At 53.2% G+C, this 173,838-nt stretch carries 166 protein-coding genes, 3 tRNA genes, 2 rRNA genes and 1 other RNA gene; 88 read left to right on the top strand and 84 right to left on the bottom strand.

Features of this window, described 5'->3' with window-relative positions; genetic code table 11:
• The 3 genes from rrf (DFO56_RS21145) to rrf (DFO56_RS21135) form a co-directional block, all read left to right on the top strand.
• Positions 1 to 88, top strand: a 5S ribosomal RNA gene (gene rrf / locus DFO56_RS21145); the annotation flags it as partial.
• 14 nt (positions 89 to 102) lie between these two features.
• Positions 103 to 178: transfer RNA gene (locus tag DFO56_RS21140), tRNA-Thr, on the top strand.
• Between the two features lie 39 nt (positions 179 to 217).
• Positions 218 to 333, top strand: a 5S ribosomal RNA gene (gene rrf / locus DFO56_RS21135).
• 489 nt (positions 334 to 822) lie between these two features.
• On the opposite strand, the gene DFO56_RS21130 is transcribed toward rrf (DFO56_RS21135), so the two are convergent.
• From DFO56_RS21130 to msrP, 17 genes are all read right to left on the bottom strand, one after another.
• Complete coding sequence (locus DFO56_RS21130) at positions 823 to 1,581, bottom strand: amino acid ABC transporter ATP-binding protein (RefSeq protein ID WP_044489506.1); 759 nt, start codon at positions 1,579 to 1,581, stop codon at positions 823 to 825.
• 8 nt (positions 1,582 to 1,589) lie between these two features.
• The gene (locus tag DFO56_RS21125; protein ID WP_017457272.1) at positions 1,590 to 2,693 is read right to left on the bottom strand and encodes an amino acid ABC transporter permease; all 1,104 of its coding nucleotides are present in this window, start codon (positions 2,691 to 2,693) and stop codon (positions 1,590 to 1,592) included.
• Positions 2,694 to 2,702: 9 nt separating this feature from the next.
• Positions 2,703 to 3,884 carry an amino acid ABC transporter permease gene (locus DFO56_RS21120; protein WP_045512732.1) on the bottom strand — a complete coding sequence of 394 codons (1,182 nt, stop codon included), beginning with the start codon at positions 3,882 to 3,884 and terminating at the stop codon, positions 2,703 to 2,705.
• A 72-nt stretch (positions 3,885 to 3,956) separates the two neighbouring features.
• On the bottom strand, positions 3,957 to 4,982 hold the full coding sequence (locus DFO56_RS21115) for an amino acid ABC transporter substrate-binding protein (RefSeq protein WP_020455478.1): 1,026 nt from the start codon (positions 4,980 to 4,982) through the stop codon (positions 3,957 to 3,959).
• A gap of 500 nt (positions 4,983 to 5,482) precedes the next feature.
• A complete protein-coding gene (locus DFO56_RS21110; protein ID WP_017457276.1) occupies positions 5,483 to 5,704 on the bottom strand; it encodes a lipoprotein in 222 nt (73 codons plus the stop codon).
• Between the two features lie 329 nt (positions 5,705 to 6,033).
• Complete coding sequence (locus tag DFO56_RS21105) at positions 6,034 to 8,112, bottom strand: bifunctional diguanylate cyclase/phosphodiesterase (RefSeq protein WP_045512729.1); 2,079 nt, start codon at positions 8,110 to 8,112, stop codon at positions 6,034 to 6,036.
• 165 nt (positions 8,113 to 8,277) lie between these two features.
• Positions 8,278 to 8,439, bottom strand: a complete 162-nt coding sequence (locus tag DFO56_RS21100; RefSeq protein ID WP_020455476.1) for a DUF2556 family protein — start codon at positions 8,437 to 8,439, stop codon at positions 8,278 to 8,280.
• A gap of 162 nt (positions 8,440 to 8,601) precedes the next feature.
• Positions 8,602 to 8,898, bottom strand: coding sequence for a DNA-binding transcriptional regulator Fis (gene fis / locus DFO56_RS21095; protein WP_000462905.1), 297 nt, complete (start codon positions 8,896 to 8,898; stop codon positions 8,602 to 8,604).
• A 25-nt stretch (positions 8,899 to 8,923) separates the two neighbouring features.
• A complete protein-coding gene (gene dusB, locus DFO56_RS21090) occupies positions 8,924 to 9,889 on the bottom strand; it encodes a tRNA dihydrouridine synthase DusB (RefSeq protein WP_044489505.1) in 966 nt (321 codons plus the stop codon).
• A gap of 369 nt (positions 9,890 to 10,258) precedes the next feature.
• On the bottom strand, positions 10,259 to 11,140 hold the full coding sequence (prmA, locus tag DFO56_RS21085; protein ID WP_045512725.1) for a 50S ribosomal protein L11 methyltransferase: 882 nt from the start codon (positions 11,138 to 11,140) through the stop codon (positions 10,259 to 10,261).
• A gap of 11 nt (positions 11,141 to 11,151) precedes the next feature.
• Entirely contained in the window at positions 11,152 to 12,603 is a 1,452-nt protein-coding gene (gene panF, locus DFO56_RS21080) for a sodium/pantothenate symporter (protein WP_045512722.1), read from the bottom strand.
• Positions 12,593 to 12,835: a YhdT family protein gene (locus DFO56_RS21075; RefSeq protein WP_017457282.1), complete on the bottom strand. Its 243-nt coding sequence runs from the start codon at positions 12,833 to 12,835 to the stop codon at positions 12,593 to 12,595. The genes panF and DFO56_RS21075 overlap by 11 nt, the downstream gene beginning before the upstream one ends.
• A gap of 108 nt (positions 12,836 to 12,943) precedes the next feature.
• Positions 12,944 to 14,293: an acetyl-CoA carboxylase biotin carboxylase subunit gene (gene accC / locus DFO56_RS21070; protein ID WP_017457283.1), complete on the bottom strand. Its 1,350-nt coding sequence runs from the start codon at positions 14,291 to 14,293 to the stop codon at positions 12,944 to 12,946.
• Positions 14,294 to 14,304: 11 nt separating this feature from the next.
• Positions 14,305 to 14,775 (bottom strand): acetyl-CoA carboxylase biotin carboxyl carrier protein, encoded by a 471-nt coding sequence (gene accB / locus DFO56_RS21065; RefSeq protein ID WP_020455472.1) that lies wholly within the window; start codon positions 14,773 to 14,775, stop codon positions 14,305 to 14,307.
• A gap of 21 nt (positions 14,776 to 14,796) precedes the next feature.
• On the bottom strand, positions 14,797 to 15,249 hold the full coding sequence (aroQ, locus tag DFO56_RS21055; protein ID WP_020455471.1) for a type II 3-dehydroquinate dehydratase: 453 nt from the start codon (positions 15,247 to 15,249) through the stop codon (positions 14,797 to 14,799).
• A gap of 235 nt (positions 15,250 to 15,484) precedes the next feature.
• Positions 15,485 to 16,084: a protein-methionine-sulfoxide reductase heme-binding subunit MsrQ gene (gene msrQ, locus DFO56_RS21050; RefSeq protein ID WP_020455470.1), complete on the bottom strand. Its 600-nt coding sequence runs from the start codon at positions 16,082 to 16,084 to the stop codon at positions 15,485 to 15,487.
• Entirely contained in the window at positions 16,085 to 17,086 is a 1,002-nt protein-coding gene (gene msrP, locus DFO56_RS21045; protein ID WP_114413903.1) for a protein-methionine-sulfoxide reductase catalytic subunit MsrP, read from the bottom strand.
• A gap of 289 nt (positions 17,087 to 17,375) precedes the next feature.
• Here msrP and csrD point away from each other — a divergent pair, with 289 nt between their 5' ends.
• The 8 genes from csrD to tldD all read left to right on the top strand — a co-directional run bounded on the left by csrD (position 17,376) and on the right by tldD (position 29,667).
• Positions 17,376 to 19,313, top strand: a complete 1,938-nt coding sequence (gene csrD / locus DFO56_RS21040) for an RNase E specificity factor CsrD (RefSeq protein ID WP_045512716.1) — start codon at positions 17,376 to 17,378, stop codon at positions 19,311 to 19,313.
• 305 nt (positions 19,314 to 19,618) lie between these two features.
• Complete coding sequence (mreB, locus tag DFO56_RS21035) at positions 19,619 to 20,662, top strand: rod shape-determining protein MreB (protein WP_006818047.1); 1,044 nt, start codon at positions 19,619 to 19,621, stop codon at positions 20,660 to 20,662.
• A gap of 64 nt (positions 20,663 to 20,726) precedes the next feature.
• Entirely contained in the window at positions 20,727 to 21,725 is a 999-nt protein-coding gene (mreC, locus tag DFO56_RS21030; RefSeq protein WP_017457289.1) for a rod shape-determining protein MreC, read from the top strand.
• Positions 21,725 to 22,213, top strand: coding sequence for a rod shape-determining protein MreD (gene mreD / locus DFO56_RS21025; protein ID WP_020455466.1), 489 nt, complete (start codon positions 21,725 to 21,727; stop codon positions 22,211 to 22,213). The genes mreC and mreD overlap by 1 nt, the downstream gene beginning before the upstream one ends.
• A gap of 7 nt (positions 22,214 to 22,220) precedes the next feature.
• Complete coding sequence (locus DFO56_RS21020; protein WP_020455465.1) at positions 22,221 to 22,814, top strand: nucleoside triphosphate pyrophosphatase; 594 nt, start codon at positions 22,221 to 22,223, stop codon at positions 22,812 to 22,814.
• The gene (rng, locus tag DFO56_RS21015; protein ID WP_017457292.1) at positions 22,804 to 24,273 is read left to right on the top strand and encodes a ribonuclease G; all 1,470 of its coding nucleotides are present in this window, start codon (positions 22,804 to 22,806) and stop codon (positions 24,271 to 24,273) included. The genes DFO56_RS21020 and rng overlap by 11 nt, the downstream gene beginning before the upstream one ends.
• Before the next feature lie 55 nt (positions 24,274 to 24,328).
• Positions 24,329 to 28,138: an AsmA2 domain-containing protein YhdP gene (gene yhdP, locus DFO56_RS21010; RefSeq protein ID WP_045512711.1), complete on the top strand. Its 3,810-nt coding sequence runs from the start codon at positions 24,329 to 24,331 to the stop codon at positions 28,136 to 28,138.
• An 83-nt stretch (positions 28,139 to 28,221) separates the two neighbouring features.
• A complete protein-coding gene (gene tldD, locus DFO56_RS21005; RefSeq protein WP_044489503.1) occupies positions 28,222 to 29,667 on the top strand; it encodes a metalloprotease TldD in 1,446 nt (481 codons plus the stop codon).
• 39 nt (positions 29,668 to 29,706) lie between these two features.
• Here the strand turns inward: tldD and aaeR are convergent, their stop codons facing one another.
• Positions 29,707 to 30,630: an HTH-type transcriptional activator AaeR gene (aaeR, locus tag DFO56_RS21000; RefSeq protein ID WP_044489502.1), complete on the bottom strand. Its 924-nt coding sequence runs from the start codon at positions 30,628 to 30,630 to the stop codon at positions 29,707 to 29,709.
• 178 nt (positions 30,631 to 30,808) lie between these two features.
• Here aaeR and aaeX point away from each other — a divergent pair, with 178 nt between their 5' ends.
• From aaeX to DFO56_RS20975, 5 genes are all read left to right on the top strand, one after another.
• Positions 30,809 to 31,012 (top strand): p-hydroxybenzoic acid efflux pump operon protein AaeX, encoded by a 204-nt coding sequence (gene aaeX / locus DFO56_RS20995; RefSeq protein WP_020455461.1) that lies wholly within the window; start codon positions 30,809 to 30,811, stop codon positions 31,010 to 31,012.
• 7 nt (positions 31,013 to 31,019) lie between these two features.
• Positions 31,020 to 31,952 (top strand): p-hydroxybenzoic acid efflux pump subunit AaeA, encoded by a 933-nt coding sequence (aaeA, locus tag DFO56_RS20990; RefSeq protein WP_045512708.1) that lies wholly within the window; start codon positions 31,020 to 31,022, stop codon positions 31,950 to 31,952.
• 5 nt (positions 31,953 to 31,957) lie between these two features.
• A complete protein-coding gene (aaeB, locus tag DFO56_RS20985; RefSeq protein ID WP_045512705.1) occupies positions 31,958 to 33,925 on the top strand; it encodes a p-hydroxybenzoic acid efflux pump subunit AaeB in 1,968 nt (655 codons plus the stop codon).
• An 82-nt stretch (positions 33,926 to 34,007) separates the two neighbouring features.
• A complete protein-coding gene (locus tag DFO56_RS20980; RefSeq protein ID WP_017457299.1) occupies positions 34,008 to 35,462 on the top strand; it encodes an NAD-dependent succinate-semialdehyde dehydrogenase in 1,455 nt (484 codons plus the stop codon).
• 44 nt (positions 35,463 to 35,506) lie between these two features.
• Positions 35,507 to 35,776 carry a barstar family protein gene (locus DFO56_RS20975; RefSeq protein ID WP_017457300.1) on the top strand — a complete coding sequence of 90 codons (270 nt, stop codon included), beginning with the start codon at positions 35,507 to 35,509 and terminating at the stop codon, positions 35,774 to 35,776.
• Positions 35,777 to 35,837: 61 nt separating this feature from the next.
• Here the strand turns inward: DFO56_RS20975 and yhcN (DFO56_RS20970) are convergent, their stop codons facing one another.
• The 3 genes from yhcN (DFO56_RS20970) to argR all read right to left on the bottom strand — a co-directional run bounded on the left by yhcN (DFO56_RS20970) (position 35,838) and on the right by argR (position 37,318).
• Positions 35,838 to 36,101, bottom strand: a complete 264-nt coding sequence (yhcN, locus tag DFO56_RS20970; RefSeq protein ID WP_017457301.1) for a peroxide/acid stress response protein YhcN — start codon at positions 36,099 to 36,101, stop codon at positions 35,838 to 35,840.
• Positions 36,102 to 36,202: 101 nt separating this feature from the next.
• On the bottom strand, positions 36,203 to 36,466 hold the full coding sequence (yhcN, locus tag DFO56_RS20965; protein WP_017457302.1) for a peroxide/acid stress response protein YhcN: 264 nt from the start codon (positions 36,464 to 36,466) through the stop codon (positions 36,203 to 36,205).
• A gap of 381 nt (positions 36,467 to 36,847) precedes the next feature.
• On the bottom strand, positions 36,848 to 37,318 hold the full coding sequence (gene argR / locus DFO56_RS20960; RefSeq protein WP_017457303.1) for a transcriptional regulator ArgR: 471 nt from the start codon (positions 37,316 to 37,318) through the stop codon (positions 36,848 to 36,850).
• Positions 37,319 to 37,727: 409 nt separating this feature from the next.
• Here argR and mdh point away from each other — a divergent pair, with 409 nt between their 5' ends.
• Positions 37,728 to 38,666 carry a malate dehydrogenase gene (gene mdh, locus DFO56_RS20955; RefSeq protein WP_020455457.1) on the top strand — a complete coding sequence of 313 codons (939 nt, stop codon included), beginning with the start codon at positions 37,728 to 37,730 and terminating at the stop codon, positions 38,664 to 38,666.
• Between the two features lie 67 nt (positions 38,667 to 38,733).
• Here the strand turns inward: mdh and degS are convergent, their stop codons facing one another.
• The 3 genes from degS to zapG form a co-directional block, all read right to left on the bottom strand.
• Positions 38,734 to 39,801, bottom strand: a complete 1,068-nt coding sequence (gene degS, locus DFO56_RS20950) for an outer membrane-stress sensor serine endopeptidase DegS (protein WP_020455456.1) — start codon at positions 39,799 to 39,801, stop codon at positions 38,734 to 38,736.
• A 92-nt stretch (positions 39,802 to 39,893) separates the two neighbouring features.
• Positions 39,894 to 41,270, bottom strand: coding sequence for a serine endoprotease DegQ (gene degQ / locus DFO56_RS20945; RefSeq protein ID WP_045512702.1), 1,377 nt, complete (start codon positions 41,268 to 41,270; stop codon positions 39,894 to 39,896).
• Between the two features lie 169 nt (positions 41,271 to 41,439).
• On the bottom strand, positions 41,440 to 41,838 hold the full coding sequence (zapG, locus tag DFO56_RS20940; protein WP_017457307.1) for a Z-ring associated protein ZapG: 399 nt from the start codon (positions 41,836 to 41,838) through the stop codon (positions 41,440 to 41,442).
• Positions 41,839 to 42,027: 189 nt separating this feature from the next.
• Here zapG and zapE point away from each other — a divergent pair, with 189 nt between their 5' ends.
• The 5 genes from zapE (at position 42,028) to sspB (ending at position 45,707) form a co-directional block, all read left to right on the top strand.
• The gene (gene zapE, locus DFO56_RS20935; protein ID WP_045512699.1) at positions 42,028 to 43,155 is read left to right on the top strand and encodes a cell division protein ZapE; all 1,128 of its coding nucleotides are present in this window, start codon (positions 42,028 to 42,030) and stop codon (positions 43,153 to 43,155) included.
• 255 nt (positions 43,156 to 43,410) lie between these two features.
• On the top strand, positions 43,411 to 43,839 hold the full coding sequence (gene rplM, locus DFO56_RS20925; protein WP_004868222.1) for a 50S ribosomal protein L13: 429 nt from the start codon (positions 43,411 to 43,413) through the stop codon (positions 43,837 to 43,839).
• A 15-nt stretch (positions 43,840 to 43,854) separates the two neighbouring features.
• Entirely contained in the window at positions 43,855 to 44,247 is a 393-nt protein-coding gene (gene rpsI, locus DFO56_RS20920) for a 30S ribosomal protein S9 (RefSeq protein WP_000829818.1), read from the top strand.
• Between the two features lie 313 nt (positions 44,248 to 44,560).
• Entirely contained in the window at positions 44,561 to 45,199 is a 639-nt protein-coding gene (gene sspA, locus DFO56_RS20910; protein ID WP_045512693.1) for a stringent starvation protein SspA, read from the top strand.
• 4 nt (positions 45,200 to 45,203) lie between these two features.
• A complete protein-coding gene (sspB, locus tag DFO56_RS20905) occupies positions 45,204 to 45,707 on the top strand; it encodes a ClpXP protease specificity-enhancing factor (RefSeq protein WP_020455453.1) in 504 nt (167 codons plus the stop codon).
• A gap of 95 nt (positions 45,708 to 45,802) precedes the next feature.
• Here sspB and DFO56_RS20900 read toward each other — a convergent pair whose 3' ends face one another.
• The gene (locus DFO56_RS20900; protein ID WP_020455452.1) at positions 45,803 to 47,221 is read right to left on the bottom strand and encodes a glutamate synthase small subunit; all 1,419 of its coding nucleotides are present in this window, start codon (positions 47,219 to 47,221) and stop codon (positions 45,803 to 45,805) included.
• A gap of 9 nt (positions 47,222 to 47,230) precedes the next feature.
• Positions 47,231 to 51,691 (bottom strand): glutamate synthase large subunit, encoded by a 4,461-nt coding sequence (gene gltB / locus DFO56_RS20895; protein ID WP_072051656.1) that lies wholly within the window; start codon positions 51,689 to 51,691, stop codon positions 47,231 to 47,233.
• Between the two features lie 670 nt (positions 51,692 to 52,361).
• Between gltB and DFO56_RS20885 the strand changes: the two genes are divergently transcribed.
• The 4 genes from DFO56_RS20885 (at position 52,362) to mtgA (ending at position 57,338) form a co-directional block, all read left to right on the top strand.
• Positions 52,362 to 53,288, top strand: a complete 927-nt coding sequence (locus tag DFO56_RS20885; protein WP_045512689.1) for a TIGR01212 family radical SAM protein — start codon at positions 52,362 to 52,364, stop codon at positions 53,286 to 53,288.
• A 101-nt stretch (positions 53,289 to 53,389) separates the two neighbouring features.
• Positions 53,390 to 55,726 (top strand): aerobic respiration two-component sensor histidine kinase ArcB, encoded by a 2,337-nt coding sequence (arcB, locus tag DFO56_RS20880; RefSeq protein WP_045512688.1) that lies wholly within the window; start codon positions 53,390 to 53,392, stop codon positions 55,724 to 55,726.
• Positions 55,727 to 55,956: 230 nt separating this feature from the next.
• A complete protein-coding gene (gene elbB / locus DFO56_RS20875) occupies positions 55,957 to 56,610 on the top strand; it encodes an isoprenoid biosynthesis glyoxalase ElbB (RefSeq protein ID WP_045512687.1) in 654 nt (217 codons plus the stop codon).
• Positions 56,607 to 57,338 (top strand): monofunctional biosynthetic peptidoglycan transglycosylase, encoded by a 732-nt coding sequence (gene mtgA / locus DFO56_RS20870; protein WP_045512680.1) that lies wholly within the window; start codon positions 56,607 to 56,609, stop codon positions 57,336 to 57,338. Before elbB ends, mtgA begins: the two co-directional genes overlap by 4 nt.
• Position 57,339: 1 nt before the next feature.
• Here mtgA and npr read toward each other — a convergent pair whose 3' ends face one another.
• The 11 genes from npr to DFO56_RS20815 form a co-directional block, all read right to left on the bottom strand.
• Entirely contained in the window at positions 57,340 to 57,612 is a 273-nt protein-coding gene (npr, locus tag DFO56_RS20865; protein WP_007369893.1) for a PTS phosphocarrier protein NPr, read from the bottom strand.
• Entirely contained in the window at positions 57,609 to 58,463 is an 855-nt protein-coding gene (rapZ, locus tag DFO56_RS20860) for an RNase adapter RapZ (protein ID WP_020455446.1), read from the bottom strand. The genes npr and rapZ overlap by 4 nt, the downstream gene beginning before the upstream one ends.
• Before the next feature lie 45 nt (positions 58,464 to 58,508).
• Positions 58,509 to 59,000: a PTS IIA-like nitrogen regulatory protein PtsN gene (gene ptsN / locus DFO56_RS20855; protein WP_017457319.1), complete on the bottom strand. Its 492-nt coding sequence runs from the start codon at positions 58,998 to 59,000 to the stop codon at positions 58,509 to 58,511.
• Between the two features lie 81 nt (positions 59,001 to 59,081).
• Positions 59,082 to 59,369: a ribosome hibernation promoting factor gene (hpf, locus tag DFO56_RS20850; RefSeq protein ID WP_020455445.1), complete on the bottom strand. Its 288-nt coding sequence runs from the start codon at positions 59,367 to 59,369 to the stop codon at positions 59,082 to 59,084.
• Positions 59,370 to 59,391: 22 nt separating this feature from the next.
• A complete protein-coding gene (gene rpoN / locus DFO56_RS20845) occupies positions 59,392 to 60,825 on the bottom strand; it encodes an RNA polymerase factor sigma-54 (RefSeq protein WP_044489499.1) in 1,434 nt (477 codons plus the stop codon).
• Positions 60,826 to 60,873: 48 nt separating this feature from the next.
• On the bottom strand, positions 60,874 to 61,599 hold the full coding sequence (lptB, locus tag DFO56_RS20840; RefSeq protein WP_017457322.1) for an LPS export ABC transporter ATP-binding protein: 726 nt from the start codon (positions 61,597 to 61,599) through the stop codon (positions 60,874 to 60,876).
• A 6-nt stretch (positions 61,600 to 61,605) separates the two neighbouring features.
• Positions 61,606 to 62,166, bottom strand: coding sequence for a lipopolysaccharide ABC transporter substrate-binding protein LptA (gene lptA / locus DFO56_RS20835; RefSeq protein WP_017457323.1), 561 nt, complete (start codon positions 62,164 to 62,166; stop codon positions 61,606 to 61,608).
• Positions 62,135 to 62,710, bottom strand: a complete 576-nt coding sequence (gene lptC / locus DFO56_RS20830; RefSeq protein WP_045512677.1) for an LPS export ABC transporter periplasmic protein LptC — start codon at positions 62,708 to 62,710, stop codon at positions 62,135 to 62,137. The genes lptA and lptC overlap by 32 nt, the downstream gene beginning before the upstream one ends.
• Positions 62,707 to 63,273, bottom strand: a complete 567-nt coding sequence (kdsC, locus tag DFO56_RS20825) for a 3-deoxy-manno-octulosonate-8-phosphatase KdsC (protein ID WP_020455442.1) — start codon at positions 63,271 to 63,273, stop codon at positions 62,707 to 62,709. The genes lptC and kdsC overlap by 4 nt, the downstream gene beginning before the upstream one ends.
• A 14-nt stretch (positions 63,274 to 63,287) precedes the next feature.
• Positions 63,288 to 64,274, bottom strand: coding sequence for an arabinose-5-phosphate isomerase KdsD (gene kdsD, locus DFO56_RS20820; RefSeq protein ID WP_045512674.1), 987 nt, complete (start codon positions 64,272 to 64,274; stop codon positions 63,288 to 63,290).
• 13 nt (positions 64,275 to 64,287) lie between these two features.
• Positions 64,288 to 65,262, bottom strand: a complete 975-nt coding sequence (locus DFO56_RS20815; protein WP_045512671.1) for a calcium/sodium antiporter — start codon at positions 65,260 to 65,262, stop codon at positions 64,288 to 64,290.
• Positions 65,263 to 65,491: 229 nt separating this feature from the next.
• Between DFO56_RS20815 and mlaF the strand changes: the two genes are divergently transcribed.
• The 7 genes from mlaF to murA all read left to right on the top strand — a co-directional run bounded on the left by mlaF (position 65,492) and on the right by murA (position 70,288).
• Positions 65,492 to 66,304: a phospholipid ABC transporter ATP-binding protein MlaF gene (gene mlaF, locus DFO56_RS20810; protein ID WP_045512668.1), complete on the top strand. Its 813-nt coding sequence runs from the start codon at positions 65,492 to 65,494 to the stop codon at positions 66,302 to 66,304.
• A 7-nt stretch (positions 66,305 to 66,311) separates the two neighbouring features.
• Positions 66,312 to 67,094: a lipid asymmetry maintenance ABC transporter permease subunit MlaE gene (mlaE, locus tag DFO56_RS20805; protein WP_020455439.1), complete on the top strand. Its 783-nt coding sequence runs from the start codon at positions 66,312 to 66,314 to the stop codon at positions 67,092 to 67,094.
• Positions 67,095 to 67,098: 4 nt separating this feature from the next.
• The gene (gene mlaD / locus DFO56_RS20800; RefSeq protein ID WP_020455438.1) at positions 67,099 to 67,650 is read left to right on the top strand and encodes an outer membrane lipid asymmetry maintenance protein MlaD; all 552 of its coding nucleotides are present in this window, start codon (positions 67,099 to 67,101) and stop codon (positions 67,648 to 67,650) included.
• A gap of 16 nt (positions 67,651 to 67,666) precedes the next feature.
• Complete coding sequence (gene mlaC / locus DFO56_RS20795) at positions 67,667 to 68,305, top strand: phospholipid-binding protein MlaC (protein WP_020455437.1); 639 nt, start codon at positions 67,667 to 67,669, stop codon at positions 68,303 to 68,305.
• Positions 68,302 to 68,595: a lipid asymmetry maintenance protein MlaB gene (mlaB, locus tag DFO56_RS20790; protein WP_045512665.1), complete on the top strand. Its 294-nt coding sequence runs from the start codon at positions 68,302 to 68,304 to the stop codon at positions 68,593 to 68,595. The genes mlaC and mlaB overlap by 4 nt, the downstream gene beginning before the upstream one ends.
• A gap of 126 nt (positions 68,596 to 68,721) precedes the next feature.
• Positions 68,722 to 68,976, top strand: a complete 255-nt coding sequence (ibaG, locus tag DFO56_RS20785) for a BolA family iron metabolism protein IbaG (protein WP_017457333.1) — start codon at positions 68,722 to 68,724, stop codon at positions 68,974 to 68,976.
• Positions 68,977 to 69,028: 52 nt separating this feature from the next.
• Complete coding sequence (gene murA, locus DFO56_RS20780) at positions 69,029 to 70,288, top strand: UDP-N-acetylglucosamine 1-carboxyvinyltransferase (protein WP_020455435.1); 1,260 nt, start codon at positions 69,029 to 69,031, stop codon at positions 70,286 to 70,288.
• A gap of 94 nt (positions 70,289 to 70,382) precedes the next feature.
• Here the strand turns inward: murA and sfsB are convergent, their stop codons facing one another.
• Together sfsB and ispB are read right to left on the bottom strand one after the other, a co-directional pair.
• On the bottom strand, positions 70,383 to 70,658 hold the full coding sequence (gene sfsB, locus DFO56_RS20775) for a DNA-binding transcriptional regulator SfsB (protein ID WP_045512662.1): 276 nt from the start codon (positions 70,656 to 70,658) through the stop codon (positions 70,383 to 70,385).
• Between the two features lie 214 nt (positions 70,659 to 70,872).
• The gene (gene ispB, locus DFO56_RS20770; RefSeq protein ID WP_045512659.1) at positions 70,873 to 71,844 is read right to left on the bottom strand and encodes an octaprenyl diphosphate synthase; all 972 of its coding nucleotides are present in this window, start codon (positions 71,842 to 71,844) and stop codon (positions 70,873 to 70,875) included.
• 259 nt (positions 71,845 to 72,103) lie between these two features.
• Between ispB and rplU the strand changes: the two genes are divergently transcribed.
• From rplU to cgtA, 4 genes are all read left to right on the top strand, one after another.
• A complete protein-coding gene (gene rplU, locus DFO56_RS20765; protein WP_003025032.1) occupies positions 72,104 to 72,415 on the top strand; it encodes a 50S ribosomal protein L21 in 312 nt (103 codons plus the stop codon).
• 20 nt (positions 72,416 to 72,435) lie between these two features.
• A complete protein-coding gene (rpmA, locus tag DFO56_RS20760; protein WP_017457338.1) occupies positions 72,436 to 72,693 on the top strand; it encodes a 50S ribosomal protein L27 in 258 nt (85 codons plus the stop codon).
• A 94-nt stretch (positions 72,694 to 72,787) separates the two neighbouring features.
• Positions 72,788 to 73,753, top strand: coding sequence for a DMT family transporter (locus DFO56_RS20755; protein WP_045512656.1), 966 nt, complete (start codon positions 72,788 to 72,790; stop codon positions 73,751 to 73,753).
• A 15-nt stretch (positions 73,754 to 73,768) separates the two neighbouring features.
• Complete coding sequence (cgtA, locus tag DFO56_RS20750) at positions 73,769 to 74,944, top strand: Obg family GTPase CgtA (RefSeq protein WP_017457340.1); 1,176 nt, start codon at positions 73,769 to 73,771, stop codon at positions 74,942 to 74,944.
• 78 nt (positions 74,945 to 75,022) lie between these two features.
• Here cgtA and dacB read toward each other — a convergent pair whose 3' ends face one another.
• Positions 75,023 to 76,456, bottom strand: a complete 1,434-nt coding sequence (gene dacB, locus DFO56_RS20745; protein ID WP_045512653.1) for a serine-type D-Ala-D-Ala carboxypeptidase — start codon at positions 76,454 to 76,456, stop codon at positions 75,023 to 75,025.
• A 247-nt stretch (positions 76,457 to 76,703) separates the two neighbouring features.
• Between dacB and greA the strand changes: the two genes are divergently transcribed.
• Positions 76,704 to 77,180 carry a transcription elongation factor GreA gene (gene greA / locus DFO56_RS20740; RefSeq protein WP_017457342.1) on the top strand — a complete coding sequence of 159 codons (477 nt, stop codon included), beginning with the start codon at positions 76,704 to 76,706 and terminating at the stop codon, positions 77,178 to 77,180.
• A 152-nt stretch (positions 77,181 to 77,332) separates the two neighbouring features.
• On the opposite strand, the gene yhbY is transcribed toward greA, so the two are convergent.
• Positions 77,333 to 77,626, bottom strand: a complete 294-nt coding sequence (yhbY, locus tag DFO56_RS20735; protein WP_007369919.1) for a ribosome assembly RNA-binding protein YhbY — start codon at positions 77,624 to 77,626, stop codon at positions 77,333 to 77,335.
• 118 nt (positions 77,627 to 77,744) lie between these two features.
• On the opposite strand from yhbY, the gene rlmE reads away from it, so the two are divergent.
• The 13 genes from rlmE to DFO56_RS25020 all read left to right on the top strand — a co-directional run bounded on the left by rlmE (position 77,745) and on the right by DFO56_RS25020 (position 93,179).
• Entirely contained in the window at positions 77,745 to 78,371 is a 627-nt protein-coding gene (gene rlmE / locus DFO56_RS20730; protein WP_020455430.1) for a 23S rRNA (uridine(2552)-2'-O)-methyltransferase RlmE, read from the top strand.
• A gap of 102 nt (positions 78,372 to 78,473) precedes the next feature.
• Positions 78,474 to 80,405, top strand: coding sequence for an ATP-dependent zinc metalloprotease FtsH (ftsH, locus tag DFO56_RS20725; protein ID WP_017457344.1), 1,932 nt, complete (start codon positions 78,474 to 78,476; stop codon positions 80,403 to 80,405).
• Positions 80,406 to 80,503: 98 nt separating this feature from the next.
• Positions 80,504 to 81,352 (top strand): dihydropteroate synthase, encoded by an 849-nt coding sequence (gene folP / locus DFO56_RS20720; protein WP_072051655.1) that lies wholly within the window; start codon positions 80,504 to 80,506, stop codon positions 81,350 to 81,352.
• Positions 81,345 to 82,685 (top strand): phosphoglucosamine mutase, encoded by a 1,341-nt coding sequence (gene glmM / locus DFO56_RS20715; protein ID WP_017457346.1) that lies wholly within the window; start codon positions 81,345 to 81,347, stop codon positions 82,683 to 82,685. Before folP ends, glmM begins: the two co-directional genes overlap by 8 nt.
• 224 nt (positions 82,686 to 82,909) lie before the next feature.
• The gene (gene secG / locus DFO56_RS20710; RefSeq protein WP_020455428.1) at positions 82,910 to 83,242 is read left to right on the top strand and encodes a preprotein translocase subunit SecG; all 333 of its coding nucleotides are present in this window, start codon (positions 82,910 to 82,912) and stop codon (positions 83,240 to 83,242) included.
• Between the two features lie 12 nt (positions 83,243 to 83,254).
• A tRNA-Leu gene (locus DFO56_RS20705) sits at positions 83,255 to 83,341 on the top strand.
• Between the two features lie 706 nt (positions 83,342 to 84,047).
• Complete coding sequence (locus tag DFO56_RS20700) at positions 84,048 to 84,707, top strand: hypothetical protein (RefSeq protein WP_020455427.1); 660 nt, start codon at positions 84,048 to 84,050, stop codon at positions 84,705 to 84,707.
• A gap of 59 nt (positions 84,708 to 84,766) precedes the next feature.
• On the top strand, positions 84,767 to 85,288 hold the full coding sequence (locus DFO56_RS20695; protein WP_045512641.1) for a CS1 type fimbrial major subunit: 522 nt from the start codon (positions 84,767 to 84,769) through the stop codon (positions 85,286 to 85,288).
• Positions 85,289 to 85,653: 365 nt separating this feature from the next.
• Complete coding sequence (locus tag DFO56_RS20690) at positions 85,654 to 87,750, top strand: TcfC E-set like domain-containing protein (RefSeq protein ID WP_233500425.1); 2,097 nt, start codon at positions 85,654 to 85,656, stop codon at positions 87,748 to 87,750.
• Positions 87,747 to 89,030 carry a hypothetical protein gene (locus DFO56_RS20685; RefSeq protein WP_045512638.1) on the top strand — a complete coding sequence of 428 codons (1,284 nt, stop codon included), beginning with the start codon at positions 87,747 to 87,749 and terminating at the stop codon, positions 89,028 to 89,030. The genes DFO56_RS20690 and DFO56_RS20685 overlap by 4 nt, the downstream gene beginning before the upstream one ends.
• A gap of 32 nt (positions 89,031 to 89,062) precedes the next feature.
• Positions 89,063 to 90,340 carry a hypothetical protein gene (locus DFO56_RS25025; protein WP_233500424.1) on the top strand — a complete coding sequence of 426 codons (1,278 nt, stop codon included), beginning with the start codon at positions 89,063 to 89,065 and terminating at the stop codon, positions 90,338 to 90,340.
• 32 nt (positions 90,341 to 90,372) lie between these two features.
• Positions 90,373 to 91,650 carry a hypothetical protein gene (locus DFO56_RS20675; protein ID WP_233500423.1) on the top strand — a complete coding sequence of 426 codons (1,278 nt, stop codon included), beginning with the start codon at positions 90,373 to 90,375 and terminating at the stop codon, positions 91,648 to 91,650.
• A 284-nt stretch (positions 91,651 to 91,934) separates the two neighbouring features.
• Positions 91,935 to 93,179 (top strand): hypothetical protein, encoded by a 1,245-nt coding sequence (locus DFO56_RS25020; RefSeq protein ID WP_233500422.1) that lies wholly within the window; start codon positions 91,935 to 91,937, stop codon positions 93,177 to 93,179.
• Between the two features lie 122 nt (positions 93,180 to 93,301).
• On the opposite strand, the gene argG is transcribed toward DFO56_RS25020, so the two are convergent.
• The gene (gene argG, locus DFO56_RS20665) at positions 93,302 to 94,648 is read right to left on the bottom strand and encodes an argininosuccinate synthase (RefSeq protein ID WP_020455416.1); all 1,347 of its coding nucleotides are present in this window, start codon (positions 94,646 to 94,648) and stop codon (positions 93,302 to 93,304) included.
• 377 nt (positions 94,649 to 95,025) lie between these two features.
• On the opposite strand from argG, the gene DFO56_RS20660 reads away from it, so the two are divergent.
• The 12 genes from DFO56_RS20660 (at position 95,026) to mtr (ending at position 108,749) form a co-directional block, all read left to right on the top strand.
• Positions 95,026 to 95,102: transfer RNA gene (locus tag DFO56_RS20660), tRNA-Met, on the top strand.
• Positions 95,103 to 95,310: 208 nt separating this feature from the next.
• Positions 95,311 to 95,763, top strand: a complete 453-nt coding sequence (gene rimP / locus DFO56_RS20655) for a ribosome maturation factor RimP (protein WP_017457352.1) — start codon at positions 95,311 to 95,313, stop codon at positions 95,761 to 95,763.
• 29 nt (positions 95,764 to 95,792) lie between these two features.
• A complete protein-coding gene (gene nusA / locus DFO56_RS20650) occupies positions 95,793 to 97,280 on the top strand; it encodes a transcription termination factor NusA (RefSeq protein WP_017457353.1) in 1,488 nt (495 codons plus the stop codon).
• Positions 97,281 to 97,304: 24 nt separating this feature from the next.
• Positions 97,305 to 100,019, top strand: coding sequence for a translation initiation factor IF-2 (infB, locus tag DFO56_RS20645; protein WP_020455415.1), 2,715 nt, complete (start codon positions 97,305 to 97,307; stop codon positions 100,017 to 100,019).
• Positions 100,020 to 100,151: 132 nt separating this feature from the next.
• The gene (rbfA, locus tag DFO56_RS20640) at positions 100,152 to 100,553 is read left to right on the top strand and encodes a 30S ribosome-binding factor RbfA (RefSeq protein ID WP_017457355.1); all 402 of its coding nucleotides are present in this window, start codon (positions 100,152 to 100,154) and stop codon (positions 100,551 to 100,553) included.
• Complete coding sequence (truB, locus tag DFO56_RS20635; RefSeq protein WP_045513221.1) at positions 100,553 to 101,500, top strand: tRNA pseudouridine(55) synthase TruB; 948 nt, start codon at positions 100,553 to 100,555, stop codon at positions 101,498 to 101,500. Before rbfA ends, truB begins: the two co-directional genes overlap by 1 nt.
• 146 nt (positions 101,501 to 101,646) lie before the next feature.
• Positions 101,647 to 101,916, top strand: coding sequence for a 30S ribosomal protein S15 (gene rpsO, locus DFO56_RS20630; RefSeq protein ID WP_017457357.1), 270 nt, complete (start codon positions 101,647 to 101,649; stop codon positions 101,914 to 101,916).
• Between the two features lie 244 nt (positions 101,917 to 102,160).
• A complete protein-coding gene (gene pnp, locus DFO56_RS20625) occupies positions 102,161 to 104,296 on the top strand; it encodes a polyribonucleotide nucleotidyltransferase (protein ID WP_045513217.1) in 2,136 nt (711 codons plus the stop codon).
• Positions 104,297 to 104,404: 108 nt separating this feature from the next.
• On the top strand, positions 104,405 to 105,289 hold the full coding sequence (gene nlpI, locus DFO56_RS20620) for a lipoprotein NlpI (RefSeq protein WP_020455412.1): 885 nt from the start codon (positions 104,405 to 104,407) through the stop codon (positions 105,287 to 105,289).
• A 106-nt stretch (positions 105,290 to 105,395) separates the two neighbouring features.
• Positions 105,396 to 105,476 carry a protein YrbN gene (gene yrbN / locus DFO56_RS25190; RefSeq protein WP_097400725.1) on the top strand — a complete coding sequence of 27 codons (81 nt, stop codon included), beginning with the start codon at positions 105,396 to 105,398 and terminating at the stop codon, positions 105,474 to 105,476.
• Positions 105,469 to 107,364 carry a DEAD/DEAH family ATP-dependent RNA helicase gene (locus tag DFO56_RS20610; RefSeq protein WP_045513214.1) on the top strand — a complete coding sequence of 632 codons (1,896 nt, stop codon included), beginning with the start codon at positions 105,469 to 105,471 and terminating at the stop codon, positions 107,362 to 107,364. Before yrbN ends, DFO56_RS20610 begins: the two co-directional genes overlap by 8 nt.
• Positions 107,365 to 107,504: 140 nt before the next feature.
• Positions 107,505 to 108,749, top strand: coding sequence for a tryptophan permease (gene mtr / locus DFO56_RS20600; RefSeq protein ID WP_020455410.1), 1,245 nt, complete (start codon positions 107,505 to 107,507; stop codon positions 108,747 to 108,749).
• 42 nt (positions 108,750 to 108,791) lie between these two features.
• Here the strand turns inward: mtr and DFO56_RS20595 are convergent, their stop codons facing one another.
• The 3 genes from DFO56_RS20595 to DFO56_RS20585 all read right to left on the bottom strand — a co-directional run bounded on the left by DFO56_RS20595 (position 108,792) and on the right by DFO56_RS20585 (position 111,823).
• Positions 108,792 to 109,799 (bottom strand): LLM class flavin-dependent oxidoreductase, encoded by a 1,008-nt coding sequence (locus DFO56_RS20595; protein ID WP_045513210.1) that lies wholly within the window; start codon positions 109,797 to 109,799, stop codon positions 108,792 to 108,794.
• A 142-nt stretch (positions 109,800 to 109,941) separates the two neighbouring features.
• Positions 109,942 to 110,820, bottom strand: coding sequence for a U32 family peptidase (locus DFO56_RS20590; RefSeq protein ID WP_020455408.1), 879 nt, complete (start codon positions 110,818 to 110,820; stop codon positions 109,942 to 109,944).
• Between the two features lie 7 nt (positions 110,821 to 110,827).
• A complete protein-coding gene (locus DFO56_RS20585; protein ID WP_020455407.1) occupies positions 110,828 to 111,823 on the bottom strand; it encodes a peptidase U32 family protein in 996 nt (331 codons plus the stop codon).
• Between the two features lie 239 nt (positions 111,824 to 112,062).
• Here DFO56_RS20585 and DFO56_RS20580 point away from each other — a divergent pair, with 239 nt between their 5' ends.
• Together DFO56_RS20580 and DFO56_RS20575 are read left to right on the top strand one after the other, a co-directional pair.
• Entirely contained in the window at positions 112,063 to 112,587 is a 525-nt protein-coding gene (locus DFO56_RS20580; RefSeq protein ID WP_020455406.1) for an SCP2 domain-containing protein, read from the top strand.
• A complete protein-coding gene (locus DFO56_RS20575; RefSeq protein ID WP_045513207.1) occupies positions 112,581 to 113,084 on the top strand; it encodes a GNAT family N-acetyltransferase in 504 nt (167 codons plus the stop codon). Before DFO56_RS20580 ends, DFO56_RS20575 begins: the two co-directional genes overlap by 7 nt.
• On the opposite strand, the gene DFO56_RS20570 is transcribed toward DFO56_RS20575, so the two are convergent.
• Positions 113,071 to 113,412 (bottom strand): GIY-YIG nuclease family protein, encoded by a 342-nt coding sequence (locus DFO56_RS20570; RefSeq protein ID WP_082071809.1) that lies wholly within the window; start codon positions 113,410 to 113,412, stop codon positions 113,071 to 113,073. The two genes, DFO56_RS20575 and DFO56_RS20570, sit on opposite strands and share 14 nt — an antisense overlap.
• Before the next feature lie 14 nt (positions 113,413 to 113,426).
• Here DFO56_RS20570 and DFO56_RS20565 point away from each other — a divergent pair, with 14 nt between their 5' ends.
• Entirely contained in the window at positions 113,427 to 113,864 is a 438-nt protein-coding gene (locus DFO56_RS20565) for a YhbP family protein (protein ID WP_045513203.1), read from the top strand.
• Here DFO56_RS20565 and DFO56_RS20560 read toward each other — a convergent pair.
• Positions 113,850 to 114,368 (bottom strand): type 1 glutamine amidotransferase, encoded by a 519-nt coding sequence (locus DFO56_RS20560; protein ID WP_020455402.1) that lies wholly within the window; start codon positions 114,366 to 114,368, stop codon positions 113,850 to 113,852. The genes DFO56_RS20565 and DFO56_RS20560 overlap by 15 nt on opposite strands.
• Positions 114,369 to 114,488: 120 nt before the next feature.
• On the opposite strand from DFO56_RS20560, the gene DFO56_RS20555 reads away from it, so the two are divergent.
• Both DFO56_RS20555 and DFO56_RS20550 read left to right on the top strand, forming a co-directional pair.
• Entirely contained in the window at positions 114,489 to 115,142 is a 654-nt protein-coding gene (locus DFO56_RS20555; RefSeq protein ID WP_045513199.1) for an NAD(P)H-binding protein, read from the top strand.
• A 51-nt stretch (positions 115,143 to 115,193) separates the two neighbouring features.
• Positions 115,194 to 116,231: a permease gene (locus DFO56_RS20550; RefSeq protein WP_020455400.1), complete on the top strand. Its 1,038-nt coding sequence runs from the start codon at positions 115,194 to 115,196 to the stop codon at positions 116,229 to 116,231.
• Positions 116,232 to 116,289: 58 nt separating this feature from the next.
• Here the strand turns inward: DFO56_RS20550 and dolP are convergent, their stop codons facing one another.
• Genes dolP through DFO56_RS20530 form a run of 4 tightly spaced genes read right to left on the bottom strand, consistent with a single transcriptional unit; the run spans position 116,290 to position 119,980 of the window.
• Complete coding sequence (dolP, locus tag DFO56_RS20545) at positions 116,290 to 116,865, bottom strand: division/outer membrane stress-associated lipid-binding lipoprotein (protein ID WP_017457372.1); 576 nt, start codon at positions 116,863 to 116,865, stop codon at positions 116,290 to 116,292.
• A gap of 9 nt (positions 116,866 to 116,874) precedes the next feature.
• Positions 116,875 to 117,465 (bottom strand): DnaA initiator-associating protein DiaA, encoded by a 591-nt coding sequence (diaA, locus tag DFO56_RS20540; protein WP_040016590.1) that lies wholly within the window; start codon positions 117,463 to 117,465, stop codon positions 116,875 to 116,877.
• A gap of 23 nt (positions 117,466 to 117,488) precedes the next feature.
• On the bottom strand, positions 117,489 to 117,884 hold the full coding sequence (locus DFO56_RS20535) for a YraN family protein (RefSeq protein WP_020455399.1): 396 nt from the start codon (positions 117,882 to 117,884) through the stop codon (positions 117,489 to 117,491).
• Positions 117,842 to 119,980, bottom strand: coding sequence for a penicillin-binding protein activator (locus DFO56_RS20530; protein ID WP_045513196.1), 2,139 nt, complete (start codon positions 119,978 to 119,980; stop codon positions 117,842 to 117,844). The genes DFO56_RS20535 and DFO56_RS20530 overlap by 43 nt, the downstream gene beginning before the upstream one ends.
• A 62-nt stretch (positions 119,981 to 120,042) precedes the next feature.
• Here DFO56_RS20530 and rsmI point away from each other — a divergent pair, with 62 nt between their 5' ends.
• On the top strand, positions 120,043 to 120,906 hold the full coding sequence (gene rsmI, locus DFO56_RS20525) for a 16S rRNA (cytidine(1402)-2'-O)-methyltransferase (protein ID WP_045513193.1): 864 nt from the start codon (positions 120,043 to 120,045) through the stop codon (positions 120,904 to 120,906).
• 73 nt (positions 120,907 to 120,979) lie between these two features.
• On the opposite strand, the gene garD is transcribed toward rsmI, so the two are convergent.
• Positions 120,980 to 122,551 carry a galactarate dehydratase gene (garD, locus tag DFO56_RS20520; protein ID WP_020455396.1) on the bottom strand — a complete coding sequence of 524 codons (1,572 nt, stop codon included), beginning with the start codon at positions 122,549 to 122,551 and terminating at the stop codon, positions 120,980 to 120,982.
• 421 nt (positions 122,552 to 122,972) lie between these two features.
• Here garD and DFO56_RS20515 point away from each other — a divergent pair, with 421 nt between their 5' ends.
• The 6 genes from DFO56_RS20515 (at position 122,973) to DFO56_RS20485 (ending at position 129,302) form a co-directional block, all read left to right on the top strand.
• The gene (locus tag DFO56_RS20515; protein WP_020455395.1) at positions 122,973 to 124,307 is read left to right on the top strand and encodes an MFS transporter; all 1,335 of its coding nucleotides are present in this window, start codon (positions 122,973 to 122,975) and stop codon (positions 124,305 to 124,307) included.
• Positions 124,308 to 124,332: 25 nt separating this feature from the next.
• Entirely contained in the window at positions 124,333 to 125,103 is a 771-nt protein-coding gene (garL, locus tag DFO56_RS20510) for a 2-dehydro-3-deoxyglucarate aldolase (protein WP_020455394.1), read from the top strand.
• A 31-nt stretch (positions 125,104 to 125,134) separates the two neighbouring features.
• Positions 125,135 to 126,025 carry a 2-hydroxy-3-oxopropionate reductase gene (garR, locus tag DFO56_RS20505; RefSeq protein ID WP_020455393.1) on the top strand — a complete coding sequence of 297 codons (891 nt, stop codon included), beginning with the start codon at positions 125,135 to 125,137 and terminating at the stop codon, positions 126,023 to 126,025.
• A 103-nt stretch (positions 126,026 to 126,128) separates the two neighbouring features.
• The gene (garK, locus tag DFO56_RS20500; protein WP_020455392.1) at positions 126,129 to 127,274 is read left to right on the top strand and encodes a glycerate 2-kinase; all 1,146 of its coding nucleotides are present in this window, start codon (positions 126,129 to 126,131) and stop codon (positions 127,272 to 127,274) included.
• A 32-nt stretch (positions 127,275 to 127,306) separates the two neighbouring features.
• An RNA gene (gene rnpB / locus DFO56_RS20495) (RNase P RNA component class A) lies at positions 127,307 to 127,685 on the top strand.
• 864 nt (positions 127,686 to 128,549) lie between these two features.
• Positions 128,550 to 129,302 carry a glutamine amidotransferase gene (locus DFO56_RS20485; protein ID WP_045513190.1) on the top strand — a complete coding sequence of 251 codons (753 nt, stop codon included), beginning with the start codon at positions 128,550 to 128,552 and terminating at the stop codon, positions 129,300 to 129,302.
• On the opposite strand, the gene DFO56_RS20480 is transcribed toward DFO56_RS20485, so the two are convergent.
• A complete protein-coding gene (locus DFO56_RS20480; protein ID WP_020455389.1) occupies positions 129,282 to 129,674 on the bottom strand; it encodes a nuclear transport factor 2 family protein in 393 nt (130 codons plus the stop codon). The genes DFO56_RS20485 and DFO56_RS20480 overlap by 21 nt on opposite strands.
• A gap of 91 nt (positions 129,675 to 129,765) precedes the next feature.
• Here DFO56_RS20480 and DFO56_RS20475 point away from each other — a divergent pair, with 91 nt between their 5' ends.
• Positions 129,766 to 130,485: an AraC family transcriptional regulator gene (locus DFO56_RS20475; RefSeq protein ID WP_045513187.1), complete on the top strand. Its 720-nt coding sequence runs from the start codon at positions 129,766 to 129,768 to the stop codon at positions 130,483 to 130,485.
• A gap of 67 nt (positions 130,486 to 130,552) precedes the next feature.
• On the opposite strand, the gene DFO56_RS25100 is transcribed toward DFO56_RS20475, so the two are convergent.
• Together DFO56_RS25100 and DFO56_RS20470 are read right to left on the bottom strand one after the other, a co-directional pair.
• Positions 130,553 to 130,684, bottom strand: coding sequence for a hypothetical protein (locus DFO56_RS25100; protein ID WP_370447824.1), 132 nt, complete (start codon positions 130,682 to 130,684; stop codon positions 130,553 to 130,555).
• A 50-nt stretch (positions 130,685 to 130,734) separates the two neighbouring features.
• Positions 130,735 to 131,436, bottom strand: coding sequence for a pirin family protein (locus DFO56_RS20470; protein ID WP_020455386.1), 702 nt, complete (start codon positions 131,434 to 131,436; stop codon positions 130,735 to 130,737).
• 105 nt (positions 131,437 to 131,541) lie between these two features.
• Between DFO56_RS20470 and DFO56_RS20465 the strand changes: the two genes are divergently transcribed.
• The gene (locus DFO56_RS20465; protein ID WP_020455385.1) at positions 131,542 to 132,438 is read left to right on the top strand and encodes a LysR family transcriptional regulator; all 897 of its coding nucleotides are present in this window, start codon (positions 131,542 to 131,544) and stop codon (positions 132,436 to 132,438) included.
• 32 nt (positions 132,439 to 132,470) lie between these two features.
• Here DFO56_RS20465 and DFO56_RS20460 read toward each other — a convergent pair whose 3' ends face one another.
• The 11 genes from DFO56_RS20460 to DFO56_RS20410 all read right to left on the bottom strand — a co-directional run bounded on the left by DFO56_RS20460 (position 132,471) and on the right by DFO56_RS20410 (position 139,739).
• Positions 132,471 to 132,818, bottom strand: a complete 348-nt coding sequence (locus DFO56_RS20460) for a DUF805 domain-containing protein (protein ID WP_045513183.1) — start codon at positions 132,816 to 132,818, stop codon at positions 132,471 to 132,473.
• A gap of 124 nt (positions 132,819 to 132,942) precedes the next feature.
• On the bottom strand, positions 132,943 to 133,929 hold the full coding sequence (locus tag DFO56_RS20455) for a glutathione S-transferase family protein (protein ID WP_045513181.1): 987 nt from the start codon (positions 133,927 to 133,929) through the stop codon (positions 132,943 to 132,945).
• A 75-nt stretch (positions 133,930 to 134,004) separates the two neighbouring features.
• Positions 134,005 to 134,397, bottom strand: coding sequence for a DoxX family protein (locus DFO56_RS20450; protein ID WP_020455382.1), 393 nt, complete (start codon positions 134,395 to 134,397; stop codon positions 134,005 to 134,007).
• Positions 134,398 to 134,615: 218 nt separating this feature from the next.
• The gene (locus DFO56_RS20445) at positions 134,616 to 134,906 is read right to left on the bottom strand and encodes a YqjK-like family protein (RefSeq protein WP_017457399.1); all 291 of its coding nucleotides are present in this window, start codon (positions 134,904 to 134,906) and stop codon (positions 134,616 to 134,618) included.
• Positions 134,903 to 135,298 (bottom strand): phage holin family protein, encoded by a 396-nt coding sequence (locus tag DFO56_RS20440; protein ID WP_017457400.1) that lies wholly within the window; start codon positions 135,296 to 135,298, stop codon positions 134,903 to 134,905. Before DFO56_RS20440 ends, DFO56_RS20445 begins: the two co-directional genes overlap by 4 nt.
• Before the next feature lies 1 nt (position 135,299).
• Positions 135,300 to 135,602, bottom strand: a complete 303-nt coding sequence (locus DFO56_RS20435; protein WP_045513179.1) for a YqjD family protein — start codon at positions 135,600 to 135,602, stop codon at positions 135,300 to 135,302.
• A gap of 38 nt (positions 135,603 to 135,640) precedes the next feature.
• On the bottom strand, positions 135,641 to 136,009 hold the full coding sequence (locus DFO56_RS20430; protein ID WP_044489740.1) for a DUF1090 domain-containing protein: 369 nt from the start codon (positions 136,007 to 136,009) through the stop codon (positions 135,641 to 135,643).
• Positions 136,010 to 136,157: 148 nt separating this feature from the next.
• Positions 136,158 to 136,544 (bottom strand): EnvZ/OmpR regulon moderator MzrA, encoded by a 387-nt coding sequence (gene mzrA, locus DFO56_RS20425; protein ID WP_020455379.1) that lies wholly within the window; start codon positions 136,542 to 136,544, stop codon positions 136,158 to 136,160.
• Positions 136,545 to 136,548: 4 nt separating this feature from the next.
• A complete protein-coding gene (gene yqjA / locus DFO56_RS20420; protein ID WP_017457404.1) occupies positions 136,549 to 137,211 on the bottom strand; it encodes a DedA family general envelope maintenance protein YqjA in 663 nt (220 codons plus the stop codon).
• A 326-nt stretch (positions 137,212 to 137,537) separates the two neighbouring features.
• The gene (exuR, locus tag DFO56_RS20415; protein ID WP_020455378.1) at positions 137,538 to 138,314 is read right to left on the bottom strand and encodes a transcriptional regulator ExuR; all 777 of its coding nucleotides are present in this window, start codon (positions 138,312 to 138,314) and stop codon (positions 137,538 to 137,540) included.
• 123 nt (positions 138,315 to 138,437) lie between these two features.
• Positions 138,438 to 139,739, bottom strand: coding sequence for an MFS transporter (locus DFO56_RS20410; protein ID WP_020455377.1), 1,302 nt, complete (start codon positions 139,737 to 139,739; stop codon positions 138,438 to 138,440).
• A gap of 465 nt (positions 139,740 to 140,204) precedes the next feature.
• Here DFO56_RS20410 and uxaC point away from each other — a divergent pair, with 465 nt between their 5' ends.
• The 3 genes from uxaC (at position 140,205) to DFO56_RS20395 (ending at position 143,845) form a co-directional block, all read left to right on the top strand.
• On the top strand, positions 140,205 to 141,617 hold the full coding sequence (gene uxaC / locus DFO56_RS20405) for a glucuronate isomerase (RefSeq protein WP_045513177.1): 1,413 nt from the start codon (positions 140,205 to 140,207) through the stop codon (positions 141,615 to 141,617).
• Positions 141,618 to 141,634: 17 nt separating this feature from the next.
• Entirely contained in the window at positions 141,635 to 143,122 is a 1,488-nt protein-coding gene (locus DFO56_RS20400) for a UxaA family hydrolase (protein ID WP_045513175.1), read from the top strand.
• A gap of 171 nt (positions 143,123 to 143,293) precedes the next feature.
• On the top strand, positions 143,294 to 143,845 hold the full coding sequence (locus DFO56_RS20395; RefSeq protein WP_045513172.1) for a YgjV family protein: 552 nt from the start codon (positions 143,294 to 143,296) through the stop codon (positions 143,843 to 143,845).
• Positions 143,846 to 143,860: 15 nt separating this feature from the next.
• Here DFO56_RS20395 and sstT read toward each other — a convergent pair whose 3' ends face one another.
• The 4 genes from sstT to DFO56_RS20375 form a co-directional block, all read right to left on the bottom strand.
• Positions 143,861 to 145,105 carry a serine/threonine transporter SstT gene (gene sstT / locus DFO56_RS20390; RefSeq protein ID WP_045513169.1) on the bottom strand — a complete coding sequence of 415 codons (1,245 nt, stop codon included), beginning with the start codon at positions 145,103 to 145,105 and terminating at the stop codon, positions 143,861 to 143,863.
• Between the two features lie 240 nt (positions 145,106 to 145,345).
• Entirely contained in the window at positions 145,346 to 146,311 is a 966-nt protein-coding gene (locus tag DFO56_RS20385) for a TerC family protein (RefSeq protein WP_020455372.1), read from the bottom strand.
• 247 nt (positions 146,312 to 146,558) lie between these two features.
• Positions 146,559 to 147,557: a Gfo/Idh/MocA family protein gene (locus DFO56_RS20380; RefSeq protein ID WP_020455371.1), complete on the bottom strand. Its 999-nt coding sequence runs from the start codon at positions 147,555 to 147,557 to the stop codon at positions 146,559 to 146,561.
• A gap of 105 nt (positions 147,558 to 147,662) precedes the next feature.
• The gene (locus DFO56_RS20375) at positions 147,663 to 148,160 is read right to left on the bottom strand and encodes a M48 family metallopeptidase (protein ID WP_045513166.1); all 498 of its coding nucleotides are present in this window, start codon (positions 148,158 to 148,160) and stop codon (positions 147,663 to 147,665) included.
• A gap of 70 nt (positions 148,161 to 148,230) precedes the next feature.
• On the opposite strand from DFO56_RS20375, the gene rlmG reads away from it, so the two are divergent.
• Positions 148,231 to 149,361: a 23S rRNA (guanine(1835)-N(2))-methyltransferase RlmG gene (gene rlmG / locus DFO56_RS20370; protein WP_045513163.1), complete on the top strand. Its 1,131-nt coding sequence runs from the start codon at positions 148,231 to 148,233 to the stop codon at positions 149,359 to 149,361.
• 89 nt (positions 149,362 to 149,450) lie between these two features.
• On the opposite strand, the gene DFO56_RS20365 is transcribed toward rlmG, so the two are convergent.
• Complete coding sequence (locus tag DFO56_RS20365; RefSeq protein ID WP_045513160.1) at positions 149,451 to 151,472, bottom strand: NADPH-dependent 2,4-dienoyl-CoA reductase; 2,022 nt, start codon at positions 151,470 to 151,472, stop codon at positions 149,451 to 149,453.
• A gap of 142 nt (positions 151,473 to 151,614) precedes the next feature.
• On the bottom strand, positions 151,615 to 153,189 hold the full coding sequence (gene lsrK / locus DFO56_RS20360; RefSeq protein ID WP_020455367.1) for an autoinducer-2 kinase: 1,575 nt from the start codon (positions 153,187 to 153,189) through the stop codon (positions 151,615 to 151,617).
• 138 nt (positions 153,190 to 153,327) lie between these two features.
• Here lsrK and lsrF point away from each other — a divergent pair, with 138 nt between their 5' ends.
• Together lsrF and lsrG are read left to right on the top strand one after the other, a co-directional pair.
• Positions 153,328 to 154,215, top strand: coding sequence for a 3-hydroxy-5-phosphonooxypentane-2,4-dione thiolase (gene lsrF, locus DFO56_RS20355; RefSeq protein ID WP_020455366.1), 888 nt, complete (start codon positions 153,328 to 153,330; stop codon positions 154,213 to 154,215).
• On the top strand, positions 154,212 to 154,505 hold the full coding sequence (gene lsrG, locus DFO56_RS20350; RefSeq protein WP_045513157.1) for a (4S)-4-hydroxy-5-phosphonooxypentane-2,3-dione isomerase: 294 nt from the start codon (positions 154,212 to 154,214) through the stop codon (positions 154,503 to 154,505). Before lsrF ends, lsrG begins: the two co-directional genes overlap by 4 nt.
• 184 nt (positions 154,506 to 154,689) lie before the next feature.
• On the opposite strand, the gene ygjG is transcribed toward lsrG, so the two are convergent.
• Positions 154,690 to 156,069 (bottom strand): putrescine aminotransferase, encoded by a 1,380-nt coding sequence (gene ygjG, locus DFO56_RS20345; RefSeq protein WP_174240561.1) that lies wholly within the window; start codon positions 156,067 to 156,069, stop codon positions 154,690 to 154,692.
• Positions 156,070 to 156,500: 431 nt separating this feature from the next.
• On the opposite strand from ygjG, the gene DFO56_RS20340 reads away from it, so the two are divergent.
• Positions 156,501 to 158,021, top strand: coding sequence for a PAS domain-containing methyl-accepting chemotaxis protein (locus DFO56_RS20340; RefSeq protein WP_045513151.1), 1,521 nt, complete (start codon positions 156,501 to 156,503; stop codon positions 158,019 to 158,021).
• A gap of 436 nt (positions 158,022 to 158,457) precedes the next feature.
• Positions 158,458 to 160,020 (top strand): methyl-accepting chemotaxis protein, encoded by a 1,563-nt coding sequence (locus DFO56_RS20335; protein WP_045513148.1) that lies wholly within the window; start codon positions 158,458 to 158,460, stop codon positions 160,018 to 160,020.
• On the opposite strand, the gene DFO56_RS20330 is transcribed toward DFO56_RS20335, so the two are convergent.
• Positions 160,017 to 160,538, bottom strand: coding sequence for a PadR family transcriptional regulator (locus tag DFO56_RS20330; RefSeq protein ID WP_045513145.1), 522 nt, complete (start codon positions 160,536 to 160,538; stop codon positions 160,017 to 160,019). The two genes, DFO56_RS20335 and DFO56_RS20330, sit on opposite strands and share 4 nt — an antisense overlap.
• Positions 160,539 to 160,777: 239 nt before the next feature.
• Here DFO56_RS20330 and DFO56_RS20325 point away from each other — a divergent pair, with 239 nt between their 5' ends.
• Positions 160,778 to 161,548: a siderophore-interacting protein gene (locus DFO56_RS20325; RefSeq protein WP_045513142.1), complete on the top strand. Its 771-nt coding sequence runs from the start codon at positions 160,778 to 160,780 to the stop codon at positions 161,546 to 161,548.
• 36 nt (positions 161,549 to 161,584) lie between these two features.
• On the opposite strand, the gene DFO56_RS20320 is transcribed toward DFO56_RS20325, so the two are convergent.
• From DFO56_RS20320 to DFO56_RS20290, 7 genes are all read right to left on the bottom strand, one after another.
• Complete coding sequence (locus DFO56_RS20320; RefSeq protein ID WP_020455359.1) at positions 161,585 to 162,754, bottom strand: DNA repair ATPase; 1,170 nt, start codon at positions 162,752 to 162,754, stop codon at positions 161,585 to 161,587.
• A 267-nt stretch (positions 162,755 to 163,021) separates the two neighbouring features.
• Positions 163,022 to 164,164: a response regulator gene (locus DFO56_RS20315; RefSeq protein WP_017457425.1), complete on the bottom strand. Its 1,143-nt coding sequence runs from the start codon at positions 164,162 to 164,164 to the stop codon at positions 163,022 to 163,024.
• A complete protein-coding gene (locus DFO56_RS20310; RefSeq protein ID WP_045513138.1) occupies positions 164,157 to 165,251 on the bottom strand; it encodes an HDOD domain-containing protein in 1,095 nt (364 codons plus the stop codon). Before DFO56_RS20310 ends, DFO56_RS20315 begins: the two co-directional genes overlap by 8 nt.
• Positions 165,242 to 166,351, bottom strand: a complete 1,110-nt coding sequence (locus DFO56_RS20305; protein ID WP_045513135.1) for a sensor histidine kinase — start codon at positions 166,349 to 166,351, stop codon at positions 165,242 to 165,244. The genes DFO56_RS20310 and DFO56_RS20305 overlap by 10 nt, the downstream gene beginning before the upstream one ends.
• A gap of 5 nt (positions 166,352 to 166,356) precedes the next feature.
• On the bottom strand, positions 166,357 to 167,469 hold the full coding sequence (locus tag DFO56_RS20300) for an FIST N-terminal domain-containing protein (RefSeq protein ID WP_020455355.1): 1,113 nt from the start codon (positions 167,467 to 167,469) through the stop codon (positions 166,357 to 166,359).
• 390 nt (positions 167,470 to 167,859) lie between these two features.
• Positions 167,860 to 168,228: an STY0301 family protein gene (locus DFO56_RS20295; protein WP_045513132.1), complete on the bottom strand. Its 369-nt coding sequence runs from the start codon at positions 168,226 to 168,228 to the stop codon at positions 167,860 to 167,862.
• A gap of 469 nt (positions 168,229 to 168,697) precedes the next feature.
• Entirely contained in the window at positions 168,698 to 169,408 is a 711-nt protein-coding gene (locus tag DFO56_RS20290; RefSeq protein ID WP_045513128.1) for a hypothetical protein, read from the bottom strand.
• A 70-nt stretch (positions 169,409 to 169,478) separates the two neighbouring features.
• Between DFO56_RS20290 and DFO56_RS24845 the strand changes: the two genes are divergently transcribed.
• Entirely contained in the window at positions 169,479 to 169,736 is a 258-nt protein-coding gene (locus tag DFO56_RS24845; protein WP_045513125.1) for a hypothetical protein, read from the top strand.
• Between the two features lie 39 nt (positions 169,737 to 169,775).
• Complete coding sequence (locus DFO56_RS20285; protein ID WP_045513123.1) at positions 169,776 to 170,030, top strand: hypothetical protein; 255 nt, start codon at positions 169,776 to 169,778, stop codon at positions 170,028 to 170,030.
• Positions 170,031 to 170,780: 750 nt separating this feature from the next.
• On the opposite strand, the gene DFO56_RS20280 is transcribed toward DFO56_RS20285, so the two are convergent.
• From DFO56_RS20280 to DFO56_RS20270, 3 genes are read right to left on the bottom strand one after another with little or no spacing between them, the layout of a single operon-like run.
• Positions 170,781 to 172,580: a hypothetical protein gene (locus DFO56_RS20280; RefSeq protein ID WP_045513120.1), complete on the bottom strand. Its 1,800-nt coding sequence runs from the start codon at positions 172,578 to 172,580 to the stop codon at positions 170,781 to 170,783.
• Positions 172,581 to 172,591: 11 nt separating this feature from the next.
• The gene (locus DFO56_RS20275; RefSeq protein ID WP_045513117.1) at positions 172,592 to 173,614 is read right to left on the bottom strand and encodes a tyrosine-type recombinase/integrase; all 1,023 of its coding nucleotides are present in this window, start codon (positions 173,612 to 173,614) and stop codon (positions 172,592 to 172,594) included.
• A 4-nt stretch (positions 173,615 to 173,618) separates the two neighbouring features.
• Positions 173,619 to 173,714, bottom strand: coding sequence for an SHOCT domain-containing protein (locus DFO56_RS20270; protein ID WP_199496502.1), 96 nt, complete (start codon positions 173,712 to 173,714; stop codon positions 173,619 to 173,621).
• Between the last annotated feature and the right edge of the window lie 124 nt (positions 173,715 to 173,838).

Below are 173,838 nucleotides of genomic sequence, written 5' to 3'. Positions count from 1 at the left end.
CTGACCCCATGCCGAACTCAGAAGTGAAACGCCGTAGCGCCGATGGTAGTGTGGGGTCTCCCCATGCGAGAGTAGGGAACTGCCAGGCATCAAATTTAGTGTGCTGATATGGCTCAGTTGGTAGAGCGCACCCTTGGTAAGGGTGAGGTCCCCAGTTCGACTCTGGGTATCAGCACCAGTTATAATGGTTAAAGTTCGGCACTTAGAAAAGAATTTGCCTGGCGGCACTAGCGCGGTGGTCCCACCTGACCCCATGCCGAACTCAGAAGTGAAACGCCGTAGCGCCGATGGTAGTGTGGGGTCTCCCCATGCGAGAGTAGGGAACTGCCAGGCATCAAATAAAGCAAAAGGCCCAGTCGAAAGACTGGGCCTTTTGTTTTTCTGCTTACAACCTTGAACATGATGGCCGCATTCAAACCATTTCCACCAGATCAGTAGCACTTTGAGCATGAATAGATTTAAGCTCCACAGATCCAAAGAGGTAGCGAGCAAGCCGTTTCCCTTCAACAGCCAGACATCTGACACCCTCACTCAGAAGTGCAACGCGTAGCGCCAATAATAGTGTGGTCTCCCCTGCGAGAGTCAGGAACGTCGGGCAAACAAGCAAGTACATACCAGACAAAGCACCACCTATATGTAAGGCGGTATTGATTAGCGTGTCCCGGAATTCGTAAGAAGTGCGCTCGACCAACTGAGTGAGATAGATAGCCAAAAAATAAAGCCGGTCCCCAACTTTTTGCTAAGCATACTTGCACGACGCGCTTTTGCGTAGGCAATAAAAAAGGCCACCCGCATGAGTGGCCTGTAACAATCGGGGAGAGATCAATGAATAACCTGCGACAAAAACGCGCGGGTACGTTCTGATTTCGGGTTCGCGAAAAACTCTTCCGGCGGTGCCTGTTCAACGATTTCACCCCGATCCATAAAGATCACGCGATCGGCAACGGTGCGCGCAAAACCCATTTCGTGGGTGACACACAACATCGTCATACCGGACTGCGCCAGCCCAATCATGGTATCCAGCACCTCTTTTACCATCTCCGGATCCAGCGCTGAAGTTGGCTCATCGAACAGCATGATTTTAGGCTTCATACATAATGAACGGGCGATCGCCACACGTTGCTGCTGACCACCGGAAATCTGCCCCGGAAACTTATGCGCATGCTCGGCAATGCGCACACGTTCAAGATAATGCATTGCCAGCGCTTCAGCCTCCTTCTTGGGCATCTTACGTACCCAAATCGGTGCCAGCGTACAGTTTTGCAAGACGGTCAGATGCGGGAATAAATTAAAGTGCTGGAACACCATTCCCACTTCCTGGCGGATCTTTTCGATATTGCGGATATCTTCATTTAACTCAATGCCATCAACGACAATACGCCCTTGTTGATGCTCTTCCAGATGGTTAATACAGCGGATCGTTGTCGACTTTCCAGAACCGGACGGGCCGCAAAGCACAATGCGCTCGCCCTGTTTAACATTGAGATTAATGTCTTTCAGTACATGGAACTGCCCGTACCACTTATTCACATTTTCGAGCGTAATCATCGCGTCGCCAGATTGCATAGTTGTATTACTCATGGGGATCCTCAGTGCGGTGTACGCCCGGTGTTAAAGCGCTTCTCCAGATGTTGGCTGTAGCGCGACATGCTAAAACAGAAAACCCAATAAACTAAGGCAGCAAAAACATAGCCTTCGGTGGACATCCCAAGCCATGCAGGATCGACCGTGGCTTGCTGTACGCTGCTGAACAGATCAAACAAGCCGATGATGATCACCAGACTCGTATCTTTGAACAGAGCAATGATGGTGTTCACAAGCCCCGGGATCACCAGCTTCAGCGCCTGCGGTAAGATCACCAGCCCTTGCGTTTTCCAGTATCCCAGAGCCAGAGATTCCGCCGCTTCATATTGCCCCTTCGGCAGCGCCTGCAAGCCGCCACGCACCACCTCTGCCACATAAGCGGACTGAAACAAGATCACACCGACCAGCGCACGGATCAGTTTATCGATACTGGTGCCTTCCGACATAAACAGCGGCAGCATCACCGAGGACATAAACAGTACGGTAATTAAGGGAACGCCGCGCCAGAACTCAATGAAAATGACCGATAACACGCGAACCACCGGCATTTTCGAACGGCGACCCAACGCCAGCAAAATCCCCAGTGGCAGTGCGCCAGCAATACCAACAGAGGCGATGATCAATGTCAGAGTCAGACCGCCCCACTGGCGGGTTTCAACCCGTTCCAGCCCGAGAAATCCGCCAAACAACAACCACCACACGACAAGCGGATAAATTACCGCCCAGCAAGCGATATAACGCCCGCGACGCGGCAGCGCCTTCCAGAACATCGGTGCGATAGAGAGCAGTCCAACGAGCAGCGCCACATTAATACGCCAGCGTTGATCATGCGGGTAGAGGCCATACATAAACTGGCCAAAACGCTCGTGGATAAACACCCAGCACGCGCCTGCTTTCGTACAATCGGCACGTGTCGAACCGAACCAGTTCGCCTGAAACAGCGCCCAGTCCAGCAAAGGGGGAATCAACTCCCACATTAACCACAGACACAGCAGCGTCAGCAGCGAGTTTGACCAACTGGAGAACAGATTTTTTCGTACCCACACTATCGCGCCATTGCTTCCTGCAGGTGTCTGGCGCGTCGAGGGAGACAGAATTGCTTTTGTCATCAAGGTTCCTTAGCGCTCAATCAGGGCAATGCGGCGGTTATAGATGTTCATCAGTAACGAAATCGACAGGCTGATGAGCAAGTAAACCGACATGGTAATAGCGATAGTTTCAATCGCCTGGCCGGTCTGATTCAGCACCGTTCCGGCAAACAGCGACACCATATCCGGATAACCAATTGCCGCTGCCAGCGAGGAGTTTTTGGCGATATTCAGATACTGGCTGGTCAGCGGAGGGATAATCACGCGCAGCGCCTGCGGAATAATCACCTGTCGCAGCGTTACCGGATTAGGCAAGCCGAGAGAACGTGCCGCTTCGTGCTGCCCATAGGGCACTGACTGAATACCTGAACGAATGATCTCAGCGATAAACGCGGAAGTGTAGACCGACAGCGCAATGGTAAGCGCGGCGAGTTCCGGGATCAGCACCATACCGCCCTGGAAGTTGAAGCCGCGCAGATGCGGAACATCCCAGTGCAGCGCTGCACCAAACACCCAGTGCGCTACCAGCGGCAGCAGGATAATCAACCCCAGCGCGGCAGGCCATGTACGGCGTAGCTGCCCGGTTTTGATTTGATGCATTTTATTAAAGCGAAACAGACCGACGGAGATAGCCACCGCCAGGATTATCGCGCCCGCGAACGCCAGCATGCCCTCGCCCATTTGCGGGGAGGGTATATACAAGCCCCGGTTGCTCAGAAACACCAGCTCCATTGCGTTGACCGCCTGGCGCGGGCCGGGTAGGTTACGCAGCACCGCGAAGTACCAGAAAAAGATCTGCAACAGCGGCGGGATATTACGGAACGTTTCGATATAGATGGTCGATAGCTTCCGCAGTAGCCAGTTTTCAGACAGACGAGCGAGGCCGAGGAAAAAACCGAGAAACGAAGCGAACACAATGCACAGCGCGGAAACCAGCAGCGTGTTAAGTAAGCCTACAAGAAATACACGTCCGTAGGTGTCACCTTGTTCATAATCAATAAGATGTTGAACAATACCAAAACCGGCGGCGCGATCCAGAAAGGCAAAGCCGGAGGTAATGCCGCGGTTATTCAGATTAGTAACGGTGTTGTGTATTAAATAAATGGCGACAACGACCACGGCGATAATTGCAAGGATTTGAAACAGCCAGGCGCGAACCGCAGGGTTAGAAAGGGAGATAGCGCCTTTCACGGTTGGGCGGCGATGGGACATAGGAAAACCTCAGTAACCATGACTCTGGGCTGGGCGCCACGCAAGCGTAGCGCCCGTTACAGCACTTACGTATTAGCGCACTGGCGGAGCGTACTGAATACCGCCGTTGTTCCAGAGGTTGTTCTGGCCGCGTTTGATTTTCAGCGGGCTTTCAGAACCGACGTTACGTTCAAAGATTTCTGAATAGTTACCGACTTTCTTAATGATGTTGTAAGCCCACTTGTTATCCAGCTTCAGGTCTTTACCGAAGTCACCTTCTTTACCTAACAGGTGTGCCATATCCGGCGTTGCTGGGTTAGCGGCTTTCTCATCGACGTTTTTCGAGTTAACACCCATCTCTTCTGCGTTCAGCATGGCGAACAGCGTCCAGCGAACAATCGAGAACCAGTCATCATCACCACGGCGAACCACCGGCCCCAGCGGCTCTTTCGAGATCACTTCCGGCAATACGATCCACTCTGCCGGGTTGCTCAGTTTGATACGCAATGCATACAGCTGAGACTGGTCGGAAGCGAGTGTATCGCAACGGCCTGATTCCAGCGCTTTCGCGGATTCATCGGAACGGTCGAAGGTCACCGGCGTATATTTCATTTTGTTGGATTTAAAATAATCCGCCACGTTCAGCTCAGTATCGGTGCCCGCCTGAATACAAACGGTTGCGCCATCCAGCTCTTTAGCGCTTTTCAGGCCTGCTTTGTTGTGGGTCAGGAAGCCGATACCGTCGTAATAGGTTACGCCAGTGAATGACAGGCCCATGCCGCCATCGCGGGAAGAGGTCCAGGTAGTATTACGGGAGAGCATATCCACTTCGCCAGATTGCAGAGCGGTAAAACGCTCTTTGGCCGTCAGCGGGGTATATTTTACTTTCGTGTCGTCACCGAATACGGCGGCGGCAACGCCGCGGCAAACGTCCACGTCGATACCGGTGAATTTACCGCTCGCATCCGCGTAGGAAAAGCCAGGCAGACCGTCGCTGATACCGCATTGTACGAAACCTTTCTTTTTAACGGCATCCAGCGTTGCGCCTGCATGTGCCTGATTTGCGACAGCAAACAGTACACCGGCAGCGGCCAGGCTGGCGATCATCATCTTTTTCATAATGCATCCTGTGTGGCGAAAAATTTATCGTTATATAAGGCGTTCGGGAAACGCCTGAACCTGTCTGTGGCGATGGCCATACTCTTTAAAGCAAAGGTAGTGCCAGTTTTGCGCGTGGCGTTATTTGGCTAGCACAGGCGCAATATTGAGAGTGTAGACAGGAAAAAATAAAACCATTGCCCCGTTGTGGTGCAAAAATACAACCTACGCCACAAAACAGAGCAAAAAGAGAGCGCCGTTAAGAGGGAATTAACAGACAAGTTTCCTGCGTGAATATAAGCAATATCTTGATTGGCATCGCTTTGTGAAATGGGTCACGCAAAAATAGAGAAAAAGAGGAAAAAGTGAAAAACAGTAGGGGCAGATAAAAGGAAATCTGTGCTTATTTTTTTATTACTGCTTGCTTATGGGGCCGAAAATTTACTTATGCAAAATTAACTGCACCTTAATAAAGCAAAAGCGCGGCGAACCGCGCTTTTTATAACTTTTGGCTTTTTAAACTATTTAGTCAGCGCTACGATACCGAGCGTCAGACCGGCAATCGCCGCTGCGCCGCCGGCAATTGCGCCGGCAGTTTCCCAGTTATCCTGAGTTGTGCCTTTCATACAGGTATTGGTATGTACCAGACGACCTTGATCATCGTACACCGGAACACAAGGAGAATCGTGGGCACAGCCTGCCAGGAATGTCGCCAGTAATGCCACGGAAATGAATTTTTTCATAATATTACCTCGAAATAATCACGATCCCCGATATCAATAATTACGATATCTGTCCAGAATCGATAAGGCATATTTTACCATTCGCCTGCGCAAATTCCCGGGTGCAATAATCTCAAATTATGTTCTTTGTAAAAATCATGAAGACAAAACTACGTCGCAGGTTAAATAGTGCAGAAAAGATGAAGGGTGAAATAAAAAATTCTATTGCAATGCGTAAGCGCTTGATTAAATAGAGATGGTGCATGGCATTATTTTTATAAGAATAATCTAGTTTACGGCTTTGGTAAAACAAAAGCGCCTGCAGGCGCTTTATTTAAATCAATCCATCTTCAGGAGAGGGACTCGGGCGGGGGAAGTTTATTTCCGTAAGAAGTAATAGATTCCGCGCTCACCGGTTTACCTAATAAATACCCCTGCAGCGTATTACAGCCCAGCTCAGTAAGAAATTTTTGTTGTTCTTCTGTTTCCACACCTTCCGCTACAACTTTTAAATTCAGCGTCCTGGCTAACGCTACGATGGCCGAGACGATGGTGGCATCTTCGCCTTCCCGGCTTAACTCGCGAACAAACGCACGGTCGATTTTTAATTCGCAGGCCGGAAGACGTTTCAGATACAGCAGACTGGAGTAGCCTGTACCAAAATCATCGATTGAGGCTTGAACGCCCGCATCTGTCAGCTCCGTCAACACGCGCACACTCTCATCCGGATTGCTCATTGCCGTGGTTTCGGTCACTTCCAGGATTAATTTTTGCGGCGGCACATCATGCTTTTTCAGCGCCTCCATAATCGTTGCCACCAGAGAACTCTGTTCAAATTGCAGGGTGGAAAGGTTCACCGCCACAGACCAGTCAAGGTGCCCCATTTTACGCCATTCGCCAAGCTGACGGCAGGCTTCGTCCACTACCCAGTTACCAAGCGGCACAATCAGACCGGTTTTCTCCGCCAGCGGCAAAAAAACATCCGGAGTGAGCACGCCCTGGTAAGGGTGATGCCAGCGCAACAGCGCCTCAAAGCCGATAACCGGCCCCGCGGGGGCTTTAAATTTGGGCTGATAAACCAGCCGGAACTCCTGGCGCTCCAGTGCCATCCACAAATCATTGAGTAACTGCAGCTGTGTTTGCGCCAGCGTGTTCATCGAGGGCTGAAAGAAGTGGTAACCGTTACGTCCCATATGCTTGGTGTGATACATCGCCGCATCAGCGTTGAACATCAGTTCCCGTTCGTTCTTGCCGTCATGCGGATAAAGCGCAATACCGACGCTCAGCGTCACCATCACGTCATAGGGATCGATAGTGAAGGGCTTATCGATCACGCGTACCAACGAACTGGCAAGCGTTGCTGCTTCATCTGGCGCGCTGACTTCTGCCAGCAGAACAAACTCGTCACCACCAATGCGCGCCAGCGTGTATTGCCCTTTTAATTTTTGCGTCAGGCGATCGGTCACCGCGACCAGCAATTTATCGCCGACATCGTGGCCCCAGGCGTCGTTGACGGTTTTGAAACCGTCGAGATCCATAAACATCAGCGCGAAGAAAGAGCCTTCGCGTTTGGCTTTGTTGATGGCCTGTTCAAGGCGATCTTCCAGCAACACGCGGTTAGGCAGACGCGTTAAGGTATCGTGCAACGCCAGCCGCGCCAGTTCGCGGTTTGCGGCCGCCAGTGAAGTTGCCAGTAGCGAGGTTTTCGCCTGCAGACGTGCATCAAACATCGACACCAGTAGCGTAATGCCCAGCACCGAGAAGGCCATCATGCCGACCAGTACGGCTAACCAGTTATTGTTAAAACCGTTATGCCCCATGGCATGTTGGTGAGGGATTTGAGCCGCCATCATGCCGGTGTAATGCATACCAGCAATGGCGACGCCCATTAAAATTGCCGCACCAAAACGCATTAGCGCGACCTGGGCCGCTTCATGACGTAGATGAAATGTGAGCCACAGAGCGGCGAAAGAGGCGACCAGCGCGATCGCTAACGATAAGGCGACCCAGTTCAGATTCCAGATAATGGCCGGGGAGACCTGAAGTGCCGCCATGCCGGTATAGTGCATCGCTGCAATACCCAGGCCCATGACAATTGCGCCCGGGATCAGGCGACGCAGATGCAAATGCGGAGCGCTCACCAGCCACAGCGCGAACAACGAAGAGCCGATCGCGATAACCATGGAGAGGGCCGTGAGAAACGGTTCGTAGCGCATGTTCATCGACATGTTCATCGCCAGCATGCCGATAAAATGCATCGCCCAGATGCCTATCCCCATCGCTACGCCGCCACCGCTGAGCCAGACCCATGACGATCCCTTGCTGCTGGTGGAAACTCGGCCGGCCATATTCAGGGAGGTATAAGAGGCTAAAATGGCTACGATAAAAGAAACAACAACAAGGATATAGTCGTATTGGCTATCCAGCATGGTGTCATCAACTCATTCACTAAGGGCGTTACGCATTACTACGATCGGACTGGCGAAAAGGGCTGAGACATTAGCATCGTATGGAGATGGCTCAAAATGATTTAAATCCCTGCGTTAATCAGGGTGATGGCTACATTTTCGCGAATTTTCGCTACAAGCAATCACTTACAGATTATTGCAGTTAACCAGTTTGAGCGGATTTACGGAGTTCATATTGCGGCACTTATCGATCTCGGTGGTCATATACTCAACCCAGTACATGATTAAGCTATCCAGCATGAGAATCGACAGGGCGAAAGCCACCAGCCACCAATACTTGCGAATCATTCCGTATCTCCCTTTCTTGCAACCATTTGTTGAAATATACACGAATCCGTAACCCCGGAATGACAGGGAAAGCGGGGTTTTTAGCGCTATTTCAGGCAATAAAAAAGGCGCTTTCCCATGCCGGTTAGCGCCTTTTTATCAATACAACTCACTGATTAAAAATCAGTTCATGCCGTATTTTTTCAGTTTTTTACGCAGCGTACCGCGGTTGATGCCCATCATCAGTGCCGCGCGGGTCTGATTACCACGGGTGTATTGCATCACCATGTCCAACAGTGGCTGTTCTACTTCAGCCAGTACCAGCTCATACAGGTCATTAACATCCTGACCATTCAGTTGAGCAAAATAGTTCTTCAGTGCCTGTTTTACCGAGTCACGGAGCGGTTTTTGGGTTACCTGATCCTGAGAGTTAACGGTAGAAACGGTCAGTACGTCAGAATTTACGCGTTGTTCGAACATAGTTCTGTCAGCTCTTTATTTCTGTTTACGCAAAATTTTCGAAGTATGCCTCCAACGCCTCCAGCTGTTCGCTGGCATTCTCAATGGCGTTGAATGTGCGCCGAAACTGGTCATTCGGAGCGTGCTCCTGGAGATACCAGGAGACGTGTTTGCGTGCAATTCGGTAACCTTTCGCCTGACCGTAAAAGTCATGCAGTTCCCGAACGTGCGCGCAAAGCAAGCGCTTAACCTCTGCCAAAGGCAGCGGGGCCAGCAGCTCCCCAGTGTCCAGATAATGCTGGATTTCCCGGAAGATCCAGGGTCTTCCCTGAGCTGCGCGGCCTATCATCAGGGCATCCGCCCCTGTATAGTCGAGCACAGCTCTGGCTTTAAGCGGGTCAGTAATGTCGCCATTCGCGATAACCGGAATGGAAACTTTCTGCTTAACTGCCCGAATACTGTCGTACTCAGCGTCTCCGTTGAACAAACAGGCGCGGGTGCGTCCATGAATGGTCAGAGCCTGAATACCACACTCTTCAGCCAGTTGGGCAATTTCTACGCAGTTACGGTGTTCTGGAGCCCAACCCGTGCGAATCTTCAGAGTGACAGGAACATCCACTGCATTAACTACCGAGGTCAGGATCGACTTCACCAGATCCGGGTATTGCAGCAGGGCGGAACCTGCAAGCTTGCGATTCACTTTTTTAGCCGGGCAACCCATATTGATATCAATAATCTGGGCGCCGCTTTCCACGTTAATACGTGCGGCTTCCGCCATTTCATCCGGGTCGCTGCCAGCAATTTGCACGGTGCGAATACCGGGTTCATCAATGTGCACCATCCGCAGTCGGGACTTGTCGCTTTCCCACACTTGTGGGTTAGAAGACATCATCTCGGATACGGTTAAACCGGCTCCCATCTCGTAGCACAACGTCCGGAATGGTCTGTCAGTAATGCCAGCCATGGGCGCTGCGATCAGGCGATTTCTGAGCTGGTGGTGTCCGATGCGCATGAGTTAAGAAATGACCATACTGTGACTGCAAGGCGGCGTATATTACGCATTTTTTGCACGAGATGAAAGGCCAAACTTTGAGCAATCCTCTGTTGTAGATCAAGGAATAGCCAGTCCACCGGGGCAATAAACGTATTAAATCATGTTTTTCATAGGGTTATGCAAAAGATAAAAATTTCACATAACGCATAAATTCGCACAAGTTATCGTTTTTTCGCGGGTGATAAGCGGCTGAACTGCTGTTTTTTCAGACAAAAATGACGATTTTTGCGAAGCTGCTCGCAATTTTTTGATCGGCATTTTGGCTGGTTTTTTCGACAGTTCAGCGCGCTGGCTCCGCGAAACGTGGCCCGCAGGCCGCGTTCAGTATTACCTTTTCTGTCCCGTGATACGGCACCACTCTTCTTTCTCGACCACCGGATCCAGGGTAAAGAGTTCGGCATAGGCTTCGCACACGCTGTCTGCCTGGCTGGCAAGGATACCAGAGAGCCCCAGCAAACCGCCCTCGACGGGCAATACGCTGATTAACGGCGCCAGTTCACGCAACGGGCCAGCCAGAATATTGGCGACCACCACATCGGCTTTCATCGCGTCTGGCTGGTCTTTCGGCAGGTACAACTCGAGACGCTCGGAAACGCCGTTGCGCTCAGCGTTATCACGGCTTGCCTGGATCGCTTGCGGATCGATATCAATACCGATCGCTTTAGCCGCACCCAGTTTCAGGGCGGCGATCGCAAGGATCCCGGAACCGCAGCCAAAATCGATCACAGTTTTGCCGGCAAGATCCAGGCCATCGAGCCATTGCAGACACAACGAGGTGGTTGGGTGCGTGCCGGTTCCGAATGCCAGACCCGGATCGAGCATCACATTCACTGCATTGGCATCCGGCACTTCGCGCCAGCTCGGGCAGATCCACAGGCGTTCGCCAAAGCGCATCGGGTGGAAGTTGTCCATCCATTCGCGCTCCCAGTCTTTATCTTCCAGTTGCTCAATTTTATGGGCGAAACCTTCGCCGAGCAGCGGGTGTAGAGCGAGTTGGGCAACGACGTCCGCCATCTCGGTTTCCGCATCGAACAGGCCAATAACGTCGGTATCGCCCCACAGACGGGTTTCACCCGGCAGCGGTTCAAATACGGGCGTGTCGTGCGTGTCCTGGAAGGTAATGGACACCGCGCCTGCTTCCATCAGAGCATCGCTCAGATCTTCCGCATTCGCGCCGGTGGTGTTCAGTTTCAGTTGGATCCAAGGCATGGCATAACTCTTTATTCATTAACAGAAATAGTTGGGGTCTGCGGCGCGGGTTGACCGAAACGGTTCCCGACAATGAAGGCCAGCAAACTTAACAGCAGCGAGGGCACAATCGGATGGAAGCCCAGGTACTGAATATTAAAGGTGGCGAGCACGGCATACAGCGCACCGCCAACAATCATGGCGCTGAGCGCGCCGGTGGCATTCGCGCGGTCCCAGTAAAGACCCAGCACCAGCGGCCACAGAAATACCGCCTCAAGCCCGCCAAACGCCAGCAGATTCAGCCAGATGATCATCTCTGGCGGGCGCCATGCCGCCAGCATCATCAAAATGCCGAGTACCAGCGTTGTTACGGTGGAAATGCGTTTTAAGCGTGGCTCATGACGAATTTTAGTCGGCTGCGCGCTTAACCACAGATCTTTGATGATCGTCGCGGAAGCCTGCAACAGATGCGCGTTGACATTGGACATGATCGCGGCCATCGGTGCGGCAAGGAACAACCCTGCGGCCCACGGTGGCAACACTTCGACCATCAATGTGGGAATAACCTGATCCGGCACCGACAGATTCGGTAGCACAGCACGACCCAGCGCTCCCGCCAGATGCATTCCCAGCATCAACAGCGCGATGACAATGGTGCCGATAATGATCCCACGGTGCACCGACTTGCTGTCTTTATACGAAATACAGCGCACAGCGGTATGCGGCAGACCGATAACGCCAAAACACACCAGCACCCAAAACGAGGTCATAAACGCCGGGGAAAGAATGTCGTGCGCGCCCTGCGGGCTAACCAGTTTCGGATCGATATGCTGCAAGGTAGCAACGGCGTTATGCAATCCGCCCGCCGCATGGATCACACCGACCAGTAACACTAGCGTACCAATCAGCATCACCAGACCTTGCATGGTGTCGTTTAACACACTGGCGCGAAAACCGCCAAACGCCGTATACAACGCGATAGTAATGCCGAAGATCAGCAGGCCCGATTCGTATTTGATGCCGGCCGCTGTCTCCAGCAGACGCGCGCCGCCGATAAACTGCACGGCAATCGCACCGACAAAGGCCACCAGCAGGCTGACGCTGGCGATCCACACGACTGCGCGGCTCTGGTAGCGCGCCATCAGCATGTCGTTGAGCGTAATCGCATTGTAGCGACGTGCCAGAATTGCGAATTTTTTGCCGAGAATGCCCAGCGACAGCCAAATGGTGGGAACCTGGATCATCGCCAGCAGCACCCAGCCAAGGCCAAATTTATACGCGGCTCCCGGCCCGCCAATAAACGAACTGGCGCTAACATAGGTTGCGGTCAGCGTCATCGCCAGCACAAATCCGCCCATGGAACGGCTACCGAGGAAGTACTCGCTCAGGAAAGTACCGCTGCTACGTTGGCGCATCGCATAGAAAGAGAGGCCGAAGACAACGATCAGGTAGATTATCAGCACGGCGATAATTTCAGTTTGCATCGTTATCCTCCAGAGAGATATCGCGGAAGATAAAACGCACCATCGCCCAGCAAAGTAAAACAAATACCAGCGGCGTAAGCAGGCAGGCCAGTTCAAACCAACGCGGCAGCCCGGTGAAGCCCTGCTCTGTACCTGGTAGGTAAGCGCACACTAACCAGGCGGCAAGATAAAGAAGGGTCAGCCACAGCGCCCAGCGGGCTTCTTTGTGAGCCTGAACAAAACGGTTGTCCATTTTTGTCCCTTGTAAATGAAGAAAGCGGGGATTGTACCCTATGGGCAGGTTCCGGGGAGAGAAAAACAAAAAAGGCCGGAAGATCCGGCCTTTTGCGCTGATTGCAGATTATTTTTCCTGCAAACCGAGTTTTTTCTCCAGATAGTGGATGTTGGTGCCACCATGCTGGAAGTTCTCGTCGCTCATAATACGCATCTGCAGATCAACGTTGGTTTTGATCCCGTCGATAATCAGCTCCTGCAACGCATTCTTCATGCGCGCAATCGCCACATCGCGGCTCTCGCCGTAGCAGATAAGCTTGCCAATCATTGAATCGTAATACGGCGGTACGGTGTAACCGGCGTAAATATGCGATTCCCAGCGCACACCAAACCCACCAGGGGCATGGAAGCGAGTGATTTTGCCCGGGCTAGGCAGGAAGGTGTTCGGATCTTCGGCGTTAATACGGCATTCCACCGCATGGCCTTTCACCACCACTTCTTCTTGCTTAATGGACAGCGGCTGACCGGCTGCGATACGCAACTGCTCTTTGATCAGGTCAACGCCGGTAATCATTTCGGTAACCGGGTGCTCAACCTGAATACGGGTGTTCATCTCGATGAAGTAGAACTCGCCGTTTTCGAACAGAAACTCAAACGTACCCGCTCCGCGATAGCCGATATCGACACAGGCTTTCGCACAGCGCTCGCCGATATAGCGACGCAGTTCCGGGGTGATGCCCGGTGCTGGTGCTTCTTCGACCACTTTCTGGTGGCGGCGCTGCATGGAGCAGTCGCGCTCTGCCAGATAGATAGCGTTACCCTGACCATCGGCCAGCACCTGGATCTCGACGTGGCGAGGATTTTCCAGGTATTTTTCCATGTACACCATGTCGTTGTTGAAAGCGGCTTTCGCTTCCGCACGCGTCATGCTGATGGACTGCGCCAGGTCGGCGTCTTTGCGCACAACGCGCATACCGCGACCGCCGCCGCCGCCGGAGGCTTTGATGATAACCGGGTAACCGATGCGCTTAGCATGGGCGCGGTTTGCATCCATATCGTCGCCCAGCGGGCCGTCTGAACCCGGTACGGTCGGTACGCCAGCTTTCTTCATGGCGGTGATTGCCGACACTTTGTCACCCATCAGGCGGATGGTGTCAGCTTTCGGGCCGATAAAGATAAAGCCGGAGCGCTCAACCTGCTCAGCGAAGTTGGCGTTCTCAGAGAGGAAGCCATAACCCGGGTGAATCGCCACAGCGCCGGTAATTTCGGCGGCGGAGATAATTGCCGGGATATTCAGATAGCTTTTTACTGATGGCGCAGGACCGATACATACGGTCTCATCTGCCAGCAGTACGTGTTTTAAATCGCGATCCGCAGTGGAGTGCACGGCGACAGTCTTGATGCCCAGTTCTTTACAGGCACGAAGAATACGCAGTGCAATCTCGCCGCGGTTGGCGATAACAATTTTATCCAGCATGTGCGCCTCGTTTACTCGATGACGACCAGCGGCTCGTCAAATTCAACCGGTTGGCCACTTTCAACCAGAATGGCTTTCACCACGCCTGATTTATCGGCTTCGATCTGGTTCATCATTTTCATGGCTTCAACGATGCACAGGGTATCGCCCACGTTGACTTTCTGGCCGATTTCGATAAACGCTTTCGCGTCCGGGCTCGGGGTGCGATAGAAGGTTCCGACCATCGGGGAACGTACGATGTGACCACTGATTTCCGCTGCGGCTGCAGGGGCTTCCGGCGCTGCGGCAGTTGCGACAGCGTTAGACAGGGCTGGTTGCTGTTGCATCATCGGCGCAGCATAAGCCTGCTGCATCACCGGGAAGCCAGCATTCGGCGCGCTGCGGCTGATGCGCACAGACTCTTCGCCTTCAGAAATTTCCAGTTCGGAGATGCCTGATTCTTCAACCAGCTCGATCAGTTTCTTAATCTTACGAATATCCATGAGTGGGTTCCGTACTCTTGTTTAGTGTGATTGTGACAGGCGTTTTACCGCCGTCTGTAAAGCGTATGAATAACCTTCCGCACCCAGCCCGCAAATAACGCCTTCGGCGATATCTGACAGATACGAGTGGTGGCGGAATGGCTCCCGCGCATGCACGTTGGTCAGGTGGATCTCGATAAACGGGATGTCGACTGCCAACAATGCGTCGCGGATAGCAACACTGGTGTGCGTAAACGCGGCCGGATTGATCAGGATGAAGTCCATAATGTCTTTAGCCTGATGAATACGGTCGATGATTGCGTACTCCGCGTTTGACTGAAAATGCGCCAGTTCCACATCAAGCGCTGCCGCTTCGGTGCTCAAACCGTTAACAATCTCGCTGAGCGTAAGCGTGCCGTACTTATCCGGCTCGCGGGTGCCAAGCATGTTCAGGTTCGGTCCGTTCAAAACTAATATGTGGAACTTGCCAGCCATTGTGCCGCTATCTCCTGCGATTCTCGGGTAAAAAACAAAATATACCTTCGATTCGCGATTGTCACCTTTTCAGAGGCTAAAAACCCCTGTCAGGAAAACCAAAGTCGCACATTATAACGATTTCGTAGCAATTGGCAGCTAAATACTGGTCTTATCAGGGAAGATTATCAACCACCGCCCGGAATCTGGCGGTGAATGATAGTAGATCTGCGGAGAACTGCACACAATGAGCGTGTTAACGCCACCATTGGCGAAACTTCTTATAGCGCCACGCTAACAGCCCAATCGCGGCGGCAGCGTAAAGGATCGGCTGCGGTGACAATATTTTCACCGACCAAAGGTAGTGAATCGGTGCGAGGATCGCCACCAGATAGACGAAATTGTGTAGTTGTTGCCAGCGTTTTCCCAGCTTGCGCTGCGCCCATTGCGTTGAGGTCAACGCCAATGCCAGCAAAATCAGCCAACTTACGGCACCCAGCGTTAAATAAGGGCGCGTTACCAACTCTTGTCCTAATAATGAAAGATTATTGATGCCCAGTTCCAGCAAGGTGTAGCTGGTCAGGTGCAGCGTCGCCCAGGCAAAGCACCACAGCCCCAGCAAACGCCGGGTTCTGATCAATAAAGGTTGTTTCGCGTAGCGTGCGAGCGGTGCTACCAGCAAACTGGCGAGCAGGAATTTAAGCGCCATTCTGCCCGTAAAATGCTGGATGTCTTTCGCCGGATCGGCGCTGAAATAGCCCTGATTCGCCGCCCAGAAAAGCCAAAGTAAAGGCAGCAGACCCGCCAGATGCAATGCGACTTTTAACCATGTCACCTGTTTTGCCGTTAAGCGCACTCAGAAATTCTCCCGCAGATCTAACCCGTGATAAAGCGAAGCCACTTCTTCAGCGTAGCCATTAAACAGCAGCGTTGGCTGACGTTTTACATCCAGCGCGCCGCCGGATCCAATAAAACGTTCCGTTGCTTGTGACCAGCGTGGGTGATCCACATGCGGGTTCACGTTGGCGTAGAAACCATATTCATCGGGCGCGGCAAGGTTCCAGGTGGTCGGCGGTCGTTTACTGGTGAGCTTGATACTGACTATCGATTTGATGCCTTTAAAACCATATTTCCACGGCACAGTCAGGCGGATCGGTGCGCCGTTCTGCGGCGGCAGCGCTTTGCCATACACCCCGACAGTAAGCAGCGTGAGCGGATGCATCGCTTCATCTATACGTAGCGCTTCAACATACGGGTATTTAAGGCCTCCGCCGATAAATCGGTCTTTTTGCCCCGGCATCTGATCCGGTGCGTAAAGTGTCTGGAACGCGACATATTTTGCGTTGCTGGTGGGTTCAACTAACGCCAGCAGTTTATGCAGCGGGAAGCCGATCCACGGCACCACCATTGACCAGGCCTCTACGCAGCGCATCCGGTAGATTCGCTCTTCCAGCGGGAAACGCGTGGTCAGCGCCGCGTGGTCGAGGGTTAACGGTTTTGCGACTTCACCATCAATGGTCAGTGTCCAGGGATCGGTTTTCATTCCCCCGGCGTTGGCGGCAGGATCGGCTTTATCGAGGCCAAATTCATAGAAGTTGTTATAGCCGGTGACTTTCTCTTCCGGTGTCAGCGGGAAAGAGGCTTTCCACTGCGCAGGTTGCGTAAACTCGAGCGGTTTTCCTGATGGCGCTTTTGGCCGGTCATGGCCTTTAAACCAGTCCAACAGATCGGCCCGCGCGCCGGGTGCCAGGGTCAATGCCGAGGCGCTAATTCCCAGCATTTTCAGCACCTGGCGGCGCTGTAACATAAAAACGGATTCCGCAGTGACATCGGCTTCAGTTAGTTTTTTCTTCATCACATCCTCCGTTAGTCTCTCGTCAAGCATGGTGTAAGCGAAGCGTGAGCGCGAGCATGAGTGTGTTACCAAACATTGTAAATAGTCAGGTTAAGACATTTTTCAGGCTTATTGATTGTTGGCAAAAAATTTCTGAGGGCTATACTCGCAGATATGAAACGCGGTGCCAGTTTTCCCTGCCGCCTCCACGCTATCCCGGGACGCGGGTAGACACCAAAGTTAGCACTTACTTCTATGACGTAACCCTGAGCGGTATCGTTTCGTTCTTTATACAAGCGGAGTTAACACAAGGATGCGATTAACGACGAAATTTTCAGCTTTTGTGACGCTACTGACAGGGCTGGCGTTTTTCGTCACCCTGATTGGATGTTCACTGAGCTTCTATAACGCGATTCAAAATAAGGTTGCCAATCGTGTGGAAGCGGTGGCGGCAATTATTGATACGCGCTTGATCTCAACGCCGGTTTCCCGGTTGTTGCCGCAGCTTGATGAATTAATGGTGCCGGTAGACATTATTGAGATTCAGATTAAGCAAGGCCAGCGCACGGTGCTCAGCTATTCGCATAACGGAAGTTATCGCCCGGCGGGCAGCAACTATCAATATCGGGAGCTGAATATTCCCTCCCTGAAAAATCCCGGTTTCACCTTCACGCTGGTTTACCAGGATCCTATGGCGAACTACTTTCGTTCGTTGTTAACCACCGCGCCGCTGACGGTGGCGATCGGTTTTATGATTGTGATCCTCTTTCTCTCCGTTCGCTGGTTACGGCGACAGCTTTCCGGGCAGGAACTGCTGGAGACACGCGCGACGCGGATCCTCAACGGCGAGCGCGGGCCGCAGGTTCGCGGCAGCATTTATGAGTGGCCATCACGCACCAGCAGCGCGCTGGATGTGTTGCTGACCGATATCCAGTTTGCCAGCGATCAACGTAGCCGCATGGATACGCTTATCCGCTCCTATGCGGCGCAGGACAAGCGAACGGGCCTCAATAACCGTCTGTTTTTTGATAACCAGCTCGCCACGCTGCTGGAAGATCAGGAAAAGGTGGGTTCGCACGGCGTGGTGATGATGATCCGTTTGCCGGACTTTGATCTGCTGCGCGATAGCGGCGGAACCACCACCGAAGAGTATCTCTTTACCCTCATTAACCTGCTTTCTACTTTTATTATGCGTTATCCCGGTGCGTTACTGGCTCGCTACCATCGCAGCGACTTCGCCGTACTGCTGCCGCATCGCACATTAAAGGAAGCGGAGAGCATCGCCGGGCAGATCCTGAAAGCAGTGGACGGGTTACCCCCAAATAAAGCGCTGACCCGCGAAGACATTATGCACATTGGTATTTGTGCCTGGCGTAGCGGGCAAGCCGGTGTGCAAGTCATGGAGCATGCCGAAGCCGCAGCGCGCAACGCGGTGTTGCAGGGCGGAAACAGTTGGTCAGTGTACGACGACACCTTGCCGGAGCAAGGGCGTGGAAATGTGCGCTGGCGGACGCTGATTGAGCAGATGCTGAGCCGCGGCGGGCCGCGCGTGTATCAGAAACCGGCGATCAACCGTGATGGCCAGGTTCATCACCGCGAGCTGATGTGCCGCATTTTCGACGGCGAACAAGAAGTGATTGCCGAAGAGTATATGCCCATGGTGCAGCAGTTTGGCCTGGCTGAAGAGTATGACCGCCTGCAGGTGACGCGGCTGATTCCTTTTATGGGTTTTTGGCCGGAAGAAAACCTCGCCATGCAAATAACAGTGGAATCATTGATCCGTCCCCGTTTTCAACGCTGGCTACGCGATATATTAATGCAGTGCGAAAAATCTCAACGTAAACGGATTATTTTTGAACTTGCTGAGGCGGATGTTTGTCAACATATCAGCCGGTTACAGTCGGTGGTGCGTTTAATCAACGCATTAGGCGCCCGCGTGGTGGTAAATCAGGCGGGTCTGACGTTGGTGAGCACAAGTTGGATTAAAGCGTTGGATGTTGAGTTATTAAAGCTGCATCCGGGGCTGGTCAGGAACATTGAAAAGCGCACCGAAAACCAGCTTCTGGTGCAGAGCCTCGTGGAAGCGTGCAAAGGCACGCGAACGCGAGTTTTCGCGACCGGTGTTCGCTCTCGTGGCGAATGGCAGACGCTGGTGGAACGGGGTGTTGCGGGTGGGCAGGGCGATTTTATCGCGGCTTCCCAACCGCTCGATACCAATGTGAAAAAATATTCGCAAAGATACTCGGTTTGAACTGCTGTTTAAGTCGTTTTCACGTAGAATAATGCGCGCTGCCATGTTTGGGGGTGTGCGTGCCTGCCCGCCGGATTTTCGCAGTGAACAAAGCCGGTTTGTCCTTATGAAAAACTGCAAACGCAACAGACTGGAAGATGGGCTTTTTTTACTTCCGGGCAGAATCATGTCGTTTTGCAACAAAGGAAACAAACTGCACTAATTTTCACCGTAGCAGATGATTCTTATGCCTTGTCGCTGCTACGTGTGGTTGGTAAAGTAAGCGGATTTTGTTTCCGCCCCAGCTTTCAGGATTATCCCTTAGTATGTTGAAAAAATTTCGTGGCATGTTTTCCAATGACCTGTCCATTGACCTGGGTACCGCGAATACCCTGATTTATGTAAAAGGACAAGGCATCGTACTGAATGAGCCTTCCGTGGTGGCCATTCGCCAGGATCGTGCCGGTTCACCGAAAAGTGTGGCCGCAGTCGGTCATGAAGCGAAACAGATGCTTGGTCGTACGCCGGGCAATATCGCAGCCATCCGCCCGATGAAAGACGGTGTCATCGCCGACTTCTTCGTGACCGAAAAAATGCTTCAGCACTTTATCAAACAAGTGCACAGCAACAGCTTTATGCGTCCGAGCCCGCGCGTTCTGGTTTGTGTGCCGGTTGGCGCCACTCAGGTTGAACGCCGTGCAATTCGTGAATCTGCGCAGGGCGCTGGTGCTCGTGAAGTGTTCCTGATTGAAGAACCGATGGCGGCTGCAATTGGCGCTGGCTTACCGGTTTCTGAAGCGACCGGTTCAATGGTGGTGGATATCGGTGGTGGTACCACTGAAGTTGCCGTTATCTCCCTGAACGGCGTGGTTTACTCCTCTTCTGTTCGTATTGGTGGTGATCGCTTCGATGAGGCGATCATTAATTACGTTCGTCGTAACTACGGCTCCCTGATTGGTGAAGCGACCGCAGAACGTATCAAACACGAAATTGGCTCTGCTTACCCGGGCGATGAAGTGCGTGAAATCGAAGTGCGTGGCCGTAACCTGGCTGAAGGTGTTCCGCGTGGCTTCACGCTGAATTCCAACGAAATTCTGGAAGCGCTGCAGGAACCGCTGACCGGCATCGTGAGCGCAGTGATGGTTGCGCTGGAACAGTGCCCGCCGGAACTGGCTTCTGATATCTCTGAGCGCGGTATGGTATTGACCGGTGGTGGCGCGCTGCTGCGCAACCTTGACCGCCTGTTGATGGAAGAAACGGGTATTCCAGTTGTAGTTGCAGAAGATCCACTGACTTGCGTAGCGCGCGGCGGCGGCAAGGCGCTGGAAATGATCGACATGCACGGCGGCGACTTGTTCAGCGAAGAATAGTCCGCGTCAGATGCGAAGCGGATAGTCGCTTCGCATCTGTCTGGCCTGAGAATACGCAAAGCCTATGAAGCCAATTTTTAGCCGTGGCCCGTCACTGCAGATTCGCCTTTTCCTGGCGGTTGTGGTGGCGCTCGGAGTCATTATTGCCGACAGCCGCCTCGGTACGTTCAGTCAAATCAGAACGTACATGGATACTGCCGTCAGTCCTTTCTATTTTATTTCCAATGGTCCCCGCGAATTATTAGATAACGTTTCCCAGACGTTGGCTTCGCGCGACCAGCTTGAGCTTGAAAACCGGGCATTACGTCAGGAACTGCTGCTAAAAAACAGTGAACTGCTGATGTTAGGGCAGTACAAGCAGGAGAACGCGCGCCTGCGTGAACTGCTGGGCTCTCCGCTGCGTCAGGATGAGCAGAAAATGGTGACCCAGGTGATCTCGACGGTTAACGATCCTTACAGCGACCAGGTGGTTATCGACAAAGGCAGTGCGAACGGGGTGTACGAAGGCCAGCCGGTGATCAGCGATAAAGGCGTTGTCGGCCAGGTAGTGGCGGTAGCGAAACTGACCAGCCGCGTCCTGTTGATTTGCGATGCCACTCATGCGCTGCCGATTCAGGTGCTGCGTAACGATATCCGCGTGATTGCCGCCGGTAACGGCTGCACAGACGATCTGCAACTCGAACATTTACCGGCGAATACGGATATTCGTGTTGGCGATGTGCTGGTGACATCAGGTCTGGGCGGGCGTTTCCCGGAAGGGTATCCGGTTGCGGTGGTCTCGTCGGTTAAGCTGGATACCCAGCGTGCTTATACCGTGATTCAGGCGCGTCCAACCGCAGGTCTGCAACGTTTGCGTTATCTGTTGCTGCTGTGGGGCGCGGATCGTAACGGTACTAACCCAAGAACACCGGAAGATGTGCATCGTGTGGCGAACGAACGTCTGCTGCAGATGATGCCGCAGGTACTTCCTTCTCCTGATGCGATGGGTCCGCCTGCGCCAATGCCCGCTCCGGCGACTGGCATTACGCAGCCGCCGCCGCAAGTCTCTCCGGGAGGGCAATAGTGGCAAGTTACCGTAGCCAGGGGCGCTGGGTTATCTGGCTCTCGTTTTTAATTGCACTGTTGCTTCAAATCATGCCCTGGCCGGATGACATCATTGTCTACCGGCCAAACTGGGTATTGCTCATTTTGCTTTACTGGATCCTCGCGCTGCCGCATCGCGTAAATGTTGGCACGGGTTTCGCGATGGGTGCCATACTGGATCTGATTAGCGGATCCACCCTCGGTGTACGCGCGCTTTCGTTAAGCATTGTCGCCTATCTGGTCGCACTGAAATTCCAGTTGTTCCGTAATCTGGCGCTCTGGCAACAGGCGCTGGTGGTGATGCTGTTGTCGCTGGCGACAGAAGTTATTGTCTTCTGGGCGGAGTTTCTGGTTATTAATGTTTCGTTTAAACCAGAAATTTTCTGGAGCAGCCTGGTCAATGGCGTGCTCTGGCCGTGGCTCTTCCTGTTAATGCGTAAGATCCGCCAGCAGTTTGCGGTGCAATAAGGCGTTTATGACTGATATCTGGCTTGCTTCCGGTTCTCCTCGTCGCCAGGAGTTGCTCACCCAACTGGGCGTCACTTTCACGCGTATTGTTCCGGGTATTGAGGAACAGCGTCAGGCGCAGGAGAGCGCCCGCCAGTATGTGTTACGCCTCGCGCGCGAAAAAGCGCAGGCCGGTGTGGCGATGGCCACAAGCGATCTGCCAGTGCTGGGCGCGGACACAATCGTCATATTTAATGGTGAAGTGCTTGAAAAACCAAAAGACTCCTCGCATGCTGCCAGTATGTTGCGCCAGCTTTCCGGGCAAACACATCAGGTGATGACAGCGGTTGCGTTGGCAGATAGCCAGCATGTGCTCGATTGTCTGGTGGAAACAGAAGTGACTTTCAGAGTGTTATCGGAAAAGGATATCGCCGATTACGTCGCCAGCGGGGAACCGCTGGATAAAGCCGGTGCTTATGGCATTCAGGGGCTGGGTGGCTGTTTCGTGAGAAAAATAAACGGTAGTTATCATGCCGTTGTGGGTTTACCGCTGGTGGAAACCTGGGAATTGCTGAGCAATTTTAACGCACTGCGCGAGGGAAAAGATAATCATGACGGCTGAATTGTTGGTCAACGTTACTCCATCGGAAACACGCGTCGCTTATATTGACGGCGGCATTCTGCAGGAAATTCACATCGAGCGCGAAGCACGGCGCGGGATAGTAGGCAATATCTACAAAGGTCGGGTTAGCCGGGTTCTGCCGGGCATGCAGGCGGCTTTTGTAGATATTGGTCTGGAAAAGGCGGCGTTCCTGCACGCCTCCGACATTATGCCGCACACCGAATGCGTTGCCGGGGAAGAGCAGAAAAACTTCACCGTGCGCGACATCTCCGAACTAGTCCGCCAGGGGCAGGACTTAATGGTGCAGGTGGTAAAAGATCCGCTGGGTACTAAAGGTGCGCGCCTGACCACGGATATCACACTGCCATCCCGTTACCTGGTCTTTATGCCGGGCGCTTCGCATGTCGGTGTTTCCCAGCGTATTGAGAGTGAAGCCGAGCGTGAACGCCTTAAGCAGGTCGTTGCGGCGTATTGCGATGAGCAGGGCGGTTTTATTATCCGTACTGCGGCTGAAGGCGTGTGCGAAGAGGATCTCGCCTCCGATGCGGCGTACCTCAAGCGCGTCTGGACGAAGGTGATGGAGCGTAAAAAGCGCCAACAAAGCCGCTGCAAACTGTACGGTGAACTGGCGCTGGCGCAGCGCGTGCTGCGCGATTTCGCCGACGCTCATCTGGATCGTATCCGTGTGGATTCGCGTCTGACGTTTGAAGCGCTGCTGGAGTTCACGGCGGAATACATTCCTGAGATGACCAGCAAGCTCGAACACTACAGCGGCCGCCAGCCGATTTTCGATCTTTACGATGTGGAGAATGAAATTCAGCGCGCGCTGGAGCGCAAAGTGGAACTGAAATCGGGCGGCTATCTGATCATCGATCAAACCGAAGCGATGACCACCGTTGATATCAACACCGGTGCGTTTGTCGGCCATCGCAATCTCGACGACACCATCTTCAACACCAACATTGAAGCCACGCAGGCCATTGCCCGCCAGCTGCGCTTACGCAATCTGGGCGGCATTATCATCATCGATTTTATCGATATGAATAATGATGATCATCGCCGTCGCGTGTTGCACTCGCTGGAGCAGGCGCTGAGCAAAGATCGGGTTAAAACCAGCATTAATGGTTTCTCCCAGCTTGGTCTGGTCGAGATGACGCGCAAACGCACGCGCGAAAGCGTGGAACATGTCCTCTGCAATGAATGCCCCACCTGTCATGGACGCGGCACCGTTAAAACGGTGGAAACCGTGTGCTATGAAATCATGCGCGAGATCGTTCGCGTGCATCATGCTTATGATTCCGATCGTTTCCTGGTTTACGCTTCCCCGGCGGTGGCGGAAGCCCTGAAAGGTGAAGAGTCGCACGCGCTGGCGGAGGTGGAAATCTTCGTTGGCAAGCAGGTAAAAGTGCAAATCGAGCCGCTCTATAATCAGGAGCAGTTTGACGTAGTAATGATGTAATTCGCAGCGTGCTGCGACATGAGCGGGTCTGGGTTTGGTTGACAAGGAGAGAGGCGTGAGGCGACTGCCGGGGATATTGCTGCTTACAGGCGCGACGCTGATTGTTATCGCGGCGCTGCTGGTAAGTGGGCTGCGCCTTGTCCTGCCCCATCTGGATAGCTGGCGCGAGCCCATTCTGGCGCGTATCACCGCACAAACCGGCGTTCCTGTCTCGGCCAGCCAGATACAGGCGCGCTGGGAAAATTTCGGCCCTGAACTGGATGTGCGCGATATTAACGCGACGTTGCCCGATGGCGGCGAGCTGTCGGTCAAACGTGTGACGCTGGCGCTGGATGTCTGGCAAAGCCTGCTGCACATGCGCTGGCAGTTTCGCAATCTCACCTTTTATCAGCTGGTCGCGCATAGCAATACCCCGCTACAACGCAATGACACCGGCGAACCTATCACCACGGATCGCATCAGCGATCTGTTTTTACGCCAGTTCGATCACTTTGATCTGCGCGACAGCCGCATCAGCTTCTTAACGCTCTCCGGGCAGCGCGCTGAGCTGGCGATCCCGCAACTTACCTGGCTTAACGGCAACGATCGTCACCGTGCGGAAGGGCAAGTCAGCCTGTCGAGCCTCACCGGTCAGCACGGCATTATGCAGGTACGCATGGATCTACGTGACGACAACGGGCTGTTGAATAATGGCCGCGTGTGGTTGCAGGCGGACGACATTGATGTCAAACCCTGGCTCGCCAAATGGATGCAGGATAAGGTCGCGCTGGATACCGCGCGCTTCAGCCTTGAAGGCTGGATGACATTAAGCAAAGGTGTGGTGGAAAGCGGCGACGTATGGCTGAAAAAAGGCGGTGCCAGCTGGCAGGGCAATAATACGCAGCACCGCATGACGGTGGATAACCTTACCGCCCATGTCTCTCGTCAGCAGCAGGGCTGGCAGTTTGATGTACCAGTAACGCGTATCGCAATTGATGATCACCCCTGGCCGCAGGGCGCGCTGAGTTTTGCCTGGGTTCCGGCACAGGAAGTGGGCGGTACCAGCAGCGTGCGCAGCGATGAATTGCGCGTACGTGCCAGTAACCTTGAGCTCAGTGGCTTAGAGGGGCTGCTGCCGATTGCGCAGAAAATCTCCCCGGAACTGTATGACATCTGGCATACCATGCAGCCTCGCGGCAAGCTGGAGCAGCTGGCGCTGGATATCCCTTTGCAGGCGACAGAAAAAACGCGCTTCCACGCGCAGTGGCAGGATATTGCCTGGCAACAGTGGGAACTGCTGCCCGGTGTTGAACATCTCAGTGGAACGCTTGCCGGCAGCCTGGAATACGGGCGTTTAACCGCTGATATCGCGCAGGCGAAGATGCCGTATAAGACGGTATTCCCCGAACCGCTGGAGATTGAAAAAGGCGTTGCCACGCTGAACTGGCAGAATAACGAACACGGCTTCCAGTTGGATGGGCGCAATATCGACGTTCAGGCTAATGCCCTGCGCGCACGCGGTGATTTCCGCTATCTCCAGCTGCAAGGTGATGAGCCCTGGTTAGGTATCCTGGCTGGCATCAATGTGACAGATGCCGGGCAAGCCTGGCGCTACTTCCCGGAAAATTTGATGGGTAAAGAGCTGGTAGCGTATCTGAGCTCGTCGATCAAAGGCGGGCAGACGCAAGATGCCACGCTGCTGTTTGGCGGTAATCCTAAGCTCTTCCCGTTTAAGCACAATGAAGGCCAGTTTGAAGTTGCGGTGCCGCTGCGCAACGCGACTTTTGCTTTCCAGCCTGACTGGCCGGCGCTGCAAAACCTCGATATCGATCTCGACTTCCTCAACGACGGCTTGTGGATGAAAAGTAGTCAAGTGGCGCTGGGTGGTGTAACGGCCAGCAACCTGACTGCCAACATCCCGGATTACGTCAAAGAGAAGCTGTTGATTGATGCCGACATTAACGGGCCGGGCAAAGCCGTTGGGCCCTATTTCAAAGAGACGCCGCTGCACGATACGCTGGGTAGTGCGCTGGATGAGCTGCAAATCGATGGTGATGTAAGCGCTCGCTTACATCTTGATATCCCGCTGGACGGCGAGCAGACCGTCGCCAAAGGTGACGTGGCGCTGAACAACAACAGCCTGTTTATCAAGCCGCTTAACAGCACACTGAAGAACCTCAGCGGCAAATTCAGTTTCGAGAACGGTACGCTGAAAAGCGAACCATTACAGGCAACCTGGTTTAACCAACCGGTGAACCTCGATTTCTCCACCACCGAAGGGGATAAAGCCTATCAGGTGGCGGTGAATCTCAACGGAAACTGGCAACCGGCAAAAACCGGCGTTTTACCCCCACAACTTAATGATGCGCTGCGCGGCAGCATCGCATGGAAAGGCGATGTCGGCGTAGAGTTGCCGCACCGTGGCGGCACTACTTACAAGGTCAATATTGACGGCGATCTGGGCAGCCTTGCCAGCACGTTACCGCCGCCGCTGGATAAACCCGCAGGCAAAGCGTTACCGTTGAAGGTAAAGGTAGAAGGGAACCTGCACAGTTTCGATTTAACCGGTAATGCCGGTGGTAACAACCATTTTAACAGCCGCTGGTTGCTGAATAATAAGCTGACGCTCGATCGCGGGATCTGGACCTCAGACAGCCGTACGTTGCCACCGCTGCCGGATCAGGCCGGGCTTGAACTCAACTTGCCAGCAATGAACGGCGCGCAGTGGCTGGGTCTGTTCAGACAGGGCGTGGCAAATAATGTCAGCAGTGCAACCACCTTCCCGCAGAGCATTACGCTGCGTACGCCAGCCCTGACGCTGGGCGGGCAGCAGTGGAATAACCTCAGCATTGTTTCGCAGCCGCAAGATTCGGGTTCGACCATTGAAGCGCAGGGGCGTGAAATCAGCGGTACATTGACGATCCATGATAATGCGCCGTGGCAGGCCGCGATCCGCTACCTCTACTACAACCCGTCGAACACGGCACCGAATGATGATGACATCTCTTCCCCTTCAACGCTGTTGCGCGGTCAGACACGGATCGATTTTACCGGCTGGCCGGATTTGCAACTGCGTTGCGCAGAGTGCTGGCTGTGGGGGCAAAAATATGGTCGCATCGATGGCGATTTCGCCATTCAGGGCGATACGCTGACGCTGGCGAACGGCCTGGTGGACAGCGGCACTGCGCGGCTCACCGCCGACGGTGAATGGGTCAACCGTGAAGGCGCGGAGCGTACTTCACTGAAAGGCGTGCTGCGCGGCGAGAAAATTGATTCTGCAATGGGCTTCTTTGGCATACCGACACCGGTGCGTGATTCGTCGTTTGATATTAATTATGACCTGCACTGGCGCAGCACTCCGTGGCAACCGCAGGAGGAGTCGCTCAATGGCATCCTGCGTACGCGTCTTGGCAAAGGCAAAATTACCGATATCAGCACCGGCCATGCCGGGCAGTTGCTGCGCCTGTTCAGCGTCGACTCGCTGTGGCGTAAATTGCGTTTTGATTTCAGCGATACCTTCAGCAGTGAGGGGTTCTGGTTTGATTCCATTCGCAGCACGGCGTGGATCAAAGACGGTGTGCTGCATACCGACGATACGCTGGTGGACGGTCTGGAAGCGGATATCGCCATGAAAGGCTCGGTGAATTTGGTGCGCCGCGAGCTGGATATGGAAGCGGTGGTTGCGCCAGAAATTTCCGCGACTGTCGGTGTGGCGGCGGCCTTTGCCGTTAACCCGATTGTCGGTGCGGCGGTGTTTGCCGCCAGCAAAGTGCTGGGGCCTCTGTGGAACAAAGTCTCGATTCTGCGCTACCGCATTACCGGCCCGGTCGATCAGCCGCAAATCAACGAAGTCCTGCGCCAGCCGCGTACGGACAAAAAGCAATGATTTGACGGCATCGGCGAATTGCCTCAAGCTCCTTATATCGCACTTTTTATTGCCCGCAGTGGCGGCAACGACGAGAAAAAATGATGAGTCTTAATCTGGTAAGTGAACAACTTCTGGCAGCGAACGGCCTGAGCCATCAGGATCTGTTTGCTATCCTCGGTCAACTGACCGCGCGTCGTCTTGATTACGGCGATCTCTATTTCCAGTCGAGCTATCACGAATCCTGGGTTTTAGAAGACAGCATCATTAAAGATGGTTCTTACAATATCGACCAGGGCGTGGGCGTGCGCGCCGTCAGCGGTGAGAAAACCGGTTTTGCTTATGCAGACCAAATCAGCCTGCTGGCGCTGGAACAGAGCGCGCAGGCTGCGCGTACCATCGTGCGGGAAGAGGGCGATGGCAAAGTGAAAACGCTGGGCGCGGTTGAGCATCAAAGCCTTTATACCAGCATCGATCCGCTGCAAAGCATGAGCCGGGAAGAGAAGCTCGATATTCTGCGTCGCGTGGATAAAACAGCGCGCGCGGCGGATAAACGCGTGCAGGAAGTGACCGCCAGCCTGACTGGCGTTTACGAACTCATTCTGGTGGCGGCGACCGACGGTACGCTGGCGGCGGACGTTCGCCCGCTGGTGCGGCTTTCCGTGAGCGTACAGGTTGAAGACGACGGCAAACGCGAGCGCGGCTCCAGCGGCGGCGGCGGTCGTTTTGGTTATGACTGGTTCTTGCAGGATGTGGATGGCGACGTTCGTGCGGATGCGTGGGCGAAAGAAGCCGTGCGTATGGCGTTGGTCAACCTTTCTGCCGTTGCCGCGCCTGCGGGCACGCTGCCGGTGGTGCTGGGCGCGGGCTGGCCGGGCGTATTGCTGCACGAAGCGGTTGGACATGGGCTGGAAGGCGACTTCAACCGCCGTGGAACATCGGTATTTAGCGGCCAGATGGGGCAACTGGTGGCTTCAGAACTCTGTACCGTTGTGGACGACGGCACCATCGCCGATCGTCGCGGTTCTGTGGCGATTGATGATGAAGGAACGCCGGGCCAGTACAACGTGCTTATCGAAAACGGCGTGTTGAAAGGCTATATGCAGGACAAACTGAACGCGCGTCTGATGGGCGTCAAGCCGACCGGTAACGGGCGTCGTGAATCTTACGCGCATCTGCCGATGCCGCGTATGACCAACACCTATATGCTGGCGGGCAAATCAACGCCGCAGGAGATTATCGAATCTGTCGACTACGGCATCTACGCCCCGAATTTTGGCGGCGGCCAGGTCGATATCACTTCCGGTAAATTCGTCTTCTCCACTTCTGAGGCGTACCTGATTGAAAAAGGTAAGGTCACCAAAGCGGTGAAAGGCGCAACGCTGATTGGCTCCGGTATCGAAGCGATGCAGCAGATCTCCATGGTGGGTAACGATCTGAAGCTGGATAATGGCGTTGGCGTCTGCGGCAAAGAGGGGCAGAGCCTGCCAGTGGGGGTGGGCCAACCGACGCTGAAAGTCGATAACCTGACCGTCGGCGGTACGGCTTAACGCTCTTCTCACCCTCTTCGCACGAAGAGGGTGACTCTCTCACACGCTGCGTCCCTGCATTCCCTGATACACCTTCGCCACTTCAATAAAGTAATCCGTCAGATAGTTAATACACACCTGCACTTTTAGCGGCAGCTTATCTTTTTCGGTATAGAGCGCATAAACCGGGCGCGGATCCGACTGGTAGCGCGGCAGCAGGATCTCAAGTTGACCGCTGTTGATCTCGTCGATCACCCACATTAACGGCACGAATGCGATCCCGGCGCCTGCCGTCAGCCAGCGCGTGAGCGTCATCGGATCGTTAGTGACAAAACGCCCTTGTGGGATTAATCGCGTGGCGATCCCTTCTGGTGCCACCAGCTCAAATTCGTTATCCGGACGCACGCTGTATTCCAGCCATGAGTGGTTAACCATATCCGCTGGCTTTTCAGGAATGCCGTACTGGGCGAGGTAACTTTTTGCCGCGCAAACCACCATTGGCATCGCCCCAAGGCGGCGGGAGAAGAGGCTGGAATCCTGCAATGCGCCGACGCGGATCACCAGATCCAGACCGTCAGCGATAAGATCCGGCGCCGGGATCCCCGTGACGAGATTTACCGACAAACCCGGATGTTCTTTGAGCATGTCGGCGGTCATTTTTGCCAGCACATTTTGCGCCATGGTTGAAGAACTGCCGATACGCAGCGTACCGATGGGGGTGTTGTTAAAGGCGTAAAGCTGCTCGTGAACATCCTGCACTTCATGCAGCATCCGGCGGCAACCCTGATAGTAAATCTTTCCCGCCTCGGTGAGGCCCAGACTGCGCGTGCTGCGGTTTAGCAGCTTTACCTGCAACTCATCTTCAAGTTTGGCGACGGTCTGGCTGATGGAGGAAACACTCATTTGTAGCTGTCGGGCAGCGGCGGTAAACGAACCTAATTCCACCACTTTGGCAAACACCGACATGCGTTTTAGTCGTTCCATTATTCACTCTGAGTTAAAAGTGATTTAGATCACATAATATAGATAACAGCATAACAGTTACGTTAATATACTATCTATTAAGAATATTCACGTCACTCTCGCCTGGCTCTCCTTGCCCTTACTCCTGCGGTGACGTTAGAACGAATTGTCACCTGCACGCTGTCTAATCAAGGTCAACATGAGTCTGTTTCCCGTCATCGTGGTGTTCGGTTTGTCGTTCCCACCGATTTTTGTCGAATTAATTTTGTCACTGGCGATCTTCTGGCTGGTGCGCCGGATGCTGGTCCCCACCGGGATCTATGACTTTGTCTGGCACCCGGCGCTGTTTAACACTGCGCTGTATTGCTGCCTTTTTTACCTGCTGTCGCGCCTGTTTGTTTGAGGTAGAAGTGAAAACACTAACAAGAAATATCTCTCGCACCGCTATCACTATGGTGCTGGTGATCCTGGCGTTCATCGCGATTTTCCGCGCCTGGGTTTATTACACCGAATCGCCCTGGACGCGCGACGCGCGCTTTAGTGCCGACGTCGTCGCTATCGCGCCAGATGTCACTGGCCTTGTCACCGCCGTCAATGTGCATGACAACCAACTGGTGAAAGAGGGCCAGGTGCTGTTCACCATCGATCAACCGCGTTACCAAAAAGCGCTGGCGGAAGATGAAGCCGATGTCGCTTACTACGAAGCGCTGGTGGCGGAAAAACGCCGGGAAGCCGGGCGGCGTAATCAGTTAGGCGTACAGGCCATGTCGCGCGAAGAGATCGACCAAGCCAATAACACCCTGCAAACCGTGCTGCATCAGCTGGCCAAAGCCCAGGCGGCACGCGATCTGGCGAAGCTGGATCTGGAGCGTACGATCATTCGAGCACCGGCCGATGGTTGGGTCACAAACCTGAATGTGTACGCCGGTGAATTTATTACCCGGGGTTCCACCGCGGTGGCGCTGGTGAAACAACACACGTTCTACGTTCTGGCGTACATGGAAGAGACCAAGCTGGAAGGCGTGCGTCCGGGTTATCGCGCGGAGATCACCCCGCTTGGCAGCAACCTGGTATTGAAAGGGACGGTGGATAGCATCGCCGCAGGCGTCACGAACGCCAGCAGCAGCAATGACAGCAAAGGCATGGCGACCGTCGATTCCAACCTTGAATGGGTGCGGCTGGCGCAGCGTGTGCCGGTGCGCATTCGTCTTGACAAACAACAAGGCAACCTGTGGCCAGCGGGAACGACCGCAACGGTGGTGGTGACGGGTAAATCCGATCGTGATGAAAGCCAGGATTCGTTCTTTCGCAAAATGGCGCATCGCCTGCGTGAGCTGGGGTAATCGCTATGGGGCTGTTATCCATTGCCAGCCAGCATTTGCGTTTTGCTTTCAAGCTGGCCTTTGCCGTGGTGCTGGCACTGTTTGTTGGCTTTCACTTTCAGCTTGAAACCCCGCGCTGGGCGGTGTTAACCGCGGCGATTGTCGCGGCGGGACCCGCTTTTGCCGCCGGTGGCGAGCCCTATTCCGGGGCGATTCGCTACCGGGGGATGTTGCGTATTGTCGGCACCTTTATCGGCTGTATCGCCGGGCTGGCCATCATCATCATGCTGATCCGTACCCCGCTTCTGATGTTAATGGTGTGCTGTGTCTGGGCCGGGTTTTGTACCTGGGTCTCGTCGCTGGTGCGCGTTGAAAACTCTTACGCCTGGGGGCTGGCGGGTTATACCGCGTTAATTATTGTCGTTACCATTCAGACGGAACCACTGCTGGCACCGCAATTTGCCGTTGAGCGGTGCAGTGAAATCGTGGTGGGCATTCTCTGCGCGATTGTTGCCGATCTGCTCTTTTCCCCGCGCTCCGTCAAACAGGAAATTGACCGCGAGCTGGATAGCCTGCTGCTGGCGCACTATCAACTGATGCAGTTGTGTATCAAACATGGTGACAGCGAAGAGGTGGATAAAGCCTGGGCTGCGCTGGTGCGCCGTACCACGGCACTTGAAGGGATGCGCAGCAATCTGAATATTGAGTCTTCCCGTTGGGGACGCGCTAACCGCCGCCTGAAAGTGATCAATACCCTGTCGCTGACGCTCATCACCCAGGCGTGTGAAACCTATCTGATTCAGAACACCCGACCGGAGCTTATCACCGACACGTTTCGCGAGCTGTTTGCCGAGCCGGTCGATAACGTGCAGGAGATGCACAAGCAGTTAAAAAGAATGCGCCGGGTCATTGCCTGGACCGGTGAGCGGGAAACGCCAGTTACTATTTATAGCTGGGTTGGTGCAGCGACCCGCTATCTGCTGCTAAAACGCGGTGTGATTGGCAACGCGAAAATCAGCGCTGTTGAAGAAGAGGTTCTGCAGGGCGAAGTGGTGGTGAAAGCAGAATCAGCCGAACGCCACCATGCGATGGTTAACTTCTGGCGCACCACGCTTTCTTGCATGCTGGGCACCTTGTTCTGGCTGTGGACCGGCTGGACATCCGGCAGCGGTTCGATGGTGATGATCGCGGTGGTCACGTCGCTGGCGATGCGTCTGCCCAACCCGAAAATGGTGGCGAAAGACTTTATTTACGGCATGTTATGGGCGCTGCCGATTGGTTCGTTTTATTACCTGGTTATCCTGCCATCGACGCAACAAAGCATGCTGCTGCTGTGTATTAGCCTGGCGGTACTGGCATTCTTTATTGGTATTGAAGTGCAAAAAAGGCGGCTGGGTTCAATGGCGACGCTGGCGGGCACCATTAATATTCTGGTGCTCGATAATCCGATGACCTTTAAATTCAGCCAGTTTCTTGATAACGCGCTGGGTCAGCTGGTTGGCGTGGTTCTGGCGATGGTCGTGCTTTTGCTGGTGCGGGATAACTCCCAGGCGCGCACCGGGCGCATGCTGTTGAACCAGTTTGTTTCTGCTGCTGTCTCGGCAATGACCACCAATACTGCGCGGCGCAAAGAGAACCATCTGCCCGCGCTGTATCAACAGCTTTTCTTGCTGCTGAATAAATTTCCTGGTGATATCGCGAAGTTTCGCCTCGCGCTGACGTTGATTATTGCGCATCAGCGCCTGCGGGATGCGCCGGTGCCGATTAATGATGATCTTTCGGCTTTTCATCGCCAGTTACGGCGTACGGCGTCACAAGTGATATCCGCAGGTAACGACACGAAACGTCGCAGTTACTTCACCCAGTTGCTGGAAGAACTGGATATCTACCAGCACAAGCTACATCACTGGAACGCACCGCCGCAGGTTACCGAGCCGGTACACCGGCTAACAGGTATGTTGCACAAATATCAACATGCACTGACCAGCAGTTAATGCCAAACCGACGCCAAAAGCGTCGGTTTTTTTATAGCTATACTTTCCAGAAGTTTTTATAAACCGCAGATCGGGAGGACAAATGACAACGCAGTCACTGCAGGACAACGCGCTTTTTCAGACCGGCTATCTGGTTGATGGGGTCTGGAAAACGCTGGACACCACCTTTGACGTTCTGAATCCGGCTACGGGTGAAACTATCGCGAAAGTTGCCAAAGCAGGTAAGAAAGAGACAGAAGAAGCCATTGCCGCCGCAACGCGCGCTTTTCCTGCATGGCGGGCGAAAACCGCGAAAGAGCGTTCGACCATTTTGTACCGCTGGTATGAATTGATCATTGAAAACAAAAGCTGGCTGGGCAGATTGATGACCACTGAGCAGGGCAAACCATTGAAAGAAGCGGAAGGTGAAGTCGACTATGCCGCCAGCTTTATTCAGTGGTTTGCTGAGCAGGCGAAACGCGCAAACGGTGAAATTATCCCGCCCATTAAACCAGGCTCACGCATTCTGGCGACACGAGAACCGATTGGCGTGGTGGCCGCGATTACACCGTGGAATTTCCCGATGGCGATGTTGACCCGTAAACTGGGGCCCGCCTTGGCGGCAGGCTGTACCGGCGTTATCAAACCGGCAAATAACACGCCACTTAGCGCTTTTGCGTTGCTGGCGCTGGCGAAAAAAGCCGGTGTGCCGGATGGCGTGCTGAATGCCGTTGCCGGGAACACGTCTGAAATCAGCGATGCCATTATGGCCAGCCATGACGTGCGCAAAATCTCGTTCACCGGCTCGACGGCGGTGGGGAAAACGCTGGTGCGCAACGCGGCTGAAACCATGAAAAAAGTGTCGATGGAGCTGGGAGGGAATGCGCCTTATATCGTGTTTGAGGATGCTGACATTGACGCTGCGGTGCAGGGTGCTATCGCCAATAAATTCCGTAATGCGGGGCAGGTGTGCGTCAGCGTTAACCGCTTCTATATCCATGAATCTGTCTACGACACCTTTACGCAAAAACTGACAGAGGCTGTTAATGCATTAAAAGTGGGGAATGGTCTGGATGAAGGGGTGGTTGTCGGACCGCTGATTGAACGCGCTGCGGTGGATAAAGTGCGCGAGCACGTCGACGATGCCGTCGCCAAAGGGGCGAAAGTATTGGCCGGCGGTAAACCGCACAGCCTCGGCGGAAACTTCTGGCAGCCAACGGTGCTGGGTGATTGCAGCGATGGCATGAAACTGGCGCAGGAAGAGACGTTTGGTCCGGTAGCTGCCTGTTTCCGTTTCACCAGCGAAGAGGAGGTGGTGCAGCGCGCCAACGCAACACCGTTTGGTCTGGCCGCCTATTTCTATACGCAGAACCTGCAGCGGGTATTCCGCGTTTCGCAGGCGATCGAAAGCGGCATGATCGGCATTAACGAGTGCGCGGTATCAACGGAGCTGGGGCCGTTTGGCGGGGTGAAAGAATCCGGTCTCGGCCGGGAAGGTTCGGTGCTGGGGTTGGAAGAGTTTCTGGAAGTGAAAACTCTGCACCTTGGGGGATTGTAATCATGCGGGCGGCGTTTGCCGCCCTGTTGGGCTGATGGCGGAAAATGAATATCTACACTTTCGATTTTAAACATATTGACGATCAAAGTGCTTTCTACCGCGAGTTTAGCCGCCAGTTCGCTATTGAGCGCGAGAAAGTTCACGATCTGGATTCCCTGTGGGACACTGTGATGGATGGCGCGCTGCCTTTGCCGCTGGAAATTGAATTTATTCATCTGCCGGAAAAACAGCGCCGCCGTTTTGGGGCATTGATCCTGCTATTTGATGAAGCGGAAGAGGAGCTGGAAGGCGAGCTGCGGTTTAATGTGCGGTGAGCGAAGGCAAAAAAAAGCCCCTGACAGGCAGGGGCAAGTCGTCGGACAAGACGACGAGGGTTTATTTATACAGTTCAGCCGTAACGTGGGTGCTATCCCCCGTACGTGCTTCAATAATACGGTAGCTGCTCGCGCCAGCCTGATCGGCTTTAGCAGAGAGCTCCTGGCGAATGTCCATCGGGACGCCCGCTCTTTGGGAAATAGAAACACTGCCGATAGATTGCAGGTTGCTGGCTTGATCGCTGTTAACAAGCGTTGCGGCGCTCGCGCCGAAAGAGATCAGGGATGCAAGGCCAAGGGATGCGATGATGAGATTACGTTTCATTGTCTGTCTCCTTTAGAGAGGCTCAACGGCGAGAAGGATTGAACTGCTATTTTTGTGCCTGGTGCCGTTGAGGGACGAATACATAGGGTTATCGGTAAAACTTATTTGTACAGCTCTGCGGTTGCGTGCCACTGGTCGCCGCTACGTGCTTCAATAATGCGGTAAGCTGACGCACCTTGTTCTTCCGCTTTTTTGCTCAGTTGCGCGTTCATGTCCATTGGTGATGCGGTGACAGAACCGATAGAAACAGTACCCAGCGACTGGCGAGATTGCGCCTGTTCCGCGTTGATGGAATCCGCCGCGAAAGCGCCAAATGACAGGGCTGAAAGGATACTCAATGTTGCAACGGTTGATTTGATATTCATGTCTCTTACCTCGTCGTATTCTTTTCTTTAAATTTTTCGGAGGGCCTCGTTTCGTGACCCTCATCACAAAATCAAGTATACACTAGTCACGCGAATAATTAATACCAAGCTAATTATAACTATGATGAATGGGAATATGATTTGTGGTTTTATATTGCTTAAAGGCATAAAAAACAGCATTCAGGTAAGAATTTAGTTAACGATAGTTAAGAAAATCATATGGATAGCTGAATTTGATTTTTTGTGCGGTGGTATACGCTGGGAAAGGGAGGTGAAACCATAAATCGCACTAACTGCTAAGTTAGCGGTAGGTGAAAAGTCGAATTGTGGAGCAAAAAGCCGAACATTCCCCCGCGAGCGAAGCCGGGGGAGAGACGTTAATTACAGTTCTTGTTCGAACAGTACCAGAATCGCTTCGTAGAGATCTTTCACCGTGAAGCCTTTGGCTGGTGTGGTGAAAATAGTGTCATCCCCGGCGATGGTACCAAGGATGCCTTCCGCTTTACCCAGAGAGTCCAGCAGACGCGCAATCAGTTGCGCAGCGCCGGGGCTGGTGTGGATCACCACGACGGCATCGTTGTAATCGATATCCAGCACCAGGTTTTTCAGCGGGCTGGAGGTCGTAGGAACACCCAGTTCGATTGGCAGGCAATAGACCATTTCCATTTTCGCGTTGCGCGTGCGCACCGCACCGAATTTGGTCAGCATGCGAGAGACTTTAGACTGATTGATATTGTCGAAGCCCTCTTCTTGCAGAGCCTGAACAATTTCTCCCTGAGAACTGAATTTCTCTTCTTTAAGAAGCGCCTTAAACGCTTTAACTAATTCTTCTTGTTTTGCCGAGCTTCGCATAAGTCACCCGTAATATGGCCGTGAAAACAACATTATTATGCATATTGATGAATTTTTATGCAAATATTCTCGCGAGGGAATTTCTGAAAACTGCTGAGAAGGCGCGAAGTTTATCAAATCCTGTGATGAAGCACAGCCACATGTGTCTTACGTCGCAAATAAGATTAAAAAGTAAATTAAATGTTATAAAGTTGATGTTATTTTGGTGAATATCGCAGCTATATTATAGACTCTGAGTGTTAGTTGCTTAGCTTGCCGATCTGACGGTCATATCCATCCTTATATAAGATCTTAACAGTGGGCTGCGCCGCACTATTTTGGCGCGTTTACTGTCATAATTACCAGGGTGGATTAAGGTCGCCGCAACGGAGTAACAAAATATTTAGCTAACCATAATAAGGAGTTTAGGATGAAAGTCGCAGTCCTCGGCGCGGCCGGCGGTATCGGTCAAGCGCTCGCCCTACTACTGAAAACACAACTGCCTTCAGGTTCAGAACTCTCCCTGTATGATATTGCACCTGTAACCCCTGGGGTTGCCGTTGACCTCAGCCATATTCCTACCGCTGTAACCATTAAAGGCTTCTCCGGCGATGATGCGACGCCTGCGCTGGAAGGCGCCGATGTGGTGCTGATTTCCGCGGGTGTGGCGCGTAAACCGGGTATGGATCGCTCCGACCTGTTTAACGTCAACGCTGGTATCGTGAAAAACCTGGTCGCTCAGGTGGCGAAAACCGCGCCGAAAGCCTGTATTGGCATCATCACTAACCCGGTAAACACGACAGTCGCGATTGCCGCTGAAGTGCTGAAAAAAGCCGGTGTTTACGATAAGAACAAGCTGTTTGGCGTTACCACGCTGGACATCATCCGTTCCAACACCTTCGTGGCAGAGTTGAAAGGCAAACAGCCAACGGATATCGAAGTCCCGGTTATCGGTGGTCACTCTGGTGTAACAATCCTTCCGCTGCTGTCGCAAATCCCGGGCGTAAGCTTCAGCGAACAGGAAGTGGCCGATCTGACAAAACGCATTCAGAACGCCGGTACAGAAGTGGTCGAGGCGAAAGCGGGTGGCGGTTCAGCAACGCTTTCCATGGGCCAGGCCGCCGCACGTTTTGGTTTGTCGCTGGTGCGCGCGCTGCAGGGCGAGCAAGGCGTTGTTGAGTGCGCTTATGTGGAAGGTGACGGCGAATACGCGCGTTTCTTCTCGCAGCCGCTGCTGCTGGGCAAAAACGGTATCGAGGAGCGTCATGCTATCGGTAAGCTCAGCGCATTTGAACAGCAGTCGCTGGAAGGCATGCTGGATACGCTGAAAAAAGATATTCAGCTTGGTGTCGATTTCGTCAATCGTTAAGCCTTGTTGTCCTGCACGTGCAGGAAGAAAAAACCGGAGCCTGTTGCTCCGGTTTTTTTTATGGCACTCAGTTGGTCGCCGGGTATTCCTGAATCGTGACCTTGAAGGTGAGTTTCTTGTCGTCGCGCATGACCTCGACCGGAATTTCAGACCCTGGCCGGATTTCCGCCACTTGATCCATGGTTTCGAGGGCGGAAACAGCCGGTTTTCCGTTCACCGAGGTGATCACATCATTGACCTGAATCCCCGCGCGTGCCGCCGGGCCATCCGGCGAGACTTCGTTGACGACAATCCCCTGGATCGGATCGATACCGCCGCCCTGAGTATGCAACGGCGCGATCTCCCGGCCTCCAATGCCAATATAGCCACGGATCACGCGGCCATCACGGATCAACTTATCCATGATTTTGGTCGCCAGCTGGAAGGGAATGGCGAATCCGATACCTTCCGGCGTTTCGCCGTCATTACTTTTATCAAACGACAGGGTGTTGATACCCATCAGTTCGCCCAGCGAATTCACCAGCGCGCCGCCGGAGTTACCGTGGTTAATGGATGCATCGGTCTGCAAAAAGTTTTGCCGCCCGCTGGGATTCAGACCGATACGACCCGTGGCGCTAATAATCCCCTGGGTCGTCGTTTGACCAAGGTTATACGGGTTGCCGATCGCCAGCACCACATCGCCGATATGCGGTGTGCGCTTTGTGTTGATGGGGATCACCGGCAAGCCGCCGTTCGCATTAATCTTCAATACCGCCAGATCAGTCAACGTATCCGAGCCCACCAGTAACGCTTCAAACACCCGACCATCCTGCAGCGCGACAATGATTTGGTCCGCATCGTTGATCACATGTTTGTTGGTGATGATATAGCCGCGTTGATCCATGATGACGCCGGAACCGAGCGTACGTATTTCGAGGCGATCATGGGTGGAGCTATTCAGGCTACGGTTATAGACGTTCACGACCGCAGGCGCTGCGCGACGAACTGCCGGGTTATAGCTGGCAGGCGTTTCATCGGCGCTGTCGATTTGCGGCGTCGCGAGCGGAATGTTTTTACGCAGCGAAGGCATGGCGGCGATGATCAGACCACCGACGACCAAACCGATTGCCACGGAACGTAAAAGCTTCACATACATGATGGGATAGTCATTAAAAGGAGAACGGCAGCAGCATAACATGAGTTATCCGGACATCACACGCAGGCGGTGATGTCCGGCGGCAGAATTACTTAGCGCAGCAGCAGATAGATACTGTCGTTGCCCCGCACGATATGCAGTGCCATAACGGAAGGTTTCGCTTCCAGCACTTTGCGCATTTCAGCAATCGACTGAACACGATCGCGGTTAACGCCAATGATCACGTCATCTTTATGCAGGCCAGCCTGCGCGGCGGCGCTGCCTTTTTCCACATTACCAACGGTGATGCCTTTGGTGCCATCTTTCAGCTGACCATCGCTCAGCTCCGCGCCTTGCAGTGATGGAGAGATCAGTTCGGCGCTGGCGGAAGATGAGGTGCTTTTATCAAGCGTCACTTCAACATCCATTGGTTTACCATCGCGTAACAGGCCTAACTTCACTTTGGCACCTGGTTCGGTGGTCGCAATACGCGAACGCAGTTCAGCGAAGCTGCTCAGGGGCTTACCGTTCAGGCTAACAATCACATCACCCGATTTGATCCCTGCTTTCGCCGAACCCGAATTCGGCAGCACTTCACTGACAAATGCGCCGCGCTGCACGTTCAGGTTAAAGGCTTTGGCGATATCCGCGCTCATTTCGGTGCCTTTAATGCCCAGCAGACCGCGTTTGATTTCACCAAACTGAATCAACTGGCGAGAGAGGGTTTGCGCCATGTTACTTGGGATCGCGAAGCCGATGCCGACGCTACCGCCGCCCGGTGCGAGTATCGCCGTGTTAATGCCGATAAGTTCGCCGTTCAGGTTGAGCAGCGCGCCGCCGGAGTTGCCACGGTTAATGGAAGCATCGGTCTGGATAAAGTTTTCCAGCCCTTCAAGGTTCAGGCCGCTGCGACCGAGCGCAGAGACAATCCCGGATGTGGCGGTTTGCCCCAAGCCGAAGGGGTTGCCAACGGCAATAACGAAGTCGCCAACGCGCAGTTGATCGGAATCGGCGATGGCAATTTGCGTCAGATTGCTCGCATTTTGTAATTGCAGCAGCGCAATGTCGCTCTGGTCGTCGCCGCCAATCAATTTGGCTTCGAATTCGCGGCCGTCATTCAACTGCACATTGATTTTTTGTGCCTGGTTAATCACGTGGTTATTGGTCAGCACGTAACCTTTAGCGGCGTCGATAATCACCCCGGAGCCGAGACCTTCAAACGGCTGAGGCTGCTGCTGGGGTTGATCCGGCATCTCTTCGCCGAAATATTTTTTCAGCTCTTCAGGGACCTTCTGACCTTGTACCGCCGTGCCTTCTACCTGCACGCTAACAACCGCTGGCAGAACCTTTTCCAGCACCGGCGCGAGGCTGGGTAACGCTCCCTGACCAGGGACTTGTGACGGCATTGCCGCAAGGGTCTGAAGGGGTGCCGAGAGAGTTAACCCGACACTTAACGCAAATGCACTCAACAGCTGGGTTTGTTTCTTCATTGATGCTGGCTCTCGTAACCTGAAGTGGAAGGAATGACGCCCCAAAACAGTTTGATGTTATTGAAATTTCAACCGGGTAACAATGAGGTGAATGACTAAATAATAGCTGCGATGCGCAAGAAGGGACGGGCGCAAGGAGCGCGCCCGTAAATATTTATGATGTGTTCGATTACTTACGGCTGGCGCCGCCGCGCAGCAGGCCGGAAGCACCTTCAGAATAGTCACGCGGGATCTGCACCGGTGCCTGATCGTTGCTGGCTTCAGATTCAGCCAGACGGTTGCGGAACGGGTTCTCTTCCGCAGACATTTCCGGCAGCAGGCTGGACGAACTTTTCGCCATATGCTGATAAAGCTGGCGGTAGTCGTGCGCCATGTTATCCAGCAGTTCAGCGCTGCGGGCAAAATGGCTTACCAGCTCTTCGCGATACTCTTCGAGTTCCGCTTTGTTTTTTTCCAGCTCATACTGCAAGGCCTGCTGTTGGCGCAATTTGCGGTTTCCGAAACGCATACCCACGGCACCAATAATAATGCCGACAACCAACCCAATTAGCGCATATTCCCAGGTCATGAACTTCTCCCGTTGTTTTTTGATTCCGTAGGGTGTGGGCTGCAAGCTCCTGCCTGCGCCTGATTGTGCCACTATAACCGCTAATCGTGCAGAAGTGGAATCCTGACGCAGCATCGCGTAGTGTAGAACGGCCTTTTTTTCGTCAACCCTGTGGGGGCGGATCGATTTTCAAGGAATAACAACAACACCATGCAGAGCCTTTCCCCAACATCGCGATATTTAAATGCCCTGAACGAGGGTAGCCATCAACCGGATGATGTGCAAAAAGAAGCCGTCTCACGGCTGGATGTCATTTACCAGGCATTAATTAACCGAAGCGAACCCGCCGCGCCGCAACGTGGTGGCTTGATGGCGAAATTTAGCAAGCTGCTCGGCAAACGTGAGCCCAAAGAAGCCGCACCTGTGCGTGGTCTCTATATGTGGGGCGGCGTCGGGCGGGGAAAAACCTGGCTGATGGACATGTTCTATCAAAGTCTGCCCGGCGAGCGTAAACAGCGTCTGCACTTTCACCGCTTTATGCTGCGCGTCCATGAAGAGCTGACCTCGCTACAGGGGCAAAGCGATCCGCTGGAAATCGTGGCCGACCGCTTTAAAGCCGAAACCGATGTGCTGTGCTTTGACGAGTTTTTTGTCTCGGATATCACGGACGCCATGCTGCTTGGCGGGCTGATGAAAGCGCTGTTCGCACGTGGTATCACGCTGGTTGCGACATCGAACATTCCGCCGGATGAACTGTACCGTAACGGTTTGCAGCGGGCGCGGTTTTTACCTGCGATTGACGCTATTAAGCAGTTTTGCGACGTCATGAATGTCGACGCGGGTGTGGACTACCGGCTGCGTACACTAACGCAGGCGCACCTGTGGTTAACGCCGTTAGATGCCAGTACCGCTCAGCAGATGGACAAATTGTGGCTGGCGTTGGCGGGTGCGGCACGACAAAACGCGCCGGAACTGGAGATTAATCATCGGCCATTGCCCACGCTGGGTGTGGAAAACCAGACGCTGGCGGTGTCGTTTTCTACCCTCTGCGTGGATGCCCGCAGCCAGCATGACTACATTGCGCTTTCACGGCTCTTTCATACGGTAATGTTATTTGATGTGCCGGTGATGACGCCGCTGATGGAGAGCGAAGCGCGGCGGTTTATCGCGCTGGTGGATGAGTTCTACGAGCGTCACGTGAAGCTGGTGGTTAGCGCCGCGGCAGCGTTGCATGACATCTATAAGGGTGAGCGGCTGAAGTTTGAGTTCCAGCGCTGTTTATCTCGCTTGCAGGAGATGCAGAGCGAAGAATATCTGAAACGCGCACATATGCCCTGATGCGGCCTTGCCTTCTTTTATTGCCAGAGGGCGACAAAACCTGCGTCAAATCACGAAAAGGGGTCGATCTTTGACCCCGACTTCTCTATAATCCTGCGACCCCACGTTACAAGAAGGTTTTTTTCCCGAAACTTTCTCTGCGCCGGCATAGGCTATTCGAAGGGGTAGGTTTGCTGGACAATGTCGTGTGAACCTCAACTGACTAAACGTTTGGGTGTTCACCAACGTGTAACTAATTATTTGGGTAAGCTTTTAATGAAAACTTTTACAGCTAAACCAGAAACCGTAAAACGCGACTGGTATGTTGTTGACGCGACCGGTAAAACTCTGGGCCGTCTGGCTTCCGAACTGGCTCGTCGCCTGCGCGGTAAGCATAAAGCGGAATACACTCCGCACGTTGATACGGGTGATTACATCATCGTTCTGAACGCAGAAAAAGTTGCTGTAACCGGCAACAAGCGTGAAGACAAAATGTATTACCACCACACCGGCCACATCGGTGGTATCAAAGAAGCGACCTTTGAAGAGATGATTGCTCGCCGTCCTGAGCGTGTGATTGAAATCGCGGTTAAAGGCATGCTGCCAAAAGGCCCGCTGGGTCGTGCTATGTACCGTAAACTGAAAGTTTACGCTGGCAACGAGCACAACCACGCGGCACAGCAACCGCAAGTTCTTGACATCTAATCGGGATTATAGGCAATGGCTGAAAATCAATACTACGGCACTGGTCGCCGCAAAAGCTCCGCCGCTCGCGTGTTTATTAAACCGGGCAACGGTAAAATCGTAATCAACCAGCGTTCGCTGGAACAGTACTTCGGTCGTGAAACTGCCCGCATGGTAGTTCGTCAGCCGCTGGAACTGGTCGACATGGTTGAAAAATTGGACCTGTACATCACCGTTAAAGGTGGTGGTATCTCCGGTCAGGCTGGTGCGATCCGTCACGGTATCACCCGCGCTCTGATGGAGTACGACGAGTCCCTGCGTTCCGAACTGCGTAAAGCTGGCTTCGTCACTCGTGACGCGCGTCAGGTTGAACGTAAAAAAGTCGGTCTGCGCAAAGCACGTCGTCGTCCGCAGTTCTCCAAACGTTAATTGGTTTCTGCTTCGGCAGAACGATTGGCGAAAAAACCCGGTGCGAACCGGGTTTTTTTATGGATAAAGATCGTGTTATCCACAGCAATCCATTGATTATCTCTTCTTTTTCAGCATTTCCAGAATCCCCTCACCACAAAGCCCGCAAAATCTGGTAAACTATCATCCAATTTTCTGCCCAAATGGCTGGGATTGTTCATTTTTTGTTTGCCTTATAACGAGAGTGACAGTACGCGCGGGTAGTTAACTCAACATCTGACCGGTCGATTAAGTCCGGTAGCAGTAAATTCTGAATATATACCTGGAGGTTTTCATGGCTGTCGCTGCCAACAAACGTTCGGTAATGACGCTGTTTTCTGGTCCTGTGGACATCTATAGCCATCAGGTCCGTATCGTGCTGGCCGAAAAAGGTGTCAGCTTCGAAATTGAGCACGTGGAAAAGGATAATCCTCCTCAGGATCTGATTGACCTCAACCCGAATCAAAGCGTACCGACACTTGTAGATCGTGAACTCACCCTGTGGGAATCACGCATCATTATGGAATATCTGGACGAGCGTTTCCCGCACCCGCCGTTAATGCCGGTTTACCCGGTGGCGCGCGGCGAGAGCCGTCTGTACATGCACCGTATTGAGAAAGACTGGTATTCGCTGATGAATACCATCCAGAACAGCAGTGGCGCACAGGCGGACGCGGCGCGTAAACAGCTGCGTGAAGAGCTGCTGGCGATTGGCCCGCTGTTCACCCAGAAACCGTACTTCCTGAACGACGAGTTCAGCCTGGTTGACTGCTACCTCGCACCGCTGCTGTGGCGTCTGCCGGTACTGGGTATCGAACTGAGTGGTACCGGTGCGAAAGAGCTGAAAGGGTATATGACACGCGTTTTCGAGCGTGATTCCTTCCTTGCCTCTCTGACAGAAGCCGAGCGCGAAATGCGCCTGGGCCGGGGTTAACTGCATGGATTTGTCACAACTGTCTCCACGCCGTCCGTATTTACTGCGGGCCTTCTACGAATGGCTGCTGGATAACCAGCTTACGCCGCATCTGGTTGTTGATGTGACGTTGCCGGGCGTACGCGTGCCGATGGAGTATGCGCGTGACGGGCAGATCGTGTTGAACATTGCGCCGCGTGCGGTTGGCAACCTGGAACTGGCGAATGACGAAGTGCGTTTCAACGCGCGCTTCGGCGGCGTGCCGCGTCAGGTTGAAGTGCCAATGGCTGCCGTGCTGGCGGTTTATGCCCGTGAAAACGGCGCCGGTACGATGTTTGAACCGGAAGCCGCGTACGATGAAGAGGTCGTCAGCCTGAACGATGACGACCATACTTCAGCGCAGGAAAGCGAGACGGTGATGTCGGTTATCGACGGTGATAAACCCGATCACGAAGACGATCACGATAACAGCCCGGATGACGATCCGCCGCCGCGCGGTGGGCGTCCATCGCTGCGTGTGGTGAAGTAACCTGGAAAGCAGAACCTGATGGTTCTGCTTTTTTTGTGTTTAACATGCGCATAAAAAAGGAGGCCGAAGCCTCCTTTTTGGTCGCTACATGGATATTACACTTCGAGGTAGTTCAGGATGCCGTCCGCTGCCTTACGGCCTTCGGCAATTGCCGTTACCACCAAATCGGAGCCACGCACGATGTCGCCGCCAGCAAAGATTTTTGGATTGCTGGTCTGGAACGCATTTTCGCTGCCCTCTGGCGCAATCACGCGACCCTGCGAATCCAGCTCAACGCTGTGTTTCGCCAGCCACTCCATGCTGTGCGGGCGGAAACCAAACGCCATAACAACCGCGTCGGCCGGAACCACATGTTCAGAACCGGCAACAATTTCCGCACGACGACGGCCTTTCGCATCCGGCGCGCCCATTTCCGTGCGTGCCATCTTCACGCCGCACACTTTACCGTTGGCATTGATTTCAATGCCCAGCGGCTGCACGTTGAACTGGAACTCCACGCCCTCTTCGCGCGCGTTTTTCACTTCGCGTTTCGACCCTGGCATGTTCTCTTCGTCACGGCGATAGGCACAGATAACGTGCGTCGCGCCCTGGCGCACTGACGTACGCACACAGTCCATTGCGGTATCGCCACCGCCAAGCACCACAACACGTTTGCCTTCCATGCTGACATACGGTTCTTCCGGCGTTTCACCGAAGCCCATAATCTGCTTGGTGTTAGCGATGAGGAACGGCAGCGCGTCAAACACGCCGTTTGCGTCTTCATTTTCCAGCCCGCCGCGCATCGACTGATAAGTCCCGACGCCAAGAAACACCGCATCGTACTCTTTCAGCAACTCGTCAATCTGTACGTCGCGACCCACTTCGGTATTGAGTTTGAACTCAATACCCATACCGGTGAAAATTTCACGACGGCGGGTCATCACCTCTTTTTCCAGCTTAAAGGCAGGAATACCAAAGGTCAGCAGGCCGCCGATCTCCGGGTGACGATCGAACACCACCGCTTTCACGCCATTGCGGGTCAGTACATCGGCACAGGCCAGACCTGCCGGACCTGCACCAATAATCGCCACACGTTTATCGGTCTGTTTCACGCCGGTCAAATCCGGGCGCCAGCCCATTTCGAACGCTTTATCATTGATATAGCGTTCAATGTTGCCGATGGTCACCGCGCCAAACTCGTCGTTCAGCGTACAGGAACCTTCACACAACCTGTCTTGCGGGCAAACGCGGCCGCACACTTCCGGCAAGGTGTTGGTCTGATGCGACAGTTCAGCCGCTTCAAAAATACGCCCCTCATTTGCCAGCTTCAGCCAGTTCGGGATGTAGTTATGGACCGGGCATTTCCACTCACAGTAAGGGTTGCCGCAGGAGAGGCAGCGATCTGCCTGTGCTTTGGCCTGGCCTTCTGAAAACGGCTCATAGATTTCAACAAATTCAATTTTACGGATCTTCAGCGCTTTCTTCGGCGGATCAACGCGCTGCAAGTCGATAAACTGGTATACGTTCTGACTCATTGCTACCCCTTACTGCGCCTGCACACGCAGCTCTGCTGCGCTACGACTACGGTGACCCAACAGTGCTTTCACATCGCTGGACTTCGGCTTAACCAGCGCGAATTTGCTGGCGAAGGCTGGCCAGTTCGCCAGGATCTCTTCGCCGCGCTGCGAACCGGTATGCTGCACATGCTCGGTGATAAGACCGCGCAGGTGCTCTTCGTGGATGGCGAGGTCATCGACGCTCAGCACTTCCACCAGCTCCGGGTTCACGCGTTTACGGAATTCACCATCTTCATCCAGCACATAGGCGAAGCCGCCCGTCATTCCCGCACCAAAGTTAACACCGGTTCGACCCAATACGCAGACGATACCGCCGGTCATGTATTCACAGCCGTTATCGCCGATACCTTCCACCACGGTGATAGCGCCAGAGTTACGTACCGCGAAACGCTCACCCGCACGGCCTGCGGCGTACAGACGACCGCCGGTTGCGCCATACAGGCAGGTGTTACCAATAATGCTCGCTTCGTGGCTGCGGAAGGCAGAACCAACCGGTGGACGTACCGCCAGCAAGCCGCCAGCCATACCTTTGCCCACGTAGTCGTTGGCGTCGCCAGTCAGATAGAGTTCCACGCCGCCTGCGTTCCACACGCCGAAACTCTGGCCTGCGGTACCGCTAAAGTGCGCTTTGATCGGATCTGCCGCCAGCCCCTGGTCGCCATGTGTTTGCGCGATATAACCCGACAGCAGCGCGCCGACGGAACGATCGGTGTTGCGAATATCGAACCAGAAGGTTTTGCTCTGCTTCTCATCGACAAACGGTTTCGCCTGTTGCAGCAACTGCGCGTTCAGCACGCCATTATCAAACGGCGGGTTGTTTTCGGTGCAGTAGAGCGCTTTGCCCGGATGCGGCTCCGCTGTTTCCAGCAGTTTCGACAGATCCAGTTTTTGCTGTTTGGCAGTGAAGCCATCCAGCTCTTTGAGCAGATCGGTACGGCCAATCAAGTCCACCAGACGTTTAACGCCCAGTTGCGCCATCAGCTCGCGGGTTTCACGGGCGATAAATTCAAAGTAGTTGGTCACTTTGAACGGCAGACCGTGATAATGGTTTTTACGCAGCTTCTCATCCTGGGTAGCCACACCGGTCGCGCAGTTGTTCAGGTGACAAATTCGCAGATATTTACAGCCCAGCGCCACCATCGGGCCGGTACCGAAACCAAAGCTTTCCGCACCCAGAATCGCCGCTTTAATGATGTCCTGGCCGGTTTTCAGACCGCCATCCACCTGCAAACGGATCTTATGACGCAAGCCATTAGCCACCAGCGCCTGCTGGGTTTCTACCAGGCCAAGCTCCCACGGACAACCGGCATATTTCACCGAAGAGAGCGGGCTTGCACCAGTACCACCGTCATAACCGGCGATAGTGATAAGGTCAGCGTAGGCTTTCGCCACGCCGGTCGCGATGGTGCCAACGCCCGGTTCGGAAACCAGTTTGACGGAAATCATCGCTTTCGGGTTGACCTGTTTCAGGTCGAAAATCAGCTGCGCCAGATCCTCGATAGAGTAAATATCGTGGTGCGGCGGCGGGGAGATCAGCGTAACGCCAGGCACGGAGTAGCGCAGTTTAGCGATATACGGCGTGACTTTATCACCCGGTAACTGACCGCCTTCGCCCGGTTTTGCCCCCTGAGCCACTTTGATCTGAATAACATCCGCGTTGACCAGGTACGCAGGCGTAACGCCGAAACGACCAGAGGCCACCTGTTTGATGCGTGACACTTTATTGGTGCCGTAGCGCGCCGGATCTTCGCCGCCTTCACCGGAGTTGGAGAACCCACCGAGGCTGTTCATCGCTTCCGCCAGTGCTTCGTGCGCTTCCGGGCTCAGGGCGCCGATGGACATCGCTGCGGTATCGAAGCGTTTAAACAGCTCCGTCGCCGGTTCAACATCTTTCAGGCTCACCGCTTCGCCATTCGGCGTAATCGCCAGCAGATCGCGCAGCGTTGCCGCCGGGCGCTCATTCACCAGCTTCGCGTATTGCTGGTAATCGCTGTATTCGCCGCTCTGTACCGCTTGTTGCAGCGTGCGCACCACATCCGGGTTGTACGCATGGTACTCGCCGCCGTGGACATACTTCAGCAAACCACCTTGCTCCAGCGGCTTACGTGCCAGCCATGCGCGTTTGGAAAGGTTCAGCAGATCCTGCTGGAAGTCAGCAAAACCGGCTCCGCCGATACGGCTGACCACGCCCTGGAAGCACAGCCCGGAAACATCATCGTGCAGGCCGACGGCTTCAAACAGTTTCGAACAGCGGTAAGAGGCGATAGTCGAAATGCCCATTTTGGACATGATCTTGTACAGCCCTTTGTTGATGCCGTTACGGTAGTTCAGCATCACCGTGCGGTAATCTTTTTCGATGGCTTTACTGTCCACCAGTTTCGCCAGCGTCTCATATGCCAGGTACGGGTAGATTGCCGTCGCGCCGAAGCCCAGCAGCACCGCGAAGTGGTGCGGATCACGGGCACTTGCGGTTTCAACAATAATGTTGGCGTCGCAGCGCAGGCTCTTATCCACCAGGCGGGTCTGAATCGCGCCAACGGCCATCGGTGCCGGAACTGGCAGACGGTTTTTGGCGATATTACGGTCAGAGAGCACCAGCAGAACCGTGCCGTTACGCACCATCTGCTCAGCTTTATCGCACAGCGCTTTAATGGTCTCTTCCAGCGTGGTTTCGGTGACGTCGAAGGTGATATCGAGCGTATCAGCGCGATAGTGTTCCTCTTTCATCGTCGTCAGCTGTTTGAAATCAGAGAACAGCAGGATCGGCGATTTAAAGCTCAAACGGTGCGCCTGGCCTTCCGCTTCGCAGAAGACGTTCATCTCGCGGCCAATGCTGGTCGCCAGCGACATCACGTGCGCTTCACGCAGCGGATCGATGGGCGGGTTGGTGACCTGCGCGAACTGCTGGCGGAAGTAGTCATAAATGATGCGCGGCTGGCTGGAAAGCACGGCAAATGGCGTGTCATCGCCCATTGAGCCGACCGCTTCCTGGCCGTTTTCGCCCAGCACACGAATCACTGAATCGAGCTCTTCGAAGCTGTAATTAAACTGTTTCTGGTAGCTTGTCAGCAGGTCATCGTCCATTTCGCGCATGCCGACTTCTTCATCCGGCAGATCTTCGAACGGCACCAGACGGCGGACGTTTTTCTCCATCCACTCTTTGTACGGGTGGCGGCTTTTCAGATCGTCATCGGTTTCAGCGGAGTGCAGAATGCGTCCGCCGCGGGTATCGATAACCATCAGCTCGCCAGGGCCAACGCGGCCTTTTTCGACCACTTCGTCCGGCTGGTAATCCCAAATCCCCACTTCAGAGGCGCAGGTGATCAGCTTGTCTTTGGTGATGACGTAGCGCGCCGGGCGCAGGCCGTTACGGTCGAGGTTACACGCGGCGAAACGCCCATCGGACATCACGATGCCCGCCGGGCCGTCCCACGGCTCCATATGCATGGAGTTAAAGTCAAAGAAGCTGCGCAGATCCGGATCCATCTCCGGGTTGTTCTGCCATGCTGGCGGCACCAGCAAACGCATGGCGCGCACAATATCCATCCCGCCCGCCAGCAGCAGTTCAAGCATGTTATCCATGGAACTGGAGTCGGAGCCGGTTTCGTTGACGAATGGCGCGGCGTCATGCAGATCCGGGATCAGCGGCGTCTGGAATTTGTAAGTACGCGCACGCGCCCACTGGCGGTTACCGGTAATGGTGTTGATTTCACCGTTGTGCGCCAGGTAGCGGAACGGTTGCGCCAGCGGCCAGCGCGGTACGGTGTTGGTGGAGAAGCGTTGGTGGAACAGGCAAATGGCCGATTCCAGACGCAGATCCGCCAGGTCCAGGTAGAAGCGCGGCAGATCCGCTGGCATACACAGACCTTTATAGATGTTCACCAGATTCGAGAGGCTACATACGTAGAACTCTTTATCTTCCTGCAGGCGCTTTTCGATGCGGCGACGGGCGATAAACAGGCGGCGCTCCATATCGCGCGGACGCCAGCCCGCAGGGGCGTTAACAAAAATTTGCTCGATACGAGGCAGCGAGGAGAGGGCGATTTCACCGAGCACCCCTTCGTTGGTTGGCACATCGCGCCAGCCGACAATCGACAGGGTTTCGCGTTGAAGTTCTTCTTCTACAATACGGCGCGACGCGTTGGCTTTTTCGGCATCCTGATTCAGGAACAGCATACCAACGGCGTAGTTTTTAGCTAAGCGCCAGCCGCGTTCTTCCGCAACGATGCGGAAAAAACGATCGGGTTTTTGCAGCAGCAGGCCGCAACCGTCACCGGTTTTGCCATCGGCGAGAATCGCGCCGCGGTGCTGCATTCGGGCCAGTGCGTGAATAGCGGTACGCACTACCTTGTGGCTAGGTTCGCCTTCTATGTGGGCGATCAGGCCGAAACCACAGTTATCTCTCTCAAGAGATTTATCGTACAACATATCAGTGAACCTCCCCAGGCTCTACGAGAGCCCCTCCAGAACGTTACGCACAGGCACAAAAAGAGCATGGCGACGGGGCAATTGCCTCGCATGTCGCCCTCTTTAATTTCCTTTTCGCATCGATACACAAGTGTTGAGGACTTGCTTAAGAGGGAATCTCAATTACTGCATAAATATGATGAGCAGACTGCTCATCCAGAAAGCTTCCAGCGGATTCCCAAGTTATCGGGAATCCGTACACAGGTCAAATGCCGAGCTTATTTATACAAAAATGTGCTAAAAGATGTTTATGTTATTGATATTTATGGTTATTTAAGGATTTTTACATTCAATGAACGCGTTACCAGGCGGCAGCATAGTGTGATCTGACTCACTATCTAAAAGCGCTGTTTCTGATGTTCTATTCTGAATGGGGTTTTAATGGCAGATTTTTATTCTGCTATGTGCGTCAGAGTCGCATGAACGCACTGTTTTTCACGCGTGATAGTATTTCTGCAAAATAACGCAGCGACATAAGGAAAAGTAATCGTCTTTAGGGTGCATGAAATTGCGATTATATTGACTGATTATGCAATGAATAAAAGCCTTCCAGGGCGATTGATCCAGGTCATCGCCGACGAAAGCTAAAAGTGGCAGGCTACGCCCTTTTATTTGGGCGGCCTCTCAGATTATGCAGTTACAGAAATTAGTCAATATGTTTGGTGGGGATCTTGCCCGCCGCTATGGCGAAAAAGTCCATAAACTGACATTGCATGGCGGATTTAGCTGCCCTAACCGTGATGGCACCATTGGTCGTGGCGGTTGCACTTTCTGTAATGTCGCCTCTTTTGCTGACGAAGCGCAGCAGCATCAATCTATTGCCGCACAACTTGCTCACCAGGCACAGTTGGTGAACCGCGCCCGGCGCTATCTCGCCTATTTCCAGGCGTACACCAGTACCTGGGCAGAAGTGCAGGTGCTGCGCTCGATGTACCAGCAAGCAGTCAGTCAGGCGAATATTGTTGGCTTGTGTGTGGGAACACGCCCGGATTGCGTACCGGAGGCTGTGCTGGATTTGCTGTGTGAATACCGTGAGCAGGGTTATGAAGTGTGGCTGGAGCTGGGTTTGCAGACCGCGCATGATAAAACGCTGCATCGTATCAATCGCGGGCACGACTTCGCCTGTTATCAACACACGACGCAGCAAGCCCGTGAGCGCGGCCTGAAAGTCTGCGCTCATCTTATTGTCGGATTACCCGGCGAGCGCCACGTAGAGTGCCTGGAGACGATACAGCGCGTTGTAGAGACCGGCGTCGACGGCATCAAGCTACATCCTTTACATATCGTGAAAGGCAGCACTATGGCGAAGGCCTGGGAAGCAGGGCGCCTGAATGGAATCGGGCTGGAAGAGTACACCGTCATCGCTGGCGAAATGATTCGCCATACGCCGCCGGAGGTGATTTTTCACCGTGTCTCCGCCAGCGCACGCCGCCCGACGCTGCTTGCCCCGCTGTGGTGTGAAAACCGCTGGACGGGAATGGTCGAGCTGGATCGCTACCTGAAAGAGCAGGGCGGGCAAGGTTCTGCGCTGGGGCGTTGCTGGCAATTACCCGTCTGATCTCATCACGAAACGCTAATCACCCCTGCATTTTTTGCACAAGCTTCAACGCGTTGCTCAGAATTGAGTATTATTGAGCGGAATTGTTCGAGGAAATCTCTATGAAGCAAATCCGTTTACTGGCGCAATATTACGTCGACCTGATGATGAAGCTGGGTCTGGTGCGTTTTTCCATGCTGCTTGCTTTGGCGCTAGTGGTGCTGGCAATCGTGGTGCAGATGGCCGTTACCATGGTGTTGCAGGGGAAAGTGGAAAGCATTGATGTTATCCGCTCCATCTTTTTTGGCTTGCTGATCACGCCATGGGCGGTTTATTTCCTGTCGGTGGTGGTTGAGCAGCTCGAAGAGTCGCGCCAGCGGTTATCGCGGCTGGTCGAAAAACTGGAAGAGATGCGCGATCGCGACCTGAAACTCAATGTGCAGTTGAAAGACAATATTGCCAAGCTTAACCAGGAGATCAGCGACCGTGAGAAAGCGGAAGCCGAGCGCCAGGAAACCTTTGAACAGCTAAAAATAGAGATGCAGGAGCGCGAGCAGACGCAAATCCAGCTTGAGCAGCAATCCTCTTTTCTGCGTTCCTTCCTCGACGCTTCGCCGGATCTGGTGTTCTATCGCAACGAAGATAAAGAATTCTCCGGCTGTAACCGGGCGATGGAGTTGCTGACCGGTAAGAGCGAGAAGCAGCTTATTCACCTCAAGCCGCAGGATGTCTATTCACCGGAAGCAGCGGAAAAAGTGATTGAGACCGATGAAAAAGTTTTCCGTCACAACGTCTCTTTAACCTACGAACAGTGGCTGGATTACCCGGACGGCCGCAAAGCCTGTTTCGAGATCCGCAAAGTCCCTTATTACGATCGCGTCGGTAAACGCCACGGGCTGATGGGCTTTGGTCGCGATATCACTGAGCGTAAACGCTACCAGGACGCGCTTGAGCGCGCCAGCCGGGATAAGACCACCTTTATTTCCACCATCAGCCACGAGTTGCGTACGCCGCTGAATGGCATTGTTGGGTTAAGCCGTATTCTGCTGGATACCGATTTAACGCAAGAGCAGGAAAAATACCTGAAGACGATCCATGTTTCCGCCGTAACGCTCGGCAATATTTTCAACGATATTATCGACATGGATAAGATGGAGCGGCGTAAAGTCCAGCTGGATAACCAACCGCTTGATTTCACCAGCTTCCTGGCGGATCTGGAAAACCTCTCGGCTCTGCAGGCGCACCAGAAAGGGTTACGCTTTGTTCTTGATCCAACGTTACCGCTGCCACATCAGGTGGTTACGGACGGGACGCGTTTGCGCCAGATCCTTTGGAACCTTATCAGCAACGCCGTTAAATTTACCCGTGAAGGGCAGGTCGTGGTGCGTGTGCGTTATGACGAAGGCGATATGCTGCACTTTGAAGTGCAGGATTCCGGGATCGGTATTCCCCGCGATGAGCAGGATAAAATTTTCGCCATGTATTACCAGGTGAAAGACAGCCACGGCGGTAAACCGGCGACGGGAACCGGTATAGGTCTGGCCGTTTCGCGCCGTCTGGCGAAGAACATGGGCGGCGACATAACCGTCAGCAGTGAGCCAGGGGCGGGTTCGATATTTACCTTGACCATTCACGCTCCGGCGGTAGCGGAAGAAGTTGAAGACGCGTTTGAAGATGATGACATGCCGCTTCCGGCGTTACATGTACTGCTGGTAGAAGATATCGAGCTGAACGTGATCGTCGCACGCTCGGTGCTGGAAAAACTGGGCAGCAGCGTGGATGTCGCCATGACCGGTACTGCCGCGCTGGAGATGTTCACGCCGGGTGAATACGATTTGGTGTTGCTGGACATTCAGTTGCCGGATATGACCGGGCTGGATATTTCGCGAGAGTTGACCCGCCGTTACGCGCGTGAGGATTTACCGCCGCTGGTGGCGCTTACCGCCAACGTGCTGAAAGACAAACAGGAATACCTCGATGCGGGCATGGATGATGTATTAAGCAAACCGCTGGCAGTCCCGGCATTAACTGCCATGATTAAAAAGTTCTGGGATGCGAGTGAAAGTGAGGAGGAACCTGTGACAACCATGGACAACAGTAAAGTACAAACGCTGCTTGATACCGCCATGCTTGAGCAGTATATCGAGCTGGTCGGGCCGAAATTGATTACCGACGGGCTGGATGTGTTTGAAAAAATGATGCCGGGTTATTTGAGCGTGCTCGAGTCAAACCTGACCGCGCGCGACCAAAAAGGGATTGTGGAAGAGGGCCATAAAATTAAAGGCGCCGCAGGTTCTGTCGGGCTGCGCCATCTGCAACAGCTTGGCCAGCAGATTCAGTCTCCCGATCTTCCTGCCTGGTGGGACAATGTTGGCGACTGGGTGGAAGAGATGAAGCAGGAGTGGCGCAATGATGTGGCGGTGTTAAAAGCCTGGGTGGCGGACGCTGGAAAAAAATGACCCCGGATTAACCGGGGTGCGCGAATACTGCGCCAACACCAGGGAAATCGTGGCTGCGCCGTAATAAATTATATTTTTTGCAAGGGCGTAGCCTGAAAAAATTCGACCACACGCACATAAGATAGCAAATCTTAAATGATTTGTTACATCAATCAGTGAAATGTGTGAAGCAAGGCTCCCTTATCAAAATTTTTAATTATCGTCAGTACGTTGCATAAAGGATGAGCAAAATGAAAAAAATCGGTGTGATTCTCAGCGGCGCAGGTGTGTATGACGGTTCTGAGATTCATGAGGCGGTGATTACGCTGTTAGCCATTGCCCGTCATGGTGCGCAGGCGGTCTGTTTCGCTCCCGATAAATGGCAAAGCGATGTGGTAAACCATCTCACGGGTGAGACGCTGGCTGAGCGCCGTAATGTACTGATTGAATCCGCCCGTATCGCCCGTGGCAATGTCCAGCCGTTATCGCAGGCATCTGCAAATGATCTGGATGCGCTGATTGTCCCGGGTGGTTTTGGCGCAGCGAAAAACCTCAGTAATTTTGCCAGCCTCGGCAGTGAATGCACCGTTGACAGCAGCCTTAAAACGCTGGCGCTGGAGATGCACGAAGCAGGTAAACCGCTCGGTTTTATGTGCATCGCACCGGCAATGTTGCCGAAAATCTTCGATTTTCCCCTACGTCTGACGATCGGCACGGATATTGATACCGCAGAAGTGCTGGAAGAGATGGGGGCCGGGCATGTGCCTTGCCCGGTCGACGATATTGTCGTGGATGAAGAGAACAAAGTGGTGACGACGCCGGCGTATATGCTGGCAGAGGACATCGCGCAGGCCGCTTCCGGTATCGAAAAGCTGGTGGCGCGCGTACTGGTACTGACCGAATGAGGAAGTGGTTTCGCAGCCCGCTGAAAGCCACCTTAAAGCGCATTGCTCTGCGGGTTTTATGCGTGCTGGCACTCTTCTGGGGGGGGGGCATTGTGCTGTTCAGTTTCCTGCCGGTACCTTTTTCCGCCGTGATGGTGGAACGCCAGCTGGGCGCGTGGTTTAGCGGCGACTTTGGCTATGTCGCGCATTCCGACTGGGTCGGTATGGATGATATTTCGCCGTGGATGGCGCTGGCGGTGGTGGCCGCTGAAGATCAGCGTTTTCCAGAACACTGGGGGCTGGATTTTAGCGCCATTGAGAAAGCGCTCTCGCATAACGAGCGCCATGAGAACCGTATTCGTGGTGCCTCGACGATCTCACAGCAGACGGTAAAAAATCTGCTGCTATGGGATGGAAAAAGCTGGGTGCGTAAAGGGCTGGAAGCAGGCCTGACGCTTGGGATGGAAGCGGTGTGGACCAAACGGCGGATCCTGACCGTTTACCTTAATATCGCTGAGTTCGGGGACGGCGTATTTGGCGTCGAGGAAGCATCACAGCGCTATTTCCATAAACCGGCGAGCCGCTTAAGTATGTCAGAAGCGGCGCTACTGGCCGCCGTATTGCCAAACCCGATCCGTTTTCAGGCCGCCGCGCCATCTGGCTATGTACGCAGTCGTCAGGCATGGATCCTGCGCCAGATGCGGCAGTTAGGCGGGGAAGCGTTCCTGGAGCGCAATAAGCTGTACTGAATTAATCTTCATCAAACCCGGCGTTAAACAGCGCAATCACCGCCGCCAGCGCTTCTTCTTCCTGCGGGCCGCTGGCCTCCACTTCAATTTGCCGGCCTTTCGCAGAATCCAGCATCAGCAGCGCAATCACGCTGCTGGCTTCTGCTTCGGTGCCTTCATCATTGCGCAGCAGCACTTCCGCATCGAAGCCCTGTACCAGTTCAAACAGTTTCATGGCCGGGCGCGCATGCATTCCCAGCTTATTGGTGATCTCAACGGTTTGTTTTACGGTCATGTTTTGCGTTTTTCCAGCGTACGGTGACGGGATTGAACGTTCTTACCGCGCGAGCGGAAATAATCCGCCAGTTGTTCGGCGACATAGACGGAGCGGTGTTTACCACCGGTACAACCGATGGCCACGGTCAGATAACTACGGTTGTTGGTCTCCAGCATCGGTAGCCACAACTCAAGATAACTGCGCGTCTGGTAGATAAAATTGTGCACTTCCGTATGTCTGTCGAGGAACGCCGCGACGGGTTTGTCGAGACCAGTCATCGGGCGCAATTTAGGATCCCAGTGCGGGTTCGGCAGGAAACGCACGTCAAACACGTAATCCGCATCGATAGGAATACCATGCTTGAAACCGAAGGATTCAAAAACCATGGTCAGCTCGCGTTCACGCTTACCTAACAGGCGCGTACGCAGCATTTCTGCCAGCTCATGCACCGACATTTCCGAGGTGTCGACAATCAGATCCGCTCGTGAACGCAGTGGTTCCAGTAAGTTGCTCTCTTCGTCAATCGCGCTTTCAAGCGACAGATTTTTGCTGGAAAGCGGATGCAGACGACGCGTATCACTGTAACGGCGGATCAGCGTGTTGCGATCGGCATCGAGAAACAATAATTGCGGTGAAAAGGCATCCGGCAGATTGCTCATCGCCTGTTCAAAAACTTCCGGTGACTCCGGCATATTTCGCACATCGATACTGACGGCAGCGGAAGTCTGACGCTCTGCAAGCGTCTGCGCCAGTTCCGGCAGTAGCACGACCGGCAGGTTGTCGACGCAATAAAAACCCATATCTTCCAGGGCGCGCAGAGCGACGGATTTCCCTGAACCCGAACGACCACTGACGATCATCAGGACCATGAACCATTTCTCCTCAGTACGACTGATAAAAAGGTTTCCTTCCCGTTACGCATCGTCGCTTTCACCTTCCGTCTGCGTGATGATTTGATACAGCTCTTCATCACTTTGCGCGCTGCGCAGGCGCCGACAGATAGTTTTGTCCGCCAGCCTTTTGGCGACCAGCGAGAGCGTATGCAGATGCGTTTTGGTTTGATCCGCTGGCACCAACAGGGCAAACAGCAGATCGACAGGCTGATTATCGATAGCGTCGAAGGCAATGGGCGTTTCGAGTTGCACAAAAACGCCAACGGCGCGAAGCGTGTCTTCTTCAAGCTTACCGTGCGGAATGGCGATACCGTTTCCAATGCCGGTACTGCCCATTTTCTCGCGCGTAAGGATCGCTTCAAAGACGACTTGTGGCGGTAAGCCTAACTGTTTTGCCGCCAGTTCACTGATGATTTCCAGAGCGCGTTTTTTACTCTGGCAGTGAACGCCGCTACGGGTACATTCCTGGTTAAGGACATTGCTCAATTGAAGAGCGGAATCGTTATTCATCATAATTTCACCTGAGCGACGCCAGAGCCAGTCACCCTACCGGGTTACGGTAGGGTGCAACGCGCCAGACGGACGCTCGGACAATTAGTGCTGTTTCAGTTTATCTTTATGCTTCGTGAGCTGCCGCGCCAGTTTATCTATCAAACCGTCGATAGCAGCGTACATATCCTGCCCTTCCGCGCTGGCATGCAACTCGCCGCCATTAACATGGAGCGTCGCATCCGAGGTGTGAGTCACTTTCTCCACTTTCAACACAATATAGACCTGATTAATCCTTTCGAAATACTGTTCAAGCTTGGCGAATTTATTGGTCACAAATTCACGCAGAGCATCAGTGATCTCGACGTTTTGTCCTGTGATGTTAAGCTGCATAGTGTCTTCCTTATCGGTTGGGTCAAACCAGCTGTTTACGCTGATTCGACGGCGGAATGGATAAAGATTCTCGATACTTCGCAACGGTACGCCGCGCCACCATAATTCCCTGATCGGAAAGCAGGGTCGTCAGCTTACTGTCGCTCAGCGGTTTTGCAGGGTTTTCTGCGGCGATCAATTTCTTCACCAGCGCGCGAATAGCGGTAGAGGAGGCTTCGCCACCACCTTCGGTATTGACGTGGCTGGAGAAGAAATACTTCAGCTCGAAAATGCCGCGAGGACTGTGCAGGTACTTCTGGGTCGTTACACGAGAAATCGTCGACTCGTGCATCTCGACGGCCTGGGCGATATCGGCCAGCACCATCGGTTTCATAAATTCTTCGCCTTGTTCAAAGAAGGCTTGCTGCTGCTCAACAATGCAGCGGCTAACGCGCAACAGCGTATCGTTGCGGCTCTCGAGGCTTTTGATCAACCACTTTGCTTCCTGCAAATTGCTGCGGATGAACTGGTTATCGGCATCGTTACGTGCGCCGCCGCCCATCGAGGCATAATGCTGGTTGATTTGCAGACGTGGAATGCTGTCGGAGTTCAGCTCCACCGTCCAGCGACCGTTATGTTTACGTACCAGAACATCCGGAATCACATATTCCGGCTCGCTGGTCTGGATCGACTGACCAGGGCGCGGATCCAGAGACTGGATCAGATTTACCGCCTCTTTCAGCACCTCTTCTTTCAGCCGCGTCACGCGCATCAGGGTACGGAAATCGTGGTTGGCGAGCAGATCCAGATGATCGCTAATGATAAGCCGGGCTTCTTCGCACCACGGTGTCTCTTTGGTGAATTGCGAGAGCTGGATCAGCAGGCAATCGCGCAGATCCCGCGCGGCAACGCCAACGGGATCGAAGCGCTGAATGCGTTTAAGTACCGCCTCGACCTCATCAAGCCCCACGTCATCATTGCCCATGCTCTCCAGCACTTCTTCCAGCGAAACGGTGAGATAACCTGTTTCGTCAACGGCATCAACAATGGAGGTTGCGATAGCACGATCGGTGTCAGAGAAGGGGGTCAGCCCTACCTGCCACATCAGATAATCCTGCAATGACTGCGTGGTTTCGCCCTGATAGATAGGCAATTCGTCGTCGATGTAGTCGTGGCTACTGCCGGAAGGGGTACCTGCGGTGTAAATTTCATCCCAGCTGGCATCCAGCGGCAGCTCATCCGGCATCTCTTTTTGTTCGAGAGCGTCAACGGTATCCAGACCGTCATTTTCCTGAACCTGCTGGCTATCGACTTCCTCATGAAGGTCAGTTTGTTCCAGCAATGGGTTACTCTCCAGCGCTTGCTGAAGTTCCTGCTGAAGTTCCAACGTGGACAACTGCAGCAGACGGATGGCCTGTTGCAGTTGTGGCGTCATGGCTAGCTGTTGGCTGAGCCTTAGTTGCAAACCTTGCTTCATATTCAGAGCAGCACTCTCCGACAAAAAACGTCAATAAACCCTACCCTATCAGAGTCTGAAGTCTTCCCCAAGATACACGCGCTTAACGTGTTCGTCTTCAAGGATTTGCTGCGGTGTTCCATGCGCAATGAGATGCCCCTGACTGACGATATAAGCACGCTCACACACAGCCAGCGTTTCACGAACATTGTGGTCAGTAATCAGCACGCCCAGGCCGCTGTCACGCAGGTGCTCAATAATACGTTTAATATCGATAACCGAGATTGGGTCAACGCCGGCAAACGGTTCATCCAGCAGGATAAATTTCGGATTCGCCGCCAGCGCGCGGGCAATTTCCACACGGCGACGTTCACCACCTGAGAGCGATTGACCCATGTTGTCGCGCAGATGTTCAATGTGAAACTCTTCCATCAACTCATTGGCGCGATCTTCGCGTTGCTCTGAGGTCAGGTCATCGCGGATTTGCAGGACGGCCATCAGGTTGTCGTAGACGCTCAGGCGGCGAAAAATCGAGGCTTCCTGCGGCAGGTAACCAATACCGCGGCGCGCACGCGCATGCAGCGGCAGCAGACTGATATCTTCATCATCAATAATGATGTTACCCGCGTCACGCGACACAATGCCCACCACCATATAAAAGGTGGTGGTTTTCCCTGCGCCGTTAGGGCCAAGCAGCCCGACGATTTCGCCAGAGTTGACGGTCAGACTGACATCCTCAACTACGCGGCGGCCTTTATAAGCCTTGGCGAGATTCTTTGCAGTTAATGTTGCCATAACGAATTAGTTACTCTTTTTTTGCGCCGGAGCCGGGGTTTGTTTGTTGCTCTTATCCTGTAATTGCGACGGAACCAGAACGGTGGTGACGCGTTTGCCTTTGTCGCTGAACGCCTGCATTTTCTGCTCTTTCACCAGATAGGTGATTTTGTCACCGGTGATATTGCTATCCAGCTGTTCCAGATAGGCGTTACCGGTCAGCACAACGAAATCTTTTTCCAGTTCGTAATGCATCTGCGAGGAGTGGCCCTTAACGGGTTTGCCATTGTCCTGCATTTGGTAAAACGTCGCCGGGTTGCCGTAACCGTCAATGATCTCTTTACCTTGCTGACCACCCGGACGGGTAACGACCACTTTGTCGGCATTAATTTTAATCGTCCCCTGGGTTACCACGACGTTGCCGGTGAAAGTCACGACATTACCCTGCATATCCAGCGACTGCTGATCGGAGTCGATATGGATAGGTTGATCGGTATCCCCGGTCACGGCGAGCGCCGGAAGCGCGGCGGCCAAAAGCGTGGTGGCCAATACAAGATTAAGGCTGCGTTTGTTTGTTTTGAATTTCATAGGAGCTTCTAACCTTTTCAATCAGCTCGGCGTTTTTGCTGCGTAAATTGCCGCGCATTTTCAGGCCGGTGGAATTAAATGTTGTACCGTACAACGTGACCTGATCATTCGAGGTAACATCCTGCGTTACCAGATTAATCTGGGCGTTATCCGTGGTGATTTTTCGCAGCTGGGCGTCCGCCGTCAGCGCATTGACTTCAACATGTCCATAAAGATAAAGCATTTTGTCATCGGTCAGCTTCGCTTTGTCTGACTTTATCGACCAGGTTGGAATCTTATTCTCGTCGAATGTTGTCAGTACGGGCTGCGCGAACCAACTCACACCTTCAGCAGAAAAGTATTCCACGTTCTGCGCGATAAGCCGGTAGTTAAGCGCCCCTTCCGGGCTATAAACCACCGTATCTGTATGTTGGCTTTTGTAAGTCGGGTCGGCATTGTTGGTGGCGACCGGATTCGCATCATCCTGAGCAGTCAGGTTGATCCCAATCAGGACCAGTGCGGCCAGCGCCAGCAGAATGATGACCCAACGTCTGGTTTTACTCATATCGATTGCCCTTTGGCCTCATCCAGCTTGCCCTGCGCCAGCAACAACAAATCACAGACTTCACGAACTGCGCCCCGGCCGCCATTAATGCGCGTAACGTAATCCACGCGCGAAAGCAGCAGCGGATGAGCATCGGCAACGGCAACGCTCAGACCAATTTCCGCCATCACTGGCCAGTCGATCAGATCATCACCCACATAAGCAACCTGCTCTGGGGTAAGCGACAGCTTTGCCAGTAGCTCGCGGTAAGCGAGCAGTTTATCCGACTGACCTTGATACAAGTGCTTAATCTTTAGCGTTTCGCAGCGATCTTCCACTAGTTTAGCTTTTCGCCCGGTAATTATGGCAACCTCAATGTCGGAAGTGAGCGCACAACGGATCCCGTAGCCATCGCGCACATTAAATGCTTTCAGCTCTTCTCCGTTATTGCCCATATAGATGAGCCCATCGGATAACACGCCGTCTACATCCAGAATCAACAGGCGTATTTTTTCCGCTTTCGCCATAACTTGCGTGCTTACCGGCCCATAACAGGTCGCAAGCGACGCGCCAGCATTACTCATTCTTATGTCCTTCTTTACACTACGCCAGCGCGCAGTAAATCGTGCATATGTAACACACCCAGCAACTGGTCGCCATCGGCCACCAACACGGAGGTAATGTGCCGGGATTGCATCAGATTCAGCGCATCCACTGCCAGCGTGTTGGGACGTACCCGAACACCGCCGGGTGTCATGACGTCGGCAATGCCCATGCTGCGAACATCGCCGCCCATATCGAACACGCGGCGTAAATCGCCGTCGGTAAAGATGCCTTCAATTTTCATCAAATCATCGCAGATAACCGTCATGCCCAGGTTTTTACGCGTGATCTCAAGCAGTGCATCGCGCAGGCTGGCGTTTTTGCTGACATGGGGGATTTCGTCACCGGTGTGCATGATGTCATTGACGCGCAGCAACAGTTTGCGACCCAGTGCGCCGCCGGGATGCGATAAGGCGAAATCTTCCGCCGTAAAACCGCGCGCTTTCAGCAACGCGACCGCCAGCGCGTCACCCATTACCAGCGCCGCCGTGGTGCTGGACGTGGGTGCCAGACCCAATGGGCAGGCTTCTTTCGGAACCTTCACGCATAAATGAATATCTGCGGCGCGCGCCATGCTGCTTTCGGGTCGGCTGGTCATGCAAATCAGCGATACTTTTAATCGCTTCAGCACCGGGATCAAGGCGAGGATCTCGTTTGACTCTCCTGAGTTTGACAGCGCAATAACCACGTCTTGCGGGCTGACCATTCCCAGATCGCCATGGGCCGCTTCGCCCGGATGCACAAAGAAAGAGGGGGTTCCGGTGCTGGCAAATGTGGCCGCCATTTTTCTACCGATATGGCCGGATTTGCCCATTCCCATTACCACCACTTTTCCGGCGCAATAGAACATTTTTTCGCACGCCTGCGTGAAGTCGGCGTTGATGTATTGATCCAGCTCTGCGAGGCCTTCACGTTCAATTTCCAGGACTTCTTTACCTGCTTGTTGAAAGTCAAAACCCGGCTGCAAATCTATTTGCGACATAATGCGTATCCGATTATCCAGTCAAAAGCGGCGACAGCCAGTAGAGCAGCGCCAGCCATACGATAAACCCGCCGAACAACAGTGCGCCGACGCCTCTGCTGATTTGCTTACGTCGCCAGCAAATCAGGGCAAAAAGGGCACTGACCAGCAACATCACGCCATAATCACGTGTAAAGGCCATCGGGTTAAAGTCGCCCGGCGCAATCAACGCGGGCAAACCCAGCACGATAGCAATGTTAAAAATGTTTGAACCAATAATATTGCCAATGGCGATATCGTCTTCGCCTTTGCGCGCCCCAGCAATCGCTGTCGCCAGTTCAGGCAGGCCAGTACCAATAGCAATAACCGTCAGGCCAATAGTCAGCTCGCTTATAGCAAAGTAGTTCGCTACCACGGTTGCGTTATCCACCACCATACGTGTTGCCATCGGCATGATAATTAACGCTACGCCCAGCCAGAGGAACGCGACTGAAAGGCTGCCGTCTCGCGGTAGCTCCGCCAACTGCTCTCGGGTGAGACTGTCGTTGCCCTGGCGCTCGGCCAGGCGGGCAATTTTAACAATGAACACCAGCCATAGCACGGCTAATAACAGTAAAATAATGCCGTCAAAGCGGCTGAGGTGCCCATTGTACAACACCACGCCCGCCAGCAGACTGGCTACCAAGGTTAACGGTAATTCGCGGCGCAGAATATCGGAATGTACGGTAAAAGGGTGTAAAAGCGCGGCGACGCCGAGGATCAACAAGATATTCGTGATGTTAGAGCCGATCGCGGTGCCGATAGCCAGATCCAACTGACCATGCAGCGATGCGGCGACGGAGGTGATTATCTCGGGCAGCGAGGTACCGATGCTTACAACGGTCATGCCGATGATTAAAGGCGGTACGCCGAATGTGCGGCAAAGGATCGAAGCAGCGAACACCAGACGATCGGCACTGTAGACCACTAAGAGTAAACCAATTAACAATAGCGCCGTCGCTAAAAGCATCTAACGTCCTTTCTTCAGGTATAATCCGCCGGCTCGCAGGCTGCCATGTCGGGTAAAACCGGGTGTTCCGCGTAGCGTAATGATTCCTAATTTTGACTTTATGCGGCTCAAAAGTAAAACAAATGCCAGCTTTCGCTAACCTCAGCAGGTAATATTCTGTAAAAATGTTGGGTTCGTGATGTTATCAAGCGTCATGCTTGTGGCCGACGAGGCTTATAAGGAAGAGGAAATGAGCCAGACTGTGGCGAATTTGGTCGATGTTCGTGGCGTCAGCTTCTCCCGCGGCAGCCGCCCAATCTTTGACAATATTTCACTGACGGTACCGCGCGGTAAGATCACCGCCATTATGGGACCTTCAGGGATCGGCAAAACGACGCTCTTGCGTCTGATCGGTGGGCAAATTCCGCCTGACAGCGGTGAGATTTTATTCGATGGCGAAAACGTGCCAGAGATGACCCGTTCGCGTCTGTTCACCGTGCGCAAAAGAATGAGCATGCTGTTTCAGTCTGGCGCGTTGTTTACCGATATGAACGTTTTTGACAACGTTGCCTATCCTTTGCGGGAGCACACTCTGCTGCCCGAGCCGTTGCTGCGAAGCACGGTGATAATGAAGCTGGAAGCAGTAGGGCTGCGCGGTGCGGCGGACTTAATGCCATCAGAACTCTCAGGCGGTATGGCGCGCCGCGCCGCGCTGGCGCGCGCGATTGCGCTGGAGCCGGACCTGATCATGTTTGATGAACCCTTTGTGGGTCAGGACCCTATTACGATGGGCGTGCTGGTGAAGTTGATCTCCGAGCTGAATAGCGCGCTGGGCGTCACCTGTATTGTTGTTTCCCACGATGTTCCTGAAGTGCTGAGTATTGCTGATTACGCCTATATTGTGGCTGACAGGAAAATTGTCGCCCACGGAAGTGCGCAAGGGCTGCAAGAGAACAGCGATCCGCGCGTGCGTCAGTTCCTGGATGGTATTGCCGATGGCCCGGTTCCGTTCCGCTACCCTGCGGGTGATTATCAGACCGATTTATTAGAAACAGGGAGTTAAGACGCTCATGCTGCTAAATACACTGGCATCGCTTGGGCACCGCGGGATCAAAACGATCGCAACGTTCGGGCGCGCCGGTTTGATGCTTTTTAATGCGGTGGTGGGTAAACCCGAATTCCGCAAACATGCGCCGCTGCTGGTTCGCCAGCTCTATAATGTCGGCGTACTGTCGATGCTCATTATTATTGTTTCCGGCGTGTTTATCGGCATGGTGCTCGGTCTGCAGGGATACCTGGTATTGACCACCTACAGCGCCGAAACCAGTCTTGGCATGCTGGTGGCGCTGTCGCTGCTGCGTGAGTTGGGGCCGGTTGTCGCCGCGCTGTTATTCGCTGGCCGTGCGGGCTCTGCGTTGACGGCTGAGATTGGCTTGATGCGCGCGACCGAGCAGCTTTCCAGTCTCGAAATGATGGCGGTTGATCCGCTGCGGCGCGTCATTTCGCCGCGATTTTGGGCGGGAGTCATCTCGCTACCGCTGTTGACCATTATCTTTGTCGCTGTCGGTATTTGGGGCGGTTCGCTGGTTGGCGTTAACTGGAAAGGTATCGATACGGGCTTTTTCTGGACCGCGATGCAAAACGCCGTCGAATGGCGGATGGATCTGGTTAACTGTCTGATTAAAAGCGTGGTGTTTGCCATCACCGTAACCTGGATTGCGCTGTTCAACGGTTACGATGCAATCCCGACTTCCGCCGGGATTAGCCGGGCGACAACACGTACCGTTGTGCACTCCTCGCTGGCCGTACTCGGTCTTGATTTTGTGCTCACCGCACTGATGTTTGGGAATTGAGTTCATGCAAACGAAAAAAAGTGAAATTTGGGTAGGCGTTTTTCTCCTGCTGGCGCTGCTGGCGGCACTCTTTATCTGCCTGAAAGCGGCGGATGTCGCCTCCATGCGTACCGAGCCGACTTACCGTATCTATGCCACCTTTGACAACATTGGCGGTCTGAAAACACATTCGCCGGTAAGAATTGGCGGTGTGGTGGTCGGGCGCGTTGCTGATATCTCTCTTGATCCCAAAACCTATCTGCCGCGTGTCGCGCTGGATATTGAAGAACGTTACAACCAGATCCCGGATACCAGCTCACTGGCGATCCGCACTTCCGGGTTGTTAGGTGAACAGTATCTGGCGCTGAACGTTGGTTTTGACGATCCTGAAATGGGAACTTCTATGCTTAAAGAAGGAAGCACCATTCAGGACACCAAGTCCGCCATTGTGCTTGAGGACCTTATCGGACAATTCCTTTACAACAGTAAAGGCGGTGACAATAAGAATTCAGGCGATGCGGCAGCCCACGATGCAGGGAATACTCAAGCCGCACCGTCTGCTGGCCAGACGAATTAATGAGGAGAATTGACGCATGTTTAAACGTCTATTAATGGTTGCCCTGCTGGTGATTGCGCCGCTGGGGGCCGCGATGGCGGCCGATCAAGCTAACCCCTACGCCGCAATGAAAGACGCGGCACAGAAAACCTTTGATCGCCTCAAAAATGAGCAGCCGAAAATCCGTGCGAACCCGGATTACCTGCGCGATGTAGTCGATCAGGAACTGCTGCCTTATGTGCAGGTTAAATACGCCGGTGCGTTGGTGCTGGGCCGTTATTATAAAGAAGCGACCCCGGCGCAGCGTGAAGCCTATTTCGCTGCCTTTCGCGAATACCTGAAACAGGCTTACGGTCAGGCGCTGGCGATGTACCACGGTCAAACCTATCAGATTGCCCCGGAGCAGCCGCTGGGCGATGCGACGATTGTGCCGATCCGCGTGACTATCATCGATCCGAATGGTCGTCCGCCGGTGCGCCTGGATTTCCAGTGGCGTAAAAACACGCAAAGCGGCAACTGGCAGGCTTACGACATGATTGCCGAAGGGGTGAGCATGATCACGACCAAACAGAACGAATGGAGCGATCTGCTGCGTACCAAAGGTATCGACGGTTTAACCGCCGAGCTGCAATCTATTTCCCGCCAGAAAATTACCCTGGACGAGAAAAAGCAATGACAGCCAGTCTAAGCTGGTCACGCGAGGGAGAGTGCCTGAAACTGGTTGGTGAGCTGGATCAGGATCTCTTAAACCCGCTGTGGGATGCGCGCGTGGAGGCGATGAACGGGGTAACCTGCATCGACTTACATGGCGTGTCACGCGTTGATACTGCTGGTGTCGCGCTGCTGGTTCATCTGGTGGCGCAGGGCAAAAAACAGGGCAGCAATGTTGTGCTTGCTGGGGTGAGTGAGAATGTTTCCACCCTCGCTGCGCTCTATAATTTGCCGCAGGATGTATTGCCTCACTAATTTTTTCAATGCGTTACTACTTAAAGCCCCGTCCTTTATATTGATGGGGCTTTTTGCTTGTTTAAGCCGACGCCACTTTCCTCTAAGATGTGTGACTGTTTTCACTATTAGATGATATTTACACCCATGGAAAATCATGAAATTCAGACGGTGCTGATGAACGCACTCTCTCTCCAGGAAGCCCACGTCACTGGCGATGGCAGTCACTTTCAGGTTGTCGCTGTGGGTGAGATTTTTGACGGCATGAGCCGGGTCAAGAAACAACAGACCATTTATGGCCCGCTGATGGAATACATCGCAGACAACCGTATCCATGCCCTGTCGATCAAGGCTTACACTCCGGCGGAGTGGGCGCGGGATCGCAAACTTAACGGCTTTTGAGCGCAGGGGATAAACCCACTGCGCGTGTGAATTCTTAACAGAGATCAGATGAATGGATAAGTTTCGTGTACAGGGGCCGACGCGTCTCCAGGGCGAAGTGACAATTTCAGGCGCGAAAAACGCTGCGCTGCCGATTCTTTTTGCCGCGTTGCTGGCGGAAGAACCGGTTGAAATCCGTAACGTTCCGAAACTGAAAGATATCGATACCACCATGAAGCTGCTCAGCCAGTTGGGCACCAAGGTGGAACGCAATGGATCCGTATGGATCGATGCGGGTGACGTCAATGTTTTCTGCGCACCTTACGAGCTGGTGAAAACCATGCGCGCATCTATTTGGGCGCTGGGGCCGTTGGTTGCGCGTTTCGGTCAGGGGCAGGTCTCTCTGCCTGGCGGTTGCGCGATTGGCGCGCGTCCGGTGGATCTGCACATTAGCGGTCTGGAACAACTGGGCGCGGAGATCAAGCTGGAAGAGGGCTACGTCAAAGCTTCCGTTAACGGGCGTCTGAAAGGCGCGCATATCGTGATGGATAAAGTAAGCGTTGGCGCGACAGTAACCATTATGTCTGCTGCGACGCTGGCGGAAGGCACGACCATTATCGAAAACGCCGCCCGTGAGCCGGAAATTGTTGATACGGCAAACTTCCTCAATACCCTCGGTGCAAAAATCACCGGTATGGGAACCGATCGCATCACCATCGAAGGGGTGAAACGTCTGGGCGGTGGTGTTTATCGCGTCCTGCCTGATCGTATCGAAACCGGGACTTTCCTGGTCGCGGCAGCGATCTCTGGCGGTAAAATTGTTTGCCGTAACGCTCAGCCGGATACGCTGGATGCGGTGCTGGCTAAGCTGCGCGATGCTGGTGCGGATATTGAGGTTGGCGAAGACTGGATTAGCCTTGATATGCATGGTAAGCGTCCGAAAGCAGTGAATGTGCGCACAGCTCCGCATCCGGGGTTCCCGACCGATATGCAGGCGCAATTTACGCTGCTGAACCTGGTGGCTGAAGGTACGGGCGTTATCACCGAGACTATCTTCGAAAACCGTTTCATGCATATTCCTGAACTGATCCGTATGGGAGCTCACGCAGAGATCGAAAGCAATACAGCGATTTGCCACGGCGTAGAAAAGCTCTCCGGTGCACAGGTCATGGCAACCGATTTACGCGCTTCTGCAAGCCTTGTGCTGGCGGGTTGTATTGCGGAAGGGACCACCATTGTTGATCGTATCTATCATATCGATCGTGGCTACGAGCGTATTGAAGATAAACTCAGTGCGCTTGGCGCGAACATTGAGCGCGTCAAAGGCGAATAAGCCTGTTTGCTGAACTGTAAGAAGGGAGCCTCGGCTCCCTTTTTTTCTATCGCCAGTTCTGGCAAACAAGGGGAGGTGCTACTTGCATGACCGCTTATTTTCCCTCCTTTTTTTTCCTGATCAGCTTCGTCTTATCAATAAATTCGTGGGTGACGGGATCATGGTAACGTGACGGCCAGATAACCCAGGGATCGGTATCCAGCGCACGAGCAATAATCAATTCCCCTTTTGGCCAGGAGCGGGTCAGGGCATTAGCGAGGGTCGATGAGCTTAACCCGTTTTTACGGGATTCTGCAGCCAGCGATGTTCCTTTCTTACGCAGTCCGGCAATGATATCAGCCTGGTGCCAGTCCATTAATTTTGTTTCCATAACATCTCCCTGATAGAAAATAGGTGTCAATTATTTACGCCAACAACGCTACTTACTATACGCATACGGGAGCGTTTGTTCTGAAAAGCTCATGTAATATTTTGCGTTTTAGGATTATGACAAGGCTTGATATTACTGGTTATTTTTCATTTTAAGGGGATTTAAAGAAACTTATTGGAACTTTCCCGCGGCAATGCGCGGGAAGCTGGAAAGATTAACGATCGCGCTGAACGGCGATGTGGGCAAGACCGACCAACGCCTCGCGCCACGGTGAATCCGGTAGAACTTGTAGAGCGGCAATGGCCTTATCCGCTTCTTCTTCCGCACGGCGACGCGTCCATTCCAGTGAACCGCAGGCAGCCATTGCTTCCAGAACAGGTTCCAGAAGGTGTCGCCCGTTTCCTTGCTCGATAGCTTCGCGGATCATCTGTGCTTGTTCTGGCGTGCCGTTATGCATGGCATGTAACAACGGTAACGTCGGTTTGCCTTCATTCAGGTCATCGCCGGTGTTTTTGCCGAGTGTTTCACCGTCCGCGCTGTAATCAAGCAAATCGTCGATAAGCTGAAAAGCGGTTCCCAGATAGCGACCGTAATCCTGCAACCCTTTTTCCTGCGCTTCGGTGCAACCAGCCAGCAAGCCGGAACACTGAGCCGCCGCTTCAAACAGACGTGCGGTCTTGCTATAAATGACGCGCATGTAGTTTTCTTCAGTGATATTTGGGTCGTTGACGTTCATCAACTGCAGGACTTCGCCTTCAGCAATCACGTTTACGGCTTCTGACATCACTTCCAGCACTTTCAGCGAGCCGAGGCTGGTCATCATCTGGAAAGCGCGGGTGTAGATAAAATCACCAACCAGTACGCTCGCTGCGTTGCCAAAGGCCGCATTAGCGGTGGCTTTGCCGCGACGCATGTCGGACTCGTCCACAACATCGTCATGGAGAAGGGTCGCGGTGTGAATAAATTCGATTAATGCGGCAATAGTGACGTGCAAATTGCCCTCATAGCCAACGGCTCGCGCCGCCAACACGGCAATCATCGGACGGATGCGTTTGCCGCCGCCGCTTACGATGTAATAACCCAACTGGTTGATTAACTGAACATCCGAGTTGAGTTGTTGCAGAATCGTCGCGTTTACACCCGCCATGTCGTGCGCGGTTAACTCATTGATTTTTTCTAAATTCATCGCAAAAGCCGGGCTTTCAGTCCTGTTTACCACATAGCAAAATGGGATAACAAAGGGTTACGGGTTAGAATAGTATTGTTTATTGTACTGAAAAAATGCGCCAGATAAACGTTACCTTACGCGTTGTGTTTTTTTTCTGCATGGAGTGACGATCACTCTTGTCAAAGGCTAGCAATTTGCGTAATATTCGCGCCCTATTGTGAATATTTATAGCGCACTCTGAATTGATCAGAATATGTGCGCGGAAGCGGAGTTTTATATGTACGCGGTTTTCCAAAGTGGTGGTAAACAACACCGAGTAAGCGAAGGTCAGACCGTTCGCCTGGAAAAGCTGGACATCGCAACTGGCGAATCTGTTGAATTCGCTGAAGTTCTGATGATCGCAAACGGTGAAGAAGTCAAAATCGGCGTTCCTTTCGTTGATGGCGGCGTAATCAAAGCTGAAGTTGTTGCTCACGGTCGTGGCGAGAAAGTTAAAATCGTTAAGTTTCGTCGTCGTAAACACTACCGTAAGCAGCAGGGCCACCGTCAGTGGTTTACTGATGTGAAAATTACTGGCATCAGCGCCTAAGACCTGAGGAGTAGATTTAAATGGCACATAAAAAGGCTGGCGGCTCAACTCGTAACGGTCGCGATTCAGAAGCTAAACGTCTGGGCGTAAAACGTTTCGGCGGTGAAGCAGTTCTGGCAGGTAGCATCATCGTTCGTCAACGTGGCACCAAATTCCACGCTGGTTCTAACGTAGGTTGCGGCCGTGACCACACTCTGTTCGCTTTGACTGACGGTAAAGTTAAGTTCGAAGTTAAAGGCCCGAAAAACCGTAAATTCATCAGCATCGTTGCTGAATAAGTTTTTCGCGTCCCGGTAACGGAAGAAAGCCCCGCAACACGTTGCGGGGCTTTTTACATTAAAAGTCCGGTAAATTCTGGCAGGTAATACGGGCATGAAACAGCAGGCAGGCATCGGTATTGCGCTGGCGCTCACAACCGCGATGTGCTGGGGCGCGTTACCCATCGCCATGAAGCAGGTGCTGGAAGTGATGGAACCGCCAACGGTGGTTTTTTATCGCTTTTTGATGGCGGGAATCGGCCTTGGTTTGATTCTCGGCTGGAAAAAAAAACTGCCCCCGCTGCATCTTTTTCGCAAGCCGCGCTGGTTAGTTTTGTTGGCCATTGCCACAGGTGGGCTGTTCGGAAATTTCATCCTCTTCAGTTCTTCCCTGCAATACGTTAGCCCGACGGCTTCGCAGGTGATTGGTCAACTTTCGCCTGTGGGCATGATGATTGCCAGCGTTGTTATTCTCAAAGAGAAAATGCGCGGCACCCAGGTTATCGGTGCGTTGATGCTTATCTGTGGTCTGGTAATGTTTTTTAATACTAGCCTGGTGGAGATTTTTACCCGCCTGACAGATTACACCTGGGGCGTGATTTTTGGTGTCGGAGCAGCCACGGTTTGGGTGAGTTACGGCGTCGCGCAAAAAGTGTTATTACGGCGCCTGGCCTCTCAGCAGATCCTCTTTTTGCTGTACACTTTGTGTACAATTGCGTTATTGCCGCTGGCAAAACCCGCCGTGCTGCTTCAGTTAAGTAACTGGCAGCTGGCTTGCCTGGTGTTTTGTGGCCTTAATACACTGGTGGGTTACGGCGCGCTAGCGGAAGCGATGGCTCGCTGGCAGGCGGCACAGGTGAGCGCATTAATCACGCTGACGCCGCTCTTTACGCTGTTTTTTTCAGATTTATTATCAATGGCCTGGCCCGATGTTTTCGCCAGACCGATGTTAAACCTTATCGGTTATCTCGGTGCGTTTGTCGTGGTTGCGGGCGCGATGTTTTCCGCTATTGGCCATCGTCTTTTGGGACGCCGGCGTAATCGCGAAGTGGTCGCCACTGTGCCCCGCTCAGGCGAATGAGTTACGGAGAGTAAAATGAAGTTTGTTGATGAAGCTACGATCCTTGTCGTGGCAGGTGATGGCGGTAACGGTTGTGTGAGCTTCCGCCGCGAAAAATATATCCCGAAAGGCGGCCCTGATGGCGGCGACGGTGGTGATGGCGGTGATGTCTGGCTGGAAGCGGACGAAAACCTTAATACCCTGATTGACTACCGTTTTGAAAAATCTTTCCGCGCCGAACGCGGGCAGAATGGCCAGAGCCGCGACTGTACAGGGAAACGCGGAAAAGATATTACGGTGAAAGTACCGGTCGGTACGCGTGTTATCGATCAGGGCACCGGCGAAACGATGGGCGATATGACTAAACATGGTCAGCGCCTGATGGTCGCGAAAGGTGGCTGGCATGGTCTGGGCAACACGCGGTTTAAATCCTCGGTTAACCGTACGCCTCGTCAGAAAACCATGGGTACGCCGGGCGATAAGCGCGACCTGCAGCTGGAACTGATGTTGCTGGCCGATGTGGGTATGCTTGGTATGCCAAACGCAGGCAAATCAACCTTTATTCGCGCGGTATCGGCTGCAAAACCAAAAGTGGCGGATTATCCGTTTACCACACTGGTGCCGAGCCTTGGCGTTGTCCGTATGGATAACGAAAAGAGCTTTGTGGTTGCCGATATTCCGGGATTGATCGAAGGGGCTGCTGATGGCGCAGGCCTTGGGATCCGTTTCCTGAAACATCTGGAGCGCTGCCGCGTCTTGCTGCATCTGATCGATATTGATCCGATCGATGGTTCCGATCCGGCTGAAAATGCCCGTGTCATCATCGGCGAACTGGAAAAATACAGCGAGAAGCTGGCTGCCAAACCGCGTTGGTTGGTATTCAACAAAATCGATCTGATGGATAAAGCGGAAGCAGAAGCTAAAGCAAAAGCCATCGCTGAGGCGCTGGGTTGGGAGGATAAATTCTACCTTATCTCAGCGGCCAGCCAGCAGGGCGTTAAAGATCTATGCTGGGACGTGATGACCTTTATCATCGAAAACCCGATCACCCAGGCGCAGGAAGAGCAACAGCCTGAGAAAGTCGAGTTTATGTGGGACGATTATCATCGCCAGCAGCTTGAAGAAGCTGAAGTGGTAGAAGATGACGAAGAGTGGGATGACGACTGGGACGAAGACGACGAAGAAGGCGTCGAGTTCATCTACAAGCGTTAATCGCTGCGATTTCCCCGGCTGCACGGGGAATATTGCCAACAAAAATGCCGGGTTAGCACACGCTACCCGGCATTTTTGTTAGTTGTTCTGGTAGATATCTTTGTACAGCCGGCTTTCAAAACGCACCAGTGGAATGCGGCGATTACGCTGATCCGCCGGTTCGACAGCATAGCCAGAGAGATACTGCACGAAAGCCATCCGCTGACCGCTCGCAGTGGTGATAAACCCGGCCAGGTTATACACGCCCTGCAAAGAGCCTGTTTTGGCCGAAACTTTGCCGTCTACACCCGCTTCATGCAGGCCAGCGCGATACTGCAGGGAGCCATCATAGCCTGCCAGCGGCAGCATTGAGATAAAATTGAGTTCGGTGTCATGCTGCGCAATGTATTGCAGAACTTGCATCATCGTGGCGGGTGCCAGCAGGTTATGCCGTGACAGACCGGAACCATCAGCGATGATCGTATTACCGAGATCGACACCAGCCTGCTGGCGCAGGATCTGCCGTACTGCATCCGATCCTGCTCGCCACGTACCCGGTACGCCAAAGCGCGCGTGACCAATCATACGAAACACCGTGTCAGCGATCATATTGTCTGATTTTTTCAGCATCTGCTTTAGCAGATCGTGAAGCGGTACCGACTGCTTGCTGGCAATGACAGTGCCGGCCTGGTTCTCCTGCGTTTGGCGCAACAATGTACCGGTATAAGTGATACCGGCATCGTTCAATTCCGCTTTCAGAATCGCACCGGCGTAGCTTGCTCCGTCCTGAATGGCGAAAGCCAGAGGGAGTGGGTCGGCGCGTTGCGGTAGGCATCCCGTTAGCGTAAAGCGATTTAAATCGCCCGGGACGACATCCAGTTCGCAATACTGCGCCTCTGCGGAACCGCGAGCGAGCGTGCGGACCTGGCTGAACATATTCACTGGATAATAATTAGCGATGCGGATATAGGCCAAATCGCCCGGTTTTTGCGCGCTGTAGAGCGAAATAGAGAAGCAGTTGCGATCGACAATTGCCGCAGCAGGTGGTGCGCTAAAGCACTGCGTCATGTCGTTCCACGGCCAGCCTGGCGCTTTATCATGACTGGCAAAAATAGAGGTATCGACCAGCACGTTACCTTCGATTTTCTGCACACCCGACTTTTTCAGCGCCGCGACCATATTGCGAATATCCTGACGTTTTAGCGTCGGATCGCCGCCGAATCGTGCAATTAAGTCACCTTTTAACGTACCGTTATCGACAGAACCTTTGCTTTCCAGCGTGGTTGTAAAGCGAAAGTCCGGCCCAAGCTGCAACAGTGCCGCCAGCGCGGTGATAACCTTCTGCGTGCTGGCTGGCAGCGCCATTTGTTTACCGTGGTAATCAATTTCTGGCACCTGAGCGCCGACTTTTTGCACCATCAGCGCCAGGTTCGCACCATCCGGCAGTTGGTTTATGTATTCGTCTACATTCGCGGCCTGAACGTTCAGGGCTATACTTGTGGTCAATCCGATGATAAAGCTGGAAAATCGCATAATCTCGCGCTAGGAAGCAGTAAACAAGCCGTCATACTACGGCGCAACGACCCGGAAAGTAAACGATGACCCATAGTGAACTTCCGGGTAAAATACGTATCAAATTGAAAAATTGCGCTGACCTGGGGCTTTGTCCCCGGGTCAGTTTTCTTTTGCTCCTGCCCGACGGTATATGCCGGTGTACGGGGGAGGTAGATCAGATGGGGTGGGTTACCGCTCCCTACAGGAATGTTTAAGAGGTATAACAATGCAAGCTATTCCGATGACCTTACGTGGTGCCGAAAAATTGCGCGAAGAGCTGGAATTTCTGAAATCCGTTCGTCGCCCTGAAATCATCGCCGCCATCGCGGAAGCCCGCGAACATGGCGATCTGAAAGAGAATGCGGAATATCACGCAGCGCGTGAGCAGCAAGGCTTCTGCGAAGGGCGAATTAAAGATATTGAAGCAAAACTGTCTAATGCACAGGTGATCGACATTTCTAAAATGCCGAAAAGCGGTCGTGTCATTTTTGGTTCTACTGTTACGGTATTGAACCTCGATAATGACGAAGAGCAGACTTATCGCATTGTTGGCGATGATGAAGCCGACTTTAAACAGAACCTAATTTCAGTCAACTCGCCTATTGCCCGCGGCCTGGTAGGTAAAGAGCAGGACGATGTGGTGGTGATTCGCACGCCGGGCGGCGAAGTGGAATACGAAATCATCAAAGTGGAATATCTTTGATCGCTGCCTTCGCGTCGATTGTTGACGGATTGTAAAGAAAAGAAAAAGGCCGCGCTGCGGCCTTTTATGAATTCCGGGAGCGTGGCATTTTGCACGTCTGCTGGCGGAAACCCCTCGTTTTACACAGATTTTGTGTTCAATTCAGGATATCCTTAGCGTGGCAGCGAAATTTTACGCTCCGCGGTTGGGCGATAAAGCACCAGCGTTTTACCGATGACCTGTACGTTGCAGGCGCCGGTTTCGCGAACGATAGCTTCCACGATCAAGGTCTTAGTTTCTCTGTCTTCAGAGGCAATTTTCACCTTGATAAGTTCATGGTGCTCTAGCGCTTGTTCAATCTCGGCCAGTACCCCTTCGGTCAAACCATTATTGCCAAGCATAACTACCGGCTTGAGCGGATGTGCCAGACCTTTCAGGTGCTGTTTTTGTTTAGTACTCAGATTCATCGTATATTTTGCTTACGTTGGGATTGAAAACGGGTCATTCTACCGCCATCTCCACTGTATCGCCAAATTGCGCGTCGAAATTTCTCGATGTCGACGATGAACCCGGATGGAAAGTTAAATGACAGGTAAAAAGCGTTCTGCCAGTTCGAGCCGCTGGCTTCAGGAACACTTTAGCGATAAATATGTTCAACAGGCGCAGAAAAAAGGGTTGCGTTCCCGTGCCTGGTTTAAACTTGATGAAATACAGCAAAGTGACAAACTTTTTAAGCCGGGTATGACGGTCGTCGACTTGGGCGCAGCCCCTGGTGGATGGTCGCAATATGCGGTCACGCAGATAGGTGGTAATGGTCGTATCATCGCTTGTGATCTTTTACCGATGGATCCAATCGTTGGTGTGGACTTCCTTCAGGGCGATTTTCGTGATGAATTAGTTCTGAAAGCGTTACTGGATCGCGTTGGCGACAGTAAAGTTCAGGTTGTCATGTCAGATATGGCACCGAATATGAGCGGTACGCCTGCTGTTGATATACCCCGTTCCATGTATCTGGTGGAGCTGGCGCTGGAGATGTGCCGTGATGTGTTGGCGCCTGGCGGAAGTTTTTTAGTGAAAGTGTTCCAGGGCGAAGGTTTCGATGAGTATCTCACCGAAATTCGCTCCCTGTTTACGAAGGTTAAAGTGCGTAAACCGGACTCTTCACGTGCGCGTTCACGTGAAGTGTATATTGTAGCGACCGGGCGAAAATGATACCCCGTCGATTTCGGCCTCTGGTTTGAAAGAGATGGGTTATGTTGTATCCTGACGCTGTTTTTAACACAGTTGTAATATGAGGTTAATCCCTTGAGTGACATGGCGAAAAACCTAATACTCTGGCTGGTCATTGCCGTCGTGCTGATGTCAGTATTCCAGAGCTTTGGGCCCAGCGAGTCGAATAGCCGTAAGGTGGACTATTCTACCTTCCTGCAAGAGGTCAACCAGGACCAGGTTCGCGAAGCGCGTATCAACGGACGTGAGATCAACGTTACCAAGAAAGATAGTAACCGTTACACGACTTACATCCCTGTCCAGGATCCGAAACTGCTCGACAACCTGGTGACGAAAAACGTCAAAGTTGTCGGTGAACCGCCGGAAGAGCAGAGCGTGCTGACGACCATCTTTATCTCCTGGTTCCCGATGCTGCTGCTGATTGGGGTCTGGATTTTCTTTATGCGTCAGATGCAGGGCGGCGGTGGCAAAGGTGCCATGTCGTTCGGCAAGAGCAAGGCGCGTATGCTTACGGAAGATCAGATCAAAACGACTTTCGCTGACGTTGCCGGTTGCGACGAAGCAAAAGAAGAAGTTGGCGAACTGGTTGAATATCTGCGTGAGCCGAGCCGTTTCCAGAAACTGGGCGGTAAAATCCCGAAAGGCGTCCTGATGGTCGGTCCTCCGGGTACGGGTAAAACGCTGCTGGCGAAAGCGATCGCCGGTGAAGCGAAAGTACCGTTCTTCACCATTTCCGGTTCTGACTTTGTAGAAATGTTCGTTGGTGTCGGTGCATCTCGTGTGCGCGACATGTTCGAGCAAGCGAAGAAAGCAGCACCATGCATTATCTTCATCGATGAAATCGACGCCGTAGGCCGTCAGCGTGGTGCGGGGCTTGGCGGTGGTCACGATGAACGTGAACAGACGCTGAACCAGATGCTGGTTGAGATGGATGGTTTCGAAGGTAACGAAGGTATTATCGTTATTGCCGCGACGAACCGTCCGGACGTACTCGACCCTGCTTTGTTGCGTCCGGGGCGTTTTGACCGCCAGGTTGTTGTCGGTCTGCCGGACGTTCGCGGCCGTGAGCAGATACTGAAAGTCCATATGCGCCGTGTGCCCCTGTCGCCGGATATTGATGCGGCAATCATCGCACGCGGGACGCCAGGCTTCTCCGGTGCCGATTTGGCGAACCTGGTCAACGAAGCCGCGCTGTTTGCCGCTCGTGGCAACAAACGCGTTGTGTCGATGGTCGAGTTTGAAAAAGCGAAAGACAAAATCATGATGGGTGCGGAACGCCGCTCCATGGTGATGACTGAAGCGCAGAAAGAGTCCACGGCATACCACGAAGCAGGCCATGCGATTATTGGTCGTCTGGTGCCGGAACACGATCCGGTGCATAAAGTGACGATCATTCCGCGCGGCCGTGCGCTGGGTGTGACGTTCTTCCTGCCGGAAGGTGATGCGATTAGCGCCAGTCGTCAGAAACTGGAAAGCCAGATTTCAACGCTGTACGGTGGCCGTCTGGCAGAAGAGATCATCTATGGCGTTGAACATGTTTCTACCGGTGCGTCGAACGATATTAAAGTCGCGACCAACCTGGCACGTAACATGGTCACCCAGTGGGGCTTCTCCGACAAACTCGGTCCGCTGCTTTACGCGGAAGAGGAAGGCGAAGTATTCCTCGGCCGTAGCGTTGCAAAAGCGAAACATATGTCCGATGAAACCGCACGAATCATCGACCAGGAAGTGAAATCGCTTATTGAACGTAACTACAATCGCGCACGTCAGTTACTCAATGAAAATATGGATATTCTGCATGCGATGAAAGATGCTCTGATGAAATATGAGACCATCGATGCACCGCAGATTGATGACCTGATGTCACGTCGTGATGTTCGTCCGCCAGCAGGTTGGGAAGAACCTGGCACGAACAACTCTGACAATAATGGTACGCCGCGAGCGCCGCGTCCGGTCGATGAACCGCGTACGCCAAACCCGGGCAATACCATGTCAGAACAGCTGGGCGACAAATAAGTATTTGCGCTGATGATCTGCTTTTAATGAAAACCCCGGGGCTTGCTCCGGGGTTTTTCTTTTAATTTCTAACTGCCACAACCTCAGGATTTTTAGTCATGAAACTCCATGCTCAGGGCTCAACACTGGATTTGTCACATCCCCATGTAATGGGCATTCTCAATGTAACGCCGGATTCTTTTTCTGATGGCGGTGCACATAACACATTGATTGAGGCGGTAAAGCACGCAAACCTGATGATCAATGCGGGAGCGACAATTGTGGATATCGGCGGGGAATCGACGCGTCCTGGGGCGGACGATGTTAGCGTAGAAGAGGAGCTTGAACGCGTAATCCCGGTGGTTGAAGCTATTGCACAGCGTTTTGAGGTATGGATTTCCGTCGATACATCAAAACCAGAGGTGATTCGTGAATCGGCGCGAGTAGGTGCACATATCATTAACGATATCCGCTCATTAACAGAACCTGGCGCACTGGAAGCAGCCGTGCAAACCGGGTTACCGGTTTGCCTGATGCATATGCAAGGCCAGCCAAAAACCATGCAGGAAGCGCCGAAATATGATGATGTGTTTGCCGACGTGAATCGCTTTTTTAGCGAACATATAGCACGATGCGAGCGGGCCGGGATCGCAAAAGAGAAATTGTTGCTCGACCCGGGGTTCGGTTTCGGTAAAAATCTCTCCCACAATTATGCATTGCTTGCCCGCCTGGCTGAGTTTCATCATTTTGGCTTACCTCTGCTGGTTGGAATGTCGCGTAAGTCGATGGTAGGCCAGCTACTCAATGTCGGTCCCTCCGAGCGGTTAAGCGGTAGTCTGGCTTGCGCAGTGATCGCGGCAATGCAAGGCGCGCACATTATTCGTGTTCACGATGTAAAAGAAACAGTAGAAGCTATGCGGGTGGTAGAAGCCACGCTGGCAGCGAAGGAAAACAAACGCTATGAGTAATCGTAAATATTTTGGCACCGATGGTATTCGCGGCCGCGTTGGCGACGCACCGATCACCCCTGATTTTGTGCTTAAGCTGGGTTGGGCTGCCGGGAAAGTACTGGCGCGTCATGGATCGCGTAAGATCATCATTGGTAAAGATACCCGTATTTCGGGTTATATGCTGGAATCAGCGCTGGAGGCCGGGCTTGCGGCGGCTGGTCTTTCTGCCTCCTTTACCGGGCCAATGCCAACGCCGGCGGTAGCTTACCTCACGCGCACATTTCGCGCAGAAGCGGGAATTGTAATTTCGGCTTCGCATAACCCTTTCTATGACAATGGCATCAAATTTTTCTCTATTGACGGTACAAAATTGCCGGATGCGGTAGAAGAGGCGATTGAAGCCGAGATGGAAAAGGAGCTGACTTGTGTCGACTCCGCTGAGCTGGGTAAAGCTAGCCGCATTGTTGATGCCGCAGGGCGATATATTGAGTTTTGTAAGGCCACCTTCCCCAATGAATTAAGTCTTAACGGCTTAAAAATCGTCGTTGATTGCGCTAATGGCGCAACTTATCACATCGCCCCGAGCGTCTTTCGCGAATTAGGCGCGAAAGTCATAGCCATTGGGTGTGAACCTGATGGTGTGAACATCAACGAAAAATGTGGTGCGACAGACGTGGCTGCATTGCAGCAGCGCGTTCTGGTTGAGAAAGCCGATTTGGGCATTGCCTTTGATGGCGACGGTGATCGCGTCATTATGGTCGATCATGAGGGTAACAAGGTCGATGGCGATCAAATCATGTATATCATTGCCCGCGAGGGGCTGCGCCAGGGGCAGCTGCGCGGTGGCGCAGTTGGCACACTCATGAGCAATATGGGGCTTGAACTGGCGCTTAAGCAACTGGGCATTCCCTTTGCGCGCGCGAAAGTTGGCGACCGTTATGTGCTGGAAAAAATGCAGGAGAAAGGCTGGCGTATCGGTGCTGAAAACTCCGGCCATGTAATTTTGCTGGATAAAACGACGACCGGAGACGGTATCGTGGCCGGTTTGCAGGTGGTTGCCGCAATGGTGCGTAACCACATGTCTCTGCATGATTTGTGCAGCGGTATGAAAATGTTCCCGCAGGTGCTGGTGAATGTACGTTTTACCGCAGGCATTGGCGATCCGCTGGAAGACGAGACGGTTAAGACGGTGACGGCAGAAGTGGAAGCGACGCTGGCTGGCCGCGGTCGTGTGTTGTTGCGTAAATCCGGTACTGAGCCGTTAATTCGCGTCATGGTAGAAGGTGAAGACGAGGCGCAAGTGACCTCGCTGGCGAATCGCATCGCCGACGCGGTTAAGGCTGTAAAATAGCGCGATAAGTGCTTAAAAAGGCGGCTGTTGCCGCCTTTTTAATAGCCCGGGATCGCAATTTTGCTGTTTTTTTCCGCACTTGATAAAATGCACTTAAATTGCCCTTGCGAAGGTCATTCGCTTTGGTTAGTATTCACACCCGCTTCAGTGGGAAAGCAATAAACATCCCACTTTTATTGGTTTGAAGCATTGGCTGCGGCAACCCCGCAAGGAACAGGTTGATTATGTACGAAGCTCTTTTAGTTGTTTTCCTTATTGTAGCGCTGGCTCTTGTTGGCCTGATTATGCTGCAGCAAGGTAAAGGCGCTGACATGGGAGCCTCCTTTGGCGCTGGCGCGTCCGGTACGCTGTTCGGTTCAAGTGGTTCTGGTAACTTCATGACCCGTACGACTGCTGTGCTGGCAACACTGTTCTTTATTATTAGCCTTGTGCTGGGCAACATTAACAGCAATAAAACCAATAAAGGAAGCGAGTGGGATAATCTGAGTGCACCGGCTAAGAGTGAACAAACTCAGCCTGCAGCTCCGGCGCAGCCGACCAGCGATATCCCGCACTAAGAAGTAAGTCGTGCCGAGGTGGTGGAATTGGTAGACACGCTACCTTGAGGTGGTAGTGCCCGATTGGGCTTACGGGTTCAAGTCCCGTCCTCGGTACCAATATTCCGGAAAAAAGACATCGTAAGATGTCTTTTTTTTTTACCTGTTATTGACTACACTGCCAAACCTTCTTCCTTCTTCCTTCTTCCTTCTTCCTTCTTCCTTCTTCTTTCTTCAAACCCTCAAACCTTTAAACCTTCAAACCTTCAAACCTTCAAACCTTCAAACCTTCAAACCTTCAAACCTTCAAACCTTCAAACCTTCAAACTGCGAAATCGCCAAACCGCCAAACCGCCAAACCGCCAAACCGCCAACTTCTATCCTTAAACTTCTAACCCTTTCTGGGTATATCTGGTGGCAATTTTCTTCCACGCTTATTAATTCAATGATTAATGCAGGAAACTCGTGCTGTGCAAGGCGCTAGCCTCCATGTTTTAACAAAGGCTGGTTAAAGGACAAGTCAGGAGGCACATTAAAAACATATTAATCTTATAAATCATCGGCATATATCACCTCAAAAATAGCAATTACTGGTCTGAGGAGTAAAATTGATCAAGATTCGGTTTTTAATAATTTATTAATCTGCATGTGTTCGGTTGCTTTAATTTCGAGGCGTGATTATCGTTGCCTCGTTTTTAGCGTTGTCTGGATACTGAATATGTGTTGCGTTTCCTTATTAAGAAAGATTTCATCTGTTTCTCTGGCTCTTATATTCGGACTTAAGATGTCTGCGGCCTTCGCTCTCCCTGAAATAGGGATTGGAAGCATGTATGACACACTGACGCCTGATAAGCAGTCTATTTCTAAACGTATTTATAATACCGGGACATCCACGGCTTTTGTCCGCATCGATCTACTGGAAGTAAATATTGATAAAAGCGGGAAAGTTAAAGAAGCACCGGTAAAAGAGATTGCGGGTAATTCTTTACAGAAAGACAGACTTATTGTCACCCCGCTCAGAATGATTATCCCGCCTGGCGGATTCCAGGCCGCAAGATTTATGTGGCCAGGCGATCGCTCGGTTGAAAAATATTATCGAGTAAGGTTTGTTCCGGTTCTGCCAAAAACTGATGATGGCTTCGGATTAAATAATAAAGAAGTCGATGAATATCGTAAAAAAGCATTGAACGCAGGTCTGAATGTTTTATCTGGCTACGGCACATTAGTGATCGTTTTGCCTACAAAACCTGTTTTTAATACGCAAATTGAATCGTCTTCACCGGCGGGAATTAAAGTAACAAACAAAGGCACCGCCACGATTGTTCTGGAGAATATCCGCAATTGCACCTCGTCTGGTACAGGGTGTAATAGCGCTACGCGTCTTTTCATCCTGCCTGGTAAAACGAAGGTAGTAGATAAACAGAAAGGGCGCAGTACTCTTTTCACCCTTATTGAAGGGGAAAACCAAAAGAAACTACGTTTCTAGTATTAAGAAGTAAGTTGCAAATAAGCAGTGTTGTATTCTTTAAATTGAAAGGATTTTCCATGTTGACTAATAAAATTGCAAAAGCTTGTCTCTTTGGTGGTGTTCTGTCTTTATCTGTATTAGGCAGCACAACGGCGATGGCCGCTAACCAACAAAGTTACAATATCGATGTTTTCGCTCATGTTCCTAGCGATGACTTTCAGGTTGAACCTGTAGAAAGCGGATGGATTAATCAGGCTCAAGAAATTGAGTATGATATTACAACGTCCAAATTAAAAGCATTTGAAAAACAGTTCCAGTATAAGAACGTTTCTGGCGGAATTCAGGCAACATTGATGAATACCGATTCTAATGGTGACGCTATTCTGTCAAACGGTACCGATATTATTCCTCTGAAAGTTGAATTTAACGGTGTTGAACTGAGCGATACGGCGAAAACCGTTGTTGACGATACCACAGCAAAAGCTGGCGGCCGTACTACTTTGCGCATTAGCCAGTCTGACTCTAAAGCTCTTACTGTGCAGGGTGATTTTACCGGCCAGGTAGCGATGATGTTTGAGGAAGCGCTAGTTAATCCGTAACGTTTATTTCCGTTTATACCCTATAAGCTCATTATAAAAATATTATGAAAATATCATTAATACTTCTTGTTGCTGTTCCATTCGTTGTTTCGGCTGGTGATATGCAACTTGCTGCAAATATGAAAGGGCTGCCAGAAGATTTTAAGCGGTATTTTTATAATTCTGAAGTTGTCGTTCAGGTATATCTGAACGACAACTATATTTTCGATGCCAGTATTTCTCTGCGGGAAAATGGAGATATTAAACTCCTGCGAGTTATTGATGAGCAGCCAAATAGTGATCCCGCAACAAATGCAGTCTGGTCTGATTTTCTTCAGAAGGGTGTTGCCATAGGTAAATGCACAGAGTCTTGCCCGTCCGGACTCATGCAGGTTGTTTATTCTCTTGATAACTCCGCGTTAAAACTTTACACCGCTAATTATGAAACCAGCCAGGTCGTCAGCCGTTATTTGTCAGTGCCAGATGACGCACCGACCGGGTTGATTATGAATAACAGCCTCTCAATCACCGACACGGCTTCAATGCGCAGTTGGGGGATTAACTCATCTTTAACCTCTTCACTGGGCGGCTGGAGTCAACAAGCGGCGTTCCAGTCTTCAGGCACTGACGGTGAGTATCAGTACAGGAATTACAGTCTCTATCAGCTTTTCACCCAAAAAGAGTTTAAAGGCAGCTTTTTGCGTCTGGGTGTGTTTACTCCTGACAGCGATAACGGCAACGTCCAGACCGCAGGGTTTGGCAATGATACTGTTATTGGCGGCATGTGGGGAACATCGGACGCCTTGCTCGCAACCACCGACAGTGTAAGCGCGTGGCCTGTCTATGTGACGGGGCGCAATCAGTCCGTTGCTGAAGTCTGGCGCAATGGCCAAATGATCCGTACCCAGCAATTACAGGCGGGCGTACAGGCGCTGGATACCCGCCCTCTGCCGCTTGGTATTTATGATATTACGATCAAAATTATCGAAAATGGCCAGGTAGTTGATACTCAGGAAGCGCAGATTTTTAAGGCGCAGGGTTGGAATAACCCTGACAAACGCTGGCGTATGAATCTCTGGGGCGGCCAACGTCGCGCGCTGGCAAGTGGCGATGTGAGCGCGGAGGATAAGAATCCCTTTGCGGCTGGCGCGGGTATGGAATGGCTGGTCAATCCCCTAGCGACCGTTGGACTTTCCGGCGCGATGTCTCTTAAAGAGCGTCGTCTGCGGATGCGCACCAACATTACGCTTTCGCAAGACGATCGCTTTTTTGCGCAGTACACGCTGGGTAATTCGCAATATCAAGCGAATCAGGACACAGATCTCCGCTATTACCGCAATTTATATGCGGGCGGTTCCGCCAGCCTTTACTGGCGTTCTACGCTTAGCGATGTTTATGGAAGGCGCGTTCGTACCCGTCAGGCAGGTCAAACGTGGGGTGCCTCTTTGTCGTCCCGATTGCCGGGAGGCTCTTCGCTGATTCTCAATACGCAATATATTGATACCCCCTGGCGTAAAGGAACCGCGGCGGATGTTTCGTGGAGTACGCAAACACGCCTCTTTGATCGCAGTACCACTTTCCGCATGAGCGCTTATGACCGTCCGGGCTTCGATAATGATCGCCGCGATCGGGGTGTCTCTTTTAGCGTGTCGATCGCCTTGTCTCCCTCCGAAGAACATTCGGTATCTTTGAGCACCGGCCTGGAACAGGATCAGAGTTATTCCAGCCTGCAGTATCAATGGGAACCAAAAGATAAAGGGACGCTGCGCAACTTAGGCGGCGGTGTTTCCTTGAGTGCTGCGGATACTACGTTGAATGGCAATGGCGCAGTGGATACCCCCTGGATAAACGGTAACTTCTACGCGCAGCACAGTATGCGGAGCAAAACGAATATTGCAGGCGCGAACCTAAGCCAGGTGCTGGTTATGGGCGGCGGTAAGGTCGCGTCCGTCAATGGCAACAACAGTGGCATGCAGTCTGCGGTGATTGTGGATATGGATGCTGACGATAAAAACACCCGTATCCTCGCAACGGGCAATATGAGCGAACTGCGTCTGAAACCAGGCCGCAATATTTTGCCGGCGGAGCTCTGGAAAAGAAGCGATATCCAGTTTAGCGCCCCCGGTGGTGACAGTGTGCAGGTGTTCCCGGAGCGCCAGACTATCCAGATGAATCGCGGTAGCGTTCAGTATGTGAACATCAAAACAGTGAAGACCTTAACCCTGATTAGCATGCTGCAGAATGCGCAAGGCCAGCTGATTAAAAACCGCTACGTCAAAAGCGATGTCGCGCAGGCCATGGTGAATGCGGAAGGGGTATTGACGCTGGACTCCGGTGTCACAAATCGCCAGTTAACGGTTCCGGCAGAAAATGGCGAGCCAGAACTGCACTGCGAAATTCCAGCCGGGTTGGATCCCAATAAGAGAGTGCAGTTTATCAGCGCGCTTAAATGCCAGCAGGTCGGTTCAGGTGCAACGAAATGAAACAGATTGCACTGAGCTTATTTACGGGGATGGCGCTACTTGCCGGTAGCGCAACGGTGATGGCTGCCACGATGGAGATTACCGCGTCATTTACGCCATCGCTGGAAAACCCGGAAAATAACACTTTCACCAACACCACGCCCGCGGGTGGGTACTGTACGATTTATCCGGACCAATGCGTTGATCTAAAAACATTCAGTATTTCCATGGGCGGGATAACCGCGTCGCTGGCAACGGCTGGCTTCACGGTCGATTCGGATCCCCGAATGGGCGTCTATTTCAAAATGCCGGGCGCATGGCGGAATACCACGTTAATCAACCGCGAGGATGGTTCCGAAACCTCTGTCCGCTTCAGGGTGAGGGGATTCGGTGCAACGTTAAATACGCATAATGACTGGACGTTAGAAGATCACAATACCGCCTGGTCAGGAAGCCCCACTGGATGGGGAAACTTTGTTTTTGCCCCTGCACCGTGCTCCTATTCCGGCGTAGGGGTTTATTCAACCAGATACTATCGTTTTATGTGGCAATGGCCAGCCGAAAATGTGGCCTGTTATAAAGTGGCAAAAATACCGCTGACGGGTGAGCCTTACTTAATTAATGACACCAGCATCATGTATGAGCTGCAAACACCGGAGCCGCTGAAATTAACCTCAGGGCTTTATGAAGGCACCTTATCCCTGACGGTGGGTCCCGGCGGCGATATTGATTTCGGTGATAATTTTCAGGCCTCCGACAATCAGTTAAACCTTCACTTTTCCCTGAGCGTAAACCACGAGCTGAAGCTCACCACCACCCCGGAAAACCAGTCAGTGTCCCTGCAGCCCTGTGCGGCCGGAAAAATTTGTACCGCTGACGAAGGGGAGGCCAACTGGGAACGCTGGATGGTTACCCGCATCACGCCCCAGCTGACCGGCAGGAGCAATTTTAACCTGACAAGCTCGGGGAGCTTTACGGTTTTCCTCGACTGCGCCGATCAGATAGGTAAGGAGTGCGCGCTCACCAGCGATAACAGCGGGCAACAGGTGCCGATGAAAGTGATGATAAATCTGCCGGAAAAGGTGGTGGATATGCAGACCGGTTCAAGGGTAAGCGGCAGGCCACTTTTGATTGGCAAAAGCGCAGGGCAGAACTACTTCACTGCAAAAACCTACGGCACAAATGAGCCCGGCAGTATCGATTTTCTGGTGCGCCAGAAAGATGTGGACACCATGCTGTCGACGCGCCCGGACACCTATCGCGGTGCGGTGAGCGTGATTTTTGATCCGAATATCTTTTGAATTTACGCGACGGCGCAGATCGAGTGAAAAAAATGAATCTTCCATTTACACGCGTGCTTTCACAGTTGCTGGCTGCATGCCTGCTTCTTGTGAGCTTCGCCTTATCGGCGGCGACAATGCAGATTACGGCAGAGTTTGTGCCATCGCTGGAAAACCCGGAAAAAAACACCTTCACGAATACCACGTCACAGAGTGGATATTGTTCAATTTTGCCTGGGGAATGTGCCGGTACCGGAATGGTCAGTATCTCAATGGGCGGCATAACGGCCTCTCTGGCGACGGCCGGGTTTACGGCTAATTCTGATCCCAGAATGGGAATGTACTTTAAAATGCCGGGCGCAATGCGCAATATCACGGTGGTGAATCAGCAAACGGGCTCGTCGGTGACGCTTGGTTTCAGGGTTAACGCTTTTTCTGCAAGATACCATACGCGAGCAGACTGGCCCGTCAGCCAGCATCAATCTACGTGGAACGGCAGTAGTTTTGTATATGCTCCCGCACCCTGCGGTTATTCGGGCGTGGGCTGGATTAGCTATACCGCTTATCTATTTATGTGGAAATGGCCAGCCAGTGATTCTGCCTGCTATAAAACAGCCAGGATCAACCTGACGGACGAGCCTTATTATATTGACTTGACCAGCTTAGGGTATGAGTTAGTCACACCTGATCCGCTGAAAATGGCATCCGGCACCTATACAGGAACCCTATCTCTTAGCGTGGGTTCCGGTGGAGATATTGATTTCGGTGATAACTTTAAGACTTCCGACAATCAGTTAGATCTCAACTTTACCCTCTCTGTAAACCATGAACTGAAACTGACTCCGGCCACCGGTGCGCAGACGGTCGCCCTGCAACCCTGCCCATCGGGAAAGATCTGCTCAGAGGATGAGGGGAAGGCCAACTGGGAACGCTGGATGGTTTCCCGCGTGACGCCGCAACTGACCGGGCGAAGCGCGTTTACGCTCTCCAGTTCCGGAGGGTTCACCGTTTTCCTGGACTGCGCCGATCAGATAGGTAAGGAGTGTGCGCTTACCAGCGATAACAGCGGGCAACAGGTGCCGATGAAGGTGACGATCAACATGCCGGATAATGTGGTGGATATGCAGACCGGCTCCACGGTAAGCGGCAGACCGCTTTTCATTGGCAAAACTGCGAACCAAAACGAGTTTACCGCCAAAGTCTATGGCGCAGATAAACCCGGCAGTATCGATTTCCTGGTGCGCCAGAAAGACGTGGACACCATGCTGTCGACGCGTCCGGACACCTATCGCGGTGCGGTGAGCGTGATTTTTGATCCGAATATCTTTTGAATTTACGCGACGGCGCAGATCGAGTGAAAAAAATGAATCTTCCATTTACACGCGTGCTTTCACAGTTGCTGGCTGCATGCCTGCTTCTTGTGAACTTCGCCTTATCGGCGGCGACAATGCACATTACAGCAGAGTTTGTGCCATCGCTGGAAAACCCGGAAAAAAACACCTTCACAAATACCACACCCCAGAGTGGATATTGTGCAAGTTACCCTGGAGAATGTACCGCTCCCGGAACGCTCAGTATCTCAATGGGCGGCATAACGGCCTCTCTGGCGACGGCCGGGTTTACGGCAAATTCTGATCCCAGAATGGGAATGTACTTTAAAATGCCGGGTGCAATGCGCAATATCACGGTAATGAATCAGCAAACGGGCTCGTTGGTGACGCTTGGTTTCAGGGTTAACGCTTTTTCTGCAAAATACCATACGCGAGGAGACTGGCCCATCAGCCAGCATCAATCTACGTGGAATGGCAGTAGCTTTGTAAATGTTCCCGCACCCTGCGGTTATTCAGGTGTGGGCTGGCGTAGTTATACCGCTTATCTATTTATGTGGAAATGGCCAGCCAGTGATTCTGCCTGCTATAAAACAGCCAGGATCAACCTGACGGACGAGCCCTATTATATTGACATGACCAGCTTAGGGTATGAGTTGGTCACACCAGATCCGCTGAAAATGGCATCCGGCACTTATACAGGAACCTTATCCCTGACGGTGGGTCCGGGAGGGGACATTGATTTCGGCGATAATTTTACTGCCAGTGACAGCATCCTGACATTGAACTTCACCCTCTCTGTAAACCATGAACTGAAACTCACCCCGGCCGCCGGTGCGCAGACGGTCGCCCTGCAACCCTGTCCATCGGGAAAGATCTGCTCAGAGGATGAGGGGAAGGCCAACTGGGAACGCTGGATGGTTTCCCGCGTGACGCCGCAACTGACGGGGAGAAGCGCGTTTACGCTCTCCAGTTCCGGTGGGTTCACCGTTTTCCTGGACTGCGCCGATCAGATAGATAAGGAGTGCGCGCTTACCAGCGATAACAGCGGGCAACAGGTGCCGATGAAGGTGACGATCAACATGCCGGATAATGTGGTGGATATGCAGACCGGCTCCACGGTAAGCGGCAGACCGCTTTTCATTGGCAAAACTGCGGCTCAAAACGAGTTCACCGCCAAAGTCTATAGTGCAGATAAACCCGGCAGTATCGATTTCCTGGTGCGCCAGAAAGATGTGGACACCATGCTGTCGACGCGCCCGGACACTTATCGCGGTGCGGTGAGCGTGATTTTTGATCCGAATATCTTTTGAATTCATTGAGCCACGTCTTCGCGGAACAGGTGACGCTGCCATTCAGGACGAAAGCGGCTGCGGCGGGGGGCGGGAAATAAGCGATATCGCATCTGGTGGTGATGGTGCGCAGGGATCCCCGGCGCAAAAGCGTATCCGGACGCGTCGCACTACCTTTCAGTGCCGGGAAAGCAAAACCGTGAACCTGAATTACCTGGCGCATTTCCGCCAGACTTGAATTGCATAAGAAAGTGCCATTTATCAGCGCCTTCTGTTATGCGTTTTGATGTTTACAGAGAAATATTATGTCCCTACTACGCCACATTACGCGAGCAGCCTTATCCGTTTCGCTATGCGTGATAAGTTTCTGCGCTGTCGCGGCGGAAATGAATATCAGCGCCAGTTTTACTCCGTCGGCAACGAATCCGGAAAACGGCGCATTCACTAATACCACACCGGTTTCTGGGTATTGTGCGACCTGGCCTGCGTATTGCCCTGCAGGCTCCTTTGGTATTGCGTTGCCGTTAGAGCTGCGCTTAAAACAGCCGATTGTTGCCAATGACGTACCGAGAAATAACCCCTACTTCGGATTAAGTAATAAAGCCAGAACGCTACCTGTCGTTAACGAAACGACCGGCGAAGTTGCGCAAGTGACCTTCCGGATCAGTGGCTTCAGTGGGCGATACTCATTGGCCGGGAATGATTACGCCTGGGTTGGGGGATCGTATTCCTCGCCAAACTCACCTTGCCAGAACAGTGGCCCCCTTGTGGGAAACTCCAACTGGACGGCTTTTGTATGGAGAGTCACCACAGCAGAGGGCGCTTGTTATAAAGTCAGTACCATAGACAGAACAGAGCCCTCGCGCTTCTACGAAATGAGTATTGCCTACGAACTGGATACGCCAGATCCGCTGAAGATGAGTTCCGGTATCTATAAAGGTACTGCGCCACTCACCATTGGCCCCGGGGGTAACATTGATTTTGGCGATGTGTATGTAGCCAGCGATACCATGCTGAATATTAACTTTGCGCTGACGGTAACTCATGAACTGAAACTCACGCCGGCCGCTGGTGCGCAGACGGTTGCCCTGCAACCCTGCCCATCGGGAAAAATCTGCTCAGAGGATGAGGGGAAGGCCAACTGGGAACGCTGGATGGTTTCCCGCGTGACGCCGCAACTGACCGGGCGAAGTGCGTTTACGCTCTCCAGTTCCGGTGGGTTCACCGTTTTCCTGGACTGCGCCGATCAGATAGGTAAGGAGTGCGCGCTTACCAGCGATAACAGCGGGCAACAGGTGCCGATGAAGGTAACGATCAACATGCCGGATAATGTGGTGGATATGCAGACCGGCTCCACGGTGACCGGCAGACCGCTTTTCATTGGCAAAACTGCGAACCAAAACGAGTTCACCGCCAAAGTCTATGGGGCAGATAAACCCGGCAGTATCGATTTTCTGGTGCGCCAGAAAGATGTGGACACCATGCTGTCGACGCGCCCGGACACCTATCGCGCTGCGGTGAGCGTGATTTTTGATCCGAATATCTATTGAGGATATGGAATGCCCATCCTGGCGGGAGAAAGCGAACTGGCTTGATAAATGTTGTTAAGCTGAAGCGATAACTTAAAGCAGAGAATCGTGCCTGCAAGGCAGGCACGAAGATGCAGAGAGACTTATTTCTTCTCGCTGTTTTCCAGGTTTTCTACCTGAGGCAGGCCATTCCCGGCCGTGGTGGAAAGCAGACCGGTTTGCACGTAGTTGAACAGTTTCTCACGGGTATCGGTGATATCCAGATTGCGCATCGTCAGTTGACCGATACGGTCATCCGGGGAGAACACGGACTCGCCTTTTTCCATCGTCAGACGCTCTGCTTTGTAGGTCAGATTGTCGGAAACGGTATTCAGAATCGAATAATCATTGCCGCGACGCAGCTCCAGCGTGACTTCACCCGTGATGGCGCTTGCTACCCAGCGTTGCAGGGAGTCACGCAGCATCAATGCTTGCGGATCGAACCAGCGGCCCTGGTACAGCAAGCGACCAAGCTGGCGGCCATGGGCGTGATATTGCTCAATAGTGTCTTCGTTGTGGATACCGGTCAGCAGACGTTCGTAAGCGATATGCAGCAACGCCATCCCCGGGGCTTCGTAAATACCGCGGCTTTTCGCTTCGATAATACGGTTCTCAATCTGATCGCTCATTCCCAGACCGTGACGGCCACCGATGCGATTGGCTTCCAGCATCAGTTCAACATCATCAGTGAAGGTTTTGCCGTTCAGCGCAACCGGATGACCGCGCTCAAAACGTACGGTAACTTCTTCCGCCGGGATTTTGACATTCTCATCCCAGAATTTAACCCCCATGATTGGGTTAACAATCTTCACGCTGGAATTGAGGAACTCTAAATCTTTCGCTTCGTGCGTTGCGCCCAGCATGTTGGAGTCAGTCGAGTAGGCTTTTTCTGCCGACATTTTGTAGTCGAAACCAGAAGCAACCATGAATTCGGACATTTCCTGACGGCCGCCGAGTTCATCAATAAAGTCGGTATCCAGCCACGGCTTATAGATTTGCAACTCGGCGTTAGTCAGCAGGCCGTAGCGATAGAAACGCTCAATATCGTTGCCTTTATAGGTGCTGCCGTCGCCCCAGATATTCACACCGTCTTCTTTCATTGCCGCAACCAGCATCGTGCCGGTTACCGCGCGGCCCAGCGGCGTGGTGTTAAAATAAGTCAGACCACCTGTCGTATTATGAAAAGCGCCGCACTGGATGGCGGCAATGCCTTCGGCGACCAGCTGTTTACGGCAGTCGATTAGGCGAGCATTTTCCGCACCGTACTCCTTTGCGCGACGGGGAATGGCGTCATAGTCATCCTCGTCCGGTTGACCCAGGTTCGCGGTGTATGCATAAGGAACCGCGCCTTTTTGGCGCATCCACAGCAGCGCTGCGCTGGTGTCCAGTCCGCCGGAGAAAGCGATGCCGATACGTTGACCTGCGGGAAGATGCTTGAGAATCGTCGTCATAAAAAAATCCCTGCTTGATAGACCGATGGTGAGAGACTTAACAGCCACGCCATACTCTTTGTGCCATCCGACCAGAACAATTAGTGAATGGTTATGCAAAATAAGTGAGTTTTCATTTAATCATCTTTTGACGATGACCGGAAGAGAAGAGTGCAATTTTCATTGCGATAGTGGTGAACACTGCTGTTTACATGCTTAAAAATAATACGCAACAAAATTGCATACGTCAGGGGCACAGGATGCTAACGCGCCACGGTTGACAGAACGGCATGTATATCAATATACTGCAGCCCGGTTTTACGTCCCGTCTTCGGTACCAAATCCCAGCATTATTTGCAAATTTGCACTCAAGCGAGTAGAATTTGCCACGTTTCAGGCGCGGGGTGGAGCAGCCTGGTAGCTCGTCGGGCTCATAACCCGAAGGTCGTCGGTTCAAATCCGGCCCCCGCAACCACTTTCCCTAAGTGTTCTTTTTCAAATATACTATGAAGACTTAACGCCTTCGCAGCTGGATTTGAAAAAAATACTCACGGAAGGTTCTCCAGGCCGCAGTTGCGGCTATAGGGTTCAGTTATTTAAAGCCCCGATTTATCGGGGTTTTTTGTTATCTGAGTACGAAATAACTGGGCTATACGCCCTTTTTTTATGTCTTGGGGGTGGACTTGTCCACATTAGAGCAAAAATTAACAGAGATGATTACGGCGCCGGTTGAAGCACTGGGCTATGAACTGGTCGGTATCGAGTTTGTGCGCGGGCGCACATCTACACTGCGCATCTATATTGATAGTGAAGATGGCATCAATGTTGATGATTGCGCTGATGTCAGCCACCAGGTCAGTGCGGTACTGGATGTTGAAGATCCGATTACCGTGGCTTACAACCTGGAGGTTTCCTCACCAGGTCTTGAGCGTCCTTTGTTTACGGCTGAGCACTATGCACGCTTTAAGGGCGACGAAGTCTCGCTGGTTCTGCGTATGGCGGTTCAAAACCGTCGTAAATGGCAGGGCATCATTAAAGATGTCGATGGCGAGATGATCACCGTTACGGTCGAAGGTAAAGATGAAGTGTTCGCATTGAGCAATATTCAAAAAGCGAACCTGGTCCCCCACTTTTAACAGTCTGGATTTGAGGTGAAAGGCCCCCGATGAACAAAGAAATTTTGGCTGTTGTTGAAGCTGTTTCTAACGAAAAGTCGCTTCCGCGTGAAAAAATCTTTGAAGCGCTGGAAAGTGCTCTGGCTACAGCAACCAAGAAAAAATACGAACAAGAGATCGATGTTCGCGTAAGCATTGATCGTAAAAGCGGTGATTTCGACACGTTCCGTCGCTGGCTGATCGTTGAAGAAGTGACGCAGCCGACACGTGAGATCACCCTCGAAGCAGCGCGTTACGAAGATGAGAGCCTGAACCTCGACGACTATGTTGAAGATCAGATTGAATCCGTCACGTTTGACCGCATCACCACCCAGACCGCAAAACAGGTCATCGTACAGAAAGTACGTGAAGCTGAACGCGCAATGGTGGTCGATCAGTTCCGCGAGCACGAAGGCGAAATCATCACCGGCGTGGTGAAGAAAGTGAACCGCGACAACATCACGCTGGATCTCGGCAACAACGCTGAAGCCGTTATCCTGCGCGAAGATATGCTGCCGCGTGAAAACTTCCGTCCGGGCGACCGCATCCGCGGTGTGCTGTACGCTGTGCGCCCTGAAGCGCGTGGTGCGCAGCTGTTCGTGACCCGTTCCAAACCGGAAATGCTGGTTGAACTGTTCCGCATTGAAGTGCCGGAAATCGGTGAAGAAGTTATCGAGATTAAAGCCGCAGCCCGCGATCCGGGTTCTCGCGCCAAAATCGCCGTGAAGACGAACGACAAGCGTATCGATCCGGTCGGCGCCTGCGTGGGTATGCGCGGTGCGCGTGTGCAAGCGGTTTCGACGGAACTTGGCGGTGAGCGTATTGATATCGTGCTGTGGGACGATAACCCGGCGCAGTTCGTTATCAACGCAATGGCACCGGCTGACGTTGCTTCTATCGTGGTGGATGAAGATAAACACACCATGGATATCGCCGTTGAGGCGGGCAACCTGGCGCAGGCTATCGGCCGTAATGGTCAGAACGTGCGCCTCGCGTCTCAGCTGAGCGGCTGGGAACTCAACGTCATGACCGTTGAGGATCTGCAGTCCAAGCATCAGGCTGAGGCTCATGCCGCGATTGACACCTTCACCCGCTACCTGGACATTGACGAAGATTTCGCCACCGTTCTGGTCGAAGAAGGTTTCTCTACGCTGGAAGAACTGGCCTATGTGCCAATCAAAGAGCTGCTGGAAATCGATGGTCTGGATGAAGACACCGTCGAAGCCCTGCGTGATCGTGCGAAAAACGCGCTGACCACTCTGGCACTGGCGCAGGAAGAAAGCCTCGGTAATAAAGAACCGGCTGAAGACCTGCTTAACCTGGAAGGTCTGGATCGCGCACTGGCTTTCAAACTGGCTGCTCGTGGTGTTTGTACGCTGGAAGACCTCGCTGAACAAGGTGTGGATGACCTGAGCGATATCGAAGGGTTAACCGATGAGAAAGCAGGTGAGCTCATCATGGCCGCACGTAATATTTGCTGGTTTGGCGACGAAGCGTAATAAACTGTAGCAGGAAGGAACAGCATGACAGATGTAACCGTAAAAACGCTGGCCGCTGAGATTCAAACCTCTGTGGACCGCCTGGTACAGCAATTTGCTGACGCAGGGATCCGCAAGTCCGCTGAAGACTCAGTGACGGCACAAGAAAAGCAGACGCTGTTAGCGCATTTGAACCGTGAGCACGGTTCTTCGCCTGACAAGCTGACTCTGCAGCGCAAGACGCGCAGTACATTAAGTATTCAGGGCACCGGTGGGAAAAGTAAATCGGTGCAGATCGAAGTCCGTAAAAAACGCACCTTTGTAAAACGCGATCCACAAGAGGCTGAACGTCTCGCTGCGGAAGAAGAGGCGATGCGTGAAGCGGAAGAGAAGGCCCGTCGTGAAGCAGAGGAAGCCGCTGAGCGCGAAGCCGAGGAAAAAGCCAAACGTGATGCCGAAGCTCGTGCGAAACGTGAAGCTGATGAAAAGGCTAAACGCGAAAATGCTGAAAATGCAAAACGCGAAGCTGCGGAAAATAGCAAAGTGAGCAACCAACAATCTGACGAAATGACCAGGACAGCCCAGGCGGAAAAAGCCCGCCGTGAATCCGAAGCGCAAGAACTTAAGCGCAAAGCGGAAGAAGAGGCTCGTCGTAAACTGGAAGAAAATGCGCGTCGCGTAGCGGAAGAAGCTCGTCGTATGGCTGAACAAAATGAAGCGAACTGGGCAGCTCCGGCAAGCGAAGAAGAAGAGACTACTGGTGACTACCATGTAACCACTTCCCAGCATGCCCGCCAGGCGGAAGATGATAACGACCGTGAAGTTGAAGGCGGTCGTGGTCGCAGCCGCACAGCGAAAGCAGCGCGTCCGAAGAAAGGCAACAAACACGCTGAAAGCAAAGCTGATCGTGAAGAAGCGCGTGCGGCAGTTCGCGGTGGTAAAGGCGGCCGTCAGCGTAAAGGTTCTGCTCTGCAGCAGGGCTTCCAGAAGCCAGCTCAAGCGGTTAACCGTGACGTCGTGATCGGCGAGACCCTGACCGTTGGCGAACTGGCTAACAAGATGGCGGTTAAAGGCTCTCAGGTCATCAAAGCGATGATGAAACTGGGCGCGATGGCGACCATCAACCAGGTTATTGACCAGGAAACTGCGCAACTGGTTGCTGAAGAGATGGGCCATAAAGTTATCCTGCGTCGTGAAAACGAGCTGGAAGAAGCGGTAATGAGCGACCGTGACACAGGTGCTGCGGCAGAGCCGCGCGCACCGGTTGTGACCATTATGGGTCACGTTGACCACGGTAAAACCTCTCTGCTGGACTACATTCGTTCAACGAAAGTGGCCTCAGGCGAAGCGGGCGGCATTACTCAGCACATTGGTGCTTACCACGTTGAAACCGACAACGGCATGATCACCTTCCTGGATACCCCAGGCCACGCCGCGTTTACCGCAATGCGTGCCCGTGGTGCTCAGGCAACGGATATCGTGGTTCTGGTTGTTGCTGCCGATGACGGCGTGATGCCGCAAACTATCGAAGCTATCCAGCACGCGAAAGCGGCGCAGGTGCCGGTAGTGGTTGCCGTGAACAAGATCGATAAGCCTGAAGCCGATCCGGATCGCGTTAAAAACGAACTCTCTCAGTACGGCATCATTCCGGAAGAGTGGGGCGGCGAAAGCCAGTTCGTACACGTTTCCGCGAAAGCTGGTACCGGTATCGACGAACTGCTGGATGCGATCTTGTTGCAGGCCGAAGTTCTTGAGCTGAAAGCCGTACGTAAAGGTATGGCGAGCGGTGTGGTTATCGAATCCTTCCTCGATAAAGGTCGTGGTCCGGTGGCATCCGTGCTGGTGCGCGAAGGTACGCTGCATAAAGGCGATATCGTGCTGTGTGGCTTCGAATATGGCCGCGTGCGTGCGATGCGTGACGAATTGGGTCGCGAAGTCACCGAAGCTGGTCCGTCCATTCCGGTGGAAATCCTCGGTCTGTCCGGTGTTCCGGCTGCGGGTGATGAAGCGACTGTTGTGCGTGACGAGAAGAAAGCGCGTGAAGTGGCACTGTACCGTCAGGGCAAATTCCGCGAAGTTAAACTTGCGCGTCAGCAGAAATCCAAACTGGAAAACATGTTTGCCAACATGACCGAAGGCGAAGTTCACGAAGTGAACATCGTTCTGAAGGCCGATGTTCAGGGTTCTGTCGAAGCTATCTCCGATTCTCTGCTGAAACTGTCTACCGACGAAGTGAAAGTGAAGATCGTGGGTTCTGGCGTAGGTGGTATCACCGAAACCGACGCGACGCTGGCTGCTGCATCCAACGCGATTCTGGTTGGCTTTAACGTTCGTGCCGACGCTTCTGCGCGTCGCGTGATCGAAGCGGAAGGTCTGGATCTGCGTTACTACTCCGTCATCTATAACCTGATCGACGAAGTGAAAGCGGCAATGAGCGGTATGCTCTCTCCGGAGCTGAAACAGCAGATCATCGGTCTGGCGGAAGTTCGCGATGTGTTCAAATCGCCGAAATTCGGTGCGATCGCGGGCTGTATGGTTACCGAAGGTGTGGTTAAACGTCACAACCCGATCCGCGTTCTGCGCGACAACGTGGTTATCTATGAAGGCGAGCTGGAATCCCTGCGTCGCTTCAAAGATGACGTCAACGAAGTCCGTAACGGCATGGAATGTGGTATCGGCGTTAAGAACTACAATGATGTACGTACCGGCGATATGATCGAAGTGTTCGAGATCATTGAGATCCAACGTACTATTGAGTAATTCGCTTCGCTTTTCGGCTGCTAGCCAGCCGAAATGAAAAGTGGATGAACATTGCTGGCCGGGTAAGCGAAGCGCCTCCCGGCAAGAAATATTAAAAGGGGCTACGGCCCCTTTTTAGTCTGGAGAATTATTATGGCGAAAGAATTTGGTCGCCCGCAGCGCGTGGCTCAGGAACTGCAAAAAGAGATTGCGATTATCCTGCAGCGCGAAATTAAAGATCCGCGTCTGGGTATGATGACCACCGTTTCTGGTGTCGAAGTTTCCCGCGATCTGGCTTATGCCAAAGTGTTTGTCACCTTCCTCAACGATAAAGACGAAGCATCCGTGAAAGCGGGTATCAAAGCGTTGCAGGATGCCTCTGGCTTTATTCGCTCCCTGTTGGGTAAAGCGATGCGTTTGCGTATCGTGCCGGAACTGACGTTCTTCTACGACAACTCGTTGGTGGAAGGGATGCGCATGTCCAATCTGGTGACCAGTGTGGTGAAACACGATGACGAACGTCGTGTGAACCCGGACGACAGCAAGGAGGACTGATGAGTCGTCCTCGTCGTCGCGGTCGCGACGTGCATGGCGTTCTGCTGCTGGATAAACAGCAGGGCGCTTCCAGCAATGATGTGCTGCAAAAAGTAAAGCGTCTTTATAACGCCAACCGTGCCGGACACACCGGAGCGCTTGATCCGCTGGCGACCGGTATGCTGCCGATTTGCCTGGGAGAAGCGACAAAGTTTTCCCAATATCTGCTGGATTCGGACAAACGTTATCGGGTGATTGCCCGCCTTGGACAGCGTACCGATACCTCCGATGCGGATGGGCAAATCGTTGAAGAGCGTCCGTTGACCTTCAGTGCCGAACAACTGGCTACTGCGCTGGAGAGTTTTCGCGGTGATACGCAGCAAGTCCCGTCGATGTACTCTGCCCTGAAATATCAGGGAAAGAAGCTTTACGAGTATGCGCGTCAGGGCATTGAGGTTCCGCGTGAAGCGCGCCCAATTACGGTTTACGAGCTGTTATTTATCCGCCACGAAGGCAATGAACTTGAGCTGGAAATTCACTGCTCGAAAGGGACTTACATCCGTACCATCATTGATGATTTGGGTGAGAAACTGGGCTGCGGCGCACATGTTATCTATCTGCGTCGCCTGGCGGTGAGTAAGTATCCTGTTGAACGTATGGTGACGCTCGAAAAGCTGCGCGAGCTGGTGGAGCAAGCCGAGCAGCAGGGTATCCCGGCAGCACAACTGCTGGATCCGTTACTGATGCCAATGGACAGCCCGGCGTCAGATTTCCCGGCGGTTAACATTCCGTCAGCGGTCGCGGCATACTTCAAAAACGGTCAGCCGGTTCGGGCATCCGCTGCGCCAAAAGCAGGGCTGGTGCGCGTCACAGAAGGCGATGACGCAAAATTCATTGGTATGGGCGAAATGGACGACGAAGGCCGTGTTGCGCCGCGTCGTCTGGTGGTCGAGTATCCTGCACAATGACGGGCTTACCTTGCGGGAAACCATGACTACGAGTAGAATATTGCCGCTTAACGCCGGGCTATGTATTTAACATCACCCGGCGTTAATCCTGAGGCCGCTGAATTAGAGATCGGCGCCTTTTCATTTTTTTATCACTGGAGTTTAAAATGTCTCTAAGCGTTGAAGCTAAAGCAAAAATCGTTTCCGAGTTTGGTCGTGGTTCTAACGACAGCGGTTCTACCGAAGTTCAGGTTGCACTGCTGACTGCTCAGATCAACCACCTGCAGGGTCACTTTGCAGAGCACAAAAAAGATCACCACAGCCGTCGTGGTCTGCTGCGTATGGTTTCTCAGCGTCGTAAACTGCTCGACTATCTGAAACGTAAAGACGTTGCACGCTACACCGCGCTGATCGAGCGTCTGGGTCTGCGTCGCTAAGTCTGGCGAGTTTCAAGAAGGGGCCTACAAGGCCCCTTTTTTCAACCAGGCGGCAGCAATTGGCAGTAAACTAATGTATTGTTGCCAGGTATGATCTTCACTGCAGAGGTTCGCGCGGCTAATGAGAGGCTTTATCCGCAATGGGCGGGTTAGGGTTGTCATTAGTCGCGAGGATGCATGAAGATTCGGTTAAATTGTCAGCATGCCAAAGGTGTGCTGACTTTCATTAAGAAAGGACAGAACTTTGCTGAATCCGATCGTTCGTAAATTCCAGTATGGTCAACATACCGTCACGCTGGAAACCGGCATGATGGCGCGTCAGGCGACTGCTGCCGTTATGGTAAGCATGGATGACACCGCAGTATTCGTGACCGTTGTTGGCCAGAAAAAAGCAAAACCAGGTCAGGATTTCTTCCCGCTGACCGTTAACTATCAAGAGCGTACGTACGCTGCAGGTAAAATCCCTGGCGGTTTCTTCCGTCGTGAAGGCCGTCCGAGCGAAGGCGAAACGCTGATCGCGCGTCTGATTGACCGCCCGGTTCGCCCGCTGTTCCCGGAAGGGTTCGTGAACGAAGTGCAGGTTATCGCTACCGTGGTTTCCGTTAACCCGCAGGTTAACCCGGATATCGTAGCCATGATCGGTGCTTCCGCCGCGCTTTCACTGTCTGGTATTCCGTTCAATGGCCCGATTGGCGCCGCGCGTGTTGGTTATATCAACGACCAGTACGTTCTGAACCCAACTCAGGAAGAGCTGAAAGCAAGTAAGCTGGACCTGGTCGTAGCCGGTACTGAAGCCGCGGTTCTGATGGTTGAATCTGAAGCGGAACTGCTGAGTGAAGATCAGATGCTGGGCGCTGTGGTGTTTGGCCACGACCAGCAGCAGATTGTTATCCAGAGCATCAACGAGCTGGTAAAAGAAGCAGGCAAACCGCGTTGGGACTGGCAGCCGGAAGCGGTGAACGAAGCGCTGAACGCGCGCGTTGCTGCACTGGCAGAATCACGTTTAAGCGATGCGTATCGCATCACTGACAAACAAGAGCGTTATGCTCAGGTTGACGTGATCAAATCCGAAACCATCGCAACGCTGGTGGCAGAAGATGAAACCCTGGATGCCAATGAGCTGGGTGAAATCCTGCACGCTATCGAGAAAAACGTTGTTCGTAGCCGCGTACTGGCAGGCGAACCGCGTATCGATGGCCGCGAAAAAGATATGATCCGTGGTCTGGACGTTCGTACCGGTGTTCTGCCTCGCACCCATGGTTCCGCACTGTTTACCCGCGGCGAAACTCAGGCGCTGGTTACTGCAACTCTGGGTACCGCACGTGACGCGCAGATCATCGACGAGCTGATGGGCGAGCGCACTGACTCTTTCCTGTTCCATTACAACTTCCCTCCGTACTCCGTAGGGGAAACCGGGATGGTTGGTTCGCCGAAACGTCGTGAAATTGGTCACGGCCGTCTGGCTAAACGCGGCGTGCTGGCAGTAATGCCGGATGCTGATAAATTCCCGTACACCGTACGTGTGGTTTCTGAAATCACCGAATCGAACGGCTCTTCTTCTATGGCTTCCGTTTGTGGCGCATCTCTGGCGCTGATGGACGCAGGCGTACCGGTGAAAGCCGCCGTTGCGGGTATCGCAATGGGTCTGGTGAAAGAAGGCGACAACTTTGTTGTTCTGTCCGACATCCTGGGCGACGAAGATCACCTGGGCGATATGGACTTCAAAGTAGCGGGTTCCCGCGACGGTATCTCTGCGCTGCAGATGGATATCAAAATTGAAGGTATCACCAAAGAGATCATGCAGGTTGCGCTGAACCAGGCGAAAGGTGCTCGTCTGCATATTCTGGGTGTAATGGAGCAGGCGATTAACGCGCCGCGTGGTGATATCTCTGAATTTGCGCCGCGTATCCATACCATCAAAATTAATCCAGATAAGATCAAAGACGTGATCGGTAAAGGCGGCTCCGTCATTCGTGCGCTGACCGAAGAAACCGGCACCACCATCGAAATCGAAGATGATGGTACCGTGAAAATCGCAGCTACTGACGGCGACAAAGCGAAACATGCTATTCGCCGTATTGAAGAGATCACGGCTGAGATCGAAGTGGGCCGTGTCTATAGCGGTAAAGTGACCCGCATCGTTGACTTTGGCGCATTTGTTGCCATCGGCGGCGGTAAAGAAGGTCTGGTTCATATTTCTCAGATCGCGGACAAACGCGTTGAGAAAGTGACCGATTATCTGCAGATGGGCCAGGAAGTGTCGGTTAAAGTTCTGGAAGTTGACCGTCAGGGCCGTATTCGTCTGAGCATTAAAGAAGCGACTGAGCAGACTCAGCCTGTTGAAGCGTCGGAAGCGCCGCAAGCAGAGCAGGGCGAGTAAGGTTGTTTTTGCCCTCCGCTATCGCGGAGGGCTTATTAGCAGGCAGGACGCCATGTTTGCAGCCGGGGGACAGGACGTTCATCCAATTGTTGTCTTCGGGAGTGGGAAATGAAGCCTTTTTTGCGCTGGTGTTTCGTTGCGACAGCTTTAACGCTGGCAGGATGCAGCAACTCTGCCTGGCGTAAAAGTGAAGTCCTCGCGGTGCCATTGCAACCGACTTTGCAGCAAGAAGTGATTCTGGCACGCATGGAACAAATTCTTGCCAGTCGGGCTTTAACCGATGACGAACGCGCACAGCTTTTATATGAGCGCGGAGTGTTGTATGATAGCCTCGGTTTGAGAGCCTTAGCGCGAAATGATTTCTCGCAAGCGCTGGCAATCCGACCCGATATGCCGGAAGTATTCAATTACTTAGGCATTTATTTAACGCAGGCAGGCAATTTTGATGCTGCCTATGAAGCGTTTGATTCTGTACTTGAGCTTGATCCAACTTACAACTACGCGCACTTGAATCGCGGGATCGCATTGCATTACGGCGGTCGCGACAAGTTAGCGCAAGATGATCTGCTGGCGTTTTATCAAGACGATCCTAATGATCCTTTCCGGAGTCTGTGGCTTTACATCGTTGAGCGGAAGCTTAATGAGAAGCAGGCTAAAGAAGCACTGAAACAGCGCTTCGAAAAATCGGACAAGGAACAGTGGGGATGGAACATTGTCGAGTTCTACCTCGGCGACATTAGCGAAGCAACGCTAATGGATCGCCTGAAGGCAGACGCAACGGATAACACCTCGCTCGCTGAGCATCTCAGTGAAACCAACTTCTATTTAGGTAAGTACTACCTAAGTCTGGGGGATAAGGACAGCGCCACGGCACTGTTCAAACTAGCGGTTGCCAACAACGTCCATAATTTTGTTGAGCATCGTTACGCATTGTTGGAATTAGCGCTCTTGGGCCAGGAGCATGACGACCTGGCAGAATCGGACCAGCAATAGCTGACGAACATATCAGCCCGTAATCTTTTTTGATTGCCATCACCTTCGCGGGTGAGGGCTTCATTGTTCGTTAATTAACCTACTTTGAGCCGGTTCACACTTTTCAATGAAAATTGCTAATTTTTTTCACGATGAGTTATGTAGACTGGCCGCCAATGACATAGAGGCACTTGTACTACATGGCTGAATTCGAAACCACTTTTGCAGATCTGGGCCTGAAGGCTCCCATCCTTGAAGCCCTTAACGATCTCGGTTACGAAAAACCATCTCCGATCCAGGCTGAGTGCATCCCGCATCTGCTGAACGGTCGTGACGTGCTGGGCATGGCCCAGACTGGTAGCGGTAAAACTGCAGCGTTTTCTCTGCCGCTGCTGAACAACATCGATCCGGACCTGCGTGCGCCGCAGATCCTTGTGCTCGCTCCGACCCGCGAACTGGCGGTTCAGGTTGCTGAAGCAATGACCGATTTCTCTAAACATATGCGCGGTGTAAGCGTGGTAGCCCTGTACGGCGGCCAGCGTTATGACGTGCAATTACGCGCTCTTCGCCAGGGGCCACAGATCGTCGTCGGTACGCCGGGTCGTCTGCTGGATCACCTGAAACGCGGCACGCTGGATCTCTCTAAACTGAGCGGTCTGGTGCTGGATGAAGCCGACGAAATGCTGCGCATGGGCTTTATCGAAGACGTAGAAACCATCATGGCGCAGATCCCGGAAGGTCATCAGACCGCTCTGTTCTCTGCCACCATGCCGGAAGCAATCCGTCGCATTACTCGCCGCTTTATGAAAGAGCCGCAGGAAGTGCGCATTCAATCCAGCGTGACGACTCGTCCGGACATCAGCCAGAGCTACTGGACTGCATACGGCATGCGTAAAAACGAAGCGCTGGTTCGCTTCCTGGAAGCGGAAGATTTTGATGCGGCGATCATCTTCGTTCGTACCAAAAACGCAACGCTGGAAGTGGCTGAAGCGCTGGAACGCAGTGGCTATAACAGCGCCGCACTGAACGGTGACATGAACCAGGCACTGCGTGAGCAGACGCTGGAGCGCCTGAAAGACGGTCGTCTGGATATCCTGATCGCAACTGACGTTGCAGCACGTGGTCTGGACGTTGAGCGCATCAGCCTGGTTGTTAACTACGACATCCCGATGGATTCTGAATCCTACGTTCACCGTATCGGTCGTACCGGTCGTGCGGGTCGTGCGGGCCGTGCACTGCTGTTCGTTGAGAACCGCGAGCGTCGTCTGCTGCGTAACATCGAACGTACGATGAAACTGACCATTCCGGAAGTGGAACTGCCGAACGCAGAGCTGCTGGGCAAACGCCGTCTGGAAAAATTCGCCGCTAAAGTTCAGCAGCAGCTGGAAAGCAGCGATCTGGATCAGTACCGCGCGCTGCTGGCAAAAATCCAGCCTTCTGCTGAAGAAGAGATGGATATTGAAACGCTGGCCGCTGCACTGCTGAAAATGGCTCAGGGCGAACGTCCGCTGATCCTGCCGCCGGATGCACCGATGCGTCCTAAGCGTGAGTTCCGCGATCGTGATGACCGTTTCGAACGCCGTGGCGATCGTAACGATCGTGGTCCGCGTGGCGAACGTGGTGGCGAAGATCGTCCGCGTCGTGAACGTCGTGATGTTGGTGAAATGGAACTGTATCGTATCGAAGTGGGCCGCGATGATGGTGTTGAAGTACGCCATATCGTTGGTGCTATCGCGAACGAAGGTGATATCAGCAGCCGTTACATTGGTAACATCAAACTGTTTGGTACTCACTCTACCATTGAGCTGCCGAAAGGCATGCCGGGCGAAGTTCTGCAGCACTTCACTCGCACGCGTATTCTGAACAAGCCGATGAATATGCAGCTGCTGGGCGATGCACAGCCTCGTGAGCGTAGCGAACGTCGTGGTGGCGGTGAGCGTCGCGGCGGTTTCGGTGGTGAACGCCGTGAAGGTGGTCGTGGTGAAGGCCGTCGTTTCAGCGGTGAGCGTCAGGAAGGTCGTAGTTTCGGTGGCGAACGTCGTGCACCGCGCCGCGATCGTGACGATAGCGCTCCGCGTCGCCGTAACGACGCATAATTTGCGTTACAGTCTGTAAAGAAATAGATACAGCCCCGATCGAAAAGATTGGGGCTTTTTTTATCCGTAATGTACTCCTGTACTGGTACAATGCAGCAGCCTGAACTACAGGCATTGCTCACCACAGGAGAATCATTCAGATGTCGACACTGACAACCACACAAGCTTCCCCTTCGCTGTTCGGCGGGGTAGTGATTATTGGCGGCACGATCATTGGCGCAGGCATGTTTTCACTGCCGGTGGTGATGTCCGGCGCGTGGTTTTTCTGGTCATTGCTGGCGCTCGTTTTTACCTGGTTTTGCATGTTGCACTCCGGGCTGATGATCCTTGAAGCCAACCTGAATTACCGGAGCGGCGCGAGCTTCGATACCATCACAAAAGATTTGTTGGGAAAAGGCTGGAACCTGGTTAACGGTATCTCGATTGCTTTCGTGCTCTATATCCTGACTTACGCCTACATTTCGGCAAGCGGCTCTATCTTGCACCACACCTTTGCGGAAATGTCGCTGGATGTTCCGCCGCGTCTGGCCGGGCTTGCCTTTGCGCTGCTGGTGGCATTTATCGTCTGGCTCTCGACACACGCTGTCAGCCGAATGACGGCGATTGTACTGGGTGCGAAGGTCATCACCTTCTTCCTCACTTTTGGCAGCCTGTTGGGGCATGTCGAGCCAGCAACCTTATTTAACGTTGCTCAGAGCGATGCTTCGTACACGCCTTATCTGTTGATGACGCTGCCCTTCTGTCTGGCCTCGTTTGGCTACCACGGCAATGTGCCGAGCCTGATGAAATACTACGGCAAAGATCCGCGTACCATTATTCGTTGCCTGGTCTACGGCACGCTGCTGGCGCTGGGGTTATATGTGATTTGGTTGCTGGTTACCATGGGGAACATCCCGCGTCCGGCGTTTATTGAGATCGCGGCCAAAGGCGGGAATATCGATGTGCTGGTGCAGGCGCTGAGCGGCGTGCTGAATAGCCGCAGTCTGGATCTGTTGCTGGTTGTCTTCTCAAACTTTGCCGTCGCCAGTTCCTTCCTCGGCGTGACGTTGGGGCTGTTTGACTACCTGGCGGACTTGTTCAAGTTTGATGATTCCCCGCTGGGACGTTTTAAAACCGCACTGCTGACCTTTTTGCCGCCGATTGTGGGTGGTTTACTGTGGCCGAACGGCTTTTTGTATGCAATTGGTTATGCGGGTCTGGCAGCAACGATATGGGCGGCGATTGTTCCGGCATTGCTGGCAAATGCGTCGCGTAAGCGCTTTGGCAGTCCGGCATTTCGCGTGTGGGGTGGCAAGCCGATGATCGTATTGATCCTGCTGTTTGGCATCGGCAACGCGGTCGTGCATCTGCTTTCCAGCTTTAATTTGCTACCTGTTTACCAGTAATTATTTCTCTCCTCTCCCATATGGGAGAGGAGAATCTCTGCGCTAGCCGAGCAGTTCTTCTTTCACCTGCATCGCCAGCTCAAACGAGTAGAGCCGCGCCTGGTGATCAAAAATCTGCCCGTTGACCATGATTTCGTCGGCGTCCGTTTCCCGCAGAATCGACTCCAGCCCGTGGCGCACTTTCGCTTTATCACCCACCAGCGACATACTCAACGCCTGCTGTACGCCGTATTGTTCCGATGCTGACCAGAACTGATCCATATTGGGGATCGGTGGTGGCAACTGCGCGCTTTCACCACGGCGCAATTTCACAAAGGCCTGCTGCATAGAGGTAAACAGGAATTCCGCATCGCGGTTGCTGTCGGCTGCGACAATATTGATGCACACCATCACGTACGGTTTTTCCAGCCGCGCCGAAGGCGTAAAGTTGGTGCGATAAAGATGCAACGCCTGAAACAACATATCCGGCGCGAAGTGCGAAGCAAAGGCAAACGGTAAGCCCAGTTGTGCGGCCAGTTGCGCGCTATACAGGCTTGAGCCCAGCAGCCAGACGGGGATTTTTTCACCGTAGCCCGGGACCGGTCGTACGTGCGGGTTTGGATCGCGGGCATCAAACCAGTCCACCAGTTCAGCGACATCTCGCGGGAAATTGTCGATATCACCGCTCATATGGCGGCGCAGCGCCATCATGGTGCGCTGGTCGCTGCCTGGCGCGCGGCCAAGCCCGAGATCGATACGACCGGGGTAGAGCGTATTCAATGTGCCGAACTGCTCGGCAATCACCAAAGGTGAATGGTTTGGCAGCATCACGCCGCCGGAACCCAAATGCAGAGTTTGCGTATTCGCCGCCAGATAGCCAATCAATACGGAAGTCGCCGCGCTGGCGATACCGGTCATATTGTGGTGTTCTGCCAGCCAGTAGCGATGATAACCGCGCTGTTCGGCCAGTTTCGCCAGATCCAGCGAATGAGTGAACGCCTCGCGGGCGCTGGAGTTTTGCGGGATCGGCGCAAGATCAAGCACCGAAAAAGGGATCATTTTATCAGACATACACACTCACTTTGCTACAGCATTGTCATCAGATTGAAGGTCTTCTTCCAGCCTGGCGCAATGTGCCGCGCCAGGCCAGAAAAGCTGCAACTTTCATACTGCATTAACTTGTGACAATTCTTGTTAACAAAGTGAGCTTTTATTACTGCTGTAAAGCCAGACCCGGCAGCCTGCGCCAGTAGCCGTTGCAATCGCTATTAGATGCCAGTGGCAGCGGCGCATTACCCGTTTCATTAGCCTTAAACGCGTCAAGCATGGCAAACGTCTCGTTACCCATCGGCGACAGGCGCACCATATCCACAAGGCCATTCATTGAGACCAGTTCATTGCCAAGGTTGTAAACATAGCCGCTCATCGTCTGGATACCGTTGAGCACAAAGACTTGCTGATTCTCTTGCGAAAGGATGCTGCGTCCGTTCGGGTATTTAATGCAGCAGGTTTCGCACTCATCTTTGGGTCTGTCTTCGGAGCGGGCGGTAAAGCAGCGCGCGGAGTAAGCCAGTGGCAGATGACCGTAGCTCAGCACTTCCACTTCAAATTGCTGACGAATACCGAGGGAATCACACTGATCGAGTAAGTTTTTCAGCCAGTCGCGTGAAAGCTCAACCGGCATGCACCAGCGCACCATGCCTTGCTTGAGCAGTAAACGCAGCGCCACCGCGTTGTAGCAGTTGAGCGCATGCCCGGCGACAAACGGCAGCTTGCGCTCGGCGCACATATTCACCACGCCCAGGTCGCTGGCTTCGAGTAAAAACTCGCCGTTATCAACGTAACGTTTTAGTTCGTTTAATTCGGAAGAGGCCTGTACCAGCGCCAGCGTGGAAAGCACAACCTGCTTGCCGCTGCCCGCCAGTTGTTTGGCCATATCCAGCCAGTCGCCCACTTTGGTGGCGCGGCGCTTGCTGCAGACGGCTTCGCCAAGGTAAATCACATCGGCGTGGCTGGTGGCGGCCTGGCGGTAAAAATCTTCCAGCGTCTCTTTTGGCCAGTAGTAAAGCACCGGCCCTAATGAATATTTCATGGTTTTCCTACTGCCATTTGCGGTGATACGCGCCGAGGGTGGTTTGGGTGCCTTCCGACATCGACCCCAGCGTTTCCATCCAGGCCGATTGCGGCACAAAATCTTGCGGCGAGGCCATACAACGGTCGATTGCCTGACGCCATACTTTTGCCACCTGGCTGACATAGGCCGGGCTGCGCTGGCGCCCCTCGATTTTTACCGAGGCAATATTGGCGGCCAGCAGCTCTGGCAGCAGCTCCAGCGTGTTGAGGCTGGTAGGCTCTTCCAGCGCGTGATAGCGCTCGCCATCCACCAGATAGCGGCCTTTGCATAAGGTCGGATAACCGGCGTTTTCGCCATCCTGATAGCGATCAATCAGCACTTCGTTAAGACGGGACTCCAGCCCCTGCGGTGTTTGCTGCCAGCGCACAAAACGCGCCGGAGAACAGGCGCCCACGGTATTGGGTGATTCGCCAGTCAGGTAAGAAGAGAGATAGCAGCGACCTTCCGCCATAATGCACAGGCTGCCAAAAGCGAACACTTCCAGCGGCACCGGCGTGACGCGCGCCAGTTGCTTGACCTGGTGAATCGATAACACGCGCGGCAGCACCACGCGCGCCACGTCAAAGTGGCGATGGTAAAAACGAATCGCCTCTTCGTTGGTCGCGGAAGCCTGGACGGAGACGTGGCGCTCAATATGCGGATAGCGCTCGGCTGCATATTCCAGCATCGCTAAATCCGCCAGGATCAGCGCGTCAGCGCCAATCTGCGCCGCCATATCAACGGCGCGCTCCCAGCGTTGATAGCCATCAGGATGCGCAAATGTGTTAATGGCGATATGCAGCTTGCGGCGGTGTTGATGAACAAAGCTGACCGCTTCCTGCAGCTTCTTCTCGGTAAAATTAAGACCGGCGAAATGGCGGGCGTTGGTATCATCTTTCAGGCCGATATACACAGCGTCAGCGCCGTTTTCGATGGCCGCCTTCAGCGCCGGAAGGTTTCCGGCAGGGCAGAGCAACTCCATAGTGTATCCTGCAAACAGGGGCGCTATGGCCCGGATGTACCCCGTGGGGTCGCTAAGTTGTTAATGAACTGGGATTTTAGTTAACCTGTCAGCGACAATTTTTGATTTGAGGCAGTTAAATGCGTATTGATGGCGCCAATAATCCCCGGCTGTTTATTCGTAATTGTTGATTTGTGCCGCTATGCCATTTGGCGATTGTGGCAAAATAGCAGTCATTATCATTTCAGGGAGTAAAGCTCGTGTTGGATAAATTGCGCTCACGTCTTGTTCACGTTGGCCCGTCGTTACTGAGCGTGCCGGTTAAGCTGACGCCTTTTGCCATCAAACGTCAGGTGCTGGAGCAGGTGCTGCGTTGGCAATTCCAACAGGCGCTGGCGGACGGAGAACTTGAGTTTCTGGAAGGCCGCTGGTTAAGTATCCAGGTTCGGGATATTGGCCTGACGTGGTATACCTCTGTTGCAGATGGGCAGATGATTGTACGTGAATCTGCCGATGCGGATGTCAGCTTCAGCGCGGACGCCAGCGATTTGCTGATGATTGCTGCGCGTAAGCAGGATCCCGATACGCTGTTTTTCCAGCGCCGTCTGGTGATTGAAGGCGATACGGAACTTGGGCTGTACGTGAAAAACCTGATGGACGCCATTGAGCTGGAGCAGATGCCAAAACCTCTGCGGGTGATGCTGCTGCAGCTGGCGGAATTTGTTGAGGCTGGCCTGCAAGCGCCGCCTGCAACGACACAACCTTCTGTAGGTGAGCCATGCTGATTAGAGTTGAAATTCCCATTGATGCTCCCGGTATCGACGCGCTGCTGCGCCGTAGTTTTGACGGCGAAGCGGAAGCGACGCTGGTGCACGATCTGCGCGAAGACGGGCTGATCACGCTGGGATTTGTTGCGACCGATGACGAAGGTCAGGTCATTGGCTACGTGGCGTTTAGCCCGGTTTCGGTCGCCGGTGAAGAGCTGCAATGGGTCGGGCTTGCGCCGCTGGCCGTTGATGAGCAGTACCGCGGGCAGGGTATTGCGCGTCAGTTAGTGTATGAAGGGCTGGATTCACTCAACGAGTTTGGTTATGCGGCGGTGGTCACTTTAGGTGATCCCGCGTTTTATAGCCGTCTCGGGTTTGAGAAAGCGGCGCAGTATGACTTGCGCTGCCGCTGGCCAGAAAGCCATGACGCGTTTTTAGTTCATCGTCTGGCGGATGACGCGTTCAATGGCGTCAATGGTCTGGTCGAATACAGCGATCATTTCAATCGTTTTTAACGGTCACAGATAACAGGCTTTCCCGCAGCGCCTCGAACGAGCCATCCCCGGCGACGAGGTGCTCTTTCTGGCGCTTGGTTAACTGCTTAATGCGGTACTCCAGCCGCAGCGCCAGCGATCTTTCCCCCACCTCGGCCGAAAAAGCCAATGCCAGCGCACCTTTTCCCCGTAACGCTTTTGCGCCTTTCCCGGATTGATGCTGGGTAAAACGCCGTGCGACATCGGTGGTAATACCGGTGTAGAGCATGTTGTCAGCGGTGCGAATAAGGTAAAGAAACCAGGGCGTCATGACGATGTTCAGTATGTTAATGTGAAAGAAAAATAACATGGGGAAGGAAAAAAATGGAGACTCTTGCAGCCATTAATCGCTGGCTGGCGAAGCAGCATGTTGTCACATGGTGTGTGGCGAATCGGGGAGAGTTATGGTGTGCGAACGCGTTCTATTTTTATGATCCGCAAGCGGTCGCGTTTTATATCCTGAGCGAGGATCAAACCCGCCATTCACAGATGACGGGTTTGAAAGCGCAGGTAGCAGGCACGGTAAACGGCCAGCCAAAAACCGTGGCGCTAATTCGCGGCGCGCAGTTCACCGGCGAGATCCGCCGCCTCGACAGCGAAGAGAGTGCGACGTTGCGTGCGAAGTACAATCGTCGCTTTCCGGTCGCCCGCGTATTATCTGCCCCGATGTGGGAAATTCGTCTACACGAACTGAAGTTCACCGATAACACGCTGGGTTTTGGTAAAAAACTGCACTGGATCCGCGACTCAGGCACCCAATAAGCGCAGCGCTTCGCGATTAAATGCGGGCAAATCATCGGGAGTACGGCTGGTAACCAGCTGATCTTTATCGACCACCACTTCCTGGTCGTAGAACTCACCCCCGGCGTTTTTCACATCCACCACAATCGGTTTTACCGCGGTGAGCTTACGCCCGCGTATCGCATCGGCGCTGATCAGCAACTGCGGACCGTGGCAAATGGCGAAGACCGGCTTGCCAGTGCTGATGAAATCGCGCGTGAAGGTGACAAAACGATCGTCGCCGCGAAGATAGTCAGGCGAGTGTCCCCCCGGCAGCAGTAGCGCGTCAAAGTCTGCCGGGCGCACTTCATCAATGGCTTTATCAATTACCACTTCCGCTTCGCCCTTTTTACCGTGAATGGTTTTCCCGGCCTGTTTCTCAATCGTAATAACCTCATGACCGGCCTTGCGGAATTCATGGGCCGGAGAGGTGAATTCTGAATCTTCAAACTCGTCGGTGATCAAGACAGCAATTTTCTTGCTCATACTTCCTCCGTTGTTTTGGCTTCAGAAAGGGAGTTATGCATACTGATAACTCACCAGCACACTAAGCCTGGTTCAGCAGGCTGACATTGCAACACAGATTCATCTGCAAAGGGGGAAGCGATGCAACGTGTATTAATCACCGGTGCCACCGGTCTGGTTGGCGGGCATCTGTTGCGGTTGCTAAACAGCGACCCGCGAATCGACGCGATCACGGCGCCGACTCGCCGACCGTTGCAGGGCATCTCTGGTGTTGCGAACCCGCACGATCCTCAGCTCAGTGACGCGCTGGCACTGGTCACGGAACCGGTCGATACGGTTTTTTGTTGCCTCGGTACTACCCGGCGTGAGGCGGGGAGCAAAGAGGCATTTGTGCTTGCTGATTACACGCTGGTGGTGGACACGGCAATCACCGGCCTGCGCCTTGGCGCCACGCAAATGCTGGTGGTCAGTTCAATGGGAGCAAACGCGCGCTCGCCGTTTTTCTACAATCACGTAAAAGGTGAGATGGAAAACGCGTTGATGGCGCAACAGTGGCCGTCGCTGACCATCGTCCGCCCGTCAATGCTGCTGGGGGATCGGGAGAAAAAACGGGTCAATGAATCGTTGCTGGCACCGCTTTTCCGCCTGTTGCCGGGCAACTGGAAGTCGATTTCCGCCCACGACGTTGCCCGCGCAATGCTGGCGCTGGCATTTTTGCCTGCGAGCCAGCCTGTCCGGGTAGTGAAATCCGCGCAGCTACGGGCGATCGCAGCGGATAGCACATTGGCAAAATAGTTATCACGGCGTACTATTCTCGGGCTTATAAATATATCCCCGGGGAATGTTATGACTGGTCAGTCTTCACCTCAGGCGGCAACACCTGTTCAATGGTGGAAACCCGCTCTGTTCTTTCTTGTTGTTATCATTGGTCTTTGGTACGTGAAATGGCAGCCTTATTACGGCAAAGCATTCACCGCCGCCGAGACACACAGCATCGGTAAATCCATTCTTTCCCAGGCCGACTCCAGCCCGTTTCAGGCGGCGCTTGATTATGCCATGGTCTATTTTCTCGCCGTCTGGAAAGCCGCCGTACTCGGCGTGCTGCTCGGTTCGTTGATTCAGGTGCTTATCCCGCGCGACTGGTTGCTGCGCACGCTGGGGCAAAAACGCTTTAGCGGCACCCTGTTTGGTACGTTATTTTCTCTGCCTGGCATGATGTGCTCCTGCTGTGCGGCGCCGGTGGCGGCGGGCATGCGGCGTCAGCGCGTTTCGATGGGCGGTGCGCTGGCGTTCTGGATGGGCAACCCGCTGCTGAACCCGGCAACGTTGGTGTTTATGGGGTTTGTGCTTGGCTGGCATTTCGCCGCAATCCGCCTGGTTGCTGGTCTGGTCACCGTGCTCGGCGTGGCAACGCTGGTACAGATGCTGGTGAAAGATAGCCCGCAACAGGCAGAGCCGGTGGAGATCACCTTGCCGGAGCCGCAGGGCAGCTTTATGGCGCGCTGGGGCAAGGCGTTATGGCAACTGTTCTGGAGCACCATTCCGGTCTATATCCTCGCGGTGCTGGTTCTCGGTGCGGCGCGCGTCTGGCTGTTCCCGCATGCGGATGGCGCGGTGGATAACACATTGCTGTGGGTGATTGCGATGGCGATTGTCGGTTGCCTGTTTGTTATCCCCACGGCGGCAGAAATTCCCATTGTGCAAACCATGATGCTGGCGGGGATGGGCATGGCGCCTGCCCTGGCGCTGCTGATTACGCTGCCGGCGGTTAGCCTGCCATCGCTCGTTATGCTGCGTAAATCTTTCCCGGCGAAAGCCCTGTGGCTGACCGGCGGCCTGGTGGCGCTGTGCGGGATGATAACCGGAACTATTGCGCTGCTGTAAGCCTACTACTGCGCGAAAAAAAGCCCGGTTTTGACCGGGCTTTTTTATGACTGCGGGTTTATTTAAGCAGGGTAAAGGCGGTGGTCACGTGTTTCACCCCGCTTACGCGGCTGGCGATATCTGCGGCGGCGCGGCCTTCACGCTCGGTGACCAGCCCCATCAGGAACACTTCGCCGTTTTCTGTCGTCACTTTCACGTTTGACGATTTCACCTGGTCGCTGCTCAGCAACTGCGAGCGCACTTTGGTGGTGATCCAGGTATCGGAAGAGGCCGTACCCAGACCAATCGGCTGACCCTGGCGGATCTCGTTAAAGACTTCGGTTGTCCCTTCCACACCAACGGCAATCTGTTTTGCCCGCGAAGAGAGATCGGTATTCGGCGCCTGGCCTGTCAGCAGTACTTTCCCCTGGTAGGCGGTGACGTTAACACGCGCTTCTTTCTTAATTTGTTCGTCTTTCGACAGCGCGCTATTCACGCGTAGTTCCAGCGTGCTGTCATCCACCTGGGTGCCAACGGTTCGCGGATCCGTCGCGGCTTTTGTGCCCACGGCTGCGGAACCTACCACCACTGCGCCAACACAACCCTGTAACAGCAGCGCGGAAATAAGGACTGCGAGGGGCGTAAATGCCTTCATGTGTACTCCTTAATCATCCTGGTGAGGAAAAAGCGTGTTATCAATCAGATCGCATAAGCAATTTACCGTTAGCATGTGCATTTCCTGGATGCGCGCGCTGCGGTGGGAAGGAATACGAATTTCGACATCCTGCGGCCCCAGCAGACCCGCCAGCTCGCCACCGTCGTAGCCCGTCAACGCAATGATCGACATATCGCGCGTCACCGCCGCTTCGACGGCTTTAACGATATCGCGACTGTTACCACGCGTTGAGATGGCTAATAAAATATCGCCGGTATGACCGAGCGCCCGAACCTGCTTGGCATAAATTTCATCATGCAGACGGTCATTTGCTATCGCGGTTAAGACCACATTATCGGTATTAAGTGCAATGGCAGGTAAACTAGGACGTTCTGTTTCAAAACGGTTGATCATGCTGGCAGCAAAATGCTGTGCGTTGGCGGCAGATGTCCCGTTGCCACAACAGAGGATTTTGTTGCCATTCAGCAGGGAGTGAACCATCGTCATGGCTGCTCGGGAAATGGCATCAGGTAGCGCTTCCGCCGCCGCAATTTGGGTTTGAATGCTTTCCGTAAAGCAGACTTTAATTCGTTCGAGCACGGTAATCCCTATCATTGAGCCAATCATGAGTGGTCGTTAAAGGCGTTGGCTATCCACTCAACATCATTTTCGGTGAAGGCTACCACATCAAACCGGCAATCCACAGTGTCAAAACTCCCATTGTGCCGGGCCAGCCATAAACGCGCGGTATGCAGCAGTTTGGCTTGCTTGGCGCGGGTGACGCTGCTTGCTGCACCGCCAAAACGCGCCGATTTTCGGTAGCGTACTTCAATAAACACGGTGGTCTTGCCGTGTCGCATTATCAGATCGATTTCGCCGCCGCGCTCGCGCACATTGGCGGCGATAAAATGCAGTCCTTTGCTTTCCAGCAGGCGACGCGCTTTCGCTTCCCACACGTCGCCGGTCTGCTTACGGCTTAATTCGCCGGGACGATTTGCCCCTGTTGGTATTTGAGCCATGACAACTTCCTGTTGATCACGCAGTCCTGTGTAGCCGTTAAATCGCCGGTATTGCCGTTCAGCTCAAAACCCGGCACCTGACGCATTTGCGAGAAGTTATTCGCCAGCGACCAGGCATCCGCGCCCATCGCGTACAGACGCGCCAGCGAGTAGTCGTTATTCACGCTTTTCAGCGCTTGCTGCATCAGCGACGGATTTGCGCCAGCAAGCATCGGGATTTCGTTGAATTGCAGGCCTTCCATTTCAAGGCGGAAATCCGGGCCTGCGCCGCCCTGCGCGCTGCGTGAGCTGGCGTACAGCATCACACCGCTCTGGCTGCCGGTACGCAGAGTAATCATCGGTTTAATCAGTGCGATTTCATCCTGCGTGGCGACGATATACACCGCGTCAACGCTGCCGCTACCGCTAATTTGCGCATCCGTCGGCGGCGCCGGAATATTCAGACCGCCAACCGTCACGCCTGGCTGCTGTGGCAGGCTGGAAGCAACCGGGCTACCGGTCAGCGCGATGCCAGAGCGACCGTTCAGCCCCATGCGCAGTTCAGCGGTGGAACCGAATTTTTGCGCTAACACAACGCCGCCGCCCAGTTTTTTCCACTCATCGGCAAACGCGGTACTGACGCGTTCACCCAATGCGCTGCGTGGCACCAGCAGCAGCGGCGCATGACGACCCTGCTCAAAGATATGGCGTGCGGCATCGTGGGCTTCATCCTCTGGCGAGAGGGCGAAGTAGCAAATGTTGGCGCGGTTTTCGACATGCTCCGGCTGGTTGAGCGCCAGCACGTTCAGCGACGTGTTGCTGCGCATCAGCTCTTCAACATTGTTTTTGAGCAGCGGGCCGACCACGATGCTGGCGCCATCCTGCTGAACCTGGTTGAGGATCTGATCCATCGGTTGCGCACTGGTATCGTACACTTTCAGCTCAGCGCCAGGATTCGCCGGTGTGCCTGCCACGGCAGGTGCAGCGACCGGCTGAGTCGCATTAGCGTCGGTCGGCTGAGCGGGCGTTGTGGCTGCCGGATCTTGCTGAGCAGTGGCGGCGGAATTCGTTGTTGCTGCGTCACTTTGTGCTGCGCTATCCGGTGCTTGCGCTTGTTGAGCATTCGGTGCAGCTGCATTTTGCTGCGCCGGGGCGTTGGTCAGGTCATTCACATTCGCGTCTGCCGGGCTGACAACGGCTGCGGTCGCGGCCTGGGCAACTTGCTGCGGAACAGCCGGGCCGGAAACCGGGGCAATGCCGTTTTTCGCCGCTTCAAAACCCTGCTGAATAGCGCGGCTAAACACAGCCGCCTGGCCATTTAACGGCAACAGCAGCGCGATTTTGTTAGTTGCTGCTGGTTTAAAGTTTTGCAAGTTCGACAACTGGCCAGGCAACATTTTCGCCGCCGGGTTTTGCGGGTAGCGCGTTTGCCAGTCGGTAATGCCAGCTTTCAGCATATTGGGGTCGTTGCGGTTGTCGAACCACATGCGTTGCAGGTCGAGCCAGCCTTGCAGCGTCACTTCATCGGCGTTGATCACCAGCGCTCTGGCCTGATCTTGCGTCATAGAGGCCAGCGCTTGCCAGGTGGCGTCGATGTTTTTCTGCTTCTCTTCCGGTTTACTCAACAGCGGCTGCTGGGCAATGAGCGCGCGCAGCAGCGTCAGAGAAGGCTTGCCTTGCGAGGCGGAAATGCCAATTTGCCAGTAACGCGCTTGCTGGTTCTGCTCAAGATCGGCGGGATCGAGTTCGTTGAGTTGCGCTTTCGCACCGGCAAAATCCTTCTGCGCCAGTTTCATTTCGGCAGCGAGCAACGTGCGTTCTTTGCGCTGATTATCGCTCAGATCCTGCGGCAGCTGGGCAAACAGTTCGCCGGCCTGCTGGGTTTTTCCCTCTTTCAGCAGTGCACGAATGGCGAGTAATTGCCAGTTGGTCTTGCTATCATCTGTGCTTTGCTGCATCTGCTGCAGGTAATAGCCAGAATCGGCCTGCGCTTCGCCCTGCATATGCGAGGCGCTCTGGTCTGTCGATTGCGTGCCGCAGCCTGCAAACAGCAGGGCGGCGAGCACCACAGGCAGGCAGCGCGTGGCTTTCGAACGTAGAAATCTTGACGGTAGCATACTGTATCCAGTGATAATTTTTACGCAATGCTCAATATTAAATCGGCAATACGGATGAAACAATGAAACAACACGAATCGGCGGAGAATTCTCAAGGTCAGCTCTATATTGTACCTACTCCTATCGGGAATTTGGCTGATATTACGCAGCGCGCGCTTAACGTGTTACAAGCCGTTGATTTAATTGCCGCTGAAGATACCCGCCACACCGGTTTACTGCTCCAGCACTTCGCCATTAATGCCCGTTTGTTTGCGCTGCACGACCATAATGAGCAGCAAAAAGCCGAAACGCTGGTGGCGAAATTAAAAGAGGGGCAGAACATTGCGCTGGTTTCCGACGCCGGAACGCCGCTGATTAACGATCCGGGCTACCATCTGGTGCGTACCTGCCGCGAGGCCGGTATCCGCGTGGTGCCGTTGCCGGGGCCGTGTGCGGCCATCGCCGCGTTAAGCGCCGCCGGGCTGCCATCGGATCGTTTCTGTTACGAAGGTTTTCTGCCCGCCAAATCGAAAGGGCGTCGCGATACGCTCAAAGGGCTGGAAACCGAAAGCCGTACGCTCATTTTTTATGAATCCACTCACCGTCTGCTGGAAAGCCTGGAAGATATGGTCGCCGTATGGGGGGAATCCCGCTATGTGGTACTGGCGCGCGAGCTGACCAAAACCTGGGAAACCATTCACGGGGCGCCGGTGGGCGAGCTGCTGGCATGGGTTAAAGAGGATGAGAACCGCCGCAAAGGCGAGATGGTACTGATCGTCGAAGGGCACAAGGCGCAGGAAGATGAGTTACCCGCCGATGCGTTACGCACGCTGGTGTTACTGCAAACCGAGCTGCCGCTGAAAAAAGCGGCCGCGCTGGCGGCGGAAATCCACGGCGTGAAGAAAAACGCGTTGTATAAATACGCGCTGGAACAGCAGAACGGCTGAGCGACAAACCGAACGAAAAAAAAGCATGGCCTGCGCCATGCTTAAAAAGTGAGGTTTACTTTTCTTATAAAAATCAGGTCACCGGAGCCGGGTTAAACACCGCCAGTTGGTTGTGCAGGCCCCATTGATCCGAGAAGGTTTTCTTACGGCCGCTGGCGACATCCAGGATGAAGTGGAACAGTTTCCAGCCCACATCTTCAATCGTCTCTTCGCCCGTGGCGATCGTCCCGGCGTTGATATCCATTAAGTCATACCAGCGGTTCGCCAGCTCGGTACGTGTTGCCATCTTAATCACCGGCACTGCAACCAGGCCGTAAGGCGTACCGCGACCGGTGGTAAAGACCTGTACGGTAATCCCGGAAGAGACCTGCTGCGTACCGCAGACGAAGTCGCTCGCCGGCGTTGCTGCGTAAATCAGGCCGCGTTTGGTCGGGCGTTGGCCGGGAGAGAGCACTTCCGAAATGGCGCTCTTACCGGATTTCGCAATTGACCCCAGCGCTTTCTCGACCACGTTCGCCAGGCCGCCTTTTTTGTTCCCCGGAGAGGGGTTGGCACTGCGGTCGGTTTTGCCCATATCGAGATAGTTATCGTACCAGGCCATCTCTTCCAGCAGACGTTTGCCCACTTCTTCGTTAATGGCGCGCGGGGTCAGTAAGTGTATCGCGTCGCGCACTTCGGTCACTTCTGAGAACATTACCGTGCCGCCGCAGCGAATAATCAGGTCAGATGCAAAGCCAACCGCCGGGTTAGCGGTAACGCCGGAGAACGCATCGCTGCCGCCGCACTGCATGCCGACAACCAGTTCGGAGGCCGGGCAGGTTTCACGTTTGCGCTGATTCAGCTTCACCAGGTGGCGTTCAGCCACCTGCAGAATGTCGTCCACCATTGAGCGGAAACCCACGTGATGCTCATCCTGCAAACGCACAATGCTGGCGCTGTCGACCGGAATGGCCTGCACATCTTCAGTGCCCTGCAGCAGACGTTCCGGCTGTAATTTTTCGCAACCGAGACCAATCACCATCACTTCACCGCCAAAGTTCGGGTTCAGCGCGAGGTTATGGATAGTACGAATGGGGATCACCGCAGCCGGTGCGTTAATCGCCACGCCGCAGCCATAGAGATGGTTCAGACCGACGACGCCGTCCACATTTGGGTACTTCGGCAGCAGATCGCGTTCGATAATCTTCACGACATAATCGACAACGCCCGCCACGCAATGCACGCTGGTGGTGATGCCCAGCAGATTTTTAGTGCCGACGCTGCCGTCCGCATTGCGATAGCCTTCAAAGGTGTAACCTTCCAGCGGCGGCAGCGGCTCAGGGACTTTGGTCGCCAGCGGCAGCGTATTCAGCGGCGGCGCTTTTGGTAGTTCAACGGTGGATTCATCAATCCAGCTACCGCGTGCAATGTCGCGTACAGCGTAACCAATCACTTCGCCGTAACGCACAATCTCACCGTGATGGGGAATATCCACCAGCGCCACTTTATGGCCTTGCGGAATATGCTCAATCAGCTCAAGTCCATCCGGAAAACGGGTTCCCGCTTTTAAGCCATTGTCATTAACGATGATCGCGACATTATCCGTGTCGTGTACCTTAATATAAAACGCCCCTGGCGGTTGCTGTCTAATTTCAATGTCGGACATTGTTAAGTAATCTCCAGCTAGCTGTACGATGCATTACTCAATAAAAAGAGGAACCATTCTTTATTCTGTAATTAATATCAGAAATAAAAATCTCATTTGCTGAAATAAGGATGTCAGGAGTTTAAATAATAAAATGTGATCTGCATCACTTATTATTGTGATCTCCCGTCTGGTGCGGCTGTCTATTGCAAGAACTGTGCATTAGCGCCCAGGCGTATGTGCATATGCTCAAATTATTCTTTTTGTACAAGGTTAAAATTGAGCAACCCTCCAGTGTGTGACATGATGACGCTGATTATACTGAGCGCTAATAAAATCGACGTGCCAATTATCTGATATAAGTTCGGGTGCTTAAATTAAATCAGATAAGAAACATCACAATAATTATATTTTAAATTTGGCGGTGCCCAAGGAAATTAAAATGACTGTTGAACATGCCGTTGAAACAAAACGGGGCTTACCAACCCGTTATTTAATTTTGCTAATTATATTTATTGTTACTGCTGTTAACTATGCAGACCGCGCTACGCTATCCATTGCCGGGACAGAGGTTGCGAAAGAGCTGCAACTTGATTCTGTCTCAATGGGCTACATCTTTTCAGCATTCGGTTGGGCTTACTTGCTGATGCAAATCCCTGGCGGTTGGTTGCTTGACCGCTTCGGTTCGAAAAAGGTTTATACCTGGAGTCTGTTTTTCTGGTCGCTCTTCACTTTCTTGCAGGGTTTTGTTGATGTTTTCCCGATCGCCTGGGCCGGGATTTCCATGTTTTTCATGCGTTTTATGCTCGGCTTCTCAGAAGCGCCATCATTTCCGGCGAACGCCCGCATCGTTGCGGCCTGGTTCCCGGCAAAAGAGCGCGGTACAGCTTCTGCGATTTTTAACTCTGCGCAGTATTTCTCTCTGGCGCTATTCTCACCGCTGCTGGGCTGGCTGACTTTCGCCTGGGGCTGGGAGCATGTGTTTACCGTGATGGGCGCGATCGGTTTTGTGCTGACCTTCGCCTGGGTGAAATTTGTCCACAACCCAACTGACCATCCTCGTATGTCCCGCGAAGAGCTGGAGTACATCGCGCAGAATGGCGCGGTCGTGGATATGGACCACAAAAAAACGGACGACAGTAAAAACGCCGGTCCTAAAATGGATTACATCAAGCAACTGCTGTGCAACCGTATGATGCTTGGCGTGTTTTTTGGTCAGTACTTCCTTAACACCATTACCTGGTTCTTCCTGACTTGGTTCCCGATTTATCTGGTGCAGGAAAAAGGTATGTCGATCCTCAAAGTCGGGTTTGTTGCCTCCATTCCGGCGCTGTGCGGTTTTGCCGGTGGCGTGCTCGGCGGATTTTTCTCTGATTACCTGATTAAGCGCGGTTCCTCGCTGACCGTGGCACGTAAATTCCCTATCGTGGTCGGGATGTTACTGGCTTCAAGCATCATTCTGTGTAACTACACCGATAACACCGCCCTGGTTATTGCCCTGATGGCGCTCGCATTCTTCGGTAAAGGTTTTGGCGCGTTGGGTTGGCCGGTTATTTCCGATGTCGCGCCGAAAGAGATTGTGGGCTTGTGCGGTGGCGTCTTCAACGTGTTCGGTAATGTGGCCTCTATCGTGACGCCGCTGGTTATCGGATACATGGTTAAAGAGTTGCATTCTTTCAACGGTGCGTTGGTGTTCGTAGGCTGTTCAGCGCTGATGATGATGGTCTGCTACCTGTTCGTGGTTGGCGACATCAAACGTATGGAACTGAAGAAATAAGCAACAACTCATTAAGGTACAAAAGATGAATAACGATATCTTCCCAAACAAATTCAAGGCCGCGCTGGCGGCGCAACAGATTCAAATCGGTTGTTGGTCTGCGCTGGGTAGTCATATCAGCACTGAAGTTCTGGGCCTGGCGGGTTTTGACTGGCTGTTACTGGACGGCGAACACGCCCCAAACGACGTGCTCACTTTTGTACCGCAATTAATGGCATTAAAGGGCAGCGTTAGCGCGCCGGTGGTACGGGTTCCGACCAACGATCCGGTGATTATCAAACGCCTGCTGGATATCGGTTTCTATAACTTCCTGATCCCGTTTGTCGAAACCGAAGAAGAAGCGGTAAACGCCGTGGCGGCGACCCGCTATCCGCCGGAAGGCATTCGCGGTGTCTCTGTTTCGCACCGCGCCAATATGTTCGGCACCGTGCCGGATTACTTCCGCCAGTCCAACGCCAATATCACGATTCTGGTGCAGATCGAAAGCCAGGCGGGGGTGGATAACCTCGATGCCATTCTGGCAACCGACGGCGTAGACGGCGTGTTTGTTGGCCCAAGCGATCTGGCCGCCACGCTGGGTTACATCGGCAATGCCGCGCACCCGGAAGTACAGCGCACCATTCAACACATTTTTGCGCGCGCCAAAGCGCACAACAAACCGAGCGGTATTCTGGCGCCGGTTGAAGCCGACGCACGCCGCTACCTCGAATGGGGCGCGACCGTGGTAGCCGTTGGCAGCGACCTTGGCGTGTTCCGCTCAGCCACGCAGAAGCTGGCCGACACCTTTAAGAAATAATCAAACCACCATTAAAGAGAGAGACGCAATTATGACGATGAAAGTTGGTTTCATTGGCCTGGGTATCATGGGTAAACCAATGAGTAAAAACCTCATTAAAGCCGGTTACTCACTGGTGGTCGTGGATCGTAACCAGGACGCCGTGGCTGAAGTGATTGCCGCAGGCGCTGAAGCCGTAACCAGCGCGAAAGCCGTTGCTGAGCAGTGCGATGTGATTATCACCATGCTGCCGAACTCCCCGCACGTAAAAGAAGTGGCGCTGGGCGAAGGCGGCATCATCGAAGGCGCGAAGCCTGGTACTGTGCTTATCGACATGAGCTCCATCGCACCGCTGGCCAGCCGTGAAATCAGCGAGGCGCTGAAAGCGAAAGGCATTGACATGCTGGACGCGCCGGTCAGCGGCGGCGAGCCGAAAGCCATCGACGGCACGCTGTCGGTGATGGTGGGCGGGGACAAAGCGATTTTCGACAAATATTACGATCTGCTGAAAGCGATGGCGGGTTCTGTGGTGCACACCGGTGATATCGGCGCGGGCAACGTGACCAAACTGGCGAACCAGGTGATCGTGGCGTTGAATATTGCCGCGATGTCTGAAGCGCTGACGCTGGCGACTAAAGCGGGCGTTAACCCGGATCTGGTCTACCAGGCGATTCGTGGCGGGCTGGCGGGCAGCACCGTGCTGGACGCGAAAGCGCCGATGGTGATGGATCGCAACTTCAAACCGGGCTTCCGTATTGATCTGCATATCAAAGACCTTTCCAACGCGCTGGATACCTCGCACGGCGTTGGCGCGCAGTTGCCGCTGACAGCCGCAGTGATGGAGATGATGCAGGCGCTGCGTGCAGACGGTCTGGGCAATGCCGACCACAGCGCGCTGGCATGCTATTACGAGAAACTGGCGAAGATCGAAGTAACTCGTTAATCAAAAGGGCGCGGCGCTGCGCCCTTGACTCCTTATTTATCCACTTCTTCAGGCCGCTATTGGCCTGAAGGGTGAAGTGCGCGGCACTATCAGGCTCACAACTATGAAAATCGTAATCGCCCCAGACTCTTACAAAGAAAGCCTTTCAGCTACTGAAGTAGCGCAGGCGATAGAAAAAGGATTTCGGGAGATTTTCCCGGATGCTCAATATGTTTCCGTTCCGGTTGCGGATGGTGGCGAAGGTACGGTTGAAGCCATGATTGCCGCCACGAATGGCACGGTGCATACCGCGCGCGTCACTGGACCGCTGGGGAAACATGTTGAAGCCTGCTGGGGGATGTCGGGCGACGGAAAAACCGCGTTTATTGAAATGGCGGCGGCGAGCGGGCTGGCGCTGGTTCCACCTGAATTACGTAACCCTTTGATTACCACTTCGCGCGGCACCGGGGAACTTATTTTGCACGCGCTGGAACAGGGGGCGACCACTATTATTATCGGCATTGGCGGTAGCGCAACTAACGACGGCGGCGCGGGTATGGTGCAGGCGCTGGGCGCGAAACTGACCGATGCTAACGGGACGGAAATCGGCTACGGCGGCGGTAGCCTGATAAGCCTGAACGGCATTGATATTTCCGGGCTCGATCCGCGTTTACAACACTGCACGCTGCGTGTCGCCTGCGATGTCACTAACCCTTTGATCGGCGAGCAGGGCGCATCACGCATTTTTGGCCCGCAAAAAGGGGCGACGGAAGCGTTGATTGTCGAGCTGGATCGCAACCTGAGTCATTTCGCCGATGTTATTAAAAAATCGCTGCGCGTTGATGTGAAAAACGTGCCGGGCTCCGGCGCAGCAGGCGGGATGGGCGCGGCATTGATGGCTTTTCTCGGCGCGGAATTACGCAGCGGCATTGAGATCGTGACGCAGGCGCTCAATCTTGAAGAGCATATTCACGATTGCACACTGGTAGTGACCGGCGAAGGGCGCATCGACAGCCAGAGTATCCACGGAAAAGTGCCGGTGGGCGTGGCGCATGTCGCCAAAAAATACCACAAGCCAGTGATCGGTATCGCCGGGAGTTTGACCAGCGACGTGGGCGTGGTTCACCAGTACGGCATTGACGCCGTATTTAGCGTGCTGACCAGCATCGGTACGCTGGAAGAGGCGTTTCGTGGCGCGTTTGACAATATTTATCGCGCATCGCGCAATATTGCCGCCACCTTGCAAGTGGGAATGTTGACGGAAGGGTGACAGGCGCAAGCAAACCCTCTATACTGCGCGCCGAAGCTGACCAGACAGTCGCCGCTTCGTCGTCGTCCTCTTCGGGGGAGACGGGCGGAGGGGAGGAAAGTCCGGGCTCCATAGGGCAGGGTGCCAGGTAACGCCTGGGAGGCGCAAGCCTACGACCAGTGCAACAGAGAGCAAACCGCCGATGGCCCACGCAAGTGGGATCAGGTAAGGGTGAAAGGGTGCGGTAAGAGCGCACCGCGCGTCTGGCAACAGTTCGCGGCACGGTAAACTCCACCCGGAGCAAGGCCAAATAGGGGTTCACAAGGTACGGCCCGTACTGAACCCGGGTAGGCTGCTTGAGCCAGTGAGCGATTGCTGGCCTAGATGAATGACTGTCCACGACAGAACCCGGCTTATCGGTCAGTTTCGACTATTAATAAAACCCCGCTTCGGCGGGGTTTTTGCTTTCTGGCGGCTAAAGCTGAATGACTGTCCACTCCGCTTTCGATGAAAGAACGCGGCTTACCGGCTAGTTTCGACTGTTCAGATAAGAACCCGCTTCGGCGGGATTTTTGCTTTCTGGCGGCTAAAGCTGAATGACTGTCCACTCCGTTTTCGATGAAAGAACGCGGCTTACCGGCCAGTTTCGACTGTTCAGATAAGAACCCGCTTCGGCGGGATTTTTGCTTTCTGGCGGCTAAAGCTGAATGACTGTCCACTCCGTTTTCGATGAAGGAACGCGGCTTACCGGCCAGTTTCGACTGTTCAGATAAGAATCCGCTTCGGCGGGGTTTTTGCTTTCTGGCGGCTAAAGCTGAATGACTGTCCACTCCGCTTTCGATGAAAGAAAGCGGCTTACCGGTCAGTTTCGACTGTTCAGATAAGAACCCGCTTCGGCGGGGTTTTTGCTTTCTGGCGGCTAAAGCTGAATGACTGTCCACTCCGCTTTCTATGAAGGAACGCGGCTTACCGGTCAGTTTCGACTGTTCAGATAAGAACCCGCTTCGGCGGGATTTTTGCTTTCTGGCGGCTAAAGCTGAATGACTGTCCACTCCGCTTTCGATGAAAGAACGCGGCTGACTGGTCAGTTTCGACTGTGCAGGTAAGATCCCGCTTCGGCGGGGGTTTGCTTTTTTGATAGAGGCAGTTTGCAGGCTTTTTGCTGTTGCGCGCGCCGTACCGTTAAGCACCGGCACTTCTAACCTTATAAATAAATATCCCGTCGGAAGGCTGTCGAAAAGCGCTAACATGTTCTTAAACGGTTTTGAAACTAGCATCGCGGGAGTCGCTGCCGTCATGGAACAAAAATCATTGATCATTATTCAGATGGGGGATGCCCCGAAGCCTTTACGTGACGCCCACGGGGATGTTCCGCATTGGTTTTGCCGGGCTATCGGGTGTGCTCCTGAAGAGGTGGACGTGGTTCGCGTTTTTGAAGGCGAAACGCTGCCAGCCCCGGATGCGCGCCGGGCAGCGATCATTACCGGTTCATGGGCGATGGTTTCCGACAGGCTGCCGTGGAGCGAGAAGACCGCAGAATGGATCCGCGAAGCCATTGCGGTTGAGATGCCGCTCTTTGGCGTTTGCTATGGTCATCAACTGATGTCCTGGGCCCTGGGCGGGAATGTTGAATACCATCCGCAGGGCCGTGAAGCGGGGACAAAAACCGTTTATTTGAACGCCTCGGCGCACAACGATCCGCTACTCAGCCACCTGTCTGAAAGTTTCCCTGCGCACCTGACGCACCGGCAAACGGTAACGCGGCTGCCTGAAGGCGCATCGGTGCTGGCCTCTTCTGCCCATGATAATCATCAGATCGTTCGCTACGGGCCACGGGCCATTTCGGTGCAGTTCCACCCGGAAATGACGCCGGAAATCGCGACCGATCTGCTGCGTTTGAATCGCGCGCACATCGAAAAAGAGGGCACCGATGCCGACAGCTTAGTCGCCAGCGTGCTGCCCGCGCCGGGCGCGGCGGAGATCCTGCGCCGTTTCGTGCAGGAAGTGACCGAGCGCGACAAGACGCGGTTATCTAACGCTGCCCAGTGAGCGGTCTTGCGCCGTGCCACGCACCAGCCGGGTTAACTCCTCGCAACGGGTGATTAGCCCGTTCTCCAGCGTGAAATGCGCAAACACGTCAATGTGTGCCTGAGAGCCATCTTTCTTACTCACCGCCACAAGATGGTGCGTCAATACGTCATTGTTTTGCCCGGCAATGGCGACCACAGTCACGTCAATGGCGTGCGTCAGATGTTTGAGTTTCGCCATGTGTTCGACAAATCCCGTGAAATCAAGCGACTGCCCGTCGACAACTTGTTGATAATCCGGCGAGAAGAATTGGCGAATTTTCGCTTCGTTATGGTCAGGGTGGCAAACAACGCGTTGTAAAGCCAGGGTGATATGTTGGGTGATGTCCATCATGGTTATCCTCATTTGAGCCTGTTAGAGAGGATATCGCTACACCGCGTTGGTATATTAACCGTATCAGGACATCAAATACGGTTTATCAGCCATGTTAATCGTACAAAAGCAGCGACTCACGCATCAAAACAAGCACATCACCGCGTGGCACCAGCATGCCAGCGGGCAGCTGTTTTGCATTCAGCGGGGGATGATGATTGTGAAAACGGAGCAGGCGCAATGGGCGCTAACGCCCGCGACTGTCGGCTGGTTTCCTGCACAGATGCGCCACTGCGCCTGGAGCGTGGGCGAGGTAGAAGGACATAGCCTGCAACTCAACCACGATGATGCCCCCGCTTTCGCGGGAGTGTGGCCTGCCGATCCGTTTATGATGCTTTTGATGGAACGTATAACGCAGTGCGACCCGTCTCGCCAGGCATCGCTTCTGGCGGTGATGATGGAGGAGATTCGCGTAGCACCAGGCGCGCCGTTGCAGTTAACCCTGCCGCAGGATCGTCGGGCGAAACGGGTGGCTGAACTGCTGTTGTCGGAGCCACACCATGTGGCAAATCAGGCGCAACTGGCTAAGCTCTTTGGCTTGAGCGTCAGAACATTAAGCCGCTTGTTCAGCGAACAAACCGGGCTGAGTTTTAGCCAGTGGCGGCAGCAGGCAAAAGTCCTGGCATCGATGGCGCATCTGCTGCGCGGGGTGTCGGTAAGTGAGACGGCAGAACGCTGCGGGTACGATAATGTCAGTGCTTTTATCGCCGCATTTAAGCTGCGCTTTGGCAGCACGCCGGGGCAATTTCAGGCACGAAACCGGGCGTGCTAAGTTCGCGAAGAACGACAATAGGGTTCAGTAGAGATTTGCCCCGGTCTGATGCGCCGGGGCTTATGGGTCAGGCGGTGGCTTCTTCTTCCGCCAGTCGGACAACGGCTTCTGCGACGATTGCTTCCAGCTCTGTCAGCATCTCTTCATAACCGAATCCAGCCAGGGCGGGGAGTGGGGTTTGCTGTGTAGGGTCTGTCATAAAATTCATTGTGCTGCTCATTTCATTTACTCACTTACGTAACGCAACTATCACACGGGTAAATCTATCAGCAAAGCGCGCAACGGCGTATCCGCAACCAGGGTTATGTTAGCCTCGTCACGAATAAACGCACCGTCACCACAGGTGAGCGCTTCTTTTGCTTCGCAATGTGTCACGGCGTGTACCGTACCGTGAATCGATTGCAAATAGGCGCGCGGGCCATGCAGTTGAATCTGTAACTCTTCGCCTTTGGCAAGCTCGATATGATGCAGCCACACTTGCTGGCGGAGCTGCAAACTTCCCTGGCTGCCATCGGGGGAAGCCAGCAGTTGCTGCGCCACATCGGCAATGGTCATTTTTTGCACCGGCGGGTTTTCACGCTCGGGGCAGGCATCCAGCCATAACTGCATACGCGTTAACGATTTGTCTTTGCTCAGGTTATGTTCGCTGTAGCTGATGCCGGGCTGGGTGGCAATTAACAATGCTTCACCGGCTTTCGCCTGGACATGGTTGCCCTCGCTGTCGCGATACTCCGCTTCGCCTTCCAGAATCAGATTTAAAATATCCACTTTCGGGTAGGTGCGTGGCTGGAACGATGCGCCAGGGGCGAGCACTTCCTGGTTCAACACACGCAGGGAGGCATAGCCCAGTAATTTCGGGTCGAAGTAATGTCCAAAAGAAAAAGTGTAGCGGGCCTGAAGCCAGCCGAAGTCAGCTTGTCCGCATTGTTTCGCAGTACGGGTAGTAATCATAATTGTCGACCTCTCTTTACTTAAAACAATGTTAAAGGTATGGACGCTGCATTGTTAGCCAGATATTCTGCCCGGTATGTTCAAATTTCCTGAATGAGAACACTCATGGCCAAAGAAAGGGCGCTGACGCTCGAAGCGTTACGCGTGATGGATGCGATTGACCGGCGTGGAAGCTTTGCCGCGGCGGCGGATGAGTTGGGACGCGTGCCTTCTGCGCTCAGCTATACCATGCAAAAACTTGAAGAAGAGCTGGATGTCGTGCTGTTTGACCGCTCCGGGCACCGAACGAAATTCACCAATGTCGGGCGAATGCTGCTGGAGCGCGGTCGCGTATTGCTGGAAGCCGCCGATAAACTGACAACCGACGCAGAAGCGCTGGCGCGCGGCTGGGAAACGCATCTGACGCTGGTCACTGAAGCGCTGGTGCCGACAGTCGAGCTGTTTCCGCTGGTCGACCGGCTGGCGGCAAAAGCCAATACGCAGTTATCGATCATTACTGAAGTGCTGGCCGGGGCGTGGGAGCGGCTGGAGCAGGGGCGTGCCGATATTGTCGTCGCTCCGGATATGCATTTTCGCTCCTCGTCGGAAATCAACTCACGCAAGCTTTACTCGGTGATGAACGTCTACGTTGCTGCGCCGGATCACCCGATCCACCAGGAAGCGGAACCGCTCTCGGAAGTGACGCGCGTGAAATACCGCGGCGTGGCTGTTGCCGATACCGCCCGCGAGCGTCCGGTGCTGACGGTACAGCTTTTGGATAAGCAGCCAAGGCTGACGGTGAGTACCATCGAGGATAAACGCCAGGCGCTGCTGTCCGGCCTGGGCGTGGCGACGATGCCTTATCCACTGGTGGAACAGGATATCGCCGAAGGTCGCTTACGTGTTGTGAGCCCGGAATATACCAGCCAGGTAGATATTATTATGGCCTGGCGTCGCGACAGTATGGGCGAAGCGAAAGCCTGGTGTCTGCGGGAAATTCCCAAGCTGTTTGCCGGTAAATAAGTCATTGCTCCACATTGGTGGAGCAATGCCATTCAGGGGAACGCTTTCGGTACGGGGCCAAAGGGGTTTTCTACCGGCGTGCCGCGCTGGCTGTAAAACGCCAGCAGCATCAACCAGCCAATCACCGGAAACAGCAGCAGCAACAGCCAGCGCCAGCTCCGGTTGGTATCATGCAGGCGGCGTACCTGAACCGCCAGGTTTGGCACCAGCACCAGCAGGGCGTAAATCTGGCTTAACAGGTGCCAGCCGATGATCCTGTCGACCACATACAGCACGCCAAAGAGGATAAGGTTGACCAGTGTGAACATCCAGAATTCGCGGCGGTGCGCGCGTCCATGAAATGTCGCGTAGTTGCTCAGTACCCTAAAATACCAGTCCATTTCCCACCTCGATCAACGGTCAATCCGTTGTTTTCTCAACGATCCCTGTAAGAATAGACGGCAAAAATACAAAGCGAAAACCCGGCGAGAAATAATTTGGGCGCGATGAAACGCGCCCGGAAGATCAGGAGAAACGCAGGTCGCGTCCGTGTGGCTCATCCAGATCCTGCCACGGCCCGATAGAGATAATTCCGGTCGGGTTAATGGTTTTGTGGCTGCGGTAATAGTGGTTGCGGATATGGGCGAAATCGACCGTTTCCGCAACGCCCGGCATCTGATAAATGTCGCGCAGAAAGCCGTGCAGATTCAGATAGTCGCTGATGCGGTGCTTATCGCATTTGAAGTGAGTGACATAGACCGGATCGAAACGCACCAGCGTTGTCCACAGGCGGATATCCGCTTCCGTAAGCCGGTCACCGGTCAGGTAACGATGCTGTCCGAGGATCTGCTCAAGGCGTTCCAGCGCATTGAAAACATTGACCACCGCTTCGTCATACGCCTGCTGGCTGGTGGCGAAACCGGCTTTATAGACACCGTTATTCACGTTGTCGTAGATCCAGCCATTCAATTCATCGATCTGGTCGCGTAATTCTGGCGGGTAGTAATCGCCCGCTTTTGCGCCCAGACCGTCAAAAGCGGTATTGAACATGCGGATGATTTCCGCCGATTCATTGCTGACAATCGTGTGATTCTTTTTATCCCACAGCACAGGCACCGTGACGCGCCCGGTGTAGTGCGGGTCGGCGTGCAGGTAGAGCTGATAAAGGAATTCGTGTTGATACAGCGTGTCGCCAGTTGCCGCCGGAAAGTCATCGTCAAATGTCCAGCCGTTCTCCAGCATCAACGGGTTGACCACGGAAACAGAGATAAACGGCTCAAGGCCTTTGAGTTTACGCAGGATCAGCGTGCGATGCGCCCACGGGCAGGCGAGTGAAACATATAAGTGGTAGCGGTCTTTCTCGGCGGCAAAGCCACCTTCGCCAGAAGGACCTGGTGCGCCATCTGCGGTAAGCCAGTTGCGAAATGCGGATACCGAGCGCTGGAAACGTCCGCCGGTGGATTTGGTGTCATACCAGTTGTCGTGCCAGACGCCGTCAATCAGTTGTCCCATTTTGTCTCCTCCTTCTGAATAGCAAAAGCGAGGAGTGGTCTCCTCGCTTTGATCTCTTCACTCAGTATAGAGCGCTTACCATTTTTTATTCAGGACGCGGTCGATACTGATGGCGCCCGGACCAGTAATGCCCAGCAGCAAGTAACCGCCAGCGATGGTCAGGTTTTTCATGAACATCAGCGAGTTCACGCCTTCTGCAAAGTTGCTGTGGAAGATGAACGCGGTCAGCAGCGTAAAACCTGCGGTGAACAGCGCTGTAGTACGGGTCAGGAAACCGAACAAGATCGCCAGACCGCCGCCAAACTCAAGAAGAATGGTCAGCGGCAGGAAGAACCCCGGCACGCCCATCGCTTCCATATATTGCTGAGTGCCTGCATAACCGGTGATTTTGCCCCAGCCTGCGGTAATAAACAGAATCGGCATCAGGATACGAGCAACCAGGAAACCAACATCTTCTAATTTTTTCATCTTTCTCTCCAGGGAACCACAATAGCGGCTTTCAGTAAAAGGTCTGCAATTACGGGCGTGTGCCGCGTGCTTGCTGTCGATGGAGAGGATAATAATCGTGACGGGAAAAGATTGTTAGCAAGGAAAACTGTCGAATTTTTTCAAAAAAACTGAGCAAGCACCAAAGCAAACGGGCGATGGATAACCATCGCCCGCGTAAGCCGTGCTGTGATTGTGTATCAGTGCGTTGCGTTGAGCGTTGATTTGACCAGCCGCCATAAGCTCCATGCGCCTAAACCGCGTTTAGCCCAGCGCACAAGCATATTGGGGTGGCGCACGGACCATATCGCCATCGCGCTGCTGCCCACCAGCGCCCAGGAGCGCAAGCTGAGCAGCGTATTCCAGCCGCGATCGTAGGCTCCGGTGGCTTCCAGCCACTCACGGCGGCTGGCGGTGAGATCCAGGCGTTGTTGTTGGATCTCACTGAGCAAACGTGCTTTGCGCTTCAGACGTTCCGCTTTGCCGCTCACTTATCCTCCTCCAGCAAGGCACGGTCGTTTGCCAGCTCCTGGCGAGTATGACGCAGCAGCGTCGAGGCCCGCGCTTTACGCAATGTCCAGATGCCGCCTATCAACGCCAGCACCAGCAACACGACGGTGGTTGCAATCATCGCGTTGAGGCGATATTGCGGATCGATGGCCCAGATAATCAGCACCATCAGACTCATCAGGCCAAATGCGGCGAAAAGCATGGTTAGCCCTACCATAAGCAGCAGCTGGAATAAGTTCGCTTTCTCTTCTTCCAGCTCGACAACCGCCAGCCGCAGGCGGGTCTCAACCATTTCAACAAGAATGGTCACAATGCGTTGACCAATCCCCAGTACGCTTTTGCCCGGCCCTTGCGCGTTTCGCAAATCCGTCATCTTAGCGACGCGACAGCAGTACGCCCAGCACCACACCGACGGCGGCGCCGATACCTACGCTGGCCCACGGGTTTTCACGCACATACTCATCGGTACGCGCAGCCGCTTCACGGGTTTGGCGGGCGAGCGCATCGCCGGTTTCGCCCAAACGGTGACGGCTGTCGCGCAGCGCCTGTTCCGCTTTGGTGCGTAATTTACTCAGCTCTTCTTTCGACTTATCACTGGAATTGCTCAGCACTTCTTCCAGCGTATCCGCCAGGGATTTCAACTCTGCGCGCAAATTGTCAGCATTATCTTTCGACATAATTCTCTCCAGGTGAGTGAGTGGTTATTTCCATTAAATCAGTAGTCACGCGCTTCCAGGGCTTTCAGTTCGGCCTGCGCCTCTTTCAGCTTGTGCTCGCGTTTGCTTATTTTCTCCGCATCGCCTTTTTGCTTTGCCTCATTGAGATCGTGGCGGCGCCCGGCTACTTCTTCTTTCATCTCAGCGATTTTTTTCTGATGGGCGGCGCGCAGCTTGCTGTCAGAGCAATTGGCGCGTACTTCTCGCAGCGCCTTGTTCAGGCCGTTAATTCGGCTCTGATTGTTATGCTTTTCGGCATAGCTGATTTCACGCTGGATCTCATGTTCCTTTTCCTGACAGGGCGAAGCCGCCTGGGAAAATGCGCTAAGCGAAAAAAGGGCCAGCGCCAGTGCGATGCGGTTTTTCATAATCGAGAACCTTCCATTGTTGGCCAGCGAAACGATGGTTACGCCAGCGTCCAGTGACATAAAGCGAACTCTGGTTCCGTGTACTCAAGCATAGTAAGTAAACGGCCAAACACCAAAGTGAGTGAAAAGATTCAGAATCCTGGAAAGGTTAACCGAATCGATGTGTGCTGTTGCGCAGGCGGGTCAGCCACGCGGAAGTTTGGCTGTTATCATCGTCCTGAGCGGCAATGATGTAACCATGAGGTAAGGTGCGATCGAGCACGATTTTCGCCGCCGCGCTCTGCTCACTGGATTCAAATTTAATTAACAGCGTGTCGTCCTGCGGCGTAATACTTTTAAAATGAATGCCGTTGGCATCCAGATGATGCCAGACAGAGAAACCATCCGGCACGCTGACATTTTGCGTGAGCGGGCGAATCGCCAGCGTTGATTCACGGTTTTGCAGCGTCGTCCAGGCGAAAAACATCACGCTGAAAACGGTCATCGCCGCGACACCCATCAGTAACCAGCGTAAAAAGGGACGTTGCAATTCCATGGTCTCAACCCCGATTGCGGTATTTTTTCTTCCACAGCACCACCAGTGAGCCGGCAAGGCCAATCACCAGCAATACTACCGGAAGCAACATCAGGCAGGACATCAGCGCATCTTCGTATTTACGAAACACCGGCGTCTTGCCCAGCAGATAACCCAGCGTGGTCAGTATCAGCACCCACAGCAGGCCGCTCATCCAGTTGAAAAACTGAAAGCGGGCATTACTCAGACCAGAAAGTCCGGCAATAGTTGGTAACAGGGTGCGAACAAATGCAATAAAACGACCAATCAACAGGGCAGAAAGGCCATGTTTGTGGAAAAGATGGTGCGCGCGCTGGTGATAATGTGCGGGAAGATGCGATAACCAGTTTTGCACGATGCGCGTATTACCCAGCCAGCGCCCCTGAATGTAACTGAGCCAGCATCCCAGGCTTGCCGCCACTGTCAGTAATAAAATGGTTTGTGGATATCCAAGCGCGCCTTTTGCAATCAGTACGCCAATCAGTACCAGCAGGCTATCGCCAGGAAGAAACGCTGCCGGAAGCAGGCCGTTTTCAAGAAATAAAATGACAAATAAAACAAAATAAAGCATGCCGATCATACCGGGCTGCGAGAGTGTCGCGAAATCCTGGCTCCAGAGGGCATGGAGTAATTGGCTTAAAAGTTCCATTCAGTATTCCTGGTACATCGGTTTACGTCACGCCCAGAACAGCACGGCGATTATCTTTAATACATTATGGTCGCTCGTGGCACACTCGATACGGCATATTCAGGTAACAGACGTTGTGAGCAAGCACTAACTTATATGATGACAAATGCATCCAATTGTAACAAATGCCGACGTTATGAGTCAGTCAGAAAAATGAGTTTCGGTGATGATTTTGCTTGTCGCGGCAGGGGGAGGCGAGGCTATTTACAAAGGCTGACACTCTAGACGGTTTACTTACCTTAAAACCGGGCAGGCGCAGCGTAAGTGTGCGCCTTACAGGACATTTTTTATTTGCTGCCGGTTGCGGCGGTATCGAGATGCACCACCGGGTTTTCCGCAAACAAATAGCGATCGGCGTTGAACTCGAAATCATCGCTGGTTTCGTTAAACAGCATCTGTTTGGTGTTTTCCAGATGTTGCCACATCGCCAGTTTCGCCGCGTGCGGGTCTTTGCGAATCAGCGCGCGCAGGATCTGGTCATGATCATCACACCAGTTATCCACGGTGCGTAAGTCGATGTGATCGTGAAGTTTTTTCCAGTATGGGTTGTGAACACGCTGTGTCCACATTTTCTCAACGATGGCCGCCAGCGCCGTGTTTTGTGTGGCCAGCGCAACCTGCACATGGAACTGCAAATCCCACTCAGAATCGCGGAAACACTTCTCTTTACGCGCGTTATCCTGAATTTCCATCAGCTTCATGATGTCCTGTTTCGTCACCTGGGTGGCGGCGAATTCAGCAATATTACTTTCGATCAGCTGACGAGCCTGCAGCAGCTCAAACGGGCCGTAATTGGCGAACTCAAGGTTTTCATCCGGCGCCTGGGTGTGGCGTGCCACGTTGGAGATCACATGAATGCCGGAGCCTTTGCGAACTTCAACATACCCTTCTACTTCAAGCATGATAATGGCTTCACGAACCACGGTCCGGCTGACGCTTTTCTCATCGGCGATAAAGCGCTCGGCGGGCAGTTTGTCTCCCACCAGATAGACGCCTTGCTCAATACGGCTTTTAAGCTCCGCGGCAAGCTGTTGGTACAAACGTCGTGACTCGGAGATTTCCATATGTGAGCTCCAGGAAAAAGAAGGGCAATAATAGATTTGTTATACCACTTTTACTGCTTTCTCACCATCGCAGATAGTAAAAAAGCCGCACCAGGCGGCTTTTTTAAGTATCAAAATTGATGTTTAACTTTGTGCTGCCGGGCCACCAAGTGAATGCTCTTTCACCACCTCTTCGGCTGATTTGTTTTTCAGCACCGTCCAGATAACCACGGCACCCATCAGGTCGAACAGAGCCAGCACAGCGAACAGCGGGCTAAAGCCGATGGTATCCGCCAGCGCACCAACTACCAGGGCAAACAGGGTACTTGCTGTCCACGCCGCCATACCGGTCAGACCGTTCGCGGTTGCCACTTCGTTACGACCGAATACGTCAGAAGAGAGTGTAATCAGCGCACCGGACAGAGACTGGTGAGCAAAACCACCGATACACAGCAGGCCGATTGCCACATACGGGCTGGTGAACAGGCCGATCATGCCAGGGCCAATCATCAGTACCGCACCCATGGTCACTACCATTTTACGGGAAACAATCAGGTTCACACCGAAGACACGCTGGAACAGCGGCGGCAGGTAACCACCGACGATGCAACCCAGGTCAGCGAACAGCATCGGCATCCAGGCGAACATGGCGATTTCTTTCAGGTTAAAACCGTAAACCTTGAACATGAACAGCGGGATCCAGGCGTTAAACGTACCCCAGGCTGGTTCTGCCAGGAAACGCGGCAGCGCGATGCCCCAGAACTGACGGGTGCCCAGAATCTGCCAGACGGACATTTTTTTGCCGTTGTTGGTCTGGTGTTGTGCTTCCTGACCGCCAATGATGTACTCGCGTTCTTCTTCGCTCAGTTTTTTCTGATCGCGCGGGTGTTTATAGAAAACCAGCCAGGCCATCGCCCAGGCAAAGCTCAGCACACCAGAGATGATGAACGCCATTTCCCAGCTGTGCATCACGATTGCCCACACCACCAGCGGCGGCGCAATCATCGCACCAATAGAAGAACCGACGTTGAAGTAACCCACCGCGATAGAACGTTCTTTCGCCGGGAACCATTCGGACGCCGCTTTCAGACCTGCCGGGATCATCGCTGCTTCAGCGGCACCCACCGCGCCACGCGCCAGTGCCAGACCACCCCAGCTGCCTGCCAGCGCAGTCGCGCCGCAGAATACCGCCCAGGTAATCGCAAAGAAGGCATAACCAATTTTGGTGCCCAGAACGTCCAGTACGTAGCCTGCAACAGGCTGCATAACAGTATAAGCCGCGGAATAAGCCGCAATGATGTAAGAGTATTGCTGAGTAGAAATGTGCAGCTCTTCCATCAAGGTTGGAGCGGCAGCCGCTACGGTGTTACGTGTCAGGTAGCCCAGCACGGTGCCGACCGTCACCAGTGCTATCATGTACCAACGTAATCCTTTGATTTTACGCATGTAAACCTCATCGTTATGTTATTACCGCCTGCGCGGCCATCCTTCGATCGCGTTCGGAGGATGAAACGGGGAGGACGTACCCGGGAGAACTCCCGGTACGGCCCAAACCTTGCCATAAGTAAGCGTGTTTAAGTCGGTATCCGTACCCAAAAAATCCGATTAACTTTTTATCGGGAATGCATTCCGTCGGCTTATGTGTTCGACGGCAGGAAAGATAACTTGTCATACAACTTGAAAAGGTGAGTGACATCACAAAAGTGTTTTTCTTTGTGTGGTCTTTAACTTTGCCGGGATAAGCCAGAAACGGCGCGGGTTAGCGGGATATTCAGGCGCCTGGATTGTCAGTTTTTGTCTGCTTTTATTGATCCAACTCACGAAAATATCTTCGGTCTATAGAAATTGGTGTGATAACTTTGTCAGCATTAAAGGTAAGCATCAGACGCACTCGTTTAGAGGAAGACGATAATGACCCCGTTTATGACCGAAGATTTTCTGTTATATACCGAATTTGCTCGCCGTCTGTACCACGACTACGCAAAAGACCAGCCGATTTTTGACTACCATTGCCACTTGCCGCCGCAACAGATCGCTGACAACTACCGCTTTAAAAACCTGTATGACATCTGGTTAAAAGGTGATCACTACAAATGGCGCGCCATGCGTACCAACGGCGTACCTGAGCGCCTGTGTACCGGTGACGCCTCCGATCGTGAGAAGTTTGACGCCTGGGCCGCAACCGTGCCGCACACCATTGGTAACCCGTTATACCACTGGACGCATCTGGAACTGCGTCGTCCATTTGGTATTACAGGTAAGGTGTTGTCGCCGTCTACCGCCGACGAAATCTGGAACCGGGGTAATGAACTACTGGCGCAGGATAAGTTCTCCGCGCGCGGCATCATGCAGCAGATGAACGTGAAAATGGTGGGTACCACCGACGATCCGATTGACTCGCTGGAACACCACGCTTCGATCGCCAAAGATGGCACCTTCCACATTAAAGTGCTGCCGAGCTGGCGCCCGGACAAAGCGTTCAACATTGAACAAGCCACTTTCAACGATTACATGGCGAAGCTGGGCGAAGTCTCTGATACCGACATTCGTCGTTTTGCCGATCTGCAGACGGCGCTGAGCAAACGCCTGGATCACTTCGCGGCGCACGGCTGTAAAGTTTCTGACCATGCGTTGGACGTGGTGCTCTTCGCTGAAGCCAGCGAAGCCGAACTGGATAGCATCCTGGCGCGTCGCCTGGCGGGTGAGACGCTCGGCGAAAAAGAAGTCGCACAGTTCAAAACGGCAGTGCTGGTCTGGCTGGGTGCGGAATACGCCCGTCGCGGTTGGGTGCAGCAGTACCACATTGGCGCGCTGCGTAATAACAACCTGCGTCAGTTCAAACTGCTGGGGCCAGACGTCGGTTTCGATTCCATCAACGACCGTCCGCTGGCAGAAGAGCTCTCCAGACTGCTGAGCAAGCAGAATGAAGAGAACCTGCTGCCGAAAACCATTCTGTACTGCCTGAACCCGCGCGATAACGAAGTGCTCGGCACCATGATCGGCAACTTCCAGGGCGAAGGTATGCCAGGCAAAATGCAGTTCGGTTCCGGCTGGTGGTTTAACGACCAGAAAGATGGCATGGAACGTCAGATGACGCAGCTGGCGCAACTGGGTCTGCTGAGCCGCTTTGTCGGCATGCTGACCGACAGCCGCAGTTTCCTCTCTTACACCCGCCACGAATATTTCCGTCGCATCCTGTGCCAGATGATTGGCCGCTGGGTCGAAGCGGGCGAAGCCCCGGCGGATATTCAGCTGCTGGGCGAAATGGTGAAAAACATCTGCTTTAACAATGCGCGTGATTACTTCGCGATTGAACTGAACTAAGGCCGTTTGAGGTTGATATGCAATACATCAAGATCCATTCACTGGATAACGTTGCGGTAGCACTGGCGGATCTCGCTGAAGGCGCGGAAGTCGTTATCGACAACCAAACCGTTCGGCTGCGCCAGGCGGTGGTTCGCGGGCATAAGTTTGCCCTGCAACCCATCGCCAAAGGTGAAAATGTTGTCAAGTATGGTCTGCCAATTGGTCATGCGACAGCAGATATCGCGTCGGGCGAATACATCCATTCCCATAATGCCCGTACCAATCTGAGCGATGTGGACGAGTATAGCTATCAACCTGATTTTCAGGAGGAAGGCGCACAGGCTGCGGATCGTGACATTCAGATCTACCGCCGCGCTAACGGCGAAGTCGGGATCCGCAACGAGTTATGGATCCTGCCGACGGTCGGCTGTGTGAACGGCATTGCCCGTCAGATCCAGAGCCGTTTCCTGAAAGAGACGCAGGACGCCGAAGATATCGACGGCGTTTACCTGTTCAGCCACACCTACGGTTGTTCCCAACTGGGTGACGACCACATTAACACCCGCACTATGTTGCAAAATATGGTGCGTCACCCGAACGCGGGTGCGGTGCTGGTGATTGGTCTGGGCTGTGAAAACAACCAGGTCGACGCCTTCCGTCAGACGCTCGGTGAATTCGATCCGGAACGCGTCCACTTTATGGTCTGCCAACACCAGGATGACGAAGTGGAAGCCGGTCTTGAGCATTTGCATGAGCTTTATCAGGCAATGCGCAACGACAAGCGTGAACCGGGCAAACTGAGCGAGCTGAAATTCGGCCTTGAGTGCGGCGGTTCTGATGGCCTTTCTGGCATCACCGCCAATCCGATGCTGGGCCGTTTCTCGGACTACGTAATCGGCAACGGTGGCACTACTGTGTTAACCGAAGTACCGGAGATGTTCGGTGCGGAACGTATTCTGATGAGCCACTGCCGCGACGAAAGTACCTTTGAGAAGACCGTCACCATGGTCAACGACTTCAAACAGTACTTTATCGCGCATAATCAGCCGATTTACGAAAACCCATCGCCGGGTAACAAAGCGGGCGGTATCACCACGCTGGAAGAGAAATCACTGGGCTGCACGCAAAAAGCGGGTGCCAGCAAGGTGGTGGACGTGTTGCGTTACGGTGAGCGTCTGAAAACCCACGGTCTGAACCTGCTAAGCGCACCGGGTAACGATGCGGTTGCTACCAGCGCGCTGGCCGGGGCAGGCTGCCATATGGTGCTGTTCAGTACCGGTCGCGGTACGCCATACGGCGGTTTTGTTCCGACGGTGAAAATTGCTACCAACAGCGAACTGGCGGCGAAGAAGAAACACTGGATTGACTTCGATGCCGGTCAGCTGATTCACGGCAAAGCGATGCCGCAACTGCTGAGCGAGTTTGTGGATGTGATCGTCGATATCGCCAACGGCAAAAAGACCTGTAACGAGAAAAACGATTTCCGCGAACTGGCTATCTTCAAAAGCGGCGTAACGCTTTAATTTACCTTTATCTTTCGCGCCATGACTGTGTTGGCTGCGCTCATTCACCCCGGTCAGCTCCCGGGGATTTGTGAGCTTGCCGCCTTGCCCTGGCGCGAAATTTTTGGGTCAAGCCTCCTCGCAGGCATTAAGTGATGTGTCGCTTTATCCCAAATCCTACAAGGAATTTCCATGACCACGTATTGGCTTGCCCAGGGCGTTGGTGTGATTGCTTTTCTGATTGGTATTACCACGTTTATCAACCGTGATGAACGGCGCTTCAAAAAGCAACTCTCAGTCTATAGCGCCATTATCGGCGTGCATTTCTTTCTGATGGGCGCGTTCCCGGCGGGCTCCAGCGCCATGCTTAACGCCATCCGCACCCTGATTACTCTGCGTACCCGTAGCCTGTGGGTCATGGCACTGTTTATTGTGCTTACCGGCGGGTTAGGACTGGCGAAATTTCACCATCCCATGGAGTTGTTACCGGTTGCCGGGACGATCGTCAGCACCTGGGCGCTGTTTCGTTTTAAAGGCTTGCCGATGCGCTGCGTGATTTGGTGCTCAACCGGCTGCTGGGTAATCCACAATATCTGGCTCGGATCGATTGGCGGTTCGCTGATCGAAGGCAGCTTTTTAGTGATGAATGGCCTGAACATTATTCGCTTCTGGCGCATGCAAAAACGCGGTATCGACCCGTTTAAAGTCGAAACCGCGCGGCAAGAGAAACCGGCTGTCCGGTGAAGGCAGCCAAAAAGATCAGTTACGCAGGGCGTTATTCACCAGGCGCTCATCTTCCGCCTGGCACACCGCTGCGGTAAACAGCACATCGGTGGAGGAGTTAAGTGCCGTTTCGCAGGAATCCTGCAAGACGCCAATAATAAAGCCGACCGCTACCACCTGCATGGCCACATCGTTGGAAATACCAAACATATTACAGGCCAGCGGGATCAGCAGCAGGGAACCGCCCGCCACGCCGGACGCGCCACAGGCACAGAGCGACGCCACCACGCTCAGCAGCAGCGCCGTTGGCACATCAACCGTAATGCCCAGCGTATGCACTGCCGCCAGCGCCAGCACGGTAATGGTGATTGCCGCGCCCGCCATGTTAATGGTGGCACCCAGCGGGATAGAAACCGAATAGGTATCGCGGTCAAGATTCAGCTTCTCACACAGCGCCATGTTCACGGGAATATTCGCCGCTGAACTGCGGGTGAAAAAGGCGGTGACGCCGCTTTCACGCAGGCAGGTAAAGACCAGCGGGAACGGGTTGCGACGGATTTTCCAGTACACCAGCAGCGGGTTAACCACCAGCGCGACAAACGCCATGCAGCCCACCAGCACCACCAGCAGTTGTGCATAGCCTAACAGTGCGCCAAAACCGGATGTCGCAAGGGTAGAGGAGACAAGGCCGAAAATGCCGATCGGCGCAAAGCGGATCACGATGCGCACCATAAAGGTGACGGCGCTGGCCATATCCTGCACCAGATTTTTGGTGCTCTCATTGCTGTGGCGCAACGCAAAGCCCAGCCCCACAGCCCACACCAGAATGCCGATGTAGTTCGCGTTCATGATTGCCGTCACCGGATTGGCGATCATGCTGGTCAGTAAACCGCGCAGCACTTCGACAATGCCGGATGGCGGCGTGACATCATTGGCGCCCGGCACAAGCTGGAGCGTCGAAGGGAAGAGAAAGCTGACCAGCACGGCGGTCAGCGCGGCAGTGAACGTGCCTAACAGATACAGCACCAGCACCGGGCGCAAACGCGTCTTTTGCCCTTGTTGATGACCAGCGATAGAGGCCATCACCAGCATCAGCACCAGTACTGGTGCCACCGCTTTTAACGCGCTGACGAACAGCGTACCCAGAATGCCGGTCGCAATAGCGGCGGGCGTCGAAATCCACGCCAGTAAAATACCCAGAATTAAACCAATAAGAATCTGTTTCACCAGACTGCCATCAATCAAGCGTTGCAGTAACCCGGTGGAGCGGTGCGTTGTCATGCCATGTTCCTTTCGTGTTGTGGAGTTGCATCCCGCATGCCTTTTTGGGTGACATTTGTCAGGATGTAACATTTGTTTGCAGAAAGCAGTATATGGACTCTGCGGCAACAAGAAAGGGGAGAAGAAGAACTTTTCCAGCCTGGCGCGGCTTTTTGATTTTTTGTGTTAACGTTTTGTGATAAAGGCGACAAGGCTGATGAAATGACCGCTCTGCGCACTGGCAGAGCGGCCATTTACGGCTTACGCCCTGTTTTTCTTGTCGTGCTGGTGGTTAACCCACGCGTTGAGCAGCATGGTCAGCACGAGGATGCCGCCTACCACGCCAAGCGAGACGGCGATCGGAATATGGAAGAAATCGACAATCAGCATCTTGATGCCGATAAACACCAGAATGACCGACAAACCATATTTGAGCATTGAGAAACGCTCCGCCACGCCCGCCAGCAGAAAATACATCGCACGCAGGCCCAGAATCGCAAACAGGTTTGAGGTCAGCACGATAAACGGATCGGTGGTCACGGCAAAAATAGCCGGGATACTGTCGACCGCAAAAATCACATCGCTCAATTCGACCAGAATCAGCACCAGCAATAATGGCGTCGCGAACAGCAGGCCATTTTTGCGCACGAAAAAGTGCTCATTTTCGATGGTATCGGTCATGCGTAAATGGCTGCGCAGCCAGCGCACCAGCGGTTTGTCGCCGATCCCGGTTTCGTCCTCTTTCGCCAGCGCCATTTTCACGCCGGTAAACAGCAGGAATGCGCCAAAAACATACAACAGCCACGAGAACTGGGTGATAAGCCAGCTGCCAGCGAAAATCATAATCGTGCGCAGCACAATCGCGCCGAGCACGCCGTAAACCAGCACCCGGCGCTGCAACGCGGCAGGCACGGAGAAGTAGCTAAACAGCATCAGCCAGACGAAGACGTTATCGACCGCCAGCGCTTTTTCAATCAGATAACCGGTGAGGAACGCCAGCGCCTGCGTGTCGGCAACAGCGCGTCCTTCGGTTTGCGTGAGATACCACCAGAAGGCGGCATTGAACAGCAGGGAGAGGCTGACCCAAACCACAGACCAGGCGGCCGCCTGCTTCATGGTCATCGTATGGACGCCGCGACGCCCCTGAAGCAGAAGGTCGACGGCCAGCATAATCACGACCACAATCGCGAAGCCGCCCCATAACATCGGTGTACCGACAGTATTCATTGTGTGAATCCTTACCTAAAAACAAAAACGGCTAACGTCGGAAGAGGTTAGCCGTTTGCTTTAGGTGCAATGGATCCTCGCCTTCCGGCAAGGTCTCACTTACGTCTGTGAAGACGCCCGGCGACCGGATGCATATACGCATCGTAATGACGATCCACCGGCAATGAAGTTACTCCCCTTTGCAGGTAACAAAATATGTCAGCATATTGATTCCGTCAATGTGAAGCCATCTATGCTTTACGAACCTTTACGCCGGCAGCTGTTCGCCGATGTCATCCGCCGGGAAAACGACGCCGATCTGGCGGCGAATTTCGGTCAGCAGTTTTGCCGTGACCCGGCTTACGTCCAGCCCCGGGTGGTTGACTTCGTTCTCTTCCACCAGGCGGGCAAAGGTTTCAGCTTCATACAGCATGGTATTGATGTGCTGCGGCTGTGTCAGTTCCTGCGCTTTGCCGCCGCGCGGCACGAACGAGACTTTCTGGCATTCGGAGATTTTCTCGATCACCAGCGATCCGGCCTCGCCCTGAATTTCGCTCGGCAGCACGGAATCACTCACTTTCGAGTGTTGCAGCGTGACGCTGAAATCACCGTAATCCATCACCACCACGCCGTGGGCATCCACGCCGCTTTCCAGCAGGCTGGCGGTGGCCTGAACGCTGTGCGGCTCGCCCCACAGCGCCACGGCGGACGCCAGGCAGTAGAAGCCAATGTCCATAATCGAGCCGTTGGAAAACGCCGGATTAAAGGTATTCGGGTTTTCTCCGTCCAGGTAACGCTGGTAGCGCGACGAATACTGGCAGTAGTTGATAAAGGCTTTACGGAGCTTGCCCGCTTTGGCCAGCGTTTGTTTCAGCAAAATAAAATTCGGCAGGCTGGCGGTTTTGAACGCTTCAAACAGCACCACCTGATTTTCCCGCGCGCAGGCGATGGCCGCTTCCACTTCACGCAGGTTGGAGGCCAGCGGTTTTTCGCAGATCACATGCTTTTTGTGACGCAGAAAAAGCTGCGTCTGTGGGAAATGCAGGGAATTCGGGCTGGCAATATAAACCGCGTCAATCGCATCGCTTTGTGCCATATCTTCAAGCGAGGTAAACAGATGTTCGACCGGGTAGTCGTTGGCGAACGTTTGCGCCTGTTCAAGGCTGCGGGAAAAAACGGCGGTGAGTTTATATTTGCCCGTTTCATGGGCGGCATCGACGAACTGGCGGGTGATCCAGTTCGTACCTATGACAGCGAAACGTATCATACAGGCGCTAATTCTCCGTAAGGGGGTCTTCGATCACTCTAGCACGACGAGATGACAAAACCAGTGCACTGCCCCGCACAAGCACAAAAGGTGATGGCGAAAATCTCACCCGTTATCCAGCGTCAGATGCGTTAGCCACAACCGCGTATCAAACTCGAGCTGGTGGTACTGCGGCTCCATATAGCAGCACAGCTGGTAGAACGCTTTGTTGTGATCTTTCTCTTTCAGATGCGCAAGTTCGTGAACCACGATCATCCGCAAGAAGGCTTCTGGCGCGTCGCGAAACACCGTGGCGACGCGGATTTCCGCTTTGGCTTTTAACTTGCCGCCCTGGACGCGGGAGATCGCCGTATGTAAGCCGAGTGCATTGTTTAACACGTGGATTTTGCTGTCATACATCACCTTATTCACCGGCGCGGCGTTACGCAGATACTGATTTTTCAGCGTTTGCGTATAGTGATAAAGCGCTTTATCGGTGGTGATGTCGTGGCTTTCCGGATAGCGCTTTTTCAGCACCTCGCCCAGCCGGTTCTGTTCAATCAGGGCGGTAACCTGCGTCAGCAGGGATTCAGGGTAGCCCTGAAGATAGGTCAGCTTGTTCATGGCGAAATGTGTTTACATCTCCGGATAATTAAGCGATAAAACGCGCGAATTTTAGCATTGCGGAGGGGCGATGAGCCAGGTTGAGTTAAACGGACAATCATTCACTTTAGACAGATTCCCTGTCGGCGTGGAAGAGGCGTCGCTACAGGCGTGGGACGCGGCGGATGAATATCTGCTGCAACAGGTGAATGAGGTCGATGGCCCGGTTCTGATTTTTAATGACAGCTTCGGCGCGCTGGCCTGTGCGCTGGCGTCGCATCGCCCGGTTTCCGTCAACGACTCCTATATAGCAGAGCTGGCGACACAGCATAACCTGCGCATTAACGATCTGGACGAAACCGCCGTCACGCTGCAAGACAGCCTGCACCCGCTGCCTGCAAACCCGGCGTTAGTGCTGATTAAAGTGCCAAAACAGCTGTCGCTGCTCGAGCAGCAACTGCGCGCGTTACGCGAGGTTGTCACGCCGAACACGCGGATTATCGCCGGGGCGAAAGCGCGCGATGTCCACAACTCGACGTTAGCGCTGTTTGAAAAAATTCTCGGGCCGACCACCACCACGCTGGCATGGAAAAAAGCCCGGCTCATCAACTGCACATTTAACGCGCCTGCGCTTGAGGAGAGTTCTGTGCTCGCCAGCTGGAAGCTGGACGGCACGAACTGGACTATTCATAACCATGCCAATGTCTTTTCCCGCAGCGGGCTGGATATTGGCGCGCGATTTTTCCTGCAACATCTGCCGGAAAACGTGGAAGGTGAGATGGTTGATTTAGGCTGCGGCAACGGTGTGATTGGTTTAAAACTGCTGGCGCAGAACCCGAACAGCCGTGTGCTGTTCGCCGATGAGTCGGCGATGGCGGTGGCTTCCGCGCGGCTGAATGTGGAAGCGAACCTGCCACAAGCCGTTGAACGCAGCGAGTTTATGATCAACAACTCGTTGTCCGGCGTGGAGCCGGACAGGTTTGACGCAATCGTGTGTAACCCGCCGTTCCATCAGCAGAGCGCGATTACCGATCATATTGCCTGGCAGATGTTCAACGATGCGCGTTTCTGCCTGAAATATGGCGGTGAGCTGCGCATTGTCGGCAACCGCCACCTCGACTATTTCCGCAAGCTAAAACGCGTATTTGGCAACTGCGAAACCCTCGCCACTAACAACAAGTTCGTGGTGCTGAAAGCGGTGAAAGTGCGTAAGAAACGCTAATGGAAAGTGGCCCGCTTTGCGGGCCACTTTGTTATCCATAGAAAACTTTCAGCCAGGCTGGGGGGCCGGAAAGCGTTAAGCCAGTTATTTTAAATTGCCAGCGCCAGTTTTGTCCCTTGCGCAATCGCCCGGCGGGCATCCAGCTCCAGCGCCACATCGCAGCCACCTATCAAATGCACTGTTTTGCCCGCTTCACGCAGCGGTTCCGCCAGCTCGCGTTTTGGCTCCTGGCCTGCGCAGACCACCACATGATCAACAGCCAATAGCTGAGGTTCACCGCCGATCAACAGGTGCAACCCGGCATCGTCAATCTTTTGATAACTGACCGCCGGGATCATTTTCACGCCACGCGACAGCAACGTGGCGCGGTGGATCCAGCCGGTGGTTTTCCCCAGACCTTCACCAGGCTTGCTGGCTTTACGCTGCAACATCACAATGCGGCGCGGGCTTTTCGGCAACTGCGGTCCTTCCGGGCGCAGACCGCCCACTTCATTCAGGCTGGTATCAATTCCCCATTCCACACAAAATTCGGCGATGTTCTGGCTGGTTGGTTCGCCCGGCTGGCTTAAATACATTGCGGTATCAAAGCCGATCCCGCCGCAGCCAATAATGGCCACACTTTCACCCACCGGTGCTTTATCGCGCAGCACATCGAGGTAGTTCAGCACTTTCGGATGATCGATCCCGTCGATTGGCGGCATCCGCGGTTCAATGCCGCTGGCAAGGATCACCTCGTCAAACCCCAGTAGGGTGGCCGGATCGACGCGTTGATTCAGGCATAACGTAACGCCGGTCAGATCGATCATCCGCCGGTAGTAACGCAGCGTTTCGTAGAACTCTTCTTTGCCGGGGATCTGTTTGGCGACATTAAACTGCCCGCCGATCTCCGCCTGGGCATCAAACAGCGTTACGCCATGCCCGCGTGCCGCGGCATTAATGGCGAACGCCAGCCCGGCAGGGCCTGCGCCGACCACCGCCAGGTTTTTCTTTTGCACAGCCGGAAGCACTGGCATTAGCGTTTCATGGCAGGCGCGGGGGTTAACAAGGCAGGAGGTGACTTTACCGACGAAGATCTGATCCAGGCAGGCCTGGTTACAACCGATGCAGGTATTGATCTCATCCGCGCGACCATTTTGCGCTTTCGACACAAACCCGGCATCGGCCAGAAACGGGCGCGCCATCGATACCATATCGGCATCACCACGCGCGAGGATCTCGTCGGCCACCCCAGGATCGTTAATGCGGTTGGTGGTAATAAGCGGCACCTTCACTTTGCCTTTCAGCTTGCGCGTTACCCAACTGAATGCGCCGCGCGGCACCGGCGTGGCAATGGTTGGGATGCGCGCTTCGTGCCAGCCAATACCGGTATTAATCAGTGTCGCGCCTGCGGCTTCCACCGCCTGCGCCAGCGCGATGGTTTCTTCCAGCGTGCCGCCGCCTTCGACAAGATCCAGCATCGACAGGCGATAGATAATAATAAAGTCGCTGCCGACGCGCTCGCGCACGGCACGCACCACTTCCACGGCAAAGCGCATACGCCGGGCATAATCGCCGCCCCATTCGTCCTCACGGTGATTGGTGCGCGCGGCGAGAAATTCGTTAATCAGGTAGCCCTCAGAACCCATCACTTCAACGCCGTCGTAACCGGCCTGCTGTGCCAGCGCAGCGCAGCGGGCGAAATCATCAATCAGCGTGAGAATTTCATCATGGCTCAATTCATGCGGCGTAAAGCGGTTGATCGGCGCCTGTAACGCCGATGGCGCGACCAGCTGCGGCTGATAGCTGTAGCGTCCGGTGTGCAGAATTTGCAGGGCGATCTTGCCACCTTCCTGATGCACCGCTTCAGTGATTTGCCGGTGATGGGGAAGCTGGCTGGTATCGTTCAGCACCGCGCCGCCCTCCATGGTGACGCCGGAAAGTGCGGGCGCAACCCCGCCGGTGACTATCAGCGCGACGCCATGACGGGCGCGTTCAGCATAGAATGCCGCCAGCCGCTCTGCGCCGTCCGGGCGCTCCTCCAGCCCGGTGTGCATCGAACCCATCAGCACACGGTTTTTTAGCGTGGTAAAGCCCAGATCGAGTGGGGTGAACAGCGACGGGTAATGGCTCATGCTCTCTTCCAGTGTAAAATTATTGTTATGTGGTCGGATGAGTTCTACTTTAGCCGTCGCGGCAGAAAAGGGAAAAGGCGGAGCGAATGATTGTGATGGGATTCAAATATCCCTCTCCCGCAACGGGAGAGGGAAAAGCGCGTCAGGCGCCGGTTGTCAGGCCGGGTGCCTGCCACAGGGATGTGGTTAAACCGCTGTCGACGAGGCCGAGTTGTTCTGCGTAGATTTTCTGCCACTTCAGCATCATGGTGTCGTACAGCTCGCGATGTTCCGGGTTCGGCGTAAATTCCCGGCTCCAGCGTACCAGCCGCTCGCCGGTGGCTGCCATGTCGTCATACAACCCGGCACCCACACCCGCGGCGATAGCACAGCCCAGCGCGGTGGCCTCTTTCACTTCCGGCACACGTACCGGCAGGCCCGTGACATCGCTTAAAATCTGGCTCCACAGCGCGCCTTTCGCACCCCCACCCGCGAAGACCAGGCTGTCGAACTGTACGCCGGAAAAGCGTGAAATCTGCGCCAGATTGCAGGCGGAAACGATGGCGGCGTTCTCTTCCAGTGCGCGGAACAGCGTGGCTTTGTTGCATTTTTCCGGGTCGATGGAGAGGTTAATAAACGACGGTGCGGCGTGATACCACTGCTTGAAGTGCATGGCGTCGGAGAAAATGGGCATCACGCCCCATGAACCCGCCGGTACCCGGCCTGCCATCTCTTCCAGTAAGGTGTAGGCGTCAATGCCCATCCGCTCGGCAATCAACTTTTCTTCTGCGCAAAACGCGTCGCGGAACCAGCGCATGGTCAGGCCGGTGAAAAAGCTTATCGACTCCGCTTGCACCATGCCTGGAATGACATGCGGATTGACGCGGATATTCATTTCCGGGTCGGTGCGCACTTGCGGCAGGTTCACCACTTGCTGCCAGAACGTGCCGCCGAGCACAGCGGTTTGTCCGGCTCGCACCACGCCAAGGCCAAGGCTGCCGAGCTGTACATCACCGCCACCCATCACTACCGGCGTGCCTTCGCGCAGACCGCACTCTTGCGCCGCCTGGTGAGTGACTTCGCCCAACAGGCTGCCGGTCTCTTTCACCGGTGATAACAGATCCGGGCGTAACCCGGCCATATCCAGTAAGTCGGGTCGCCAGTCACGCGTGAAAAGATCGAGCATACCGGTGGTGCCGGCATTGGAAGGATCCACCGCTAACCAGCCGGAGAGGCGCGAGGCCAGCCAGTCGCTGATCATGGTGATGGTGGCGGTATCGCGGTAAATGTCGGGGCGATGGTGCGCCAGCCACAGCAGACGCGGCATGGCGCTGAGCGCCAGCGTCTGCCCGGAAACGCTGTAGACTTCGGCTTCAAACTGCCAGTCATGGATCTCTTTTAACTCGGCGACTTCATGGCTGGCGCGGGAATCGACGTTAGCGCACGCCCAGATGGCGTCGCCATTATTGTTATACAGCACAATGCCTTCACGCATGGAGCAGCAGGCGACTGACTGGATATCCGCGCCGCTAAGACCGGCGGTTTTCAGCGCCTGGCGGATGCACTGGCAGGCCAGTTGCCAGTTGGTGTTGAGGTCGAACTCCATTGAGCCGGGGACGTTTTCCACGCTGAGGTGTTTCCACTCGGCCTGGCCGACGGCAATTTGCCGCCCGCTTAAGTCGAAGATCACTGCCCGAATGCTGCCAGTCCCTGCATCTAACGCTAAAAGGTAACTCATGGGTTTTGCCCCCTCGCAAGCATCATAGATAAAACTGTGATCCTCGTACGGTCGTAAATATAGTTCAGCGCCTACGCTTTTGAACATTCATCAGTCACAAAATCACTTGTTCTATCACAGCTTTTTGCGGGAGGCAGGATGGCGGATGTAGATGACATCAAAGATGGCAAAGACTTTGGCCTGGGCACCGCGCAGCAAAATGTGCCTTTCACCCTGAAGGGCTGCGGTGCGCTGGACTGGGGCATGCAATCGCGGCTGGCAAGGATCTTTAACCCACAGAGTAACCGTACGGTGATGCTGGCCTTCGATCACGGCTATTTTCAGGGACCGACGACCGGGCTTGAGCGTATTGATCTATCGATTGCGCCGCTGTTCGCACAAACCGATGTGCTGATGTGTACGCGTGGCATTTTGCGCAGTGTGGTGCCGCCCGCGACCAATAAACCGGTGGTGCTGCGCGCCTCTGGCGGCAACTCAATCCTCGCCGAACTTTCTAACGAATGCGTGGCGGTGGCGATGGAAGACGCGCTGCGGCTCAACGTCTGTGCGGTGGCGGCGCAAATCTATATCGGCAGTGAACATGAACACCAGTCGATTAATAACATCATCAAGCTGGTGGACGCGGGCAACCGCTACGGTGTGCCGACGATGGCAGTGACCGGAGTGGGTAAAGAGATGACGCGCGATGCGCGTTATTTTTCGCTGGCCAGCCGTATCGCCGCCGAAATGGGCGCGCAGTTTGTGAAAACCTACTTTGTGGAAGAGGGGTTTGAAAAGGTCACCGCCAGTTGCCCGGTGCCGATCGTGATTGCTGGCGGGAAAAAGTTACCCGAGCAGGAGGCGCTGGAGATGTGCTTCCGCGCCATTGATCAGGGCGCGTCGGGCGTGGATATGGGGCGCAACATTTTCCAGTCCAGCGCGCCGCTCGCCATGCTCAAGGCGGTGAAAAAAGTGGTACACGAGCACATGCACGCCCGTGAGGCGTACCAGTTCTGGCTGGAGGAAAAACAAGGAGAGCAACCATGAATGTGACGCTGGTGGAAATCAATATCAAACCGGACAGAGTAGATGAGTTTTTACAGGTCTTTCGTGCCAATCACGAAGGCGCTATCCGCGAGCCGGGGAATCTGCGTTTTGATGTATTACAGGATCCAAAAGTGAAAACCCGCTTTTTTATTTATGAAGCGTATCAGGACGCCGCCGCCGTCCAGGCGCACAAGGAGACACCGCACTACCTGGCGTGCGTGGAGAAGCTGGAAGAACTGATGTCGGAGCCGCGCAAAAAACGCAGCTTTATTGGTTTACTGCCGAAGTAAACATCCGCTTTCATGGCAGCATTCATTGCGCCTGAAAGCGCATACCGCACCTGCAAAAGACATTTCTGCGAGAGTGTGAAATTGCAAGACAGCAGGGCAGAAAACCAGAGCGTGTTGATGATCCCGGATTTTCTGTGAGCAATAAAAAACCCTCTCCCGCCGGGAGAGGGTTTTATGCGTCTGTTTACGCCAGTTCTTCAGAAACACGCAGTGCCGCCAGCGCATTAGCTGCTGCTTTTAGCACCTGCTCACACTGTTCAATCGTCAGCGTCAGCGGCGGTTCGATACGAATGGTTTTCGCGTTATTGAGCGTTCCGGCAACCAGCACACGCTGGCGGAACATCTCACTGGCAAAGTTGTAGCCCGTTTCGTTATCGACAAACTCAATCGCCATCAGCATTCCGCGACCACGCGCATCCTGCACCAGATCCGGATATTGACGCACCAGTGCGCGGAAACCGTCCAGCAACATGTCGCCTTTCTGCTCCGCCTGAGCGGGCAGGTTCTCTTCCAGCAGCACATTGATGGTCGCCAGCGCGGCCGCACAAGCCAGCGGGTTGCCGCCAAAGGTGGTGGTGTGCAGGAATGGGTTATCAAACAGCACCGAGAACACCTCTTCGGTAGCGACAGTCGCGCCAATCGGCATCACGCCGCCGCCCAGCGCTTTCGCCAGGCACAAGATGTCTGGCTGCACGTTTTCGTGTTCGCAAGCAAACATTTTGCCCGTACGCCCCATGCCGGTTTGCACTTCGTCAAAAATCAGCAGCGCGCCAAACTCATCGCACAGCTTGCGTACCGCTGGCAGATAACCGGCTGGCGGTAAGATCACGCCACCTTCCCCCTGGATCGGCTCCAGGATCACGGCGGCGACATCATCACCGGTTTTCCGGCATTCGCTAAGCAGCGTACGCATCGCGTCGATGTCGCCAAACGGTACATGACGAAAGCCCGGCAGCAGCGGCATAAACGGTTTGCGGAAGGTCGATTTCGCCGTTGCCGACAACGCGCCCAGCGATTTACCGTGGAACGCGCCGCTGGTGGCGACAAAGGTGAATTTACCGCGCGGTGACTGGTAGGCTTTCGCCAGTTTTAGCGCCGCTTCGACGGACTCTGTGCCGCTGTTGCTAAAGAAGCTGTATTTCAGTTTGCCAGGCGTCAGTGCCGCCAGTGTTTTCGCCAGCATGGCGCGTAACGGGTCGAGCAATTCCTGGCTATGCAGAGGTTGTTTTGCGAGTTGATTCTGTACGGCGGAAACCACAACTGGATTACGGTGCCCCACATTGAAAATTCCGAACCCACCCAGACAATCTAAAAACTCCTGCCCCTGGGTGTCGACAAGCGTGTTCAAACTGCCAGCTTGCCACTCTACGGCTCCGTAATCCCCGCCGGCGGTAACAGATTTTCGATACTCTAAAAACCCCGGATTGACATGCTCTTTAAAGTAATCCACCACCTCTCGGTTTAATGCTTTCATCTCCTCATGGTCGAGCGTTCGCTTTTCAATGAGATTCAGTGCGTGAGCGCTGCACGCTAATGCCGATGCGCTGGAAGGTAACCTGTTCAAAATGGGCTCCAGGGACTCGCGTATCACATGATACCGATTTAAGTATTGCAGGGATTACGCCACTTCGGTGCGGGGAGCATAAATCGGGATAAATGCCAGGGGAAAATGAAGGCGCACAAAATTTAATCATGCCGTCCCGTTAATATTTTGTATCTTTTGTGGTTAAAAATCATTCATTGCGGACGGAGAGATGGCTAAGTTGCGCCAATATAGTGCAATAAATGCGCGATAATGATGCATTCTCATGAGGGAATCGTGATGGTAACGCTACGAAATTATTAAAATCATAGGGTTAACGAGCCCACGAAAAACAGGGTTTTATTGCAAATTGCGATCTAAATCAAATTTAACAACTAAAGATAAACCCATTATCGCCGAAATAACATTCGCAGTAATTTTTAACAGCAATATAACCTGCATAGGACGCAATCATGTCTTCTCCTCCTTATGTCAGCCAACAGCGCTTTATGCTGGAGGATGACACCACGCTGATGTCGACAACTGACCAGCAAAGTTACATTACCCACGCCAACGACGCGTTTATCCATGCCAGTGGCTACTCCCACAGCGAGTTGCTCGGCCAGCCCCACAATCTTGTTCGCCACCCGGATATGCCAAAAGCAGCTTTTGCCGATATGTGGTACACCCTGAAACAGGGCGAGCCGTGGAGCGGCATCGTCAAAAACCGGCGTAAAAATGGCGATCATTACTGGGTGCGAGCCAATGCTGTGCCGATGGTGCGCAACGGCAAAGTCACTGGCTACATGTCGATTCGCACCGAGGCGAAAGATGAGGAGATCGCCGCCGTTGAGCCGCTGTACAAAGCGTTAAATGAAGGGCGTTGCAACAAACGTGTCTATAAAGGCCTAGTCATTAGCAAGCACTGGTGGGGAAAACTGGCGGGCATGCCGCTACGCTGGCGTGCCCGCAGCGTCATGACGTTGTTGTGGGCTGCGCAATTTGCTGGCTTATGGTTCACCGGTGCAGGCGGCCTGGCGCTGGCGGTGAGCACGCTGGCAATGTTGCTGGGCTGCCTGACATTTGAGTGGCAAATCGTTCGCCCGGCGGAAAACGTGGCGCGTCAGGCGCTGAGTGTGGCCACCGGGGAACGCAATAGCGTGCAACCGTTGAATCGCAGCGATGAACTGGGGCTGACATTGCGGGCGATCGGGCAACTGGGGCTGATGTGCCGTTGGTTGATCAATGACGTTTCAACCCAGGTTCACAGTGTGCGTAGCGGCAGTGAAACGCTGGCGAAAGGTAATGAAGATCTTAATGAACGCACGCGCCAGACGGTGGTGAATGTGCAGCAGACGGTTGCCACCATGAGCCAGATGGCGGCATCGGTACAAAACAACTCGCAAACAGCATCGGCGGCAGACGAGCTCTCCAGCTCCGCCAGTAGCGCCGCCACGCACGGCGGTAAGGCGATGGAGACGGTGGTGAAAACCATGGACGAGATTGCCGATAGCACCGGGCGTATCGGCTCTATTACCAAGCTGATTAATGACATCGCTTTCCAGACCAATATCCTGGCGCTGAATGCCGCGGTAGAAGCGGCCAGGGCAGGCGAGCAGGGCAAAGGGTTTGCTGTTGTGGCGGGTGAAGTTCGTCACCTGGCGAGCCGCAGCGCCAGCGCGGCGAATGATATTCGTAAGCTGATCGACGCCAGTGCCAGTAAAGTGCAGTCTGGTTATGACCAGGTGCATGCCGCAGGTCGCACGATGGAAGATATTGTTAATCAGGTACAAAACGTCACTGCGCTGATCGGCCAGATTAGCCAGTCGACATCGGAGCAGGCTACCGGGCTTTCTGAACTGACGCGCGCAGTAGCGGAACTGGATGCCATCACGCAGAAAAACGCTGGTTTGGTAGAGGAGAGCGCGGCGGTTTCGGCAATGGTTAAACATCGCGCCGCCCGCCTGCAGGATGCCGTCGCCGTTTTGCACTAACAGCTTAGCTTGCTCTTAAAAAACCACTGGCCGCGCGCTGGTGGTTTTTTTATTGGTAAGCGCTTGATTTCATGTAAGTGCGATATATATATTTTGTTAATTTTATATTAAGCACAGTTCGCATTGTGAAGTATTAATATATTTTCGCGCCTCTTATTTTATGCAGAGTTAAATCTGATGTAGCGATATTAATATGCCCTGCACTAATCTTTATTTTCGTATATATAACGATCGATTGATCATTATTAATAGTTGATTGCTATCAGAAAGTTCATTAAGTAACTAAAAAAACGATCAAACTCATAAAGTTAGCGCTAACGTTACCGATAACGGCTAGTGGCTGCATTCTTTTAATTTGCGCCAGGGACTTAAGCGCGCCATTAGGGTGAGGGCGCGGAACTTTCGTCAATAAAATAATCAAACCCATGGAGAATATATGTTTTTACATGATGTAAAAATCGGCACGAAATTATTTCTGGCGTTCGGCTTTTTTATTGCGTTAATGGTAGTGAGTTCCTGTCTGTCTCTCTTCAGCCTGAACCGCGCGAATAACGGAATGCAAGAGATTGTGTACGAGGATTATCCAACCACGGTAAAAGCGAATCAGCTTATTGATAATTTCCAGACCTTTGTCAGCACCCAGCAACTGATGCTGCTGGATAGCGACGGCAAATGGACCGGTGAGTCGCAAAAGCAGCTTGCTGAGATAAGCTCCCACATTACCGCTCTGCTGGAAGATTTATCAAAAAACCTGCGTGATGATAAATCGCAGAAAATCCTCGCCGACATCCGCACCGTGCGCCAGCAGTACCTCGACTCACGTTTCCGCATTCTCGATGCCGTTAAAAATAATGACCGCGCGGGTGCGATTCAGGAGATGATGACCAAAACCATTAACATCCAGAATGCTTATAAAGAGCGGGTGTTGGCGCTGATCGCCATTCAGGATGGGCAAATGCGTGCGGCGGGCGAGCAGGTGCAGAACGATTTCAGTTCTAACCGCCTGATGCTGATTCTGCTGGCGATTGTTAGCATCGGCATGGGCAGCCTGATTGGCTGGTATATCGTACGGATGATCACGCGCCCGCTGAGTGAGGCGGTTGCCTTTGCTGAAGCGATTGCCGATGGCGATTTGACGCGTACCATCGATTCTCGCCACCGCGATGAAACCGGCGTACTGCTGCGTGCGCTGATGGAGATGAAAAACCGTCTTGTTGAGATTGTCCATCAGGTGCAAAACGGCTCAGAGAGTATTTCCAGCGCGGCGGCGCAGATTGTGGCCGGTAACCAGGATCTGGCGGCGCGTACCGAAGAGCAGGCCAGCTCCGTCGAGCAGACGGCGGCGTCCATGGAGCAGATCACCGCGACGGTGAAAAACACCGCCGATCACACCTCCGAAGCGACCCACCTTTCTGCCGATGCGGCGACAGTCGTGAAGAACAACGGCGAGATGATGAAGCAGGTCACCGAGAAGATGCGCGTGATTAACGACACGTCCAATCGTATGTCCGACATTATCAACCTGATTGACGCAATTGCCTTCCAGACAAACATTCTGGCGCTGAACGCGGCGGTCGAAGCGGCGCGCGCCGGTGAACACGGGCGTGGTTTTGCGGTTGTGGCGGGTGAAGTTCGCCAGTTAGCCCAGAAGAGCGCTTCCTCTGCCAACGATATTCGCCATCTGATTGAAAGCTCTACCAGCCAGACTCGTGAAGGCATGGCGCTGGTCGAAAAAGCCAGTGCGCTGATTAACGGTATGGTCAGTAATGTGGAAGAGATGGATGTTATCCTGCGCGAAATTGGTCAGGCGAGCCGCGAGCAGACCGATGGTATTTCGCAGATTAACAGCGCGATTGGCCTGATTGACTCCACCACCCAGCAGAACTCCAGCCTGGTAGAAGAGTCGGTGGCAGCAGCAGCGGCGCTGAACGATCAGGCGTTACATCTGCGCGAGCTGGTGCAGGTGTTCCGCCTGCGCGACGTGCCACAGGTAGTTTAATCGAGTTGTGAAATCTCCAGCGCTGCGCGGTCGATAATGCCAATTATCTGTTTAAGCTGCGTGGCGCTGACTTCCCCCTGATTCACCCGTAAATCCAGTACCGCTTTAAAGTTCTCCAGCGCCCGTTTCATCTGTGGGTTTTTGCGCAGTTGATAGCCAACGTTGCGTGCTTTAATCCGCTCTTCAATCTGTGCCAGCGATGGCGCATTTTCCGCCAGCCACTGCGTGCCATGCGGCGTAATGGCGATCATTCGGCGTCCGTTTTCTTCATCGCTAACGGTAATTAACTGCTGCTCTTGCAGAGCATCCAGAGTGGGATAAATCACACCAGGGCTGGGTGTGTAGTTGCCCTGCGTCAGCGCTTCAATGGCTTTGATCAGCTCATAGCCGTGGCTGGCGTTTTGGCTGAGCAAATGCAGGATCACCAGACGTAATTCGCCGTGACCGAAAAAGCGCTGGCGTCGGCCGCCGTGTCCGTGGTGGTGCTCCCTGTCGGTATTGCCGTGATGATGACGCATAGCTGCTTACTCATTTAATTTGATATATCTAATTTATATCTAAAATAACCTGCTTAAACAACGCTGACGGTGTTTTTTATTTAATGACATGATTTTTAATAACTTTATTTCCTGGTTTGGCAACCGGTGCGCTTTCGTGTGGCTATATCTTAAAAAGATCTTGCCTTCTGCCTAATCAACAATCATTATCATTTGCACAACATTTAGATATATCGTATTCACGTTCACGAAGGCCGATTATGACAACCCACTCTCAACGCTATCCCCAGCGCGTGCGCAATGAGCTGCGCTTTCGCGAGTTAACTGTTTTGCGCGTCGAACGCCCAGGTGCGGGCTTCCAGCGCATTGTGCTCGGCGGCGAGCAACTGGATGGCTTCACCTCCCGCGGCTTTGATGATCACAGTAAAGTCTTCTTTCCGCAGCCGGGTTCGCACTTTGTACCGCCAGTCGTGACCGATGAAGGTATCGTCTGGGGCGATGGCCCGCGCCCGGCTTCCCGCGACTATACGCCGCTGTACGATGCCAGCCGCCACGAACTGGCGCTGGATTTCTATATTCACGACGGCGGCGTAGCGAGTAGCTGGGCGATGCAGGCGCAGGTGGGCGATAAATTGACTATTGGCGGGCCGCGCGGTTCGCTGGTGGTGCCGGAAGATTACGCCTGGCAGTTATATGTGTGCGATGAATCCGGTATGCCGGCGCTGCGCCGCCGCCTTGAAGCGCTCAGCCAGCTTGCTGTACGCCCGCAGGTCACAGCGGTGGTGAGCATTGCAGATGCTGCTTATCAAGATTATTTCGCGGATGTAAACGGCTTTGATATTCAGTGGGTGGTGGGGCATCACCCGCAGGCCGTTGCCGACAAACTGGCGGCGATAAGCGTGCCGGAAAACGACTATTTTATCTGGCTGACCGGGGAAGGGGAGGTAGTGAAATCGCTGATGGATCGCTTTGAATCTGCCGACATCGATCAACAACTGGTGCGCGCGCAAGCCTACTGGCACAAGAAATAAACACAAAGCCCGGTACGATTACCGGGCTCGTTGCGCTCAGGCCACTTCGTCGTACTCGGCTTCGCTGACCTGCTGCTCCAGCGTCTGGCGGATCTCGGCCAGCGCTTTCTCCTGCTGGCGGAAGTAGGTTTCCCTGTCGCCAAGCGTGGAGATCAACTGCCAGGATTCCTCTTTTTCCAGCGTCGCCAGCTCTTCAATCAGGCTGGCAATATGCTGTTTGACTTCAACAATGCGCTGGCGCAGACGCTGCAGATCGTTGAGACGATCGCTTGCCATTAATGGCTCCAGCCCTTTTTGCAGACGGGTCAAAATCGAGCGGATGGCGCTCAGATCGCCGCGCTGGCGCGCCTGGTTAAGCTGCACCATCATGCTGTGAGCGTCGTTTTTCAGTTCGTTATCCACCAGGTCCGGGTGGCAGAGCTTACTGGCCTGGCGCCACAGGCGTTTCAGCTCATGCCGTTCGTCTTCGCTCATCTTCTGCTCGAAGCTAAAGCGTTTTTCCGCGTCGTGCTGCTGCTCCTGGTAGCTTTCATACTCCTGACGCGCTTCGTCGCGCGCCTGGCGCGTGGGCTCTTCCTCCCGCGTGAGGCCGCGCTCCAGTTCCTGCGCTTCGGCGAGCAGCGAGGCAATCAGCTCGCTTTGTTGTTGCAGATGCTTGCGCGCTTCCGCCGCCTGTAATGAGTGCGGTGGCATGCTCTGCCAGCGTTGCGTCAAGGTCACTAAAACGTCCACGGCTTGCGACAGGTATTTCTGGCAGCGCAGATAATCCGCCTCGCGACGGCGCGCTTCCGCTTCCTGGCGGCGCACCGCCGCTTCAGCCAGCGTTTTACGCAGCCGCAAAATTTGCGACATCAGTGGCCCAAGGCGAGTTAAGTAGAGATCGTTGAATTCATCCAGCAGCTGGATACGCGCATTGCGTTTATCAATGAGTTCGCGCATTTGCTCTTCCAGCGCTTTCAGCTCCAGCTTGCTGGCGGCCACTTGCGGATCCTGCCAGCTGACCACTGAACGCTGGTTTTGCAGCCAGACGGTGATGGCGCGCATCGCTTCGCTGTAATTTTTCTCTTCAAGTGCGTGAACGATAAACGCTAACTCCGGGTCCGTAACTTCATTTTTGAGTAAAGGAAGCTGGCTGAGGATGATGCCGTCATCCTCCAGTTCAATGGCGTATTTGATGATTTCAAGCCGTTTTATAGGTTTGTTCATGGCGTTTCGTCAAAGCGCGTTGAGTGTGTTAAAGGGAGTTGTTAATTCATCAAATCTGGACCATGGATGCAAATCTCGCAATAGCCCGGAGCCATATTACATGGGACATATTTCAATGCGTTAGTCTTTCTGTGAAAATTGCGTTTATGGTGCCTTTTTGCCGCGAAATGAGCAAAAAATTGCTTTATGGCGGGGTGTTTGCCCCGCCTGCAACGATTTACCTCTCTGCAACATAACGACGCGATTCCTCTCCCAATCGCGTACCGATCATGCCGATGCGGTGCTGTCTGGCAGCCCGCGAACCCGGATGGGTTCCTCAATGGCATTAGCCGCGAGCAAGCGTTGTAATGCCGAGATCGCCGTGTCGGTCAATTCGTGCCCTTTGGTCAGCACCATTAAGCCATTGGTGGTGCGGATATCTTCGTCTACCACCCAACCCGGCATCAGCTCGCGTATACGCGCAGAGCGCACGCCGGTCACATTGGAGCGGAAATCTGACAGGGATTTAATGATGTATTCAGGTAACGGTGGGTGCGCCGCCCGTAAAATTTCCCATGGCCGCTCCAGGCTCCATCCCCGCGCCGCATGTCGCTCCAGCTCAAGGGCTGCGCGCAGCAGATGGGCACCGCGTAAAACCTCAAGCGGCACATTCGGCGCCGGCTCTTTTGCCTGGTGGCGAATGATCCCGGCGACCAGTTCAAGACGGGGAATATTTTCCACCAGCTTTCCCGCGACGTCGGGATGCCCCAGCAGCAGTTTTTTCTCCTCCTCGGAGAGTTTGCGCTGAGCGGCGTCGGCCTGAACGATATCGGCGGGAATACCAACGCAGCCAATTTGGCTTAATGACGCGGCAATCGTGTAAATCCACTCATCTGGCCACTCCAGCTTCGGCAGCGCGTGGCGAACGCAAGATTGGGCGAACGCCGCCCGCTGAAACGCCCACGGTGCGACCATGGCAAGCACTTCCGTCAGCGTTTTGACCGAAGCGGTAAGGGTGGTTGCCAGCAGCTCTTTTTCTGCGCAGACGAGACGATACTGGCGCACAGCGTCATTAAGCGCCGCGACCAGTTCTTCTTTCGGACACGGTTTGCAGAGATAGCGGAAAATGGCGCCTTTATTGATGGCGGCGATAGAGGACTCCACATCGGCCTGCCCGGTAAGCAGGATCCGCACGCTATCGGGCGAGAGTTCCCGCGCTTTTGCCAGAAAGGTGGCGCCATCCATGCCGGGCATGCGCATGTCGGACATGATTACCGCAAAGCGCTCTCCCCAACGAACAGCGTCCAGAGCGGCTTCGCCGCCTGGGGCCACCACCACATCAAATTCGCCAAACAGGTTTCGTTCCATCGCGGCGAGCACGTTAGGTTCATCATCTACGCACAACACCCTGGGCAAGGCGGTATCAGTCATGAAGTGTGTCCTGTAGGTTAGCGAGCATCTGTTGCCATAAGGGGAGCTGGTCAAGCACGCCTGCTTTTTCAAGATAATCGCGATCGGGGGGGCTGTTGTTGGCCAGCGCCACAGCGACATGCACCACACCAGACGCTCCGAATGCATCATGTGCGAAACGTGAGGGCTGGGCCTGCTCCGCCACTATTTCGACAATCTCCAGCGGTAATCCCCATACCGCCAGCAGGTAAGCGCCGACTGCTGCATGCATGGGAATAGCATTACATGTGGTTGTTTCGCTACCGATCTCGCTCATTTCGGGGATCAGCTTCGCAATATTCGCGAGTAGCGCGGCGGTGGATTCCAGCCCCTGATGGCCCGTCATGCGGGCGGCGAGTGAAGAGGCAAGAAGAGAGACCCGGCGTAACTCGCTGACCAAAGGATCCCTTTTCGCATCGGTAAAACAGTGTGACGCCAGCACCAGCAATTTCACCTGATCCATGCCGAGAAGCGTAATAGCGCTACCGATATCGTGGATTGGCGAACCTCTGTTGAACCAGGCGGAATTCGCAAGCTGCATGATTTTGGCGCTCAGCGCCGGGTCGCTGCCCAGCAATTCGGCCATCTGTCGGGTATCGCTCTCTGGGTTATTGAGAAGATGTTGAACGTCAGTGAACACCTTCGGTGCGGCGGGCAACTGATTGATTCGACCGACCATGTCGAGCACCGTCGGATCGTTGAACATGGTGCGCAGAGAAAGCGCGCTTTCAATTATCGCTATTAACGTCGCGCTGTCGCAGGGTTTCGAGACAAATCGATGTGCAACTTCCAGCATACGCTGGGTGGCACCGGGTTCTGAGTAGCCGGATAAAATGATACGTATCGTACCCGGCCAGCGGTTGCGCACCTGCGCCAGTAACTCTGCGCCATCCATAAAGGGCATACGCATATCAGAGACCACGACATCCGCCGGTGTGTCTTCCAGCATGGTCAGCGCTTCAGGGCCGCTGTTGGCGAAGCGGCACTCCCAGTCGATATCTTGCAACATGATGGCGCGCTCAATGCCTGAAAGCACCCGGCTTTCGTCATCAACGAACATCACTTGCATGCAGGCTCATCCTCGTTGCGGCAATGGAGCGGAAATTGCAGGATAAACGTGGAACCCACGCCTTCTTCTGACTCGCAGCGAATCTTCCCATTATGTTTGTCCACCACGGTGGAGTAGACAATCGCTAAGCCTTGTCCAGTCCCTTTACCCACCGCTTTAGTGGTGAAGAACGGATCGAAAATGCGGTCGCGGATCGCTGCGGGTATGCCACTGCCATCATCCTGGACGTGGATTTCTAGATAGTCGCCGTTCTGTAATGCTGAAATAACGATGCGGCCTTTCTCTTTCACTCCTTCCTGCAGGGTATCCGCAATGGCATGGGCGGCATTGACCACCAGGTTGAGAATGGCCTGGCCGACCATGTCACGCAGGCAGGGGAGCTGCGGTAAGTTGTCGGCGATGTTAGTTTCGAGCTCCGCCACATATTTCCATTCGTTGCGGGCCACCGTGACCGTGGTATTAATCACATCGCGCACATCTATCCGCTCTTTCACATTCTTCGAAGGGTGGGAAAACTCCTTCATCGCGGCGACAATCCGCGCAATATGCTCAAGCCCCTCCAGAGACTCGTCCAGCGCGCCTGGAATTTGTCGACGCAGAAAATCAATTTTTGTGCGTTTGAGCGTCGTATCGAACTCTGCCATCACCGGATCATCGGCCATTTTTTTGCGCGCAACGTCCGCGAGCGCGAGGGCGGCATTCAGCAGTTTTAGCAGCGAGTCCGTGGCACCTTTGATGAAGCCGACATTATCGGCAACATACTGCGTCGGGGTGTTGATTTCGTGGGCGATACCGGCGGCGAGCTGACCGATAGACTCCATTTTTTGCGCCTGAAGTAGCTGGGTCTGCGCCAGACGCAGCTCGGCCAGCGCCTTTTCCAGCTCATGCCGTTCGTTTTCGAGTTCCATTGTCTTACGCGCGACCACTTTCTCCAGCCCGACATTTTGTTCGAGAATGGCAAATGGTGTGGCGTGACTGTGCCGGGCTTCCTGGGCGATGCGGCGTTTCAGCACATCAATGGTTTTATCCCTGGCTGCGAGTTTGCGCTCGTAGTCAGCAGGGGAAAGAGGCGGGGTAGAGGCTTCGGAAAAGAGCGACATGATATTTACCCTCCAATGGCGACACCGGTAAATGTCTGGTTGACATGCAACCCGTTGTACTGCTCACCGTAGGTTGAAAACCCTACCACCCGGTTCTGCACCATGATTTCGCCGATCTGCTGTTCCAGCCCCTCTTTTTCGAACTGGAGACGGCGCAGGATACAATCGCAGCCGATGATGACGGCAGGATTTGGGATCGTCTCGTGCACTTTTTCAAACGCCTGACTAAACGTCTGGATCGGATCTTCCGCTTTGCCGATCGAGACGATCAGCCCCTCTTCGATAGCGCAATAACAGGTAAGCGAGAGATCGTCGTTCATTTTCTGAATGGAACGGACGTAAGGCTCATCGCCGAAAGAGAGCACCAGCGGGTTGCGGGAAAAGACAGTTGGTGTCAATTCATCGACGGTAAGACCAAGGGATTCGGCATAGATCTGCGCGGCAGGTTCACCGTTGATCTCCATAATGAGCCGTTTTTCCGCGTCCGCCTCGGTGATAACTAGCTCAACATCGCTGGGTACAAAATGCTGGATCTTAAACGTGGCGACCGGTGAACTGGTTTCGATAACCGCGAAAACGGCAGCGTCAGAGATAAAATGACCATCGCCATCATAAATAAAGCTTTTTTCGAAACGCAGATCGTCACCGGCAGAGCCGCCAATGAGGGGTACATTACCAATCTGTTGATAAAGGTTTGCCACCAGCCGCTCTTCGGCCATCGACAGACCATCCACCAGCAGCAGACCAAAACGATGCAGGTTTGGTCTCTCTTCGCTGTCGCGGCGAATGGTTTCTGCGATATCCGTAATGACCGAGGTGTATTCAAGCAGAGGATGAATGATAAACGCGCGGGCGTGAAAACCATCGCTCAGCCCGAGACCCAGCAGCCCAGAATGCTGAAAGCCTTCAGTGCCAATATGACCGGAAGAGGTACAACCGATGCAGGGGCAGGAGAAGGTGTTTTTTAATTCGCGGCCTAACACCTCCAGATCGTAATCCGGAGAGCAAAAGAAAAGGATGGTTTCAACATCGTCATGACCGATTTGGGCGGCAAACTGGGCAACGGCTTCGACCGGATCAGGAGATTCACTGCTGGCATATCTGGGCTGGAAACTCACGGCAAATTCTCCCACTCTGTGCAGCGGTTTTCGCCTCTGCGGTAGCATGGCCCAATGCATTGCTCATTGGTCTGATGAAGGAAGATTAGGAGGTGGGTGAGTAAATATCAAATCGGCAGGTTGATAATTTGACAGGCTTTTTACTTCGCTTTTCTTTTTGCATCGGCACGGTAAATTCCGCGCATTTCCGCCGGTACAGACGCGGCTGAAGGATTAACTTTTTTAAGCGCAGAAGCTGCTCGTCGAAGAGATGAGAAACTTGTTGATTAGGTTATTCGGGGCCACGAGTCAGGTCGATATGCTGTGGCGTGTGGGGGCAATTATTCAAAGAAATCAGCGCTTAGCTCATTTCGAACGCCACTATTTCATTCCTCGCTTACTGTGGCGGGATTATTGGCAATGGGCGATCAGATTATTGTGCTGGTCATATGAGGCCGAGCATTTCTGCGCCGTTGCCGGAACCACCAATTCGACAGTTTGCAGCGTATTTTTATACCGGCAAACAACGTAGAGCGATGTTTTATGCTGCCTTGCTTCGTCCTGATAATCTGCCAGGGTCCAGGCAGTGTCTTTATCCGTATCCGGCATGAGTTCGACCTGTTCTTTTGGCGGCCCGACAAACAAGCTGGCATCCGTCAGGGTATGTTGCTTCATCGTCAGTGAGGGGAATTGCGGGCACTGAATGCTTTCTGCCTGCGCAATTCTGGCGAACGACAACACGGCTAAAGTGAAAAGAGTACGTTTATTCCACAGCTTCATAATTATCCCCGTTGTTTGCCGTGTGTGATGCATGATGAACACGAACCATACGTATGCTGACAGGATGATAAAGTGCAGCCACTTTTTTACCAGAGGGTAAATGCATTTCTTTTTGACAGACCTATGTATGCCCTTGTCTCAGGGATTAGATTTTATTTTTGCTCAGAAAATTGCTGAATGAAAACGTGACGAACTTCCTGTGCCGGATGATGGCTCAAATTATTCACTGTTTTGAAGTTTTTTAACAATAGTAAAAATGCCCCTGACGAAGCATTTTAGCTGTGATGAGTACGGTGCTAATACCAACGATTATATTTAATATAAAAATAAGAAACGATAATAAACCATAAAAAAGTAAGTATCCCTGAATAATCAGGGATGAATTGAATAAACAAAAATGCCCCGGCAAGAATAAGTGCGATGGGCACTAGGTGTGAGTGGGCTCCCCACAGGAATAATAATAATTTCTTCATCTTTTCAACATTTCATATAAAGCATCGCCAATGACTTCCTCATTATTCCCGCCTGATTCGACTTGATATATTACTTTAGACATTTGAGGTTCTATAAGAAAGTAAAGCATTTCTAGTTTTTCACGATAAAGTATTTGGTAATATGCCGCATCCTGAAATTTCAGTTTGTTTGCTGCTAGTGCGGCTATCTGAGCTTTAGCATAGAATACCGCCACTTTCACAAACCAAGTGGACATTTCATTTACTTTTTTAATATATGATTCCTGAAAATCAGCGCTGCTTACAATCAATTTCGCAATCGTCAGTGAAATAGCCAGCTTACTCGAACGATCAGCTGCTTCGTATGCTTTCTCTCCGATTTTCTGCTTTATATATGACACCAGCGTATTGCTTTTCTCATCTCCGAGACGCTTGAAGGTTTTTTGGAAATAGAGTTGAACCATATCAAGAACGACATCATTTCTTTTGTATATTTCCAACAAAGACAAATACAAACGCTTATCTTCACTCCATTGTTCATGGCACGTGCTTCCGTAGTATTCGTCAGGCACTAAGCAGGAGCCATAGTTAATAAGCCGCTGACTGCCAAGTTTAACGTTTTCGATAGTCTCCATATGACTGGCATGGATCTCCCTTAACGCTTTAGTTAAAGCAATCGCCATCCTTCTATCTGACTGCGCTTTCAATTTTAGATAGTTTTCTGCCATTTCCATTTGCCTTGCTGTAACATTAATGTTTAATGATTGATCATGGTCGCTCACAGGGGCAAGGTTGAGAATGAAAAAAAGTCGAAAAATCCTTATTTATGTTATGGCGGCAATTATTTCCTTTCTAATAATTCCTGAGATTATCTTAAGGAAGGTTCCGAATGACATACTTGCCAGACTTAGCGATTTTACAAGTTTGGGTGGTTTAATCAGCCCATTCCTCTCGGCGATGATTTTCATTGGTCTGTCATCCATCTTTGTCGGGATTATTGGCGTGTATGTCGTTGGTAAAGTTTATTGTGCTTTAACTCAGGTTAAGCATGATTGAAGTAATCAATGACCATGTACTGACGAGGCAAGGAAGGTTATGAAAAAAAATGGAAAAAAGGCAGTTAGTATTTTGGTCGTGATTATTTGCTTTCTAACTATCCCGGAAATAGTGATACGTGCACTGACGCCTGAGCAGTTCGCACGGCTGAGCGATTTCACAAGCCTCGGGGGGCTCTTCAGCAATATTCTCTCGGTGCTGATTTTTCTTGGTTTGACGTCTGTATTGCTCGGTGTGCTTACCATTTTCTTAACAACAAAAATTTACCGGCGCTTTTCCCGATCCCGCAGTTAATCAAGACCTAATATACACGCTTCCACTTCATTCATACCCTCGCATGCATCAGGCGCATTACTTTGCATGCGGGAAGTGTTTTTGATTCTGTCTGATGCCAGTGCTGGCAAGGAGCCATTGACCAGGTGCAACTGCATTAAAACCGACCCATAAAGCGGGCAGGCGAGGCGGGAAAAGCATTGCGCGCTTGTTCATCAAATGTTTAATCTAAGTGGCAATAGCGTAATTAACCCAGACCTGAGAAAAGGAAATCACGACGGCAATAGAAGAACATTTGAGAAGCCTTGCACAAACAAATAGTAACTATTTGTTATTATTTTCACTGTGGGAATTTGTTAAAAAACTTCTGCAAAGAGCCTTTAATGCTGTATCAACTACTTTCCCTCACTATAGTCTGCATGACTCATCCCATTCATCAACAATATTATCTGTCCGGGAGCTCAAAAAATGCATGGAACCAAAACAGGTTTATTTACACATTTATCGCGGGATTGCCAAAAAAATGGTACGACACTTTTGCGACGCTCAATGATCTGAAACAAAAAAGCCACCGTGAAAGGTGGCTTAATTATATGATTTTAAATCTAAAATTTGGTGGCCCCTGTTGGGTTTGAACCAACGACCAAGCGATTATGAGTTCCATTATGGGCAACCAAAAAACAATAACTTATTTTAAAATCAGTTAGTTGAAAAGTCTATATAAGGCAATATGGGGCAATATTTCTTTGTTCGTGCGACACTTTTGCGACATTAGAAAGCTTTCAAAGCTGCTATCGGAACTAGGCGCTCTATACGGCTTCTGCCGAGACCTGTTTGCATATTAGCTTCTAATTTTAATGAGACACACAATCCATAGAGCCAATATTTTTCGTTCTGAAGCATGTTATATGCTGCATTTCTATATCGTATATTCAAAATCATTCTTACTTTATCCCATTGTTCGATTGGTAGCATTAACCATCTGATCAAAAAATCTTCTTGAGGGATAATACGAAATATATCAATTTGTGAGTATTTCCCTTGCTCACCGCTATCACCAATTATTATGTGCTTAAACTTATCTATATTAGTTTCTAGTGCATTGAGAATTTCATCTGCAAATGTAGGATACAAAGCTAACATCGCATCATCTCTTTTTTGTTTAAGATACTGAATAACTTCATCAATCTCCGAATAATATGAGTCAGATGACCAATACATATGCCCGTGAGAACGCTCGTATATATCCTCATCCAGAACATTTTTAATAATTGGTGAAGGAGAAAGTAGGCCTTTTTTGAGGAGAGAGTCTATATAATCTTTTTCAAGCGCTACTAATTGATCAAAACGATGAGGAATAGCATTTTTATCTGAAAGCATAAAAAATAAATGAAATGTGTGCAATAAGTCACCTAAGTCAATTATCTTAAAATGACTAAGCTGATCAAACGCTTCCTCAATGGCTTTGTTAACAATCGCGTCATCCATTTTATCGAAATTAATAATTATTTGCCATGGTCGGTTTTTTTGCCCTGCAATGAAAAAACGAGAGAAGTTTATAGATTGCAGTATTTCGTTTATTGGATAATCGCCTGAGTCGACAATTTTAGCGAGTAAGTTATAGTTTATGAGAGATGTTGCTATATCAAATTCATTATACTTACCAAAGAAAACTGCCATTCTCTTCTGGTGTTCATCCAACCGGTCACTTTGTAAGTCTTTGTTTGTTTGAGAAGCAATGTAGTTAAAATAATGATTTTGAAGGTTTTCAATGTCAGAGAAGGATATATTTCCTTGTCTAAACTCTGTATCAATAATAGCAAAGTTAGTAAATAATAATACCATTGCTTCAGTATTTTTTATGTGCTTTGGCTCTAGGCATTTTAATAGTCTGTCGCAGTCGTTAATTATATAATTTAAAATTCGAAGGGATTGGCATTCTGTTTTCTTGAATGCATTTAAAATTACTGGCTTGATTGAGTTGAATTTATTGAGTCTGTATTTTTTTTGAAAAAAATAAGTTCCAGCCTCATCAATTTTAGGTGTTATCCTTATTGTGTGTCCAATCACTTTTTCTTTAGATTGAACGAAGTCATCATGAATTTTCTTATCATGAGCAATAATGATTACGCGACATTGGTGATGCTCGACGTATTGATTTATTACCCCCAGTATTTCTTCGTTTTTTAACGGGCATCGCTCAAGATCATCAAAGATGATAACTTTAGATTTATCAACTTGTTGCTTTATGACGGCACCTAACAAATTGCCAATTACGGCACCGGCTCCGAAAGTAACCCCCTGAATTTCACTTGTTACGTCTTTAGTTACATTAACTACCTTTTTTGCAAGATTTTTCCCAGGGTACATTTTTGCAAATACATTATTATATATTTCGGAAGTGTTGCTTATACCAAAAAGACTTATATGGCACTGCATTTCCTTGGGGATAAATTGAAGTGTTTGGTATGTTTTTCCTGCACCCCACTCGCCCGTTATTAGAACAGCATAACCAGGTGCGTTTAGTCTAATATAATAATCCAAAAAATTTTCTAAGTTATTTTCATTCATTCTGACATTCCTTAAAGATTTCTTGCCAATGGATTAAACTTCACTGCCTCTTCAAGATGGTTAGGTGCGAAATGTGCGTAACGCATTGTCATTTTAATATCAGTGTGACCGAGTATTTTTTGCAGTACTAAGATGTTCCCGCCATTCATCATAAAATGGCTTGCAAAGGTATGACGTAAAACATGTGTTAGCTGGCCAGGTGGAAGACCGATTTCCGCCCGTTCAAGTGCGTTCCTGAATGCGTAATAGCAGGGGGTAAAGAGTGCTCCGTTCTTTTTGGGTAACTCAGCAACTAAGGATGGATGTAAGGGGATAGTGCGGTTTCTTTTACCTTTTGTTTTAACAAACGTCACTTTCCCAGCCGATATTTGCGATCTCTTAATAGTTTCCGCTTCGCTCCATCTCGCACCTGTAGCCAGGCAGATTTTAACGACCATCTCTAAATCTTTGGCTGAACTGTTACGACACTCTAGCAAAAGCTGATCGATTTGTTCGCCTGTAAGATATGCCATCTCGCTTTCATCGGTACGGAAATGCCTGACATTTTCGAGGGGATTTGGAGCTGACCATTCGCCCAGGCGTTTAAGCTCATTGAACACTGCTAAAAAATAAGCGAGCTCAAGATTCATTGTCCGTGGCGAAACTTTGCTGATTCGTTTTGTACGAGCGAAATGACCATCAAGCCGTTTAGCCCGGTACGCCGCAAAAAGCTGGGCGCTAAACTCAGAAGCAAGTGGTGAGCCCATGCATTCAGCCGCCCAAAGCATAGATTTTTTGCGCTTCTCACCGTCACGAAGCGTGATGCCGTGCCGATCAAACCAGAGGTGAACCAAATCCGTCAGGCGTCGCTTATCTTCACCGTCTCCAAGCCAGGGTGAATCATCGATTTTCTGAAGCGTGTAATTTTCAAAAGCTAGCGCTTCGCCTTTAGTTGCAAACTTTTTGCGAACGCGCTTGCCTTCTTTGCCGTTGCTTCTGTCAATGGTATAGAAATCAGCAATCCATTGACCGTTTGAAAGTTTTCTAACCGGCATAATTTTAAGGATTAAGAATGCGTTGTTTTTGTTGTTGGAACTCTTCCTCGGTCAAAATTCCTTCTTCTTTCATCTCCGCCAGTCTTTCAATTTTATCCATAACGTTATCAAAGGATGATGAGTTATTCGTGAATCGCCACGGATAATCTAGACACTTCCGAGCCGTTGATAATACTGGTTTTCATATTCTGTCGGTGACATCTGTTCGCTAGAACCATGCCGAC

Origin of the sequence: Kosakonia sp. AG348 (genome assembly GCF_003337365.1) — a bacterium.
Lineage (GTDB): Bacteria > Pseudomonadota > Gammaproteobacteria > Enterobacterales > Enterobacteriaceae > Kosakonia.
Note: the sequence above shows the minus strand (reverse complement) of the source record. Positions and strands in the feature narration are given on the sequence as shown.

Coding starts and splice junctions, on each gene's coding strand:
- infB (WP_020455415.1), top strand. CDS start 97,305: ATGACAGATGTAACCGTAAAAACGCTGGCCGCTGAGATTCAAACCTCT.
- rpoN (WP_044489499.1), bottom strand. CDS start 60,825: ATGAAGCAAGGTTTGCAACTAAGGCTCAGCCAACAGCTAGCCATGACG.
- greA (WP_017457342.1), top strand. CDS start 76,704: ATGCAAGCTATTCCGATGACCTTACGTGGTGCCGAAAAATTGCGCGAA.
- zapG (WP_017457307.1), bottom strand. CDS start 41,838: ATGACCTGGGAATATGCGCTAATTGGGTTGGTTGTCGGCATTATTATT.
- DFO56_RS20590 (WP_020455408.1), bottom strand. CDS start 110,820: ATGAAATATTCATTAGGGCCGGTGCTTTACTACTGGCCAAAAGAGACG.
- lsrK (WP_020455367.1), bottom strand. CDS start 153,189: ATGAGTTACCTTTTAGCGTTAGATGCAGGGACTGGCAGCATTCGGGCA.
- DFO56_RS20595 (WP_045513210.1), bottom strand. CDS start 109,799: ATGTCTGATAAAATGATCCCTTTTTCGGTGCTTGATCTTGCGCCGATC.
- DFO56_RS20570 (WP_082071809.1), bottom strand. CDS start 113,412: ATGTTATTTTTCTTTCACATTAACATACTGAACATCGTCATGACGCCC.
- DFO56_RS20515 (WP_020455395.1), top strand. CDS start 122,973: ATGACTGTTGAACATGCCGTTGAAACAAAACGGGGCTTACCAACCCGT.
- DFO56_RS20755 (WP_045512656.1), top strand. CDS start 72,788: ATGAAACAGCAGGCAGGCATCGGTATTGCGCTGGCGCTCACAACCGCG.
- rlmE (WP_020455430.1), top strand. CDS start 77,745: ATGACAGGTAAAAAGCGTTCTGCCAGTTCGAGCCGCTGGCTTCAGGAA.
- zapE (WP_045512699.1), top strand. CDS start 42,028: ATGCAGAGCCTTTCCCCAACATCGCGATATTTAAATGCCCTGAACGAG.
- accC (WP_017457283.1), bottom strand. CDS start 14,293: ATGCTGGATAAAATTGTTATCGCCAACCGCGGCGAGATTGCACTGCGT.
- garL (WP_020455394.1), top strand. CDS start 124,333: ATGAATAACGATATCTTCCCAAACAAATTCAAGGCCGCGCTGGCGGCG.
- yhcN (WP_017457301.1), bottom strand. CDS start 36,101: ATGAAACGTAATCTCATCATCGCATCCCTTGGCCTTGCATCCCTGATC.
- lsrG (WP_045513157.1), top strand. CDS start 154,212: ATGAATGTGACGCTGGTGGAAATCAATATCAAACCGGACAGAGTAGAT.
- garR (WP_020455393.1), top strand. CDS start 125,135: ATGACGATGAAAGTTGGTTTCATTGGCCTGGGTATCATGGGTAAACCA.
- garK (WP_020455392.1), top strand. CDS start 126,129: ATGAAAATCGTAATCGCCCCAGACTCTTACAAAGAAAGCCTTTCAGCT.
- DFO56_RS25025 (WP_233500424.1), top strand. CDS start 89,063: ATGAATCTTCCATTTACACGCGTGCTTTCACAGTTGCTGGCTGCATGC.
- mtr (WP_020455410.1), top strand. CDS start 107,505: ATGTCGACACTGACAACCACACAAGCTTCCCCTTCGCTGTTCGGCGGG.
- DFO56_RS20465 (WP_020455385.1), top strand. CDS start 131,542: ATGGCCAAAGAAAGGGCGCTGACGCTCGAAGCGTTACGCGTGATGGAT.
- rplU (WP_003025032.1), top strand. CDS start 72,104: ATGTACGCGGTTTTCCAAAGTGGTGGTAAACAACACCGAGTAAGCGAA.
- exuR (WP_020455378.1), bottom strand. CDS start 138,314: ATGGAAATCTCCGAGTCACGACGTTTGTACCAACAGCTTGCCGCGGAG.
- DFO56_RS20410 (WP_020455377.1), bottom strand. CDS start 139,739: ATGCGTAAAATCAAAGGATTACGTTGGTACATGATAGCACTGGTGACG.
- rpsO (WP_017457357.1), top strand. CDS start 101,647: ATGTCTCTAAGCGTTGAAGCTAAAGCAAAAATCGTTTCCGAGTTTGGT.
- DFO56_RS21020 (WP_020455465.1), top strand. CDS start 22,221: ATGACTGATATCTGGCTTGCTTCCGGTTCTCCTCGTCGCCAGGAGTTG.
- DFO56_RS21125 (WP_017457272.1), bottom strand. CDS start 2,693: ATGACAAAAGCAATTCTGTCTCCCTCGACGCGCCAGACACCTGCAGGA.
- murA (WP_020455435.1), top strand. CDS start 69,029: ATGGATAAGTTTCGTGTACAGGGGCCGACGCGTCTCCAGGGCGAAGTG.
- ptsN (WP_017457319.1), bottom strand. CDS start 59,000: ATGATGAATAACGATTCCGCTCTTCAATTGAGCAATGTCCTTAACCAG.
- lsrF (WP_020455366.1), top strand. CDS start 153,328: ATGGCGGATGTAGATGACATCAAAGATGGCAAAGACTTTGGCCTGGGC.
- DFO56_RS20560 (WP_020455402.1), bottom strand. CDS start 114,368: ATGAGCAAGAAAATTGCTGTCTTGATCACCGACGAGTTTGAAGATTCA.
- DFO56_RS20900 (WP_020455452.1), bottom strand. CDS start 47,221: ATGAGTCAGAACGTATACCAGTTTATCGACTTGCAGCGCGTTGATCCG.
- rlmG (WP_045513163.1), top strand. CDS start 148,231: ATGAGCCAGGTTGAGTTAAACGGACAATCATTCACTTTAGACAGATTC.
- arcB (WP_045512688.1), top strand. CDS start 53,390: ATGAAGCAAATCCGTTTACTGGCGCAATATTACGTCGACCTGATGATG.
- DFO56_RS21115 (WP_020455478.1), bottom strand. CDS start 4,982: ATGAAAAAGATGATGATCGCCAGCCTGGCCGCTGCCGGTGTACTGTTT.
- DFO56_RS20975 (WP_017457300.1), top strand. CDS start 35,507: ATGAATATCTACACTTTCGATTTTAAACATATTGACGATCAAAGTGCT.
- cgtA (WP_017457340.1), top strand. CDS start 73,769: ATGAAGTTTGTTGATGAAGCTACGATCCTTGTCGTGGCAGGTGATGGC.
- truB (WP_045513221.1), top strand. CDS start 100,553: ATGAGTCGTCCTCGTCGTCGCGGTCGCGACGTGCATGGCGTTCTGCTG.
- gltB (WP_072051656.1), bottom strand. CDS start 51,691: ATGTTGTACGATAAATCTCTTGAGAGAGATAACTGTGGTTTCGGCCTG.
- argG (WP_020455416.1), bottom strand. CDS start 94,648: ATGACGACGATTCTCAAGCATCTTCCCGCAGGTCAACGTATCGGCATC.
- DFO56_RS20980 (WP_017457299.1), top strand. CDS start 34,008: ATGACAACGCAGTCACTGCAGGACAACGCGCTTTTTCAGACCGGCTAT.
- mdh (WP_020455457.1), top strand. CDS start 37,728: ATGAAAGTCGCAGTCCTCGGCGCGGCCGGCGGTATCGGTCAAGCGCTC.
- DFO56_RS20330 (WP_045513145.1), bottom strand. CDS start 160,538: ATGCGTCATCATCACGGCAATACCGACAGGGAGCACCACCACGGACAC.
- DFO56_RS21120 (WP_045512732.1), bottom strand. CDS start 3,884: ATGTCCCATCGCCGCCCAACCGTGAAAGGCGCTATCTCCCTTTCTAAC.
- mtgA (WP_045512680.1), top strand. CDS start 56,607: ATGAGGAAGTGGTTTCGCAGCCCGCTGAAAGCCACCTTAAAGCGCATT.
- DFO56_RS20575 (WP_045513207.1), top strand. CDS start 112,581: ATGCTGATTAGAGTTGAAATTCCCATTGATGCTCCCGGTATCGACGCG.
- yrbN (WP_097400725.1), top strand. CDS start 105,396: ATGAAAATTGCTAATTTTTTTCACGATGAGTTATGTAGACTGGCCGCC.
- DFO56_RS20290 (WP_045513128.1), bottom strand. CDS start 169,408: ATGGCAGAAAACTATCTAAAATTGAAAGCGCAGTCAGATAGAAGGATG.
- DFO56_RS20285 (WP_045513123.1), top strand. CDS start 169,776: ATGAAAAAAAATGGAAAAAAGGCAGTTAGTATTTTGGTCGTGATTATT.
- sspA (WP_045512693.1), top strand. CDS start 44,561: ATGGCTGTCGCTGCCAACAAACGTTCGGTAATGACGCTGTTTTCTGGT.
- ibaG (WP_017457333.1), top strand. CDS start 68,722: ATGGAAAATCATGAAATTCAGACGGTGCTGATGAACGCACTCTCTCTC.
- DFO56_RS20885 (WP_045512689.1), top strand. CDS start 52,362: ATGCAGTTACAGAAATTAGTCAATATGTTTGGTGGGGATCTTGCCCGC.
- DFO56_RS21075 (WP_017457282.1), bottom strand. CDS start 12,835: ATGGACAACCGTTTTGTTCAGGCTCACAAAGAAGCCCGCTGGGCGCTG.
- DFO56_RS20310 (WP_045513138.1), bottom strand. CDS start 165,251: ATGCAAGTGATGTTCGTTGATGACGAAAGCCGGGTGCTTTCAGGCATT.
- garD (WP_020455396.1), bottom strand. CDS start 122,551: ATGTCCGACATTGAAATTAGACAGCAACCGCCAGGGGCGTTTTATATT.
- DFO56_RS20695 (WP_045512641.1), top strand. CDS start 84,767: ATGTTGACTAATAAAATTGCAAAAGCTTGTCTCTTTGGTGGTGTTCTG.
- DFO56_RS20275 (WP_045513117.1), bottom strand. CDS start 173,614: ATGCCGGTTAGAAAACTTTCAAACGGTCAATGGATTGCTGATTTCTAT.
- uxaC (WP_045513177.1), top strand. CDS start 140,205: ATGACCCCGTTTATGACCGAAGATTTTCTGTTATATACCGAATTTGCT.
- rng (WP_017457292.1), top strand. CDS start 22,804: ATGACGGCTGAATTGTTGGTCAACGTTACTCCATCGGAAACACGCGTC.
- glmM (WP_017457346.1), top strand. CDS start 81,345: ATGAGTAATCGTAAATATTTTGGCACCGATGGTATTCGCGGCCGCGTT.
- lptB (WP_017457322.1), bottom strand. CDS start 61,599: ATGGCAACATTAACTGCAAAGAATCTCGCCAAGGCTTATAAAGGCCGC.
- rsmI (WP_045513193.1), top strand. CDS start 120,043: ATGAAACAACACGAATCGGCGGAGAATTCTCAAGGTCAGCTCTATATT.
- dolP (WP_017457372.1), bottom strand. CDS start 116,865: ATGAAGGCATTTACGCCCCTCGCAGTCCTTATTTCCGCGCTGCTGTTA.
- DFO56_RS20385 (WP_020455372.1), bottom strand. CDS start 146,311: ATGAATACTGTCGGTACACCGATGTTATGGGGCGGCTTCGCGATTGTG.
- DFO56_RS20320 (WP_020455359.1), bottom strand. CDS start 162,754: ATGAACAAACCTATAAAACGGCTTGAAATCATCAAATACGCCATTGAA.
- yhbY (WP_007369919.1), bottom strand. CDS start 77,626: ATGAATCTGAGTACTAAACAAAAACAGCACCTGAAAGGTCTGGCACAT.
- DFO56_RS20485 (WP_045513190.1), top strand. CDS start 128,550: ATGGAACAAAAATCATTGATCATTATTCAGATGGGGGATGCCCCGAAG.
- mlaE (WP_020455439.1), top strand. CDS start 66,312: ATGCTGCTAAATACACTGGCATCGCTTGGGCACCGCGGGATCAAAACG.
- rapZ (WP_020455446.1), bottom strand. CDS start 58,463: ATGGTCCTGATGATCGTCAGTGGTCGTTCGGGTTCAGGGAAATCCGTC.
- sspB (WP_020455453.1), top strand. CDS start 45,204: ATGGATTTGTCACAACTGTCTCCACGCCGTCCGTATTTACTGCGGGCC.
- lptA (WP_017457323.1), bottom strand. CDS start 62,166: ATGAAATTCAAAACAAACAAACGCAGCCTTAATCTTGTATTGGCCACC.
- yqjA (WP_017457404.1), bottom strand. CDS start 137,211: ATGGAACTTTTAAGCCAATTACTCCATGCCCTCTGGAGCCAGGATTTC.
- DFO56_RS20400 (WP_045513175.1), top strand. CDS start 141,635: ATGCAATACATCAAGATCCATTCACTGGATAACGTTGCGGTAGCACTG.
- folP (WP_072051655.1), top strand. CDS start 80,504: ATGAAACTCCATGCTCAGGGCTCAACACTGGATTTGTCACATCCCCAT.
- sstT (WP_045513169.1), bottom strand. CDS start 145,105: ATGACAACGCACCGCTCCACCGGGTTACTGCAACGCTTGATTGATGGC.
- rpmA (WP_017457338.1), top strand. CDS start 72,436: ATGGCACATAAAAAGGCTGGCGGCTCAACTCGTAACGGTCGCGATTCA.
- hpf (WP_020455445.1), bottom strand. CDS start 59,369: ATGCAGCTTAACATCACAGGACAAAACGTCGAGATCACTGATGCTCTG.
- sfsB (WP_045512662.1), bottom strand. CDS start 70,658: ATGGAAACAAAATTAATGGACTGGCACCAGGCTGATATCATTGCCGGA.
- DFO56_RS20395 (WP_045513172.1), top strand. CDS start 143,294: ATGACCACGTATTGGCTTGCCCAGGGCGTTGGTGTGATTGCTTTTCTG.
- panF (WP_045512722.1), bottom strand. CDS start 12,603: ATGCAAACTGAAATTATCGCCGTGCTGATAATCTACCTGATCGTTGTC.
- DFO56_RS20340 (WP_045513151.1), top strand. CDS start 156,501: ATGTCTTCTCCTCCTTATGTCAGCCAACAGCGCTTTATGCTGGAGGAT.
- DFO56_RS20295 (WP_045513132.1), bottom strand. CDS start 168,228: ATGAAGCTGTGGAATAAACGTACTCTTTTCACTTTAGCCGTGTTGTCG.
- DFO56_RS20335 (WP_045513148.1), top strand. CDS start 158,458: ATGTTTTTACATGATGTAAAAATCGGCACGAAATTATTTCTGGCGTTC.
- secG (WP_020455428.1), top strand. CDS start 82,910: ATGTACGAAGCTCTTTTAGTTGTTTTCCTTATTGTAGCGCTGGCTCTT.
- DFO56_RS21130 (WP_044489506.1), bottom strand. CDS start 1,581: ATGAGTAATACAACTATGCAATCTGGCGACGCGATGATTACGCTCGAA.
- DFO56_RS20325 (WP_045513142.1), top strand. CDS start 160,778: ATGACAACCCACTCTCAACGCTATCCCCAGCGCGTGCGCAATGAGCTG.
- DFO56_RS25100 (WP_370447824.1), bottom strand. CDS start 130,684: ATGACAGACCCTACACAGCAAACCCCACTCCCCGCCCTGGCTGGATTC.
- DFO56_RS20470 (WP_020455386.1), bottom strand. CDS start 131,436: ATGATTACTACCCGTACTGCGAAACAATGCGGACAAGCTGACTTCGGC.
- DFO56_RS20430 (WP_044489740.1), bottom strand. CDS start 136,009: ATGAAAAACCGCATCGCACTGGCGCTGGCCCTTTTTTCGCTTAGCGCA.
- DFO56_RS21105 (WP_045512729.1), bottom strand. CDS start 8,112: ATGCTGGATAGCCAATACGACTATATCCTTGTTGTTGTTTCTTTTATC.
- DFO56_RS21110 (WP_017457276.1), bottom strand. CDS start 5,704: ATGAAAAAATTCATTTCCGTGGCATTACTGGCGACATTCCTGGCAGGC.
- mlaC (WP_020455437.1), top strand. CDS start 67,667: ATGTTTAAACGTCTATTAATGGTTGCCCTGCTGGTGATTGCGCCGCTG.
- argR (WP_017457303.1), bottom strand. CDS start 37,318: ATGCGAAGCTCGGCAAAACAAGAAGAATTAGTTAAAGCGTTTAAGGCG.
- ispB (WP_045512659.1), bottom strand. CDS start 71,844: ATGAATTTAGAAAAAATCAATGAGTTAACCGCGCACGACATGGCGGGT.
- mreC (WP_017457289.1), top strand. CDS start 20,727: ATGAAGCCAATTTTTAGCCGTGGCCCGTCACTGCAGATTCGCCTTTTC.
- DFO56_RS20690 (WP_233500425.1), top strand. CDS start 85,654: ATGCAGGTTGTTTATTCTCTTGATAACTCCGCGTTAAAACTTTACACC.
- rpsI (WP_000829818.1), top strand. CDS start 43,855: ATGGCTGAAAATCAATACTACGGCACTGGTCGCCGCAAAAGCTCCGCC.
- aaeB (WP_045512705.1), top strand. CDS start 31,958: ATGGGGCTGTTATCCATTGCCAGCCAGCATTTGCGTTTTGCTTTCAAG.
- DFO56_RS20375 (WP_045513166.1), bottom strand. CDS start 148,160: ATGAACAAGCTGACCTATCTTCAGGGCTACCCTGAATCCCTGCTGACG.
- aroQ (WP_020455471.1), bottom strand. CDS start 15,249: ATGGCTGGCAAGTTCCACATATTAGTTTTGAACGGACCGAACCTGAAC.
- DFO56_RS25020 (WP_233500422.1), top strand. CDS start 91,935: ATGTCCCTACTACGCCACATTACGCGAGCAGCCTTATCCGTTTCGCTA.
- elbB (WP_045512687.1), top strand. CDS start 55,957: ATGAAAAAAATCGGTGTGATTCTCAGCGGCGCAGGTGTGTATGACGGT.
- aaeX (WP_020455461.1), top strand. CDS start 30,809: ATGAGTCTGTTTCCCGTCATCGTGGTGTTCGGTTTGTCGTTCCCACCG.
- DFO56_RS20455 (WP_045513181.1), bottom strand. CDS start 133,929: ATGGGACAACTGATTGACGGCGTCTGGCACGACAACTGGTATGACACC.
- DFO56_RS20700 (WP_020455427.1), top strand. CDS start 84,048: ATGTATGACACACTGACGCCTGATAAGCAGTCTATTTCTAAACGTATT.
- npr (WP_007369893.1), bottom strand. CDS start 57,612: ATGACCGTAAAACAAACCGTTGAGATCACCAATAAGCTGGGAATGCAT.
- lptC (WP_045512677.1), bottom strand. CDS start 62,710: ATGAGTAAAACCAGACGTTGGGTCATCATTCTGCTGGCGCTGGCCGCA.
- dacB (WP_045512653.1), bottom strand. CDS start 76,456: ATGCGATTTTCCAGCTTTATCATCGGATTGACCACAAGTATAGCCCTG.
- mlaD (WP_020455438.1), top strand. CDS start 67,099: ATGCAAACGAAAAAAAGTGAAATTTGGGTAGGCGTTTTTCTCCTGCTG.
- yhcN (WP_017457302.1), bottom strand. CDS start 36,466: ATGAATATCAAATCAACCGTTGCAACATTGAGTATCCTTTCAGCCCTG.
- mzrA (WP_020455379.1), bottom strand. CDS start 136,544: ATGGAATTGCAACGTCCCTTTTTACGCTGGTTACTGATGGGTGTCGCG.
- DFO56_RS20610 (WP_045513214.1), top strand. CDS start 105,469: ATGGCTGAATTCGAAACCACTTTTGCAGATCTGGGCCTGAAGGCTCCC.
- nusA (WP_017457353.1), top strand. CDS start 95,793: ATGAACAAAGAAATTTTGGCTGTTGTTGAAGCTGTTTCTAACGAAAAG.
- DFO56_RS20550 (WP_020455400.1), top strand. CDS start 115,194: ATGACTGGTCAGTCTTCACCTCAGGCGGCAACACCTGTTCAATGGTGG.
- DFO56_RS20435 (WP_045513179.1), bottom strand. CDS start 135,602: ATGTCGAAAGATAATGCTGACAATTTGCGCGCAGAGTTGAAATCCCTG.
- DFO56_RS20460 (WP_045513183.1), bottom strand. CDS start 132,818: ATGGACTGGTATTTTAGGGTACTGAGCAACTACGCGACATTTCATGGA.
- DFO56_RS20815 (WP_045512671.1), bottom strand. CDS start 65,262: ATGCTTTTAGCGACGGCGCTATTGTTAATTGGTTTACTCTTAGTGGTC.
- DFO56_RS20565 (WP_045513203.1), top strand. CDS start 113,427: ATGGAGACTCTTGCAGCCATTAATCGCTGGCTGGCGAAGCAGCATGTT.
- accB (WP_020455472.1), bottom strand. CDS start 14,775: ATGGATATTCGTAAGATTAAGAAACTGATCGAGCTGGTTGAAGAATCA.
- degS (WP_020455456.1), bottom strand. CDS start 39,801: ATGTATGTGAAGCTTTTACGTTCCGTGGCAATCGGTTTGGTCGTCGGT.
- DFO56_RS20440 (WP_017457400.1), bottom strand. CDS start 135,298: ATGACGGATTTGCGAAACGCGCAAGGGCCGGGCAAAAGCGTACTGGGG.
- DFO56_RS21100 (WP_020455476.1), bottom strand. CDS start 8,439: ATGATTCGCAAGTATTGGTGGCTGGTGGCTTTCGCCCTGTCGATTCTC.
- kdsC (WP_020455442.1), bottom strand. CDS start 63,273: ATGAGTAATGCTGGCGCGTCGCTTGCGACCTGTTATGGGCCGGTAAGC.
- tldD (WP_044489503.1), top strand. CDS start 28,222: ATGAGTCTTAATCTGGTAAGTGAACAACTTCTGGCAGCGAACGGCCTG.
- DFO56_RS20535 (WP_020455399.1), bottom strand. CDS start 117,884: ATGGCTCAAATACCAACAGGGGCAAATCGTCCCGGCGAATTAAGCCGT.
- rplM (WP_004868222.1), top strand. CDS start 43,411: ATGAAAACTTTTACAGCTAAACCAGAAACCGTAAAACGCGACTGGTAT.
- DFO56_RS20555 (WP_045513199.1), top strand. CDS start 114,489: ATGCAACGTGTATTAATCACCGGTGCCACCGGTCTGGTTGGCGGGCAT.
- DFO56_RS24845 (WP_045513125.1), top strand. CDS start 169,479: ATGAAAAAAAGTCGAAAAATCCTTATTTATGTTATGGCGGCAATTATT.
- kdsD (WP_045512674.1), bottom strand. CDS start 64,274: ATGTCGCAAATAGATTTGCAGCCGGGTTTTGACTTTCAACAAGCAGGT.
- DFO56_RS20450 (WP_020455382.1), bottom strand. CDS start 134,397: ATGAAAAAATTAGAAGATGTTGGTTTCCTGGTTGCTCGTATCCTGATG.
- DFO56_RS20530 (WP_045513196.1), bottom strand. CDS start 119,980: ATGCTACCGTCAAGATTTCTACGTTCGAAAGCCACGCGCTGCCTGCCT.
- DFO56_RS20475 (WP_045513187.1), top strand. CDS start 129,766: ATGTTAATCGTACAAAAGCAGCGACTCACGCATCAAAACAAGCACATC.
- aaeR (WP_044489502.1), bottom strand. CDS start 30,630: ATGGAACGACTAAAACGCATGTCGGTGTTTGCCAAAGTGGTGGAATTA.
- ftsH (WP_017457344.1), top strand. CDS start 78,474: ATGGCGAAAAACCTAATACTCTGGCTGGTCATTGCCGTCGTGCTGATG.
- mreB (WP_006818047.1), top strand. CDS start 19,619: ATGTTGAAAAAATTTCGTGGCATGTTTTCCAATGACCTGTCCATTGAC.
- mlaF (WP_045512668.1), top strand. CDS start 65,492: ATGAGCCAGACTGTGGCGAATTTGGTCGATGTTCGTGGCGTCAGCTTC.
- rbfA (WP_017457355.1), top strand. CDS start 100,152: ATGGCGAAAGAATTTGGTCGCCCGCAGCGCGTGGCTCAGGAACTGCAA.
- nlpI (WP_020455412.1), top strand. CDS start 104,405: ATGAAGCCTTTTTTGCGCTGGTGTTTCGTTGCGACAGCTTTAACGCTG.
- prmA (WP_045512725.1), bottom strand. CDS start 11,140: ATGCCTTGGATCCAACTGAAACTGAACACCACCGGCGCGAATGCGGAA.
- DFO56_RS20280 (WP_045513120.1), bottom strand. CDS start 172,580: ATGAATGAAAATAACTTAGAAAATTTTTTGGATTATTATATTAGACTA.
- degQ (WP_045512702.1), bottom strand. CDS start 41,270: ATGAAGAAACAAACCCAGCTGTTGAGTGCATTTGCGTTAAGTGTCGGG.
- fis (WP_000462905.1), bottom strand. CDS start 8,898: ATGTTCGAACAACGCGTAAATTCTGACGTACTGACCGTTTCTACCGTT.
- DFO56_RS20685 (WP_045512638.1), top strand. CDS start 87,747: ATGAAACAGATTGCACTGAGCTTATTTACGGGGATGGCGCTACTTGCC.
- DFO56_RS20380 (WP_020455371.1), bottom strand. CDS start 147,557: ATGATACGTTTCGCTGTCATAGGTACGAACTGGATCACCCGCCAGTTC.
- DFO56_RS20305 (WP_045513135.1), bottom strand. CDS start 166,351: ATGTCGCTCTTTTCCGAAGCCTCTACCCCGCCTCTTTCCCCTGCTGAC.
- DFO56_RS20675 (WP_233500423.1), top strand. CDS start 90,373: ATGAATCTTCCATTTACACGCGTGCTTTCACAGTTGCTGGCTGCATGC.
- DFO56_RS20585 (WP_020455407.1), bottom strand. CDS start 111,823: ATGGAGTTGCTCTGCCCTGCCGGAAACCTTCCGGCGCTGAAGGCGGCC.
- DFO56_RS20270 (WP_199496502.1), bottom strand. CDS start 173,714: ATGGATAAAATTGAAAGACTGGCGGAGATGAAAGAAGAAGGAATTTTG.
- dusB (WP_044489505.1), bottom strand. CDS start 9,889: ATGCGCATCGGACACCACCAGCTCAGAAATCGCCTGATCGCAGCGCCC.
- DFO56_RS20480 (WP_020455389.1), bottom strand. CDS start 129,674: ATGATGGACATCACCCAACATATCACCCTGGCTTTACAACGCGTTGTT.
- csrD (WP_045512716.1), top strand. CDS start 17,376: ATGCGATTAACGACGAAATTTTCAGCTTTTGTGACGCTACTGACAGGG.
- mlaB (WP_045512665.1), top strand. CDS start 68,302: ATGACAGCCAGTCTAAGCTGGTCACGCGAGGGAGAGTGCCTGAAACTG.
- DFO56_RS20315 (WP_017457425.1), bottom strand. CDS start 164,164: ATGACTGATACCGCCTTGCCCAGGGTGTTGTGCGTAGATGATGAACCT.
- DFO56_RS20365 (WP_045513160.1), bottom strand. CDS start 151,472: ATGAGCCATTACCCGTCGCTGTTCACCCCACTCGATCTGGGCTTTACC.